We start from the raw sequence: 230,686 nt of genomic DNA, 5'->3' as shown, positions 1-230,686 counted from the left end.
ATAAAGTTTTGGCCAAGGTGATGAACGGTTTTACTGATTATGATGTTCAAATGGAGGAAATTCATCATACTCAAAAACTGGATCATCCTAGTGGAACTGCTATTACCCTAGCTGAAGGAATCATAGGTAACCTTGATCGTAAGACCAAGTTTGAGGGGTGGCTGAATAATGGAATAGAACAAAAACCCAATGTATCAACTGATACCTTACTAATTGAGGCATTACGTGAGGATGCAGTTCCCGGAACACATACAGTAACTTATATTTCGGAGATTGACCGGATCGACTTACGCCATGAAGCTTTTAACCGTAAAGGTTTTGCATTAGGAGCTGTTGTGGCAGCTGAGTGGTTAAAGGAGAGGAAAGGTGTGTTCACTATGAAAGATCTGTTGTCTTTCTAAAAAAGCTTTTGCAGAAAAATTTTTAAACTATATTTGGTTGCTTAGCCAATAACCATGAATCTGAAATTTTGGAAAAAGGACGGTACTACTGCTACCGCTGAAAAAACGAAAAAGAAATCCGCCACCCGCGAATGGTCTGATGCTATTATTTTTGCCGTGGTTGCCGCTACCATTATTCGTACGTTTTTTATTGAAGCTTATACCATTCCAACGCCTTCAATGGAAAAATCGTTATTAGTGGGTGATTTTCTTTTTGTAAGTAAAATGAATTACGGTCCGCGTACTCCAATGACTCCACTAGCATTTCCATTTGCCCATCATTCAATTTTAGGAATGAAAGCTTATTCAGAAGCTGTACAGTGGGATTATCATCGTCTTCCTGGTTTTCAGGATATTAAAAACGGTGATGTGGTAGTGTTCAACTACCCGGTAGATGTTGACCCTTCGTCTGGTTTACCTCGCCCGGTAGATAAACGTGAGAATTATATCAAGCGCTGTATTGCTATTCCTGGTGATACAATAAGTGTAGTTAAAGGTGAAGCTTATATAAATGGTAAATTAACGCCTATTCAAGTAAAGGGACAAACAGACTATACTGTTGAAACGGATGGTACTGATTTGAATAGAAAGACCTTAATGGAAATGGGTGTGGCTGGAGATAAAATAGCCAACAATGCATACGACTTAACAATGACTCCTGAAAATGCTGACAAAGTTAAACAGTTTGCAAGTGTTAGAAATGTTCAGAAATTTATTTATCCTGATACAATCACAGATCCTCAAATTTATCCTCAAAATCCTGCCTATAAGTGGAATGTTGACAAATTCGGTCCGTTATGGGTACCTAAAAAGGGGGCTACACTTAAGCTTACGAAGGAAAATATTGCACTTTATCGCCCATGCATAGCTTTTTATGAGAAAAATGAGTTGAAAGAGCAACCTGACGGATTTTATATCAACGGTAAAAAATCAGATAGTTATACTTTCAAAATGAATTATTATTTCATGATGGGAGATAACCGCCATAACTCGCTGGACTCACGTTTTTGGGGTTTTGTGCCGGAAGATCATATTGTGGGTAAGGCCTTATTTATTTGGATGAGCTGGGATTCTGAAGGTAGTTTCTTTAGCAAAATTCGTTGGAGTAGATTATTTAAGAGTATTCATTAAAATATGAATCAAGAATAAAGGAAGAGGCCTGAGATTAAATATTCTCAGGCCTCTTTTAGTTGGCTTTTTGATTACTTCTTGTTCAGTCGTTCGGTTGCCTTTTCAAGGGCAATACGACGAGCCTCTTCTCCGCTTTCAGCAGTTGCCCGTGATATGTTTGCTCCAGGGTCAGCATTGGCTATCAGACAATGGTATTCATCCCCAATTTTATAGGAGGTGATGTTTAACAAAATGCCTTTGACCTCAAGCATTTCGGTTTTATAATCTTCAGCCCTTAGATTCATAACGCCATCGTTTTTTCAACAGGAGCCCCTACCAGATTTCCCCATTCAGTCCAGGAGCCATCATAATTGCTTACTGCTGGAAATCCTAACAGATATTTCAATACAAACCAAGTATGGCTAGAGCGTTCTCCTATACGGCAATAGGCTATCACTCGTTTATCTGGTGTAATACCGTTATCCATATATAATTTTTCCAGATCTTCTGCCGATTTAAAGGTACCGTCTTCATTACATGCTTGCGCCCATGGAATGTTTTTGGCTCCTGGTATGTGACCTCCACGCTGACAAGTTTCCATTAAACCCGGAGGTGAAAGAATTTTGCCTGTAAATTCATCATTTGAACGAACATCGACCATTACACAGTCTCTTGATTGCATTGCGTCTTGTGCTTGACGAAGGTAGGTGCGTAACGATTCATCACGGTCATGCGCACGATATGTTACCGGCTTATGTGGAGTAGCAGCTTTAGTTAACTCGCGTCCTTCAGCCAGCCATTTTTTTCTGCCTCCATTCATGATTCGGACATCACGATGGCCATACATTTTCATCTCCCAAAATGCCCAGGCGGCAAACCAGTTGTTGTTGTCGCCGTACATAACCACGGTGGAGTCATTGTTAATGCCGCTTTGACCCATCAGTTTTTCCAGGTTATCTTTGCTAATAACATCCCGTTGTAATGTATCGCAAAGTTGCGTTTGCCAATTCCAGGCGATTGCTCCCGGAATATGACCTTCATCAAAAGCAGATGTATCCACATCTACTTCTACTAAAACTACACTGCGATCGAATTTATGCTGATCTACCCACTCGGTAGAAACCAGCACTTCAGGGTGTGCATAATTTGTCATGGCAGGGAATTTTTAAGGTTTGGGATACGTTAAGTGTATCTAATTTACGGTTTTTTAAAACCTTTATAATGAAGAATTCTACTGTGAAAATAATAAAGAATTCTAGGTAAAATTTCTTATTTATTTAGGGAAAATGTACATTTGAATACATAGATAAACCTTGATATGTCAGCTAAAAGAAAATCTGTTTATAAACTTCCAGATGATATTAATCCTTCTTCAATTGTAGAAGATGCATTAATGCCTTATCAATCATTGCTGGGTAATCCTCATGCACAATTAAGGGTAATAAGGGAGGGATTGCCAGCAAAGGCTTTATCGGATATAATTTCTTTATCGGGGGCATCTCAAATTGATATTGCTCATATGCTGCGCATGTCCGAGAAAACATTACGTTCTTATATAAAAGATAGTAAAGTTCTCGATATGGGAGTTACTGAGCATTTAATTCAGTTATTTGAGCTTTTTGATAAAGGGATTGAAGCAATTGGAAATCTTGATGAATTTAAGAAATGGCTCAATAGCATGAGTGTCGGTTTGGCAGCAAAGCCCATCACATTGTTAGATACTTTAACAGGTATTGAGTTAATAAAAGAGGAACTTATTCGTATTGAGTTTGGTGCACTTGCATAACTACTAATGCTGGTTTATAGAATTAGCCTTACAAAATACGCTAACGTACTTGCTGTATCAGGGAGGGCGGCCCGATGGAATTCCAATGGTGTTTTTATGATTTATTCGGCAGCAAGTGTGGCTTTGGCCTGCTTAGAGAATGTAGTTCACCGAAATGGTGTCGATTTATCGGCAGGAGATTTTTCACTGGTTAGTATTGAAGTGCCAGAAACTGAAGTGGCGGAAGTAGCCCTTGCCGAACTTGAGAATCTACATACCGAGTGGTATAAGGTTGATAATAATGCCTATTTGCAAACGCAGCAAATGGGTGATAAATGGACGGAAAAAAAGGAAACTTTGTTAATGAAAGTTCCCTCTTCAATTAGTCCTTATGAGTACAATTATCTAATCAATCCGCATCATTCTGATTTTTCAAAAGTTCGAATCGTATCGCAACAAAAGTTTGTTTTTGATAGTAGGATAAAAGGACTTTAAACATGAAAGCACCTGGTTAATTAATCAACAGGTGCTTTCGTTTTTATTTGATTTCAATTTGACGGATATTCTCCCTGCCGTAAAATACGGGAAAATACATCAGTTCTGCTTTAGCCGGATTTAAATTGTATCTGCCTGAAAAGCGGGGAACCAAATTAATGTAAAAGCTGTGCTTGCCTTTCTTTAGCTTGGTACAGAATATTGACGTTTTATTTTTAAGATACTCCCGATGAATTTCAGTGCCCCAAAATGATTGTGTTTTCTCTCCGTATGAGCAACCCGAAGGAATAGGTACTTCTATCATCACATAATCTGCATCGGCTTTTACCTCTACATTAATCATCAATTGCGTAAGCACTCCGGCTTTAAGGTTTTTTTGTGTAACGCCATTTAGTTCGAAATAGGTATCTACAGTAAAGTCTTTAGAAACCTTCTCTGGTTTTTTGTTCCAAAACTGCTGATAAGCAGTAATATATGCTGGTAAAGAACCTGTTTTCTGGACAGTAATGCTTGCTTGTGCAGGAAGCTTTATTTCGTAAGGGAATTTTTCAATAGTTTCAGCTTTTGATCCACCAATTATTAAGCGGGTGGGCTTGAATTCTGCCCTATCTTGTAGTAAATCAGGTAAAATGGTTTCTAAAATTAAGCTTGATTCATACGTGTTTCGCCATTGCCCACTTTTTCGTTGTTCAAAAAAGTAGTTTCTTATTTTTGATAATAGGGTATTATTGGCTCCGCTGGCCCGTAAAATTTTGTAAGCAACAATGGTTTGCTGAATACTGTTATCAAAGAAACGGTAGCAATCTTCTCCCCAATATAAATTACCAAACAAAGTTTTTTGAGCTGCTTTTGAAAGGCTGTCGGTGTTTACCTTAAGGCCATGTTCTTGTTTAAGTAATAATAAATTAAGCAGTGTATAGCCATTCGGCTTATATTTTAAGTTTAAGATGGAGTGTTCGGCCTGAGTAATGAGCTTTATATAATCAGGCGAAGCTTTTAGTTTTTTCAGTGTATGAATGGCTCTTATTTGCTCCTCTGCAGGTTTGTCTTCAAAATGGTATAATAATTTGTCAATAATAGGTTGAGCGTTCAAGGTTATTTTATATCCGCTGTTCATGGCCTCTATTAATGCCTCTGTTACATGTTGCGAAATCCACAGGCTACTTTTGGTGCCAGGCCACCAGCCCCAATCTCCTTCAACTCCACGATTGTCCTGCAATTTTTTTATCAATTCTTTAATGTTCTCTTCTCTGTTGAAAGGTTGTTTTAACCAGTAGCGGATTTTCTTTTCGGTCAGCAATGCTTTCAACTTCGAAGCTAATTGTTCGTTACACTGATATTCATAGTTCCGAATAGTTTCTATCTCATTCAATAAAACCGGCAAGGCCGATGCTTCGGCCCTAAAAGTTATAGGGTTGCCGGTTGCCCGTAATTGCATTGTAACTGTGGTATCTCCTTCCAATGCATGAAAAACTCCTTCTGTTTCAATAACACCCTGTTTGTAAACCGGAATAAAACGTTCCTCGCCATCAGAATAACCATTGGGTAGTTTTAATGAATAAGTCGCTTTAATTGAATCCATAGCTATTGCAGTTATAGCGATAGTATCAACAGTAGCATTTTTTACTTTTAGGTCACCCTCTTTTAGTTGTTTGTCATTTATCGAAACGGTACGTAAAACTGTACTTTCACTACCCGTGTAATTGCTGATTTTTCCTAAAATATTCAAGCTATCGCCTTCAACTGCAAAGCGAGGTACTGCTAATGTAGCCGTTAATGATTTAAATGATTTAAACTCATGTTGTACAATTCCTGTAAGTTTATCTCCGCCAACGCCAATTACAGTCGCTTTCCATTTAGAAATGTCATCAGGCATTGTTACTTTAAAACTTACTTTCCCGCTTTGGTTGGTAGTTAGCTTTGGTTGCCAAAATGCAACATCCGAAAAGTTTTTACGCAATCCCAAGGAGCCATTTTGAGCAACCTCAGATGATGTTGGTTGCTTGTTTTGCTTAGTAGTGATAATAACAACTCCATTTGCAGCCATTGCACCATAAATTGCCGTTGCTTCTGCCCCTTTTAATATTTTTACATCTTGAATATCATCTGCAGGATAGTCACCTTCAACAGGAACACCATCTACAATAACTAAGGGTTTGTCATTTCCTTTAAGACTGCTGTTGCCTCTTATTATTATCCCTTCAGCCTTACCTTGTAAAACGGTGCCTACAGAACCTACCATAGATGCTTTCTTTTGTGTTCCATATCCGACTACCACTACTTCCTGTAAGGCTTGGGAGCTTTCATTCATTATGATAGTTAAATAACTGCCATTTTGTACTGGTTTTTCTATTGTTTCAAATCCTATAAAGCTTAAAACGAGTGTTGCTTTTTGAGGAGTTTTAATTGAAAATTTACCGTTAACATCTGACATGGTTTTTATTCCGGTTCCTTTTACCTGTACAGTAACTCCTGGAAGGGGTATATTTTGTTTATCCAAAATAACACCGTAAACAGTGTTTTTTAAAAGAGATTCATCAAGGTATTTTTCATTAAATGCCTGTTTAATTTTGGTAAGGTCATCATCGGAGGTATAATGAGCATAACCGTTTTTGGCAGCAATGATTTTAGCAATTTTATTGCTAACACTATCTTTTTTATTAGGGTTGACAGTACCTGTATAAAAGTGAGTAACTCCGTTTGGACGTACTTTTATATGTTCTTTTAGTAAGTACTCATCTCCTTTGAATAAGAGTAGTATCCTATACTCACCGGCAGGAATTTTTCCAATATTTAATGTATTGCCCGGATAAATGAGCATAAAATCGGGATCATCATGTTTATAGATAATTATGTTTTTTACAAACGGAGTTTTGCCAGTTGAGAAAGTTCCTAAGCCGATTTGCAAACGAGCTTTTGATTGGTCATTTAAAAAATAAGGGTTGCTAAATAGTTGTGTGGTGTGAGCCCTTAAATCAAGGTATTGTTGCCAAATACGCTCAATTTCTGATTCTTCAAACGCCTTTTCAGTAAAGTTGGGCTCTAATCTTGTTGACGATAATGATTTATCAAAAGGGAACTTTCCCTCTATTGATTTCATCTTTATTAAATCAGGCTGAAAAGTATAGGTATAAGAAGGTTCAAAAGTGAAATTGCGTTTAAAACCATTAAATAGGTTAAACTGAGCCCACTCATGTAAAATTGGCCCAGCCAGGGTGTTGCCCTGTTTGGCAAATGTTGGATTTAGAAAGTAGCTGTGCTCAGCGGTAATTAAAAGCGCCGGACGGTCTCCAAAATTATTAGTTACCTGAACATAATAATTGCTTAGAAAATTTTGTTCATAAGCAGTAAGTGTATCAGGTGTTTTTACGATTTTGTAAGGAAGATTTGCCGAAGTATCCGCGCTGATACCCAAAATAGTTTTTCTTCCCTTTACTGCCAAAACAGAATCGACTGTAATTAAATCTTCGGTAGTACGAAGTCGTATCTTATGATATCCGGGTTTCACTACAAAGCTGTAGTATTGCAAATGAGAGGCCTTGCTAAAATACACCGGCATTTCATCAATATAGAGAATATGAGTTGGTATTACCGCTCCATTTTTAACAACAAAAGGCGCCAGTTGAGCGGTTGTATCTGGTAGCAACTCATTGTTTTTATAGATTGACTGAGTATGAAGAAACCGGTAATATTCGTTTGTATCGAGCTTTAATTCTAAAGCCCATCTTTTCCAGTTTAAGTCAAGGTTGCCGTTATGATTAAAAGCATCAATTTCGGGCTTAGCGTAATCCGGTGGAGTAAATTTTAGTCTTTTTCCAAAGGAGGGAACGAACGGCGTATTTGTGCTTTTAAATTTAGAAGTAAAGGCAAAAGCGGTAAGGTCGGCATTTTGAACAGGTTGTCCTGACGGATTACTGGCGGTTAGTTCAACATTAAATCGCTGTCCGGGATAAACCAAGCGAGGTGCTTTAATTTGAATATCGAGCGCTTTATTGTTTAGCGAAATATCTTGCGTAAGTTTTTTAAGTTCACCAGCCCATAAGTATTGAACAACGATATGAGTTGCATGTGAACTGTGAAGTTTACGAATAAGCTGCAGTTTTTTGTCACTTCCCGATGCTATTACTTTATTGCCATCAGTTACCGAATACCAAAAATTAAGTTGATGAGGGTTATCTACATCAATAAAAAGTGAATCAGGGGTACGGTAGGCATTTATCGATGGGCTTTTGTCCAAGTCATCCAATTGGAGTGTTTCGGTAAGTGAATCAAGTCGTATTTCATAATAACGAACAAGCTGTTGAATGGGCAGTTTAATTGGCAGCTGTTGAGTGTAGGTTTGCAGTGAATCATTATTAACTGTAAAACTTGTAGCTTTAGCTTGCCCCGAAACAGGCTTTCCTGCCTTTAGCCAGTTAATGATTAAACTGTCATTATGAAATTCAGCTTTAAGCTTGTTTGTGTTTTGTTCAACATTGAATTGGAGGTGTTGTGTTAAGCGCTGGTTGTCACTGTTTAAAAAAGTCACAATCGCCCTATAGTTGACATTCGCTTCAGGAAATTTATCAGCTGGGAACTCGATACGTGTTTCTCCAACAGGATCGAGGTTCTGATTATGAATGAGGATGCTATCGGGCACAAACACATTCTTGTTTATAAAACTAGATACATAGCTGGTTAAAATGGTAATGTTGACCTTACCATCAGGTATGGCCATGTCGTTTTCGTCAAACGCTTTGCAATGCACAACAATAGGTTCACCTTTTTGAAAGGTTTTTTCAACTCTGGCGGTAAACTGAACATCTTTTAATTCATAATCTTCAAACAAGAAATTGCCTTTTATTAAGGTGTTTTTGTTTACGTCGATTTCCTGTTCACCCTCATTTGGGTCATTCTTCTTTTTTGTGTTTTTTGAGGGTTTTCGTTGAAAGTAGATCGTTTGAGTTTCATCAAGATCAAGGTCTAGACTATCCGTGAGTACAAAACTGTATTCGAATGCTCCTTTCCGGTATGATTTTACAAGACCTAATTGTTTTAAGTCATCAGTATGATAACTCGTTCCAATATTTAAAACCAGTTCATCATCTTCAATCGCGTTACCTTTAGTGTCGGTTATGTAGGCTTTTAATTTTACAGTGTCATTTGGCCTGTATTGAGGTTTACTGAACACAACAAAACCTGCATGTTTGCTAAGTAGCGCTTGTGAACGTTTATTGCCATTTTGGCCTTTAAAAGTCCTCTTTATTGGGTTCCACACATGTTTTTTAATCGGTAAACTAATGTAATCGCTGAAAAACGAAGAATTTGCTGAACCGTAATTATAATTAAAGTGGCGAGGATTATAATCGTCATCAATAGTGAAGTAATTATCAATGCCGCTAGACGTAACTCTAAGCAGGCCTTTCATTAACTTTAGCTTACGATGCCAGGTTTGAGTATTTTTATCAAATGGAATTGATTTTTTATTGAGATAAACTTTTGCCTCAGGATCAATGATTTGGGAATTACATTTAGCAATAATCAGCTCAAACTTTTTTCCTGAACTGAATAAATAGGGGTTTATTCCGGCAATCTGCTCGATGCGGTAATTTAGCTGACTGTTTTGAGCCTTAACAAAAGCGTAAGTACCAGGTTTTAATGTTTTGTTATAGGAACTTAAAGTTAAAAATGAATCAACCGGCTTCGTAATGTAACTTTCATTGAAGCTGTTAAGTCCATTTTTGTGAAGCAGCCTAAGTTGGTCATTGTTCAGGAGATAAATGTAGGTATAACGACTATGTTTGATGCTTTCAGAAAGCTTTTTTTGGGCTGAAACCTGAATGGATAGGAGTATGAGTGTAATACAACAAAAAATATAACGCATAACAATTTTTAAGTTGATAATAAAGCGGTGGAGGTAAATGTAATTGTAGATGTAGGTATAGAACCGGAGCTGTATTAATGAATTAAGACCACTCCGGCTTGAAAATATTAATGTCCTTTAGCGCGTTTCAATGCCAGACCGTCTAGGACCCGTCTTATGTCGTTTATTTTTCCGATCTCTTCAAATAATGCATTTTCATCGTTATTGGCAATTAGTTCACGGAAATCGTTAAGATTTTTAATGTACTCATCCACTGATTTCAACAATGATTTTTTGTTTTGTAAAAAGATAGGAGTCCACATTTCTGGTGAGCTTTTGGCCAGGCGAGCTGTAGAAGCAAAGCCAGAACCGGCCAATTCGAAAATATTTGTCTCGTCTTTTTCGATTTCCAAAACCGTTTTGCCCAAAACATAGGAGATCACATGTGAAAGGTGAGAAACATATGCGATATGTCTGTCATGCTCATCTGCGTCCATGTGGATTACATGCATACCTATAGCTTCATGAATAATTTTTATTAACAGAACAGCTTTTGGATCAGACTTTTCTTGTTCACAAATTATTGTGGTCTTTTTATCGAATAAGCCATCAATTGCTGCTTCCGGACCGGAGTTCTCAGTACCAGCAATTGGATGATTGGCAACATAATTCTTTCTTTTGGGATGATTTTGAATTAATTTACAAATTTCAGATTTAGTAGATCCTACGTCCATCACGACGGTCTTTTCTGAAATATTGTCTAATACTTGTGGTAATACTTTTAAAGTAGCATTTACAGGTACCGAAACAATAACAATGTCTGCCTCTTTAACGGCTTCTTCCAATGGTTTATAGTCATCAATAATGCCCAACTCTTTTGCCTTTTGGCAATGAATTAAGCTTTTATCAGATCCGATAATGGTTTTGGCAATTCCTTTTGTACGTAAGTCTTTCGCTAATGAACCTCCTATAAGGCCCAGTCCAACAACAGTTAAATTCATTTATTATTAGTTGAACTGTAAAACTAATGATTTTAATAAAAAAGGAATGATATTATCTACTTAATTGGTGGATTTTGCTTTCTTCGCTTTAAGTTTCTTATTTGCTTTTACTTTTTGTAGATATTTCTGAATGTATTTGAGGTCAATGCCAATTATGTCAGGTTCCTTGGGGGCAAAGTCCTTACCTGGTGTATTTACGGCTCTGTTTATTAAATCGGAGTTTAGATTGTATGATTTAGCTAAAATTTCATCAGGCTCGTTTTTCTTTTTTACTTCAGAATAAACCGTTTCAGAAGCAACTGTGGTGATTAAAAATGCTGTTTTGAAAGCTTCATAGCTTTTAAATGTGCTGACATTCACCTCGTTCAGTTCAATAATTTTAGGTTGAAGCCTGATCGTTGTATTGCTTGAGTCTTGAATCTTAAAAATGAATCTTTCGTAACCGAGAAAGATTACTTCAATGCTGTCTCCTGGTTTTCCTTTAATTGAAAATTGTCCATTTAATGAACTGTGAGTACCAATCCCTTTATTTCTGTTGATGATGCTGACATTGGAAAGAGGTTGGGTAGTCTTTGCGTCAATGATTTTTCCACTTAAAATGTAATGGGTTTCTTGTTGTTGTGCGAAACAAGTCGCTGTCACACAGGTGAACAAAAGATAAAAGATGTTTTTCATACGTTGAACTATCGAGGTATTAGTTATGATAGAAACGGTATGATAATAGTAAAAGTATAAGTGGGATCACGTGCAGTTGAAATGAAAAAGGTTCGAATAATTCGAACCTTTTTCTCATTTATAATTCTTCAGGAAATTCAACACCTAGTTTGGATGACAAGCATTTGAGATCTTCAACAACCACTGAGATTAAAGGAATCCCATTTTGGTTTCTTTCTACTTCCGCGGCAGCTTCCGGCTCACCGGGAATAATCACTGAATCATAACCCGGTGCAGTTTGGGCAGATTTAAAGCGCTGAATCCAATTATCCATATGCTCTTTAAATTCATTGGCAGGGCGGAAACCATCAACGCGCATGGCTCCAAGAAAATGCCCTAAACCTTGGCCCGGCTGATTTTCTAATGGATCTAAGAATGCAACAAACGGTGGTACCCACGGGCCGTAAGATGCTCCGGAAAGTACTGCTGATAAAATGTCAACTATCGAACTTAAGCAAAAACCTTTGTGGCTACCATGGTCTCGATCACTACCTAATGGCAATAGTGAACCGCCTTTTTTCAGTCCGTTTGCGTCAGTTGTTGGATAGCCCTGTACATCCTGGATCCATCCTGTAGGAACTTCAACATCTTTGCGTTGAGCAATCTCTAGCTTTCCGTTTGCAGCTGCAGATGTTGCCATATCCATAATTACCGGTGGAAAGTTACCCGCAGGAAAAGCGTAGCAAATAGGATTGGTTCCCAACATTCTTTCAGTAGAAAATGTTGGAGCAACCAATGGAGATGCATTAGTCATTGACATGCCAATCATGTCTTTCTCAAGAGCCATGATTGCATGGTAAGCCGCAATACCAAAGTGATTGGAGTTTTTAACTGAAATCCATCCAGAGCCGGCATTTTCAGCTTTTGCAATGGCAACTTCCATTGCTTTTGGGGCCACAACCAAACCTAAACCCGCATCGCCGTCAATAGTAGCTGTGCTTGGTGTTTCATGTACAATGCGAATAGTTGGAGTAGGATTGATGCGTCCTTTTTGCCATAAGCGAACATAGCCACTTAAACGGGCTACTCCGTGTGAATCAATGCCGCGCAAATCAGCTTTTATCAAAACATCGGCAGCTAATTCAGCATCATTAATGGGAACTCCCATTTTCAGGAAAACTTCAACAGTAAATTGTCTTAATTTCTCAACGTTAAAAGTGCTGTAACTTACTTCGTTGGCCATTCTTTAAGTTATATGTCGTAATTAAAAAGTTTTAGTAATTGATCTATTTAACAACTTTATTCAAAAACAGTAAATTGAAAGTCTAATGGATCAAAATTTTCCATGAGCATTTCAATGAACCCGTTTCCTTGCTTCAAATAGTAAGGCATAAAGTTATCTACGCGCTCTTGTAACGAGCCGTTGGGGAAAAGTTTATCCTTAACTTTAACAATCTGTCCGGTTTGTTGTTCAAATTTTTTCTTTTCAGCCTTGGCAAGTTTGCTTTCCAGGCCTTTTAAAGAATTGAAAAATTTGGCTTTTTCAGCTTCCACGCTGCCTGCTAAAGTAGGATCAATATTTTGCGCTTTCAAGGATAGTTGAACAAATGCTTTCTCAAACTTTTGTATTTCCGAATCCAGGTTTAACTCGTTTACACTTTGCTGTTTAACAAATATGTCGATGAGTTTATTAGTTTCAGTAAAGAGGTTTTTTGCTTCTAAGCCTAACTGTATTAAACGCTTTTTTGAGGTTTCATCAACAATAAGTGCAGAATTGCGTAATACCAACATTGGGAAATTTATTTTATAAAAATCAAATGTTGATTTAAATTCCATCCAGTAACCGACTTCGGCGCCTCCTCCGATGTAAGCCAAATTAGGGAGTACGGATTCCTCGTATAAAGCTCGCATTATCACATTTGGACTAAATTTTTCAGGATGGTTCTCAATTTCCTTTTCTAATTCTTCTTTTGAAAAGCTTATATCAGTATTTAAAACTGTGTAACGGTTATTCTCAAATACAATTCGTTCACGAAGCTCATCCTCCAAATAAAAGAAATTGATTTCCCTTGGCTTTACCTGAATATGCGCTCCTGTTTGTTCGAATGCAATAATAGTCTCGTTTACTAGTTGGTGACTATGTTGTTCAGAGATATCACGTTTAATAATTGGAATAAACTGCTTTTTGAGTGATGCCTCATCTGCGTCAATAATAACCAATCCATACTGGCCAAACAATTCATTTACTAGGTAGCGTGTTGCATCTGCCAAATTGTTATGCTTTAGGTAAGCATTTTCAATCAGATTATTTAACTCCATCGCATTTTCAGATTGCCCTAAAACTGATTTTAATTCATCAATTAGAGGATTTAGCGTTTGAGTAGATAACCGGCCAGTTGCTCCTTTTGCATCTAGTTCCCAACTGAATTTTCTGCCAAATAGGTTAAAATGATTAATCTCCTCAAAATCGTGGTCTTCTGTTGCCATCCAATAAACCGGAACAATTTTATACGCTGGGTAGGCTTGTTCAATTTCTCGGGCAAGCTTAATGGTAGTTACAATTTTGTAAATAAAGTATAACGGACCGGTTGCCAGGCAAAGTTGGTGGCCAGTAGTTACGGTAAAGGTTTTACTGCTGCCTAGGCTGTCAATGGCCTTTGTCCATGGACCGTTACCAATTGATTGATATTGCTTGTGCAATACATCAACCAATACGCTACGGTCAATTTTTTCAACTGATTTATCAGCAATTATTTGCTTAAATGAATCAATGGATGGCTGGTATTTATAAAAGTCGGAGAGATTGTTGCAGTTGGAAAGGTAATCAGTAAGGGTTTTTGAAAAGAAACCTGTATGAAGGTAGTTGATATGGCTTGCTTGCATTAAATTAAGTTGTTGTAGGTTCAAATTTAATGTGGAACAGAGGAGAGGCAATAAAGTTTTTAAATTTATGTAATATGAAAGTTGTAAAAAGTAAGATAATCGTAGCTCCGTGCCAAATCATCTTACTTTTTACTTTTTTCAACTATTTTACCGGTGTTCCGTACAAGTCAAAATCTTCTGCACGATCAATCTTAACCTTGCAGAAATCTCCAACGGTAACGTAATGCTCACGGGCATCAATTAAGACCTCATTGTCAACTTCTGGAGAGTCAAACTCGGTACGACCTACAAAATAATCGCCATCTTTCTTGTCAATTAATACTTTGAAGGTTTTGCCTAATTTCTCCTGATTTTTTTCAAAAGAAATACCTTGTTGCAAGTCCATGATTTCTTCTAAGCGCTCTTGCTTCACTTCTTCCGGAACATCATCTTCCAGTGAATATGCATGCGTTTTTTCTTCATGAGAATAGGTGAACACTCCCAAACGATCGAAACGTGTTTGTTCAACAAATGCCAATAATTCATCATGATCATCCTGTGTTTCTCCCGGATAACCTGAGATTAGCGTTGTACGCAAGGCAATATTAGGCACTCGCTGACGGATTTGATCCACCAGTTCAATGGTACGGCGTTTAGAAATACCCCTGCGCATTGATTTAAGCATATTATCTGTGATATGCTGTAATGGCATATCAAGGTATTTGCAGATGTTTTCCCGCTCGTTCATCACATCTAAAATATCCATTGGGAATTGTGAAGGATAAGCATACTGCAAACGAATCCATTCTATTCCGTTTACATCAGAAAGATTACGAAGCAAATCAGCAAGCTTACGTTCATTATATAAGTCAAGGCCGTAATAAGTAAGATCCTGAGCAATTAATACCAGTTCTTTAGTGCCATTTTTTGCTAAAACCTTGGCTTCTTGTACTAACTCATCTATCGGCTTTGAAACATGCATACCCCTCATTAGCGGAATTGCACAAAATGAACAAGGACGATTACAACCTTCAGCAATTTTAAAGAACGCAAAATGCTTTGGAGTAGTCAACAAACGTTCGCCAATCAGCTCGTGTTTGTAATCGGCTCCCAAGTTGCTCAGCATTTGCTTTAAATCATTGGTGCCATAAAAAGCATCAACATTAGTAATCTCAGCTTCCAGCTCTGGCTTGTATCGTTCCGAAAGACAGCCGGTTACAATTACTTTACCAACTTTTCCTTTGTCCTTTAAATCGCTGTATTGCAGAATGGTATCAATAGATTCTTGTTTGGCATTATCAATAAATCCACAGGTGTTAATGATAACGATATCATCTTTTCCAACCTTTTCAGATTCATGCGCAACGCTAAAGTTGTTGCCCTTTAGTTGACCCATCAATACTTCTGAGTCCACAATATTTTTTGAACAACCTAAAGTGATAACGTTTACTTTGGGCTGTTGCTTTTGTTCTTTTTTTAATTCTTTCGTTCTCATTTGAATAATTACGGTTTCCGAGTTGCGGGTTACGGGTTAACCAATCTGCATCTGACCAACTCGTAACTCATATCTCGTAATTATTAATTCTTGAATAGTGAGTTTACAAACTCCACTTTATTGAACAATTGTAGGTCATTAATTCCTTCTCCTACACCAATATATTTCACCGGGATTTTAAACTGGTCAGAAATACCAATTACTACACCTCCCTTGGCGGTTCCATCAAGTTTGGTTAATGCTAAGGCATTAACATCGGTTGCCTGCGTAAATTGTTTACATTGCTCAATGGCGTTTTGCCCCGTTGATGCATCCAAAACTAATAAAATCTCATGTGGCGCATCCGGAACCACTTTCTTCATTACATTCTTAATTTTGGTTAGCTCGTTCATCAATCCAACCTTATTGTGCAAACGACCCGCAGTGTCTATTATTGCTACATCTTCACCTTGTGCAACAGCTGATTGAAGGGTGTCGTAAGCTACAGAAGCGGGGTCCGAGCCCATGGCTTGAGATACTACACGTACGCCAACTCTGTCGCCCCAAATATGCAATTGATCAACGGCTGCAGCCCGAAATGTATCAGCTGCCCCTAAAACCACCTTTTGGCCGGCTTGTTTAAACTTATGAGCAAGTTTTCCAATGGTTGTGGTTTTGCCAACTCCATTTACGCCAACTACCATAATAACATATGGTTTTGTGTTTTCCTTAACATTTAAATGCTCAAAATCGGAAGAATTGTTTTCTTCCAGCAGGGCAGTTATCTCGTCACGCAAAATGGCGTTTAGCTCGGTGGTTCCTAAGTATTTATCGCGAGAGACACGCTCTTCAATGCGTTCAATAATTTTTAAAGTAGTTGAAACGCCCACATCAGAGGTTACCAAAATCTCTTCAAGTTCATCAAGCACATCGTCATCAACGGTTGATTTGCCGGCAATCATTTTGGTAAGCTTTGAAAAAACGGTTTGTTTGGTTTTTTCCAAGCCTTTATCTAATGCCTCTTGTTCGGCTTTAACTTCTTCAGGTTTTGAGCGTTTGAAAAAATCGAATAATCCCATATTTAGTTTGGTTACTGAGTTCAATAAATCATTAGTGCTAAGCTATTGAACCAATGAGCAATGAACAGAAATTTTTCGAAGGTACTCAGAATTAATTGATTTCAGATTTTAGATTTATGATTTCAGGTACATTTCTAAGTTATGAACTGTGAAAACTAATTATTGAAATCTTTAAATCAGAAATAGAAAACTGAGTAATCCCAACAAATAAAAAAAGCTTCTTTCATTAGAAAGAAGCTCCATATAATACTTTAACTGCTATTATTTAGCGTTAGCGATAATGTCTTTAACGTGATCGTTGTGAACTACAACTTCTTTAAAGCTATAAGCACCAGTTTTTGGTGAACGCACCATGGTAATTACTTTAGAGTATTCTTTACCGGTACCGGTCTTAAGGGTTGCAACTACTTTCTTAGCCATTTTTTTAAATTTTTACTAGTAATTTGTTGTCAGGTAGTTTGTTCTCTCAACAAAAACCTTAAAACATTAAACTAAAATTACTTAATCTCTTTGTGAACAGTTACTTTACGTAAAACAGGGTTGAATTTTTTCAACTCTAAACGCTCAGAAGTGTTTTTCTTGTTCTTGGTGGTAATATATCTTGAAGTTCCAGGCATACCACTTTCTTTGTGCTCAGTGCACTCTAGAATTACCTGTACTCTGTTTCCTTTTTTAGCCATTGCCTAATTCTTTTAAAAATCTTATATGTAACCTTTTTTCAGGAATTTCTGAATGCAAGCTGAAATACCATTTTTATTGATGGTTTTCAATGCAGAAGTAGAAACTTTCAAAGTAATCCAGCGGTCTTCTTCTGGAATATAAAATTTCTTTAACTGTAGGTTAGGGTAGAATTTGCGCTTGGTTTTAACGTTCGAATTTGAAACGTTGTGACCTTTCATGGCGCTTTTTCCGGTTAAATCACAAACTCTCGACATTGCTCTAAAGTATTTATATGCTAATTATTAGTCTTTTATTAAATGGGTTGCAAATATGAGCATTATTTATGAAAACAGCAAAACGAATTTCAATTATTCATCGAATTTCATTTTACTTCACAAAGTAATTCCTCAAAACAAGGCGCAAAGTTAACAATAGGTTTACAGATCAGCAAATCTAATACCTGAGGAAGAACTAGTTGACAAAACTCAAATAGACGTATTCCGTATCAATTACTATTAGTTTGATCTGTTTGTGTATGGGAAAGACTTCAATAATGAAGTAGGAGTATACAAAAAAGTGCACAATGCAGGAAAATTTTGAAAGGATGGAGATTTACATAGTATGGCTAATTAATCAAACATAACCCAATAAGATCATGGTTTTTGGTAGCAGTCATATTGATAATGAGAAAGATATGGTGCCATTTTTGAAAAGCAAGATTAGATCATAATTATTTTTTATTCGGAATTGCACAGATCTATTAAAAATTAAGAAGTAAAAGTAAACACCAATTAAAAACCATATTCCTTTTTATGAAAAACTTTACACTTCAATTTCATTCTTATTTACGCAATTTTTTTTCATGGCTCATTATTATTAATAGGAAGTTTCCTCTATTATTAAAATTCCCTTCTCCTGTGCTGGTGCCGGTTCGAAAGCGGCGCATTAATAAATTGTTCCTAATAGCACTATCTGGGATTATTCTATTATGCAATTTTTATTCGGAAGCGAAATCTCCAGTCATCATTAAAAAAGTAACTGGTATGTCAGTTGGTTCGCAGACTGGGAGTGTTATATATGGTACGGGAGGTATGGTAACCTATTTGATAACGGTTACAGCGAATGGGGCTGGTGCTAGTACAGCCTTAAATATTCAAGACCTGCCTGCTGGAGTAACCGCATCATTTTCTCCTTCAACTTTAATTGTGGCTAAGAATGGATCTACTACTTCCACTTTAACATTAACCATTAGTACTTCTGCTGCAGCTACAGCTGGAGTTACTTTTAGAGTAACGGAGTCTACTGATAGGGCAACAGTCGATGGGACATTGGTTATTGATAAGCGCCCGTTGACAATATCGGGAGTCACTGCAAATAATAAAGTGTATAATGGTACAACAACATCTACTTTGAATACTGGTGGGGCCATATTGAGTAACCTCGTAATAGGTGATGATGTTACTTTAAATTCAGGAAGTGCAAGTGGTGTATTTGCCGACAAAAATGTTGGTACGAATAAGACTGTTACCATTACAGGTTTTGGTATCAGCGGCTCAAAATCTTCCAATTATACTTTAAGCCAGCCTTCTGCCTTTGCAAATATTACTGCAAAAGCGCTAACCGAAACAGGGCTTTCTGCAAACAATAAAACTTATGATGGGACAAATGTCGCAACACTTACTGGTACTGCTGTTTTGTTATCGCCAGAAACAATTGGTACAGGAGCGGATAATGATGGGAAACCATTTATTGGCGATGTGGTAGGTGTTACAAATACTTCTGTAGGAACCTTTGCCGGAGTAAATGTTAGCAATGGTATAGTAGTGACTCCTTCTGGGCAATTTTTAACCGGCGCACAGGCAGGAAATTATACTTTGATTCTTCAAAGTTTAAGAGCTGATATAATACCGAAATCTCTGACAGCAAGTATTACTACTGCTGATAAAATATATGATGGATCAACTGCTGCTACAACCGTCGGCAGTGTGCCGACAGCAGATTTGATAAGTGGTGATATTGTAAACGTAATAGTAAGCAATGCCCATTTTGATACCAAGAATGTGGGAGTTAATAAACCAGTGACAGCGACGGTAGCAATCGATAATGCCAATTATATCCTGAGTTCATTAACGGCTAGTACAACAGCTGATATTATAGCCAAAGACGCAAGCATAACGGCCAATGCCAAAACGAAAACATACGGAGACGATAATCCTGAGTTGGATGCGGAGGTGACAGGAGCAGTCAACGGCGAAGTGTTGAATTACAGTTTATCAACTGATGCATTGAAATATTCAAACGTGGGCACTTATCCGATTTCGGTTAGCTTGGGAGATAATCCTAATTATAATGTAACAGTAGTCAATGCCTTGTTGACCATTGGTCAGAAAGCCGCCAATGTAACAGCCAATGCCAAAGCGAAAACCTACGGAGATGATAATCCTGAATTGGATGCGGAGGTGACTGGAACAGTCAACGGCGATGTGTTGAATTTCAGTTTATCAACTGATGCATTGAAATATTCAAACGTGGGCACTTATCCGATTGCGGTTAGCTTGGGAGATAATCCTAATTACAATGTAACTGTAGCCAATGCCTTGTTGACCATTGGTCAGAAAGCCGCCAATGTAACAGCCAATGCCAAAGCGAAAACCTACGGAGACGATAATCCTGAATTGGATGCCCAGGTGACAGGAACAGTCAACGGCGATGTGTTGAATTATAGTTTATCAACTGATGTATTGAAATATTCAAACGTGGGCACCTATCCGATTTCGGTTAATTTGGGAGATAATCCTAATTATAATGTAACTGCAGCCAATGCCTTGTTGACCATTGGTCAGAAAGCCGCCAATGTAACAGCCAATACCAAAGCGAAAACCTACGGAGACGATAATCCTGAGTTGGATGCCGAGATGACAGGAACAGTTAACGGCGATGTGTTGAATTACAGTTTATCAACTGATGCATTGAAATATTCAAACGTGGGCACCTATCCGATTTCGGTTAGCTTGGGAGATAATCCTAATTATAATGTAACTGTAGCCAATGCCTTGTTGACCATTGGTCAGAAAGCCGCCAATGTAACAGCCAATGCCAAAGCGAAAACTTACGGAGACGATAATCCTGAGTTGGATGCCGAGGTGACTGGAACAGTCAACGGCGATGTGTTGAATTACAGTTTATCAACTGATGCATTGAAAGATTCAAACGTGGGCACTTATCCGATTTCGGTTAGTTTGGGAGATAATCCTAACTATAATGTGACTGCAGCCAATGCCTTGTTGACCATTAGCCAGAAAGCCTTAACAATCATCGCCCACGCCAAAACAAAAGTGTATGGCACCTCTGATCCTGAATTGACTTGTCAAATGACCAATGGTTCGTTGGTTAACGGCGAAACATTTAATGATGAATTAACAAGAGATCCAGGGGAACAGATCGGTAATTACGCCATAAAGCCAAGCGAGTTAAATTTTGGCCTAAGCAACAATTATAGCTTAACCTATATAGGTGCTAATCTAACTATAACAACTCCGGTTTCAGATGGTTCTGCAACTAAAAGTTTTGTTATAGCAACTCCACACACGATTCATCGTAATGAAACCGTTCGCTTTATGGCACATATTCAAGCAGGTGTAAATGGAAGTACTCAGGCTGCTACACAAGTAACATTTAAAATCGGTGAAACAGAAGTTGGTACGGTTCCACTGGAAGTGATTGGCATTAATTTAACTGGATCACTCCAAGTTAGTTTAACTTCAGTAATACCTGCTGTAGTTGTGGGGGATAATATCGTTACTGCGGTGTTTACAGGAGTTAATCCGAATTTTAAACTTGTTAGCCCAATAACAACTATTAATGTTACTGATGAAGCTATAAACGGTGATTTTTTAACTAATGATAAAAAAGGACTTGATGCACATTTGTTGCCAAATCCAAGTGTTACGGATTTTACTCTTCAGATTGAAAACGCAAGCGATGAAGATGTTGAAGTGAGGGTGGTGGATATTAATACCGGACAACAATTAGAACTTGTTACAGGAAAAGCATCAGATCTAATCCATTTTGGAAGCAGTTTAGGGCCTGGTTTATATTCAGTTGTGGTTCGTCAAGGATCAAGACAAGTTGCTTTAAGAGCAATGAAATTGTAATTGGTTTTTGGTTTACAGTATTTAGTAAAATTGAAGAGGTTGTCTTAAAGCAATCTCTTTTTTATTGGGAAATTTCGACTGATTTGCTGATTTTATTGGATTAACAAATGTCTTTACTTGTGCAATAAAAGAATTTTTGACCATCGATAATCAGTAACTTTATTATTCGTTATTAAATTAATTGATGTTAATTTTCGTTTTTAGGATTTGATAATATAATATTGTATAGTTTTTTATAGTTGCAAAACTTTGTTGTAATTATTATTAAATTTTCAGCCCAATTTATTATTTATGAGTAGCTTTAAAATCAGTTCGTTTGAAGAATACCAACAGGTGTACAAAAAAAGTGTTGAGGATCCTGAAGGTTTTTGGGCGGACATTGCCGGTACGTTCCGTTGGCAACAGAAATGGGATAAGGTGCTTGATTGGAATTTTGCCGAACCTAACGTGAAATGGTTTGTAGGGGGTAAGTTGAACATTACTGAAAACTGCCTTGACAGACACCTTGAAAAGAATGGAAATACCGTAGCCTACATTTGGGAACCTAATAACCCGAATGATATAACCGTAAAATATACTTATCGTGAGTTATATGAGAAGGTTTGTCGCTTTGCCAACGTGTTGAAGAAGCACGGTGCTAAAAAAGGTGATCGTATTTGTATTTATATGCCGATGATTCCTGAGTTGGCTATTGCGGTATTGGCATGTGCTCGTATCGGAGCTATACATTCAGTAGTGTTTGGTGGGTTTTCGGCTCATTCAATTGCCGACAGGATTCAGGATGCACAAGCAACAATGGTTATTACAGCTGATGGTGGCGTACGTGGAAATAAAGAAATACCGCTTAAATCGGTAATGGATGATGCTTTGGAATTATGTCCTTCTGTAAAAAAAGTTATTGTTTATACCAAAATCAAAACTCCTGTTTATATGCAGCGCGGTCGAGATTATTGGTGGGATGAAGAATTGGCAACTGTTAACGCTGATTGTCCAGCCGAGCCAATGGATGCAGAAGATACCTTATTCATTTTATACACATCCGGTTCAACCGGCAAGCCAAAAGGTGTACTGCATACCTGCGGTGGTTATATGGTATTTGCTCAGTACACATTTGAAAGCGTATTTCAATACCAACAGCCCGAGATTTTCTTCTGTACTGCAGATATCGGGTGGATTACAGGTCACTCGTATATTGTTTACGGACCATTATTATCCGGAGCAACTTCTGTTATGTTTGAAGGTATTCCTACTTGGCCTGATCCGGGACGTTTTTGGGATATTGTTCAAAAACATAGAGTTACAACCTTATATACAGCTCCAACGGCAATTCGCTCATTGATGGCTTCAGGACTGAAATATGTAGAGAAGAAAGATCTGTCATCATTGACTAAGCTTGGATCAGTAGGAGAGCCGATTAATGAGGAGGCTTGGCACTGGTTTCATGAGCATATTGGCAAGGGACGTTGTCCGATTGTGGATACTTGGTGGCAAACCGAAACAGGTGGTATTCTTATTTCTCCAATTTCAAATATAACTCCGTTGAAACCTGGTTATGCAACACTGCCATTGCCTGGTGTGCAACCTTGTTTAGTTGATGAAAGAGGCAATGAAATTGAGGGTAACGGGGTTTCAGGTAATTTATGTATCAAGTTCCCTTGGCCTGGAATGATCCGAACTACTTATGGTGACCATGAGCGCTGTCGTAAAACTTATTTCTCAACTTACGAGAATTTGTATTTTACTGGTGATGGTTGCATGCGTGATGAAGACGGTTATTACCGCATTACTGGTCGCGTAGACGATGTGATCAATGTTTCCGGTCACCGGATTGGAACAGCAGAGGTGGAAAATGCAATCAATATGCATACGGGTGTGGTGGAATCGGCTGTTGTTGGTTTTCCACATGATATTAAGGGACAAGGTATTTATGCCTACGTTATCACCGAAAAAACACCTGCAGATGCTAATTTAATGAAACAGGATATCCTAATGACTGTTTCGCGCATTATTGGCCCGATTGCCAAACCTGATAAAATTCAGTTTGTAAGCGGATTGCCGAAAACACGTTCAGGTAAAATCATGCGTCGTATTTTGCGCAAGGTTGCTGAAGGAGATCTTGCCAATGTTGGAGATACCTCAACATTGCTAGATCCTGCTGTTGTTGAGGAAATAAAAGCAGGTGTAATTATGTAAAAAATAGAAGGGAGCTTTAAAGCTCCTTTTTTGTTGATGTTTTGGGGAAGTAATTTCTCAATGTTCTCATTTAGAGGTTGTAGGAAAATAATGGAAAAGTTTGGTGCGCCATTAAATACAATAGTTTAATTTAGGAACAGCATTTTGGCATCATTATTTCAATGTCCTACAATATTTTTATAATTTTTAGTGATGAACGGCATTTTGTATCTGGTGGCGGTAATTTTGATAATCGGATGGATTTTAGGTTTTTTTGTTTATTCGGCAGGAAGTATCATTCATTTGATGCTGGTATTGGGAATAATCTCAATCGTGCTTAATGTTTTAAAAGAAAGAAGCGTTTAATGCCATGTCATTATAACAGTTACTCTTGGTTTATTTTGGGCCCTTATGGGCCTTTTTTGTTGGATACCTTTAATAATTTATCCTTGGGTTTTAATCTATTGAAATAGGGATTGGATTTATCATTCTATTGCTTAATCCTTATTTTCGCATCGATTCAAATTTTATAAGATTATGACTAAACATCGTCCTACTATATTAATTACAAATGATGATGGAATAACTGCTCCGGGTATTAAAGTGCTTATTGAACTGATGCAGGAATTGGGAGATGTAGTGGTTGTTGCTCCCGATAGTCCGCAATCGGCAATGGGACACGCCGTTACCATTGCCAAACCTTTGCGTCTTGATAAAGTGAATATTTATGAAGGTGTGGAGATGTACCAGTGTTCAGGAACACCGGTTGATTGTGTGAAGTTGGCCGTGAATAAGGTGCTGCACAAAAAGCCAGACTTGTTGGTTTCAGGTATCAACCACGGGTTTAATTCATCAATTAATGTAATTTACTCTGGAACTATGTCGGCCGCAATGGAAGGCGCTATTGAAGGAATACCGTCAGTAGGCTTTTCTTTAGGTGATTTCAGGCAGGACGCAGATTTTTCAGCCACCAGGCCTTTTGTTGCAGAAATTGCACGTCAAATATTGGCAAACGAATTACCTGTGGGGACATTGTTGAATGTAAACTTTCCGGCAGGAAAGGAAATAAAAGGATTAAAAGTGTGCAGACAGGCAATTGCAAAATGGGAAGAAGAATTTGATGAGCGTATTGACCCCAATGGCAGGAAATATTTTTGGCTTACCGGAAAATTTGTTTTGAATGATAAAGGAGAGGATACTGATGAATATGCGCTTAATAAAGGTTTCGCATCGGTGGTTCCAATTCATTTTGATTTTACTTCATATAATGCAATTCCCATCTTAAAGAATTGGAATTTTAATGTCTAACTATTAGATTGGTGTATGAGCGAAAATTTACAAATACCCTCTGGACAGAACCCTTCAAGCGGACTGTTTTCAAAAGATAACTTTCTATTAGGATTAGGATTAGGGGCCATAATTCCGGCTTTAACCTTTTTTTTGGTTGAGTTTATACATTTGGGAGATAAACTTGGAATCAGGGATTCATCAGTTTACCTGCTTGGAATGATTGTAAATCTGCTCCTAGTGCGTTACTATTTTAAGAAAGAGATCAATAATACCGGTAAAGGTGTGTTTTTGGTTTCTTTTGTGGTTGTTTTGGCCGTTTTTTTCTTTAAAGGTTAATAAAAGAAAAGTCATTGGTTCATAGCTATAGGTCATAGTAGGACATTGGCTTTGGACAGATTATGGAAAGAAATTAAATGAAATACTATATTATTGCCGGTGAGGCTTCGGGAGATTTACATGGCTCCAATTTGATGAAGGCCTTAAAGGTTGAGGATCCTACTGCTGAATTTCGCTTTTGGGGAGGAGATTTGATGCTTCAGGAAAGTGAAAATATCAAAAAGCATTACAAAGAAATGGCCTTTATGGGCTTTGTTGAGGTAGTGGTGAATCTTCGTAAGATTCTGAAAAATCTTTCTGATTGTAAATCCGATTTGATTAAACATCGCCCTGATGCTTTGATACTGGTTGATTTTCCTGGTTTTAACTTGAAAATAGCTGAATTTGCCAAGCATAATGGCATAAAAGTGCACTATTATATTTCACCTAAAGTTTGGGCATGGAATCAAAAAAGGGTGTTGAAAATAAAGAAAGTGGTCGATCATATGTTCTGCATTCTGCCATTTGAAGTTGACTTTTATAACAAATGGGGAATGCAAGTTGAGTATGTTGGCAATCCTTTACTTGATGCTATTTCTGGATATTCATTCAATCCAGGTTTTATAGCTGAGAATAAATTAGAACTTCAGTCAATTGTAGCCTTATTACCAGGCAGCCGCAAACAAGAAATTGAACGTTTGTTGCCAGAGATGGTGAAAATGCAAGAGCATTTTCCGGATAAACAATTTGTAATTGCAGGAGCTCCTACCTTTGCTGCAGATTATTATGAGCAATACAAGGCCGGGAAAAATATTCCTGTCGTTTTTGGACAAACTTATGATTTACTGAACAATGCCGAAGCCGCCATAGTAGCTTCAGGTACGGCAACATTGGAAACAGCTTTGCTAAATGTTCCCCAAATTGTAGTTTACAAAGGCAATTCTTTAAGTATTGCCATTGCGAAAGCTCTTGTCAAAATTAAGTTTATCTCTCTGGTGAATCTGATTGCCAATAAATTGGTGGTTAAAGAGTTGATTCAAGAGGATTGCAATGAAAAAAACTTACAGGTTGAATTAAACAATATTTTAAATGACAAGCAGTATAGAGCCAAGATGCTTTATAATTATGATGAACTTGATCGCATAATGGGTAATCCTGGAGCATCTGAGCGAACTGCAAAACTCATTATTAAATACATCAATAGTGAAAACAAGAGTGTGTCTGTTTAATTAGCTAAGACAATACCTCATTTTAATTACAAATACATAGAAAATCCCTGCGATTCATCGCCGGGATTTTCTTTTTAGTTGATGCAACCAAATGTTTAAAATTAGTTATCTTGAATGCGTTAAGAATCATCTAATACGATAAATATGCTACGTGAAGACAAGCAGTTCATAATGCTTACCCATTTAAGTCAGTTGGCTAATTTTGTATTTCCATTTGGAGGTTTGTTGGTACCCATGTTGTTATGGCAAATGAAAAAAGATGAAGTAATGAATCTGGAAGATCATGCAAAGGAGATCATCAATTTCCAGATCAGCTTTTTTATCTACGTAGTTATCTCTTGCATCCTCATCCTTTTGCTTATAGGTATTGGTCTATTGGTACTTATAGGATTATTAACCGTTATTTTTCCAATTATTGGTGCTGTTAAGGCATCAAATGGCGAGTTTTATAATTATCCATTAACTATTAAGTTTTTGAAATAGGTATTCTGTTTATCTCTATTTTTTAAATCTAACTTATAATGGAACAGCAACATACTGTTAAAATAATATCGGCCGAATATATCACCCATGATGTAAAACGCTTTAGGGTTGAAAAACCTGCCGGCTTTGTTTTTGAACCTGGACAGGCAACTGAAGTTTCAATAAACTTGCCGGGTATGGAGGATGAAAAACGACCTTTTACATTTACCAGTTTAAATCAATGGGATTACCTGGAGTTTATTATTAAAATTTACGAGGATCATAAGGGTGTAACCAATGAGTTGGGTAAAATTAATGCTGGCACTGAATTGATTATTGGTGATCCGTGGGGAACAATTGAATATAAAGGGACTGGTGTTTTTATTGCCGGAGGAGCGGGGATTACTCCATTTATTGCTATTTTAAGAAGTTTGAAAGTTAAAGGAATGCTTCCCGGCAATTCCTTGATTTTTTCTAATAAAACCTCCCATGATGTAATACTCGATAATGAATTAACCGAAATGCTTGGTTCTGACTTTTATAAAGTGTTTACTCGTGAGAATGTAGTGGGTTTTAAAGAACAATATATCGATGAAATCTACCTGAAAGAAACAGTTAAAAACTTTTCACAGCATTTTTATGTTTGTGGGCCAGAAAAATTCATCACTGATATTTGTAAAATACTGGAAGATTTAGGTGCGAATGCTGAATCATTGGTTTTTGAAAGGTAGGTTTTTATTTGTCTGATTATTAATGGTTAATGTCGATGGTTGTGTTAAGTCGATAATCAAGGGTAAACTGTGAGTAAAGTGCTCCAAAATTATTTATTCAGATAGCTTAAATAATTTTTGGATTATTGCGTTGAACTTTTAGTTTTGCAGTCCCGAAAGAGGAAGACAGGTTTACACTTGTCAGTGTACATATATTCATGGGGAATTAGCTCAGCTGGCTAGAGCGCTTGCATGGCATGCAAGAGGTCACCGGTTCGACTCCGGTATTCTCCACCTGATAATCAGGCTTTTAGAGTAATTCTGAAAGCCTGATTTATTTTAGTCCAACATTAGTCCAACACTTTCCTTGATTTTTTATTGAGTTTTCTTCATTACCACCTGCCTAAAAAACAGAAACTGCACGTTTTTTAGTCATAATAGCTTATTACCTAAGCATAATTAATTCGGTATTTACGCAATAGCTGCTACAATTTGCGCGCTGCGTCGAATGAGCTCAAAATACTGGATATTCCGGATCAAGTATCCCTACTTTTACCGTAAGTAGGGCTGTAATCCGGTAGTTGCAAAAAATACATAAGCAAGTAATGATTGGTTAAAGTATCTTAGCTATAAGAAAGAATCAAGAATTTGGTTTGTAAGAATGCTATAAAAAGTGTCCTAACTCATGCATTCCAGTAAAACAACGACTACTTATTTATCGTTGTCAATAAAAATGTCCTTATAAGCAGTTTCCATACTTGCTATTTCTTCTTCCGTTAATTTAGCAAAGTCTTTGCGCCGCCTGTTAGGAAACGTGCCTTTATTTTGATGTAAGAACATAATCATCAAATTAATATCTTTATCCGGCATATCAACAATGTTCTGCAACTCCCGTTTCAATTCATCGTAGTACTGTATAAATTCTAACTCTTCCGGCATATCCTGGTTGATGGTTTCCTGTATGGTTTGAGCTAAAAAAACACATTGCACTGTTAGGTCAGGATAACGAAAATAAGCTTCGACTTCTTCAGGATTAGTGACCTCTAATGTTCCATCTGTTTTTTTTGTATAACTGATCTGCTGAATTAGTGGCTTGGAGTATTGCTCCAATGCCCCATCATATTCCTGCATATTGTTGAGCATGTGAGCGGATACCGGAATAATTAAACCATCCGGCACCACGCCATCCCTAACCAACATGTCGTGTATCAGGAAACGGTGCAATCGTCCGTTTCCATCCTCAAATGGATGAATGAACACAAATCCAAAAGCGATTATTGCGGCTCTTATGATAGGGGATGTACCTTCTGTTTTATCTGCGATTATCTTTAGCCCATCCATTAATGAGGCCAAATATTGTGGTGGCGGACAGATATAATGGATTAGCTCATTGCCATAAGGTAATGATTGGCCGATATAATTTTGAAAATCCCGAAAGCCGGGAGAAGCAAAGCGTGGGTCAACAATCGAGTTTTGTAACGTGGTCAAACTTGCTTCACTAAGCATTTGTTCGCTTGGCTCCCTGCCTGCTTGCATTAATAGGGCGATAAATCGGTTCATCCGCTCTGCCGATGGTTTTTCCTTTTCTATTTCATATGAGGAGCGGGTTTCTTTACTATACAAATAATTGGTAGCCCTCCGAAAAACGTCCGCTGAATAATTTGCCTTTAAGTTTTCGATCTGCAATCCAATATCTGTGCTTAGTAGTTGATTTAAAACAGCCGTTCTTCTGATCACCGGGCAAAATATAGAAGTACCTAATAAGTTGTTATTAATCCGCCAACGGCTATCTTTTATGACCAGGCCTGTTATATATTCGTTTTCCTCCAGCAGGTCGGTATAGTTACCCGAAATTAGATAAGGCAGATCTAATTCTATACCCAAAAGAAATTCATATAAGAAACCGATTTTACGCGCGTACTTGCCTGATGGGGATGCCGAAATAAAATCTATAATTTCCTGTGGACTAAGCTGATTGAAAACTGCTTTTAGAAATGGAAGATCTAAATCATCGTATTTTAATGAGAAAACAATATGAGCTAAAGGTGTATCATTGTCAGGTGCATATTTTCTTCCGTAAATTTGACTGACTTCTCCTTGTATATTCAGTTTTACTTTCTCATTACTACCTATGTATGAATAATGTGTCAGGCGGTATTTTTTGAGATTGAAATGCTCCCGTAGCCATAAATTGCCAACAGTTCTTAGTGCCATGTGTTATTGGTTACGGTAAAATTGATTTTTATACTGTAATTTAATTTTAATTATATAAATATACGGTAAAACAATTATTTGATATAGTATTTTAGCAAAAAGCGGTGAATGTTATTGTAATTCATAAACCAACAAGGTAAAATGATTTAATAACTGGGCCAACTACTGTAAAATGATTATAGCTGGCCGAAATGGCAGGCAGTGATTGCAATTTCATATTAAATTATAGAATTGATAAGATCATCCATTTGATGTAAACTTATATGGAATTAATTGAAAAGGAGCAGTCTGGGCTATAAGGATACTAGGATTCGGTGATTGTTTGTAGGAGATTAATAGTCTGATATTTAGGTTAAAAATGATTAACTTTAATAAAATACAAGAACATGCCTACAGGGAAAAAACTGGCAAATATAAAGACTGTTTTTTTAATGTAGTTTTCTATTGATTAATCTCTTTGTTGCAAGGTATTAATTAAGAAGCTCCATTCCATTGTCAATTTTAATCTTAAAAACCATGTTAGTTATTGCTCATCACAACATCAGTGATCCAGAAAGCTTCTGGGGCGCTGCAGAAGAAATTACAAAAAAACTGCCTAACAATTTAAAATTACATGGAGTTTTTCCTGCTACGGATGGCAAAACTGGTACCTGCCTTTGGGAGGCCGAAAATGCTCAGGAAGTTCAACAATTCCTTGACAAAAACGCCGGACAATATGCTAAAAACTTCTGCTATGAAGTAGATGTAAATAAGTCGATGGGACTTCCTAAATTCCAAGCAGAAGCCAAAATTAACTCTTGATCATGTGTCTGGCTTTTTTTCGTTTTAATAAATAAACCAAAACAGCCTATCTTCAAGGGTGACAACATATTTTCAATTTCATGACACACAACAAGAAGTGCTTGCCGAAGGCACGTGAAAAATACGTTTAACCCAAAAAAGTCATTAGCCTCAATTTCTAATGACCGCCAAAAAAAGTAAGAGTCATTTTTATTTTCTGACTCAACAATGCCTTTAAATAGCGATTATTTTAAGACTCAATGGACTCGTGCAAAAAATCAAGTTGCCAGTTATTACTGAATCTCGACTTCAATGAAAAGGCCTTTGACTTGCCCCCTTACTTATTACAAAAAAGGGAGCCATTACGGCTCCCATTATTGATTTAGGTTATGAAGAAAAGATCTTTTTCTATTGTTGGAAAAGTTTATAAGTAGGGGAGGTGGCGCGCTCCCAGTCTGCGCCACTCTTCCAACACTTCGCGCAATAGGAATAAGATTTATTGGCCAGTTCTTGTTGACGCAAACTTTGTTGAAAAGGGGCCATTGCTGACCCCAGATTGGTTATTGATTGTTTGTTGAATGGTCAGGAAAGAAAAATTGTTAAGTTAATTGTTTGCAAATGAGAATCTTTTACAGCCTATTTTGCATTTAAAGCTTCTTTAATCTTTGCCGGAGTGATATCCTGGCTTGGGCGTGGTGCATCATTGTCAAATATTTTACCATCTTTCCCAATGATGATATATCGAGGAACCCCACTGATTCCAAATGCCTTTGCAACCGGACTGTTGTTTCCTCCTAATGAAAGCAGATGAATCCCTTCTATTTTATCATCGGCAATAGCCTTTTTCCAAGGTTCGGTTTTACTGTCAATACTGATGTAAAGAAACACTACATCCTTATTGTCTTTAAATTTTTCATGCAGTTTAGGGCTGCCATTCTTCATTTCAAACCTGCAAGGTGTACACCAGCTTGCCCAAAAATCCATGTAAACGACCTTGCCGGCGAAATCTTTCAAGGTTACGTCTTTGCCAGCTAAATCTTTAAGAGTAAAGAAAGGCGGCACTTTCCCTGCCGACAGATTAATCCTTGTCTCATAAGTTTTCTTTATTTCCTTAGCTTCCTCTGCGCCGGCATACTTGGCTAAATACTCATCCATCAGTGGTTTTACAGTCGCTATATCTTTGGCAACTTCTATAGCGCCCTTAATAGCGCTAGTAAGTGCCATACTACGTATCTTTCCCGTGTAGTACTTTTCAATCAATCTATATTCCAACTGTTTATTCTGCTCGCGAGAAAATGAACTATCGAGTTTGCCCTGTTTAAAAAGCTCACGCCATCTCATGTATATTGGATAGTTACCTCTCATGAAACCCTTGTAGGTGTTATTACTCAGCAACTGTTCATCCATTTTAACCTGACTGTCAAGGGCCCAGAAATCCGCTGGGATAATTTCAGACAGTTTTTTACCAAAACCCAAGTGATAATAATAAGGGAGCATGATATACTGGCCTAATTTCTGGTAAGCAAGAGCCACCGACTGATAATTATAAAAGCCGGGGGTAACTTTCTGTTTATTGGCCTCTAACATGTCTATTGATGTTTGGTCTAGCTTATTGCCCATGTCATAGTATTCCTGTGGCGACATTCCCTTGGCATCCAGCTTGTTATATGTCTCTATATAAACGCTCATGTAGTCATAAAGCACTTTGTTATTTTCTGCACCTCTGCCTGAGATACTTGTCTTTTTCTCAAAGTCTGTTTTAATACTCAACTGATCATTTTCCTCAAGGAACAAAAACAGTTGTGCTTTTTTAGGTTGATCGATGCCTACCCTTACCGGTAATACTTTATCCACTTTAAATGTAAACACGTATTTTCCTGCCTTATTGGCTTTTGCAAATACAATATCCCCGCCTTCAGGGTTTGCCCACATGGAGTCGGCCTTTATTGGGGCGATGTCAAGAACAACCTTAACTTCATTTTTTTGAGCGAATGTCATAATTGTGCATAAGCAAAATGATAGCATTCCTAATATCTTTTTAATCATCGTCTTAAATTCTTTTTAATCAATACTTAATTAATAACCCAGGTTTTGTATAAGTGCAGGATTATGTACAATCTCAACAGAAGGAATAGGGAACAGTTTATCTGTGGGTTGCCAAAAAGCACCCTTTAATGCAGATAAAACTTCATCGGCCCTGGTTTTGGTATTATCTGTACTGCCAGCGGTGCGCTTCAAATCGAACCAGCGGTGCATGTATTCTGCAAACAACTCTACTTTACGTTCCTGTTCTATAGCAGCCAGCATCGCCGCCCTGTTCAGATTCAGCTTGTTATCCAGACCTGCGCGAGTTCTGATCACATTCAGATCGCTTTCGGCATTGTTAGGACCGATTAATTTAGATTGCTGAGCTCTTGCTTCTGCGCGTATGAGATAAAGCTCAGCCAGTCTGAAGAGAATGGTATATTCATCGCCGCTGCCTGTCAGTACTTTATACTTATAACTGTAATAGATACCGGCATTATTCTTCCCAGTCCAATTGCTTTTACGGGCATCATCAACTCCACCCGAATTTTTCTCAAAGGCCAAGTCGAAACCAGGTCTTAGGAAATATCTGGGAGTGATCGCCGGGTTCGCAGGAACATTGTTGGTAACAAGGGAACTTCTGCCTGTTTGGGTAGATAGCTGAAGTATCGTTTCTGTACTTCCCTTCTTAAAAGTTGCGGCAGGGCTGCTTAAGCTATACACCCCAGACTCAATCACTTCTGTAGCTTCGGCTTCGGCTTTGGCCCACTCTTTATGATAAAGATATGCCCTTGCCAATAAAGCAGAAACGGCATATTTATTTGCTCTTGCCTTGTCAGCCGAAGGATATTCAGGCTTCAGCAATGACTTTGCAGCCAGTAAATCGGTAAATATTTGTCCCCAGACCTCCTCCTCGGTATTTCTGGGCAACGTAGCATTCTCTGTTCCTACGGCAGATAAAGAGAGGGGAACACCACCATAAAGATTAAGCAGATTGAAATACATATAGGCCCGCATAAACCTTGCTTCCCCTGTCAACTGGCTCTTTACTGGTAGACTTAAGGTCGGAGATTTGTCCATTGCATTTATAGCCAGATTACAGTTCCGTATTTGGGCATAAAGAATATTCCAAAACGAGGAACTGTTAACAGCATTTTCAATGGTAATACTGTTGTTTAAAAATTCTGCATCGGCAGCATTGGTAGACATCCGTTCGTCTGCTGCTAAACCCGTTGCGTTGTTAAGCGGCACCATTTTGTTTTCATAATAGGCATACAATCCCAGTACCGCTGCTGTTGCTGAACCGTCATTACTAAAGGTGGTTTCCTTGTCCTGCACACCTTTTGGTGCGTCAATGTCAACAAACTGTTCACAGGAAACAGATACGAAAAGCAAAACCACTAAGCTGATATATAGTCCTATATTTTTATGTACGAATTTCATTGTAACAGGATTAAAGTGAACAATTGATACCTAATACCAGTGTACGCAAGCCGGGATATGCTCCAAATCCATATTCAGGATCCAGCACATATTTATCCTTAGCAATGGTAAACAGGTTAAGCCCCTGCAAGCTGATTTTCACACTTTGCAGTTTGGCCTTTTGTATCCAGCTTTGTGGAAGATTATAACTAAGGCTTGCTGTTTTGAGCTTCAAATAACTAATGTTGCCATAGGTAAAATCAGAATAAGGCAAGTACGCATAACTAATGCTCTCTGCTCCGGAACCTGTAACTGCAAGCGGCCAGCGTGTATCACTATCTCCATCCTGCCGCCATCTGTTCAATACAGAAGTGTTTTGGTTCATTAGCCCACCAGGCGCTATATCGTTCGGTATAAGGTTGGTTGGCCCATTTCGGCTTTCGAACTTAAAGAAAACATCAAGTGTCAATCCTTTATAACTAAAGCTGTTATTCAATCCGCCATAAAAAGGATGGCCCAACTTAGCTATGTACATATCCTTAGTTCCCATGCCAGGCTGTCCATCCAAATCGTTATAAATTGGTAAACCATTTACAGGGTTTACCCCGTCATACTTAAATTTATTTCTGTAGATAAATGCGTCTAACGACTCACCAATTACAAAAGCGCTACCCAATGTTGCTTTTGCGATATCATTAAAACTAATCAGTTTATTACGCTCAAATGAAATATTAAAACTGCTACTCCAGTTAAAGTTTCTTCCTTCTAAATTTTTAGTATTAAGTTCCAATTCCAGTCCCTGGTTTTGTACAACCGCATCAAGATTGGAAATGATGGTTGAAGTTCCCGTTTGACCAGGAAGAGCGGTATAATTGAGCAAATTAGACGACCTGTTCCGATAAATATTTCCATTAAAAAGTATACGGTCTTTCAAAAATCCCAGACTTAGGTTTAATTCTGCCTTTTTGGTGCTTTCCCATTTCAGGTTGGGGTTAGCAGCAAGAGATGAAGGCAATAATGTACTGATGTTCTGGTAAGCTCCTCCGGTTGAATAATTGAGCGTATACAAGTAATTACTAATTCTGTCGTTACCGGTTGTACCGTAGCTTGCTTTTAGTTTACCGAAGCTTAAGAAAGGCAACTTCTCCTTAATGAGCTCTTCTTCAGAAAAAAGCCATGCTGCACCTGCCGAGCCAAAACTGGCCAACCTGTTATTAGGTCCGAATCTTGATGATGCATCATTACGGTAGGTTAAGTTAAGCAGGTACTTGTTGCTAATGTCATAGTTTAAACGACTGAACAATGAGGCATAATGATACTGATTATATTGGTACACTGTTGTAACCAAACCTGCGCCGGTTATACTATTTAACTGGGTATCGTAAGTATAGTTATCTCCTTTCAATGTTGTTGATTCAGAGAGCGATTCACTGAAAGTTCCACCTACAAGCGCTGTAAGTTTGCCCGGGCCGACCTTTATAATATACTCTGCCTGAGGCTCTACAATGTAATTGCTGGTTGGACTTTTGGCAAACCAAGCCCAGCTTGTCCTTGCACTTACCGGATTATATCGGGCAGTAGGCAGTTGAAGATCATTTTCCAATCGGCTAATAGTATAACCTGCGGTGGTTTTTAAGGTTAGTCCACTTACTAGTTTATAGCTTAGAGTGGTATTTGCCGAAAAAAGTGTATTTGTAGCATGGTAAGTACTCCGCAAATAGGCCAAGGGATTATCGAAATTATTGTTCCAGTTCAAGCTGCCATCTGTCTTATACAAGTTAAAATTAGGAGGCAGGTAAATCAGACTCATAAAATCCTCAGCAGTCAGATTGCTTTTTTCCTGTGCATAGTTAGCAGAAAACAAGGCGTTAAATTTTCGGTTGGGAGAAGTAATGTTCAGATTCATTAGCCCCCCAATCCTGTTTACATGCTGATTATCTGCAATTACGGTTCCTTCTTTACGATAGTTGAGCCCTACATAATAATTGATGAATTCACTACCTCCCGAAGCATTTATATTTGCTGTACGCGTAGCTGCTGTTCCTCCCAATAATAAGCGCTGATAATCGGTATAAGCATTCTGATCCCAGCTCAGTAGATCAGGCGCGTTTGCAGCGTCAGGCGTAATCCCCTCGTTCTTAAACGCCTCTTTTCTCAAATCCAGATACTGTTGGGTGTTAAGCATGGGAATAAAGTGACCTACCTTACCTGCTCCGGCCGTAAGATTTACATTTACCTTGATTTTGCCTTGCTTTCCTTTTTTTGTAGTGATTACCACCACTCCATTGGCACCACGAGCACCGTAAATAGCGGTAGCATCGGCATCCTTAAGAATATCAATCTGCTCAATATCCTCCATGTTTAAGGTATTGAATATGTTGGTATAACCATTCATCCCTCTTACGTTTGAATTAATATTCTGGAAGTCATAACGACTTCCGGATGCCTGAGGAATCCCGTCAATAACATATAAGGGATCGGATGAACTTGAACCGTAAAACCCACCTGAATTGTCCCCACGTATTTTAATGGCAACACCAGACCCAGCCATTCCACTACTTTGAACCAGTTGAACTCCTGGTACACGACCATTTAATGCAGTAAGTACATTGTTTACCGGCTGGGTTGCCAATACCTCCGCTGAAACTGAACTTACAGTGGCGGTATTTAAGCGCTTGGAGGAGGTTCCATAGGCAATGATTTGTATCTGATCAAGATTGACAATATCCTGAACCAGTTGCAGAATAATTTCTCGGGTTTGTACCTGAATTTCATGTTTTTTATACCCTACACAGGAAATTACAAGGGTTCCCCCAATTTCGGCACGTATACTAAAGCGTCCATCAGCATCAGTTGACATAGATTTGGAAGTGCCTTTTATGATCACATTAACGCCACTTAAAGGCTGCCCTCTATCATCTAAAATAATGCCTTTTACATTTATCTCGTCAACATTAACAGGTAATGGGGATGGGATTGGAAATTGTACCTGCTTTTTCTTAATGATAACTGTTTTGTCGGTAATCTCATATACAAGCGACTGGCCTTTAAAACAGGTACTTAATGCAGTTTCTATAGTAGCATTAGTTAAATGTATGCGAATAGGATTCAGATTTTTAAAATCGGCTGTAGAATAAATAAAATCATAGCCGCTTTGTACACTGATGGATTCGATTGCCTTTTGTATTGTTATTCTATCCTCTTTTAAAGTGATTTGTGCTTTTGTTGCAGCACTGACCTGTACCAAAAAGAGTGTTAGAATGAGTATAGTTATCTTCATAACTCGCAAAATTTGTAGGGATCTGCGGTCAAAGCAGTACTCCTCTGGAATGAAGTTAATTTTCATTAATTTTGAGTGCTTGGTTGTTAATAGGTTGATTTTCTCACTAAAAAATTAATACAGCAAACCAGGCATTAAAACGGGGGTAGGTCGAAGCACTCCCGTTTTTTATGGTAAGCCGTTCTATCGAGTAGTTTTACGGCATAACGGTTACCCTCCTTCCATCTATTTTAAAGTGAACAGCTCCGGTATGTGAAATCTTATTCAAGATTCCAGCAATAGAAGAATTCCTACTCATTATTCCTGAAAAGGCAATATTGCTTACATCACTCGTATAAACTACCTCAACGTCGTACCAGCGGGCTAATTTTCGCATAATGCTTTCAATGCTTTCATTTTCAAAAACAAATTTTCCGTTTGTCCAGGCAACGGCCTTGCTCACGTTAACTTTATCCACTGATATTTGCCCTAACGCATTTACCTCTGCTTGTTCACCTGGCTTAAGCACATTTGATAATTGAGATAAAGTATTAACTACTTTAACAGAACCTTCTAGCAATGTGGTTTTTATACCAATTTCATCAGCATAGTTATTAACATTGAAATGCGTACCCAATACCTCAACCTCCTGATTTCCTGATTTTACAATGAAAGGATGCGTTTTATCTTTAGTTACTTCAAAATAAGCTTCGCCGTTAAGTTCAACATTACGTGTTTTAAGAGAAGCAAAGCTTACAGGATATTTAATTGAGGAAGCGGCGTTAAGCATTACCATTGTTCCATCTGGCAAACGAACCTGAAAGGTTTCTCCCCGAGCAGTAGAGAGCGTATTTAACCTATTTGACACATCGCTTATATCTTTTACCTCATACACAATTTGCCCTTCAGCAGTTTTTGAAATACTCACCCCGGCTTCTTTTGCCAATTCTCCTTTTGTGGCATCTGATAAAATGATTTTCTTGCCATCGGCCAAAATGAGTGTAGCCGAATTCTTTCCAGGGGCAATATCGATTGCATAGGAGGGAGCTTGCTCTGTTTTTTGCTTTTGATTACTTAGATATAGATATCCGCCAAAAGCAATGGCAAACGCTAAAGATGCGGCTATAGCAATTCGAGGCCATAACCTAACAGTTTTCGGTTCAATATGTTGTTTGAGGTTATCCCACATCTCCTTTTCAGCATCCTCTACCTCAGTTTGGCTAAGTGTACTCGGCTTTTGCGATAGCTCCAGATACCAGCTTTCAAGTAATGCAACTTCTTCCGCTGTGCACTGCCCCATTTTATACTTTTCTAACAATTGTATTATATCTGTCTTATTCATCTCAAACCAGTCTTATCATCCGACTATAATACTTAGACGAGAAAGCACCATACCTGGGCCCAAATAAAAATGAAAAAAAATAGCCGGCTTACACTAACCGTTTATTTTATTTCCGCAAACACTCTTTTTAGCAATGAAAAAGTCTTATCGCCAACCTTTAAAAAACAGAATGAGTAAGCTGCAAAGGTTAAAATAGTGGTTTATGATGAAGAGCAAGTAGGTAAAGAATCCTAGTTTTTTGCGAAGAATTTTCAATGCATTATTTATTTGATTCTTAACCGTTTTTTCAGAAATATTTAGTTCTGCCGCAATTTCTTTGTGAGAAAGATTAAGCTTTCGGCTGAGTTCAAATATCGCTCTCATTTTTGGTGGGAGATAGGAAATCTCCATTTCAATAAGTGATTGCAACTGTTTTGTACGGAGAAGGTGATCCGTTTGTGCTTCACCCTTATTAATAAAGTCTTGTAAGGATTCCAGATATTTAGACTCTACTTTTTTGTGAGAAATTTTATCCAGTATCTTATTTTTGATACTGGTATATAAGAATCCGGCAAAATTGGCCTTTATGGTTAGGTTTGCATGGTTATCCCAAAGGGAGGTAAATACTTCCTGTACGAGGTCTTTGGCTTCTTCCTTGTCATTAAGCAGTTTATGAGCATGAACAAACAGCAACCTGTTGTATCGCTGAAAAAGTTCAGCAAATGCATGCTGGTCTCCTTGCTGTAGTAAACCGGTTAATTCATAATCAGAGAGTGTACGGAAAGCTATCATATTTTTTTGCTGCTAATCAATTCATTAACAAGGCATCAATTATATGCAACTAAATGTAAAAAGCCAAATATTTAGCAAATTGGAATAAAAGCTTAGATTTACTTGCAGACTTCCCTAAAGCTAAGATAATAAAAGGCGATAGGGCCAGATTCGAATTTGTTGGAAATAAATACCGCCTGATAGCAGAGGTGGATCGCTTACAATGATTAGAAGGTTTAGTGAAATGTTACATATTCCAGCAGAGTCTTTGATTAAAGAATATGAACTTAGGGGTTAATGTCTACTTTCTTTAAGAACAAAATATGAGAAAAGTAATTGCGGCAATCAATATGACAATTGACGGAATTTGCGACCACACAGCAGGGCTGCCGGACGAAGAAATACATCAACATTACGCTGACCTTTTAGACAGTGCAGACGTTATCCTTTATGGAAGGACAACATATCAGCTAATGCAATATTGGCAGAAGCTAATAAAAAATCCATCAGGTGAAAAAACAGCGGACGACTTCGCTAGAGCAATTGACAAAATTTCAAAAATTGTTTTTTCTCACAAACTCAAGAATACAGACTGGGACAGTGCGGAACTTGCAACTAAACCTATTGAAGAATTGGTTAGAGAATTGAAGCAACAATCAGGTAAAGACATTCTTGTTGGCAGTCGTAGTTTAATTATACAGCTAATGAACCTGAATTTAATTGACGAATTCCAACTTTGTGTTCATCCTGTAATTGCAGGAAAAGGATTGCCGTTATTTGAGAATATAAATGATAGGACTATTTTCAAACTCAAAAAGTCTAAAAACTTTATTAACGGAGCAGTTATGCTGTATTATGAACCGACAATATAATGCTTTCAAACATTGACCTACACTACTTCGTGGACAGAATAGAACGAACCGATTCCTTTTCCCCTTCATTCAGCTTAGTTCTTAAATAGTATCAATAACCTTACACCACGGCGGACTACGACGCAGGTGTTTTTATCCTGCTTTAGGCAAGCGTTGTTCGTTAGATATTATTTTAAAAGTATCTTATTTTCAGTATATTGGATGTTGAATTGGACCTTTCTACTCAAGCAATAACATTTGAATTATGAAAACAATAAAAGGCCTTACCCTCCAGCTATTGTTGTTTGGAGTGATAACCTCAGTGTATGCCCAATCAGATTCAAAGAAACAGAAGATTGTTGAAGATAGCCAAAATGCAAAGACTGAATTCATTAAAGCTGACAAGGAAATGAGTGACTTGTTCAGCAAGGCATATGGATATGCAATCTTTCCCAATGTTGGTAAGGGAGGCGTAGGGGTTGGCGGTGCTGCTGGTACAGGTACGGTTTATGAACAAGAAAAATTCATCGGTATGGCCAAGCTATCTCAGGTTAGCGTTGGGTTCCAATTCGGAGGGCAGGCATATCAGGAAGTAATTTTCTTCGAAGACAATAAAGCCATGGATCGATTCAAGAAAAATAAGATAGAATTTTCCGCACAGGTTTCAGCTGTCGCTGCAGCTTCAGGGGCATCGGCAAATGCGAAATACGTGGAGGGCGTTATGGTTTTCACAAAGCAAAAAGGAGGTTTGATGTATGAAGCCGCTGTAGGAGGTCAAAAATTCAAGTTCGAGCCTAAGTAAAATATAAATTAACTGAGGCTGGTTCGACCCTTCAACGTTTAAAAATACTTTAAAGCCTATATTTGAAGTTGAAAGACGGAAAATGTAGGCTTTTTGTTGGAGATAAGCAGTTTGCATTGCCTCTCCATTTTAGACAGACCTCACCCTGTAGCTGCAGTTTTTTCGTATTTTAACTTCCTAAAAATTGACCTATGCAATCGAAAGCAACAACTGTTGATCAGTACATAGATGAGCTTCCGGAAGACAGGAAGAAAGCGTTTGCTGAATTAAGAAAAGTGATCAAAGAGAATATTTCCGAGGGTTTTCAGGAAGGTATGGGCTATGGCATGGCCGGTTACGTAGTGCCACATAGCAAATACCCTGCAGGCTATCACTGTGATCCAAAATTACCCCTACCATTTATGGGGTTTGCCTCCCAGAAAAATTTTATTGCTGTCTATCACATGGGTATATATGCTGATCCGAAACTATTAAATTGGTTTACTGAAGCCCATGCCAAAGCATCTCCAAAAAAATTGGATATGGGCAAGAGTTGTTTGCGCTATAAAAAGCCGGAAGACATTCCATATAAACTTATCGGCGAACTGGTTTCTAAAATAACACCTGATGAGTGGATTGAAATGTATGAAAGTAATTTTAAAGACCAAAGGAAAAGAAAATAGATAATTTGGACAAAAATCGTTTGACAACTCGCCTTGCAACCTTAAACCTACACACAGTCGTAATTACAATTTTTTGCGGTGTAACCGAACTGAATTACACAGTGCTTTTATCATTTATCTTAGTCTGACAGATTATCTTCATGAAGATGGCAACTACGTAAATCAGCCGAACATTACCAGCAACCCTTAACGGCAATATTGCTAATTTGACACAGTGCCATAAAATAAACCTAAACTTTAAGTCTAACAACCATGACAATAAAAGAGTCCAATATTACAATTAATGTTAAGGACTTGGACAAATCCATTTCATTTTACGAATCTATCGGCTTACTAGTAAAAAAGCGTTGGGGGAATTACTATGCACAATTGACCGTACCAGGTATTGTTATCGGGCTTCATCCAACAAGTGAAGCTAATCTGAATGGAGGAGGCTCTGGAAATGTTTCAATTGGCTTCACGACAGACAATTTTGAAGAAACAAAATCTGAATTGGAGAAATTATCTATTAAGACAACTTACAGACAAGAAGAGGGCGGGCGGTTTCTACACTTTAATGATCCTGACGGAACAGAACTGTGTTTTATTAAACCTAAATGGTAAAAAAACATTCTCCTTTCAACATTTTCCACGATAAACAAAGGCGCTAATACTACCTTGTTACAATTGCTGCTGACAGGATTTATATTTAACCCAGATTACGCATTAGAAAAGACAAATGGATGTTGGAATGATTTGGCATGTGCCCAAAGTCCGGTGAACCATTCCCGTCGTTTAAGATGTAAGGCCATTTTGAGTATCATCCGATCTCCATCCTGCTCAAAATAGGCTCCAATGGCAAAAGTTTTATATCGTAATGTAGAGAGTGTGTGCTGCACCTTGCTTTGCAGGATAAATTGCCTGAAAATGGCCATGAGATTATAGGCAATCATGGCAAAGTTGAGGGCGGCTTCTGTACCAAAAAACTGTTTTAGGTTAAAACTATCCAACCCAAAGTCGTATTTCAGTTCTTTGATCCTGTTTTCCGCATCTGCCCTGCCGCGGTACAAACGCCACACTTCTGCCCCGGACAGGCTTAGATTAGTGACGTAACAGCTGTATCGGTACTGATTGTACAGTTCATCTTCAGCAAATAACCGAAGGGTTTTTCCCGTAGCCTGTGGCCTGTCTTTCAAGCGTTGCCTCACCACTACCATCCTTCGAGGTTGATCCCAAAGCGGGCTTTGGTACTTCATCTCACTGATTTCAATGCCTTCATCCAGTTTTAGCCAGGTTTGCAAAGAAGAAATGTGGGTTTGGATGGGCTCATAAAATCGGGCAGCAATGACATAATTCAGTTGCTTTTCTTCCAGATACTCCATCACCCCCTTTGAGTAGAAACCGCTATCCAAGCGGATCAGACTGACCGTCTTTGATTTCAGTTTCTCAAGGGTGTCTTCCAGAAAAGGAACAAAACCTTCCGATGCACTGCTGTTGCCGCTGCGCAACCAAAAATTGGCCACCATCTTCACATCGGCAACAAACGCCATTAAGGGATGGTGCGACATCCGGCCGGGCTTTACCGGATTGTACCCTTTGCAGGCCCCCTGCTGAGCGGTTCCGTAGCGGGTCAATATGGACGAATCACAATCCAAGGTATAGTTATCAAACGGTACTTGTTCAAACAACCAACTATACAGTTGGCAACTCACCCGTTGGTTCATGGCCTGGTTAAATTTGGCAAAAAAACGCTTATGGGTGTCTTGACCGGGTGTGCGCCTCCACTCAAATATCTTAGCCAAGGCAGCATCGTGACGGGTAACTTCGGTATGCAGAAACCGATTGGCCCCACACCACACACTGACCATAAAGGATTCAATGATCGTTTTTGCATCATATCCCCGATTAGAACCCGGCTGCGGCAAATCAGCACACTCGGTGAGCTTTTGGCCAAATCCGATCTTGTCGAGCATTTTGCGAAGCAAAACCATCCCGCCCCAGGGCGTCAGTTCCTTGTCTGTATAGCCAATTTCTAATTCCATTAAGGCAATTTATCCATTTTTTCCTATTGCTACGCATTAGAAAATTCTTATTGCGTAATCTGGGTTTAAGCATTTCCGTTAGCATAAGCAATCTGCTTGTTCTTTGAAGTGTTTGCAGAATGGTCACTTCAAAGTTCTCTTTATTCCCCGTTTTTTTTACTTTAGGGACTTAACCTAAATCACCCTAAACTAAATATGAGAGAGAGAATCTCACCGTATGGGCTTGCTTTGCTATTTTTTTTCATTTTCATTTTCACCCTAAAAAGTAATGCTCAGGGTACTTCTAATAAAGGAACAGATTTTTGGGTCCCATATGCGGGGCACGTCGATGGTACCAATTCACGTTTAACCTTATTTATCACTTCTGAGTATGCTGCAATTGTTCGAATTCAGGCCATTGGTTTAGATTCCATTGTAACATTGCAACCCAATGAAGCAAAATCCATTGTAATCAATCCCAAAGTCTATAATTTGTATGTTGGTACTTCGGATGGGGTAGAGGTGGGAAAAGCGATACATGTAACATCTGACAAACCAGTGATTGTTTATTCGCACATTTCCAATGCAGCCCGCTCAGCAGCCTGTTTGGTATACCCAACAAATACACTGGGACTTAACTATTATGCTATTTCCTACGTGCAAATTCAGGATGCCCAGAACGAAAAAAGGTCTTCGCAGTTCACCATTGTTGGTGTAGAAGATGGAACAGAAATTGAAGTAACTCCTACTCAAGACAGCCGGGGAAATTCATCACATAAAGCCAACCAGCCTTTTGTAATAACCTTAAATACCGGAGATGTTTATCAGTATCAGTCACAGTTCGATTTGTCGGGATCGCAGTTTAGGACCGTAAACGGATGTAAACCGTTCTCGGTATTTTCGGGAAGTTCGAAAAATGGTTTTTGTGAAGATGGAAATGCTGTAAATTCCAACAATGCATCAGGCCAGGACAATCTTTACCAGCAGCTTTTGCCGGTTTCTGCCTGGGGGAAAAACTTTGTAGCCGCACCATTTTACAATACCTTAAATGGAAGCTGGGATATTTACCGTGTTCAGGTTGCTGAAGATAATACCACTATAAACGTAAACGGCTCTATTACTTCTGCTAATGGCGATATGTTAAATAACCCTTATAAAAAAGGAGATATCATAACGTTTAAAAGCCAAAGCAGCACCATTATTAAAGCTGATAAACCCATAAGTGTTGCACAGTTTCAAACATCTCAGAATTGTAATCCGAACAACCGCAGCAGGGTGCTCTTTCCAGGAGATCCGGAAATGACGATTCTAAATCCGGTAGAGCAAACATTGAAAGATGTAACAGTTTATTCGGCTGTTTCGACCCCTAGTGCGCCAACGAATATCAGAAGCCACTACATCAATATAATCATTAAAACAAGCGGGGCGCCAACTCTTACAGTAGATGGCGAAAGTTTTGGCACTAATCCTGAAGGAGCAGCTTTTGTTGTAAACAATTTTATAAAAATTAATGAGGAGTATAGCTACATCATTGTTGATGTCACCCAATCTTCTAACATTAATCCAACGCATAGAATTAAAGCCGACATTGGTTTTGTAGCCATTGCTTATGGCTATGGAAGTTTTGAATCTTACGGTTATCTGGCCGGTGCGGATCTGAAAAACTTAAGCAAATTTATTGAACCTGCAAATGCAGTTTCAAAAGAGCCTTTAACAGTAGGATGTGTAAATTCCCCATTTAACTTGTTTTTGATATTACCTTATCAGACTACCAGTTTGAAATGGGATTTAGGTAATGGAACACTAGTAACTGATCCCAATCCAACTGCTCATTTCGTTTTACAGTCCTTTAATGGAGAAACATTGTATAAGTACAGTTATGTAAATCCAACCATAAGTTATAATCAGGCTGGTACTTATGCGATTAAAGCACATGTAGTTAATCCTAATCCTATAGCTTGTACAGCTGACGAAGTGATAGAATTGAGCTATGAGGTCTTTGACTTACCGGTAGCTTCTTTCGAAGTGATAAATCCGCAATGTAAAGGAGCTGAAATTAGTTTTATTGACAAAAGTACAAGTGGTGGTAAAAGCCTGAAAAGATGGATTTGGGATTTTGGAGATGGAACTCCACCGGAAGTAAGGTTAAATGCCGATCCATTTACGCATATTTTTACTTCAAGCGGTGATTTTCAGGTAAAGCTAAGTGTAGAATCAGAAACCGGCTGCTCATCAGCAACCCACTTTAATAAAACGGTGCATATTAAGGAACTTCCGGTTGTTAAAACGCAGGTAACGCAGCCTAACTGCGAAAGTCAAGAAATAAGTTTCTTTGATAAATCTATCACAGCGGAAGGATCTATTTCAAAATGGACATGGGATTTCGGTGATTCACTTTCAACTGCTAATAATTCCAATCTGCAAAACCCTACTCATGTTTTTACCAAGGCAGGAAAATACATTGTAAAATTAACCGTGGAAACGGATTTAGGCTGTATAAATACCTTATCTAAGGAGATAACAGTAGGCGCTATGCCAATTGCTGATTTTATAACACCCGATATTTGTATTACAGATGCAGCGGCAGATTTCAAGAACATCACATCTATCTCCGATGGCTCTGATTCCAATTTAAATTTTCTTTGGAATTTCGGAGATCCGGCATCAGGAAGCAAAAACACGGCCACGACCAGAGACGCAACCCATTTATATCCTCGAGATGGCGAGTTTACAGTTACACTAACCGTTACTTCAAACAAGGGCTGTGTAAGCACAAAGCAAAAGAAATTCACCGTAAACGGATTAAGTCCCGTTTCTGAGTTTACTGCAAATATTGCCTCTGTATGTAGTGGAGATGAAGTTACATTTGAAGATAAGTCGACCGTTAGTCCCGGTAAAGTGATTCGATTAGAATGGTACTTTGATGAAACCGATCACGCAGGTAATAGTGCTTATAAATTAGTTGAGCTTAGACCTGATACAGTAAGTGGTAGAAAATATGTTTTTAAATATCCTGAAACACATAATCTAACACCTAAGTTGATTGATGTAAGGATGAGAGCTTTTTCCGGAACGCTTTGTTTTTCTGATAAAACTCATCAGATTACCATAAAAGGAAAACCGGCAATTGAATTTAACCCAATAAAGGATGTTTGTATTAATGATGCTCCTTTTTTGTGTAAAGCCAAAGAAATTTATGGATTTAGTGGTAATTTCAGGTATTCAGGCCCTGGAGTATCGCCTAATGGTTTATTTGATCCCCAAATTGCAGGTTTGGGTACACACACAATTACATATACGTTTACAACGGTTGATGGATGCAGCGCAGAAAAAAGTCAAACTTTTACTGTTAATCCCAATCCTGTAGTTAATGTCGGTAACGATGTTACCATATTAAAGGGTGGAGAGGTTAAACTGAATGCGATTTCTCCAAATAAGAATATGAAATATAAATGGACACCTGCTATAGGGCTTAGCAATGATACAATTCCTAATCCTGTAGCAATTCCTGAAAAGGATACTAAATATACAGTAACTGTTTATTCAGAATCAGGGTGTACTGCAATGGATGATATTATAGTTTATGTGAGAAATCCGGATATTCCCAATGTATTTTCTCCCAATGGAGATGGCGTTAATGATAAATGGGAAATAAAATACATTGAGTCATGGGGCAATGTCGATATTATGGTATTTAACAGGTATGGTCAGCCTGTTTATGTTGCAAAAGGAAACTACTCTGCATGGGATGGCACCTTTAAAGGTATAGAAGTGCCGATAGGTGTTTATTATTTTGTTATTAGCCCGAATAATGGAAGGAAAAAACTCGCAGGATCAATCACTCTGTTAAGATGAGGAAAATAAAGAGGTCTCCGGTTCGACTCCTGTATTTTCCACTACTTTACTTGAAAAAGCCCTTTATTTGATATGATAAGGGGCTTTTTTCTACTTGAACAATAATAAGGTTCTTTGAAAAAGGAATTAGCACAGTTTTGGATTCCACGCAGGTACACCTTTCCATTTCAATAGGCAATTACCCTGACTGCTGCTGGATATACAAAATCTCGAAGGCTTTCTGAGGAAATGACCCTTGTAACAATGCCTCTACTCCAGGGGTTATATCGTTTATTCTTCTTATATTCAGGGATAAACGCAACTATCTTATACCTATGAAGATTTCAAAATTGTATCACCGTGGAGAGTACCGGATTAAGATTACTTTTCCGTACAATAATGAATTTTTGGAGAAGTTAAAGATCATAGAAGATGCCCGCTGGAGCCAAACCCACAGAGCCTGGCACATTCCTTATACAAAAGCGGCTTACAAGCAACTTCTTGCTTTATTTCCCTATTTACAGCCTGAATTATCACTCCCCCAAACCCCTAATCAATCAGAAGAAACACCCGTTAAAATGAGGCAACCCGACACCAAAGAGAAAAAGGGAGTCACAATAGAGGTAATAGGCCGAAAAATTATATTAAAAATGCCCAAAAATGAGGCTGATGTTAAGTTCGTTGCTCAACTAAAATACAGCAGATGGGATTCTGCGGGATACTATTGGCAAATACCCAATTATTCCGGAAATCTGGATGTGTTGAAACAATATTTTGGAGATCGACTAATATCTGTTAATATTAACGAAGAAGTGATTACGCGGCCCGGATCTACAACTAAAGTACTAGATAAAAATGAGGCATGGGTCATTAAAACTGCTTCGGGAAGACTCAAAATCATTTCTAATTATTCAGATGCCTTTGCCTGTTGTGTAAAGAAACTACCTTACTATCATTGGGATTCAAAAAATAGGTGGTGGACAGTAGCCTACTCAGAACACACTCTTACCAAATTAAAAGGCATGCTGGAAGAACTTGGAATGAGATTTTCTTTTGAAGAAGAGAATAAACGGGAAGGACTTTCACGTTTAACGCCGTTTGATTTGGCCAGCTACCGAAATGCACCTAAAGAGTATGAAGAGAAATTAATCGAGTTACGATACAGTGCGGCAACCATAAAAACTTATAAAAGTTTGTTTGAAGAATTCATTAATCATTTTCCAAAGCATGACATCAACTCTATAGATGAAAAACAAATAATTAGTTTTTTACGCTACCTCGTTACCGAACGAAAGGTAAGCTCCTCATATCAGAATTTGGCAATAAATAGTATAAAGTTCTATTACGAACGTGTTTTAGGAGGTCAGCGTAAATTTTACTTTATAGAGCGTCCCATTAAAGAAAAGACTTTGCCAGTCGTTTTAAGTGAAGAAGAAGTAAAGTTGCTGATTGCCTCGATTTCCAATTTGAAGCATAAAGCAATGATTATGCTTACCTATTCGGCCGGATTGAGAATTAGTGAACTTGTCAGCTTGAAAGTAAATGATATAGATTCGGAGCGGAAACAAATACGAATAGAACAGGCCAAAGGGAAAAAGGATCGCTACACCCTGTTGTCAGAAAAATTATTAATCATTTTAAGAAATTACTACAGGGTCTTTAAGCCGAATTACTGGCTGTTTGAAGGATTCACGGCTGGCTCTGAGCCCAAGCCCTATTCTGCAAGAAGTGCTCAGCAAGTGCTAAAAGACGCCGCGCAAAAAGCCGGAATCAAGAAAAAGATTAGTATGCATACGTTAAGGCATTCCTTTGCCACACACCTGCTAGAGAACGGCACCGATTTGCGGTATATTCAAAATTTATTAGGGCATAGCAGTAGTAAAACCACAGAAATATACACCCATATTACCACTAAAGGTTTTGACCAAATTAAAAGTCCCTTGGACAAGTTGGATATTTAAAAAATAATGTAATTTAGGCATCTATCAGGCCAGACGGGGTGTTAATAGGGAAAAAGTAAGAGACCTGATAAATGGAATATAAACGCAACTAAACCAAAAGAGAATAGAAGGACCTGCGTTTATCCACTCGTTAGGCGCAAGGTTAAGTCTACCTAAACTCAATATTTTTAATACAGACAGATAGATGCTCTCTTAATCAAACTGAATAATATGAAATGGATTAAATTTATTATTGGCGGTGGCTTATTTATTAGTTCGACCATTCAACTCATTAAACTCTTGAATTCTTATTTTACGTTGCCTTTTGACCAAATTCCATTTGGAGCAGAAATAGGTACGGGTGCAATGATGTTAGCTGGAATACTCATATTTAGGAGTGGCTTAAAGAAGGAAGAAAAACCCAGCGCCTAACAAACGCTTGCCAAAAGCGCTGTCGACATGCAACTTTGAACTTACCACCTAATTAATAACTTTACGTCACGGCGGGACTATGACGCAGGCTTTTTCATCGCGCCTTCGGCAAGCGTCGCCCGTTATGCGCAATAAAATGAAAGCAACCTCAATAATTTTTCTTGTTTTTATCCTGTTGCTGGACTCCTGTAATCAACAGACTTCTACAAGGGAAAATTCGATTAAGCATTTTACTTTGACTTCCGTGTTTCAATCAATTGATGACTTAGACAACCCAAGGAAATTTATCCTTCATCTTAGAGAACATTTTGAGATTGACAGTTCTGGGAAATTTTGCATTCAATTTTCAAAAAATGACACATTATTTTCATTAACAGGGAATCAACTCCCAGATACTGTAATGAAGTCATTTGAAATTTTAGATTCATTAGCCCGATTTAAGCCTAATGAGTTCAAGGCTGACACAACACCTCATATTTATTGTGGCGCTGGCTATTTAATAAGTTCATTTGATGGTAATAAAACAACGTATATAAAATTCATTCCCCCTCGTTTGACAGAAAAGGCAAAGCATGAGCTTAAGAGACTGGAATTCTATCTTACACAAAATGTAAAAAAACAACAATCTTGTTCTGCAGACATTCTTGAATACATTAAAAAAGATACAGCGGACAGACCTCCATTGCCAGTAAGAGCTAAAATTTCATTTAAAGCACCTCGCAAGTGAGGCTTTATTGCGCATAACACACGCTATGCCGCAAGCGCGGTGGAGGTGCAACTAGGAAATCACAAAACCATTAATAACTTTACCCCACGGCGGACAAAGACGCAGGTGTTTTCATCGCGCCTTCGGCAAGCGTATCTTTTCTTGAAACGTTAGTCAGAACTCTAATAGACCATACAGACACATTGACCAAGGAACTTAAAATATCATTTTTACACAAAATAAAACGACCAAAAACGGGTAGCGAATTCGTGGATGGACTTTTGTCAATTCTGACAATTCCCTTGTATCCTATTTTTCTTTTGTTTGTACTTGTAGTTATGCTTTTCGCTGGACTACTTTCTCTTTGGCAGCGATTCACAACAAGTAAAGAGGACTTGCAAAAACAAAAGCAGGAGATCCTTGAAATAGAAAACCGAAACAAACAATGGAACGTTTTCACTTCAGCAGACAGCGTTCTTATTGAACAACAACTTGCTGGTTCTTTACCTTGGGACAGTGGCGACTATTTGAATCTAAAAAGTAACCCGCCAATTTCTTACTTGACAGACAAGTTGTTTGGTGACTGGTTACTAGTTGACTTTGGCGGAGTGTTTTTACAAAAATGGAATGATACACAAAAAATAAATTGTGACCTTGTCTTTATTGACTTTGACACTTTGAAAGTAACAGAACTCGAAACTCGTTTACCAACAAAGCATTGGACAACCGAGAAACTAAATCCAGACGAAATAAAATTTACATTCACAACAGCGGACATCGACTTGACTTACATAGTTAAACGGACAGAGGTAAATCAGAATGAAAGCAACTAACCGACACAAAGAAGAGCAGCCGCTAATTACTAAGTTTTCGTTTTGCCCAACGGGCAAGAAATGAAAACTTGGTTGAACGAAACCGGATACATTCACTTTATCTATGGGGATGTTGTAATACGGTTTAAGGATGCCAAAGCAGTCAGGGCGCCTGCTTTTTTCGTTTAGGAAATTTTTGAGCCCAGGAACAGCTCCATTTCAACTTCTTTTGTTAGGCATTGGACATAACATCCCTTACCCGTTCTGCTACTTTTGCGGCACAGGAACAATTTTTGCCACCCGGAAATCAGTTTGAGGTGGCCCCCGTTTGCCAAATACCTCAATGGTGACCAACGTACCCGTTTTACAACATGGACATTTGCGGATCAGGGTGACCATTTTAGCCTCTACTGAAACCATCTTCTGGCTTTCCCGGAGTTTCTGCAAATGGCCACGCTTCCAGCTGCTGCTCAAAATCCCATAGTGTCGGATACGCACAAAACGCCTCGGCAGGATGTGTTGGGCAAAGCGGCGTACAAATTCATTGACAGGCAAGACCATTACCTTTGTAACCCCGTTCTGACGGTAATCCTTGTAACGGAAACTCACCTCTTCCTCGTTAACCTCTACCAGTCGCTGGTTGCTGATGGCCACTTTATGGGTGTACCTGCCAAGATATTCAATCACCTGGCCGGGGCCTCCAAAAGGACGTTTGGCATATACCACCCATTCTTTTTTGAACAGGGTTTCCAACAGGGTTTGGTCTTCAATACCTTCTTGCCGGAGCTGCTGCACGTATTTCGCCCGGAACACTTTACTCAGCGCCTTAACTGCAAACAGGTATTTATCACTACGTGCTTTGCGCCTCCATTGGCCTCTTTCATCCATGCCTCCACCCGGTACAATGCAATGCAGGTGCGGGTGGAGCGACAGGTTCTGCCCCCACGTATGTAGCACGGCAATCATCCCCAATTGTAATCCCTCATTTTTACCAAACTGTAGCAGCGTTTGCCATGCGGCACGAAATAGAGCTGCATAAACCAGATCCGGCCGGTGCAAAGCCAATCCATTCAATTCCTGCGGCAGGGTAAACACTACGTGGAAATACGTACATGGCAACAGCTCGGCCTGCCGGTCCTGTATCCATTCTTCCCGTTTATGTCCCTGACATTTATTGCAGTGGCGGTTCCGGCAACTATTATAGCTCACGCTGATATTGCCACAGCCATCGCAGGCATCTACATGGCCTCCCAGTGCGGCGGTGCGGCAGAGTTGGATAGCCCTGAGTGTCTTTTGTTGGTGGACGGTGTAGTTAGGCGTGTAGCAGTTTACCTTTTGCAGTACATCGGCTACTTCCCAGGCTGGGCGCATTGTTCAAACACCTTATCCAGCGGGCTATGGGGCAGGTTTTGGGGCAACTGGCACACATGGAGGTAAACCATGGTACTTTCGATATTACTATGCCCCAGCAGCTTTTGCAGGGCCACGATGTTTACACCATCTTCCAGCAAATGCGTGGCATAGCTGTGGCGAAGCATATGAGTGTGCACCTCTTTGAGGATACCCACCTGTTTGGCCACCGTTTTTACCGCCCATTGTACGCCCTTTTGACTGTAGCGGCCATCAAAACCCCTGCCTTCTGGGTTACCAGTCCCTTCGAAGAGGTACTTTTTGGGGTGTTCAAGGCAGATGTATTTGCGGATGCCCCGGATAAGATGTTTGCTTAGTGGCACGTAGCGGTCTTTATTGCCTTTGCTTTGTACGATATGCAACAGTTTGCGGTCGAAATCAAGATGCTTGAGCTCCAGACTCCGTACCTCGGCACAACGCAGCCCGCAACCGTAGAGCAACCCAATGAGGGATCCTATGTTTGAGGAGTTGCGCCCCCTGCAACATTCGCCAGATCTCCTGCCGGCTCAAGATTACCGGTAGCTTCTTGTCTTTGGCAATAGAGGGCAAGTGAAGGAAATCGTAAGGCAGGCCTTCGGTTTTCAGTAGAAAGCGTAACCCGTAAACGGTATGTTTGAAATAGGTTTGGGAGGGAGTTTGACTCCATTGCTGGAGTTCGTAAAGGTAATCTTTGACCTGTTCGGGATCCAGCTCGGTGGGCAGACAGCCAAAGTGGAGCGCCATGGCGGCCACGTACCTACTGTACCCTGAAAAGGTACGCGGACTACGGCCCAAAATTGAAATGTTGCGCTCGAATCGTTGCAGCATATCTGCAAATCCGCTAACTTCACGGCTAGCGCGGTTAAGGTAGCTATTCCACCTTAATTCTTCCGGCGATTTTTTTTCGTTGTCATTCTATAAGTTTTAACAGGGCGAATCTACGGTAAAACGGCGGAAAGGCTACCGTAGGTTTAGTTCAACACCCGCTTGCCGTAAAGCGCGCTGGACGTGCAAATTGAACTGATAACCTTCTATGTTGTAAAACAAGAGATCGGGAAGTTTTTTTTAGATTGTTACCTTTGTGATATAAATCCGAAGAGGAAGTGGGCGCTGCTGGAGAGCAACTCATCAGCAATAGGATTTATGACGGTGAATACAGCGCTGAAGCCCCGCAATAGCAGGGGCTTCATTCGCTCTATTCATTGTCTTAAATGGCTAAAAAAACTCCCATTCCCTAAACCTTCAGACCTACTTGTCTTTTCAATGAACTAAAAGCTATAAAAACATCCTTCTATTAGCAGAACCGGTAAACCGGGCTGCATTGCCGTGTTTAATTTTTTATAGATAGTGAGCTGGTGCCTAATTATAGCAGATACTGGAAGTACTGCAAGGTTTTTTATCAGTCTCACTTCAAAAGGATGTTTTTTATATGGCGTTTAGTTTTAGTGAACCACTGCACACACATACGCTTGTTTGTTTGTTAATACGTACCTGATTCTGCTGAGTAATTTCCGGGCTATTCTTACGATGGCTTTGTTGGGTTCCATCCGCCGGCAATAATCATGATAACTTTTGGTTAGTGCAGGATCCAGGCGTATGGCCACCCATGCACTTTCAATCAGGGCGCTGCGCAGCACCGCATGCCCGCGGCGGGTGATATCGCCGGTCACTTCTTTCTCTCCACTGGAATGCGTAGAAGGAATCAGGCCGACAAAGCTGCAGAGTTGATCCATGTTTTCAAACCGGTCCATCCTCTCCAACTCGGTCAACAGGGTCATGGCAGTCAGTAAGCCGATTCCCGGGATACTTCGCAACAAGGCTGCCGGCTGCTGATAGAGGGTAGTTTTTGACAATTCCTTGAGGTGCCGGGTTAGCTGCAGGACAGAAGCTCTCAAATGCTTCGCTTCTGCAATCATGATTTGTAAGGCCATCTTACTGCTTTGCTCCGGCATATCGATGTTTTCCAGCCAAGTCATAAAACGCTTCGACCAGTGTGACTGAACTTTTGTAAAAGGCTCAATCAGTTCAATGCCATGAAAGTACAGAAACGACTTGATCCGGTTTTTATACCTGGTGAGATCCTTGACTAAGGAGGCCCGGGTACGCACTAAACAACGGTCTTCCAGGGTTTGGGCAGCAGGAACATGAATCGGTGTTAAGGTCCCGCTTCTTAATGATCTTGCGATTTTACGACTATCCCTGGAATCCTCTTTCTGCACCTTTTCTTTATCGGTGGTGGGGATATCGGCTGGATTAACCACCATCGAGTCAATGCCTAAGCCTGAAGACGGTTATGAATCCAATAGCCGCAAAAACCGGCTTCGTAGGCCGAATGATAAGTGCCGCCAGGGAAATGCTGCCGGAGGTATTGGTGTAATACTTCCGGTTTAGGTGGCTGTGAAAACGTTTTATGGGTGAGCAGTTCGGTCATAACGGTAACCTGCCAGCTTTTTAAATGCACGTCAAAACCCACATAAATGTTTTGACCGCTAAAATCTAATTGACTAATTTGTGGTTGCATAAGTTTCAGCGTTATAGTTTTAGAGTTGCTATTCTAAATTTAATATAACTTCCTGGAACTTATGCTTTACAAACATACGGCCTAATTAATAACTTTACGCCACGGCAGACTAAGACGCAGGTGTTTTCATCGCGCCTTCGGCAAGCGTCGCCCGTTGACGGTCAGCTTAGAACAGACAGTGCGAACAACGAACTTACAAGACAGAAAATGGGCAAAGTATCCAAAGTCACTTAAAATTGTAAACGACTTACATATTTTAGATAGAAACTTTATTTATCGCTATTTTTGTTCATATATTTGTAAGTGTTTTACAAAAAAAGAGATAAAAATGATTGTAAATTTCAGTGTTCAAAATTTTGGCTCGATAAAAGACAAACAAACTCTTTCATTTGAGGCTGACAAATCAACACACCTTGAAGACGCCTATATCGTAAATTTTGGGGGACAAAGAGTTTTAAAACTTGCCTTGATTTATGGTGCAAACGCATCTGGAAAAACAACAATTCTGAAAGCTCTTGATTTTTTAAGAGATATTATTCTTGAACCAGAGCGTAAAAAAACTAATGAGTTAGACTTTAATCCTTTCTTATTTGACCCAAAAACACCCAACCAAAACTCAATTATTTCTATAGAGTTTTTTCAAAATGACATTAAGTACTTTTACGAAGTAGAGTTTTTCAAAAAAGCTATTGTAACCGAGGGGTTATATTTTCACAATCCTAATAAAGCTAATGTTTTTAGGAGAAAAACCAATTTATCAAATCAATTTACTGAAATAACTTTTGGTAGTAAAATTTCTACTGACAAGATTTTTGAAAAAACACTTGAATCTAACACTTTGTGGAACAATACTGTTCTTGGTGGATATATAAAAACAAACATTGACCTCAAAGAATTACAAGAAGTTGTTGATTGGTTTGAAAATTATTTAAGTCCATTAGTATCTACAATAACAGAATTAGAAGGATTTGTAACCTCAAGAATTGATAATAACGAAATTTCTAAATCTGATGTCGTTACAATATTAAAGAAAGCAGACTTTAATATCTCTGACATTGTTATTCAAGAAGAAGAAAAAGAAATCCCTGATGATTTTATTGAGTTTTTGAAAAAGCAAGTAAAAACTCCAAGTGATAAAATTAAGGAATTGGAAGAAAGAGGAAAGTTAACGGCTGTAAACATTGAATTTGAACATACAGTAAACAACACTAAATATACTTTGCCATTAGAATTTGAATCGCAAGGAACGAGACGTTACTATGGATTCGCAGGGTTGTTAGCTTTGCTAATCAAAAATTCAACAGCATTTCCAATTGATGAGTTAGAAGCCTCATTACACCCTGATTTATATTTGCATTTCCTTCTCTCTTTTCTTTTGAATTCTAAAACTTCTCAAATCATTGCTACTACTCACAATCGAGAAATTTTAGACAACAAAGATATTTTTAGGAATGATGCGATATGGTTCACAGACAAACAAGAAAGTTGCTCTACAGAACTATATTCATTGATTGATTTTGATAGTTCTGTTGTTCGCAACACTACAAATATTTTAAACGCTTACAAAAGTGGTAAATTAAGTGGGACACCGAATTTGGGCGACACTTTCATTGATTTAAACCCATGAGAAAGCCCAAAAAGATTGCGCACAAACCAAACCCTTCTTTCGCTGTTGTAGTGGACGGAGAAACAGAAGTTTGGTATTTACAAATGCTAAAGCGAAACGAAAGGGATATACGTGTTAGTATAAAACCCGAAATTCCGAACAAGAAAAGCATAGAAGAACAATACAAATTGGTTTGTGATTTATCTGGAAAGGAATTTACTAAAGTTTTTTGGCTGGTTGACCTTGACACGATTATAAAAGAAGCAAATGAAGCCCCAAAAGGGAAAAAATCACCACTCAAAACATTTCAAGAATATAGAACAATTCTTATTGCCGATTACCCTAATGTCATTGTTGCTGTAAATAACCCTTGTCTTGAATTTTGGTTTCTGCTTCATTTTGAAAAAACTTCAAAATATTTCAACGCATGTTCGGGAGAGGAGGCACAACTGAAAAAACACTTAAAATGTTACGAGAAAACACAAAAGTTCTTCACGAAACAAAATGACGACATTTATCTGAAGTTAAAACCAAAATTAAAGACCGCTATAGAAAACTCTATTTCTCTTGGAAGTTTCGATAACCAAAACCCGACAAAAGCAATGTGTGAAATGGAGTTATTGTTTCAGTCAGACGAACTAAAAAAGCACTTTGGATAAAAGCCGAACCGCCAACAGCACATTTGCAACAGGCGGGGTTTTGTTCTCCGCAGACAGTTTTGTGGTAGCCGAAAGTTCAGTTCTCCGCATCAACATTAGTGGTAAAAATCCCGCCCATCGCAAATTTGCAAAACGTTAGGTACAATCCATCCTATTTCAGAGGAATTGACTCCTTGGGCTAACGTAAAGGTCTATCACAATCTGGGCAAATTCATTAAATTAGGAAAGCTCTTTGCAAGGCCGTTTTAAAAAGTGTCGCTATAAAGCACGGGCGCAATCCTGGTTGAGATGTTTGCCATGACTTCATTGGTGGCCCTCCATAAAAGAGGGACCCCGTTCAGAATATTTTCTTAGCCAAAAGCACATCTCCAAAGAGTTTCTAAACTGTTAACACATGGAACAGGAATCGATTCCAATGGAAGTGGTCAATGCTCATGCGGCAGGAGTCGACGTGGGCAGCCGGTCGCACTGGGTGGCTGTGGGACAACAGCCGGAAGAGGTCAGGGAATTTGGGGTGTATAACCAGGATCTCTTTGCCATGGCCCAGTGGCTCGGGGAGAAAAAAGTCAAAACAGTAGCGATGGAAAGTACAGGCACCTATTGGCAAAACCTTTATGCCGTACTCATAGCCAAAGGCTTTCAGGTCGTGTTGTGCAACGGAAAATTCACCAAGAACATTAAAGGGAAAAAGACGGATGTAAAAGATTGCCAGTGGATCCAGAAGCTGCACACGCTGGGCTTGTTAAACAGCAGCTTTTTACCCGATGAAGCGACCGAGCAACTGCGCACCTACTGTCGTCACCGATCCAACTTACTTCATCAGGCGGCCTCTACCTCCAAAAAAATGCAGAAATACCTTCGATTGCTCAACTTGCGACTGGATGTGGTGGTCAATGACATTTGCGGACTTACCGGCTTAAGCATCATTCGAGCCATTTGCCAAGGTGAATCCAATCCGCAAAAGCTAGCTTCCCTGCGACATGGCAACTGCCGAAAAAGTGAACACGAACTTGCCCTGGCCCTGCAAAGCAACGGCAGAGCCGATTACCTCTTTGCCTTGCAGCAGGAACTGGAGACTTATGATTACCTGCAGGAGAAGGTGCTGCAATGTGACGTAAAAATAGGCGAGCAGCTTGAAAAGATTATTGGCAATGACCCCAATAAAAACCAGCATCAACTCCCCCCTAAAATCTATAAACGCATTAATAAAAACAGCCCAAAAGACATTGACTTGAATCTGAAGTCCTATCAAATGTTCGAGGGAGTGGATTTACTGGCCATCGAAGGAATGAGTTATTCAACGGTACTTTCCTTAATGAGCGAAGTTGGTTTAGCAGGCATTCGGAAGTTTGGCAATGCCAAGCAATTTGCCAGCTGGTTGCGCCTGGCGCCCAACAACAAGGTGAGCGGGGGGAAGGTACTCTCAAGCAAAGTGCCCAAGGGAAGTAACCGGCTAAAAATAGCCTTGCGAAATGCAGCCAATGCCATTGGCAACCTGAAAGACTCCACACCCTTAAGGGATTTTTTTCAACGGATCAGTTTCCGAAAGGGACGTGTGTCGGCCATCAGCGCTACTGCCAGAAAGCTGGCCGTGATTATCTGGAACTTACTGATTAAAGGAGCCACTTACATTAACCCAGCAGGTTACCTGTTTTTGGATCAGAAAAGAAAACTGGGCATGGTGAAACGGATTCGGAAACAAATTGATAAATTCGGCCTGACTAATGAAGAATTGGGCTTTAATAGCCTTTAAAACATCTTTTCTTGAAACGTTAGTCAGAATTTTACCACAGACAACAAAACAGACCAATGACACATTTTCCAGTAACAAATTCTAATCTTTCAGCGACACATTTAGGACTGTTTTTACAGGAAAAATATTCTTTGAGCAAAGACACCAAATGCCAATTAATAAAAGCTGGGATCAATGACACATATTTGGTAACCGACAACTCAAACAAGTTTGTATTTAGAGTGTATAGTTTAAATTGGCGCTCAAAAACGGAGATTGACGAGGAAATTAAATTGCTGAATCAGCTAAAAGAAAATACCATTTCCATTTCCTATCCGCTATCAGACAATGAAAGCAACTACGTACAAACACTAAGTGCACCGGAAGGAGACAGATTTGCTGTGCTCTTTACATTTGCATCTGGTGAAAAACAACATATAATTTCAGAAGAAACTCATTTCCAAATTGGACAACTGATAGCTCGACTTCATAAGATAACCACTAATCAGAAATTAAATCGCATAGACTATACACCTGAAGCAATTCTCATTGATTCACTAAAAGAAGTATCAGCCTTTTTGAAAAGTGATACAGAAGAAATGAGCTTTATGAAATCGACTCAAATATACCTGTTAAAGGAGTTTGAGAATGCCGACATTTCGCAAATTAGACAGGGAATTGTTCATCTTGATATTTGGTTTGACAATCTAAACATCACCACCGACAACCAAGTAACCATTTTCGACTTCGATTTCTGCGGAAACGGTTGGCTTTGCTTAGATATTGCTTACTATATTTTACAACTTCACAACATTGAGAAATATGAAGCTAAAGATTATCAACCTAAAGTTGACCGTTTTCTTCAAGGGTACGAATCTTTAACACCATTAAGTGCAGAAGAAAAACGACTTATTCCAATGCTTGGGGTAAGTTTATATTTTTTCTATTTAGGTGTTCAATGTCAGCGTTACGACAATTGGTCGAACTCATTTTTAAGTGAAAATTATTTGAAAAGATTCATCAACGGACTTGTTAGGAGATACTATGACATTTATAAACTTGGGGACAATAAAAACTGTGCCTAATAACTAAGCGTTCGTCGTGTCCGCAGGACAAGCGATGAAGGCTGTGTTGAACGGAATCTTCGGTAGCGGCCTACAGTTATGGACTTGTCGTCGGAGGAGTTGAAGAAATTTGAAGCAGGATGGGTGTCCTGCTTTTTTTACGGGCTTTTTTTCAGGTAAAAAAGGTCGTTTTCGTTCGCACAGGGGCATAAGTTCCCTTACCCGTAAAGATTAGTTTTTACAGGAAAGTATGTTTTGGCCCGCGCCTATGTACCCCTCCGGCGGGCCGCGCCGGTCGAAAACGGCGATGGTCACCAAATTGCCTGCTTTACAACAGGGGCATCTTTTCAACAGGCTGTTTACCGGCTTGTCCTTTACTAGCACCGTGCCGCCCAGGGTCCCGATCAGTTGGCTGAGTTTCTCCCTTTTCCAGGTACTGCTCAAAAAGCCGTAATGCCTTATTTTCACAAAGCGCCTGGGCAAAATGTGCAGGGCCAGCCTGCGCACAAACTCACCGTGGCTCAGTTGCATGCATTTCTTGAGGCCCTGAGCCCTGTAATCTTTGTAGGCAAAAGTCACCGACTGCTCATCGATGGCCCGGAGCCGGTGGTTGCTGATGGCAATTTTGTGCGTGTAGCGCCCCAGGTATTCCACCACAGCCCCGGCATGACCAAATGGGCGCTTGGCATATACCACCCAGTCTTTTTCAAAGAGCGCCTTGCGCATATCGGGCATCAAAGCGATATGTTGTTGACTTAAGGCGGCCACAAACTTGGCCCGAAACACCTTGCTGAGGGCTTTCACCGGAAAAAGGAATTACTTGGGGCAATGGCGGTTGCGGCAGGAGTTGTAACTGATTTGCAGATTGCCGCATTCATCGCATGCATCTATATGACCTCCCAAGGCAGCAGTCCGGCAGTTTCTGAGGGCCGATAAGGTGCGCAGCTGCCAGGAGTTCAGACCCAATTTTCCGATACCTTCTCCCAACAGATCCAGCACCCGAGCTACTTCGAAGCGGGGCTGCATTGGGCAAAGAGCGTGTCGAGCGGACTGAAGGGTTTCATGCGACCACTTTGGGCCACATGCAGGTATTCCATGGTGGTTTCGATGTTTTCATGCCCCAGCAAATCCTTGAGGGTGATGATGTCCATGCCGTCTTCGAGTAAATGGGTAGCGAAGGTGTGCCTGAGTGTATGTACGTGCACGTCTTTGCGGATGCCGGCCCGGCGGGCGGCTTCCTTTACCGCCCATTGAACGCCTTTTTGAGAGTAACGGCTGTCGAAATCGCCTCCGGTGCGGCCGGCGGGTTGCCCGCCAAAGAGATAGTCCTGGGGTTGTTCGGCCTGCAGGTAGGTCTTCAATCCCCGAATCAGATGCCCCGAGAGCGGTACATACCGGTCTTTTTTACCTTTGCCCTGCACCACCTTGAGCTGTTTGCGGTGAAAGTCCAGATCGGCCAGACGAACACTCCGCACTTCCATGCAACGCAAGCCGCAGCCATACAGCAGGCCGATGAGCAGTTTGTGTTTGAGCAACTGGCAATGCCGGAGCATTTCCCACACTTCTTCTTTGCTCAGAACCACCGGCAACTTCTTTTCTTTTTTGATTTCGGGGAGCTGGAGAAACGAATAGGGCAAGCCTTCCGATTTCAGCAGAAACCGCAGGCCGTAAACGGTGTGTTTGAAATAAGTTTGGGAGGGTGATTTCGATCGTTTTTGAAGCAGAAAGAGGTATTCGTGGATCTGTTCGGGATCTAGTTCGGTAGGGATTTTGCCAAAATGCAGGGCGATGGTCGCCACATGCAGGGCGTAGTTTTTAAAGGTGCTCGGGCTGCGTCCCAACACGGAGATGCTGCGTTCGAACCGGTGAATCAGTTCGGTAAATCCGGGAACTTCGCCTTTAGCGCGGTTAAGCTTGGTGTTTTCCCCTAAAGCTTCAGGATTCTTTTTTTGTCATGTTAGAAACTGTTGATACTTTCGCAAAAGTAAGATCCTGCGGTAATTAAAGCTACCGAAGGTTTAGTTCAACAGCCGCTTGCCGCAATTGCGGGCGAAGTGCAACTTGCAAATCCCACTACATTAAATTACTTTCGTCACGCTGGACAAAGGCGGAACTTTCTTCGCACCTGCGTCAAGCAAGGCTAAAAACCCAACTAAATATGGACACAGATGACTTATCGACAGAATCGTATAGAGGAGTAATAATTGAAGCGGAGAGATTCAGTCACGACTTAACACTTCAGTTCGGAGTTATGGCATCATCCTGCAATAACGAAAAAGAATATTTGGACAATGCAAAAAAATTAATTGAGGAAATCCGGAAACTTGACAAATACGGCCTAGCAGACATTTTTTGGGGTTCGCCTCCCGACAAAAAAGCCTTAGACAATACACTTGAGAAAATATTAGAAAATATAACGGAAGTAGAACAAATTCCAGAGAACCAAAGGCATTATGACTTTTAAACCAGAATATCCAGCCTCTAATTTTCAAAAAATATCGATAGATAGTTTTATAAAAAAATACAAAGCAAGTAACCCGAATTCAGACATTGTGGAATTAAATAAAAACCTTTTATATTTCCAACAATTAAGAAAAGACGGGATAAATTGTAATTGCGGAAATCCAATTTGGATCATTGGTTCTGCAATTTCAGGAAAAGGTTGTTTTACTTGTATAACTGGTGAGACTGATAGCTCCGAAGACTATGAAGTTGAATGACCAATGTCCAGCCGCTAACAGCACCTACCCAAAAGGTGTTTTTTGTGCTTTGTTGACAGTTTTGTAGTTTAATCAAATTTTAGTTTTTCAAATCAAGTTTTGTGGTAAAATTCCCGCCCGGCAAGCTGAAACGTTATGTACAACCTTAACAGACGACAATGACCAACGAGCAGACCGCCATACAGACAACATATTTTAGTATTGCAGGAAACACAGCTTTGGCTATAATAAAAGGACTTGCTGGATTCTTCGGAAACTCTTATGCACTAATTGCAGACGCAATAGAATCAACGACAGATATTCTTTCTTCCTTCTTGGTTTTATTCGGACTAAAATATGCAAGCAGACCAGCCGACAAAAATCATCCTTATGGACACGGAAGAGCAGAACCTTTGATTACATTTTTAGTAGTTGGGTTTTTAATTACATCTGCGACAATCATTGCTTATGAAAGCATCAAAAACATTGGGACACCACACGAATTACCAAAAATTTGGACATTATTTGTTCTTATCCCGCTAATCATTTGGAAGGAAATTTCATTCCAATTAGTAATGCGAAAAGCAAAGGAGACAAATAGTTCTTCGTTAAAAGCGGATGCTTGGCATCACAGAAGCGATGCAGTTACATCTATTGCTGCACTAATTGGAATTTCCATTGCTCTATATTTTGGCAAAGGCTATGAAACAGCAGATGACTGGGCGGCATTATTTGCTTCTGGCTTTATACTTTACAACAGTTATAAAATATTCAGACCTGCACTTGGAGAAATAATGGACGAGCATCTATATGACGACCTTGTTGATGATATAAGAAAAGTATCTCTAACTGTTGACGGTGTTATAGCAACCGAAAAATGTTTTATCCGAAAAGCAGGAATGAAATATCACGTTGACCTGCACGCAACTGTTGACGCCAACATTTCTGTAAAAAACGGACACGAAATAGCACATAAACTCAAAGACACTTTGCGAAGTGACATACCGCAATTAGGACACGTTTTAATTCATATTGAACCGAATGAATAGAAAGGCAGCACATAACAGCGCAATTGCAATAGGCGGGGGTTCGTGCTCCGCAGACAGTTTTGTGGTTATAGAAAGTTCCGTTCTCCGTATTAACATTTGTGCTGAAAAGCCTGCCATCGTAAATCTGCATAACGTTATGTGTCACCCTATTAACGACTGTTCTAGATAGAAACGAATAACAAAAGGGAAAATCTATATAAAACATTGTATAATAAAATTTGATTACAGATGGTTGTATCAACAGTACCCACTTTGCATACCATAAGAACTGCAAGTGGGTCATTTTTTTATACCTATGTCAAATAAACCGGCTTACAGTATAGCCGACCAAATCTCACTTTTAAAATAACGAGGTATGTTGTTTAAAGATGAAGGGAGTGCTCCGCACTAAACTTCAGGTGCTTTTCAGGTTGTAGACAATAGCTGCCCGAGCATGAACTTATTGGCCTGCTCGATGCCACGGGTCCCCAGATGCGGTGCATGCCCATAAAATTGACCAGCGTGCCTAAAACAGGTTCCACTGTCGAGCTCCGGAGTTTTTTCATCCGTTTGGCTTTTGTGGTTTTCAGCCGCTGGTGCATCCGCTCATAATAAGGCCTGTCCACCGTTACATCGATCTTCTTCTCTTTGCTTTTGCCTAGGCAGTTTTCCTTTAGCGGACAGGTATTGCAGTCGGTGGGGCTGGAACGGAACTGGTGAAAATAATCGAAGTCAATTGGTTTAAACTTTTTGACGATTGTTTTGAAGTCGAAGCCCTTTGCGTAGCACGAAAAGGGCCTCGCATAGCACGAAAACCCTGAACCAAAGGCTCACCGGAAGTTTTACCTGTTGCCCGATGCACTTTTGACAATAAAATAGTCCATCCTAATAGTAATGTAATCCATTGTAATAAATGAATCTTAATTAGATTATTGATAATAACTTATTTCCATTATTAGTAATGCTTAAGGTTCATGATTCTACCCGGGTTAAACGACAAAGATTTATTGGTGCACAAGGACGAGGAGGCTGCCTTTCGTGTAATTTTCGACCGATACTGGAGGGCACTCTACCAAAAAGCAATTAATAGATTGGGCAATGATGCTGATGCTCAGGATGTGGTTCAGGAAATTTTTATTAGCTGCTGGAATAATAGAAACGCTATTAATGTTGAGGTTTCACTTGCTCCTTATCTTTTTACAGCACTTAAGTATGCTATTATAAAATCTGTCTATAGAAAAGGTAAAAAAGGTATCCATGTTCCTCTTGATTATGAAGAATTGCATTATGTTGATCTAAGTACAGAGGAAGTTTTGCAATACAATGAACTTCAGGAAATTATATCTAATAAAGTAGCAGAACTGCCTGAACGCATGCAGGAGATTTATCGACTAAGCCGTATTGAAGACCTGCAAATCGCACAAATTGCTCAACAATTAAACATTTCTGAACAAACTGTAAAAAATACTCTTACTACAGCATTAAAACGTTTAAGGAAGGATTTAACCCAATATTCCTGCTGGTTACCATTTTTTCTATAAAATCAAATTTTTTTTCAAACTGACTAGTACTACTTATTCAGTTTGGGTATTTAGTGTGAAAGAGCATCCATGAAATGTGGATTTGTTCTATTGACATAAGTACTCAGACATGAAGGACCCTAAAACAATAAAGCTATTACTTAATTACCTAAGAGGAAAGACAACCTTAGCGGAGAAAGCTAAAGTCGATAAATGGTATGATTCTATTAGTGATGCGAATTCATTGTCCAATTATTCTGATTCTGAGCTTTCAGAAATTAAAGAGCAGCTTTATCAAAACATTCGTCTGGGTTTAGGTAACAAAGTTATTCCTTTGTATAAACAGTCATTCTTCAAGGTTGCTGCCGCCGCTGTTTTAATATTTTCGGTCAGTGGTATTTATTGGGCATCAAAAAACACAATTGTAAAACCGGACCTGACCTCAATAAAGCCCACAATCATTTCAGCACCTGCTGAAAATTATGCAACCATCACACTTGCTAATGGACAAAAACTTGAGTTGAAGGGCAATGACAAAGGAACTATTGCTCAGCAAGAAAGCATGCAGCTGGTTAAGCTAGCAAATGGTCAAATTGAATATAAAGGTACTGCGGATTCAAAATCTATTGAAGAACTTCAATATAACACCTTAACAAATCCTAAAGGAAGTAAAGTAATAAACCTGACCTTGTCAGATGGCAGTAAGGTTTGGTTAAACTCAGGATCAGCCCTTACTTACCCTGTAGCATTTGTGTCTGATGAAAGAAAAGTGACAATCACAGGCGAGGCCTATTTCGAGGTTGCTCATGATATACATAAACCTTTTAAAGTGGCCAAAGGTGATTTGGAGATCAAAGTTTTAGGAACACATTTCAATGTAAATGCCTATGATGATGATTCAGATATCAAGATTACCCTGTTGGAAGGTTCTGTAAAAGTGTTGAATGGAAATGTTATGAACGTATTAAAACCTGGTCAACAAGCGCAGGTAACTGACGAAATTAAAATAAATCCTGAAGTAAATATGGATGAAGTGATGGCCTGGAAAAACGGTTATTTCTACTTCAATAGGGCTGATGTAAGCACTGTGATGCGCTATATCAACCGATGGTATGGGGTTGAGATTATCTATAGCGGACCAGTGTCAACTAAATCATTTGAGGGAGAGTTGGAAAGAAATCTTAACCTTACACAAGTAATAAAAATTTTAGAAAGAAATGGTCTTCACTTAAAACAGGAGGGAAATAAATTAATAGTACTACCATAGCCCAAGTTTCCAAAAAAGAAAGGTCAGAAAATGCTGCGAACACTTCTGACCGGATTTGGATCTCAAATTAATTTAAATACGGATAAACTTAATTCTAAAACCCAAAATCAAATCTATGCAAAAAATTAACTTTTTGAGGCGATTGGCAGTTCGCCAAGGGTGGCTTACCGCAATTTTAATTTTATTATTTTCCTTTGGTTGCTTTCAGGTTTCTGCCGACCCCTTTAATAGGTCGGTTAATTTCTCAGGGAAAAATGTTCCATTAAAAACAGTTTTTGCTACCATTAAACACCAAACAGGTTATGTGTTTTTTTATGATGCATCTGTTATTGAAGCTGTTAAAACTGTAAATGTTGAGTTGAAGAATTCCACGGTGGAAGATGCCTTAAAAACTATATTTAAAGATCAGCCCGTTACTTGGCTAATTGAAGGCAAAACCATCACAATTCTTAAAAAACTTCCACAATCCCAATCTGTACAAAATAATGTAAACGATCCGGTTCAGGTAGAAGGGACTGTAACAGATGATAAAGGTATTCCTCTTCCCGCAGTAAGCATTATGATTAAAGGTACTTCTAAAGGTACTCAAGCCGGTCCTGATGGAAAATATAAACTTAATGCGAATCGCGGTGATGTTCTGGTTTTCAACTTTATGGGTTTCCGAACAAAGGAAATCACTGTTGGCCAGAGTACTATTATAAATGCGGTTCTGGAAACATCAGTTTCTACTTTGGATCAGGTACAGGTAATTGCTTATGGAACTACCACTCGCCGATTAAGCACAGGTACCATCTCTAAAGTTAAAGGTGAAGAAATTAGAAATCAACCGGTAGATAACCCTCTTTTAGCGCTTAGCGGCAGGATGCCAGGCGTTGAAATTACACAGGCGAATGGTAATTCAAGCGCTCCGGTAAGTGTAGTTATCAGAGGAGTAAATTCACTTGGAGCAAGTTCTGAACCTTTGTATATCATTGACGGGATTCCGTTTGCTCACTCTGCAGGTAGCGTAACTTATGCCAGTGGTATTTCAGCTCAGACATTGGGAGGATTAACCAATGCCTCTTCAGGAACCAGCCCATTTGTGAATCTTAATGCAGGCGATATTGAAAGTATAGAAGTACTGAAAGATGCTGATGCCACCGCGATCTATGGATCAAGGGGAGCTAATGGGGTAGTGCTTATCACAACCCGGAAGGCTAAAGCAGGTAAAACTACTATAGATGCAAGTTTTAATACAGGCTGGTCGCGTCCAACAACCATGGTTGATATGATGAATACAAAGCAATATGTGGCCATGCGTAAAGAAGCTTTTAGAAATGATGGAATAATTCCAACTACTGCCAATGCAACGGATTTAATGGTATGGGATACTACCCGTTACACTGACTGGACAAAGTTCTTGTATAATAAAATTGCTCGAAGTACAGATGGGCAGGTGCGTGTTTCAGGTGGATCTCCGCAAACTCAATTCTCAATAGCTTCAGGATTTAAACATGTAACTCCAATCTATTATGGCGATTTTTCTAATGATAGAATAAGCTTTCAATCTAATCTATCACATCGTTCGAATGATAATAAATTTTCTGTTTCAGTAAATGCGAGTTACAATTCTGATAAGAATAATCTGAATACTGCCGATCTGTTGCAGCTGGTTAATACGATACCAAATGCTCCATATCCGATTGATTCGCTCGGAAATCTGGTATGGAGAGATAAAGGTGTTCTCTTTTCTAATCCTTTAGCTTATGCAGAAAAAAAATACTTTGGATTAACTGAAGGTTTGCGCTCTAGCTTAAATCTAGGGTATAAATTCACCCCAAATTTAGAAATTAAGCTAGATGGAGGCTTTAACCAAACAAAAGTTGATCAAACCAGTACTAACCCAACTAAATCTCAAAGTCCTTTTGGAACACAGTTAAGTACATCTGATTTTTTTAATCAAACACAAAAAAATTGGACCCTGGAGCCCCAGGCAAATTATTTTAAGAATTGGGGGAAAAGTAAGGTGCAGGTCCTGTTGGGTGGTAGTTTTCAAGAACAGCTAAGTTTTAATTCAAGAATCAGTGCAAGTGGGTATACCAGCGATGAACTGATGCTAACTCCCGGTCCTGCATCTTCCAAAACTATAACCAGCGGCTATGGCAAATATCGTTATGAAGCTTTATTTGGTAGAATAAGTTACAACTGGGATGACAAATATTTGATAAATGTTTCGGCTCGTCGTGACGGATCAAGCAGGTTTGGATCTGATAATCGTTTTGGAAATTTTGGTGCAGTGGGTGCTGCCTGGGTTTTTTCAGAAGAAAACTTTATGAAGCAACTTAGCTTTTTGAGTTATGGTAAACTGAGAGGAAGCGTGGGTGTTACAGGAAATGACCGCATTGGAAATTACCAATATTTGTCGAAATGGCAAGCAACTAACGCCGCGGTTGCATATCAAGGAGTAAATGGATTGTATCCAGTTAATTTGGATAATCCTGACTTTGCTTGGGAGCGTAACCAAAAATGGGAAGCAGCCATGGAATTAGGGTTTTTAAATGACCGGATTTATTTAAGCGCTGACTACTATTTAAACAAAACAAATAATCAATTAGTTGGTTATTCTCTTCCTTCTCAGACAGGCTTTACAACTTTAAATGCTAACCTAAATGCTGTTGTACAGAATTCGGGTTGGGAATTTGCCCTTAATTCAACGAATATTCAATTGAAGGATTTTACCTGGAAGACCGCATTCAACCTAACCATTCCAAGAAATAAACTGGTTAAATATCCAGGTATAGAGAACTCACCATACTCCAGTACTTACGTAGTCGGAATGCCCATCTATATTAGTAAATGGATTAAATACAATGGTGTAGATCCTCAAACGGGAATTTACCAATTAGCCGGTACCAACACCCCTAAAGATCAAACTGAAATTTATGATCTATCTCAACGTTATTACGGAGGTTTACAAAATACATTGAATTATAAATCCTTGTCTTTAGACTTCTCTTTGCAATTTGTTAATAAAAAGGGTAGAACTGCCATTTCATTTTCTGCTCCCGGTACAAGGATAAATCAGCCTGTTGCGGTTCTTGATCGTTGGCAAAAACCTGGTGACATAACAGATGTTCAGAAATTCTCAACAACTGGAACCCCAATAACTACCTATAGTTATTACGCCAACTTTTCAGAAGCACGCGTTACTGACGCCTCATTCTTACGATTAAAGAATGTTTCCTTGTCATATAAGTTTAATAGTAACATAACTCAGAAACTCCATGCTCAAACTATTAGGTTGTATGTTCAGGGACAAAATTTATTTACCGTTACCCCATATAAATTAGGAGATCCGGAAACAATGTCCTATAGCACAATGCCTCCGTTAAAAACCTTTACTACAGGTTTGCAGGTAATTTTTTAATCGTTCATCCTTAGAGATTACATTATGAAACATATGTATAATACATTTCAAAATATCACCAAAAGTACTGTCCGTTTAGCATTATATAGCTCTTTGGCATTAGCAGTATTGCCTTCTTGTTCTGATTTTTTAAATGTTGAAACTCCTCCGGATGTTTTAATCAACGATAAGGTGTTTACAAGCGATAAGACGGCAACAGCAGCTATGCTTTCCATTTATATTGATATGATGAATGACCAATTTGGAAGCAATGGCTCTTTTGTTTGTGGGGTTATGTCTTCAATTGGTGGAATGTCTGCAAATGAACTTCATTTTACTCAAAACAGCACTGTAACTCCTCAGTACCAACAATTTGAGGATCATGCATTAACTCATGATAATACCTATGTACGTGCGTTTTGGAAGGATGGTTATAAATACATTTATAGAACTAATGCTATTATTGATGGATTGGCTACTGCTACCGGTATGACAGACGCAACAAAGAAACAAATAGAAGGGGAGGCTAAATTCATGAGAGCTTTCTGTTATTTCTATTTAGTAAATCTTTTTGGGGATGTTCCTTTAGTGGTGAATTCCGACTATCATGAAAATATGCTAATGCCTCGTACGCCTTCGACAAAAGTTTGGGAACAGATTATTTCAGACTTAAAGGATGCAAAGCTGCTGTTAACAGATGCTTATGTGACTACTGAACGTCTTCGTCCAAACAAATGGACAGCAAGTGCGCTTTTGTCAAGGGCCTATTTGTATACCCAAAAATGGCAGGAAGCAGAACTGGAGGCAAACGCCATCATTTCATCAGGAACTTACGCCACAACTTTACCGGCTTTGGACAAAGTGTTTAAGAAGGACAGTCCTGAAACTATATGGCAATTACAACCAGTACGTGCTAACTCCAATACTGTAGAGGCGAGCCTGTTTGCAGGATCAGCTTATGCATTAACTCAACAACTATTGAGTTCTTTTGAATCAAATGATCAACGAAAAACTAGTTGGATAGCTGGTGGTACTGGAACCCCCCCCTCGGCACTTCCATCAAAATATAAAGCTAATGTAGGTGCTCTTACTGAATATTATGTGGTGTTTAGATTAACTGAGCAATACTTAATTCGTGCCGAGGCCCGAGCCCAGCTTTCTAAAATTTCAGAAGGACTATCAGATGTAAATGTTGTTCGCCAAAGAGCTGGTTTACTTGCTACTACGGCTGCAAGTAAAGAAATTTTATTGCAGGCTATAGAAAAAGAACGCCAGGTAGAATTTTTCGCTGAATGGGGTCATCGTTGGTTTGATTTAAAACGTACAAATAGGGCAGAGGCAGTTTTAAAACCACTTTCTGGTATTAATACCTGGAAACAGGGTGCCGATTTGTTTCCAATACCTGAACTTGAAATAAGAGCCAATCCTAAACTTAGTCAAAATGATGCTTATTTATAGGTAATCGGAACAAGTAGTAATTATTCACATTCATTAAGGCAATAAAAACAATTAGAATGAAAAGAATCAGAAAAATATATGCGGTTTATATCGCTGTTTTAGGGCTGATGGCAGCTCCTGTGATTGCCAAAGCACAAGGAATTGAGTTTCTTCACAACCTGGATGAGGCGCTGGCAAAGGCCAAAGCTGAAAACAAAATGGTGTTTATAGACTTTTATACCTCTTGGTGTGGGCCTTGTAAAGCAATGTCAAATGAGGTATTCCCATTGGCCACGGTGGGCAACTATTTCAATTCCCAGTTTATCAATTGTAAAATTCAGTGCGACGATAAGGGAGTTGGTGTTGAACTAGGCAAAAAGTACCAGGTTTATGCTTATCCTACTTTAATGTTCGTCGATAAGAATGGTGTTTTGGTACATTCAACTGCCGGATCTCGATCTGCCGATGATCTTATTGAACTAGCAAAAACAGCAGTGGATCCTAAAAGGAATTTGGCATCCTTAATTAAAGAATATGATTCCGGCAACCGCAAGGAGGAGTTTCTCGCTAAATATTTTTCCACACTTAAAAAGGAGTATCAGGGTGAAAGGGCAAGTGCTGATTTTGCCAACTATTTTAACGGGTTAAGCGCAAAAGATAAGACAAAGAAAAGCACTTTTGAACTAGTGAAAACGGTTGGAGTGGCACCCTTCTCACCTATCTTTGAGTACCTTGAAACAAATCGTAATGCATATGCCCAATCAGTTGGGGCAACTGAGATAGATAAATACATTGCAACTACTTATTTATGGCATTTAAAGAACTTGATCCTTGAAGCACGGCCTGAATTCAATGCCGGAATGCTGAAATTCAAAGCTAAAAATTACCCTTATTTTGACGAGTATGCCATGTTTTATAACGTGTTTGAAACATTTGATAGCAAGGGTAGTGTTGATATTAATGAATATATGAGAAAAGGAACAGCTTTTTTAGATAAGTATGGCAAAAACAATGATCAGTATACACTTGCATTAACTAGCTTATTGGGAAATTGTACAGGCAAGAAAGATGAGGGCAGTGCCGGAATAAAATGGATGGAAGATCTATTGGAAAGAAATCGCAATCCGCGCTATTTGAACACCTATTTTTATATACTCTGGAGAAATTATAATCTGGATAAAGCGCTTTTGGTAGGCAATGAGATTAGAGATAATGTGGTTAAAGCGGGTAATTCAACCAAGGAAATTGATGGTCAGATTGAAATGGTTAAAGGTTTGAAAGAGAAAGAAAAGGCCAAGTTAGAGAACAAAAGTTAATAGAAAAAAATAACGCGAAGCTTGCATAAGCTGCGACTGCATATGTCGCAGCTTATTTGATTGATAATTAGGGAAAGAATTAAAAACATTTTAGATCGAATTAATGAAAAAAATATTAGCACTATTGATCTTGGCTTTACCAGGTCGCCTATTGGCACAAGAACAATCCTATGTGATTGAGGGAAAAATGAAAAATATTAAAACTTCCGAAAAAGTTTATTTATTCTATGCCTTTAAAGGAAAGGATTATGTTGATTCGGCTATGCTTGATCAGGGAGCTTTTAAATTTACAGGTAAAGTTGAAAGACCTATCGTAGCAAAGTTAACAATCGATCGCAATAGAGTGGGCAGATTTAAGAGTCAGGATGTAATGTCTCTTTACCTGGTTGACGGCAAAATTAAAATAACTGGTACAGACGCTATTAAAAATGCTGCTATTACCGGTACCAAAATCAATGATGATTACGTTCGTTATCAAAAGTTTATTGCCAAGCCCCAAAATGCGCTGAATAGCATCAATGAAAAATGGTCTCAGGCTACTATGGAACAGAAGAAGGATCCTGCTTTTCGTGAGAGCCTTGCAAAACAAGCAGAACCTTATTCGGAAGAAAAAACAAAGCTTCAAAAGCAATGGATTAAGGAAAATACGGATTCGTATCCTAGCTTGATTGTATTAAAGGAAGTAGCCGGATCGAATATTGATTTGGAAATAGTAGAGCCCCTTTTCAATTCTTTGGCAGCTTCAATAAGAAATAGTGCCTCTGGCCTTGAATTTTCAGAACGTTTGAAAATTGCTCATTCTACGGCTGTTGGTGCTATGGCTCCTGAATTTATCCAAGCCGACTCTACAGGAAAGTCTGTGAAACTCAGTGATTTTAGAGGGAAATATGTATTAATTGATTTTTGGGCATCATGGTGTGGTCCTTGTAGAGCTGAAAATCCCAATGTTGTAAAGGCTTATGAGAAGTTTAAAGATAAAAACTTCACTATTCTTGGTGTTTCATTGGATGATCAGAAGAGTAGAACGAATTGGTTGAGTGCAATAAAAAGGGATAAATTAACTTGGTCTCATGTTTCAGATTTAAAAGGCTGGGGAAATGAGGTTGCAATGCTTTATGGCGTTAAGGGAATTCCTGCAAATTGGTTGATTGACAAGGACGGTAAAATCATCGCAAAGAATTTACGTGGGGAAGATCTGGACAAAAAATTAGCCGAATTGTTAAACTAGGTTTTTTTACTTCATATAGAAAAGTGGACAATCCAAATGTCCAATAATGCAATTAGCATTGGCTATAACGCTTAGGCTTGTTCGGCGTGTGAAAAATGCGCTTAATTGTCCTTGGACCCGTGTAAATGTTAATCCCCTCTCTTTTCTATTGTTTATGTTTAAGTTGTCAGTTAAAATTTTGCTTGTTATGAAAAAACTATTTAACTCGGTACTATTTATTCTGTTGTGCAATTGTGCTCCATCGTTGGCACAAACTTATACTATAGCGTTACAATCAAAAGTGGGTGCAAATCCTATGGTTAATCAAAACATTCCAACCCTAACGGTTAGAGATGTTTCCATTTATAAAGGTATTCCACAAAAGAAATATGCCCTCCAGAATGTCAGAAGATGGGTATTTAACTATAATCAAAACCTCTATGAAGCTTTAGTGGAAGGTCGTATCACGCGGGAAAACTATTTAAATAAGATTAAAAATAGCCTAATAGATACTGCATGTGTCACTAATCAAAAGATCAATAGAAATTATGTATCAGTATTCATAGGCTTGGACTCATTGAGTAATAAAGAGGTAATAGTTGACGCTAACAATAATTTGGATTTTAGTGATGATAAGGTGTTTACATTTAACTTGAAAGAAAAAGTAAACACACTTCCCAGGATCGAGGTTTCGGTAGATTACTTTAATGGAAAGGAAATTCAACCTACTACGGTTTCAATGAAAATGGATCCTAATGAGACTACTTATTCCCAGAATGAAATTGAAAGAAAAGCGAATCTTGTTTTAATAATGGATCCGTACAGAAGCGGAACCGGTATTATAGGCGGCAAAAAATATAATTTTTATGTAAACAATGAATATTTTGGCTTATACCCCTTAAAAAACTATTATATCTCAGTAAAACCGGAAAATGAAGATGCAAATGAAAATAGTTTTCGCTTTAATTCAACAGATACATTAAGGTTTGGACATGCCCTTTATAGAGTAAAACAATTAAAACAAGATTTACTGCAGATTGAATTAATCGCTAAAACAAAATTTGAAGCCACGCTTAATTCAATGGCACCTGAAATATCGGGTAAGGATATTTTTTCATCCAAAGATTTTTCCTCTCAACAGTTAAAGGGTAAATATATCCTGATTGATTTCTGGGGAAGCTGGTGTCGCCCTTGTGTAGAATCGTTGCCTGATTTAAAAAATTTGCATGAGAAATATAAGAGTAAAAATATCGCATTTGTAAGCATTGCACGCGAATCTGATCCAAAATTATTGAGAGCAAAAAAAATAATAACCGAACAAAAGCTGGATTGGCCTCAATTGGCGGCTTTAAGTGATGATCTTGAGAAGAATTACATGATTCAAGGTTTCCCCACCACGATGTTAATTGATCCAAAAGGAAAGGTCGTTATTAAAGAAATCGGACCTCAGGCATTGGAAAAAATAGCTAGTTATTTGGCAGAGAATTTATAGACGGTTGCAACGCTGTATGGCGTTAAGGGAATTCCTGCAAATTGGTTGATTGACAGAGGGTAAAATTATTGCCAAGAATTTACGTTGGGTAGAACTTGACAAAAAATTAGCCGAATTGTTAAATTAATTAAACTGTCTGGTAGAAAAATCAAAAATGCAATAAACATTGTTACACTGAGCATAAAGGCACAAATAGCAATGATATCGAATTAATCACAGAGGAAGGGCGATAAATAGGAGTACTTTATCCCCCTATCCTCTATGGTAATAAATTACCTTACTTTTCGAGCACCTCGCCTAATTTTAGAGCTAACTCCGCGCCTCTCAGATTTTTGGCAATGATTTTACCATTTGGCTCGGAATGTAAATAAGCCAACTGCTTGCCCTTAAACATTAACGGTTACCTTTAGAAAAGTGGCAGGGATTGTTGTTGCGTTCTCAGTTTTGCTTTGGTTCTGACTTTTAAAAAGCTGCTCCAATTCATGTTGTAAATCGGATGCCTTACCATTTTTTCCGGCGGCTTCAAAGGCATTCATCGTAGGGCCGTAATAGTTTTTAAATCGGCTTACAAACTCATCGGTTGAGAATGGTGCCGAAAACGTAAACGTTTCTCTGGAGAATGAAATGTTTTCTTTAGGTATGCCTGCTGCTCCAAATCGCTCAATAACATTATCCTCTACCCCCCATAACATGGGACTAACAAAACCTTCAGGAGGTGGGGGCGTATAAGCTGCACTTGTTTTTAATATTTGTGCTACCAGGGTAGGGTCTCCAGGTATCCAATTACCCATTATGATCTTTCCTCCAGGACGGGTGACGCGTACCATTTCTTTAGCCACCTCAAAAGGTTTGGGTGCAAACATGGCTCCGAAAATGCTGACTACCAAATCAAAACTATGGTCTTTTAACTCGCTTAAATCAGTAGCGTCACCTTCCTGAAAAGTGCAATTGGAGAGACCTTCGGCTTTAGCCCGAAGATTTCCTGCAGCAACCAAATTTCTGGCAATATCAACACCTAATACATTAGCGCCTAGTTTTGCTTCAGGTATGGCAGTAGTTCCGTCTCCGCAGCCGAGGTCAAGCACGTCCATGCCTTTTGAAATGCCAAGTGCGGCCACCAATTCCGAACCACTTTCTCTCATGGTTTCGGCCAGACGAGTGAAATCGCCTTTTTCCCATAGTTCTTTGTTAGGATTCATTGTGATGTTTTTTGTATATACAATTTAATGTTTATTGTTAATCTTTTGAAAGTCAGTGGTTCTTTTTTGTCGAAAAATTTCACAGTCATTACAAAAGCCTAAAAAGAGTAAATTTTGAAATAAAGCTCATTTTTGTGATGCTCGAACGAAGAGTTGTTGTAATTTTACCGTTTAATATAAAATAGTATGTCTGACGAAATGAAACCTTGTCCACAATGTGGATCACCTTATGGATATTTTTTAAATGAAGAATTGTATGCCTGCCCGGAATGTGGTCATGAGTGGAATCCTAATGAATTGATTGAAGAAGGGAAGTTGGTGGTGAAAGATGCAAACGGAAATCTACTGCAAGATGGAGATTCGGTTATCGTTATCAAAAACTTGCCCGTAAAAGGTGCTTCAGGACCGGTAAAGGCTGGAACTAAGGTGAAGAATATACGTTTGGTGGAAGGCGACCATAACATCGATTGCAAAATTGAAGGATTTGGTGCCATGGCATTAAAATCTGAATTTGTAAGAAAAGCTTAATTCAGCACAAGGATATTTATATGTAATTGAGTTAAAGGGTAATGATCCTTTGAAGACTCTCTTTTGCTTTATTTAAAGAATCCTCTTGCTATATTTAGTGTCGAAATAACACTATATAATGTACACACCCTCAACTACCCGTTATAACGAAATGAAATATAACCGCTGTGGTAAAAGCGGATTATTATTGCCTGCTGTTTCCTTAGGTTTATGGCATAATTTCGGTTCCATTGATGTCTTTGAAAATGGCCGGGCAATTGTCAGGAGGGCATTTGACCGAGGTATAACTCACTTCGATTTAGCAAATAATTATGGACCGAAACCCGGTTCTGCTGAAGAAAATTTCGGAGAAATTTTGAAAAAGGATTTCGGAGGAAACCTGCGAGATGAATTAATTATTTCAACAAAGGCAGGTTATACCATGTGGCCTGGTCCTTATGGCGATTGGGGCTCACGTAAATACATGATTTCAAGTTTAGACCAAAGTCTTAGACGCATGAAGGTGGATTACGTAGATATCTTCTATTCGCATCGCCCCGATCCTGAAACGCCTTTAGAAGAAACCATGTCGGCTTTAGATACTGCAGTTAGAAGCGGAAAGGCATTGTATGTTGGACTTTCAAATTATAAACCTGCAGAGGCACAAGAGGCAATCGATATATTAAAGCAGTTAGGGACGCCATGCTTAATTCATCAGCCTAAATATTCGATGTTTGAACGCTGGGTTGAAGGTGGCTTGCTGGATGTTTTGGAAAAAAATGGGGTGGGTTGTATTCCATTTTCTCCGTTGGCCCAGGGCATGCTAACGGATAAATATCTGAAAGGAATTCCGGAAAACTCAAGAGCGGCTAAAGAGCATGGCTATTTAAAAACTACTGACATTACCGAGGTCCGCTTAAAAAAAATTCAACAATTAAATGAGCTTGCTAAACAACGTAATCAGTCATTAGCACAAATGGCCTTGGCTTGGCTGATGAAAGATAATCGAATTACGACCGTATTAATTGGGGCAAGCTCAGAGACTCAACTCGATAATAATCTTGATTGTTTGAATAACCTTTCATTCTCAAGCGATGAACTGACAGTTATAGAAACTGTACTTAGTCAGAATGAATAAATTAAATATTCTTAATGCTACTTATTCAGACCGGCAATAATATTAATGGTTAAAGCCACTACAAAAGTGTTTAGGCAGAAAGAGATAAGCGAGTGTAAGAGCGCTGTTCTCCTGATTAGTTTTGATGATATTTCCACATCTGAAACCTGAAAAGTCATGCCAATTACAAACGAGAAATAGGCAAAATCCAGGTAGTCAGGTAGTGCATTGTCTGGAAATTCCAAGCCTTCTCCTTTAGGGTAAAAAAGTCGTGCATAATGAAATGTAAAAATGGTATGCACTAATGACCATGACGATAGTATGGCTACAAGTACAATTATGAAATAGGAAATTGCCGAAATATGAGCATAATCTTTGGAAAGCATGAGTAATAAAACGGCAAACATGCTGACAAATGATGCAAACAAGATGATGATGAATACAAAAGTCCTGCTGCCATCTTCTTGTTCGGCATGGGCTCTGATATCTTCAATTGAATAATTGAAAATGATTATCCAGCTGGAAGCAACAAAGCTAAAGGCAAAAACATTCCATAGAAAAATTAATAATACCAATAGGCCTTCAATGGAATCTCTAAATAACAGAAAAGCTAATAATGCTAGCAAAAGGCTTGCAAATATACGATGGAGGGGTTTTAGTAAAATTTTAAGTCCTAAATGAAGTACTTTTTGTGCAAGCATATTTTATGTGTTGAGCATATCGATTCTTAAAAAGAAAAGCAACCCAAAAGTTGCTTTTCTTTTTTATTTAATCAATTTTCAATCAACTTAAATTGATTAGAAATACTGCCTGGTTACAATAATTGTTACTGTTAATTATTAAGCTCCAAATAAGTCTGAGGACAAATACCTATCGCCTCGGTCACAAATAATACAAACAATTACACCTTCCTCTAGTTCCTGTGCCAGTCGCAAAGAAGCTGAAACGGCACCACCTGAACTCATACCCGCAAAAACGCCTTCTATTTTGGCAAGATTACGAGTGGTTTGAGTGGCTTCATCCTGAGAAATATCCATAATCCTATCAACGCGCTCTGGTTCAAATATTTTAGGTAGGTATTCTTTTGGCCAGCGGCGAATACCTGGAATACGAGAATTGTCGGTAGGTTGGCATCCAATGATTTGAATATTAGGGTTTTGCTCCTTCAGATACCTTGAGACTCCCATAATAGTTCCTGTTGTACCCATTGAGGAAACAAAGTGAGTAACAGAGCCTTGAGTGTCGCGCCATATTTCCGGACCGGTTGTGCGATAGTGCATTCCGTAATTATCAGGGTTGGCAAATTGGTTTAGCATTAAATAACCACCTTTGGCAACTTGTGCATGAGCATAATCAATAGCTTCTTCCATTGACCCTTCAGCGGATGTCAGTATTACTTTTGCCCCAAAAGCTTCCATGGTTAACACTCGTTCGCGGGTTGAGTTTTCGGGCATTACCAACTCGATTTCAACATCGAATAAACTTGCCATCATTGCAAGGGCAATGCCTGTATTTCCGCTGGTAGCTTCAATTAGTTTCATTCCCGGCTTAAGTTCACCACGATCCAAAGCTCCTTTTATCATGCCATAAGCCGCTCGGTCTTTAACACTTCCTCCGGGATTATCACCTTCAAGTTTAGCCAAAATCTTAACTCCGGGTTTGGTGTTTAATCTGGCTAATTCAACCAGTGGGGTATTTCCTATAAGGTCAACCAGTTTATTGGTTTTTAGTTCAGTATTTGTAATCATGATTAATTCAATTATTCGTCCATTCCCATTTCTATGTATTTATTCTGACTTTGATGATAAACCTTAGAATAAGGTGCAGTGCTTGCCGTTAGCCAAACATTTCCGCCAATTATTGAGTCATGGCCAATAACGGTTTCTCCTCCCAAAATGGTCGCTCCTGAGTAAATAACTACGTTGTCTTCAATTGTCGGATGTCGTTTTGTTGAGGCCAGGTTTTTACTAACACTCAGTGCGCCCAATGTAATTCCTTGATAGAGTTTTACATGTTTGCCTATCACACAGGTCTCGCCAATGGTTATACCCGTTCCGTGGTCAATAAAAAAATGAGTATCGATTTGGGCTCCCGGATGAATATCAATACCGGTTTTTGAGTGAGCATGTTCAGTTAGTATCCTTGGAATTAAAGGGATCTCCAATTTATGAAGTTCATGAGCTAACCGATAATACGCAATTGCTAAAAAGCCGGGATAGGTTCGTACGACCTCAAATTCACTTTTGGAAGCCGGATCACCAGTGAAAATGGCATTGATATCCATCAGCAAAACATTGTAAACAGATGGGATAGTTGCCATAAATCGTTTTACCAAAATTGCTGCATCATCGGGCAGGACATGCTGCATACTCGATAACATCTCAATCCAACATTCTTCCTGTTTGTTGAATCTTTCCGCCAGGCTGTCTGTGCTGAGGTAATGCTTGTTGGTTTTCTCCGGAAACATTAACCGAAGAAGCTTTCTTGCCAAACGATAAATCTCTGTGTTAGAGGGATATGTTCCTGTCGTTCGGTGCTTGTCTAATAATATTTGAAGAAATTGCTTGTCCATCCTAATGATTAATACAAATATTGGGCGAGGCTTGTTTAAATTTAAATTTTATTCTCTTTGTGTTAATAATTAGCTTGTTATATCGTTTTAAATGCGTTTTAAAATAAAATATAGTTAAGTTATAGTTTAAGTAGTTAATATATATACGCAAATGTATTCTATTTAATGTATAGTAAGGTAAACATTTTGTGTTTTAAATTAGATTCTTATTACTGGGATTTTAAGTGTTTATCAGATACCCCAACAATCAAAAATAAAGGCTAAAACTTATGAAAATAGTTTTAGCCTTTATCTTTCTATGTAGTACTTACTTCGCTTTATTACTTGTTTTGGTAAAGAAATAAGTAACGTGAGAGGTTTTATAATCGAGTTTTACAGTTTCATGCCATACCATGTTTTTTCCATCAATAGATTGAATAGGCATTTTAAAGCCTTGGGTAATTTGCTTGCCTTTTTGACCTGCCAGTAATGGTTTTATGCCAAAATAATTTCCTCCGTTTTCCTTACCTGTTGACCATACCATGGTTTGTGGAGTGGTAGGACAACCTTCAGCCATTGGAGATAATATTTTGCCATCCCAGTTTCCGTAGAAAGTCCACATGCTGTTGATCATACATGAAGCATCCACATCTCCAAAAACTTTAATGGTGGAATAGGCTTTAATGTTATTGTACAAAATGCTGTCGAGACGCCAAACGCCCATAATGGTTTTGCGTTTGATTTCCTGAGCAGAAGTTTGATAGCTGAAAAACAGGCCTGAAAGCAATAAAACGGAGAATATAAGTCGTTTCATAAGCGTTTTTATTTTAAGGTGAATGATGAATTATTTAAATATAATAATCTTGCAATTGATAAAAAATAGCCCGGTAAATTTACTGCTATAGATTTTGAGAATGATAAATAGTGAAAAAGTTAGCAGGCAGACACTCAGAAAGTTGTGAAAATGTTGAAATTTTTAGCATTCTTGCGCAGCGCAGAAAGATTATTTTTGTTTTGATGGGAGATGAAGGGATGATACTTTTCTCATCTCTTAAAGCTCACATCTAAAAATCTCATAATTATGGCTGAAGAAAAAATTGGTTATAGCGAAGATGATATTAAATCCCTCGATTGGAAAGAGCACATTCGTTTGCGCCCGGGAATGTATATCGGTAAGTTGGGTGACGGATCAGCGCTTGACGATGGTATTTATATTTTGCTGAAAGAGATTATGGACAACTCCATTGATGAGTTTGTGATGGGATCGGGCAAAATCATCGATATAACTATTTCTGATCATAAGGTTTCGGTACGAGATTACGGTCGAGGTATTCCATTGGGAAAGGTGATTGACTGTGTGTCAAAAATCAATACCGGAGGTAAATATGACTCGAAAGCCTTTCAGAAATCAGTTGGTTTGAACGGTGTGGGTACCAAAGCTGTTAATGCTTTGTCAACCACTTTTACCGTACAATCTTATCGTGATGGACGAACTAAGTTTGCTGAGTTCAGCAAGGGTAATATTGTAAAAGAGGATCAGGAAAAGGATACTACTCAACGTAACGGTACAGCCATTAACTTTATTCCTGACGAGTATATTTTCCGCAACTTCAAATACATCCCTGAGTTTGTGGAGAATATGATATGGAATTACGTTTACCTTAACTCAGGACTAACCATCAATTTTAATGGTAAAAAGTATTTTTCAGAACGTGGTTTATATGATTTGTTAGATAAAAATACCGATTCAGAAACCATTCGTTATCCAATTATCCATCTGAAAGGTCAGGATATTGAGGTTGCCATAACTCACGATAACCACTACGGTGAAGAATATTATTCGTTTGTAAACGGTCAGCATACTACTCAGGGTGGTACACACCAGGCCGCTTTTAGAGAGGCGCTGGTAAAAACCCTACGTGAATTTTATAAGAAGGAATTTGATGCAACTGATATTCGCGCATCGGTTGTGGCAGCAATCAGTATTAAGGTTCAGGAACCTGTATTTGAGTCGCAAACTAAAACTAAATTAGGTTCATTAAATATAGGCCCGGATGGTCCAACAGTGCGGACCTTTGTCAACGATTTCCTTAAGAAAGAGTTGGATGATTACTTGCATAAGCATCCTGATGCTGCAGATGGGCTATTGAAGCGCATTATGCAGTCAGAGCGTGAACGTAAAGACATTGCCGGAATTAAGAAACTGGCAAATGAACGCGCTAAAAAAGCTTCGTTGCACAACAGAAAACTCCGTGACTGTAAGGTCCATTTTGATGAAGATTTAAAGAAAGAGGATGAGCAACGGTTTAGGACCACTTTGTTTATCACTGAGGGTGATTCAGCTTCGGGTTCAATTACCAAATCACGTGATGTTGCAACTCAAGCTGTTTTTAGTTTGAAAGGTAAGCCATTGAACTGTTTTGGTTTAACTAAAAAGATTGTTTATGAAAACGAAGAATTCAATCTATTGCAGCATGCATTGAATATTGAGGATGGCTTGGATGGCTTGCGTTATAATAACATCGTAGTTGCAACTGATGCCGATGTTGACGGTATGCACATCCGGATGTTGTTGCTAACCTTCTTTTTGCAATTCTTTCCTGATTTGGTCAAGAACGGACATTTGTACATTTTGCAAACCCCATTATTCCGCGTTAGAAATAAGAAAGAAACCATTTACTGCTATAGTGATGAAGAGCGTAAAGCCGCCATCGATAAATTAGGTAATAAGCCTGAAATTACACGATTCAAAGGTTTGGGTGAGATTTCTCCAGATGAGTTTGCTTTGTTTATCGGAGAAGACATGCGTCTTGATCCCGTAATTCTGAAAGATTCACATATTAAAAATGTGCTTGAATATTATATGGGAAAAAACACTCAGGAACGCCAGGAATTTATTATCAGCAATCTAAGGGTAGAGAAGGATTTGGAGCAAGAATTGACTGTGGCGTAACTAATTGTAGATGATAGTGTTTTATAGTTTTATAAGCTATTTTCAAAACACATCTATATGATTAAATAATTTAAGATAATGATCAACGGAAACGATATACCAAACGAAGAAAACCAAGGAAAAGGCCATCTTGACAATGTTATTAAAGTTGACGGCTTATATGAGAGTTGGTTTTTGGACTATGCATCTTATGTAATTCTCGACCGGGCGGTGCCTAATATGTACGATGGTTTAAAGCCTGTTCAACGTCGTATTTTGCATTCATTAAAAGAAATGGATGATGGCCGGTTTAACAAGGCTGCCAACGTAATTGGTAATACTATGAAGTACCACCCACACGGTGATGCTTCTATTGGTGATGCGATGGTTAATATTGGTCAAAAAGAGTTGCTGATAGATACGCAGGGTAACTGGGGCGATCCTGTAACGGGTGATGCTGCAGCGGCTCCCCGTTATATTGAAGCAAGGTTGAGTAAATTCGCCAATGATGTCGTTTTCAATCCGCAAACTACAGAGTGGCAGTTGTCCTATGACGGGCGTAATCATGAGCCTGTTACGTTGCCGGTTAAGTTTCCATTGATTTTATCCCAAGGAACTGAAGGTATTGCCGTAGGTTTAGCAACTAAAATTCTTCCGCATAATTTTATTGAGCTGATTGACGCTTCAATCGGGGTGTTAAGGGGTGTTCGTCCTGATTTAGTGCCGGACTTTCCAACCGGCGGTTTGGCTGATGTTTCAAAATATAATGATGGTCAGCGCGGCGGACGGGTAAGAGTGCGTGCTAAAATTACCGAAAAGGATAAAAAGACCCTCGTTATTAGCGAAATTCCTTTTGGGACAACCACAATAGGCCTGATTGACAGCGTTATTGCTGCCAATGATAAAGGGAAGATTAAGATTAAAAAGATTGAAGACAATACGGCTAAAGATGTAGAAATTGTCATTCATCTTGCACCTGGCATTTCTCCTGATATTACCATTGATGCTTTGTATGCATTCACCAATTGTGAAATGTCGCTTTCACCCAATACATGCGTTATCAAAAATGATAAGCCGCATTTTATGAGCGTGAATGACATTCTGACTGAGTGTACACAAAATACCAAAGAACTTTTAAAACAAGAGCTAGAGATCAGACTAAATGAATTGAAAGAAAAGATCTTCTTCAGTTCATTGCTCAAAATATTCATTCAGGAGGGCATGTATAAACATCCTGAATACGAAAGTTCAGGGACGTTTGATGTTGTGGTTAATGTATTGAACCAATTGTTTGAGCCATTCTTTCCACAGTTCTATCGCGAAATCCTTCCTGAGGATTATAAGAAATTAATTGATAAGCCTATGAGCTCTATTACCCGCTTTGATGTGAAGAAGGCGGATGAGCAGATGAAAGCTTTACAGGAAGAAATTGATGAGGTAGAACACCATTTGGCTAACCTGATTGACTATGCAATAGATTATTTCGAAAGGCTTAAAAATAAGTACGGTAAAGGCCGCGAGCGTAGAACTGAGTTGCGAACATTTGATACCGTACAAGCTGCTCAGGTTGCCTTGGCCAATGTGAAACTGTATGTAAATAAAGACGATGGCTTTGTTGGTACATCCCTTAAGAAAGATGAATACATATGCGATTGTTCAGATATTGATGATATAATCGCTTTCCGTGCAGATGGCAAGTTTATTGTTTCCAAGGTAAGTGAGAAAGCCTTTATGGGCAAGCATATTGTGCATGTTGGGGTGTTTAAGAAAAACGATGACAGAACGGTGTATAATATGATTTATCGCGATGGCACCAGTGGAACCTCATACATGAAACGTTTTCCTATTGGAGGAATAACCCGTGATAAAGAATATGATCTAACTAAAGGAACAAAGGGATCATCGGTATTATGGTTTACTGCTAATGCTAATGGAGAAGCTGAAGTTGTGAATATTCAGCTTAAACCGCATTCTAAATTGCGAAAATTGCAATTTGATTTGAATTTTGCTGATTTGGCGATAAAAGGTCGTGGTTCGCAGGGAAATGTAGTTACCAAGTATCCAATTAAGAAGATTACTTTTAAATCAGCAGGAGTTTCTACTCTTGCAGGCAGGAAAATTTGGTTCGATGATGTGTTACAACGCCTGAATGCGGATGGTCGTGGCAAATACTTAGGTTCGTTTAGCGGGGAGGACAAGATTATTGTTGTTTATAAAAATGGCGAGTACGAATTAACCAATTTCGATCTAACCAATCACTTTGACGAAGGGTTGTTGCTGATTTGTAAGTTTGATCCTGAAATGGTGCTTTCGGTCGTTCATTTTGAAGGAAAAGCGAAAAACTTTTTTGTGAAACGGTTCGCTCCCGAAAATGTAGTAATTGGTAAAAAAGTTAGCTTCATAAGTGATGAGCCTGGTTCTAAGTTAATATTGTTAAGTGCAGATGAACAACCAAGAGTTCAATTAACAGTCTTAAAAGGAAAAGCCAAGGAAGAAGAGAGTTCTGAAATTGATCTTTCTGAATTTATTGATATAAAAGGATTAAAGGCTAATGGAAACCGATTGAGTCAGTTTGAAATTGTAAAGGTTGAACTGCTTGAACCGCTAACGGCTGAAGAAGGGGAAGAGAATGATGAAATGGATGATGAAAGCTCGGAGACTGCCAGTGATTCTACAGACGATCCTTCATCCGCAAAAAAGATAGAGTTAGAGATAACTAATCCGGAAGATACTGATCTTGAAGATGATGGACAACTGGGCTTGTTTTAAACGTGTTATTTCACATTATTAATTTGATAAAAACAATCACCATATGTTAAAGAAGACCATTTTTACAATTGCACTAGCTATATCTTTAACCTCTTGCGAGTCGCAGAGTTTATTAAAACAAGTAAACGATATTTATAAGCAAACTACTGCAAACGGACAGTTAACCAACACCGATATTGCATCGGGGTTAAAGCAAGCATTACATAAAGGAATTGATACAGCCATTGCACAGGTCGCCAAACCCGACGGATTTCTTAAGGACCAAGCTGTTAAAATTCTATTGCCTCCTGAGTTACAAAAGGTGGATAAAACCTTGCGTAGCATTGGTATGTCGAGCTTAGCTGATGAAGGGTTGAAACTGATGAACCGGGCGGCAGAAGATGCAGCAGGAAAAGCTAAGAATATTTTTGTTAACGCTGTAAAGCAAATGACTTTTCAGGATGCATTGAGTATATTAATGGGCGAGAAAAACGCAGCAACTCTATACCTGAAAAAAACAACCTCTCAGCAATTGTACGGAGAATTTAATCCGGTTATTAAGAATTCCTTAGATCAGGTTGGTGCAACCAAAGTATGGAGCCAAATAATCAGCAGGTATAATAAAGTGCCTTTGGTAACGAAGGTAAATCCTGACTTGGCTGATTATGTAACTAATAAAGCCATGGATGGTGTTTTCTTTAAGGTAGAACAAGAAGAGCTTGCTATTCGTAAAGATCCTGTAAATCGTACAACAGACTTGTTGAAAAAGGTGTTTGCTAAGCAGGACGGAAAGTAGTTATGGCGATTAGTTATCAAAAGCTGGGGGCTTTGGTCATTGGTATCATGGTATTGATTAGCCTGGTGTTGTTATTTGTTGGATTTCCTGGTAACCTTATTTTAGGCTTTTGGGGTATAGCGCTCGTTTTTACTTTCATTTTTGGAATATTGCTTGGTGTCAGGACATTGTTCTTTAAAGTGAAGAATAGAAAAGCTAAGAAATCAACAAGGAAAACCGCTGCAGGGGCTGTTAAGTCTAAAAGATAATTTTAAAAATGATTAAAAAGTTGGAAAATAATTTCGAAAAAGTTTGCATTTGATCGTTATTATTTCTTAATTGGAAAACAAACCAATTGAACCAAAACATGAGACAAACTCTACTTTTTCCAGCTTTTGCCTGCCTAATTTCACTTATTGCAGGTGCTTCTTTAAAGTTTTTAGGCCTGCCGGGTGCGAATATGTTGATCCTTTTAAGTACCATTTTATTAATGGGCTTAATTTTACTATTTGCGTATTCGCTGATTAAGGTAGCTGCCGAAACCAAGAAGTAATAAGTATCAACGTTTAAATTGAATAATATTACGGAGGTCGTTGAGAAACGACCTCCGTTTTTGTAATCAGTAAGGAAAAATCTATTGTTATTTCTTACCTGGACCGTATAAGATCTGTCCATTTCTAACTCCAGTATGTTTACCTTCTTTCAATGTAATGTTTCCGTTTACCAATACATATTCAACTCCTGTTGAGTAGGCATGTGGCGAATCATAAGTTGATAAGTCATCGATGTTCTTATCGTCAAATACTACAATATCAGCATCCATACCTGGTCGTATTAATCCTTTATTTTTAAGATTGAAACGTTGTGCAGGAGCGGAGGTCATTCTTTTAATTGCATCCTCCAGTTTAATTAATTCTTTTTCTCTAACATATTTGCCTAATACCCGTGCATTGGTTCCATAACTACGCGGATGTGGCATTCCTTTGCCAAATTCACGTATGCTTCCATCACTGGCTACAATAGTAAACGGATACTTCATAATGGTTTCAATATCGCCTTCATTCATTCCATGAAAAACCATTTGAACCCAACCCTCATTCACAAGCTCTAAAATGGTATTGATTTCGGCTTCTAATGTTTGAGGTCTCCCTTTTAGTTTGTTTACTTGCGAAATACTTTTTCCGTTCAAGGTGGTATCTGCATTGCAAAAAGCAATTACTGCATACGAAAAATCAGTATTGCCTCTCCGGGCTGCATCACTTAACATTTCGTCAACTATTTTCTTTTTCATAGGAGGGTCGGTAATACGCTTTTGGAATGTGCTGTCGTTTTGTGTTAGTGCCCAGGTTGGAATCAACGATCGGAGGGAGGTGCTACTGGCCGAATAAGGGTATTGATCACAAGTAACGTCCAGACCCATTGCCCGAGCAGAGTCTATCATTTTTAAGGTTTCAAGTGACCGATTCCAGTTAGGGCGGCCAACTTTTAAGTGTGAAATTTGCACCGGGATATCAGCCAGCTTTCCGATAGTTATGGCCTCGTTAATGGCCTCAAAAACTTGGGCTGTTTCACTGCGCATATGGGTGGCGTAAATGCCGCCATATTTTTTTGCAACTTTAGCAAGACCAACTATTTCTTCAGTACTGGAGTAGATGCCGGGAACATAAATTAAACCGGTGGAAAGACCCATGGCCCCATCTTTCATTGCTTTTTCAACTAGCTCTTCCATTGCCATTTGTTGTTCTGTTGTTGGGGGGGCGCTTGAGGTATTCATTACATGAGCTCTAACGCTTCCTTGCCCAATTAATGCGCCTATATTGACCGAGGTTTTAAGCTTAGTTAGGAAGTTAAAATACTTTTCAAGGTCCACCTCGGAGCTGCCACAATTACCGGTTATAACCGATGTTACGCCATCATAAATAAAATTATCAGCAGTGGGAGTTTTCTCTTCATCGCCTTCAATATGAGTATGTATGTCAATAAAACCGGGGGCGACTATTCGATTATTTACGTTAATTACTTTTTTGGCTTTGGTAGTATCTATTTGACCAATCTTCACAATTTTACCTTTTGATATTCCCACATCAGCCTTAAACCAAGGATTTCCTGTGCCATCAACAACTCTTCCGTTGATTAGCACTATATCATAATGGGCTTGTGCTTTACTTACAAATGGAGCAAGAGCAACAAGGTAAATGAGTAATAATTTTTTCATCAATTTGAAAAGCGGTGAAGGTTGCTAGCTAAATATAAAAAGCCTGCAGTTCAAAAACTACAGGCTTTTTATAATTCTTAAAAATGAATCCTGGCCAATTGGCTAGGGTCATGTATTATTGATACTGAATGTAAATAGGTTTTGGATAAAGAGCTAAAACATCGGACGGTTCCATAATTGGCTTTCCGCATTTAATATCATTTTTATAGAATAATTTAAACCCGGTATATTGAACTGGCTCTTTATAAATGTAACTTCTGTAAGTGTCACGCTTTAATGTTGCCGGTCCCCATCCGTCCATATGCATTACTATTTGTATATCGCGGTTTAATTTGATGTTTTGCGAATTAGTCACCATTTTCCTTGTAAAACGGTGTACAATTAACATTTTTGGAGGAAGGTTATTTGTTCTTACCAGATTAGTTAAGAAATCACTAGCATAATTAATATCTGCAGCATCAAAAGTTCCAATACGTTTACCAGGGGCATGTCCTGATTTCATTGAAAACTCAGGATCGATACCTAAATGCACGTTTGGTAATTTAAGGTATTGCTCTAATGGAGGTAACTCTTCTTGCAGGGTACCTAATCCAACTTGCACATCCAAAAATACCTCAGCATTTATACTTTTAGCCATAACTAAAACCGAGTCGATCATTTTGAAAGGCATACGTAAACGGTATTTTCCGGCTTTCCCAGGTTGGCCTTGAGCGGTTACAACAATTAAATGTAGTGCTGGCTTTACAGGGGTGCTAGGATCTGCGGCAGCCCATTTTTTTGCTTCACCATTTAATTTAGCCAACATCTCTTTTGGAGGAAGTTCGCCTAAAATCCCCATTTTTTTCGAATACAGATTACCATAGTAGGCAACAATACGATAATTAGGAAGTATTGCATTTTCTTTAGGTTTTGGGCCTTTTACTACCCATTTTCCTGCAGTATCAATGGTAATAGGTTGATAAGGAATTTTATCTTCGGGATCCTCTGCCGGTTGGGCAGAAGTTGAAGTTCCTCCCTTCAGATTTTTTGCATCGGCATTAGCAGAGGCATTTGCTCCTGAAGATATTGCGCTAGAAGTTTTGCCGGATGAACTTTCGCAACTATTGAATAATGTTAGTGATGATAAAGACGCTAAAAGCAGAGCGTTCGTTAAGTTTCTTTTTTTTAAATGCATGGGTTGGGTGTAAATAATAATTTTTTGCCAGCCCGAACTACTTCAAATATGCTTTTCAAAAAGCATAAACAACTAACTTGAAATAGTTTGGTTTTTGGAGTGGTTTTTAGGCGTTTACGAGGGAAATATGCATAGGGTTACAATGATTTTCATTTTGTTTGAAAATCATTGTAACCCATAAAAATATCAGGTGAAAAAAAGCCGACAGAAGTGGTTTCGTATTTAAAATGATCTGAATTTACCCCAAACTCCCAATGGAAGTTTACAGCCAGCTGTGGCTTGAAGGTATAATTCGCCAATATCAAAGTTTTTAACAGAAGGGAATGCAGAATGAATAAGATTCTCAACTATTAAAGAGGAAAAGCCTAAGGAGTAAGTATTTAAAATAAGGAAGTGTTCTTCTTCATCTAAAAGTTTTACCACATCCTTCATCATTTCATTGATCTGATCTTCCAGCTTCCATTTTTCGCCTTTTGGCCCGTTGCCATAGGCCGGAGGGTCCAAAATAATGCCATTGTATTTTTTTCCGCGTTTAACCTCACGCTGAACATACTTCAAAGCATCTTCTACTACCCAGCGAATATCGCTCAAGCCTGAAAGTTCCATGTTTTCATTGGCCCAGGTAACTACCTGTTTAATAGAGTCGACATGAGTGGTGTCAGCTCCGGCATTTCGGGCCGCAATAGAGGCTCCTCCTGTATAGGCGAATATATTCAGGAATTTTGGTTGAGGAGTTTTCATCATTTTAATGGATTCAGCAATGTAATCCCAGTTGGCTGCCTGTTCAGGAAAAATACCAACATGCTTAAATGATGTTAAACCCAATCGAAACTTCAGATCGAGGTCTTTGGTTTTGTATTCAATATGCCAGCGATCGGGTAGGGCTTTGTCTTTCTTAGACCAATCACCCGAAGTAGCTGTGCGTCCTTTAAACTTTATATGATGAAGTTTTTGCCATTCACCTTCGCTTAAGGTTTTGTCCCAAACAGCCTGGGGTTCAGGACGGATAAGTATATATTTTCCAAAACGCTCCAGTTTTTCGAAATTACCGCAATCAATCAGCTCATAATCTTTCCAATGCGTTGGAGTAAGGAGGTTTATCATTTATTTTGATGATTAGTTAATTAGATAATTTGAATATTATGCGAGAAAACAGTTTGCACTGAATGGTTATTGCTTAAATCGATTTCTCAAAATCTCAATCATTACTTTTGTAACTCTTTGAAGTGTTTTGAAGCAAAAACGAATTCGTTTAGTTCTCCGTTGTCTGTATGCGTTATTTCCTTATTGCTGCCTTCCCACCACTTTTGTCCTTGATGCAAAAACACAATATTGTCTCCAATTTCCATAACCGAGTTCATATCATGGGTGTTTACAATGGTGGTAATTTTAAACTCATCTGTAATTTCCTGAATGAGGTTATCAATTACTATTGAAGTTTTTGGGTCAAGGCCGGAGTTAGGTTCATCGCAATAAAGATACTTGGGTTTCATTGCAATAGCCCGAGCAATGCCCACACGTTTCTTCATCCCTCCTGAAAGCTCTGCCGGAAACTTATTGTTTACATTTTCGAGGTTAACACGATGCAAACAAAAGTTTACACGTTCCAGTTTTTCTGCATAACTCATTTCAGTAAACATATTTAAGGCAAACATCACATTGTCCTGAACTGTGAGTGAGTCAAATAAGGCCGAACCTTGAAACAGCATTCCAATTTCTTTCCGGATAGGAATACGTTCTTCAAAATTCAGTTTAGTAAAATCACGGTTATCATACAGTACTTCTCCTGAATTTACTTCGTGTAATCCAACCATGCACTTAATCAGAGTCGTTTTTCCTGATCCACTACCTCCGATAATCATATTGCAAGAGCCCGATTTGAAAGTTGCAGAAATTCCTTTCAATATCTCTTTGTCGTCAAATGATTTTCTGATGTCTTTAATTTCTATCATAATAACAGTTGGGCTACAATGTAGTCAGCACACAAAATTAAAATACAACTTACTACTACCGCACGGGTACTTGATTCTCCCACTTCCAAGGCGCCTCCATTGGTGTAAAACCCTTGGTAAGCCGAAACCGAAGTAATAATAAATGCATAAATAATTGATTTTACCATACCGGCCACCAAAATGACGTTGTTAAATTCGGCCTGTACACCAGAAATATAATCAGCTTGTGATAATGCTCCAGACAAAACTCCTGCAATGCCACCTCCCAAAATACTGAGTGTTATTGAGATAATAACCAGCAGCGGGATCATCGTTACACCGGCAATGATTTTAGGAAAGATAAGGTATCCCGGGGAATTAACGCCCATAACCTCAAGCGCATCAATTTGTTCAGTAACACGCATGGTTCCTATTTGTGAAGCAATATTTGAGCCTGTTTTTCCGGCTAATACTAAGGCACCAATGGTCGGGCTTAACTCCAGAATTGAATTATCACGGGTAATTTGTCCAATTACCGAAAGTGAAATTAAATTGCTGATTAGCTGAAATGCGGTTTGTACGGAAGTTACTGCTCCCATAAAAACTGAAATAATGCTAATGATTCCCAATGAGCCTACACCTATGGAAACCATTTCACGGGCAATTTCTTTCCAGTAAAAACTCCATTTTTCAGGGCGTTTCAACGCCGCTTTCATCAATAAAACGTACTTTCCTAAATGGTAGAACAGCATAAAATAATTTTTGCGAAAATAGTGAAAATTATTCAGTCCTTAATTCCATAGTTCTTGGTTCCCGGCATAGCTGGAAAATAAGCAACTCTTTATTGAGGATGTGTAACTTTAAGTCAAATATCTTACTTTTACGTTATGCTTGCAGTAATAACAGGTGCTACAAAAGGAATTGGAAAGGCTATAGCAGAAGTTTTTGCTTCAGAAGGCTTTGATTTGGCTATTTGTGCCCGTAATGAAAATGAGCTGGTTGAATTTAGTACTCAACTTCAGCAGCTAAATCCTGATATTCAGATTTTATACAAAGCGGTCGATTGCTCCAATCGTGATGAATTACTTGCCTTTGTTGATAAGGTATTGGATAGATATGCTAAGGTTGATGTTTTGGTAAACAACGTTGGCCTGTACGTTCCTGGTTCTGTAATGGATGAAGAGGATGGTATGTTGGAGCAAATGATTGACACTAATTTGTATTCGGCATACTATCTCTCAAAATATTTTACCGGTGGAATGATTGAAGACGGCCAAGGGCATATTTTTAATATCTGTTCAACAGCTTCTATTAAACCGGTGGTTGCTGCAGGTTCATACAGTATTTCTAAGTATGCATTAATGGGACTAACAAAAGTGCTGCGCGAAGAATTAATGCACCAAGGTGTAAAGGTAACTGCTGTCTTACCGGGGTCAACTCTTACAGCCTCTTGGTCGGGTACTACTATTCCTGGATCACGTTTTGTTTTACCGGAAGATGTGGCATCGGCAGTTTTGAATGCTTATAAAATGAGTGAAGGAGCTGTTGTGGATGAAATTTTAATACGGCCATTGCTTGGGGAAGTTTAGCTGATTTTTTTTTAACGACTAACAATAAATCATTTATGGAAAAGCGATTGTATAAAAATCCGGATAACAAAGTTATTGGAGGCGTATGCTCAGGTTTGGCTGAATATTTTAATATGGACCCTACCATTATGCGTATCATATTTCTGATTTTGTTCTTTGGATTTGGCACTGGGGTACTTATTTACCTTATTTTATGGATAGTAATGCCGGAAAAGCCAAAGGTTATTCAATAATTGCCTGGTTAGGTAAGATAAATAAAGCCTTTAACTACTTTAATGAACAGTTGTTTTTATCGTAGGTGGAGGCTTTTTTTATTTCCAATATAAATAAACCAAGGCCTAAATAATTCACTGTTATCCTTTTTATTATTTTTGCACAATGAATTCGGTAGCAGATTTAAATTTCATTAAGGCGTTAAAGGGTAAGTATTGTAATTCTTTAAATACTTATTCCCGTTTTGTGACTCGAGAAGTAAACATTGGCGATATAGCGATGGGGGCACATCATCCCATTCGCATACAATCAATGACTACTACCGATACAATGGACACGCTGGCTACCGTTGAACAAACCATACGCATGGTTGATGCGGGATGTGAATACGTGCGTATTACAGCACCAAGCATCAAGGAAGCCCAAAACCTGGCTGAAATTAAAAAGGAATTACGCAATCGCGGGTATAATGTTCCCTTAATTGCCGATATTCATTTTACTCCTAATGCTGCTGAACTGGCAGCCCGCATTGTTGAAAAGGTGCGTGTAAATCCGGGTAATTACATCGATAAAAAGAAATTCCAGCAAATAGATTACACTGATTCAGAATATTTACAGGAAGTTGAACGTATTCGTCAACGCTTTTCTCCTTTAGTGAAAATCTGTAAAGAGTACGGTACTGCTATGCGCATTGGTACCAACCATGGTTCTTTATCTGACCGGATAATGAGCCGTTACGGTGATACTCCAATGGGTATGGTTGAATCAGCAATGGAATTTATTCGAATTTGCTCGGATTTAGATTATCATAATCTGGTGATTTCGATGAAAGCCAGTAATCCTAAAGTAATGGTGCAAGCCTACCGTATGCTGGTTGAGAAAATGGTTGCCGAAGGAATGAACTATCCTTTACATTTAGGTGTTACTGAGGCTGGTGATGGTGAAGACGGACGTATTAAATCAGCTGTAGGAATTGGAACTTTGTTGGAAGATGGCTTGGGTGATACCATTCGTGTTTCTTTAACTGAAGAGCCTGAGTTTGAAGCTCCCGTAGCGTCTGCATTGGCAAAACGCTATGAAATGCGAGCAAAAAAATTGGAAATGGTGGCTGAAGAGGCTATTTATCAACCCGAAATTATTCTTCCCAATAACTTTGATCCGTATTCTTATCAACGTCGCAAAACACATGAAGTGCTCAATGTTGGAGGACATAATGTGCCACGTGTAATTGTTGATTTGTCTAAAGAAAATATCAAAGACCCGTTTGCATTATCTTCAATAGGATATAATTATTCAGCCTTATTAGATAAGTACAATCTTACTGAACAAACTGCTGATTTTGTTTTCTTAGGAGATGCTTTGCCTTCGTTTTCTTTCCCAGGAAATCTTAAGCAGATTTATAATTACGGAACTTGGCTAAATCTGGAAGACAAGCAAAATGCGCATCCGTTATTTAATGCAGAAGAATATTTAAAAGCGGAGAATAAAGATAACTGGCTAAATTTTGTCGAAACTGATATTAAGATCTTCCTGGAATCGTCTGATGAGGTTTACAATGGTTTTGTGGATACCTTATCAAAGGATAAAACTGTAGTTTTAATTCTTTCGACACAAAATATTCATGGAATGGCCGAACAGCGCCAGTTCATTTTTGATTTGCTTACCCAACAGTTGGATGTTCCGGTAATTATAAAGCGTTCATATAATAAAATCAATGATGATGATTTTATGCTATATGCATCAACGGATATTGGAGCTTTACTGACAGATGGTTTAACAGATGGTTTATGGTTACAGGCAGACGGAATAGCTACACAAACTATTAATTCTGTTGCCTTTGGTATTTTACAGGCCACACGCACACGAATTTCTAAAACCGAGTATATCTCATGCCCTTCCTGCGGAAGAACGTTGTTTGATTTGCAAGAAACCACTCAATTAATTCGTAGTCGAACCGATCATTTAAAAGGAATCAAAATTGGTATTATGGGTTGTATTGTAAATGGTCCTGGCGAGATGGCCGATGCAGATTATGGTTACGTTGGAACGGGGCCAGGGGTAATAACCTTGTACAAGGAAAAAGAAGTGGTAAAGCGTAATGTTCCTGCTGAAAATGCAGTCGATGAGCTGATTGATCTGATTAAAGAGCATGGAGACTGGGTGGAGCCAGCCGTTTAGTCACCCTTGTTTACAAATGTATTCACCTTCTCTGATGGTTTTTTCAGGTTCTAGAATTTGAGATCTTCCTAAGGAATTACTCCCCAAATGATACGGGCCTCCCACGATCTGTCGTATGCCCGATTATTACTAAGCAACAAAAGCGGCAAGTGCAGAAAGCAGAAACATGCAGAAGTCTGCCTTCCTGGTAATTTTTGCTGTTGATGTATTCAGGTATAAATTAAAATAAAAAACAAATTGTAATTTACTTTCACAGAATTAATTATGAATGTTTCTTATTCTTATCTATCATAAATCGTGTTTATTTATATTCTTTCTAAATAAACTGATTTACAATAAAGTGACAAATAGAAAACGGTCTAATTGGCATATTTGCATTGTGGAAAACCCAAAAGGTTAAGATCTGTTCTTCAAAATAAATTTGAATTAACTAAATGGTGTTTTCGCGGCCTTAAATGGCTTTTGTTTTATAAAAAGGTTTGGTTTTGAAAGCACTGAAAGTTATTGCGTATACGTTTAAAAATTGTGCATTGGATGAGGTTGGTAGTTTGGTTCTTGAGAAAGACGAACGACCAGCTCGCTTAAAAGCTTTAAAAGAGAAATTTAATTTCGGAGAACTTTTTTATATATCCACCTGTAATCGTGTTGAGTTTGTTTTTACCAGTGAAAAGGAATTAGACTCAGCTTACACCAAAAAGATAATCAAATTCTTATTTCCTCATTTTACTCCTGAACAGCATGATTATTATTCTGTTAATGCTGCTATGTACACAGGAACTTCGGCTCTGGAGCATTTAATGCGTATTTCATGCTCATTGGAATCCTTGGTTGTTGGAGAAAAGGAGATTCTGGCGCAAATCAGAGAAATGTATGAAGAGTGCAGGGATTGGGGTTTAACGGGTGACTTTTTCCGTTTGGTAATGAATCGAGTGGTAAAAGCTTCTAAGGAAGTTTATACCAATACCAGAATTTCAGATAAACCGGTTTCGGTGGCTTCACTGGCTTGTCGTATGTTGCGTATGCATAATGTCGGCTTCGATGCTAAATTCTTAATTATAGGTGCTGGCGAAACTGTTCAATTGCTTACCAAATACCTCCAAAAGCACAACCTTAAAGATTGCGTTATTTTTAATCGCACCTTATCAAAAGCTCAGGTATTGGCAGATGAAATAGGTGCAAAAGCATTGCCTTTAGAGGAGCTGAAAAATTATCGTGATGGTTTTGACGTAATTTTAACTTGTACAGGAGCGACAGAACCTGTAATCACCCCTGAAATTTATCAAGGACTGGTGAATGGTTCTACAGGTAAAAAAGTAATTGTTGATTTGGCTATTCCAAATGACACTGCTCCAGAAGTGATTGAGCAGTTTTCACCTGCATTTATTTCACTTGAGCAAATTCAAGACATAGCAAGCCGCAATTTGGAAGAACGCAAAGGCGAACTAGTGTTTGCAGAGCGTATTATTGAAGAGAACATTCAGGAATTTATCCCAATTCTTAAGCAACGCCGTGTTGAATTGGCAATGCGAGAGGTTCCTGAAAAAATTAAAGAGATAAAGACAAAAGCCATAGAATCGGTTTTTGCAAATGAGATCAATTCATTGGATGAAAACTCGCGCGAAGTACTTGAAAAAGTACTAAATTACGTCGAAAAAAAATACATCAGTGTTCCCATGGTTATGGCCAAGGAAATTTTGATGCAACAAAAATAATGGCGGTAATTTTAAGCGATTTTTACATCTATAATCATATAGCATGAACAAAACAATTGTAATAGGCTCTAGAGGCAGTGACCTTGCTTTGTGGCAAGCCAACCATGTAAAGGCCAAACTTGCCGCAATTGGGTTGGAATCTGAGATTAAAATCATTAAAACTCAAGGTGATAACTTTTTTAATCTTTCGTTTTCAAAACTGGAAGGTAAAGGTTTTTTCACCAAAGAGTTGGAGGATGAGTTGTTGCAAGGCCATATTGATTTGGCGGTACACTCTCATAAGGATTTGCCAACCGAATCTCCGGAAGGATTAACCATTGCCGCTGTGTCTGAGCGTGAAGACCCAACCGAATTGCTGATTATTTTGAAAGATTGTGTAGATGTAAGTTTGCAGTTTTCGGTTCGCTATAATGCAATTGTTGGTACCTCATCAAATCGCAGGAAAGCGCAATTCAGAAGTTTAAGACCTGATGTTGAGTTTGAAGAATTGCGTGGAAATGTTCCTACCCGTATTCAAAAATTACGTGATGGCGATTTTCATGCTATTATTTTGGCAAAAGCAGGTGTACATCGTTTAGGGTTGGATTTAAGTGAATTCCATGTGGAAGAAATTGATCCTGTTGAAATGGTGCCAGCTCCAGCTCAAGGGGTTTTGGCATTGCAAACCCGGGCAAATGATGCTGAACTGATTAAGTTATTACAGCAGATCCATAATAAAGAGGTGGCCGAGACTATTTCTGTTGAGCGTAAAGTGCTCAATATGTTTGACGGAGGTTGCCACATGCCATTAGGGGTTTATTGTAAGAAGGAGGATGGTCAATTTGAGGTGTGGACTTCTAAAGCAACTGACGATAGTGATTTTCCTGAACGATTATTTCTTCGTACAAGGAATTCAGAAGGGTTAGCAGAGCAAATTGTTGATCATTATACTAAAGAAAAGAACATAGTTAAATCGTTGTTTATTTCTCGTGAATTGTCGGAAGATAGCTTTTTCCTTCGTTCATTAGAGAAATTTAACTTGGATATTGAAGACCGTTCGTTAATCCGTACGTTTCCAATCATCAATACTTTTGATTCATACATTTTGAAAAAAGTGGATTGGATCTTCTTTAACAGTAAAAATGGTGTAGAGAACTTCTTTAAACTTGAACCGGTTATTCCTAAAAAAGTAAAAATAGGAGTGATGGGCCGAGGATCGGAGAATGAATTGCGTCATTTCAACCGAATTCCTGACTTTGTTGGTGAGTCGGGTGATATTCGCGAAGTAGCGGAGTCTTTACTTCCTTTGGTGCAGGGACAGACCATATTGTTCCCGCAGGCTAAAGATTCACTCAGAACTATTCAGGTTCAATTGGCTGACCGAATTAGCAGTATTGATTTACCTGTTTATGAAACGGTTAAAGAAAAGGAAATCGGACAGTCTTCAGCTGATATTTTGGTGTTCACCAGCCCTTCAAATGTAGAAGCATATTTATCAAACGATAATGTAATCTACGTTAACCAAAAAGTAGTAGCCATTGGTAAATCAACCGGCAACAAGCTGGAAGAATTTGGCTATACCAATTATGTAATTCCTTATTCACCCGATGAAATTGGCTTATCAGAAGCCGTTTACGGGTTGTTGTAAAAATAAAATTGAGTATTACGGGTTTCGAATTACGGATTTTCCTTAATTCGAAACCCGTGACTTATAATCCGAAATTAATATGTTGTATCGTCCCCGCCGTTTAAGAAAGAATCCTGTAATTAGAGAAATGGTTGCGGAAACTAGAATTTCCAAAGAGATGTTCATGTATCCGTATTTTGTTGTTCCAGGAGATAACATTGTTCATCCGATTGATGCTATGCCGGGCATTAGCCATTTTTCTGTTGATACATTATTAAAAGATGTAGAAGAGGGCCTTAAACTAGGTATTAATAAAGTATTGTTATTTGGAGTAGGGGAGGAGAAATGTGAAGATGCACATTCAGCACACTCGCATGATTCCATCGTATATAAAGCTGTTAAGGCATTAAAAGAAAAATTCAAAGACGAGTTATACGTCGCTACGGATGTTTGTACTTGTGCTTATACAACTCATGGTCATTGTGGAATCTTAAAGGATGATTACGTTCAAAATGATGAGACTGTTGAAGTATTAGCCAAGATGGCTTTAAGTCATGCACAAGCTGGTGCTGACATGGTAGCTCCGTCAGACATGATGGACGGCAGGATAGAAGCAATTCGCCAAAAACTTGATGAACAAGGCTTTGTGAATACTGCAGTCATGTCATATTCTATTAAATTTGCTTCGGCTTATTATGGTCCTTTCCGTGAAGCTGCTGATTCAGCGCCAAATAAAGGCGATCGTAAGGCTTATCAAATGGATTTCAGAAATCCTCGCGAGACTATGCGTGAAGCCGAGTTAGACGAAACAGAAGGAGCTGATGTATTGATGGTAAAGCCTGCATTGGCTTACCTGGATGTGATACGCGATTTACGTCAAAATACTAACCTTCCCGTAGCTTGTTATAATGTCTCTGGAGAGTATTCAATGATTAAAGCCGCTGCTGAGAAAGGGTGGATTGACGAGCAAAAGGTAGTTATGGAAAATATGTATGCCTTTGCCCGTGCGGGAGCCAATATTATTATTACTTATCACGCTCGCGATATTGTAGCCAATAAATGGTTATAATTAGCATAAATTTGAAAATACAGGCATAAGTTTTGTTAGATGCCTGCGTTATTAGAATTAACAGATTATAATTTTACGTTTCATATATGTTTGGATTGTTTAAGAAGAGTTCAGAAGCTGACCAGCCGGTAGCAACAACAGGTAAAGCAGATATTTCACGTGAGAAATCGGCAGAGTTGTATGAAAAATCAAAAAGCTATTTCCCTGGTGGAGTAAATTCTCCTGTAAGAGCATTTAAATCAGTTTATGGCACACCTTTGTTTATTGATAAAGGTGATGGTCCGTATTTATGGGACGTTGATGGAAATAAGTTCATTGATTTCTGTTGTTCTTGGGGGCCGTTGATTTTAGGACATAATAATGCTAAAATACGCGAGAAGGTGACCGAGACAGCATTAAAGGGAATGACCTTTGGAGCGCCTACTGCCATTGAAAATGAACTGGCCGAACTGATTCTTAAACACAACAAATATATTCAGAAGCTGCGTTTTGTTAGTTCTGGTACAGAAGCTGTGATGAGTGCCATTCGCCTGGCCCGCGGCTACACCAAACGCAATAAAATATTGAAGTTTGAAGGCTGCTACCACGGTCATATAGATAGCTTGCTGGTTAAGGCCGGTTCTGGATTGGTAACTTTTGGTGAAACAACCTCAGCGGGTGTTCCGGAATCATTTGCCAAAGAAACGATTGTAGTTCCTTTAAATAATATTGATGCAGTAAAACAGGCTTTTGCTGAACACAAAGATCAAATCGCTGCTGTAATTATCGAACCGGTTCCGGCAAATAACGGTTTGTTATTGCAGGAACAAGAATTTTTGCAAGCATTAAGAGATATCACTTCTGCAGAAAACTCTTTATTAATTTTTGATGAGGTGATTTCAGGTTTCCGCTTAGGTTTTGAAGGGGCTGCTGGTTATTATCAAATTAAGCCAGATATTATTACTTACGGAAAAATTATTGGCGGAGGTATGCCGGTTGGAGCTTATGGTGCGAATGTTGAGATTATGTCAACAGTATCTCCCGATGGCCCGGTTTATCAGGCAGGGACCTTATCAGGTAACCCAATAGCCATGGCAGCAGGTATTGCACAGCTTACTGAACTAAGTCGTTTAGGCTTTTATAAAGAGCTGAACAATAAAACACAGGAGTTTGCTGATTCAATTCAACGATTTGCATCTGCGCGTAGCTATAAAGTACGTGTGCAGCAAATTGGTTCGATATTCTGGATTGCATTTACGGATTTAGAGAAAGTTCAGACAGCTGAACAAATAGATCCAGCTAGTATGGAGAAATTTAAAGTTTTCCACCGTGAGTGTTTGAACCGTGGTATTTATTTTGGTCCTTCAGGTTATGAGGTAGGCTTTATTTCATCAGTCCATACTAAAATCGACCTGGAAGTTGCAAAACGTGCCATTTTTGAAGCGTTGGATATCACTTTTAAAAGATAGATATAGAGCTTGTGATATGAAGTAATTATTAAGTCTCATGTCACAAGTTCCATTTTATTAAAGAATGAAACGAAAGATTCGTCCTCTTACCCTCTTTTATGTTTTAATCGCCTATGTGTTGTTTCAACTCATGTGGTGGGGGCAACTGCTTATTAAAGCTGAGCCCAATAAAACAGCAATGGTAATAGGCGAATTTTCTGTTTTTGTAATTATCTTATTGTGGGGGGCTTTTTCTATCAAAAAGGCTATACAGGAAGAGATTGCCTTAAGCAGGCGTCAAAAAAACTTCTTGTTGAGTGTTACCCATGAGCTCAAATCGCCATTGGCGTCAATCAAACTCTACCTTCAGACTATATTAAAACGTGATTTGGATAAAGAAAAGCAAAATGCATTTATCAGCAATTCACTAATGGACATTGAACGGTTGGATGATTTGGTTGAAAACATGCTGATGGCCACCAAAATTGAGAATAACTCTTATAGTTATCCTAAAGAGGAATTCAATTTATCAAAAGCCGTTCAGGAGGTTGTTCAGCGTCATCAAAATACCTTACAAAAAAGAGTGGTAAAAGCCAGCATCGCTCCTGATATACGGATGTTGGGTGATGAATTTACTATTGACTTGGTAGTTTCCAACCTTATTGAAAATGCAGTAAAGTATTCAGAGGAGGGCTCGGAGATCAGTATTGAGTTATTTCCTAAAAACAATAAAACGATACTGAAGGTAAACGATCAGGGTGTGGGGATTCCGGATGATGAAAAGCCTAAAATATTTGATAAATTTTACAGGATAGGGCTGGAGGATACCCGTAAAACTAAAGGAACAGGTTTGGGGTTATTCATTGTGAAACAGGTGCTTGATAATCATGGGGCATTGATTTATGTAAAAAATAACAAGCCTCATGGAACCGTGTTTGAAGTGGTTTTTTAGAGCAAAGTTCAAACCTTCTTAAAAAACCTACTTCTTCTTTCTGTATAAAAATGACACTGGCGTTACCAAAAACCGCCAATCAATTTCATAAACTTGCACTGTAAAAAACATCCGTCATATGAGTCAATCTCGCATATTATTGGTTGAAGATGAGGAGCATTTGCTCGAAGCCATTAAGCTTAATCTTGAACTGGAAGGTTATCATGTTACTACAGCAATGGATGGTAAGAAAGCACTTCGCTTAATAAAGGAAGAACGCTTTAACCTGGTATTGCTGGATGTGATGTTGCCAGAAATAGATGGTTTTCAGGTTGCCGAAACTATAAGATTGCAAAATTATGATGTGCCTATTTTATTTCTAACAGCTAAAAATACCAGCGAGGATCGTGTAATGGGTTTGAAAAAGGGAGCTGACGACTATCTGACCAAACCATTTAATCTTGAAGAATTGATTTTGCGCGTAGGTATTTTGGTTAAACGTAGCCTAAGAAATACTGATGAAGGTAAATCACTGAACACCTATAAGATTGGTGGCAAAGAGATTAACTTCACAAGCTTTGAACTCATTTCCGAAGATGGCTCGGTAACAATGCTAACCAAAAAAGAAGTAATGTTACTTAAGTTGCTGATTGAGCGCAAGGGCGAAGTGGTGTCTCGTGAGCAAATTCTTGAAACGGTTTGGAATTATGATGTCTTTCCTTCAACCCGTACTATCGATAATTTCATCCTCTCTTTCCGTAAATATTTTGAACCTAACCCTAAAGAACCCCGCTATTTTCATTCTGTGCGTGGCGTAGGATATAAATTTACCGATTAAGGAAACTAACATAAACTTGTCATCCGCCTAGGAATGACTCTATATTTTGTATGCAAAATTCTCTATTTATAAATGCTGCGTTTTCGCGGCCAACAGAACGTCCACCAGTTTGGATGATGCGCCAGGCAGGACGATTTATGAAAGAATATTGGGAGATCAAGAATAAATATACATTTCTTGAGATGTGCCAAACTCCTGAAATTGCGGCCGATGTAACAATGCTTCCAGTTGATCTTTTGGGAATTGATGCAGCCATTTTGTTTTCAGATATTTTGGTAACTGCCCAAGCAATGGGTGGACAACTTTCATTTGAGCAAGGTGTTGGTCCTCAATTTGCTAACCCGGTACGTACCATGAAGGATGTGGAGGCTTTGGAAGTACCTCCTGCAAAAGAGGCTTTGAAATATGTTGCTGATGCAATTAAAATTGTCAAGGAACGATTAGCTCCGCATAAAACACCTTTAATTGGTTTTGCAGGTGCTCCGTTTACAGTTATGAGCTATTTGGTAGAAGGAAAATCATCCAAAGATTTTAAGCTAACCAAATTAATGTTGCATAACGAACCTGAAACTGCTAAAGCTCTTTTGTCGAAGCTGGCAATTATCACTGCAGACTATTTGAATATGCAAATTGAGGCAGGGGTTGATGCCATCCAAATTTTTGACAGTTGGGCGCAAGCTTTGGCTTGGGATGACTATAAGGAATTTTCACATTTCTATATTGCAGAAATTATTTCAAAGCTCAACAGAAAAGATATTCCGGTAATTTCTTTCTGTAAAGGAAGCTCTGTATTTGCCCCTTTAATGGCTGAAGCTAAACCGGATGTGATTTCTATCGATTGGAATATTGATTTGCTTGATATTAAAAAGCGTTTGCCTTCAAATATTGCCGTTCAGGGTAATTTTGATCCGCATATCTTATATGCCGATAAAAAAGTAATTAAAGAGCGTGTACTACGCTTATTAGAGCGTATGCGTGGCGAAAATGGCTTTATTTTCAACTTAGGTCATGGTATTATGCCTGATCTTCCGTTTGATAATGTGAAGTATGCAATCGATGTAATTAAAGAGTTTAAATATTAATAAGCATCGTGTATTTATACATCAAAGCCGTTCATATCATTTTTGTAGTAAGCTGGTTCGCCGGCTTATTTTACATGGTCCGATTATTTATTTACCATACTGAGGCCAACGAACGCGCAGAAACAGAACGAAAGGTATTGCAAGCTCAGTTTGAAGTGATGGAGTCCAAATTATGGAACATTATTACAACCCCATCGATGATTCTAACTGTTTGTGCCGGCTTATGGTTAATGATTGAATATCAATGGTATAATCATCCTTGGATGATTGTTAAGTTGGTGTTTGTTGCAGGTTTGCTTTGGTATCATTTTAAATGCCAGGCCATTATGAAGCAGTTGCGCCAAGGTATATTTAAATGGACTTCAACCCAATTGAGAGTTTGGAATGAGGTTGCAACTATTTTCCTTTTTGCCATTGTTTTTCTGGTTGTGTTAAAAAATGCAGTTTCATGGCTATGGGGCTTTGCCGGATTGATTCTTTTCAGTATAATCATTATGATGGCTGTAAAGATTTATAAGCGATATAGAACGAAATAATTGTAAGCACCCGACCAACCCCATCTTTACAGTTTCCTCCTGGTATCTTTTCTTTGTTGGATGAAAAAAATAGAGCAAATGCGCCTAGCCGTGCAGCAATGGAAAGAAAGCGGGTTAACCCAGCAAGCTTATTGTGAAATGATCGGGGTAAAGCGAACTACGTTTGCCAACTGGGTGGCACGATGTAAAGCAAGGACTGAAACAGGTTTTATTGCCATCACTCCCCCAACTGAAGCGGTCTCAGCAACCCTTGAGATCATCTATCCTAATGGCGTACGGCTTAACGCAAGTTCCGCTCCTGTGCATCTCCTTGCTGAACTGATCCGCCTCTACTGATGTTTAGCCTGAACTCTTCTCATCGGTATTTGCTGTACCAGGGACACTGCGATATGCGCAAATCATTCGACGGCTTGTGTGGCTTGGTTGCTTCGGAGCTCAAGGGGAATGCTACCAGTGGGGACGTCTTCGTCTTTCTAAACCGGCAGCGCACCCATATCAAGCTGCTGCATTGGGAACACGGAGGCTTTGTGTTGTACTATAAGCGCCTGGAAGAGGGGACCTTCCCGGCATCGTCCAAAGGGCAGCTGAGCTGGGCGGATCTGGTGCTGATGATCGAAGGGGTCGAGGTGCAAAAGAGTCGACAGTTACGCCGCTACCAAGTATAAAAAAGTGCCTTTTTATTTGCCTAAACGCGGTTTTTTGCTTATTTTCACGTCATGGATATGGCACTGGAAAACCTCTCAAAAGAGAACCTGATTGCTCTTTTGAAGGAGAAAGATACCTCCATTGAAAGGAGAGATGCCGCCATTGAATCCTACCAAAAAATCAACTCTTCCCTTCAGGAAGAGGTCGACTACCTTAAACAGCAGGTTGAGCTTTTCAAGCGAATGCAATTCGGTCAGAAGCGTGAACGCTTCGAAGGCGATCCCGCACAAGGTGTGTTGCCATTTGAAGCTCCGGCAGAAGAAGTGGCCCTTCAGGAAGAAACCATCAAAGAACAGATTACCTATACCCGTAAAAGACAGTCTGCCCATAAAGGCCGCGCCGCCCTTCCGGCTCATTTACCGGTAGAGGAAGTGGAGATCTATCCCCAGGGTGATCTGTCGGAAATGGTATGCATCGGCAAAGAAGTTACTGAAGAGCTGGAGTGTGAACCTGCCCGGTTCTTCATCCGCCGTTATATCCGCTATAAATATGCTGCCAAAAGCGGTGAAGGGGTCACCACCGGAGAGCTTCCCGAACGAGTAATCGACAAGGGCATTCCGGGCGCAGGCCTGCTGGCCATGATCCTGACCGATAAATATGTGGATCACTTGCCGCTGTACCGACAAAAGCAGCGGTTTGCCCGGGAAAACATCCCCATTGCCTCCTCTACGCTCGAAGGCTGGGTCAAACAAGGGCTGGAACGACTCGAACCGCTCTTTGAGCAACTCAAGTTCGACATCAAAGCCAAGGGTTATTTGCAGGTCGATGAAACGACCATCAAGGTGCTAGAAAGTGATAAGAAAGGAGCTTGTCACCTAGGCTGGTATTGGGTGTATCATGCTCCACTGGACGGACTGGTCCTGATGGACTATCAGCCTACTCGCGGTGCAGTAGCTACCAAAGAAATGCTGGCGCACTTTAAGGGGTATCTCCAAAGTGATGGCTACGGCGTATACGAAAAAATAGGCCAGCGGCCCGAGGTCATCCCGGTAGCCTGCTGGGCGCATGCCCGAAGGGAATTTGAACGGGCACTGGAAAACGATAAGGTCAGGGCCGCTAAAGCACTCGAGTTGATCCAGCAGCTCTACGCGGTGGAGCGCAAAGCTAAAGAAGCACAGCTGCCGGCCGATCAACGCAAGCAATTACGTCTGGATGAAGCACTTCCGGTACTCAACGAGCTCGGTAAATGGATCTTCGCCGAGGTAAAAAACACCTTGCCCAAAAGCCAGATCGGAAAGGCGATGCGCTATGCCATGGCACGATGGGATAAGCTAAGCGCCTACCTACAGGATGGTAGCCTTCATATCGATAATAATGCCATCGAGAATGCAATACGCCCAATCGCACTTGGACGGAAAAACTTTCTATTTGCAGGAACGCATGAGGCTGCTGCGCGGGCGGGGATGATCTATTCGTTCTTTGCCATCTGCAAGAAAAATGAGGTCAATCCTTTCGGGTGGTTAAAATACGCACTGGAAAACATCATGACCATCAACCACAAGAATATCCGGGACCTCTATCCCCAGAACTTTAAGAAATTAACTGAACTTTAAAAGACGGGGTTCGTCGGGCGGATACAAATAATTGATATTAAGATTTACAATTTAGATAGATCACTATCTCAAGATTTTTAGGGGCGATGAACATCTCGCCCTTTTTTAATGCCTTTTTACTTCTTTTCGTTCAAGCTCCTATAACTGTTTTAATTACTATTTAACCTTGTAAATACCATATCCAATACCATTTATTTGTAGAGAACATTTATTATGTTTCAACTTAATTTTGCATTTAGATGAATAAATCGGCAATAATGATTGGGCATTTGGCAAGTTGAAGTTAGCAGAAACAGATTTTTCTTTTGGGTTGATGACAATTATAAACTGTTGACGTCCATCGGAACTTAAGTAAACAATGGGGTATGCTTTTTTATTGATTTATAGTGCCTCAACTTTTCCGTCGTTACCTAAAGCAGGATTGTCTTTTCTCAGTTTAATTAAGGCTTTAACGAAGTTTAGCAAGGAATTTTTGTCTGCATCTTCCTGCTCAACTATAGGTCGGTTAGGTGCTGGATCAATTGGTATATAAATCTTTTGGGCTATGGAAAATCCTGCATTTGCGGTTTTATCCCATTGCATGGGTGTCCGGGTACCTGCGCGGTTATTTCCATCCGGTAGAATGCTTCCTTCGATATCGGGTAAGTTTTCGATAAAACGCATTCCAATTTCATCGCCGTAATAAATAAACGGGATGCCGGGCCAGGTAAGTAAAAAGGCCATTACGGTTTTTAATTCCTGAGTTGAATTACGATTGCCGCAATTGGGTCGTTGGAAATCATGATTGGCTGAAGGTATTGAGATATAGCCTTTGCCCTGAGTGAGCTCTAATTGTTTTTTGTAATTGTTCCAAAAATCCGAAAAGTCTCCGTCGCCTCTTTTATCAAAAAAAGGATTTTGGGATTTAAAAGTTCCCCATTTATTAAAAAACAATGAGGGATATCCTGGAACACCAAAATGCATCATAAAATCAATATGGAAGCCAGCGTTAATTGAATATTCAGGTTTGCTCCATTCGGCAATTAACACTCCTTGGGGATATTTTTGTTCAAACCAAGCTCTTACTTCTGTCCAAAGTTTTTTAGTTTCCACAAGGTTTTCGTCGTCTTTGATCAATGAAAAGGCCATATCAACCCTAAAACCGTCAACCCCTTTGTCCATCCAGAAAGCGATAATCTTTTTAAGTTCTTCCCTTGTTGCTGTAGGTCCTGGAGCAGTCACTGGTTCTTGCCAGTTTTTAGCCGGATCAGGTTGTGCATAACCGTAATTTAATGCAGGCTGGTAATCAAAGAAATTTTTAAGGTAATTGCCGTTTCTGGGGAAGTCGTTTTTAATGAAAAAACTTCCGGGAAGGATGTCTTTGGAAGATGTCCAGATATAACGATGGGTGAATTCATTTGAATCAGCTTGTGCTGATGCTTTAAACCAGGGATGTTTATCGGAAGTATGACCCGCTACTAAATCAAGGCAAATTTTTATTCCCCGTTTGTGGGCCGCATTTAGCAACGCTAGTAAATCGTTGTTGTTGCCGTATCGGGGTGCTATTTTATAAAAGTCACTAACATCATATCCTGCATCCCGAAAAGGAGATTCAAAAATTGGGTTCATCCAAATGGCTGTAACCCCTAGGTTATGAAGGTAATCGAGTTTTGATTCAATACCTTTTAAATCACCAATTCCGTCTCCGTCAGAATCTTTAAAACTTTGCGGATACAACTGATAGAAAACAGCACTTTTTAACCATTCTGGATATTGATTCTGAGCTTTAATGGATATAAAGCCAGAAAGCAGTAAAGTGGCTGTTATAATGAACTTTTTCATAGTCAGTTTATGCTAAAAAGCGACTTTGAATTAAGTACTTCCAAAGTCGCTTTTTTAGTGGTTGCTATTAATTACTTTTCATCTTTACTAAATGAATAAGGCTCGTCTTCAGGTTTTGTTCCTTTCTGCAGATTAGGGGCTGCGTTCATTTCAAATAACAAATTTCCGCCTTTCATTACTTCAAAATGATTAATCCAGTTTTTTGTATAAGAATTACCGTTAAACAAGGCGTTCTTTATATAAAGATTTTTGTCACTGTTTTCAGGCGCCTGAATAGTAAAGGTTTTTCCGTTTTCAAGTTGAATTGTTACCTTTTTAAATAATGGTGCTCCCAAAACATATTGATTACTTCCGGGACAAACAGGATAGAAGCCCATGGATGAAAATACATACCATGCTGATGTTTGACCATTGTCTTCGTCTCCGCAATAACCATCTGGTGTAGCTTTATAAAAACGATCTAACACTTGTCGAACCCAATATTGGGTCTTCCATGGTTGAGCGGCATAATTGTATAAATAGATCATATGTTGAATTGGCTGATTGCCGTGGGCATATTGTCCCATATTCATAATCTGCATTTCTCTGATTTCGTGAATTACACCACCATAATAACTATCGTCAAAAATGGGCGGAGTAGTAAAAACAGAGTCAAGCATTTTGGCAAATTGAGCTTTTCCTCCCATTAACTCAGCCAGGTTTTTAACATCATGGAAAACACTCCATGAATAATGCCAGCTGTTTCCTTCGGTAAAAGCATCTCCCCATTTGTAGGGGTTGAACGGAGATTGAAAGGAACCATCTTTATTCTTGCCTCGCATTAACTTAGTTTCAGGGTCGAATAGATTGCGGAAGTTTTGGGAGCGTTTTGCATAAAGATCCTGTTCTTCCTTAGGACGATTTAAAGCCTTTGCCAGTTTATAGATGCTAAAGTCATCAAAAGCATATTCAAGAGTCCTGGCAGCATTTTCATTGATTTTTACATCATAAGGAACATATCCAAGCGTATTGTAGTATTCAACACCTTTGCGCCCAACAGCATCCATAGGGCCTTCATTATTGGCACCGTGTTTCAATGCTTGGTAAAGAATATTGATGTCGTATCCTCTTAATCCTTTTAAATAAGCATCAGCAACAATTGAAGCTGAATTATTGCCAACCATTACGTTTCTGAATCCGGGACTTGACCATTCAGGCAAAAATCCACCTTCCTTATAAGCATTGATCAAACCTTCCTGCATTTCTTTGTTGATAGAAGGATAGACAAGGTTAAGAAAAGGATAGAGGGCGCGGAATGTATCCCAAAAACCTGTGCCGGCAAATAAATACCCGGGAAGTACTTTTCCATTGTATGGGCTGTAATGAATTACTTTGCCATTTGCATCCAATTCATAATGCTTTTGTGGGAATTGGAGCGTACGGTACATGCATGAATAAAACGTTCGAATCTGATCAATACTTCCACCTTCTACTTCAATTTTACTTAATTCTTTATTCCATGCTTTTTTGGCCTCCGATTGGGTAGTTTCAAATGTTTTGTTGCCTATTTCCCGATGAAGATTTAGTTCGGCTTGTTCAAAACTGATAAAGGAAGAAGCTACTTTCAATTCCACTTTTTCACCTTTTGCTGTTTTGAACCCAACAATGGCTCCTACATGATTTCCTGTCAGTTCAATGGTATCTTTAGCAAGCTGTTTTCCGTGAAAGGTATGCGCAAATGCAAATGGCTTGTTGGAGTAGATGACAAAATAGTTTTTGAAGTTATCGGTTACTCCACCACTGTTTTTGGTGGTATAACCAATTATCTTTTTCTCTTTTGGGATAATTTTAATGTAAGATCCTTTGTCAAAAGCATCTATAATAATATAACCATCATTGGTTTGCGGGAAAGTGAATCGGAACTGTGCCGCACGTTCTGTTGGCGTAATTTCAGTAGTTACATCAGCATCTGCCAGGTAGACGCTATAGTAGTAGGGTTTAGCGGTTTCGGCTTTGTGCGAAAACCAACTTGCCCGCTCGTCCTGGTCAAATTTTAATTTTCCGGTAACGGGCATAATTGAAAACTGACCGTAGTCATTCATCCAGGGTGAAGGCTGGTGGGTTTGCTTAAATCCTCTGATTTTATCTGCAGAATACTGATAAGCCCAACCGTTGCCCATAACATTTGATTGTGGTACCCAGAAATTCATTCCCCAAGGAACTGCTATAGCCGGGTAAGTGTTTCCGTTGGATAAACTGTGTTTTGAATCGGTACCCATTAGAGGGTTTACCCATTCTACAGGATCAGTTATTTTAGCTACCTGTTGTGCAAATGCTTTGGAGCAATAAATGAGAACTAAAAGTATAATGATTGTTCTTTTCATAAATCAGTGGCAGGGGATAAAGGAAACCGTTTGAGCGGAAACTTGAGAGGTAATATTTAGTTAAAAGACGTTTTAGCCAGTGTATTAAATAGTACTAATGATTAATACACTGCTGCTTAAAAAACTTAGTAATTTTAATTAGGCGGAGTAGCCCCCGGATGTATTAATATTTCCAATTCTAAAAACATCCAATTACTAGTTTAGCTGTTTCATTAAACAATGCTAAAACGTTAACTAAAATAGAATAATATAGTTACGGACTAAGATTATCTTAGTTTCTTCCGAAATCATCTTGTAATCTAACAATATCGTCTTCGTCAGAAGGGGAGTTGATGTCGGTATGTTGCCAGATTTCCGCTACAGAACCCCATCCATCTAAGCCGATAAGTCTATGTCTTTGGCCTTTTTGAAGCACAATAATTTGACCTGGCTCATAATTATCAGTTTGTGTTTCTTCATCGGTAAAACTTGTAGCAACGGCTACTTTGCCACTCACAACTCTCCAAATTTCAGCTCTGCGGAAATGATATTGCCATGATAAACGCTTGTTAGGAGCAACCAGTAAAATTTTTGGACTTAACTTATTGCCAATCAGTAATTGCTCCTTACTATAACCCGGAAAGTACTGCTCAATGAACTTTTCTGCATCATTCTCATCCAGTACAAAGAATCCCCCCCAAGGTCGTGTTTCATCTTTGGCAACAATAGTAAAGCCCTGCTCTTTCAGTTGTTTTGCAACTGATTCAAATATGTTTGTAGTTTGTGTTTGCTCTTCTGGTAACATTGGTTTATTAGTTTAAAATTTAATAGTATATCGTTTTGATTATGATGATTGTTAAAGCTGTTTAAGTAATGCTGGTTTTTTCTGCCAGGTTTCGTAAATCAGCTCACCAAATATTGTGTTTGCCCAGGCGAACCATTTACGGGTAAAATTAGTTGGGTCATCTTTATGAAAGGATTCATGCATAAAGCCGGTGCCTGCATGAGTCTGTATCAGCGACTTTATACACTGTTTAATCTCTGCATCGTTTGAGGAGGTGAGTCCACGCATGATGATGCTTAATGGCCAAATCATATTAATTCCGGCGTGTGGCCCTCCAATTCCTTCTGCCGCTTTTCCTTTGTAAAAGAAAGGGTTATTTGACGATAAAAGTAGCTTTCTTGTATTCTGATAAGTGGGGTCGTTTTGGGCTACGCCATTTAAGTAGGGTAGTGATAATAGCCCAGGAACATTGGCATCGTCCATTAAATTGAAGCTTCCAAAACCGTTAACTTCATAGGCATAAACTTTACCCATTTGTGGATGAACAGTTGTTGCATATTGTTTTAATGCATTACTAACTTCATCAGCCAATTGATTGCATTCAGTGGCCAATGCGGTATCTCCACTGATTTTTTGAACCATTTCTGCTGCCTGTTTCAATGAAGCTACGGCAAAGAAGTTAGATGGAATTAAAAACAGGAAAATAGTAGCATCATCGCTCGGGCGAAAGACTGAACAAATCAACCCAACTGGTTTAACAGGATAACCATAGCCAGCTAAGGGAACTCCGTCGGTTGCCCATGCTGTTGTACGTTGGAAAGTATAAGGTCCGTTGCCTTCTTTACGTTGCTGTTCCTTAAAGGTTTTTACAGTTAATTTTATAGCTTCTTTCCAACTGTTGTCAAATGGCGTTGTATCTCCGGTAAGCTTCCAGTACTGGTGAGCTAATCGTATAGGATAACATAAAGAGTCAATTTCCCATTTACGTTCATGCACACCTGGTTTCATTACTGTTATATCAGTGTGTTTCCATTCACTTACCTTGGATTCGTCTTTATAAAAAGCATTAGCATAAGGGTCTTTGTGAATGCACTTGGTTTGTCGGTTAATTACACCAGCAATTAACTGTTTTAACGGCTCATCCTTTTTTATTAATGATAAATAAGGCCATACTTGTGCCGTACTGTCTCTTAGCCACATTGCATCAATATCACCTGTAATAACATAAGTATCAGGCTTCCCATTAATAATTTCAAAGTCAATCGTAGTATCTAAAGTGTTTGGGAAACAGTTTTCGAATAGCCACCCAAGTTCTTTATTAGGTAAATCAGCCTTAATTGATTTAATCAGCTCTTCTACTGATTTACTTGTAAATTTTCGTTCAGATAGGGGTGGGCGTTTGCTTTCAAAAGATGAATCAGCCAATGCAAATAACTGATTAGGTTGAATGGCTAATCCAGCTCCAATTATTCCTGTTGTTTGTATGAATTTTCTACGAGAAAGCATGTGAAAATGTGTTTAAAGGTTAAAAATTGAGCTTATAATTTTATAAGCTCAATTTAATTATTAGAATGCTAATAAAAATGTAAGGAGCTCCATTTTTCAAATAATACCTCCGCCGAAACGGAGGTATTGCAATCAACCAATAGTTTGTATGAAAAATGTATTACCCTACACGGGTGTCTTAAATAGTTTTTATGATGATTATCTGTTGTTTTTTTATTTGCTATAACGTTTTAGCATTTCAATTCAAAAAAAACAATTAGTAACTAATTGCTTTAAATCATTCTAAAAAATACTTGTTTACCTGCATGCTTTGAATAACCAACTTCACAATAGAAAATTGCACACAAAAAAACAAACCGAATACGATTCCAATATTAATTAGGATAAATCGATTTTACAAGTTTTTTATTTTTTTTAAACTTTATTACGCAGAACCCCTTATAATTAATTTTAATGGGAGTCTTTTCTGTATAGCTGTTGAGGAATAATTGGTTGATTCAATCATCTCCATTAAAATATTTGTGGCGGTTTTAGCAATGTCTTCTACCGGTTGCTGGATACAAGTAATGCCTGGGGGATATAATCTGAAAAGGTCATGATCATCGAAGCAAATCATAGCAATGTCTTGTGGGATTCTTAGGCCCAGGTTTAAAATGCTTTCAAGGCCGATAATACCTAAGTAGTTTGTTGCAAAAAAGATTGCATCTAAATCTGTCAGATTGCCAATCCAATTCTGAATCATCGTTAATGCACCTTCCTTATTATAATCATAGGGGAGTTGTAAGATCAGCTCTTCTCTTAATTCAATTTGATTTTCTTTTAAAGTGTTGATATAGGCCTTTGTTCTTTGTTGCATATGCTCAAGCTCGATATCAATTGTCACAAAGCCAATGTTCTTACGTCCCTTTTCAATTAAATGGTTCATTCCCATTTGGACGCCTGAAAAATTATCTACGGCAACATAAGGAACGGAAAAATCAGGTAAATTACTATCAACGAAAACCACCGGCTTTTTATGATTTATTAAATCGTTAATTGCATTCTCCATGCCTAATGCCGGTGTTATTAAATAACCATCAATTTGTCGTTGCGACAACATGCTTATAATTTCGCTGCCTTTCTGGCTGTCGTTATCAGTGCTACTTAGTACTACTTTGTAGCCATACTGCCCTGCTTCGTTTTCAATTGTTTTGGCCAATGAGCTAAAAAAGTCACTGGTAATGGTTTCAACGAGCACTCCCAACATTTTTGATTTTCCTGTTCGTAATGAAACTGCAACCTGGTTAGGTTGGTAGCCAACTTCCTGAGCTATAGTTATTATTTTATTAGTTAGTTCTTCACTAATACGCATTTCTTTTGCTTTGCCATTTAAAACAAAAGAGACGGTAGAAGGTGAAACCCCAGTTAATTTGGCAATATCTTTTAATGATGTTTTTTTCATTCTATGAGCAGGCGTTTAAGAGGTTAAAGATAGAATGCTTAACTGTTAATGAGAAAACATCTTTTTATTAATCTTAATTTCTAGTTTTTATAAAAAGGAGCGTAAAACCCATCAGTCTTTAGCCGATGGGATGTAAGCGACAAACGCTAACCTTGTGAAAGGATGTACTGACGAACTGTTTCAGGAGAAGCCTCACCGATAGAGCAAACAAAATATCCATCGCTCCAAAAGGTGTGTTCTTTCCAAAAGTTCTTTGACAATACGTTTTTGTACTTTTGCCAAATTGCAAGGGTGCGTTCCTGCTTCAATTTACGAACAATGGAAGTAACCGAAAGAGGTGGAATGTAGCGCATAAGGAAATGGATATGGTCTATGTCAGATTCAAATACTTCAAGTTCAAAATCAGATGTAGAAGTAATTGAAAGCAAGATAGACTTCATATCATTATCCAATCACCTACAAGTAGCATTTTAGGGGTATTTGCAAACAAAAATGAGATGGCCTTTAAGATAATGCTTTGAACGATTTGTGGAAACGTAATTACTTTTTTAGACCTGGTAGCGAAGTTTTGGTGAAACAATCTTTACCCTTATCGGGATTGTAAAAAAAGTATTATCATTACACCGAAAATGAAAACAATATATAAGACCTATCGTTTTGCGTTGTTACCGACAAAGGAACAGGAAGTTCTTTTGAATAAGCATTTTGGGTGTGTCCGCTTTGTATTCAATCATTTTTTTAATGAACGAATTGAACAATATAAGGAACGTAAAAAATCCGACAATTACCATAAACAAGCAGGCTCATTGACATTGCTAAAGAAGCAAGAAGAAACGGAGTGGTTAAAAGCGGTCAATAGCCAAACCTTGCAAACGGCATTACGAAGTTTAGATACCGCCTTTGTAAACTTTTTCAGGGGCAATGCTAAATTTCCACGCTTTAAAAGCAAACGCAAAAAGAATAGTTTCACTGTTCCGCAATTTGTTGAGGTTGAACATGGCAAATTGGTTTTCCCTAAATTCAAAGAGGGTATCCAAATAATTGAACACAGGGAATTAAGAGGCCAAGTGAAACATTGCACAGTTTCAAAAACACCGACAGGTAAGTATTTTGCTTCTATTCTTTGTGAAGTGCAGCATAAGCAAATTAAACCAACGAAAAAACAAGTTGGTATTGATTTAGGAATTAAAGATGTTGCTGTTACTTCCGATGGTACAAGGTTTAAAAATAACTATCATTTAAAAAGATATGAAAGGCAATTAGCAAAAGCACAAAAACATCTTTCAAGAAAGGTAAAAGGTTCAAACAGTCGAAACAGGCAAAGACTAAAAGTAGCTGCAATACATGAAAAGATTGCAAATGCAAGACTTGACTTGTTGCATAAAGTATCTACACAGATAACCAATGAGTACGATATTATATGTTTGGAAGATTTGAACGTAAAGGGAATGATGACCAACCATAAACTTGCAAAGCATATAGCGGATGCAAGTTGGGGAACATTCGTCAAGCTTTTAGCATATAAAGCAAGCTGGAATGATAAGCGAATAGTTAAAATCAATCGCTTCTATCCATCGTCAAAGACTTGCAACGAATGTGGATATATCCATCAGGACTTAAATCTTTCTGAAAGAATATGGACTTGTCCAAATGGGCATACTTTAGACAGGGACATAAATGCAAGTAAAAATATCCTTGAAGAAGGATTAAGAATAATCGGGGCGGAACTCTCCGATAACACGGGCAGAGCCTTAAATAAGACTTCTGAAAAGAAGCACAAGGCGTTGAAGTCCGAAGCCCATTTGTCTTTAGCAAATGGGTAGTTCACTTTAGTGAAAAAATGAGAAATTATTTACAAGTCATGCAACCAATTGCTAATGGAGGGCATCTACTTGTTGAAACCAAATGAAACTGATGCACAAAATAGGGGTGGATGAATTAGTAGCCGCTTGCCGGGCAGGGAACCGCAAGGCGCAGGAGAACCTCTATAAAATGTTTTCGTCTAAAATGATGGCGGTGTGTATGCGTTATACCCGCGATAGGGATGAAGCAGAAGATGTATTGCAGGTGGGTTTTGTTAGAATGTTTGAGAAACTGCATTTATACAAAGGAGAGGGCTCATTTGAAGGTTGGGTGCGACGAATTATGGTCAATACCGCTATTGAGTTTTACCGCAGAAATGCAAGAATGTATCCTGTGGTGGATATCGAAGAAGCCGTAAATGAAACAAGCTATGATTTGGCCTTAAGCAACCTGAATGTACAGGAAATTTTAAAACTGGTACAAAAGTTACCACCCGGCTACAGGATGGTATTTAACATGTATGCAATTGAAGGCTACGGGCACAAGGAGATTGCCGAACAGTTGGGAATTAACGAAGGAACGTCAAAATCTCAATTGGCCAGAGCAAGGAATTTATTAAAAGAATGGATTTTAACTATGGAAGGAGGCAGTAATGTCGCAACTATCAGATAAGGATTTTGACAAACTTCTTAGTGATGCTTTTGAAGGTTTCACAGAAGAACCATCGACTAAAGTGTGGATGGCCATTGAAAACGATCTGGACCGTCAACGTGTAGCCGGAAAGAAAATGCGATTGGCTCAATGGTCAATTGCGGCATCAGTGGTTTTATGTCTGATATCGGCGGGGTTATATTTTTCGGATAAGCATCAGCTTAATGGTCAGGAAGTAGCTGGTGTAATTGACAATAAAGATCCCAATCCTGAAAAAGAGACTAGAAATAGGGCAGTAACTATTTTGTCGCCTAAAACCCATACAGCAGAGCCAAGTCCTGTTAAATCTGAAGTGAAGGATAGTAAGCCAGCTCAAAAGAAAAGTGGATTGAATTCAAAAGAAAAGGCTAAAGCTTCACAAGCTGTAGTTGATGGTGATACCCGGATTGCTCAAGTGTCAAATACAGAAACATTGCGTCCACACAAGGCAGGTACATTGCCTACTGATAACTGTGTGCCGGATTTGCAGCCTAAATTATTGCATCAGGCCCTAATTGCATCTGAAAATCCTGAAGGAAGTAAAGAAATTCCAACCATCGGAGATGCATTGAATTACATAGCCGCTAAAGTTGATAAACGAGATAAGAAATTTATGGCTTTCAAGAAAAGCAGTGGATTTTCAGTAAATCTTGGTGTGGTAAAAATTGAACGCAAACTTCAGTCGGAAGAAGAGGAGAAGGTTGAAGAAGCTGCAGGACGCTAATAAGATTCAGCATTAAAAAAGTAATTGGTATAAAGTTTATCGGTCAATTTTTGACCGGAAGGGAATTATTTGTCAATATTTTAACTACTTAAACTATAATGAAACGTTTATTTCTATTTGCAGGATTGTTTATTGTAATCTGTACTCATGGAGTACAGGCCAAAATACAGGAGGATACCACGGATACAACAAAAGTCAAAGCTGATTCGACGATCATCAAAATGGGACCTCGAGATAATGTTACAGTGATTATCAGGAGTGGAGAGGATACTGAGAAGCATAAGGATAAGAGCCCTTTTAGGTTTACATTTTTGGGAGGAGTAGATTGGGGATTTACCAATTGGCTTGACAATGGAAGCTTTACACCCACTGATGAGAATCTTGAGTTGAAAACTAATAAGTCGTCGAACTTTACTTTGAATTTATTTTCAGGAAGTTTGAATATTTATAAAAAGAAATGGAAGCTGAATACCGCATTAGGTATTGACTGGCAAAACTATCGCTTTAAAAACGACATTACTCCATTGCCAAATCAACCTGAGTTCACTTATACGCAATCCAATGTACAGCTTAGCAAAAATAAGATCATGTCAAAGTACATTGTTATGCCTGTTATGATTCATTTTCAACCTAAATCATCAAACCGGAATAAAGGTTTCTTTATTGAAGGTGGAATGGATTTTGGATACCTGCTAAGTGGTAAAACCAAACAGATTAGTGAGGAATATGGTAAAGTGAAAGTAGAAGATGACTTTAATTTTAAACCATTCAGGTATGGGGTTATTGGCCGAATTGGCTATGATTATGCATCCCTTTATTGTAAATACTATTTTAATGATGTATTTGCCCCTAATCAAGGGCCTGAGTTAAATAACATTTCATTCGGTATTTCGTTGAGTGGGTTTTATTAGGAGGAGGTAAACCCGCCTTCCAAAAATGCTTGTTAGGAATTCTAGCAAGCATTTTTAGTTTGTGTCGTATTCAGTTCTTATTTTTAACCCATATGTTAACCATCCAAAAGCTCCGGAAAAACTATCCGGGAAACGAACAATTTGCATTAGAAGATATCTCTTTTCGAATTAATAAAGGTGAAATTGTCAGTTTAGTTGGCGCCAGTGGAAGTGGAAAAAGTACTTTACTAAAGTTGATTTATGGAATATTGGATGCCAATAGCGGAGAAATCTGGTTTAATGAAAAACGTATTTTTGGACCGACCGTAAACCTGCTTCCCGGTACGAAGGGTATCCACTTTGTTCAACAAGATTATAATCTGAATCCTTACGCCAAGGTCTATGATAATATTTCACCTGTGTTGCCTAATACCGATTTGGATTATAAACACCGTCGGATTATGGAGGTACTGGAGTTACTTAATATTGGGGATTTAAAAGATAAACAGGCTGTAAACTTAAGTGGTGGGCAACAGCAACGGGTGGCTATTGCAAGAGCTCTGGCTTCAAATCCTGATTTGTTATTATTAGACGAACCATTCAGTAATTTGGATACAATTCTTAAAAATCATTTAAAACGTGATTTGGAGGTTTTGGTTCAAAAAACGGGTGTATCTATATTAATGGTTACTCACGACTCTACCGATGCTCTTTCTCTCTCTAATCGGATAATTGTAATGGAGAACGGGCAAATTGTACAAGAAGGAGCTCCTTATGAGGTTTATAATCAACCAAAGAATACATATGTAGCCCGTTTATTTGGGGCGGTAAATATTGTAGATGGAATGGCATTCTCCCGTACTTTTAATCGTGAACTGAACGGTAAAGGGAAAGTATTAATTCATTCACATGAAATCGCTATTTCAAAGACATCTGGTACTGCTGCAAAAGTTTTAAAGGTTGAATATAACGGAGGATTTGATTTATTAATAATGGAAGTTTCCGGATTTGATAGAAAATTGCAGGTTAATTATCCATTCGTAGGGCGTTTTAGCAAGGGCGATGAAGTATATATTAATGTAATGGATTACTTTGAAGTTGAAAACTAGGCCTTATTCATTTATTTACTATTTGCAGATAGTGATATAAAGGTCTTCGACTTTCTTTCTTGCCCAAGGAGTTTTTCTTAAGAACTTTAGGCTTGATTTTATACTTGGGTCACTAACAAAACAATTAATTCTGATTTTATACCCAAGTTCGGCCCAACCAAAATGGGCTACCAATTCATTCAAAATCGTTTCAAGTGTTTTGCCGTGTAAAGGGTCGTTTTTTTTTTGCTCAGACATAGATACAAAAATATTAAATAAAGGGAGGTTGACTGATGCATAATGCGAGAATAGTCGAAGAATTCAATATTGTCATGATTCAAAGCGAATCAATTCTCAGTAAAAAATAAAAATCCCGTAAGTTTTCACTTACGGGATTTTTAATAACATTTTAAAATGTTAATCTTCTACAACACCATCAGCAAGTAAAACCACTTTGTTTTTAAGTACCTCTACTACACCACCTTTAATGTTGAATAATTCCTGATTTTTGTTTGGTAAACGAATTTCTACTAAACCATTTTCTAAAGTAGAAATGATGGCTGCGTGATTTTCCCAAATTTGAAAAGAACCACCTTTGCCCGGTACTGTTACCGATATAACTTCGCCAGAAAAAACTTTTTTATCAGGTGTTAAAATATCTAAAGTCATAAGTCAAATTTGAGAATCTGAGAATTTGAAGATTTGAGCATGAATAATTTTCAAACTCCCAAATTTTCAAATCCTCAAATTAATATGATTACGCGTTTGCTTCAGCTAATAATTTTTTACCTTTTTCGATAGCATCTTCGATGGTACCTACAAGGTTGAATGCTGCTTCAGGATACTCGTCAACTTCGCCATCCATAATCATATTGAAGCCTTTGATAGTATCTTTAATATCAACCAATACACCTTTTAAGCCTGTAAACTGCTCAGCAACATGGAATGGTTGAGATAAGAAACGTTGTACACGACGAGCACGTGATACAGTTAATTTATCTTCTTCAGATAACTCATCCATACCAAGGATCGCGATGATGTCTTGTAACTCTTTATAACGTTGTAAGATGTTTTTAACACGTTGTGCAGTTCCGTAGTGAGCATCACCTAAAACAGCAGGAGAAAGGATACGTGAAGTTGAATCCAATGGATCCACTGCAGGATAGATACCTAACTCAGCAATTTTACGGCTCAATACAGTAGTTGCGTCCAAGTGGGCGAAAGTAGTTGCAGGAGCAGGGTCAGTTAAGTCGTCGGCAGGTACGTATACAGCTTGTACCGAAGTAATTGAACCACGTTTAGTTGAAGTAATACGCTCTTGCATTAAACCCATTTCAGTTGCAAGGGTTGGTTGGTAACCTACCGCTGAAGGCATACGGCCTAATAGCGCTGATACCTCTGAACCTGCTTGGGTGAAACGGAAAATGTTATCGATGAAGAAAAGGATATCACGACCACCTGATTGCTCATCTCCATCACGGAAGTATTCAGCTACAGTTAATCCTGAAAGAGCAACACGAGCACGTGCACCAGGAGGTTCGTTCATCTGACCGAACACCAATGTAGCTTTTGATTCTTTTAATTTCTCTTTGTCAACTTTGGATAGGTCCCAACCTCCAGATTCCATAGAGTGTTTGAACTCATCACCATAGTTAATTACGCCTGACTCAATGAACTCACGTAATAAGTCGTTACCTTCACGAGTACGCTCACCTACACCGGCAAATACTGATAAACCTGCATATGCTTTTGCAATGTTGTTTACCAACTCCATGATCAATACGGTTTTACCTACACCGGCACCACCGAATAAACCAATTTTACCACCTTTTGCATAAGGCTCTAACAAGTCGATAACTTTAATACCAGTGAAAAGTACTTCTGTTTCAGTACTTAATTGATCAAACTTAGGTGGTTTATTGTGGATTTCGTAACCGCCAGCGTTAGAAACTTGGTCAATTCCATCGATCGCTTCACCTACAACGTTGAACAAACGACCTTTAATGGCGTCACCTACAGGCATTTTAATAGCAGAACCGGTATCAACAGCATTCATTCCGCGTACTAAACCATCGGTTGAGTCCATCGCTACTGTACGCACGCGATCTTCTCCAAGGTGTTGTTGTACCTCTAATACAACGTTCTGTCCGTTCTCTTTTGTTACGATTAATGCGTCGTAAATCTTAGGTAAAGTAGCTTCGTCAGCAAAGCTAACGTCAACTACCGGACCAATGATCTGAGCAATTTTCCCAATATTTGGCATAATTTTGAACTTTTTTCTTTGTTATTAAGCCTTTTAAGGCTGAATTTTAAGTGTCGCAAAGATAAATTATTTTAAAGAATTTCAAACCCCTTTTTTTAATCATTTTTAATATCCTTTTATTGTCTACCAGATTGATCGGTTGAAAACGAAAAAGCAATTTGTTTTTAAAGCTTTGAGTAAGTTTAGTGCATTCTCCGTGCACTATCCGTACATTATCTACATCTACGTAGTAGTTGTGCGGCTTCTAATATCGGACTACATAAAGTCAAAGTTTGTGAATATGACAGATTGAACTTAATCTTTTGTTAACATTCATGTAATTATTGGGCAATCTTGTTTCGCTTGCTTTGCGCAACGTTAATAATAGTGGCAGAACAAGAGAATATACATCGTCTTAAGAGCGGCTCCGTAAGAAGTTTTGAAGAACTTTACGAAAGTTATCACAAGCGTTTATATGCTTATTTTCTTCAGCGAACTAAATCTGACGATCTATCCCAAGAGTTAGTTCAGCAGAGTTTTATTAAACTTTGGCGCAATACCCATAAATTATCTGATGATTATCCGGTTTCAGTGCAATTGTTCCGTATTGCCAGATCGGTAATGATTGATGAACTGAGGCGGCTGGCAAATGAAAGGAAAGCTTTAGAGGAATTCACTCAATCCTCGCAAATAATAAAGGAATCTGAGAATTTGGTTTTCAGCAAGTATTTGCAAGAGGAGATCAATGAGGCTATCAATGATTTGCCACCGATTCGTAAAAAAGTGTTTCAGTTAAGCCGAATGAACGGGCATTCTCATAAAGAAATTGCAGCAGAACTCTCCATTTCTTCTAAAACTGTTGAAGACCATATTTCAAAAGCAGTAAAACAGCTACGTAAGATTTTAAAATACAGTTTGTTCATATTTTAATTTCGAATCCCTGGTTGAGATAGCACGGTTCTTAGCTGCTACTGATAAGTTTTAGTTTCCTCCCCATAACATTACCAATTTATTCAGTTTCCATTAAATAATTATTAAGAGCAGGGGAACTATTCATATGAATCGTATTACAAGTGATTTTAATAAGATGATTGATCAGGAATTAATTAAACGTTTCACTGAAAACAAGTGTACAGCAGAAGAGGCTGAGCTTTTGGTAGCTTATTTTGCCAATAATCCTGCTGAACTGGATCGGTTTTTTCCTGAGAAAACATGGGTACAAATCCAGGAATATCCAGTATCAACTGAACTGTCAAAAAAGATGCTAAAAAATATCCTACAAACTGTTCAGGTGTCAATCGCCAGAATCTGGCTTGTACGTACGGCAGTAGCAGCATCGGTTGTTCTGGTGTCATTAAGCGCTTATTTTTTCAGTAAGCCATTACCTCATAAGGCCGAATACGTAGCTGAAATTACTGAACAGCATATGTTGAAGAAGCAGACTGTTCAATATGTACAGATTGTTAAGTCCAATAATTCAGCTGAAGATGAGCGGATCAGGCTTGATGACGGGTCGGTGATTATTCTTTCTTCGGGTAGCGAGGTAAGGTATAATCAACCATTTACCAATAAGCAGCGGAATATTGAACTAAAAGGATGTGCAACATTTAAAGTAGCAAAGGATAAAAGCAGACCATTTACTGTATTTGCAGGTGGTGTGGCAACCACAGCCTTAGGTACTTCTTTTAGAATAAACGCTGTAGAAGGAACTTCCCGTGTAAATGTAAAATTGTTTACCGGAAAAGTAGTGATTAAACCTATTACCGGAGCATTTAATAATAGTAAGCAGGCTGTTTTCCTTAACCCAGGCCAGCAGTTGGATATGAATGGGATGAAGGTACTTGTATCTGCCATAAAGCCGCGTAAGATAAATATTCCAGTATCCGAAGATTTAAGATCAGAAATAATAATTAATGGAGAGGAGATTTTGTTCAGTAAAGCGCCTCTGCCTTCAGTCTTTGCCCAGCTTTCCGAAATCTATCAGGTTTCCATCAAATGTGATCCTTTATTGAAAACCACCAGGTTTACCGGAGAAGTAAATAAAACAGATTCAATAATAAAGATTCTGAATGCCATTAGCCTTATGAATAACCTGAAAGTCATTACAGATGAAAAAAAAGGCTATACAATAAGTAAATAATCATAACTAAATAAAACCAGCGCTTTGCCTGTTGGCAAATGAAACATGTTAAAAAATGATGTAATGGAAATACTTTGTCTTAGTAAAATGAAAATCCGGACGTGTAATGGTCTGAAAAGTAGGCTCTTAAAAAGGTGTAGTGCAAGTTTGATGTTTTTAATACTATGCGTTCTCTGCATAAATGTTTACGCACAAAAGGGTGGCCCAAAAGTTACAGGGATTGTACAGGATGAAAAAGGAGAGGTGCTCCCAGGCGTAGTTGTTAAGGCGGAGAATAAAGCAACCGGCTATTCGAGTGCGGTTGCTACCAATGAAAATGGACTGTTTGCATTTGCTGAGTTACCTTCAGGAGGTCCTTACAGCTTCACCTTCACTTTTATAGGTCTTGAATCACAAACTTTTAATAACTATCAGGTTAAGGCAGGAGAGAAAATCTCCTTAATGGTTAAAATGAAAGAGAGTGCGAGCCAGCTGAAGGAAGTAGTAGTGGTAGGTTACGGAACGCAGAAAAAAGTGAATTTAACCGGAGCCATTAGTCAGATTGATGCAAAAGGAATAGAAGACCGGCCAGTGGCTAATATCACCCAGGCCCTGCAGGGAGCAGCTCCCAATGTAAACGTATCCTTTGGTGATGGTCGACCCGGTTCACAGGGTAAAATCAACGTCCGCGGAAATACTTCAATAAACGGCGGAGGAGAGCCCCTGGTGCTGATTGACGGTGTACCGGGCTCAATTAATACCATCAATCCTAAGGATGTTGAGAATATTTCGGTATTAAAAGATGCTGCTTCGGCTGCCATTTATGGAGCCCGCGGAGCCTTTGGGGTAGTACTAGTAACTACTAAGCAGCCTAAGAAGGGAAAGCTCAGTATAAACTACAGCAATAATTTTGGTTGGACAGCGCCTACCGTACGTACAGACTTTATCACCGATGGTTATGATGCTGCCATGTTGAACGATCAGGCTTTTTTGCGGGCAGTGGGTAATACTTATACCGGCTATACTGATGAGGATTACGCAGAACTTAAAAAAAGGAAAACCGATAAGTCACTGCCATCTGTAATTATTGATAACCGTAAAGGAAAAGATCAATATGTCTACTATGGAAGTACGGATTGGTGGAATACCATGTTCCGCAACACCCAAAACTCTATTGAGCATTCACTGAACTTATCCGGAGGAAGTGAAAAAATTGACTTTTTCCTCTCGGGACGTATGTATGAGAAGAATGGTATTATGAGAGTGAATCAGGATAGATATAATACCTATAATCTAAGGTCCAAAATCACCGGTCGGTTAACTGATTGGTTAACCGTAAATAATAACACTCAATATAATGCTTCAAAATATACCTATCCGGGATGGGGGGTGAACAGCAATTTCGTATCGGTTACGGTACATGCACTTCCTTCCTATCTACCGGTTAATCCTGATGGTACGGCAACTTATCGTACGGAGTTAAATAATTATACCGTAGGAGATGGAATTTATGCAGATCTGTTACATGGGAAATCAAAAGGCGGGGAGGAGAATAACGAATTTGTGAATACCATAGGTTTTTCAGCAAAGCTTGCCAAAGGACTAGAGTTATTAGGTAATTACAGCTTTACTTATAATCCATCCAGCGATTTTCAGCGGAGAACGCGCGCTCCATGGTCCATCTATCCGGGAGTGGTTGATTATATAGGCTTTGATCAATTAGGAGTGACTAATTATACCCGTCAGAGTCATGTTCTAAATGCTTACGCCAGCTATGATAAACAAGTCGGAAAACATTTGTTGAAATTTATGGCCGGCTATAATCAGGAGCTGCAAAGCTACAAACGCATGTATGGACTCAGAAAGGACCTGTTGTCGGAAGATTTAAATGATCTTACGCTGGGTTCAGGTGATCAGCAGGTGAGCGGTAATGCTAACGAGTGGGCCTTGCAGGGTGTTTTTTCAAGGGTAAATTATGTATTTGCCGATAAATACCTTTTGGAGTTTAACGGCAGGTATGATGGTACTTCCAAATTTCCCAAAGGAAACAGGTTTGGATTCTTTCCTTCAATTTCAGGTGGATGGCGCGTGAGTGAAGAACAGTTCTTTACCCAATTCAGAAAAGTTATGAATGACCTTAAAATCAGGGCTTCTTATGGTTCACTTGGCAACCAGCAGGAAGCGGGTATTTATGGTTATATTCCTTTATTGGGCAGGGGAACACTCGATTATATTATGGATGGAAAGAAACTGGAATATTTAACGGTTCCAGCACCTATATCACCTAATCTAACCTGGGAGAAATCGACCTCTACAAACATTGGAGCCGATATAGGCATGTTTAATAACAGGTTAACGGCTTCGTTTGATTGGTATATCCGAAACACTAAGGATATGCTGATCCCCGGAAAAACATTGCCGGCAGTTTTCGGCGCTTCATCACCGCGAGAAAATGCGGCCGATATGCGTACCAAAGGATGGGAACTTGCCCTGAATTGGAAAAACAGGACTACCCTTGCTAATAAACCGTTCTCGTACAATTTCGGTATAGGTTTGTCGGATTATACAGCTACGATCACCCGTTTCGATAATCCGGGTAACCTGTTGAGCAATTACTATGTGGGGCAGCAATTAGGGGAGATTTGGGGCTACAGCATCGACGGTTATTTTAGAACGGATGAAGAGGCGGCCGCTTACAAGATTGATCAATCGTACGTAAATCAGCAGCGGCTTAGAGCACCGGGACAATGGTCAAAATTATTAGCCGGTGATATGAAGTTTAAAGACCTGAATGGCGATAACATGGTAAATGCCGGTAAAAATACCCTTGACGACCATGGCGATCTTAAAGTTATAGGCAATTCTTTACCGCGTTATTCGTTCGGGATTACCGCAGATGCAAACTGGGGAGGTTTTGATCTATCGGTTTTCTTCCAGGGAATTGGTCGTCAAAATTGGTATCCGGGTACTAATGCTGATAAATTCTGGGGGCCTTATTCACGTCCATATTATTCGTTTATTCCTAAAGATTTTCAGGATAAGGTATGGTCGCCAGAAAATCCGAATGCTTATTTCCCGCTCTTAAGGGGATATGAGGCGCTTAATGACAGAGGAGAACTGCAAGTTAAGAATGATAGGTACATACAGGATCTAGCCTATATCCGGATGAAGAATCTTACAGTAGGTTATACTATACCTCCTTCTTTGCTTAATAAATTGAAGGTTTCAAGATGCCGGCTATACCTAAGCGGCGATAATCTGTTCACGTTCTCAAAGTTGAACAACGATTATATTGATCCTGAACAAGCCGCTTCAGATTATAACGGGCGTACGGTTGATGGCAACGCCAGGGTATATCCTTTCAGCAAAGTGTATTCACTGGGTATTGATTTGTCATTCTAACTCAAATAAATAAATTGAAAATATAGCTTAGACATGAAAAAAGTTAATTTATATATCATCATAGCCACTATACTATTGTCGGTAGCAGCGTGTAAAAAAGATTACCTGGACCGCCAGCCACTTTCCGATATATCGCCGGATAACTTCTTTAAAACGGAGAAGGATATGCAGCTTTATACAAATTCTTTTTACAGTCTTTTTCCAAGCGCCGAAGGAGTTTACAATGAAGACGTGGATAATATTGTGAAAACAGATCTTGGGGACATGCTTACCGGTAAACGTACGGTGCCAGTATCGGGCGGTTCATGGACCTGGGGCGAATTAAGGAAGATAAACTACTTCCTGGCAAATTATAATAAGTTTATCAATGGTCCTTCAGTGAAGAAATACGTGGCCATAGCCCGATTGTTCCGCGCCTATTTTTATTTTGATAAAGTATCAAAGTTTGGTGATGTACCCTGGTATTCGGGTGTGATAAACATTAATGATGAAGCTGCTTTGCAGAAAGCCAGGGATCCACGGACACTGGTGATGGACTCAGTACTTGCCGATATAAATTATGCCGTTGCAAACTTGGGTACTACAAGGAGTGTAGAGCAGGTAACCAAATGGACAGCCCTGGCGCTGAAATCAAGAATCTGCCTTTTTGAAGGAACATTCAGAAAATATCATACAGAGTTTAATTTACCGGAGGCTGATAAGTTTCTTAGAGAATCAGCTTCCGCTGCTGAAGAATTAATCAATAGTAAACAATACAGCATTTATAAAAGTACTCCTGATAAAGCCTACTTACAGCTTTTTTCATCAGCAAAGGCAATAGATCAGGAAATAATTCTAGCAAGACGCTTTAGTAATGAGTTGCAGATATGGCATAATCTTAACTACTATACAATTACAGCATCTTACGGTAAACCGGGTCTTGAAAAGAAACTGGTAAATAGCTATTTAATGAAAGACGGGACTCGCTTCACAGATATAGCCGGTTATGATAAGATGCAGTTTTATGACGAGACACAAAATCGTGATCCCCGCTTGTCGCAAACAATACGTACACCCGGATACACCCGGATTGGCAATACAAATAAGTTGGTTCCTTCATTCGGGGCTTCAGTAACCGGATACCAGTTGATTAAGTTTGTAACTGAAGAAACCTACGATTCGTTTAACCGATCTTCGAATGATATGCCGTTGTTTCGTTATGGCGAGGTGTTGTTGAATTATGCGGAGGCTAAAGCAGAATTGGGAGAATTAACCCAGGCTGATATTGATAAATCGGTTAAGCTGTTACGCGACAGGGTAGGGATGCCTAACCTTGATATGGCTATGGCTAATGCAACCCCTGATTCATATTTGGCCGGACAGTACACGCATGTAAGCGGTGGCAATAAAGGTATATTGTTAGAAATTCGCAGGGAGCGTAGAATAGAACTTGTAATGGAAAGTTTTAGATGGAATGATTTGTTGAGATGGAAAGAGGGGCATTTATTAGCTGAACAATATAAAGGAATGTGTTTTACAGGACTGGGTAAGTATGATCTTGATAAGGATGGTCAGGTTGATGTAGAGATTTATACTGGTACCAAACCGAGTGCTAAGGGGCCACAATACCTAAAATTGGGAAGTGAAATAATATTGGAAAATAATCAATCAGGCGGTTTAATACTTGTAAACCCAAGCATTGCCAAGACTTTTGATGAAGCGAGAGATTATCTATATCCGATTCCCATTCAGGAACGATTACTGAATAAAAATCTTACCCAAAATCCAGGCTGGTTGGATGGGGTTAACTAATGAAAACACATACAACGACGAACATAAATTTTTGATTAACAAAGTGAAGTGATTAGTTTAAATCTCAATTTAAAATGAAGTATATAAATAAATTAGTCCTTTTGATGCTCCTTTTAATTGGAGCTGGTGAAAATATTAATGCCGCCAACAACAATGAAAAGCCTAAAGATTCCGGTCTTAGGGTAATGACGTATAATGTGCATCATTGCAATCCGCCTTCGGAAGGTTCTAAAATAGATCTTGCTGCAATAGCCAGAGTGATTAATGCCGCAAAGCCTGATCTTGTTGCTTTACAGGAGATAGATGTGCATACAAGCCGTTCGGGTAAAGAGATGCACCAGGCCCGTGAGCTGGCCCGTTTAACCGGTATGTATTCGTTCTTTGCTAAAGGTATTGATTTTCAGGGTGGGGAATACGGTATAGCAGTGCTCTCTAAATATCCGGTGCTTGATTCGGTTGCTTATGCCTTACCAATGCAAGAGGGAGCTGGTGGAGAACCGCGTGCTTTAGCAGTTATTACGGTAGCGTTAAAAGATGGAAGGAAAGTAAAGTTTGCCGCAACCCATCTCGATCTTAAACCTGAAAACAGAATGCTGCAGGTTCAGAAAATTGCTGAATTGTTTAAAAATGAGAAACAGCCGGTAATTTTATGCGGCGATTTTAATGCCGTGCCAGGTTCAGAACCCATTAATTATACCGATCAGTTCTTTAAACGCAGCTGCATGCAAAATTGTGCACCTACCATCCCAGTGATTAATCCTGATCGGGAGATCGACTTTATTATGTATACGCCTTCTATAATTAAGGTGTTATCGCATCAGGTGATCTCTGAAACCTATGCATCTGATCATTTACCGGTAGTGGCCGAATTAAAGTTAAAATGATTTTAGATTTTGGATTTTAGATTTTGGATTGAGACAACTTATATGTTATAATCCGAAATCTACAATCCGAAAAATATATAGAAAACCCAACTACATTACAATGAAATTAAACCGTTTCTTTTTCACGTTGGTACTGGTACTGGCGTGTTGTACAAGGCTGGCTTACGCACAAGCCTTAAAAGTTAGTACCTATAACCTTCGGTTCGATAATCCGGGTGATGCCGGTAATTTATGGGTTGACAGGGCTCCGATTGTTGCCGCTCTCATCCGTTTTCACGACTTTGATGTTTTTGGAACCCAGGAAGCTTTAAAGCACCAATTGGATGATATCACCAATACAATGCCGCAATACGAACGTTATGGTATTGGCCGTGATGATGGTAAGGATAAAGGTGAGCATTCGGCAATTTTCTTTAAGAAAGATAAGTTCAGGTTATTAAATAAAGGCGATTTCTGGCTTTCTCAAACTCCCGATAAGCCTTCATTGGGCTGGGATGCTACCTGCTGCAACCGTATTTGCTCATGGGTTTATTTACAGGATATAAAGACAAAACGGAAATTTTATTTCTTTAACGCTCATTATGATCATCAGGGTGTTGTGGCTCGTAACGAAGGCAGTAAATTGATATTAGCCAAAATCAAAGCAATTGCCGGAAATGAACCGGTTGTTTTAACCGGCGATTTTAATGCTACACCCGACAGCGAATGTTATAAGAATATCGCCAATTCAGGTGTGCTGAAAGATACCTTTAAAGAAGTTAACTATCCCTATGTTAACAATGGCTCATTCAATGGGTTCGGGAAGCAGGTAGATAAAAATGAGGTCATTGATCATATTTTCGTATCCAAGGCCATTAAAGTACTTAAATGGGGCGTGCTTACTGATACCTACCATGGTAAATTCCCCTCTGATCATTTTCCGGTAATGGCTGAGTTAAGCTTTTAATAAAAGAGATGTATAAGCTTGTTTTTAAGCATTCCCAGGAAGTGTGTCCCTTTGTGAAGCCAGCCATTGAAAATATTCATTTTTTATCACATGCCATCCAGAAGTAAACGGTCGTAGTGTAGAAAATTTGGAACAATTGTTATTATCCTACTATTGATTTTTTAAAAAATGGCTTCTTTTCTGTTGGAGACAGAATGAAGAAAACATTACTGGCTGTATTCAATAATATTCCGGATGATGAGTCGTGTATTTTAGATGTGGTTCACAGCAATATTAAAGACAAGTATGTAGAAAACGGTTTGATGATTGGATAGTTTCATCTGGGAAAATTCAGACAAGAAATGTCTTCCATCGAGATTTACTTTAATGAGAATGAGTTGAAAGCTAGTTTGTTAAAAAAAACTAATGGTAATTTTGAGTTTTTCGTCCCATCTTGCACTGAATAACTCACTATTTATGTCAAAAAAAGTACTGATTACAGGCAGCAACGGATTGTTAGGGCAAAAGCTTCTGGATAAATTAAGAAATAATCCTGAATATTTGGTGATAGCGACAGCCAAAGGGGCCGACCGATATCGTGAAACAGGATATGTCTATGAGAGCTTAGATATAACTAATCAAGTTGAAGTAGAATCAGTCATGTTAAAGCATCGTCCTGATCATTTGATTCACACAGCAGCAATGACCAATGTTGATGCTTGTGAAGCGGAACGTGAACTTTGTAAAAAATTGAATGTTGATGCTGTTCAATATTTTATTGATGCCTGCAAGCAAACCAACTCTCACTTTATTCATCTTTCAACTGATTTTATTTTTGACGGGGCGAACGGGCCTTATGATGAAGAAGCATCTCCTAATCCATTAAGTTATTACGGACAAACCAAGCTGGAGTCGGAAGAGTTATTAAAAGATAGCGAAATCGATTACGCTATTTTACGAACCATTATCGTGTTTGGTGTAGTAAAAGATATGAGCCGCAGCAATATTGTATTGTGGGCCAAAGCTGCTTTAGAAAAGGGACAGAATATAAATGTGGTGAATGATCAATATCGAAATCCTACTTTAGCCGAGGATTTGGCAGATGCCTGTATTCTGGCTATGGAAAAAAGAGTGAAGGGGATTTTTAATGCCTCAGGTAAGGATTTTATGAGCATTTTGGAAATTGTTGAACGAATTGCTGATTTCTGGAAATTAGATAAATCATTGATCAACCCTATCTCTGCAGATACTTTAAATCAACCGGCGAAACGTCCGGTAAAAACAGGTTTTGTTTTAGATAAATCGATAAAAGAATTAGGATATAGCCCTCGTTCGTTTGAAGAAGGTTTGATGATTGTTGATGAGCAGTTGTCTTTGATTAAATAATTTTTGTTAGATTATCGATGTTTTAATAGATTGCTCTACATTTAAATAAAACCAATATAGTTATGGCATTAAAAGTTGGAGATCAGGCTCCCGATTTTAAATTGTTTAGTTCGGATAACACAGTAGTATCGCTTAATGATTTTAAGGGTAAAAAAGTGATACTTCATTTCTTTCCATTGGCATTTACAAGCATTTGTACCGAGCAACTTTGTACTATGCGTGATAAATTCGGGTATTATAAAAAATTGAATGCTCAAGTACTTGGTATTTCAGTAGATACTCCATTTACTTTGGCAAAGTTTAAAGAAGATAATAATTATCAATTTCCCCTGCTTTCTGATTTTAATAAGGAAGTTTCCAATGCATATGATGCGCAATATGAAACCTTTGTATTAGGTTTAAAAGGAGTTGCCAAACGTGCAGCCTTTGTTATTGATGAGCAAGGAACTATTAAATATGCAGAAGTGTTAGAGAACGCAGGTGAACTACCGGATTTTACAGCAATTGATGCTATTGTAAACTCTTAATTCAATTTTTAGCATAATATTAACTACTTAGGAGAGTTGCTGCGAAAAGTAGCAGCTCTTTTTGTTTATAAATACTACTTTACTAAATGACTAAATATGATTTAATAACTATTGGCTAAAAGTTATATTTTGAATTTATTTTTTTTTCATCTTTATGCGGTAGAAACATTCTATCGTTTATTAACTATACTGAGCCAAAATGGAACCATTTACTATTGTACTATCTGTTGTAGGGGCTGTAATAGCACTTTTTGTTTTTCTTTATCTTTTTCCGGTAAACCTATGGTTTACTGCCTGGCTGTCAGGAGCACCTATAAGTTTAATTACCTTGGTGCTGATGCGCTTGCGAAAAGTTCCGCCTGCACTGGTAGTAAATGCTATGATCACTTCGACCAAAGCCGGATTAAAGATCACAAGCAATGATATTGAAACACACTACCTTGCCGGAGGGCATGTGAATAATGTAATTAAAGCATTGATTTCAGCTGATAAAGCAAACATTCCGTTGGATTTTAAACTGGCTACGGCCATAGACCTTGCTGGACGCGATGTATTTGATGCCGTGCAATTATCGGTTAATCCCCGCGTAATCAATACGCCACCGGTTGCTGCGGTAGCAAAAGATGGTATTCAGTTAGTTGCTAAAGCCCGTGTTACAGTTCGTGCTAACATTAACCAATTAGTAGGTGGTGCCGGTGAGGAAACTATTTTAGCCCGTGTTGGTGAAGGAATTGTAACCACTATCGGTTCGGCTTCTAGTCACAAGGAAGTATTGGAAAATCCTGATCGAATTTCAAAAGTAGTATTGGGAAAAGGCCTGGATTCAGGAACGGCTTTCGAAATTCTTTCTATTGATATTGCCGACATTGATATTGGTGAAAACATCGGCGCTAAATTACAAGCAGACCAGGCCGAAGCCGATTTAAAAGTGGCAAACGCCCGTGCCGAAGAGCGCCGCGCTATGGCTGTTGCTTTAGAGCAAGAAATGCGTGCAAAAGCACAAGACGCGCGTGCAAGGGTAATTGAAGCTGAAGCGGAAGTTCCTAAAGCAATGGCTGATGCCTTTAAAGCGGGTAATATGGGTATTATGGATTATTACCGCATGCAAAATATGAAAGCCGATACAGAAATGCGTGAATCCATTTCAAAACCTAAAGGCGGGGAAACCAAGAAATAAGGTAGTTCTTACTATTTAAGGATATAGAAAAGGTTTCGGTTAATCCATCGAAACCTTTTCTTTTGAGAGAAATCAACTCTCTAGGTAATAATGAAGTTTATATGGCAAGTTTACCTTCTCTCCCTACGTTATAAATGTTGGTTTAAGTGGATCTTTAGTTAACCTCTGTTCTCGCGCGTCTGTGACGTGTTCGAAAGAATACGAATGGATGATCCATTCTTCCTGTTGCTTGTTTAAGAAGAAACCGTATATTCGCAACGTACTATGGTAAACTTTAGGGGTGTCTGTAACCAGCCAGACTGAGATAATACCCTTTGAACCTGATGCAGTTCATACTGACGTAGGGAAAAGTTTACGGCGGAACCTTATGGTTTGGCCTTTTCATGATTTTGCTCGCCTTAATTGGTTTTAGCACTTCCTGAAGTTTACCCCAAAACTTATTTACATGGAAGTGTTTGTAAACAAAACGCCTTATCAGTTTTCGGAACAAGAACTTAAACTAAGCTTTTTACTTTCAGTACTTAACCTGCTTGAAAAGCGTGGAATTGCTGTTGCCCTCAACAATCGTGTGATTCCTCGAAGTAGCTGGAGTACCACTCTCGTTCCTGAATCAGCTCATATAACCATAGTAACAGCCAGTCAGGGTGGTTAAAATATTCCCATAATCTTAAGCATTTGATTTAAATCCCTATTTCATATTATAAAATGAAAAACAACAGCCAACAACCGCAAAATCATGTAATTAGCCGTGAGCCGTTTCCTGCGTCGGAAAAAATTTATGTAAAAGGTTCAAATCATGATATAGAAGTGGCCATGCGTAAGATCAGTTTAAATGATACGCAGCCTTTTGATAAAACAAAGCCTCCGGTTAAGAATGCCCCGGTGGTAGTGTATGATACCTCTGGTCCGTATACAGATTCTCAACAAGAGATTGATGTAAGAAAGGGATTGCCTCAACTGCGTCGCAATTGGATTAGAAAGCGCAACGACGTGGAGCAATTAGCACAGCTTAGTTCAGAATACGGACAAAAGCAGTTGAATAATCCTAAACTCGAAGATATTCGCTTTCCAAATTTAGGGTTGCCGTTGAAAGCAAAACCAGGAAAAAATGTAAGCCAAATGCATTATGCCAAACAAGGCATTATCACGGCTGAGATGGAATATGTTGCCATTCGTGAAAATCAACTTTTAGAAACAGCGTATAAACAACATCCTGGAGAATCCTTTGGTGCCAGAACGCCTCGCGGGCCTATCACCCCTGAGTTTGTACGTGAGGAAATTGCGGCAGGCCGGGCCATAATTCCTGCTAACATCAACCATCCTGAAATTGAACCGATGATTATCGGTCGCAACTTTCTGGTTAAAATCAATGCCAATATTGGAAATTCAGCAGTTACCTCTTCTATTGAAGAAGAAGTAGAAAAATCAGTGTGGGCCTGTCGTTGGGGTGCTGATACTATTATGGATTTAAGTACTGGGGCTAACATTCATGAAACGCGTGAATGGGTGCTACGCAATTCACCAGTTCCTATTGGAACTGTTCCAATTTACCAGGCCTTAGAAAAAGTAAACGGAAAAGTGGAAGACTTAAGTTGGGAAATCTTCCGTGATACATTGATAGAGCAAGCAGAACAGGGAGTGGATTATTTTACCATTCATGCAGGAGTGCGTTTACAATTCGTACCGCTTACGGCTAATCGGGTTACAGGAATTGTTTCTCGTGGCGGTTCTATCATGGCAGGTTGGTGTTTGGCTCATCATAAGGAAAACTTCCTCTATACTCATTTTGAAGAAATTTGTGAGATTATGAAGGCTTATGATGTTTCTTTCTCCTTAGGTGATGGATTACGTCCAGGTTCGATTTATGACGCCAATGATGAAGCGCAATTTGCTGAATTAAAAACTTTGGGTGAGCTAACCAAAATAGCCTGGAAACATGATGTTCAGGTAATGATTGAGGGCCCTGGGCATGTGCCTATGCAAATGATTAAAGAAAATATGGATTTGCAATTGCAGCACTGCTACGAAGCTCCTTTTTATACTTTAGGTCCACTTACAACTGATATAGCTCCAGGATACGATCATATAACATCTGCCATTGGGGCGGCACAAATCGGTTGGTATGGCTGTGCGATGTTATGTTATGTAACACCTAAAGAGCATTTGGGTTTACCGAATAAAGAAGATGTGCGTACAGGTGTAATTACCTATAAAATTGCGGCCCATGCGGCTGATTTGGCTAAAGGGCATCCGGGAGCACAATTACGCGATGACGCCTTGAGTAAAGCTCGTTTTGAATTCCGCTGGAATGATCAGTTTAATTTGTCTTTGGATCCTGAAACTGCTCGAAGTTATCACGATGAAACATTGCCTGCTGAAGGTGCTAAAACGGCTCACTTTTGTTCTATGTGTGGACCTAAGTTTTGTTCAATGAAAATTTCGCAAGAGATCAAAGACAATAATGCCGAAACTTTGGAGGAAATGAGCAATAAGGCAAAAGAGTTTGCAGAAAGCGGTTTTAATATTTACAGCTAGGTTGCTTTTAAATTGTTAGGTAGATGCCCCCCCTTAAGATTAGAGTTATATCAATGGAAGTTCCCTCTGAAAATGAAGTCAGTTTATTGCTGGCTATGCAAGAAGTGTATCCTTTTTTGATTCATTTCAGAAAGCCAATGTTGACGACTGATGAATTAGGGAATGTATTGGAGCAATGGCCGGATATGCTGCGAAAGCAGGTGTTTGTGCATGCTGCAGATTGGCATCCGTCATTTGAAGGACTTGCTGGATGGCATTTACCTAAAAATGCTCGATTAAACCTAACAATAGAGCAATTCGGGTTTTATAAACAAACATGCTGTGAGCATAATCTGAAAACGTCATCAGGAGCGCATTCGCTGCTCGAACTACAGCAGCTTAGTCAATTCGATTGGGTTTTGTGCAGTCCGGTCTTTGACAGTATTTCCAAAGTGGGGCATCATGCTGAAGAGAACTGGATTGTAGATCAACATGACCTGGAATCGGCTGTAGCTCTGGGTGGAGTAACACCTGCCCATTTTAACGAAATAATAAACCGGAGATTTCAGCATGCGGCCCTTTTAGGCTACATATGGAATTTTCATAATCCTTTGCAACGATGGAAAAATTGTGTGACCGCCCTTATGTGCTAACTATTGCCGGTTTTGATCCTACTGGAGGAGCCGGGCTGGTTGCAGACTGCAAAACATTTGAGCAGCTAGGAGTAATGGGACTTTCGGTTTGTACTGCTGTAACCGTGCAAACCGAAGAGCAAGTCTTCAATGTAGATTGGTTAAGCCCGCAATCAATAATCAATCAGCTTAACCCCCTTTTAAGCAGATACCCTGTGGAATATGTTAAGGTAGGTATCATCCAAAATTGGGAAGTTTTAAGCGAAATAGTAGAGGTAGCAAAGAAAATCAGACCCAATCTGAAGTTTATTGTTGATCCGGTTTTGGGTCCCTCAATGGGAACCCCTTTTCATAATGTAGTGGGCCTCGAAAGTTCATTGATGCATCTGGCATTGTTAACTCCTAACGTTCCTGAGATGCAAGAAATGACGGTTAATGAAAATGCAATTGAAGCTGCAGTGTTGTGGTCGGCAAAATGCCCTGTACTTTTAAAGGGAGGGCATTCTTCGACAACTCCGGGAACCGACTTACTCATCGTAAACGGACAGATAACAGAACTAAACCCCTTAGGGCCAATGGGCAGTCCTAAACATGGTACAGGATGCTGTTTATCAGCGGCTATCACAGCTCAACTTGCCAATGGGCAATCATTGGAAAACGCCTGCTTAGAGGCAAAAAAATATGTGTATCGGTTAATTCATTCAAATCAAACATTGTTAGCTTATCATGCAAATAGCTAGTTTACAGTATATCTCTCAAGGTGCTACGCCTGCCGAACATCTTCAAAATATTCAAAAATCATTGAATGCAGGTTGCCGCTGGATTCAGCTCAGGCTTAAAAACTATGATGATAATGTTATTTTGTCATCGGCCCTGCAAGCCTTGCAAGTATGTAAGGCCGCAAATGCGGTGTTAATTATTAATGATCGTCCGGATATTGCAAAAGCAATAGGGGCTCATGGCGTGCATTTAGGTAAAAAAGACTCGTCTCCACTTGATGTACGTGAAGCTTTAGGTTCGGATTTTATTATTGGAGGTACAGCCAACACGATTGATGACATTCGAGCACTGTCTGGAATGGGAGTAAATTATATTGGTTTGGGCCCTTACCGGTTTACAACTACAAAACAAAACCTAAGCCCTTTGTTAGGTTTACAAGGTTATCAAGCGATTTTGAAACAGATGAAAACAGAAGCTTTGGAATTGCCGGTAATTGCAATTGGCGGATTGACCATTGACGATGTTGAAGGGTTAAAAGAGGCCGGGGTTTATGGAGTGGCAGTTTCATCAGTTATTACACATGCTGAAGATGCGTGTGTAATGGTTCAAGAGTTTGAAAATAAAATATCATCAACATCTCAACTTATCTGAAAATGAATGATCAACTTATAATCGGAGGCAGAGCATTTACTAGCCGCCTTTTTTTGGGGACCGGTAAATTTGGTTCTAACCCAATAATGAAGGCTGCAATTCTATCTTCAGGTTCGGAATTGGTTACCGCTGCTTTAAAGAGGGTGGAGAAGGGGCTTGAGCAGGAAAATTTGCTAAGTACTTTAGAGCTACTTAAGGTTAATCTATTGCCTAATACCTCCGGGGCGCGAACTGCCGAAGAGGCTATTCAATGCGCATTGTTGGCTCGTGAAGTTTTTGAAACAGATTTTTTGAAACTCGAAATACATCCTGATCCTAAATACCTTATGCCTGATCCTGTAGAAACCCTGAAGGCTGCCGAAGAGTTGGTGAAACTGGGTTTTACGGTATTACCTTATATTCATGCCGATCCGGTCATTTGTAAGCGTTTGGAGGATGTTGGAACGGCAGCTGTAATGCCGTTAGGGGCTCCAATCGGTTCTAACCAGGGCTTGGTGAGTCGCAAGTTTTTAGAAATCATTATTGAACAAAGCAGAGTGCCCGTAGTAGTGGATGCCGGAATTGGTCGTCCTTCAGATGCGGCTCTGGCAATGGAAATAGGTGCAGATGCAGTGCTGGTAAATACCGCAATTGCAGGTGCCATTAACCCTGAAAAAATGGCTTCGGCATTCAAAAAAGCTGTTGAAGCTGGTAGGGAAGCATATATATCAGGGTTAGATACTCTTCGTTCTCATGCCGAAGCGAGTAGTCCGTTTACCGAATTTCTTGATTTATTGTAAGATGAGCATGCATAGCTTTACAACTGTATTTAATAATTATTCCTGGGAAGAAACGCTGGATAGTATTTACCGCAAAACGCCTGATGATGTTTTAAGAGCAATTTATACTCCTAAGCGATCACTCGAGGATTTTAAAGCTTTACTTTCTCCTGCTGCATCTCAGTATGTTAAGCTGATGGCTGAAGAAAGCAGGCGTTTGACTCTAAAGCGATTTGGAAAAACTATTCAACTTTATATTCCGCTTTACTTAAGCAACGAGTGCCAAAACATTTGCACCTATTGCGGCTTTAGTTATGATAACAAGTTAGAGCGGAAAACGCTTACAGATGCAGAATTATTAGCTGAAGCTGAATTTGTAAAGTCAATGGGTTACCGGCATGTGTTGCTAGTTTCAGGGGAGGCTAATCAAACGGTAGGGGTTGATTATTTCGAGAATGCTCTGAAACTAATAGGGCCTGTGTTTGATCACGTATCAATGGAGGTGCAGCCATTAGACGAACATGAGTATAAAAAGTTGATGTCACATGGATTAGAAAATGTCCTGGTTTACCAGGAGACTTATCATCGTGAAGATTATAAAATACATCATCCTAAAGGCAAAAAATCAAACTTTGATTATAGATTGGAAACTCCCGACCGCATTGGAAGGGCTGGTGTGCGAAAAATGGGCTTGGGTGTTTTGTTAGGGTTAGACGATTGGCGGGCTGACTGTTTTTTTACCGGTTTACATGTTAATTACCTGGAAAAGGCTTATTGGAAAACTCAATATGGAATTTCTTTTCCTCGTTTACGCCCTTGCAGCGGAGGTTTGCCGCCTAAATTACCTGTTAGCGACCGTGATTTTGTGCAGATAATTTCAGCATACCGTTTATTTAAGCCTGAAATTGAATTGAGTCTTTCTACTCGTGAAACACCTGAATTCAGAGACCAGTTGATTCACCTGGGAATTACCTCCATGAGTGCGGGGTCCAAAACTAATCCTGGCGGGTATACGGTTGCCTCTCAATCACTAGAACAGTTTGAGATCTCTGACGAAAGAAAAGTTCCGGATGTAATTCAGGCTATTAAATCGCAAGGCTATGAACCTGTATGGAAAGATTGGGATAAGACTTTTTAGCATAAACGATTTTTGAGGATTTTGCATGACAAACTTTGAGCGGTATCGCCGGCAATGGATTTTGCCTGAAATAGGATTAAACGGACAAGAAAAGCTTTCTAAAGCTCATGTTTTGGTAATTGGTGCTGGGGGCTTGGGTTGTCCGGTTTTGCAATATCTTACTGCGGCAGGAGTGGGGAAATTAGTGATTGTTGATTTTGATAAGGTTGATTTAACCAATCTGCAACGGCAAGTTCTTTATTCTGTTGAAGATATAGGAAAGGCCAAAAGCATAGTTGCTGCTGATAAATTAAGAAAGCTGAATCCTGAAATCGATATTGAGGCAGTGACAGCCAAACTGGATGAATATAATGCCGATGCCTTAGTTTTATGTGCCGATTTGGTGATTGATGGTTCTGATAATTTTACTACCCGTTATTTGCTGAATTCCTGCTGTGAAAAATTTGAAAAACCATTGGTATATGGTTCAATTCATCGTTTTGAAGGGCAAGTATCGGTTTTTCATTATCATGGTTCTCCAGGGTTGGAAGCCCTGTATCCCGAGCCTCCAGAAGAAATGGAAAATCAAACATGTTCAGAAATAGGAGTAGTAGGAGCATTGCCCGGCTTGGTAGGTAGCGTGCAAGCGTTAGAGGCAATAAAAATTATTACCGGTGCAGGAGAAAGTATGGCAGGTAAACTTTGGGTTTGGAATACATTAACGATGCATCCACAGGTGTTTACTTATTGGGAGCCTGAAAAGAGCCCTCAATCCAATTTTTCAGGTATTGAGAAGCAAATTACCAAGGAAACTTTGCCTGAATTGAAAGCGACTTACCCCAATTTAAGAATTATAGACCTAAGGGAGCCTTACGAGTTTGAGGCCTTTAATATCGGAGGGGAGAGTATTCCGCTTTTAGATTTTACGGAATGCAATTGGTCTGAGTCTTGTCCGGTATTATTGGTTTGCTCCACCGGATTGCGTAGTAAAACGGCTTTAAACTGGATAATGAGTAATTATCCCCAGGTAAAAGCATTTCATTTATCTGAGGGAATAGGAGAGCAGTAATCCAGGTTAAAGGGAATTACTGCTCTCTTAATAGCTTAGATTACTCAAAGTTGAAAGTCAAACCTCCACCTAGAATAAATTGTAACATGGAAGAGTAGCCACTAGCACCAGCACCTGCTCCCCCTGTTCCAAAATATAAACTTCCTCCCACGGCCTGAACTGACGAAAGTAAGGCTGCCTGTACTTTTATGGCTACCTTAGGGGTGGCATAAATGTTTGCGCCTCCTTTTAGTGCCCATGAAAATTTTGTAGCATTTGTGCCGGTTCCGCTAACCGGATTGTCAACATTGAAAATACCAACACCCGCCGCTAATCCAAAATAAGGCTCAACCTTTGGATTAACTTTCATATAACCATTTGCACCTAACATGATAAAATCAAGTTTCATGTCAAAATCGGCATGTCTTATTTGGCCGGTAATATCAGATACATAATCTGTCGGTGCGTTTGTGTCTTGATGAAGGTAAGAAAGTTCAATTCCATAGGATTTTTGTTGTTGAGTTGGTAACATATACTCAACACCTGCTCCCCACTGGAAGCCTCCTTTGATGGTGCCATTAAAATAGGCAGAGTTGCTATAATAAGAATCAACAGCATCGTCAAAAACATAATTTGTGTAACCGTTTATTCTAAAGTTTTGAGCTGAAGAACTTAATGTAGCCCCAATAATAATTAAGAGAAAGATAGAGAGCTTCTTCATAGTGAATTTATTAGAGGTTATAGAAAATGTTTTTAATCTAGATAAACTTGAATTTAATCATTATTCATTGCATTTGAAAATACTTCATTTAACATAATTGATGTTTTATAATAAAAAAGTGATGTGTCAAGGATGATAAAACCTCTTAAAATGCTGCATTAGGTTATTTGTATATGACAATGGAAGATTAATATTGAAATTTATTTCGCTGATAATGAAGTAGAAATAATAATAGTGCGGATTTTTTTTTAAAAACCTTTGGCAAACTTAAAAACCTCCTTATATTTGCACTCCCGTTACAACGATAGCGGCCTTCAATAAAAGAAGGACCCATAGCTTAATTGGATAGAGCATCTGACTACGGATCAGAAGGTTAGGGGTTCGACTCCCTTTGGGTCCACCAAAATTCAATCAATAGCCTGTCAGCAAATGGCAGGCTATTTTAGTTTTAACCAACTTAAAACATGCTGAACTTAGTTTTATTCGGCCCTCCGGGAGCCGGCAAAGGAACTCAATCACAAAAGTTAATCGACAAGTACCAGTTGGTGCATTTATCAACCGGAGATATTCTTCGTGCTGAAATTGCTGCCGGTACAGAATTGGGTTTAGAGGCAAAGAAGTTGATGGATCAGGGAGTTTTGGTGCCAGATGAGGTTGTAATTGGAATGATTAGCAATAAACTTGATGCGAACGCAAGTGCCAAGGGATTTATTTTTGATGGCTTCCCTCGTACTGTTGCTCAGGCAGAAGCTTTAGATCAGTTATTGACTTCAAAGAATACTTCTATCTCAGGTATGGTTGCTTTAGAGGTTGAAAATGAAGAATTGAAAAAACGTTTATTGTTACGTGGAAAAGATTCAGGCCGTCCGGATGATCAGAACCCTGAAATTATTCAAAAACGTATTGATGAATACAATAATAAAACTGCCCCAGTAGCTAACTACTACAAAGGTCAAAATAAGTTTACCGGCGTTTACGGAATTGGTGCTATTGATGAAATTTTCAATAACATCTGCGATGTAGTAGACGCTTATTAATAAAATTCAGTATAAGAAGTACGAATTATGAAGTAGGAAAGACTCTTACTTCTTATTTCGTACTTCTTTCTTTTTAATGCAGTAGTTAAATTTACAATTCATGTAATTTAATTGCGCTTAGCCCCAAAGAATTATGAGTCAAGGTTCCAATTTTGTTGATTATGTACGTATTTGCTGTCGTTCAGGAGCAGGAGGAGCAGGATCTGCCCACTTGCACAGGGATAAAAAAACAGCAAAGGGTGGTCCGGATGGCGGTGATGGCGGTCGAGGTGGCCATATTATTGTGAAAGGGAACAGTCAGCTTTGGACCTTGTTACACTTGAAGTACCGTAAGCATGTTATTGCTGAAAACGGTGAAGGGGGCAGGGCCGCTTTACAAACAGGGGCTCAAGGTAAAGATGAGATTTTGGAGGTGCCTCTGGGTACTGTGATAAAAGATGCCGAAACGGATGAAATTTTACATGAGATTACTCAAGACGGTGAAACCAAAATTATTACCCCTGGAGGTCGTGGAGGGCTAGGTAACTGGCATTTCAAATCGTCAACTAATCAGACGCCTCGATTTGCTCAGCCTGGAGAGGCAGGAAGTGAAGAGTGGCGTGTGTTGGAACTAAAGTTACTGGCTGATGTTGGTTTGGTTGGCTTTCCAAATGCCGGTAAATCAACTTTATTGTCGGTTGTTTCTGCAGCAAAACCTGAAATTGCAGATTACCCTTTTACAACAATGGTTCCTAACCTTGGGGTGGTGGCTTACCGAAATAACAAGTCGTTTGTTATGGCTGATATCCCAGGTATTATTGAGGGTGCTGCTGAAGGCAGGGGACTTGGTTTGCGTTTTTTACGTCATATTGAACGTAACTCGGTACTATTGTTTATGGTACCTGCAGATAGTAAAGATATTAAACAAGAGTACGAAATTTTGTTGAATGAAATTCGTCAATTCAACCCTGAGCTGTTAGATAAACCCCGGGTACTGGCTATTACCAAAAGTGATATGTTGGATGATGAGTTAATGGCTGAAATGAGAAATGAATTGCCGAAAGGGATTCCAGCTCAATTTATCTCGTCGGTTGCGCAAAAAGGTATTACTGAGCTAAAAGATTTATTGTGGAAGGCGATAAACGGCTAACGGTTATCCACTTCCACTTCCCAGAAGGCTGCTGAAACGCTTTCGTCCTCGTTAATGGTCTGCATCATTTCCATGACGTCTTGGTTTCCTGCTTTGTAACTTAAAACCTCAAATACGATAATTGATTCGTTCTTTACTTTGTCGAACTCAAGGTTCATGTTTACAATGCGCATGTTGTATTTTTTGATATAGTCCAAAACGGTTTCCCGAATTCTTTTTTCAGCCTCGTTCGTGCAGTTTACTTTTAAGGTATAACGTTTTTCGCCTTCCTCATACGACGAATATTTGCTGACCACTTGTTTGCCCAGCGGACGTAAAAATACATGCGAAAACAATACAAAAAAGCTGCCTAAAAAAGCCTCGTAACCATAACCCATTCCGCATAAAGCACCAACAGCTCCAGAACACCACACAGTAGCAGCTGTATTTAATCCACTGATGTTAAAATTATCTTTCATAATTACACCGGCTCCTAAAAAACCGATACCTGATGCAATTTGAGCTGCTACACGGGCAGCACTTGATTGATCTCCCATAATTTTAACGCCAAGCAATACAAACAGACAAGATCCAACCGCAACTAATGCATTAGTACGCATGCCAGCCATTTTATGCCTAAGCTGACGCTCTGTGCCAATTACAGCACCTAATAAAAAAGCTACCAACAAGCGTAATTCAACCTGATGAATAAGGAAATTTTCGTTCAATGTTGTCATTTTTAATTTGGTTGAAAATTACGAAATCCCTGAGTTTTTGCTTTATAAACTTTTCTCAGAGTTTTTTAATGTTTTATAATCTATTTAAAACATAGAATAACTATTTGTTGTTTATTGAAAATATATTTGTTTATATTAATAACTATAAACGTAAAAACTATGGAGCTAAAACTTGGCGATATCGCCCCTAATTTCAAAGCACAAACCACCTTCGGTGAAATCGATTTTCATGATTACCTAGGTAATGGTTGGGGTGTTTTTTATTCTCATCCGGCTGATTTTACCCCTGTTTGTACCACTGAACTGGGTAGAACAGCACAATTGAAAGCTGAATTTGACAAGCGTAATGTTAAGGTAATTGCTATTAGCGTAGATCCTCTTGAATCACATTTAAGTTGGATTAAAGACATCAATGAAACGCAGAATACAGAAGTCAACTTTCCAATTATTGCTGATCCGAGTAAAGAAATTTCAAATTTATACGGAATGATTCACCCTAATGCTTCTGATACATTAACAGTGCGATCAGTCTTTGTTATTGGTCCTGATAAAAAAATTAAGTTAACCTTAACATACCCTGCATCAACAGGGAGAAATTTTCAGGAAATTTTGCGTGTTATTGATTCATTGCAATTAACAGCCAACCACAGCGTGGCAACTCCAGTGGATTGGAAGGATGGTGAAGATTGCATCATTGTAAATTCAATTCCAACAGAAGAGGTTCCTGCCCGTTTTCCAAAGGGACATAGAATTGTAAAACCATATTTGCGATACACGCCGCAGCCTAATAAATAAATTCTAGTAAAGAATGCAGAAGAGGCTGTCTCCTATGTTTGCTTTGTCAAATGTAGGAGACAGCCTCTCTGCTTGATATATTATTTGGAAAATTGGAGCTAAAATTTAATACCTATCCGGCCAAAGAAATAGGCACCTCCAAAACCCATTTGAACAGCATCCCACATTCCTCCGCTTTCTGTCAGACCTGGGTCTTGGTGTGAAGGATAGACATCAAAAATATTATTTCCCCCAAAGGTAATATTCACATATTTATTAAAGGTATAACCCAACGATAGGTCGGTAGTTAATTTAGCAGAATAGCTATCAATTACATCATTCCAATTAGTTAAATCCACCCCTGAAAATTGGTTAAATCGAAGAAAAGCGTTGAACTTTTTTACGCGATAATCAAAACTTAAATTGATTTTATAGGGAGGTGCAGAAGCAAGTAAAAAGCTTCTTTCCCTTGGTCCGAAATAGGTGTCTTCTTTTCCTGCTAATTCAGGAGTGGTATGAACTTCGTCCACCCTCATGTCGTTAAAGTTGGCTGCCAATGTTGTATTTAATATACTGTTACCAATGTTAGCTGTGTACGCTGCAATCACATCGAGCCCCATAGTACGCGTATCAACTGCGTTAGTGAAAAATTGAGCAGCGCCTACATTAAGGCTTTCCAGAATAGGACCAATGACATCATCGTCACTTCCGAATAAACCAGTTAGTACAATTCTGTCTTTCACCTGTACCCAATAACCATCAACAGTAAAAGATAAGTTGTTCAGTGGTTTGGCAGTGAAGCCCAAACTGGCATTCAGAGACTTTTCCTCTTTTAACTCCGGAATACCAACCTGACGGGCAATCTCACTATTATTGGGGGCTATAACCTGATCAACAATTTGACCGGCGGCAACGTTGGTAAATGTAGAGCTGAAAGAAATTTGTGGTAAAGAGGGAGCCCTGAATCCTGAACTGAATGACCCCCGTACATTTAATTGCTCCAGTATTTTATAACGGCTGGCAATTTTAAAATTAGCTGTAAATCCAAAATCACTATAGTTTTCCAAACGAACTGCTGCGGCAATCATTAATGCTTTTGTAAGATCAAATTCAGCATCGATGTATCCTCCTATATTGTTTCGGGTTTGAGAAATTTCATCTTTCGGCTGAAATCCCGGAAATCCTTGTGATCCTCCCGGTCGGAAGGTTGTATCTACTCGAACAAAATTATTGCTATCGTCAAACACGGAATCTGTCCTGAACACCACAGGACCATACTGCCTCCATGAATCTTCATTGCCTGCAAAAATTTTATATTGTTCATTTCGGTATTCAACACCCCAGGCCAGGTTAATGTCGTTGTCATTTAAGGCCTTTTCAAACGAACGGTTGAAGTTAGCGATGAGATTTAGTTGGCCCAGGGCAAAACCACCTGCTTCAAAGCTGGTTGGGGAAGCGGCTTCAAGAGATGCATTTAATGTCCCTGTTACATCGTACTCAAAGCGATTTCGGCCATAGGTAGCATTAAAGTCAGCATTCCATAGCCCTAGTTTTGTTCGTATGCCGGCAGAGCCTGAATAATCGGTAATAGTTGATTCAATATGTGGATCAAATCCATTGGGATAAATGGAAATAACATTCCGTTCACTTTCAGGATCACGTGTCCATGCAAATGCATCACCATTTCGTTTGTTAAATCCACCAAAAAAATAGAATTCACTTTTGGTTTTGATTGGAACTCGATTGTTAAGCATCAGTCCAAAATTGGTATAGGATGCATCTCCAAATTGAGCACGGAAATTATCAGGATAGAGCGTATTATAGTTAGGACGGTAGGTTTTATCTTTATGATCTATATCCCCTGTAATATTCATAAAACCACCTTTTTGACCTATTTTGAATCCGTAGTTTGCATTGGCATTGTATTGTTGGCCATCCCATTCAGTGCTTAATATCTTTCCTGAGCCTGATTCAAGAGAATTTCCATAGCCAGTGCTGTTAGCACCAGCAATAAAATTGAAATCAAACTCATCAACGTTTTGTTTTAAGACAATGTTAATTACTCCGGCAATTGCATCAGAACCATACTGTGCGCTAGCTCCATCACGTAAAATTTCAATACGCTCAATTGCGGCAGAAGGAATTGCGTTTAAATCGGTGCCGGTATTGCCTCGGCCGCGACTGCCATATAGGTTGACTAATGAAGACTGATGTCTTCTTTTACCATTGATTAATACTAATGTTTGGTCAGGGCCCATGCCTCTTAGTGTGGCTGGTTCAATATGATCGGCGCCATCTGAGCCACTTTGCCTGTTGGCATTGAAAGAGGGTGCCGCATATTGTAATACCGTATTAATATCAATCATACCTGTGGCATTAGCCAGTTTGGATACAGGAATTAAATCAACCGGTACAGGAGTGTCTGTTACAGAACGTTTAAGGTTACGTGAGCCTACAATCTCCACTTCTGCTAAAGAACTGGTGCTTTCTTCCAATGAGACGTTAAGAGTCTCTCTGTTGTTCAGTAACTCTTCACGAGTGATATAACTGAGTAACGAAAATGTAATGACTGCAGTTTTCGATCCGCATTTAAAAGAGTAATTACCATCGTTATTTGTTTTAGCACCATGAGAGGTGCCTTTTTCTTGAACGCTTACGCCGATCAGGGGATTACCTTGTTTATCGGTTACTTTGCCTTTTAAGGTAAATTGTGCTAAAGCAAGATTGGTAATAAGGATAAATGTGGAAATGAGGAGTAGAGCTTTTTTCATAACTATAGATTTGTTTGATTAATTATGAAAATATAAGAAAAAAGTTCTAAAGTAAAGATAGTCAGTTTGTTAATGGTCTGTTTAGTGATCTTAGCTGTGTTTTTTACTTTACAAAAAAAGGCCACCCTAGGGTAGCCTTGTAGGTTTTAGGGAGGAAATCCGTTAGTCGTGACCTTGCTTTGTACGGTTCTTTTCATCCTCGCTGCTGGTGCTGTTGCGTTGTGATGTCTTCATTTTGGTGTTTCCAAATCGATAGGAGAATGACAAGGTTGCAACGCGGCTATCACGTTTGTTTATGATGTCAAGATCCATTTCAGCGTTTTTAACTTTTGCATGAAATTGCTGGCTGTTGAAAATGTCGTTAACATTTAACTTGATGGATCCTTTTTTATCCAAAATGGATTTCTGAATACCGGCAGATATCATCCATATTGGGGCAATGTCGAACTGGCCGTATAGCATTTTTGAATTATAAAACCCATTTAATTCGGCTTTAAAACCATTTCCAAAAGTAAAGCTGTTTTGCACATTAAAATTAAATCCACTTCCTTTTCTGTCTAATTTTCCGGCAACATCAACACCTTTAAATCTATTATAAAAGGCATTTGCATAAGCATTGGCATTCCACCAATTTGTAAAAGTGACAGGTATGCTAAAACTAACTCCGTAATTATCTTGTGTGCTTAAGTTCGCCTTGGTTACATAAACTGAATTTTCTTCATCACCTTTTCCGGTGAATTCAGTTATAACATCCACAGTGCGGTTGTAGTTAATAGTGGTGGTGTACTTTCCTTTTAAAACGTGGCTTACTTCAAAAATATGGCTGATCTCAGGTTTTAAGTATGGGTTCCCTTTTTGATAAGTATATGGGTCAATTTGGTTACGGAACGGATTCAGGTTCTCATAATCAGGACGTTCTACACGACGACTGAATGAAGCTTGTAATGTGTTGTTTTTGTCAAGTTCGTACTTTACAAAAGTTGTAGGGAATAACTGCAAGTAATTGCGTTTAACCAATGAGTCGGCAGTGGTTCCGTCAAGTTCAATATGCCTTTCATAACCCTGGCTGCGAGTTTGTTCTGCTCTTAATCCTAATTGAATGCTGAGTTTTTTAAACTCTTTGTTAAAATTGATGTATGCAGCATTGATGTTTTCTTTGTAGTCAAATTTGTTAGAAGTACTAATGTCATGAACCCATTCTGAACCAACATTTTGGTTGAAATAATCAATGGCATTTTTTGTAGTAACAAAACTGGTTTTTAAGCCTGCTTCAAATTTTAAGGTCTTGTTAAGTGGATGAATATAATCGGTTTTGGCTGCTATAATTGTAGCTTTTGACGGAATAATGCCTTTCTGAATAATTTGGGGACGATCTTGGTCAGGTTTACCTTCCGAATCATAAAAGCTGGTATTATAAGATTGATTTGAGCCATAAATGTTTCGGGCAAAATCTACATCGGCAGTAAGTTCCTTTCCGCTGGAATCGATATTCAATTTGTAATTAGTATTATAGGTAAAATTATTCCAGTTTTCTGCAATTCGGTTTTGTGCAAAAGTAGTGCTGTTGAGCTGTAAGTTTGGATTAAGCTGCATTGCCGATGTTGGGTTTTTGCTTTCCCAAGTACCAATACTTCCATTTACCATAAAACCAAGGGTGTTTTTGGCATTTAAGTATAAATCAATACCAGCCTTGATGCTGTTATTGTTTGATGGCTTATTCATGCTTGCATGTTGACGGATAATATGACTCAAATCAGAGCTGTTTTCTTGATAGAAATTACGCTCTAGTTCAAGGTTTTGCATGTTCACCCTGTTGCTGTAGTTGTAACTGCCAAATAAGTTAAACTTTTTCTGACGGAAGTTAACGTTGATTCCAGTGTTGCCTTTGCTATATTCGCTACGGCCAAACGAGCCTGTGAAAGTTCCGTTAAAGCCTGAATTGCTTCCCTTTTTAAGCTTGATATTGATTATGCCGGCATTTCCAGCAGCATCATATTTTGCCGGTGGGTTAGTCATTATTTCAACCGTGCTGATAGTGCTTGATGACATGCTTTTAAGCATTTCGGTAAGTTCAGCGCCTGATAAATAACTAGGTTTGCCATCAATTAAAATCATAACTCCTTGCTTACCTTTTAAGCTTACATTGCCGTCGTTATCAACAGTAATGCCTGGAGCCCGTTGAAGTACCTCAATAGCAGTTCCTCCTTCACTTACAATGCTGTTTTCAACATTTAAAACTGTTTTATCTAGCCTTTGCTCAATTAGAGGACGAGTGCTGGTAACAGTTACTTCATTTAAAGTTTTAACAGCTTTAGTTAAAGCAATGTCGTTAAGCTCCTTTTCAATTTCGTTAGCTTTAATTTCAAATGGTTGCGAAGTATAACGTTGATAATCAAATGAACTTATTGCAAGTAGATATTTTCCTGCTTTTACTTTTAGAAATTCAAAGGTTCCGGATTCATCAGTCGTTAATCCTTTTACAGATACAGAATCAGATGCTCGTAAAAGTGCCACGGTAACAAACTCCGCAGGTTTATTATCTGATGATTTCACTGCTCCATATATTCGGGTAATTCCGGTGGTGGAGGTAGAGGTTTGCGCATAGGTAGAAATGCTGTATATAGTTAATACAAAAAGCGCAAAGGTAAATAGTGTTCTCATTGTTGTGTGTTGTTAGTTAGTAGTTCTTTCTTCTTGTTTTTTGCTTACTGTTCGCGACCGGTAAGTATTGTGTTGATGTTTCTGACGTCAAATGTATAAGCGAGGTTGCAGGCAAAATGAATATTTGTGGTAACAAAATTGTTATGCAATGTATATGTTACGGCAATGTACCTTGTAATGCAATATACTTCTGATTTTCAATAGGTATTAATTTGATCTTAGTAAAAAGGCTTATGGATTAAGGTCAAAGTATTTTAGGTAGGAAGGATTTTCTGCGATATTGATAATCACTGAAGCTTGACAAAATATTTTAATAGTTTGATAATATCGAAGTTTTTAAAGCAGCTTGGAATGTGCTAATTACGATTCGAATGAAGTTAAACAACTAATGTTGTTATCATAATTTATCCAATAAATGAAGAAACCATTTTTATTACTCTCATTGTTTATCAGTGTAACAGTTGTAGCTCAACAAAAGAATAATTTCGCGATAATTGAATCTTCCGATTTAGAAAAAACAATAATTCAAAAAGCAGCAACGCTTACTCCTACGGCTTCGCAGTTACGTTGGCAGCAATTGGAGTTGACAGCATTTTTTCATTTTGGAGTAAACACTTTTACCGGTAAAGAATGGGGAACGGGTAAAGAAAATCCTGCAATATTTAATCCCTCTGAACTGGATGCTAAACAATGGGTAAGAGTGGCTAAGGAAGCTGGTATAAAGCAGGTAATTTTAACAGCCAAGCATCATGATGGGTTTTGCCTTTGGCCTAGTAAGTATACCTCGCATTCTGTAAAAAGTAGTCCTTGGAAAAACGGTAAAGGAGATGTTGTAAAGGAAGTTGCCAATGCCTGTAAAGAATTAGGGGTTGGTTTTGGAGTGTATCTTTCACCTTGGGATATGAATTCTCCGTTATACGGTTCTGAAGAATACAACGATTTCTTCGTAAATCAATTAACCGAACTGTTAACTCAATACGGCAGGGTGGATGAAGTTTGGTTTGATGGGGCAAATGGAGAAGGGCCCAATGGCAAAAAACAAGTTTATGATTTTGATCGTTGGTATAAGCTCATTCGGAAATTACAACCGGCAGCAACAATTGCTATTATGGGACCTGATGTTCGTTGGGTGGGTACAGAAACCGGTTATGGCAGAGAAACAGAGTGGAGCGTGGTACCTGCCAATAATTTGGATCAATCGGCAATTGCCGCAAATTCACAACAGGCTATAGCTTTCAAGCCTCAGGGAGATATGATGGGTAATGACTTAGGAAGCAGAGAGAAGATCTTAAAAGCAAAAGGTTTGGTTTGGTATCCTGCTGAAACAGATGTTTCAATCCGACCAGGTTGGTTTTATCATTCAGGAGAAGATAAAAGTGTAAAAACGCCTGAAAAACTATTTGATATTTATTACAACTCAGTAGGTAAAAACTCTGTTTTGTTACTGAATATTCCACCGGATAAAAGAGGATTGATAAATGAGAACGATGTTCAATCTTTACGAGGTTGGAAGCAGCTTCGCGATCAGACATTTAAGCTTAATTTGGTTCAGAATGCCATTATAAAAGCTTCAAGTAATAAAAACACAAACGCAATGCTTGATGGAAAGTACAATACTTTTTGGATTGCACCCGTAAGAGATACAACGGCTATTTTGGAATTTGAACTTAAAGGAACTAAGACATTTGATGTACTATGCCTTCAGGAAAACATTGAAATTGGTCAAAGGGTTGAAAGATTTGTGTTTGAAAGCTGGAATGGCAAAGCTTGGGAAAAAATAACAGAAGGAACCACCATTGGTTATAAGCGTTTGCTTCGTTTTGAGCCTGTAACGAGTGATAAAGTTCGTTTACGCATTGTGGCTTCAAGGTTAAATCCTTCACTTTCAGAATTTGGGCTTTATAAGCAGGCTAATTAAATACAGAACGGTTTTGTTAATGGTTATTTTTGTTAACTCAAATTTATAGTTTGACAAATATTTTTGTCTAATTTTCATTTCATTTACTTCTTGATAAAGTATTTTAAATGAACTTGTTGTATCTGGTTAATATATTTTGTTATTTTAGCCACAATAAGTTCATAAGGTACATTTATGAAGAACGCTCGGTTATTTTTGCTCGTTGTTCTAATTTTTTCGCTCTCATCGTGTTTAAAAAATGAAAAATCTAACGCTGTTATTCATGAAAAAGAAGAACAGCCAAAGAAAAACGTTTCTGCCTATAGCGGTTCTAAACAATTAAACTTTAAAAAATCATTTTCGGGAAAAATCAATAAACGAGAAGAAGTTTTTGTTAGTCTTTCAGCTAAAGAGGGCAAAGTAAAAGGAATTGCCGTTGTGAAAAAAAGTGGCAAACGAATTCCTATTGAAGGTGAAATTGATGAAAAGGGACATCTTAAAGCCAAAGTCTTATTAGAAAAGGGGTTGAAGCATGAGATGAATGCTGATTTGATGAATGGGGAATTGAAAGGAGGTTTTATCGATCCCAAAACCGAACGGATTGATTCAGTAAGTTTAAAAGAAAGTTTTACTCAGGTAGAGCCGGATAAGGATCTGGAATGGGTGAAGGATCCTGGTGTGACTAATGAAGGGTTTAAACAAATTCTTTGGTTGCAAAACCGTTTCGTACCACAGTTGAGAGACTCGTTGATGACCATTATAGTAAATACAGAATATGTATATACTTGTCCTAAGCCGGTAAGAGCCGTTTTGGGTTATTACAGCAGAGTGGCAGGTGCTGACTATGCAATTGCCGACGGTGAGCCCAATACCAATTATTCAGGAATTAAAAACCTGTTAATTGATGCTTTGGATTTTGGTTACCAGGGATCTAACAAACAATTGAGCTTTCTCAATTATTGGTTCAGAAAGGAGCCCAAATTGTTGAAGCAAATTAATAACGGGTATTTTGTTTCTTATGGGACTCATTGGTTTCGCCAGTTCGATTCTATTAATCTAAGGTACAATGGAGATTCGATTTTGGTGAACTACACCTACTTTGATTGTGACATGAGTAAAGCTGATCGGTGGGAAATTGCAGGTGTGGGTAAATTTAGAATTGAAGGAGATATGATCAAACTGATTGAGCAAAGAACAGATACATTGCGTGTAGTGCCTCTAACTCAAACGAAGTAAGTCCGCAACAGAATTTGATAGCTGAAATTCTCGAAATTTTAAAATATTAAACGGTAGCAATTAATTGCTGCCGTTTTTGTTTCTGACCGCCTGAATAATAAAAGATATTTTTGTCTTTTATTATTTCCGTTCATACATTTGAGGCAATAAAGGACAATTTTATCCGAAATAATAAACTAAAACTAAAATGAACAACGTAAAACGATTATGGCTATTATTTGCAATAGTAATGGGCCTTTCCTTTGCCGTACTTGGTTATTATGGTATAAAAATTTATCAGGAGGCGCCTCCAATTCCTGAAAAAATCATAACAACCAATGGCGAGGTGATATTTACAGGTGTGGAAATTAAAGAAGGACAGAATGTATGGCAGAGTATCGGCGGACAGGAAGTTGGATCTATTTGGGGGCATGGATCGTACGTTGCACCAGACTGGACTGCAGATTGGTTGCATCGTGAGGCCGTATTTATACTTGATAAATGGGCTCAAAAGTATTATGAAGTTAATTATAACGACTTAAACGAGGAGAATAAAGCCTTTTTAAAGGCTAAACTTCAAAAAGACTTAAGGAAGAACACTTACCATCCTGAAAATAAAACTATAACTGTTTCCTCGGATCGGGAAATGGCAATTAATTCGTTAAGCGATTATTACTCAAGATTATTTACGAATGATCCCCAATTTGATAAGTTACGGGAGCATTACGCGATTCCTAAAAACTCCATTAAAGATCAGGAGCGTCTTAAAAAATTAAACGCATTTTTATTTTGGGCAACATGGGCTACAGTTACCGAAAGGCCTGGTTCGGCTGTTTCTTATACACATAACTGGCCGGCTGATGATTTGGTTGGAAATGGTCCTACTAAAGATTTATTGGCATGGTCGGGAGTAAGTATCATCCTCTTGTTATTTTGTGTAGGCGTAATGGTTTTCCATCATGTTCGGTCTGGAGAAGAGGAGTCTTTGCCAGTGCCAGCTGAAGATCCACTTATCAGGGAAAAGCTAACTCCTTCAATGATTGCTGTTAAAAAGTACTTTTTTGTAGTAAGTCTGCTGGTTGTTTTGCAAGTCGTATTAGGCGTAATTACAGCTCATTATGGTGTTGAAGGAGATGGATTCTTTGGCATCCCGCTCGGAGAGATTATTCCTTATTCGGTAACAAGAACATGGCATACACAGTTAGCTATATTTTGGATTGCTACTGCATGGCTTGCAACAGGTTTGTATATCGCACCTGCAGTTGGAGGGAAGGACCCTAAATTTCAGGTTTTTGGTGTTAACTTCTTGTTTATCGCTTTACTGATTATCGTAGTAGGATCTATGATAGGCCAGTGGATGGGAGTGATGCAGAAACTTAACCTTATTGATAACTTTTGGTTCGGGCATCAGGGGTATGAATATGTGGACCTGGGAAGATTCTGGCAATTATTCTTATTTGTAGGGCTCTTCGTATGGCTGGCATTAATGATAAGACCTTTAATACCACTCTTGAAAAGGAAGGTAGAAGAAAGAAACATGATTATTTTATTCTTGATTTCTTGTACCGCCATAGCAATGTTTTATGGTGCAGGTTTAATGTGGGGCCGCCAAACTAACCTGGCTATTGCCGAGTATTGGAGATGGTGGGTAGTGCATTTATGGGTTGAAGGATTTTTTGAGGTCTTTGCCACTGTAGTAATTGCGTTTCTTTTCGTTAGACTAGGATTGTTAAAAACCAAAACCGCTACCTTAAGTGTGTTAATGTCAACGATCGTTTTCATGTCTGGAGGGATAATTGGAACTTTTCACCATTTATATTTTACAGGAACGCCAACAGCGGTGATGGCCCTTGGCGCTACTTTCAGCGCCTTGGAAGTTGTTCCATTGACATTAATGGGATTTGAGGCTTACCATAACTATAGATTGTCAAAATCTTCAAAATGGCTTGCTGATTATAAATGGCCAATCCGTTTCATGATTGCAGTTGCATTCTGGAATTTCTTAGGAGCCGGAGTATTCGGTTTTATAATCAATCCTCCAATTGCACTTTATTATGTACAAGGATTAAATACAACTCCATTGCATGGTCACACAGCTTTATTTGGAGTATACGGAATGCTTGGTATTGGTTTGATGCTATTTGTTCTTAGAAGTATGTATCGCCATCTTGCATGGAATGACAAGTTATTGAAATTTACCTTCTGGTCAATAAATATGGGACTGTTTTTAATGGCGATCTTAAGTTTACTTCCAGTAGGCGTATGGCAGGCCCTTGAAAGCATTGAGCATGGTATGTGGTATGCACGTTCCGCCGAATTAATGCAACATCCAACAATGATAACCTTAAAATGGATGAGGGCAATTGGCGATTCTATTTTTGGAATAGGGACCTTAACCTTATGCTGGTTTGTGTTAGAATTAATTTTTAAACAAAAAACACAGACTGAAACTTCTTTCCATAATACTGAATTAAAAGGTAAAAAATATAAAACAGCAGTCAGAGAGACTCAAGATATAGCGAGTAATTAAAGTTAGATTGTTGTTGAGAAATTACTGACAAAAATCGACTTACGAATAACTCACTCAGATTTTGATCGTTAATTAAAATCCGGGTGCGCAACAATAAAATAAAAGGTTGTCTCCTATGTTTGAAAAACTAAGAGATGGCCTTTTGTTTTTACTGCTCTCCTGTTTTCAAAGCCCAATCCTTCCATGCACACAGAATGTTCACGTTTCGTGAACAGAGTTATTAGTTACATTAGTGCTACTACGCATCCCTAAGCCCTTCTAATAGTGCCTGCCAGGTTTCTAAAGGTCGTTTTTGAAGAACAGCCGATATGCGATCAATAAGCAATGTATCATTGTCGAGCATCTTTTTAACCTTTCGGAGCGTACAAACTCCGGATGAAGTACTGGGTTAAAATTGCTCATGGTACTGTTGTTTAATTCGTGCTGCAGTTTCTTGATTTCGGCTATCTATACTGGTAATGAGTTCGGTGTAGGCCAGCAGGGGAGGAACTATAGTGGGAGGAATACCTAATTGCAAGAGTAAAGCATCGTTCCAAAAGGGCTCTACTAATTCAATTTCACCACCTTTATCCGGCACCAATCTTAAGTTTCGCATAATGGTTGTATCCGGCAGCTTGGTGTAAATAGTGAACAATTCTGGTTGCAAATAATTAGTGAACAATGCACCGGCAGCTTCGCCTCCCCAATAGAACTGGTCAATTGGCAGATTTTTCCAATTATTCCGGTCTTCATTACGCAAAAAGCGAAAGTTCCCTTTTAATAATTTGGGCCGCAATGTCGTGCAATAAGCCTCTATCCATCTTTTTTGCAAACGTTCTTTGTGCTCAAGATATAGCCAATCGTTTCCATTGTTTTTACCGTTGATAATAAATCCCTCTTCTTTTAATTCCTCTATAAAGGGTCCGATGTTACCCAGCGAAACATTAGTTAACTCCGCTATTTGACGGTAGGGCTTGTTTAATAACTCAGGGTACAAAAGAACTCCGAAAAGAAATTTCACCCCAGCCTGTTTCCATATTTTGCCTTGTTCCATTTTCCGGAAAGGGGTTACAGCCTGATCAGTGATATAAAAAAACAATTCAGCTTGTTTAATGAAACAGTTCCCGGCTGCGTCTAGGTAATTAATGTTGAGATTTTTCAGTTTTTCTTTTACTGGCTTAGGAATGTATTGACATACTAATAAACGAGCTTTAACAGCAGTTCCAAGTTCTGCTAAAATAGAGGGCAAATGAATGTCGCGGATTTCATTTTTAATCAACACCTCAAATGTCCATGCCTTCAGTCCGTTGTTGATCGTTGCAACAGTATTACCCTTTTTATCTTTATTTTCCTTAATCATTATTCCAGTTATGCTATTGAAGTTCCGGATAGCAGTTTGTAAAGTTTCACCACCTTTCATTTGTTCAAAATTTACAATGGTTCATGATTCATGAACAATCAAATATATTGAACAAAACAGGGGTTTGCAAACATCATACCCTGCTTTCCATAGCGCTCAGGAGAAGTTTTATGTTTTATACCCTATTCCTATGGTCGCTAAAGCGTTCAAAATTTATTGCTTTAGTTGCTAATATAATTATCATCTGGGCGCAAAATCCTTTACCTGATTATCAAGCAACCAGATGAGCAAGCAAAAAGTCAGAAGATAATTAAGATATAAAACTATTTAATCAGGTTAAATTTTAATATGTTGTACTATTTTGGTGAATGTTTGACGTATCGATCCAACTCATCAAGTTGATCACCGTAATTAGTTGTGGATTGTAAATTCGGGGGGACATAAAAAATAAAAGGCTGCCCCTTTTGGAGACAGCCTTAGTTGTTGTAGCCCATAGGGGAGTCGAACCCCTCTTTCAAGAATGAAAATCTTACGTCCTAACCGATAGACGAATGGGCCAATTGTTTATAAAAGTTTGTTTTAACTTTAGTAGCCCATAGGGGAATCGAACCCCTCTTTCAAGAATGAAAATCTTGCGTCCTAACCGATAGACGAATGGGCCAAGTTATTGGCATTGTTTAGTGTTTCAAATCAATGGATTCAATTCTTCTAATTGAATCTTAGTAGCCCGTAGGGGAATCGAACCCCTGTTTCAAGAATGAAAATCTTGCGTCCTAACCCCTAGACGAACGGGCCATTTAAAGTCTTATTTCAAAATTTTAAACTACTGCTTACTGCAAGCTTGTTTAAAATACAATTTTTGGTAGCCCATAGGGGAGTCGAACCCCTCTTTCAAGAATGAAAATCTTGCGTCCTAACCGATAGACGAATGGGCCATCGTTTTTTTAACGGACTGCAAAAATAGGAGAAAAAACATTCGATTAAAATTTTTTTTAAAAAAATCATTTTGTCTCTGGATTGGATATTGAAACTGATATTTTTGAGGGCCAATAAATCATACATCATGAGTAAAATAAGAGTAGCTATCAATGGTTTCGGCCGTATTGGTCGAGTGTTTTTACGCAGGGCATTGTTAAGAAAGGAAATTGAGGTCGTTGCGATCAATGACCTGACCGATGCATCAACCATGGCTCACTTGTTTAAATACGATTCTATCCATAGAGCCTTTTCCGGTGAAGTAACTTGTGATGAACGAAATTTATATATCAACGGAGCTGCTATTCAAATTTTCAATGAAAAGGACCCTGCTCACTTGCCATGGGAAAAATTGAATATTGACGTTGTGATTGAATCGACAGGTAAGTTTACCACTAAGGAGAAAGCTGAACAGCATATTAACTCCGGAGCTAAACGGGTTATTATTTCTGCTCCATCGCCTGATAAGGAAGTGCCAACTATTGTATTGGGAGTAAATGAACATTTGCTTAACGCTTCGAAGCAGATCATATCCAATGCTTCATGTACCACTAATAACCTGGCCCCAATGATAAAAATACTTGACGATTTATGGGGAGTTGAAAGCGGCTACATTACTACTGTCCATTCTTATACAGGAGATCAGTCGTTACATGATTCTCCGCATAAAGATTTGCGCAGGGCCAGAGCTGCAGCACAATCTATTATTCCGACAACAACTGGTGCTGCCAAAGCCATTACTTCTGTGTTTCCGCATTTAGAAGGGAAGTTGGGTGGCGCAGGTATCAGAGTTCCGGTTCCTAATGGCTCATTAACCGATTTTACCTGTGTTTTAAGAACGGTTCCTTCAGTGCAGGAAATAAATGAAGCTTTTTTAGCAGCTTCACAGAATGAATTAAAAGGAATTCTGGAGTATACAGTTGATCCAATTGTCTCTGTAGATGTTTTGGGTAATCCTTATTCTTGTGTTTTTGATTCACAGCTTACTTCTGTTGTAGGAGAGATGGTTAAAGTAGTGGGTTGGTACGATAACGAATTTGGTTATTCGAGCCGTTTGGTGGATTTGATACTAAAATGGTATCAGGTATAAAAAGTTCAATACAGCCATAAACAAGGGTTTTAAGTTGATTAAAATCAAAGTTTAATCAATTTTAGATTGTATGAGAAAAACTATCAGGATTATCGTATTTTCGCGGCGCTCAGAATCTGGTCGGGGAGAGATTCGTAAGAGTAATTTTTAACTTTTGCTCAATACGTAATAACTGCTCACTGTTAATTCATAAATGAATATGAACACTATTGACAACTTCAACTTTTCAGGCAAAAAAGCGTTAATCCGAGTGGATTTTAACGTTCCATTAAACGAAAGCTTTGAGATTACTGATGATACCCGCATTCAGGAATCGGCCCCAACCATTAAAAAGATTTTGGCAGACGGCGGAATGCCGATTTTGATGTCGCACTTAGGACGGCCGAAAGGTGTTGAAGAAAAGTATTCATTAAAACATGTTCAAGCACATGTGGCAAAGGTAATGGGAGCAGAAGTAATCTTTGCTTCTGATTGTGTGGGAGATGTTGCCGAAAATGCAGCTGTTGGATTAAAACCTGGACAGATTTTATTGCTTGAGAATTTACGTTTCCATAAAGAAGAAGAAGCAGGTGATGAAGCTTTCGCTCAAAAGCTTGCCAAGCTAGGTGATATTTACGTTAATGATGCTTTTGGTACGGCCCATCGTGCACATGCTTCAACTGCAATTATTGCAAAGTTCTTCCCTAAAGCAAAATGCTTTGGTTATTTGATGGCTAAGGAGATTGTCGCTATTGATAAAGTGCTTAAAAACGGAGAAAAACCGGTAACAGCAGTGTTGGGCGGTTCTAAAGTTTCTTCAAAAATCACCATCATTAACAAAATGCTTGATACTGTTAACAATATAATTATTGGTGGCGGTATGACCTATACTTTTGTGAAAGCGAAAGGCGGTAAAGTGGGTGCTTCAATCTGTGAAGATGATAAAATGGAGTTAGCGCTGGATATTTTAAAGCAAGCAGAAGCTAAAGGTGTAAATATTTACATTCCACTGGATGTAATTGCTGCTGACTCATTTAATAATGATGCTCATACCCAGGTAGTTGAAGTGGATGCAATTCCGGATGGTTGGCAAGGATTGGACGCAGGTCCGAAAACCCTGGTTAAATTTGCAGAGGTGGTTAAAGGTTCAAAAACCATTTTATGGAATGGTCCTTTGGGTGTATTTGAGTTCGATAATTTTTCCAATGGAACCAAGGCTTTGGGCGATGCTATAGGTGAAGCTACAGCTTCGGGTGCCTTCTCTTTAGTTGGCGGTGGTGATTCAGTTGCTGCCGTGAAACAATTTGGCTTTCAAAATAAGGTTAGCTATGTTTCTACCGGTGGCGGTGCTATGCTTGAATCACTAGAAGGTAAAGAACTTCCAGGTATTAAAGCTATTTTAGAATAATTGATAAGATAAGGAGGGCAATGTTGTTGTCTTCCTTATTTTTTATCATAAAAAATGTATTAACTTAATATTTCAATAAACTTTTACTGCCTGTTACTTAACAAGCTGTTTTATGTCATTAAATTCAATCTTTCAATTTTTTGTTCCTAAGGACAAAAAATTCTTTCCCCTGTTTGAGCAAGCAACTTCCAACCTTACCACCATGTCGGGTGTTATGGTTGAATTAATCAATACCAAGACGGTAGATGAGCGTAATGCTCTGATTCGTAAAATTGACGACTTGGAGCACGTGGGAGATAGCATAACGCATGCTATCCTAACAGAGTTGAGCAGTAATTTCATTACTCCTTTTGATCGTGAAGATATTCATGATCTGGCGTCGGTTATTGACGACGTGGCTGACTTCTTAAATGGTTCAGCTAAAGATTTCCTGCTTTATGATATTATTGATTTTTCACCTTCTATTAAAGAGCTGGTAAATCTTATTCACCAAGGAGCAGAGCAGCTTCAAATTGCAGTAAGAGAGCTGAATAGCTTGAAAAATATTAAAGCAATTAATGAGGCTATTGTTAAGATTCACAGTCTTGAAAACAAAGCAGATAATGTTTTGGATCAGGCACTGGCTGATTTGTTTAAGCATGAGGAAGATGTGAAAGAATTGATTAAGATGAAAGAAGTTCTTTCTATGCTTGAACTGGCAACAGATAAGTGTGAAGACGCTGCCAATGTAATTTCTTCAATTGTATTAAAGAACTCATAAGGCACGTTTAAAGAATGACTCTGCTGATTATTATCATCGTTTTAGCCCTGATATTCGATTTTATCAATGGTTTTCACGATGCTGCAAACTCAATTGCAACCATAGTATCCACCAAAGTACTAACTCCTGTTCAGGCAGTAATTTGGGCGGCATTTTTTAACGTAATGGCTTTTTGGATATTTGAACTGCATGTTGCTGATACAATTGCCAAAACCGTTAAAACAGATGCCATTACCCTTGAGGTTATATTCGCAGGATTATCTGCTGCTATTATCTGGAATCTTATCACCTGGTGGGCAGGAATTCCTTCAAGCTCCTCTCATACCTTAATTGGAGGCTTTGCCGGAGCTGCTATTGCTCATGCTGGTTTTGGTGTAGTGAAAATAGATGTGATTATGCCAATTCTGCTATTTATCGTTGCTGCTCCAATAATCGGAATGCTTATTTCATATTTCATTTCGGTCATTATGTTGTGGTTATGTCGTAAGGGTAATCCATATAAGCTGAATAATTCATTTAAAGGCTTACAATTGCTTTCATCGGCTATGTTTAGCTTAGGACATGGAGGTAATGATGCGCAAAAGGTAATGGGTATTATTGCAGCCGCATTAGTTGTATATGCTAATCAGCATCCTGATAATCTTCCACAATGGATGGTTGTAATTCGCGAGGCCGGTAAGATCAAGCATATTCCTTCATGGGTGATAATCGGTTGTTACTCTGCAATTGGTTTTGGTACATTGTTTGGCGGTTGGAAAATCGTTAAAACCATGGGTACTAAAATAACCAAGATGACTCCGTTTGAAGGTGTTGCTGCAGAAATGGCTGGTGCAGTTACACTTTTTACCACCGCTGAGTTGGGTATCCCGGTTAGTACTACTCATACTATTACCGGTTCAATTATCGGAGTGGGCTTAACTAAGCGGATTTCTGCAGTAAGATGGGGAGTAACCATTAGTCTTTTATGGGCTTGGGTGCTAACTATCCCTATTTCAGGTTTGTTTGCAGCCGGCTTTTACTGGTTGTTAACGGCACTAAATATTGTTGCCAACTAGATTTGATTTTTTCCCCCACTTTTCTCCACGCGAAAGCATTTTTTGCAACTCCCTTGCTTTCGCCTGGAGATTATATAGTTCTATTTAACTAATTCTCATCTTTATTTTCTGCGTTTTAACACTTTAAATGTGGAAAACCTATGTTTTTGACACTCAGTGAAAAACCATGTTTCTGTGGAAAACTTTTGTGGTAAAATGTGGGAGTAAGTGGAAATAATAGCTACCTTTACATTGCTATTTTGGAGAAGGACCACTTACATGACGCAATTTATCGGAGAATATGACTGCAAAGTTGATCCCAAAGGAAGGGTAATGATACCTGCTGGGCTCAAAAAGCAGCTTCCTCAGGAGGCGTTGGATAAGTTTGTGATTAACAGAGGTTTTGAAAAATGTTTGGTCCTTTATCCGTATAATGTTTGGCAAAAAATCAGTGCTGAAGTCAACAAGCTGAATCTGTATAATCAAAAGAATAGGAATTTTGCACGTTATTTCTTTCGTGGAGCAACAGAGCTGACGCTGGATGCGAACGGTCGGGTGCTCTTTCCAAAGTCATTGTTGGAATATGCCGGTATTAGCACTGACTTAGTGTTGTTTCCATATTCCGATAGAATTGAAGTTTGGTCGAAAGAAGCATATGATGACCTGTTAAATGAAGAACCTGAGGATTTTGCATTGTTAGCAGAGGAAGTAATGGGTGGAGCAACTGGAGAAAGGAGTGAACATGAGTTATCATAAACCGGTAATGCTACAAGAATGTCTGGATGGATTGAATATCAATCCTAATGGAGTTTATGTTGACGTTACATTTGGAGGTGGAGGGCATTCAAAGGCTATTCTTGAAAAATTGGATAAAGGAACATTGATTTCTTTTGATCAGGATCCTGATGCAGAGGCCAATGCTCCTGTGGACGATCGTTTCATCTTTGTTCCTCAGAATTTCAGGTACTTAAAAAAGTTTTGCAAGCTAAACGGCTTTCCTAAGGTTGATGGCATTTTGGCTGATCTAGGAGTTTCTTCTCATCAGTTTGATAGTGCAGAGCGTGGCTTTTCAATCAGGTTTGATGCAGACTTGGATATGCGCATGGATCAGTCGTCAGAACTGACGGCCCAGAAAGTTATCAATGAGTATGATGAGGCTGATTTGCACCGTATTTTTGGTATGTACGGAGAAATTATCAACTCAAAAACGCTGGCCAAAACGATTGCAGTTGCCCGTTTGAGGGAGCCGATTAATACCATAGCGCAATTAAAGGAAATTGTAAAACCTTTGGTTAAGCGTGGGAAAGAAAATCAATATTATGCCCAGTTGTTTCAGGCGATTCGAATTGAAGTAAATCAAGAATTAGAGGCGCTTCAGGAAATGTTGGAACAGTCAGTTGAGATATTAAATCCAGGTGGTCGTTTGGTAGTGATGTCTTATCACTCATTGGAGGATCGCATGGTTAAGAATTTCATCAATAAAGGGAAGTTTAAAGGTGACGTAGAAAAAGATTTCTTCGGAAATGAAATAAAGCCTTTTGAACAGTTGACCCGCAAAGCAATTGTTCCTACGGCAGAAGAGATCAAAGAAAATAATCGTGCGCGCAGCGCCAAGCTCAGAATAGGAATGAAGTTGTAATATGAGCGAACGAATGCAAAATACACTGAGGGATGACCTCGAGCCCAAGTTAAAAGAGACTCCAAAGGAGCCTAGGACGCTACCTCGTAATTTCTTTACCTTGCTTCTGAAAGGCGAGTATATCTCTGAAGAGAAAGCAGTATCGTGGTTGCCGTATTTTGTGTTCTTAGGTTTTGTTGCCTTGTTTTATATCACCAATCGTCATTATGCCGAGCGAAACATAAGAACGATAGATAAGGCTAACAAAGAGCTGAAAGAGCTGCGATGGGAGTATATGACAACCAAAGCAGAGTTGATGTTTTTAAGCAAGCAGACTGAAGTTGCTGCTCGTGCCGAAAAAGTAGGATTAAAAGAGTCAATAGAGCCACCCAAAAAAATAGTAATTAAAGAGGATGAAAATTAAGACTGACATATTGCTTCGTGTGTATGTAGCCTATGCTGTCCTGTTTCTTTTCGCTTTTGCTATTGTGTTCAGGATTTGCCAGCTACAATTTGTACAAGGTGGAAAATGGGCAAAAATGGCCGATAGTCTTACCACTAAATTTATGAATGTGGAAGCGGTTCGCGGAAGCATTTATTCCGATGATGGTAGTTTGATTGCCACGTCCATGCCTGAGTATGAAATACGCATGGATGTTAATGCCGATCCAATCACTGACGAGATTTTCAAAGATAAAGTTGATTCATTAAGTCGCAGTTTAGCAAATTTATTTCAGGATAAAACAACTGATGAATACATCAGATCGTTGAAAAAGGCCCGTGCCGAGGGTCAACGTTACTTTTTAGTTCAACGTAAAGTCGATTTTAACGAATTAAAACAATTGAAAACCTTCCCGATTTTTAACATGGGTAGGTACAAGGGAGGTTTAATTGTTCTTCAAAAGAACAAAAGGATTCTTCCGTTTAAGTTATTGGCATCAAGGACGATTGGGTATTATGTGCAAGACGTAAAGCCAGTGGGGCTGGAAGGAGCATATAATGAATACATTTCTGGCAAAACCGGAAAGCGTTTAATGCAACGTATTGCAGGTGGTGTATGGATGCCGGTAAATGATGATGTTGAAATTGCTCCCGTTGACGGTAGTGATATTATATCAACCTTAAATGTTAATATACAAGACGTTGCCCAAAATGCTTTGCTTAAACAGCTGGTTGCCCAAAATGCTGGTAGTGGTACCGTTATATTAATGGAAGTTGCCACTGGGGAAATTAGAGCAATCGCCAATTTGCAACGTGTAGCACCCGGGCAATATGAAGAAAAATACAATACGGCCATAGGATCAGCAACAGAGCCCGGATCTACTTTTAAACTTGCTTCTTTCCTGGTGGGTTTAGAAGATAAGAAATTTGACCTAGATGATACAGTCGATGTAAGTAAAGGGTACAGAGTGTTCAGAAAGCGGGTCATGCGAGATTCCCATACCATTAAAGACAAAGGACTGACTATGCAAGCCGTTTTTGAGCAGTCATCAAATGTAGGTACTTCTGTAGCTATTTGGAAAGGGTATAAGGATCAACCGGAGAAGTTTGTGGAAGGTTTGGAGCGTTTAGGATTGGGTAAAAAGATGGGTATACAAATTCCTGGTGAAGCTCGTCCGCATTTTAAACATACCGGAGATAAAGATTGGTATGGAACTACGTTGCCTTGGCTTTCTATAGGGTATGAGCAAACCATTACACCAATGCAAACACTTTGCTTGTACAATGCGGTTGCTAATAATGGAAGGATGGTGGCCCCTAAATTTGTTAAAGAAATAAAACATTTAGGAAAAACTATTGAAAAGTTTGATACCAAAGTCTTGGTTGAAAAAATCGTATCCGATGAAACCCTTGATAAAGCACGCACCTTGCTGGAAGGTGTAGTGCAAAATGGATCGGCTAAAGTGCTAAGCACTTCAGTATTTCCTATTGCCGGCAAAACGGGTACAGCACAAATTGCAAATGGTAAACTCGGGTACCGTGGAAATTTACGTTACCAGGCTTCTTTCTGTGGGTACTTTCCTGCAAATAACCCAAAATATTCAATGATTGTGGTTATTAATGAGCCTACAAACAAATTGTACTATGGTGGCGCTGTCGCAGCTCCTGTATTTAAAGAAGTTGCAGATAAGGTTTATGCCACTCAATTGGAGATTCATCAAGGGGTTGAAAAACAATATGCTTTAAACCCTAAAGAGGTACCAATGGCCAAAGTAGGGTACAGAACCGAAACGGAATATATATACAATAAGCTTGGTATTTCTTATAGTGATAAGACCAAGGGGAACTGGGTGAAAATTAGTCAACAGGACAATTCTGTGGTGATGAATGAGGCAGAAGTTCCTGAAAATGTGGTGCCAAGTGTTGTTGGTATGAGTTTGCAGGACGCTATTTATATTTTAGAAAATGCCGGTTTAAGAGCCGTTGCCAGAGGTAGTGGTAAAGTAGTAGGACAGTCAATATCGGCTGGATCACAACTTGTTAAAGGTAGATTTATTGGGTTAGAACTAAGGTAAATAATGAAACAGCTCAATTCATTAATAGAAAATATTTCAGTAATAGATATAAAGGGAACTTTAGATGTAAATGTATCGTCTATTGCCTTTGATTCTAGAGCCGTATCGCATGGATGTTTGTTTGTTGCCGTTAAAGGTACAACGGTAGATGGACATAATTTTATTGAACAGGCGGCAGGTAAGGGTGCTGCTGCCATTGTTTGTGAAGAGTTTCCGTTAACTATTTTGCCTGGTGTTACTTATATAAAAGTTGATGACAGTCATGCGGCTTTAGGATGGTTGGGAACGGCCTTTTATGGTAATCCATCCGGTCAGTTAAAATTGGTAGGCATTACTGGAACCAACGGGAAAACCACTTGTGCTACTTTATTATTTAATCTTTTCAGAGGTCTGGGATATAAATGTGGATTAATTTCTACCGTTCAAAACCAGATTGAGGATTTGGTAATTCCATCAACGCATACCACGCCGGATGCTATAGCTTTAAACGGGCTATTGGCTCAGATGGTTGAGCAGGCCTGCGATTACGTGTTTATGGAAGTTAGCTCTCATGCTGTTGCCCAAAATCGAATTGCGGGTTTGGCTTTTACCGGTGGTATTTTTACCAATATTACACATGATCACCTCGACTTTCATAAAACCTTTGACGAATACCTGAAAGTTAAAAAGACATTTTTCGACCATTTACCTGCCAGGGCATTTGCATTAAGCAATGTGGATGATAAGCGCGGAATGGTAATGCTTCAAAATACCAAGGCCAAAAAGAAAACTTACAGCCTTCAAAATATGGCTGATTTCAGGGCTAAATTACTCGAAGATCATTTTACGGGAATGTTGCTCAATATAGATGGAGCTGAAGCTTGGTTTAAGATGGTGGGTAAGTTTAATGCCTATAACTTACTGGCCGTTTATGCTACGGCCATATTATTAGGAGAAGATAAGCAAAATGTGTTAAGCGTTTTAAGCAACTTGAAAGGGGCAGAGGGACGTTTTGATTATTTGGTAGCACCAAATAAAGTTGTTGGTATTGTTGATTATGCCCATACTCCAGATGCTGTTCAGAATGTATTGGAAACCATTTTAGAAGTTCGTCGTCCTTCTGAAAAGGTGATTACAGTTATTGGATGTGGAGGTGACAGGGATAGAGCTAAACGTCCGGTAATGGCTAAGGTAGCCTGTGAATTCAGTGATAAGGTAATCCTTACTTCTGATAATCCACGTACAGAAGATCCTCAGATAATAATTAAAGAAATGGAGGAGGGGGTTCCGGTATTTAAAAAGGGTTCCACCGTTTCTATTCTAGACCGTCGTGAGGCAATTAAAACGGCCTGCATGCTTGCTCAATCCGGAGACATTATTCTGCTTGCTGGTAAGGGCCATGAAAAATATCAGGAGATCAACGGGGTGAAGCATCATTTTGATGACAAGGAAGAATTGCTGAATCAATTTAAGAATTTGAAAAACTAACAGACAATAGAAATAAACCAAGCAATGTTATATTACTTATTCACCTGGCTTGATAAAGAATACGACTTCCCCGGAGCGGGAGTGTTTCAATATATTTCATTCCGTACGGCTATGTCGGTAATTGTATCCTTGATTGTTACCACAGTTTATGGCCGTCGTTTAATTAACTTGTTGCTTAAGTTGCAGGTTGGCGAAACAGTACGCGATTTAGGGTTGGCTGGTCAGAAAGAAAAACAAGGGACCCCAACTATGGGTGGATTGATCATCCTTAGCGGGATTCTGATTCCAACCTTGTTGTTCGCCAAATTAAATAATATCTACGTGATCTTGATGATTATTACCACGGTATGGATGGGAGGAATCGGGTTTTTGGATGACTATATTAAGGTATTCAAAAAGGACAAGGAAGGCTTGGCCGGCCGTTTTAAAATTTTGGGTCAGGTAATAATTGGGTTGATAGTTGGGATTACCATGTATTACCATAAAGACGTGGTGATTCGCGAAAAACTTCCTCAAAATCAAACTCAACAAGTGCAAAGCGTTGATGCAAAAGTGATTAGTTCAAGTCACTTTGGTCCTGATATGAAATCAACCAAAACCAATGTTCCATTTTATAAAAACAATGAATTTGACTATGGTAAGGTGTTGAAGTTTTTACCGGATTATGAAAAGTACACTCCGTTTATATTCATTTTGGCGGTAATTATAATTATTACTGCTGTTTCCAATGGAGCCAATATTACTGACGGAATTGATGGGCTGGCTACAGGAACCTCTGCCATTATTGGGGTTGCCTTAGGTATTCTGGCTTATCTTTCAGGTAACTTAATTTTTGCTGATTATCTGAATATCATGTATATCCCTGATTCAGGTGAATTAATGGTATTTGCAGGAGCCTTTATTGGTTCTTGTATTGGTTTCTTGTGGTACAATGCATTTCCGGCCCAAGTGTTTATGGGAGATACCGGTAGTTTGGCTTTAGGAGGTATCATTGCCACTTTCGCAATCATCATTCGTAAGGAATTGCTGATTCCTGTATTATGCGGGATCTTCTTAGTTGAAAATCTTTCGGTGATTATGCAGGTTTCATACTTTAAATTCACTAAGAAAAAGTACGGAGAAGGCAGAAGGATTTTCCTTATGTCACCGCTGCATCATCATTTTCAAAAGAAAGGCTATCATGAATCTAAAATCGTAACCCGTTTTTGGATTATCGGAATTATTCTAGCCATTGTTTCTATTGTAACCTTAAAACTGCGTTAATAATGGCCGCAAAAGATAAAATAGTCATTCTTGGCGCGGGAGAAAGTGGAGTTGGAAGTGCGATACTGGCTCAAAAGCAAGGGTTTGATGTTTTTGTTTCCGATTTCGGAGCCATTGCAGAAAAGTATAAAAATGAACTAGCTGCTAGAGGAATCCGCTTCGAAGAACAACAGCACACAGAAGAAGAAATTCTATCAGCTAAAGAAGTTGTCAAAAGCCCGGGCATACCAGATAAAGCTCCGATTATTAAGAAGATCGGCGAAAAGGGCATCAATATCATTTCTGAAATAGAGTTTGCAGCTCGTTATTCTAAGGCAAAAACGATTTGCATAACAGGCAGTAATGGTAAAACCACCACCACAATGCTTACCTATCATATCCTGAAAAAAGCAGGACTTAAAGTAGGGTTGGCAGGTAATGTGGGACAAAGTTTTGCTAAGCAGGTTGCTGAAGAAAATTATGATTACTATGTACTTGAGCTGAGTAGCTTTCAGCTAGATAATATGTATGAGTTTAGGGCTGATATTGCCATTTTGTTAAATATCACTCCCGACCATCTTGATCGATATGATTATAAAATGCAGAATTACGTTGATTCAAAATTCCGCATTACACAAAACCAGACAGAGGCTGATGCTTTCATTTATTGTTTAGATGACGAAGAAACGATGAAGGAAATGGCAAGACGCCAATTTAAGGCCCGTTTGTATCCGTTCTCTCTAGAAAACAAGGTAGAACAAGGGGCTTACCTAACCAATGAAACAGTTAACATTCAAACCGATAAAACTACATTTAGCATGAACATCTCAGAATTAGCATTGCAGGGAAGGCACAACGTAAGTAACTCAATGGCAGCAGGAATAGCAAGTAGACTACTTGAAGTTCGCAGTGACAGCTTACGCGAAAGCTTAGGTGACTTTCAGAATGTGCCTCATCGTTTAGAACACGTTGCTAAAATACAAGGTATTGAGTTTATTAATGACTCAAAGGCAACCAATGTAAACTCCGTATGGTTTGCTCTTGAAAGTATGCATACGAAAGTTGTTTGGATTGCTGGTGGTGTTGATAAAGGAAATGATTATTCAATGCTTTTTGATTTGGTGAAAGACAAAGTAAAAGCCATTGTTTGTCTTGGTAAAGACAACAAGAAGATTCATGATGTCTTTGAAGACAGGGTAGAAATTATTGTCAATACAGGGTCTGCGCAAGAAGCAGTTAACGTTGCTTACCACCTGGCTGCAAAAGGTGATACCGTATTACTTTCTCCGGCATGTGCAAGTTTTGACTTGTTTAAAAGTTATGAAGATCGTGGTGATCAGTTTAAAGCTGCCGTAAAAGAATTGTAGGCTTCTTATAGGTTTTTAGATAAAAGGTATTAATCAATTAAAAATACATTCTGTTTGCATAGAGAGAATGTGGAAATGTTGATAGATTTTATTCATAAAAAAGAAGATTATTTAACATTTTAAGGCTCAACAATAAAACCGAGCCTGTTTTAAAGTAATCCTTAACGAAACAGGTATAAATGAATTGGATTTTACAACAAACTAAAGGTGATAGATGGATATGGTTGGTGGTGTTTGCATTATCAATGATATCGGTATTGGCTGTTTACAGCTCTACTGGTACATTGGCCTATAAGAATGATGTAAATCCTTTTCACTTCCTAATTAAACATGGAACCATGATTGTTGCCGGACTGGCCATCATGTATTTTGCCCACTTGCTTGATCACCGGTACTATTCACGCATTGCGCAGTTGCTATTATGGGTTTCCATTCCACTTTTAATGTACACGTTGCTTTTCGGTAGCAGTATCAATAATGCTAGTCGTTGGGTGACACTTCCTATAATCAATCAAACGTTCCAGTCATCAGACTTAGCTAAGTTAGCTTTGTTTATGTATTTAGCTCGTGCGCTAACTAAAAGACAAGAGAAGATTAAGAATTTTAAGGAGGGGTTTCTTCCAATTTTTATAGCGGTAATAGGCATTTGTGGGTTAATAGCTCCGGCAAATCTCTCAACCGCCTTAATGATTTTTGGCACCAGTATGCTCTTACTACTTATTGGTAGGGTGAGTTTTACACAAATGGCCATAGTAGGGATTGCGGGTGCTGTTTTAGTGGCCTTTGTTGTCTTCTTTGGTCCTCGTAAAGGAGTTTATAAAGCTCGTGTTGAAGCTTTCTTAAATCCGGAGATGGTACATTCTGATAAAAACTATCAGAGCGACCAGGCTAAAATTGCTATAGCAACCGGAGGAGTGACAGGTAAAGGTCCTGGAAACAGTACGCAACGAAACTTTTTGCCGTCACCCTATGCAGATTTTGTTTATGCAATAATTATTGAAGAATATGGCTTGATAGGCGGACTGGTTATTTTAGCTTTGTACCTCGTTTTTTTATACCGTTGTGTCAAGATTGTAACACGAAGTCCTAAGGCGTTTGGGGCCTTGTTAGCAGCAGCTTTAAGCTTTAGTTTGGTTATTCAGGCATTTGCCAACATGGCTGTTGCAACTAATTTATTTCCGGTAACAGGAGTGGCTCTTCCGCTTGTGAGTATGGGGGGGACATCGATCCTGTTTACCAGTGCTGCGTTTGGGATTATCTTAAGTATAAGTAGAGATTTGGAAGAGAGTGAAAAGGCTCCTCTTGAAGAAGCTAAATCAGCGTAAATTATTTTAATAACAGATTTACAATATCGTTAACACGAAATGAGTAACAAACAATATAAAATAGTAATAAGTGGAGGAGGAACAGGAGGTCATTTGTTTCCTGCAATGGCTATTGCTGAAGCATTGAAACAATTAGAGCCATCTGTTGAGTTATTGTTTGTTGGAGCTTTAGGGAAAATTGAAATGGAACGTGTTCCTGCTGCCGGATATAAAATTATTGGGTTGGATATTAGAGGGTTGCAGCGCAAGTTTACGGTTGATAATCTGATGTTTCCGATTCGTTTAGCAAAATCTCTTTTCAAATCATTCAATATTATAAATGAATTTAAGCCGGATGTTGCTGTTGGGGTTGGTGGTTATGCCTCGGGCCCGTTACTATATGCGGCAAGTGTAAAAGGTGTGCCTACGGTAATTCAGGAGCAGAACTCTTATCCGGGTATCACCAATAAATTACTGGCTAAACGAGCGGAAAAAATTTGTGTTGCCTATGAAGGAATGGAGCAATTTTTCCCTTCGGACAAAATTATGCTAACAGGGAATCCTGTGCGTCAGGATATTTTGGATATATCTGGCAAAAAAGACGAAGCAGCTAACTTTTTCGGTTTAAGTCGTCAAAAGAAAACAATTTTTCTTACCGGCGGCAGTCTAGGGGCGCGTACACTTAATGAAAGTATTCTTACGCATTTGCAAGAGTTTAAGAATCAGGATGTTCAGTTGATTTGGCAATGTGGTAAGTTCTATTATAATTCTATCAAACAGCAGTTTAATGAACAGGAATATCCTAATGTAAAGCTGCTTGAATTTGTATCACGGGTTGATTTAGCTTATGCTTTAGCTGATGTGATAATCGCACGAGCTGGAGCTAGCACTATTTCAGAATTGTGTCTGGTTAAAAAACCTTCAGTTTTGGTGCCTTCGCCAAATGTGGCCGAAGATCATCAAACCAAAAATGCAATGGCTTTGGTTAACAGAGATGCTGCAGTTTTAGTAAAAGATGCTGAAGCTAAAAGCAGTTTGGTCGCCATTGCGCTTGGGTTGCTCAATGATGATGCAAAGAAGGGAAAACTGAGCAAAAATATAGCAGACCTTGGGCTCCAAAATTCAGCGCAGGTAATTGCAAAAGAGATTTTAAAATTAGTAAAGAATTAAATAAGTAAATCTTATACGGAAGATTATAAGGTATGAAACTGGCAACTATTAATAAGGTTTATTTAATCGGAATTGGCGGAATTGGTATGAGTGGTCTGGCCAGATGGTTTAAGCATCGTGGGTGTGTGGTTGCCGGCTATGATCGTACTGAAACACCGTTGACAACTGAGTTAGTCAGTGAAGGAATTGATGTGACATATGTCGACGAGGTATCTGCTATTATTTCTCCTTTTAATGGTTCTGATGTTTATTCAGATACCTTGATAATTTTCACCCCTGCTATTCCTAAGGATAGTCAGATCTTTAACTTCTTTAAAAATGTAGGTTATGATTTGCAGAAGCGTTCACAGGTTTTGGGAATAATCAGTGAGGGGAGTTTCTGTATTGCCGTTGCCGGTACCCATGGGAAAACAACAACTTCAACGATTATTGCCCATGTTCTGAAAGATTCAGGCTATGATTGTTCTGCCTTTTTAGGAGGAATCAGTTCGAACTATAATACCAATTTGTTGTTGGGTGAAAATAATGTAATGGTAGTTGAAGCAGACGAGTTTGATCGTTCATTTTTAACTCTTCACCCTGATATAGCTGTTGTTACTTCTATGGATGCAGACCATTTGGATATTTATGGTGATGCTTCGCATTTGCATGAGTCGTTTAACTTCTTTGCTGCTCAGTTAAGTTCAGATGGCTTATTGATTCATAAGAAAGATTTGCCATTAACCCGTAAAGGAGTTTCGTACGCTGTTAATAATACTTCTGCTGATATTTGTGCCGAAAACATAAGAATAGAAGACGGAAATTATTATTATGATTATGTTTCCTCTGACTTGATTATCAAAGATTTGTGTTTGGGTTTGCCTGGTTTGCATAATGTTGAGAACTCTGTTGCGGCCGTTCGAGTAGCGCTTGAATTAAAGATTGATGAGGAAAAGATTCGTAAAGCATTGGCTTCATTCAGAGGTGTGAAACGCCGTTTTGAATACATTATTAAGTCAGACAGTTTGATCTATATTGATGATTATGCTCATCATCCTGAAGAGCTGAATGCCTGCTTGAATTCAGTAAGACAACTATATCCGGACAAAAAGATTACGGTTGTGTTTCAGCCGCATTTGTATACCCGTACGCGTGATTTTGCTACTGGTTTTGCAGAAAGCTTAAGTAAGGCTGATGAACTTATTATGCTCGATATATATCCAGCTCGTGAGTTGCCAATTGAAGGAGTTAACTCCCAAATGATATTGGATATGGTTACAATCAGCAATAAAAAGCTAAGCTCAAAATCTGATTTAGTCAACCTTATAAATAAAAGAGAGACAGAAGTACTGGTAACCGTTGGTGCCGGTGATATTGATACATTGGTTGAACCTTTGAGAGTGAAGTTGAGCTAAATTTTAATGCTTGTCTATGAGCGATGATCATGGCTTAAAATAAATATGAAAAGAATAAACTGGAAACGAGTATTGATTTTAACCTGCTGGGCTGTATCCCTGGTAGGGGTAAGCGTGCTGTTAAGTTTCGTTTCCAATAAGCAGGATAAGATAGTGTGCAAGGGAGTGAAAATTGTTATTGAAGGGAAAAACTTTCTTGTTGAAAAGGGAGATATACTTGCACTGATGAATAGGGTGCTGCCTCAATTTGTTTCTCATCCCTTAGATGAAATTCCTGTAGAGCAAATTGAACGGGCGGTAAAGTTGAATCCTTATGTTGAACGGGCTGATATTTTTATTGATTTAGACGGGATAGTAAGAGTAAATGTTAAACAGCGCGAACCGGTAGTTCGTATCATCAATAAAAGTTTTCAAAGCTTTTATGTGGATAAAAACGGGAGGAAAATGCCATTGTCGCTCAATTTTTCGCCTAGGGTTGTGGTTGCCAATGGGAACATTGATGAGCAACCGGCAATGAATGATACATTAAAAACAAAATTGGCTAAGGATATTTTTGCTTTAGCTCAATTCATTGGAGCTGATGAAAACGAATTTTGGAAAGCACAGATTGTGCAGGTTTTTGCAAATAGCAATGCTGAGCTAGAACTGATTCCAAGAGTAGGGAATCATCGGATTTTACTTGGAGATACTGAAAATTTATCTGAACGAATGAATAACCTGATTGTATTTTATAAGAAAGCTCTTCCCCGTGTTGGATGGGAGCGTTACAAAGTCATTAATATAAAATATCAGAATCAGGTAATAGGAGTAAGAGATACGTTGGCGAAGCAATACATTACATCAACCGATACATTAAAAACAGACAGCACAAGAATTAATTAGTTATGGAGAACTCAGACATAGTTGTTGGATTAGACATTGGTACTACAAAGATCTGCGCAATTGTTGGACGCAGAACCGAGCATGGAAAGATTGAGGTGTTGGGCATGGGTAAAGCCGATTCTCCTGGCGTTAGCCGGGGTACGGTTACCAATATCGAGAAAACCGTACGCGGAATTCGGGAGGCAGTAGAAATGGCCGAGTTGAAATCGAATGTAGAAATTCGTGTGGTGAATATAGGTATCGCTGGTCAGCATATAAAAAGCCATCAGCACAGGGGGATGTTAACCCGTAGTAATACCGCTGATGAAATCAGTCATTCTGATGTTGATAAACTGATTTCTGACATGCACAAATTGGCAATGAATCCGGGTGAGAAAATTATTCATGTATTGCCTCAAGAATATGTGATTGACAACGAGCCAGGTATTATAGATCCTGTTGGGATGTCGGGGGTTAGAATGGAAGCAAACTTTCACATCATCACCGGTCAGGTTACATCGGTTCAAAATATAATCAAATGTGCAGGTAAGGCCAGCTTGGAATATGATGATATTATTCTGGAGCCGCTGGCATCTGCAGAAGCTGTTTTGAGTCCTGAGGAAAAAGAAGCCGGAGTGGTGCTGGTGGATATTGGTGGGGGTACAACAGATGTGGCAATTTTCTATAGAGGCATAATTCGTCATACAGCGGTTATTCCTTTGGGAGGAAATATCGTTACTGAGGATGTTGTTGAGGGATTGTCAATATTAAAGGCACAAGCAGAGGTGTTGAAAACTCGTTTTGGATCAGCTCTGGCTGATGAAAACGCTGAGAATGAAATTATTTCAATTCCTAGTCCGGTAAAAGGTCGTCAGCCTAAAGAAGTGTCTGTAAAAAATCTGGCCTATATTATTCAGGCTCGAATGGAGGAAATAATTGAACATGTATATTATGAAATACAGTGTTCAGGATATGAGAAGAAATTGATTGCCGGAATCGTATTGACCGGTGGTGGTGCTCAGTTGAAGCATTTGCCTCAATTGGTTGAATACATTACCGGATTGGATGCTCGCATTGGATATCCGAATGAACACATTGCCAAATCTAATCATGCTGAAATTGCAAGTCCAATGTATGCAACAGGTATAGGATTGGTAATTAAGGGGTTGCAAACGCTAGAGGAGGATCGTGTTAAGAATGAAAATACTTACACTGTGGATAATCAATCGCATCAACCACAGGCTGATCGCAAGCAATGGTTGAAGAAGTTTATTGACCCGATTAAGGACTTTATTAGAGAGGACATTGACGATAAAGATTACTTGAAATAGGAGTCTGGAAATAGGAAAATCCAAAGTAGAGCATACTTATACGATGGGAAGCGTGGATAAAATGTCAATAATTATCAACAATGTGCCGGGTTTTCCACAATGGGGGGTCCTAGGCTTAAAAAAGGGCATTTAAATCGCTATAATTACATTGTAAAATGAAATCACTGGTTTACGTAGCTTAAACATCTGGATAATGGAATTCGAAATGTATAAAGAAAAATCATCAATTATTAAGGTAATTGGTGTTGGAGGTGGAGGTGGAAATGCAGTTAATCACATGTACCGTCAGGGTATTAAAGGGGTTGACTTCATTATCTGTAATACCGACGCCCAAGCATTAGAGCTAAGTCCAATTCCTAACAAAGTGCAATTGGGGGCTAGTTTAACGGAAGGGCGTGGGGCAGGTTCTATTCCCGAAGTTGGTAAAAACTCAGCTATTGAAAACGTAGATCAAATACGTGACATGCTGGGCAGTAATACAAAAATGGTGTTTATCACTGCAGGAATGGGTGGAGGTACAGGTACAGGAGCGAGCCCTATTATTGCTAAAGCGGCAAAAGAGATGGGCATTCTTACCGTTGGTATTGTCACAACGCCATTTAAATTTGAGGGGCCACGACGAAAAGTTCAGGCCGAACTCGGATTGGAAGAGTTAAAGAAAAATGTAGATACCTTACTGGTGATTTCCAATGAAAAGGTGCGCCAAATGTGTGGAAACTTAGAGCTTGCTAAAGCATTTGCCCAGGCAGATAATGTATTAACCACAGCATCAAAAGGTATTGCTGAAATTATAACAGTTCCTGGTTACATTAACGTTGATTTTGAAGATGTTAAAACTGTAATGAAGGATAGCGGAGTGGCCATTATGGGTTCTTATGCAGCCGAAGGTGAGAACAGAGCACGTAAAGCGGTTGAAGGCGCAATGGCATCTCCATTATTGAACGATAATGAGATTGAAGGTGCTCGTTATATTCTGCTAAATATTACTTCTGGACTTAAAGAAGTATTAATGGATGAGGTAACAGAGATTACCGATTACATTCAATCTAAAGCAGGATCGACGGCTGACATTATTTGGGGTAACTGTAATGATGAATCTTTAGGAGAAGCAATTTCGGTAACTTTAATTGCTACAGGTTTCACTACTCGTTCTGAGCGTGAATCGTCTCAGATAAATAATACAGTTGTTGTGGAACAACCTGTAAATCAGGAACCGGAACGCATAGTAATTAGCTTGCATGACGATCATCAACAGCCTGCCAATGAGACTGCTGTAAATACTTTAAAGAATAAGTCATTAGAGCCTTCAATTAAAGTAGTTGAGCAGCCACAGGTACAAGCTAATCCTACGGTACAGCCTGTATCAGGGCCATTAAGACAAGTGTCAATGTTTGATTTATTTGGTGTTGAATCCAATGAATCAAACGCGCCTTCGAATACATTTGAATTCACCGTAAGTAATAAGATTAAAGAAAGTGTTAAAGTAGAGGTAAGCCCTGAGCCAGAACCTGAACAGTCAATTCAGCCAACTAGTTATGCTGATGAGGATCTGTCAGAAGAAGAGATCATGCGCCGTAATCTTCAATTGTCGCGTGAGCGCATCATGAAGTTGAAGAATTTAAGTATTCGTTTAAATAGCAATAGTGGGTTAAATGAGCTTGAAAACGTACCGGCCTATGTGCGTAAAAATATGAAATTGAAAGAAACGCCACATTCGTCAGAACAACATATCTCTCGATTTACACTATCGTCCGATAATGACGGTACAGAAATTCGCCCAAATAACTCGTTTTTACACGATAATGTTGATTAATTAACATTTAATGAAAATAAGAATCCCGGTTTTACCGGGATTTTTTATAAATTTCGCGCTCAAATTTACTACTAGTAAATAAATTGTAATCAAACCATTAATTAGTAACCTAGTTGACAATCCTGCAGTTAACCTTTATTTTTGCAAGTTTACTAGGATTTAACATTAAATTTTAAAGCATTGGATATTTTTGAGAAGATCAAGGAGAAAAGAGGACCAATCGGGCAGCATTCAAAATGGGCTCATGGTTATTTCGCATTTCCTAAATTGGAAGGCGAAATTGGCCCTCATATGATGTTTCGCGGTAAAGAACACCTCGTTTGGAGTTTGAATAACTATCTGGGTTTGGCCAATCATCCCGAAGTGCGTAAAGCGGATGCTGAAGGTGCAGCTCAATATGGGTTGGCATTGCCAATGGGTGCCCGTATGATGTCGGGTAACTCCAACAATCACGAAGCTTTAGAAAAAGAACTTGCAGAATTTGTAGGTTTTGAAGATGCATTCCTATTAAATTACGGATATCAGGGCATGTTATCAATCATTGATACATTGGTTGATCGTCATGATGTTATCGTTTATGATGCTGAATCACACGCATGTATTATTGACGGTGTTCGTTTACACCAAGGCAAACGCTATGTGTACACTCATAACGATATGGAAAGCCTTGAAAAACAATTGCAACGTGCAGAAAAATTAATTGAAGGTACTTCTGGTGCTATTCTGGTTATTACCGAAGGTGTATTTGGTATGTCAGGTGTACAAGGAAACCTTAAAGATATTGTTGCACTTAAAGAAAAATACAACTTCAGATTATTGGTTGATGATGCTCATGGTTTCGGAACAATGGGTAAAACAGGTGCCGGTACACATGAGGAGCAGGGATGTATTGAAGGTATAGATATTTATTTCGGTACTTTCGCAAAATCAATGGCGGGAATTGGCGGCTTTGTTGCCAGTTCAGAGCAGGTTGTTGAATTTTTACGCTATAATATGCGTTCTCAGACTTTTGCCAAATCTATCCCTATGCCTATGGTGGTGGGTTTACGTAAACGTTTAGAGTTGCTGAAATCGAATCCTCAATTAAAGGAAAATCTTTGGAAAATTGTTAATGCCTTACAGGGTGGTTTAAAGGAGCTTGGTTTCGATATCGGTAAAACCAATTCTCCTGTAACTCCAGTGTTTATGCATGGTTCATTGACTGAAGCTACCAACCTTATTGTTGACTTGCGTGAGAATTATGGTATCTTCTGCTCTATTGTAACTTATCCTGTAATTCCTAAGGGATTATTGATGTTACGCCTAATTCCTACAGCGGCGCATAGCCTTGAAGACGTAAAACGTACATTAAGTGCATTCAGCGAGGTGAAAGTGAAATTAAGCGAAGGACAATACAAGGAAACAGTAGAATTTGCTGCTCCGCGTTAATCTTAAAGTTTATATTTAATATTTAAAAAAAAGTCTCATTGGGTTTCCCAATGAGACTTTTTTTTGTGTATACAATTAGTAAATAAAATGTATTAAAAAGTTTACATGTTACTTAACGTATAGTCAAATTAGTTGTTTCGACATAAACTTTATTTCATATAAGAAAAGTGATGGTTAAAGTAATGTCGCATTAAGATAAGTAGTAAAGTTGTTGGAAATAAGATGGTTGGAATCATTTTTTGCTACATTTTTGGTGTGTAATTTGATGTGTTCTGATCAAGATCGCGTGGCCGAGTGGTTAGGCAAGTGTCTGCAAGATGCTCAACAGTAGTTCGAATCTACTTGCGATCTCTATTATAAATAAAAACAGATCGTGTGGCCGAGTGGTTAGGCAAGTGTCTGCAAGATGCTCAACAGTAGTTCGAATCTACTTGCGATCTCAATTTACGGATTAAAAAAACAGATCGTGTGGCCGAGCGGTTAGGCAAGTGTCTGCAAGATGCTCTACAGTAGTTCGAATCTACTTGCGATCTCAATTTATGGATTAAAAAACAGATCGTGTGGCCGAGTGGTTAGGCAAGTGTCTGCAAGATGCTCAACAGTAGTTCGATTCTACTTGCGATCTCAGTTTACTGATTAAAAGCAGATCGTGTGGCCGAGCGGTTAGGCTAGTGTCTGCAAGATACTAAACAGTAGTTCGAATCTACTCGCGATCTCAGTAGTTGATAGGAGGGGTTCTGATTTTAGGTGTAGTACTTTAGAATTTATCATTTTTCTTTTTATTGCTTTAATCACTTTTTCATCATTGGAGCCTCTTTTACTAAAAGGAGGCTCTTTTGCTGACAAATTTGTCAGTTTTTTCAATATGCGTATTTATACGTAATTGAAATTGGAAAAGGCTTTTTATTTTTGACATTGGAAAGCAAAAGCAATACACTCTACCTCTGAAAAGAAAGTCGGAATGTTTATACTTGTCATAAGACAAATAAATATTTCGACTTTCATTTTTTATTAAATAGCTTGAAGTTACATAAGAGTTGATTTTTGGGGATCCAAAAACTTTCATGCATTTCACATCCTACTTAGCTTAATTCTTCAAAACTTAAGAACAGTTTAATACAGAGCAGCTCACGAAATGTTACCAGACGAATAACCTAGAAGATTTGAAAGAACGTTAAATAAGCATCTTCCTTAAAGAAAGAGGAATAAAAAAATATCGGCAGAACTAAGAACAAGGAACTCAATCAGATCGTCGCTATACCCGATGAAATAGTAATCAATAAAATCTACGAGATACGCGGTCAAAAGGTGATGTTGGATAGGAATTTGGCCGAACTTTACGGAGTAGACACCAGAGTGTTAAAGCAAGCTGTATGACGCAATATAACCCGCTTTCCTGAAGATTTTATGTTTGAAATGACTGAAGAGGAGCTTGAAAATTGGAGATCACAATTTGTGACCTCCAAAGAGTACCACTAAAGGAAGGGTCACTCCACAGGTTTTGAGTGTGATCCCATCTGTTTTATTGGAAAATCACTTTTTAGCCAGGATTTACTTGTAACTAATAATGATCAATTTATGGGGATTAGTATTAGGATCAAAGTACCCCGGTAAGCCAGCATCATTTACGCTACTTACTGATAAAATAATCTTGAAGGCACTTTTCTTTATAGTAATTGAACTGATTTATCCCAAGTAATACTAATCCTACAACTTTCAAAACATCCAATAATATATAAAGATAATGCAGGTTGGATGGGGGTGGAGTTGCTCCATTGATAATCTGATCTACTCTCAAATGTAAGGCGGGTAATAACCAAACTGATTGCAATAGTACTATAAGAGCAATGGTTGAGGAAATAATTCGAATAGACCTACTCCATTGGTTTATAAATGTAAAACATAGTATAATAGCGCAAAAAACAATTTCTGCTTTATTCAGGGCTTTAAATACTTGTCGACCTACCTCTACGCCTACTTGCAGTGTTAAATGCGGTGCGGTAAACTTTACAGGGGCTTCCAGAAAACTTATGGCGCATACACATCCAAGCCACATAAAGGTAATAGCAATGGGTAACGAGAGGTTACGGTTTTTCATTATTGAATGAACTTGTTACCACTTTGTTTAAAGTGTTCCAATTTAAAATTAAACATTTCGGCCATCCGTTCGCCTCTCCAAATGGCTTCGTCAGCTTTTACTCCTGCAAAGTTTTCATTTACAGTTTCTTTGAAGATGGAAAGCCAGTGATCAAAATGAAGTTTGTCAATTGGCAGCTTTGCATGTGGAGGAAATGGACTGCCTGTGTATCCTGGTTCGGAAAAAAGTACAGTATTCCAAAACGTGTACATTTTTTCAAGATGTTGGGGCCAGTTATTTTGTATTACGGCGTTAAATATTGGACCTAATAATTCGTCTGCTTGTATTCGGCCGTAAAAATTGTTTACTAGCAGTTGAATATCTGAAAAGTTTTGAATATCAGTCTTATGTGTCGTTACTTGTGTCATTTTGAGTGAGTTGTGTGGATGTAAAATTAGTAAGAACATTCTTCTCAAGAAGTGATTTAAATCATATTTAAGTCATTTTAGTGAAGAGATGAAAGGGTGTTTACCTTAATTAAAGATTGATTTATTTAATAATTAATTAATGGTGTTTTTTGATTTTTAAGTATATGTATTACAGCGTGTTGTGCTTGTTATTTGTTGTATACATTTGATCTTAAAGAGAAAGTAAGACTATTACTTAAAGGTTAAGTGAGCGTTAATAAAAGGTTGAAATGTTGAAAAAAACGCAAACAAAGGCGCTTTTTTGTATTTAAAAATTTTGCTTTCTGAAACAAAAGCTATTACATTAGCTAAAGAATAATCCTAATCAGTATTTACCAAACATTAAAAGGAGTATCTAAAATGAAAAAATTTAATGACTTTAAATCTTTGTTGGACTCACTAGAAGCTGATGCAGACAAGTTTTACAACAAAGGTAACAATGCTGCGGGTACCCGTGTTCGCAAGGGTATGCAAGACTTAAAAAACCTTGCGCAGGAAATTCGTAAGGAAATCCAAGATGAAAAAACCAAAGCAGAAGCTTAGTAGTAATTTTTTCCAAAACGAGAACCTAAAAAAATGTCCTGCTCATTTGCTGAACAGGACATTTTTTTGTTTATGCATTTTAGTAGTTTTTCACTGCGTTAACAATTTTTGTTTCGAGTGTACTGCTGACATTTACCAGAGGTAAACGTACTGTTTGACCACAAATACCTAGCTCTTTTAAGAAAGTTTTTACTCCAGCAGGACTTCCTTCAGCAAAAAGCATGTTGATAATATCCGTTAATTTGTAATGCAATAAACGAGCTTCATCAAATTTGCCTTCAAGACATTTTCTAATCATTGCAGAGAAATCTTTAGGAAATGCATTTCCTACTACAGAAATAACTCCATCGGCACCCAACGAAATCATTGGTAAAGCAAGTCCATCATCACCAGAAATAAACAGGAAATCTTTGGGTTTATACTTGATGATTTCCATAAACTGCTCAAAATTTCCTGACGCTTCTTTTATTCCGATAATATTTGGTAATTCAGCTAATCGTAAAGTCGTTTCAGCAGTCATGTTTGATCCTGTACGTCCGGGTACATTGTATAAAATTATCGGAAGTGGAGCATTTTCAGCCACTATTTTATAATGTTGATAAATCCCTTCTTGTATAGGTTTATTATAGTATGGGCTAACTGAGAGGATAGCAGAGAAACCTTCTGAATTGAAATTTTTAACCTGTTCAGCAATAGCTACAGTGTTATTGCCTCCAATTCCGGCAACCAAAGGAACTCGTTTGTTATTGGTTTCGAGTACAAAATCGAAAATCTTTTGTTTTTCTTCTTTGGAAAGGGTTGCTGTTTCACCAGTAGTTCCCATTGGAACCAGGTATTCAACTCCACCGGCAATTAAATGCTCTATCAAATTTTTTAAACCCGAATAATCAACACTGCCATCCGGATTAAATGGAGTAACCAACGCAACTCCCGTTCCTTTCAATTGTGTACTCATTTTATTAAAGAAAGATAATGTAATACTTGGGCTGTAAAATTAACAATACTTGTGTCTTTTTTACAATTTATCATGAAATCATAAACAAAACTTTCTTCCTCTTGATATTTTGATATTTTAAAACCGGCATTGGCTTTTAGTGCCAGGTAAGAAATGCTCTTATTAGGTTCAGCAGCCAGATTAATCAATACATCGAACTGTGCCGATTGAATTTCATCAAGTTTTTCTTCTTTGGGTAAGTTGAGCAAATTTAAATCTTTATTAGTAATAAAGCTAAAATTATGAGCCTCCGTTCTAAATTCAGGCAGATCTTTGGCATCAATTACTCCCAAAGTTGTAATTTTCTTTTGCTTAAATTCATCCTGTGCTACAATTGATTTGATAGCTTTAATTTCGTTAATACTTGTAGCACTAAACAAAAATAAAAAACTGCCCGCCTCCTCCAGGTTAATTGATTTTCCCTGCTTTGGTGTTTGGTTGGCGGCTTTTTTTAAAAAATAGTTGGTTAATTGTTGTTTCATTGGGTTGGATTAATTCAGCATATTCAATAATTCTTGTTCAGAAATAATAGGAATATTCAGATCGGTTGCCTTTTGAAGTTTTGAAGGTCCCATATTGTCACCAGCGACAAGGAAGTTTAGTTTAGATGAAATACTACTAAGCATTTTTCCTCCATTTGTTTCAATAAGGTCTTTCAAAGCATCTCGGCTAAAATTTTCGAATACTCCTGATATTAAGAATGTTTTTCCATCTAATTTATTGCTTTCCAGTAAAACTTCTTTTTCTTCTATAGTGAATTGGAGTCCGTCGGCTTTTAGTTGTTCAATAACTAAACGATGCTCCTGAATTTTAAAATAGTCGATGACGCTTTCTGCAATGCGGGTACCAATTTCATTAACCGCAACTAACTCGTCAAAATTGGCTTGCATCAGCTTGTCTATGTCTTTAAAATGCTGAGCCAGTTTTTTTGCAACAGTTTCACCCACATACCTGATTCCTAAACCAAATAATACCTTCTCAAAAGGCATTTGCTTTGAAAGCTCAATACCTTCAATTATATTATTTGCCGATTTTTCACCCATACGGTCCAATTGTAGTAACTGGACTTTTTTGTCTTTTAATGCGTAGATATCGGAAATGTTATGCAATAATTCTGCATTATATAATTGAACGATAGTTTCATCTCCAAGACTATCAATATTCATGGCCTTGCGCCCGGTAAAGTGTTGCATTTTGCCAATAATCTGAGGCGGGCAACCAGTGTCATTTGGGCAATACCAAGCCGCCTCACCTTCATTTCTGATTAGTTGTGTTTCACACTCAGGACAGGTTTGGGTGAAAATGGTAGGCTGAGAGTTTGCCGGACGCTTATCCAGGTTCACTTTTATAATCTTAGGAATTATTTCTCCTCCTTTTTCAACCAAAACAGTATCTCCAGCCCGTACATCTAAACGTTCTATTTCGTTAGCGTTATGTAATGTGGCTCGTTTTACAGTTGTTCCAGCCAATTGAACTGGCTTTAAGTTAGCAACCGGAGTAACAGCACCAGTCCGGCCAACTTGATAGGTGATAGATAATAGTTGGGTCTCAACTTCTTCGGCTTTGTATTTATAGGAAATGGCCCAACGGGGAGATTTGGCTGTAAAGCCCAACTCTTGTTGTTGAGCGTAACTGTTTACCTTAATCACTATGCCATCAATATCATAAGAAAGCTTGTGACGTTCAGACTCGTACTTATGGATGAAGTCTAAGACTTCATCCATGCTTTTACAAAGCTTAGCATGTTCAGAAGCTTTAAAGCCCCAACTTTTTATAGCATGCAAGCTTTCCCAATGTGTTTTGAATGGAGCGTTTTCTAAATAAAGGAAATATAAAAAACAATCAAGAGGGCGACGTGCCACTTCGGCAGAGTCTTGCATCTTAATTGTTCCTGAAGCAAAATTACGTGGATTGGCAAACGGTTGTTCTCCATTTTCTTCGCGCTCAGCATTAAGCTTTTCAAAAGCAGCAATATGTATAAACACTTCACCCCGTATTTCAAACTCTTCCGGAATGTTATCTCCTTTAAGCTGGTGTGGAATGGTTTTGATGGTTTTTACGTTGGTGGTTACATCATCGCCTTTGGTCCCATCGCCACGTGTAACTGCTTGTATTAGCTTACCGTTGCGATAAGTAAAGCTCATTGACAAACCGTCAAATTTTAGCTCACACACATATTCAAAGTTGTCTCCAATAGCTTTTCTAACCCTTGCATCAAAATCAAGTAACTCTTGCTCTGAATAGGTATTACCCAACGATAGCATTGGGTATTTATGTTTTACAGTTTTAAAGGATTTGGTAATTTCTCCTCCCACTTTAAGAGTAGGAGAGTCTGGATCTTGAAGATCAGGGAACTGTTTTTCCAATGCATCTAATTGTTTCAGTTTCTGATCAAAATCATAGTCTGAAATAGTAGGCATTGCCAAGACATAGTAGTTGTAGTTATGTTGATTGAGTTCGGCTGTCAGTTCAGCAATTAATTTTTGAGCTTCTTGATGTTGCATAAGTAAGCGAAAATAGAGAATGATGGTCAAAGATTGGCCTTTACCTCACTAAAAATATTCATGAATTTTTTGTTCAAATCTGTTCTGTACCGAAGTAAAAATTGCTGAAGATGAGCCTTGGTTTGGTCGGTAAAGTTTGATCCCCAAATTCTATTACAAATGCGATTAAGTGCATAAACCAGCATTTCATAATTGGTATATGTAAATAAGTATTCGTTTTCAATGAATTTGATATAAAAATTTATAAAAGCATCCGCCTGTTGAATTCCATTTATTTTTAAAAAGCGAACAATGACACTTTGGTTGACTTTTCTTAAATGCGAATAAAATATTGCTACATCTATCTTTTGATTTTCGATCAATAAACTATCTAACATTAATTCAAGCGCTATATGAGCTAAAATATAAGGTCTTACCGGGGTTCCATTCAACAACGAAGAAATGTTACTTTTAATAGTTGTGGTTTCTTCATTAAAAAAAAGAGATGAATGAAAGTGCTTGTCAACTAACAAGTGTTTTTGCCAACCCATTTTTATGGCGTTTAGTTGACAATCGGATGAAAGTTCTTGTTCGAATTTGTGTGGATGAATATTCCAGGTTTTGTTGAAGTTTTTGGTTAAGTCAGGCAGTACCAAGCCAACAACAAAGTTTGAATCTGTTGCATGCTTATCAAAATAGAAATGAGAAAGAAAATTCATTTAAACGCAATTACCCTAATTTTTGTCAATTGTTAGCCCGAGTATACTAAATCAAATTAAGCATAAATAATTATCTTTGGCACTTTCACCGTTAATTTTAATGTAATCTCAACTAATCGGTGACATCAAAATAATCTGTGTAATCATATACTAATAAGATGAATTTCGTAGAAGAATTGCGTTGGCGCGGCATGTTGCATGATATTATGCCCGGTACAGAAGAAAAACTGAATGAAGGTGTTATTGCCGGTTATATTGGCTTTGATCCGACAGCAGACTCATTGCATGTTGGTCATTTAACCCAAATAATGACACTTATTCACTTTCAGAAAGCCGGACATAAACCCTATGCTTTGGTTGGCGGTGCTACCGGCATGGTGGGTGATCCATCAGGCAAATCGGAAGAGCGTAATTTACTTTCTGCGGATATTCTTAATCATAATCAAGCGTGTATTAAAGCCCAACTTGAAAAATTCCTTGACTTTGACAGTGGTGCTAATAGTGCTGAAATGGTGAATAACTATGACTGGTTTAGGGACTTTAGTTTCCTTGATTTTATCCGCGATGTTGGTAAACACATTACGGTTAATTACATGATGGCTAAAGATTCTGTTCGTCGTCGCTTAGAAGGCGAAACCGGTATGTCATTTACTGAATTTAGCTACCAGTTGGTGCAAGGGTACGATTTTTACTATTTGTGGAAAAATAAAGGATGTTTACTGCAAATGGGAGGCTCTGATCAGTGGGGTAACATTGTTACAGGAACTGAGTTTATCCGTAGGAAAGATCATGGTGAAGCATTTGCTTTAACTACTCAGTTGATCAAAAAATCAGATGGAACCAAATTTGGTAAGACTGAAAGTGGTGCAGTTTGGTTAGATCCAGCCAAAACATCACCGTATAAATTCTACCAGTTTTGGTTAAATGCAAGTGATGAAGATGCTAAATCCTGGATCCGCATTTTTACTCTTAAATCTAAAGAAGAATTAGATGCCTTGGATGCAGAACACGATGCAGCTCCTCATTTGCGTATTTTGCAGAAGGCATTGGCAAAGGATATTACCATTCGTGTTCACTCAGAAGCAGACTACGAAACGGCAGTAAAATCATCGGAGTTTTTGTTTGGAAATGGTTCAATAGACTTCTTAACAGGCATGAGTGAGTCTAACCTGTTAGGCATTTTTGATGGTATAGAGCAATTCTCTGTTTCTAAAGAAGAATTATCTGGCGGTGTTAATGTGGTTGATCTTTTAGGAGAAAAAGCAAAGGTGTTTCCTTCAAAAAGTGAGGCTAAAAAGATGATCCAGGGAGGCGGTGTTAGTATTAATAAAGCTAAAGTGGGGGGGATTGAAGACATCATTAACCAATCAAGCCTAATTAATGATAAATTTATTGTAGCTCAAAAAGGCAAAAAGAACTATTATTTGCTGATCGCTGAGTAAAATCAATATAAAATATCTGTTTATGACTGTGCCCGAAGTATTTCTTCGGGCATTGTTGTTATATTTAGTTACCTAATTTACATTTATATGAAAAAGAACATTCTCTTCCTCACTGGCGATTTTGCTGAGGACTATGAAACGATGGTTCCGTTTCAAATGCTATTAATGATAGGACATGAAGTTCATGCTGTTTGTCCTGACAAGAAAAAGGGAGATTATATTACAACTGCAATTCATGATTTTGATGGGTTTCAAACCTATAGTGAAAAACCTGGTCATCGATTTGTTTTGAACTATTCCTTTGCTGATGTTCAGGCATCAAAATACGACGCTATTGTTATTGCCGGAGGAAGGGCACCTGAATACCTTCGCCTAAATTCTAAAGTGATTGAATTAGTAAAACACTTTGCTGATAACAACAAACCCATTGCTGCAATTTGTCATGGAATTCAAATTTTAACAGCTGCAAATGTAGTGAAGGGTAAAAAACTAACTGCTTACCCTGCTGTTGGACCTGAGGTAACCTTAGCAGGAGGAACCTATGTTGATGTGCCTGCAACAGAAGTTGTTGTGGATGGAACATTGGTTACTTCCCCTGCCTGGCCGGGGCATCCAAGATGGATTGCCGAGTTTTTGAAAGTATTAGGGACTAAAATTGAATTATAAAAGTTTGGAAGAAGTTCACAATCGGTAGGTAGCTGATGTACGCATCACAATTGGGAAATCTTTTCATTGACTGTGTATAATCTGCCGCAGTAATGATTTATGTCCTGTGAATAAAATATATCTTAATGGAATAAAATTTAATTGAAACTTATGTTATTGCTTCTTATGAAGCAGGTACTCCTCTTTTATTAATGCTCGCTAATTATTGGCAGTTAAGTTGTTATAGCTTATGGGAAATGCTCGTCCCAACGGGCAAATTAAACCATCCAAAATATTAATATGAATAAAGTAATAACTCGAATTGCTATTGTAGGATTGTGCACCGCTTTAAGCTTGCACACAGCTAATGCACAAAGTAGCTTTGGTTTGCAACAACAGTTTAATGCAATTGTAGAAAATGCTAATAACTATCAGGATTACAAGGTGATTAAAGCAGGCCTTTTGAGATCATTATGGAAAAATGCTAATGATTCGTTGGCAAATGAACGTAAACATTTGCTTCACGCAAGAACAACAATCTCTTCACAACAACAAGAAATTGAGCAACTGAAAGGTAATTTGAACAAACAAGGAATTAGTCTGCAAGAGTCGAAAAACCAAATTGATTCAATTCAACTGCTAGGTATTAGTATTTCAAAGGGCAGCTATAATAAGCTTATGTGGAGTTTGGTTTTAATCTTAATTTCAGCATTGGGATTCTTCATTTACAGAAACAAAGATTTTAGAAATGAAGCCAATTATAGAATTAAGCTATTTGAAGAACTAACGGAAGAGTTTAAGACTCATAAAACAAAAGCAAACGAAAAGGAAAAGCGATTGGCGCGTGAACTTCAGACTGAAAGAAACAGAATGGAGGAGATTTTAGCCGCGAATTAATAAAATACACTCAATTAAATTAACCAGGCAGCAGTAAACTTTTTATTGCTGCTTTTTTGTTAGTTAAATAGTTTAAAAGCAAGTATAACTGTTTTATTAATAAGCAGAGTTTATATATTTATCAATCCAATTTTTTGAGTTGAAAATATATTTTGATGAAAAAGCTAATTTTCCTAATCCTAACCTTTCTTTATGCCGGTATGCAAGCAAAAGCTCAGGCTCCGGCTGCATCAACAACCGAATATTTTTTATTGGTTGGAACCTACACCGATAACAGCAAAAGTGAAGGTATTTACGTCTATCGTTTTAACCCGGTAACGTTGAAGTTTACCCCGGTAAGTACGATGAAAAGTGAAAACCCTTCTTATCTGGCTATTTCTCCTAATAAAAAAGTTGTCTATGCTGTAAATGAAAACGGAAACAACAATGGGTCTGTAAGTGCATTTACCTTTAATAACCAAACAGGAATATTAAAATTTGTAAACAAGCAACCTTCAAACGGCGATCATCCGTGCTATATTGATGTAGATGCCTCTGGGAAAAACGTAATTGCAACAAATTATACCGGCGGTAACTTAGCTTTGTTTAAAACTAATGGAGATGGTTCGCTTAATCCGGCTTTGCAAACAATTAAACATGAGGGCAAAGGCGCAGTTGAAGGTCGTCAGGAAGGCTCTCACGTACATAGTGCCCAATTTTCTCCTGATGGTAATTATGTTTTTGCCGCAGATTTAGGAAACGATCGATTGTATAAGTATGCATTTTATCCGGCAAGTACTACCGATGTGCTTGTGGCGGGAAATCCTGCGTTTTATACATTGCCAGCCGGCTCTGGTCCTCGTCATTTTACTTTTCATCCAAATCGCCGTTATTGCTACCTTTTGGATGAGTTAAGTGGAAAAATTAATGTTTTCTCTTATTCAGAGGGTAACTTGAATGAGTTACAAACAATTGCTGCAGATAAAACAGCAGGTATAAATAATAAAGGGAGTGCAGATATTCATATAACCCCTAACGGCAAGTTTTTATATGCTACCAATAGAATAACTAGTAACGAAATTGTAAGTTATAAAGTTGATGTAAGTGGCAAATTGACTGAGATTGGTCGTAATGCTACAGGAGTACACCCTCGTAATTTCACGATCGATCCTTCTGGTAAATTTGTATTGGTGGCTACCCGTGATAATAATAACATTACTGTTTTTAAAATCAATCAAAAGACTGGCAAGCTGGAAGAAACAAAGTCGAGATTAAGTGTGGATAAACCGGTTTGTTTAAAAATGATTCGCATTGCAAAGTAATATTGATTCAGGAGGGTAAGAAAAAATTACTATTCCCTTCTTTTGAAAGGTTTTTAAAGAGAAAAGGCAGCTTTTTACGGCTGCCTTTCTCACATTATGATATAGGGATTAGGTTGCTATGAAACGAAGTGTTGCGAGAGTTTACTCACTTGTTCAATAATGTTTTGTAGTTGACTTTTATTTGCTTCTATTTCTTTCAATAGTTGCAATTGTGCTTTAGTACGTTGAAGGTTATGTCCTTCAAAGTGGGTTTTATAATAAGTATCACCCTCAAGGTAATCTGTTAAGAAACGCACCGCCTGCATATATGGGAATAATAGAACTCCCATCATGAGTGATTCAACTTCAAGAGGCGTTAAAAATTGTTCAGCCTCAGTAAAATAACCTTTAGTATAGGACTCGAAAAGTGGAATGTTAAGTTTGATCTTATCAAGGTCTTTCTCATCTTCGGAAGCCGAGTTTATAATTGTTCTTATAGCATCTCCAAAATCATAAGCCACATAACCCGGCATTACCGTGTCAAGGTCAATAACGCACTGAACCTTATCGTTTTTGTCCAATAGAACATTGTTGAATTTGGTATCGTTATGAGTTATGCGTAAAGGCAATTTACCAGCTTTACCTAAGTTTAAGATTGATTTCATTTGATCAACCCTCTCATTAATAAACTTAATCTCTTGTAAAACTTCTTCTTTACGTCCAACAACATCGGCTTTAACTGCATCATTAAATCGGTTAAGACGCATTTCTATATTATGGAAGTTGGGAATAGTTTCAATTAGTAAACTGGCATTAAGATCCGCAAGGAGCAGTTGGAATCGACCAAATGCCTTTCCACCCTCATAAGCCTGCTCTTCATTTTCCAGAATATCGTAACTTTTGGTGTTAGGGATATAATGGTAAATGCGCCAATAGTCACCATTGCTGTCATTGTAATATAAAGAGCCGTTTTTAAGCTTAACAATTGTCAAGACTTCTTTCTCCGGGTTACTATCAATTTTTTCAGATAACTTTGTTTTTAAATGATTCGTTACCAAAAGCACATTGTTCATTAACCCCGGAACATCTGTGAAAATTGCATGGTTTATCCGTTGCAATAAATAGTCAGGCAGATTCTCACTCTCATTACGTAAAAGATAAGTATCGTTTATATGACCCGAACCAAATGGGGTTACCTCTACAATTGTTCCTTCAATATTAAACTGACTTAATATTTCCTTAATGTGTTCAGGTTTAGGGGTGTTGCGATTCATTTAGTTTTTTGAATTATTTAAAAGAGGTGCTTTAATGATACAGCACACATCTATTATATTACATAATTTAACCTTATTTACCGTTTAAAGCAAGAAACTTAGATACAACTTTTTTATTCCTAATTAGTGTTTAATCTTATCATTAATAAAAAAGAGATGTAAAGATTATAAATTTCTTAATTGTTAGGCAAGATGCAAGTTTGTGTTAAAACTGCAATGGGGTATATAGCGATCAAACGTTTGCGTAATTTTTTATTTTTTTACACAAACGTTTGCGTTAATTTTTTCGGATTTCATTTTTATATGTTTGCTTAACAAGCAATTAAAAAAGCATTCAATCAACATAAACTATTATTTATGCATCGTAGAGATTTTTTAAGGAATTCAGCTATTGCAGCAGCAGGTATTACCATCCTTCCTTCAAGTGTGGTTTTTGGTAAGGATGGAGATAAAGTTAGACTTGGTTACATTGGTGTAGGAGCAAGAGGTCAAACTCATATTGACGAGGCTCTAAAGAGAGATGATGTAGAGATTGTTGCTATTTGTGATCTACAGGAATGGGCCCTTAGTGGTACCCGCGAAATGATTAAAAAAGCTGGAAGAAAACTTCCTGAAGAATATACCGGTGGTGTAGATGCATACAAAAAATTAATTGAACGTAAAGATATTGATGCGGTTATCATTGCAACTCCATGGCAGTTTCATCGCGACCAAGCGGTTTATGCCATGCTTGCAGGTAAATATGTTGGTTGTGAGGTGATTGCTGGTCTGACCGTTCAGGATCACTGGGATATCGTTAATACCTCAGAAAAAACCGGAATGCCATACATGACTCTTGAAAACGTATGTTACCGCAGAGATGTTATGGCTGCTTTAAACATGGTTCGCGAAGGGTTGTTCGGAGAGATTGTTCACCTTGAAGGTGGTTATCAGCATGATTTACGCCAAGTATTGTTCAATGATGGTAAGAGTTGGTACGGAAAAGGTGTAGAGTACGGATCTAAAGGCATTAGTGAAGCCCAATGGCGTACACAGTATAATATTGATCGTCAGGGTGACTTGTATCCTACCCATGGCGTTGGCCCAATGATGCCATACATTAATATTAATAAAGGAAACCGTTTTACCAACCTGGTCTCTTTTGCTTCTAAGGCTAAAGGTTTAGGTGCTTATGTTGAAGAATTAGCACCTGGTCACCCTAATGCAAAACTTAATTATAAAAACGGCGATATCGTAACGACTGTTCTTAACTGTGCTAACGGTGAAACCTTGTTGTTGAGCCATGATACACACTTACCTCGTCCATATTCGTTAGGATTTAGAGTACAGGGTACCAAAGGTATTTGGATGGATGTGTCAAAAACGGTTCATATTGAGCATAAAACCAAACCTCATGAGTGGGATCCTGCTAAAGATTGGTTTGAGAAATATGACCACCCGCTTTGGAAAAAGTATGCTAAAGATGCCGAAGGTGCAGGACATGGTGGTATGGACTGGTTTGTGTTCAATGCATTTATTCAGTCAGTTAAGCAGAAAAAACAAACACCAATTGATGTGTATGACTCGGTTACGATGAGTGTTATCACCCCGCTTTCTGAGAAATCAATCAAGGAAGGTAATACACCTCAGAAATTCCCTGACTTTACGCGTGGTAAATGGAAAACCAAAAAGAACACTTTCCTACTAGATGATAGTGGTTTTTAATAAATAATTGGGCATTGCATCCGGCATAAATACCCAATGCCGGGTGCTTTCATTCAAATCTAGTGGTTTTCATCTCAAATAGCTTTTAATAAGCTTCATTAAAATTGAACAAGTAGTTCTTTTCTCATAATTAATAGATTGATTGACGAAAGTCGGGTTTAGGCCCGACTTTTTTTTTAAAACTCATTCAGCTTTAAAGACATGATCTCTGTTTAATAACCTGTAAGGCTCATTTTATTTATGAGTTACCAGTTCAGAGTCTAAAATTATCTGTTGTGGTTTTTTTGTTTCTTCCTGCTCTGTATCGACGTCATTTGCATCAATACAAGAGAACAGGATTTCAGTTGCTTTTTCGCCTTGCTTGTATGGAAATTGTTCTATTGATGCCAATGGTCTGTTATCCATATATTCCCAAATTGGCAAATTGGCGAAACTGACAAAGGAAATATCCTTATTGATGGCCAGGCCTAGTTCCTTGGCAACTGCAATGGCATCAAGGGCCACATAATCATTAAAAGTGATAATCGCCGTTGGGCGTTCTTTCAGGCTCAGCAGTTTAGAAGTCGCTTGTTGATTGCTTTCTTTTGAAAGGGTAGATGAAACGATTAGTTTTTCATCTATTTTAATTCCATTCTCGCTCAAGCCTTTTAAGTAAATTTCTTGACGCTGATTACTTGCTATAAGTTGTTCTGGACCGTTAATTAATCCGATTTTCTTGTGTCCTTGCTTGATAAGTAAATTTACGGCCTGCAATAAGCCCGATTCCAGATTACAGGCTACATAATTGATGTCTTCCTGAAGCGGTATACGATCAAAAAAAACAATAGGAATACGGTATTTTCTAAGTAAATCGAAATGGTCGTAGTTATCGGTATTCTTTGTAATGGAAACAATCATACCGTCAACCCGGTGAGTTTTCATGGTTTCCAAAATTCGTTTTTCACGCTCAGGATCATCCAACGATTGCCCTAATAGTACGTTGTAGTTTTTTGTGCCGGCAAAATTTTCAATCCCGCTGATAGCAGCTGAGAAAAATGCTTCTGACAAATTGGGTAATAACACCCCTATAGAGTAAGTTTTGCGCTGTTTAAAAGAAATCGCTGTTTGATTAGGTTCATAGCCAAGCTCTTCGGCAACTTTATGCACCCGCAACGTAGTGATATAACCAATACTAGGATGGTTGTGCAGCGCCCTAGAAACTGTTGAAGTCGACACTTTCAGTCGTTTTGCAATTTCTTTAATGGTCGGAAGCTTTTTACGTTGCATATTCAAAATCAGTTAAATCAGCTCTATGGGGGAGACAAAAAACAGTATAAAAATCAAAAGTGAAATTTAATACTTCTTTCATAAAAGCTTCATATTCTTTTGTAATAATATTTGTTCAGTAAAAAGGCAAACTTTGCCTTATGCAAAGTAATTACAGTAATATATCTGTTTTAAAGGAAATAGCGCTTTTAGTTGTTTATTTTTGTCTAATTGGTACTAAAAATTGGATTTGTGTCTTTAGATAAGTTAAAATTAAATAAGCAGCTGGTTACAGCTATGACTGATGCTGGGTTTGAAACCCCAAAGCAGGTTCAGGAAAAGGTGATGTCGCGTATATTGGGAGGGCAAGATCTTATTGTTTCTGCTCCCGAAGGAAGTGGTAAAACTACGGCCTATGTACTGGCCGTTTTGTTTAAGTTGAAATACGCATCCGAAGATACCCCCAGAGTTTTGGTATTGGTGCCAAGTGCCGAGAAGATTGATGAAGTGGTTGCCCGTTTTGAGTTGCTCAATAGAAGCAGCTTGCGAATTGCGGGGTTACAGCCTACAGGAGGTATTCAATCTCAAATTAATCTCATTGCTAACGGTTGCGATGTTGTGGTAACTACCCCCGACAGAGCCAGAGCTATTTATCTAAAATCGGGACTGAATGTAAATCGTTTGCAGCAATTGATTATTGATGATGCTGATTTAATGATTAAAAGAGGTATGCAGCTGCCAATTACTGAACTCGCAACGAGCATCACAAAGTGCCAGCGTTTAGTATGTACTGATGTGTATCATGATAAACTCGGTAAACTAATTGAGCCGTTTATGAATGCTGCCGCTTCTATGATTGAGGTTAATGAGTTACCTGAAGAAAATCAGCTGCAAACGGTTGAGCAAATTTTGTATCAGGTGCCTAACTATAAGACAAAGCTCAATTTGCTCAATTTCTTAATGCGAGACGATGAATACTTTACCAAAGTCGTAGTATTTGTAAACTCTCGCTTTAATGCACAAAAATTATATAAAAGCTTAAACAGAAGGTTGAATGGTGAAGTTGCACTGCTTAAACCAATGTTTTTTGATTTGACCGGCTTTAAAACGATTGAAGAATTTAAAGCATCTGCAACGGTTCGTATTTTGGTAGTAGCCAATGAAGGTCTGGAGGAAGTGGCTTTAAATGAAATTCCTTTTGTGCTGCATTTTGATTTACCTGACACAATTGATGCTTATGTAGAGAGAGTAACGAAAAGGGATGCTACAGCAGAAGGTGAGGTATTATCGATTACTTTTTCAACTGATACAGAATTGAGTCAAGTAAGAAGAATTGAACAGGTCACCGGTAAACAAATGGAGCCTTTTGAACTTCCTTTGGGAGTGATAATAGAGAATAGTGCAAGTAAGGAAAAAGCAGCAAAGAAAAAAGCTGAGGAAACTGAAATGGAGGGGATGAGAGGCAAAGCTTTTCATGAAAAGAAAGCCAAAAATGCCAAAGATTATAATTTTAGCTCTAAGGAAAAGGCAAAAATGAAGTATAAGAAACGCTAATTTACTTTTGAAATGAGCCAGCAAAATGATTATAAAGAATTAGTTGCATTTAGCTCTCGTGATTTGGCAATAGAAGAAAGTGACTTATCTATCCCTATTACAGCCGAAGAGCAGTTTCAGTTATTGCGTCAAAGGATAATTACACGCGTTAACGAAATGCTATCAGCTGATTTTTCAGGATTACTTAACATTTTATATAGAGCGGACGTAAACGAGGATCGCTTAAAACAGGCTTTAGCTGAAAATCCTGAGTTGCCCGGGGAAGTTATTGCCGATGCCTATATTCAGCGTCAGTTGCAAAAAATAGAAACCAGGAGAAAATATAGTCAAAACAAAAGCTAGTTTTTTTGTAAGAACTGTTAGAAACAACGCTTAAACCAGTTAAATTTAGTAACAAGGTTTAAGCGTTTGTATTTATGGTCTACTTAAAACTGAATGTAAAAACGCTGTTGAAAAAAGTAACTGGATTAGTTATCGTATTTCAACTGTTCTTAGTCCAGATCCAAGCACAGTATATACCCGACAAAGATTTAAAGGAATTATTTGTTGACGTACAAATGGCCAGGGTGTTTCATGATTCCAAAACCTTTGCAGACTGTACTCCACTTTTACCACCAGACTCCATTTTGAAATATTATACCGTGGAAAAGAAACGGAAGGATTTCAATTTGTCCCAATTTGTAAAGCAATACTTTCAACCTCCGCCTCCCCATCCAAACGGTGATCAACAATTATTTTCTCCTCTTAATCAGCATTTGGATAGCTTATGGAATGTTTTAGAACGAAAATCAAGCTTGTCAAACGGAACACTTATAGGTTTACCTTATTCATATATAGTGCCAGGTGGACGATTTAATGAGATTTATTATTGGGATAGCTATTTTACGATGCTAGGATTAATGGCTTCGGACAAATATCAGCACGTAGAGAATATGGTTAATAATTTTGCATACCTGATTGATGAATATGGGTATATTCCGAATGGTAATCGAACGTATTATTTAAGTCGTTCCCAACCTCCTTATTTTTCATTAATGATTGAATTGCTTGCGCGGAAGAAGGGCGATTCAATCTATGTAAAATATTTACCTCAGCTATTAGCAGAATATAACTTTTGGATGGATGGAGCAGATAGATTAACCCCATCAATGCGAGCTTACCGGAGAGTTGTAAAATTGCCTAATGGGAGTGTTTTAAACAGGTATTGGGATGAAAGTACTACTCCCCGGCCAGAATCATATAGAGAGGATGTTGAACTGGCAAAAGATGTTGTCAATAAACAGGTAGTATATCGCAATGTCAGAGCAGCATGTGAATCGGGTTGGGATTTTAGCTCGCGTTGGTTTAAAGATGGAATTAGCCTCAGGTCAATTCATACAGTAGAAATTATTCCTGTTGATTTAAATTGCCTTTTGTATTCTTTGGAGTTAACCATAGCCAATGCCTACCAGCTCAAAACTGAATATCAAAATCAAAAAATATTTGAGGGCAAAGCCCGGAAAAGAAAAACGGCCATTAATAAATATTGTTGGAGTGAAACAACCGGATTCTTTTTTGATTATGATTTTGTCCAGAATAAAACCAAGCAGATATTTTCATTAGCAGCCCTGTATCCGTTGTTTTTTAAAGTGGCAGATGAACATCAAGCAGAAAGGTCTGTTAAGCATCTTATTGATTATTTTTTATATCCAGGTGGGCTTGTATCAACAACAGTTCTCAGCCATCAGCAATGGGATGTGCCGAATGGATGGGCGCCTTTACAATATATAACTTATCAAGGGTTAAGGGCTTATGGTTATAAAGCACTTGCTGACACTATAAAAAACAGATGGCTTAAAACAGTTGAATTAAACTATCAAAAAACAGGTAAGCTCTTGGAAAAATACAATGTGCTCTTTCCAGAAGTTAAGGGAGGAGGAGGAGAATATCCAACCCAGGATGGTTTTGGCTGGACAAACGGAGTATATCTTTGGTTGAAAAATGAAAAGGAGTAAAAACATTCTTGTTGAGCTTGATCTACCAACAAGAATGTTTTAAATTGAGCTAGCCCATTAATTCTTTCATCAGTTTGTCAAAGTTTTCTTTCAGTTCGGCCAATTCAGATTCAACTTTAGCTAAGCGGGCTTCTAACTCAGCAATTGGTCTGCTGGCAATTGGCATATCTGGTTCTTCTTCGTCTTCAATTGTTGGTGTGCCACCTAATAAATGCATATATCTGGCTTCTTTTTGTCCCGGACGCTTTGGCAACTGTACCAGAAACGGATGCTCGCCTGAGGCTAGCTTTTCCAGCATCTCTTGAATTTCTTCTAATGATTCAAATTCGTACATACGACCCGAGTTAGTGTTTAACTCGCCGGGAGTTTGCGGACCTCGAAGCAGAAGCAAACAGATTATGGTTACCTCAGCCGGAACAATCGGAAAAACAATGCCTAAGTTATGTTTGTATTTAACTGAACGACTAGTGCCTCCTGTTGCAGTGGATACTAATCCTTTTTTTTTAAGGGTATTTAAAGCTTCAATAATTGTATCATCATCAAAGTTAACAACGGGTTTTCTTGCTGATTTCTGATTACAGGCGGCAGCCAAACTATTTAACGTAAGAGGATAATATTCAGGGGTGGTTTTGCTTTTTTCTATCAACGCACCCAATACGCGTTGTTCAACGGCATCTAATAAAGGTAATGTTTGTGTTGATTCCATGGCTAAAGATAAGCAACAGATTTTGGCTAAAAAACCTTCTCCTCAATATATCTTTATCAACCATTGATCAGTTGATCTGACTTTGTAGTGCAAGCAAGTATATTTGTATCAAATGCAAAAAGTGAAAGATAATCTTCCTGTTTACACAATCTGTTCATTAAAAAATGTAGATCAGCTGCATGCAGATATTACTGCAGAGCCTTTCTCCGTATATCTTAAAAGGCATCCGAATCTCCACAAAGGACACGGTCATACATTTTTTCATATGTTGTTGTTTACACAGGGGGAAGGATTTCATACTATTGATTTTGAACGATTCAGGGTTGAAAGGGGACAAATTTATTTTATGGTTCCCGGACAAGTACATAGCTGGGAGTTTGAAGGAGAAGTGGATGGTTTTGTGATTAATTTTTCTGAGGAGCTGTTTCATTCATTTATCTCTGACAGCCGTTACTTGGAAAAATTTAGTTTCTGGAACGGTATAACGGGCGAGAATGTAGTCCAATTGAATGAAACTGAATTGGTACAAGCAGCTTCATTGCTAAAGCAGATTATTCATGAAGTGAAAGAAGTCAAACCTTTTGGCAAAGACAAAGTACGCTTATTATTGTTATCGTTATTTATTTTGGTGGCAAGGGCTGAGCAAAAAGTTGAGCCAGCAGAAGCACTCATGCCTCATTTACAGTTGTTGTATAAATTCAGAAAACTGGTAAATCAATATTACAGCCAGCACAAGCACCCTAAAGATTACGCTTCCTTATTGCACATTAGTTCGAATCATTTAAATGTGGTTTGTTCGGAACTGCTGAATAAATCAGCAGGGGAGGTGATAAGAGAGCGTATTTTGTTAGAAGCAAAGCGTAAACTGATTAACCTGGATGAAAGCATATCATCCATTGCCTATAGCTTGGGCTATGCTGATAACTCTTATTTTACCAAATTTTTCAAAAAGTATACCGGGCAAACTCCTGAAAACTTTAAACGGTCTTTTAATGAGCTTTAACAGAGTTTATTCCTTGCTTAGAACAAGTAGGGTCAAAGGGTATAAATGAGAAAAAGTGAAGCATCATTATCCTGCCAAGTCTAAAATTTAGAGGCATAAAAAAGAGTATTCCGCCAATAATTATAGTTAAATACACCCAAGCGGCAGGGTTGTTGAATAAATAATAGGTTGAAAAGCCAAGTATTACACTTTGGGCTACATTTAATGCATAGCTGAAATACATACCACCCCAAAAGAATCCGGGTTCAATTTCAAAGCGAAGATTACATACAGGGCATTTTTCATGCATTTTTTCATAAGAGGCTAATTTATATGTTGCGTGTTCAAAAACGTGTCCTTCGCGGCAACGTGGGCATTTCTGCTGAATAATTGCCTGTGTTTTAGAGATAGCCATAAGTCTTTATTTAATTTGAATTCAAAATTAAAAGCCGAATACAAGGACTTATGGTGTTTTACATGGTTTTAATGGTGATTTTAATGATTCGGTAGCATGATAAAAAAGAAAGGTTGCTTCTTTTAAAAGCAACCCTTCTTTTCAAAGACAGACATTTGTCTTTTATGCCATTAATTTTTCAATTTCATGATCAATGCGGAACAATCCTGTACCCTCAGTTCCAATCAGTTCATACAATTCAATTGCACGACGAGCGGTTTGTTCTTCTTCCAATTGCTCATCCAAGAACCAATCAAGGAAACGAGCTGTTTGATAATCTTTTGATTTATGACACTGGTCTACAATTTTGTTGAAGTTTTCAGTGATTTTAATTTCCATTTCCAAAACCATTACAAGCAACTCGTGCAAATCATTAAAGTTTTTAGGAATATTCTTTACCTCCGGAGAAATAGGGTGTCCTCCGGCATCAGCAATAAAATCGAAGATTTTCATCATATGTATGCGTTCTTCTGCTGATTGATGACGAAAGAACTTTGCAGTGCCTTGTAATCCTTGAACGGTGCACCATGCAGACATGGCCAAATAAGTTGCTGATGAATGAGACTCCATGCTGATTTGATCATTCAGCATGTCTTGTATATTTTCTTGTAATGATGTTTTTAGTCTTAATGCTGTTTTCATGACGAAATAAGTTATATACCAATTTACGTCATTGTCATAAAAAGAATACCAAAAAAAAGTAATTTGGAAGCCGTTTAAATAAAAATAGCGCTAATTAAAGCGCTACTAATTCTTCTACTGAAGGAATATTAAGATGATGTTCCATATAAACACCTGAACGGTTAAGAACATCTTTTAATGCAAAATAAAAATGTGCAGTATTCACCAAATCACGCAGTCGAAGACTTTCTGCAAGGTCGAATACAATAGCCTTGCTTCTTACTGTAAAGCTGAACTGATGTAAATCATCATCGGGATTGGTATCAAGTAAAATGCCTTCCCAATCAACGTCATTTAATCGCTGGCGCAGCAACAAAAACTCACAAATACGTAAAGAAGTCGTCTTGTCATTAACCGCCAATAGGAGGTTGGTCTTTGATTCTTCAGTATAAATTCCGCCTAACTCGTTTTTACAAACCAAATTCATCGGTGCAAAAATACGTTTATTTAGATTGGTTACAAATAAAAAAAACAAAAAGAAATTAATGCGAACTGTTTGAATTTATTTTTATGTCAATTTATTTTTCCTCCGATCAGGATAAATCGTTGAATATTTACTTATTATTGAGGCTTTATTAGCAATAGGAAATGAGTGAGATACTGATTGTTTACCCACTAGTGAAGATTTTAGGCTGGATAGCGGCTTTTCTCTTTATTATAGCCTATCTTTTTCTTGCTTTGGGGAAACTAAAATCAGATGGAATTACCTATCATCTATTAAATGTCTTTGGTGCATTAGGATTGATTATCAATGCATTTAATTTTGTAGATTATGCAAACGTAATCGTAAATGGTGTTTGGATGGTAATTGGCCTATATGCGATCATTGGTATTTATATGAGAAACCGCAAAATCATCTAACCCTACCATTTTTAAAGCTTGTTGCTTATACTGTTCCAATTTTAAATTATACTCATCCTTAGAATCCACTAAACTTAAGTAATAATAGGCTCCATCCAAAAGGACAAAAATAATCTCGGAAGTAAATCGGGGGTCTTGCACATTAAGTGCATCTTTTTCCTTACATTTTTGAATAAGTTCGGCTAATGCATCACGAAGGGAGTCGTGCAATAACTTGTATTTTTTTTTAATCTTCTTTTGGCGGAATATGAGCGAATAACAACTGTAAAATACTCCGTCATCAATTAACGTATTCCATTTCTTGGAAAACATATTGTCGATTACCTTCAGCAGGATTTCTACAGACCCATGTTTATTTGTATAGTTGCCATAGATCATCATATACTTATCTAAAATAAAATCAATCAATCCATAAACAAGGTCTTCTTTGGTCTGAAAGTAATGAATGATCAGACTGGGATTAATATCCATTACCTTAGCTATTTTTGCAATGGATGTATTTTCCAGTCCGTCTTTTTTGGCTACTTGGTAAAACACCTGAATAATCTCTTTTCGACGGTCTTCTTTAAGGCTTTTTCTTCCCATAAATATAGTTATGATGTATATAAACAAATGTCCAAAAAAGATTGGATTTAAAAATCTAATTCTAATAATAAAAATTAATTGAACATTCAGTCAATAAATTTTTTATAATTGCCTTATAATTAGCATACGTTGGCAGAATAGTTTTGGGGTATATTAAATGATTTTATAGAAGTGTACTTAACAAATTTATGGTCAGAGTTTCGTGGAGGTACAAAAGAGTCTTTTGTACTTTTATATAAAGCTTATTATAAGCATTTATATGCCTATGGCTGTAGGATTTGTACTGATGGTGATTTGGTAGAAGAATGCATCCAGCAACTTTTCTATGAACTTTGGGATAGTAGAGATACTATTGCGGAAGTAACCTATGTGAAATCCTATCTGCAAACTATTTTAAGAAGAAAAATTCGAAAGGAACTGGTTCAGCTGGAAAAATATGATGAATTATCGAGTTTGCATCACGATAAATTTGAAATAGAGTGCTCTTTCGAAGATTTGATGATCAGCGGTCAGGAATCAGAAGCATTGAGACAGAAATTGCTAAATGCTTTTAACGAGTTATCGTCAACCCAATTTGAGTTGGTTCGACTTAAGTTCTATGAAAATCTTTCCTACGACGAAATATCTAGCATTACTTCGCTCCGCCACAGCGTTATTTATAACCAAGTTTCTCGTGCACTCAAAGTAATTAAGAAATATATTGTATGCATTGGTGCAATTGCCGCGGCACAATTATTGGTTCTTGTCATGATGCCTCAAAGGCAAGATCGAGCATAATTCAATTTTATTTAAATCTCAAATTTCCCCACATTTGATAATATCAATGATGTTATGCTGTAGGGGCATCAAAGGCTAGGTAGGATTCGTTTCGGATTGCCAGAATAACTTTTGATATGAAGAGGCCCTTATGTAACAGTTGGAAAAAGTTATGTTTATTAATGATTTTTTTGTCTATATATTTATTTCTATAATCTAGAAAATTATGCATGTAATTTTATTTTTAGTTTTCTTTCTAAATAATTTACTCCAGGGAGAGGTAACAGGGAAAGTAATTTCGGTTGCAGACGGAGATACGATAACTATATTAACAAGTGAAAAAGTACAGGTGAAGATAAGGTTACATGGTATTGATTGTCCAGAAAAATCACAGCCATTTGGAATGGCAGCAAAGAAGTATACAAGTAATCTTGTTTTTGAAAGATTTGTTAAAGTTAAAATAACTGATGTTGATAGATATGGTCGAAGTGTTGGTCTGGTGTATTTGAATAATAATAAAGTATTAAATGAAGAAATATTATCAGCAGGTTATGCATGGCACTATATAAAATATGACCAAAACCCTGCTTGGGATAGATTAGAAATCGAAGCAAGAAGAAAAAAGATTGGCGTATGGAGCCAACCCAATGCTATCGAACCATGGATTTGGCGTAAGAATAAAAGTTTACATCAAAATTAATCTCTGGGTTTGCCGATGGTGTAGAAAATGCATCCACATAGTCCACAGTAAACTCATTTTAACAGTAGCTTTTTCGATACTGAAACAATATTTATTTCTGATCTATTTATTTAATAAACTGTCAAGTTCTTTATCAGTTAGACCAACCTGAATGCGGGTTTTTGTGGGCTTATTGTAAAGTGAAGTCATAAATGCAAAAAGTACTGGCAGTGTAATGACAATAATTACCAGTGCAATCAAAAGTTTTGAATTCTTCAAATTGGTAGTAGTTGAGTTAAGTTGAAATGGGTACAGAAATTTATTTTTTTGTTGGTATTTCCGTCTTAACTAACAAATAAGCTCCTGCAATTGCACACATCCCCAAAAAAAATGCTGAATTTGATGCTCCTGTATTAAAAGTTACCCCATATCCGGTAAAATCTCCCCAATAACCTGATTGGGTAGTGTGTATTAATATCTGAATACATTTGATAACTGGAAAGAATAATAAAATGAGTGAAACAAACAATTGAAAAATTGTTTTGATGGAGTTAAGTGATTTCATTTATACGAAAGATTTACAGCAATATAGTGCATTTCAAAACAGATTAAAACCAATTTAAGTACCTGTTTAAAAATGGCTTGATTTTCAATTGATTTAGAAAATCTCCCATATTTGATTATCCTCTAGGATTCCTTTTTAAAATCTCCCATTACCCATTCATTTCGTACTTACAGTTTTATTTCGATAAAATTTTAGTGTCTGTATTACAGGTTGTTATGTGGGATTAGTGAAAAAGTGTGATAGAAAAACTGATGCATTTACACTAATGAGTAAATGAATGAAAATCAGTTTAGAATGAAGTACAGTAATTACCGGGCAGAAGACTTTGCAAGTGATGTATCATTTCTTAATTATCATCACAATTCAAATGAAGAGGATGTGTTTTTTTGGAAAAAGTGGATAGCACTTAATCCGAAGAAGCGCGAAGAGGTTAATGCAGCAATCATTCTGATTCAATCATTATCATACACCAAACAACCGCTAAAGTTTGAACACAATTTACGTGAACTTGAAAACTATATCAACAGCACTTCGCTAAACCAAGTTACTACGCAAATCGAAAAACAAACCACTAAAAAGATTTTCAGTCTATCAGGGTGGGTAAAGATTGCGGCGATGACTGTATTTGCTATTAGTTTATTATTCAGCATTTACAAATTCATACAACCTAATAATACCAAACAACTGATTGCTTACACTGAATTTTATTCAGAGGCAGGGCAAACCAACACGCTGGTTCTGAGTGACGGTTCCAAAATTACCATTCATGGCAATAGTAAGCTAAAATACCCAAAGACATTTAGTGGGGACGAAAGAAGGGTAGAACTGGAGGGGGAAGCCTTTTTTGAAGTTGTAAAAGATAAAAAGCATCCGTTTATAATTTCCACCGGAAAGTTGGAAACCAGAGTGTTGGGTACAAGTTTTAATGTGCGGGCTTATCCATCAGACCAAACAGTTAAAGTAGCTCTTGTAACCGGAAAGGTAAAAGTTACAAATATCAAGAATAATGAATCAATGCATTTGGTTCCTTCACAAATGGCCGTATTCTCCAAGTCGACCCAGCGGCTTGCTAAACAAAGCTTCAATAATGAGGTAGAAACCGGTTGGAGAAACGGAGTGCTTTTGTTTACCAATGCTTCGTTTGCTGAATTAAAAGCCAAGATAGAAGCCCAATATGGCATTACGCTTATTAATGAAAGTGCAAAACAAAAATGGACTTATACAGGACGAATTGCAGAGCAGAATATGAAAGAGGCGATGCAAAATATCTGTTTCGTCAAAGGATTAAGTTATGAAATAAAAGGTGATACCGTAATTGTCAAATAGCTCTAAAAAAAATAATAACCCTAAAATCTAACCTAAATATGAATCTAAAATTACTATGTAATGCTTTTAAAGTTCCTAAACAGTCAGTCTTGCGGCTCGTTACAGGACTGTTATGCCTAAGCTCGTTGACCGTCAAAGCCCAATCCAAACTCAATGGCGAGTATGTGAGCTTAAATGTTAAAAATAGGCCCATTGCCGAAGTTTTTAAACAGGTAGAACGACAAACCAATTATCGTTTCAGCTATGATAATAATGAGTTAAATACAAGCACAGCTGTAACCCTAAATTTAGCAAATGCACCTATTAATGAGGTGCTTGAAAAGCTTTCACAAAGAGCTCCGGTAGAATTTAAAAAACAGGATCAGGATATTTTAGTTAAACAGCAACATAATACAAATACAGTTGCTGATGAGATCCTTATAAAAGGAACTGTTAGAGATGAGAATGGGCAACCATTGCCGGGAGTGACAATACTGATTAAAAATTCAAGCAAAAGTACCGCTACCGATATTAATGGAAACTTTTCAATTCAGGCTTCTGAAGGAAGTTTTCTTGTAGCTCAAATGGTAGGCTTTAAAATTCGTGAAATTCAGATTACAAAAAAGATCACCACTTTAAATCTAATACTCAATGAAGAAACAAAAGCATTGGGTGAAGTGGTAGTAACGGCTTTGGGTATCAAAAAAGAGAAGGCAAAAATTGCTTTTGCCACTCAGGAAGTTAAGGGTGCTGAAATGGAAAAAGCCAGAGAGTCCAATGTTCTCAGCAGTCTTAATGGCAAAGTGGCCGGTTTGTCCATTTACAATTCATCTACATTATTTGAAACACCCTCTCTCACTTTGCGTGGAGGCAATCCATTAATTGTTATTGATGGGGTGCCTACCCGTACTGATTTTTGGAACTTAAACCCTGATGATATTGAGAGCGTAAACGTATTGAAGAGTAATGCAGCAGGATTGTTATACGGTGGTTTGGGTAAAGAAGGTGCTATTATGATCACGACCAAAAAAGGAAAAGGAGGCGCCAACGGCGTAGAGGTGTCTTTTAATACTTCCACCCAATTCCAGGCGGGATTTCTTCGCATTCCTGAAACGCAGGATCAATATGGTATGGGCTGGAACGGTCAGTATGCATTTAAAGATGGTCGTGGCGGCGGTACCTACGATGATTATGGATACGTATGGGGGCCAAAGCTAAACCAAAAAGACCCAAACACTGCCAGCGGCTTTGTAGAGATTCCTCAGTACAACAGCCCGGTTGATCCTAACACAGGCAATCTGGTAGCATTACCATGGGTAACTCGCAGTCAAAGTAATTTGGAAAAGTTTCTGCGCAATGAATTGTTAAATACAACAAACTTCAGTTTGGCCGGGAAAACCGATCGCAGTGATTATCGTATTTCTTTATCTCATGTTTACCAGCGTGGCCAGGTACCAAATACCAAACTTAATTCCACCACTTTAAATCTTGCAGGCGGTTTAAAAATAACAGAAAAGTTAAAGGCTGAAGCCACAGTATCCTATAACAAACAGTACACGCCTAATTATCCTTCTACTGGTTACGGACCCAATAACTTCTTTTACAACATCGTACTATGGATGGGGCCTGAAGTAGATATTAATGATATGCGTAATTACTGGAAGGCGGGAAAACAGGATCTCAACCAACAAACCTACAATTATACATGGTACAACAACCCTTGGTTTTTGGCAAACGAGTACTTAAAAAACTATACAAATGATGTGGTGGTTTCTCAGGCAAATTTAACTTATGATATTACCAAAGATCTGAGTTTTCTTATCAGAGGTGGAGCCACTGTAAATAATGCACTTTCAGATACTAAAACACCATATAGCTTTATTAACTATGGAACTTCAAAGTCTCCGTTTGGGCAATATAGTTTAGGCAGTAGTAATAACCTTCGTCTTGTAACAGATGCATTGCTTACTTATAAAAAGAGTTTTCTGAAAGATTTTAGTGCAACTATTTCTGCAGGAGCCTCCGATCGTTATGAGCAATCCAAGTCTCTTAATTCCAATACAGTTGGTGGTCTAAGTGTTCCAGGAAGCTATAATCTTGCTAATTCCCGGGATCCTATTCAATCTACTAACAACTTAATAGAGCGCGAAGTAAAAAGTGTATACGGTTATGCTGACATAGCCTATAAAAACATGGTGTACTTTAATCTAAGTGGGCGTAATGATTGGTCGAGCGCGCTGCAAAAGCCTTATAATTCATTCTTTTACCCATCGGCTTCCCTAGGATTAATAGTATCTGAAATGGTAAAAATGCCATCTGCTATTTCCTTTGTGAAATTGCGTAGTGCCTATGCAGACGTTTCTTCCGACCCTACAGCCTATTATACATTGCCCACTTATTCACGTGGTACGAGATGGAATGGTACACCTTCGCTTAACTTGCCGGGTTCAATATATGACCCTGCACTTAAACCGAACAGAACTATATCAAGAGAAGTGGGTACTGAGCTTAAGTTTTTTAGCAATCGCATAGGTGTTGATTTTACTTATTACAATTACCTGGATAAAAACTCAATCAGAACTATTCCGCTTTCACAGGCTTCGGGTTATAGCAGCTTAATTATTAACGGAGATGTTTACAATAGAAAAGGAATTGAATTAATTCTTTCTGCCACTCCAGTTAAGAGCAATAACTTAAAATGGGATATCGCCTTTAACTACAGTCGCTTGAGAAACTATGTGAAAGAATATTTTGGAGGAGACAGCATCAGAGATGGAGTGAAACTTGGAGAACGTACAGATGTATATCGCGGATGGGCCTGGGAGCGTTCACCAGATGGAAAGATCGTAATGGAAGGAGGTCTGCCAAAGTATATTAACCAAGCGGTAAATATGGGTTATACAGGCCATGATTGGGATTTTGGTATCACTAACAATATTGCATACAAGAACTTTAACCTTAGTTTTTCATTTGACGGACGTATTGGCGGAAAAATGTATAACGGTTTGGAAGCGAAACTATTTGAGGGAGGTATGCACAAATCAACAGCAAACCAATATCGCGATGATTCCTATGCAGGAAAAGCCACGTACCTGGCTGATGGGGTAGTGGTTACCGAAGGAGCTGTAGAATACGATCCGCAGGGTAATATTATTAGCGATACCAGAAAGTTTGCACCTAATACCACCAAAGTGGATTATGTTGATTGGGTAATGACCACTTATACCAATGGTATTGACGAGGCCAACTTATACGACAAAACTTTTGTTAAACTAAGAGAAGTCGCCTTAACCTATAATGTATCTCCTAAGCTGTTGAAGAAAACACCTTTCAGTTCAGCCAACTTTTCAGTAGTAGGTCGTAACCTGTTACTGTTCACCAAGGTTCCGTTTATGGATCCTGATGGATATGACGGTTTTGACTTGGCTGAGCCCACTTACCGAAATATCGGTTTCAACCTTAATCTAAAGTTTTAAAAAGGAAATGTTTTGTATTCAGTGTTAAAAAAGACTATAATGAAACCTTTATATAAATTATTTGCATTAACAGCATGTCTACTTGCAATGCTCTCATCGTGTAAAAAGCATGATTATTATTTGGAGAATCCCAATAATCCATCTTCAGCTTCTTCTGCACTTTTACTTACCAATATTTGCGTGAGCACCTTTAATGGCTGGCCGGCAGATCCTGCTTATGCAAGCCGGCACTTAACTTATTATGAGCGCCCAAATGTGAATATAAATTACGGTTGGGGGGCATCAGCTTATGGAGCTTATGATGTATTACGACAAATACAAAAGATGGATGAAATGGCTCAAAAAACAGGAGAGGTGAACTACAGAGGATTGGCAAAATTTTTTAGGGCTGTTCATTTTATTTCCCTTACGGAATCTTTTGGAGACGTACCTTATTCGGATGCATTGAAAGCATTGGAGGGCGTGCAAAAACCTAAGTATGATGCTCAGGAAGATATTTATGCAGGGGTTTTAAATGAGCTGGAAGAAGCGAATAGCATCCTTGATCCTAGTAAAGGTACTCTTGCCGGCGATATTATTTATGGAAGTAAATCTCAGCAGATCCTTCAATGGAAAAAACTGGTGAACGCCTACCGTTTGCGCATCCTTATTCATCTTTCTAAAAAAGAGAATAATGCAAAACTTAATGTCAAGCAGCAATTTCAAAGTATAATTAGTAACCCAGATAAATACCCGTTAATGACAGGTAATGCTGATAATGGACAACTGGTTTTCAATACTTCTGCAGCCAATAATTCTTATCCGCTTTTTCAGAGCACAACGGTAGCTAGTTTAGTTTCTTTGGAAAAAGGATTTGTAACCATACTAAAGGACAGGAATGACTCTCGATTGTTTAGTTTTGGCGATCCTATATCTGGTATGGCACCTAATGTGTTTAGCAGTTATGAAGGAGTAGATGCCGGTCTTACCGTTGCTAATCAGCAAACAGCCTCTAAAAACGCTTCAAGATTAAAAAGAAGGTATGTTGAAAATCAAGTAAATGAGCCTTTAATTTTTATGGGATTTGCTGAGCAGCAGTTTTTAATTGCAGAGGCAATCTCAAGAGGTTGGATACCTGCAGGAAGAGGAAGCTACATTACTGCTGAACAAAACTACAATGCCGGTATTGATGCTTCGTTTGCTTTTTATGGAATTCCGGTAGCCACTTACAAGGACGGTGTTAAGGTTAAGTTTGATTCAGCAAAGGCTATAGAGCAAATCATCACCCAAAAATACATCGCATCTTTCATGAACTCTTTCTGGGAGCCATTTCTTGAGCAGCGTCGTACAGGCTTTCCAACTTTTAGCGTTGGTCCTGGTACATTAAATGGTGGGCAAATACCTAAGCGCTGGAAGTATCCGCAAGCCGAATACACAATTAATAAAACCAATATTGAAGCTGCTGTGCAACGTCAATATACCGGGTCTGATAATATAAACGGAGTAATGTGGGTTTTGCAATAGAATTTGAAGTGGGTATTTAACAATGCCATTAAGTGTAGGTTATTAGTGTCATTCCGAGGCACGAGGAATCCGCAACCGAACCGCTTTTGGGAGGGATACTTCGTGCTTCAGCATGACAAGTATATTATATGCTTGTTGATGTAGAGTCTGTTAATTCAAGTAATGGTTATCTTTATTCTTTAATCTTAATTCTCGTATACTAAAAATTATGCAAAGAAGATTCCTTTTCGTTGCCTTGTTTATAATGGCTGTATTTGTAGGGAACTGCAAATCTGCTGTGAGTGAAATTATTAGCCCTAAAACGATTTCTCCTTCTGTAGATACCGATTCCTTGCAGTTAAAAGTATTGCAGTTAAATGTGTGGCAAGAAGGCACCATGCTCAATGGCGGGTTTGATGCCATTGCTGATGTAATTATACAATCAAAGGCTGATGTGGTAACCTTAAGTGAGGTTCGTAATTATAATGGAACCAAGTTTAACGAACGCATTATTAGTGCATTGAAAGTAAAAGGAGCTAATTTTTATTCGTTCTACGATAATAATGTAAGCATTCTCTCCAAATTCCAGATAGCTTCTTTCACTGCGGGCATGTACTCAGGTAATTTCGATAAGATTATCCTTCAGCCGAGTAAAGAAGTGAGAATTGCTGTATACTCTGTTCATATTGATTACACGCACTATGCATGCTATTTACCAAGAGGTTACGATGGTGTTACCTGGAAAAAGTTGCCAGCTCCCATCACGGACGTAAACGCAATACTTCAACAAAATATTGATTCTAAGCGCGATGAAGCTATTAATGCTTTTGTTGCTGATGCAGCCGAAGAACAAAAAAAAGGAAGCATTATCATTATGGGAGGAGATTTCAATGAGCCATCGCACCTCGATTGGACAGAAGCAACCAAAAACCTGTTTGACCATAACGGAACCGTTGTGCCATGGCACAATAGTATAACCCTGCAAAACAAAGGCTATAAAGATGCTTATCGGGTAAAATATCCTGATCCTGTCAAATACCCAGGCTTTACATGGGCTGCTTTCAATGCCAATGCAGAATTGTCAAAATTAGTTTGGGCACCCGATGCCGATGAAAGAGACCGCATTGATTTTATCTATTATAATGACGATAAACGAATTACGCTGCAAAATATAATCGTGGTAGGTCCTTCTGCTTGCATTGTAAGAGGCAGCGGTTTTGAAGATAGGACACTTTCCGATCCTTTGCTTAAACCCAATGGCATATGGCCATCTGATCATAAGGGATTATTAGCAACATTCAAAATAACAAAGAAGTAAGAAAAACATAGATCTGCTCTGGTTTTGTCATAAGCCCGGAGATTCACAAACATATCGCTTTAACCATAAATACCATAGTTGATATGGGCTGGATAAGATAAAGGTGAAGTATGTTTAGAGGTGATGTTCTATATCGGTATGAGTAATTCATAGTTAAGTCTGCGATGTATTGTATAATATTTAATCTAAACATATCACCCCAGATCCATCTTATGAAAAAAACAATATTCTTTTGTTGTTCGAGCAATTTAGCTTGCAACCAATTGCGTGCTGTTGTTTTATTCGCGTTATTGCTTTGTTTCAGCAATACGTTGCAAGCACAAACAGTTACAACAAATAAAGCATCCTACAATACAGGTGAGCCTATTTCAGTAAATTTCACCGGCTCAACAATGTCAAAGGATTGGATTGGATTGTTTCTTCAAACTACCACACCGGCCGCAGGTAACAATATTGGGTGGCTTTACACAAGCGGTACACAAACTGCCGCCAAAAAAAAGATTGCCAGTGGAACAGTCACTTTTACTGGTGGTATTGCAGCAGCTGGCAATTACAAAGTGTGCCTTTTAGCAAATGATGGTTTTACTGTTATGGCTGCGGTTAATTTCATCGTTGTATCGGCTTCAATAGAACCGGTTGCTGCATTTACAGCCAGTTCGACTTCCGTAATACCAGGTGGATCAACAACATTTGCAGATCAATCAACAGGCGCTCCAACTTCATGGTCGTGGTCATTTGCTGGTGGAACTCCATCAGCCAGTACCGCTAAAAACCCTACTGTAACTTATCCCACAAGTGGAACTTATGCGGTTACGCTTACAGCCACTAATGCTAATGGATCAAACACATTGACTAAAAACGGTTATGTCACAGTTGCCTCGGCCGGAACAAGTCTTTTAAAAGTGATGCAGTTCAATGTGTGGCAGGAAGGAACATCGGTTGCAAATGGTATGACTTACATCAGAGATGTAATTAATTCAGTAAATCCTGATATCGTGGGTTTTACGGAAGTTCGAAATTATAATGGCGACTGGACGACAAAAATTGTTAACGATCTTGCGGCAGTTGGCAAAACGTATTATAGAGGATATGTAACAGGTTCTGATGTTTCGATTATCAGTAAATATCCTATTAGTTTGTCGGGTCCAATATTAAATGGTGCAACTGTTGTTTATAATGTGAATGTAAATGGAACTACTGTTGTTGTTTGCCCTTCGCATTTAGATTACACCTATTATGCTACCTATTTACCTCGTGGTTATGCTTGTGGTGGTTCAGGAGCATATGCGGGATGGAATCCATTAAATCCCTTTGCACCCGAAACCAATTTAACAGCAATTTCAGGTCAAAATCTAGGCTCTCAGAGAGATGAGCAAATCGTAGCTTTTATTTCGTACATGCAAAACGAAACTCGTCCTGTTCTGTTAATTGGTGATTTCAACGAGCCTTCTTGCTTAGATTGGACTGCAAGACAAGCAAATTTATACGATCATAATGGTGTGGTTTATCAATGGAACACAACGCTTTCCCTTAAAAATAATGGCTATACAGATGCATATCGTCAAGTTTATCCTGATGAGGTGTTAAATCCAGGAATTACTTGGCCAGCTGTTGCCACAAACGGAGGAGTGAGCACCAGTTGGACTCCATTGAGTGATGAAAGAGATCGTATTGATTATATTTTTTATAAAGGAGAGGGTGTAACGGCTACTACTGCGGCCATAGTTGGACCAGTTAGTTCTTATGCTTATAATGTTGCAACAGCCGGAGGTAATGGAAATGATATTTTCGAAGCATCAACCTTGCCTTGGCCATCTGATCATAAAGCAATGGTTGCAACTATCTCTATCCCAGCTACCGTTTCAGGTCCTACAATAAAAACGAGTAGCGAGAAAACTAATGAATCAACATTAAATAATACTTCTTTAGAAATTAAAGCCTATCCAAATCCATCGAACGGACTGATAACTTTAGTTTCATCAGAGGATTTTTCTTCACAAGTTTTCGTGTCTGATTTGGATGGAAGAAAAATTCTAAACAAGACTATTAATTTCAAAATGAATGATCACAATACATTGGATTTAAGAGCTTTTAAAAATGGAATTTACTTAATACAAATAGTTGCGCAAGAGAAAATTCAAACAATAAGGATTATCAAAGAATAGTTGGTTGGTGATCATTTAAAAATTGTCATAAACAACTGTTGTGTTAAAGAAATTTTTGAAATGGTAACCAAGTACAATCCGACTGCATGGTTATTTGTAGCCGGTTATTTTATCTCTATTGAAGCGTTCGAAAACTTTAAAAAGTTCTAAATTTTTAGAAGGATAGGTGTACATAATGATTATAAAAAAACAAATCAGCTTTATTTTTCTCCTGAGTGGCATCCTGTTAACAACCAGCGTCTTTGCCCAGACCGCCATCTATCAGCATTCTTTTAATGCTGATCCCAGCTACAATACCATTAAATCTTTAAATGGCTCAGCACTTGATCTTTCTGCTTCAGCGTCTCAACGAAACGTGCTTAAAATGCCCTACGCATTACACAACAATAAGCAATCATTTTCAATAGTACTTTGGGTTAAAGCTGCTCAAAATTTGCAAAGCAATTACGAGATCATAAGAGCAGTAAAAGAAGAAAATAAAAAGCAGTTTGGCTGGAGTATTGGTGCACAAGCTAATGGAGCATGGTATTGGAAAATCAGTGATTCAAATACAAGCTACGATTACAATCCCACTCCACAACGACAGAGTATTAAGGATCAACAATGGCATTTATTGGCTTTTACTTATGATACTGACAAGAAAGAAAGCCGTTTATATTATGATGGTTTAAACGTTGCCATTTATTATACGCCTGGCCTCGACAGTGTTAATGTTGCTGATGAACTGCATATTGGCGGTAAGCCTTCCGGCGATATTGGCGAATGGGACACTTTTAATGGCTGCATTGATGAAGTAAAAGTATTTGATCAGATACTGCCTTCAACTTATTTCATTAATGAATATGCAAAGTGCTATTCCTCTGGAAAGAAAGAAGCAGAAATGCATGTAATAGGCACTTTTAAAGTAATGAACTATAACATTTGGCATGGGGGCAATGAAACGGGTAAAGAAGTTGGAGTACAGCGTATTGTGGATGTTATCAAAAGCTCTGGAGCTGATATTGTTTCGATGCAAGAGACGTATGGTTCGGGGGCAAAAATTGCTGATGCCTTGGGCTTTTATTTTTATCTGCGGAGTACAAATCTTTCGATTATGAGCCGCTATCCAATAGAAGAAACAGCGGATGGGTATGAACCCTTTTATAACGGAGGGGCTTATCTCAGATTAGCTAAGAATAAACGAATCCTGTTTTTTACCAATTGGCTTAATTATCCTTTTGATTACTGGGAAATGATTGAAAAGGGGAAACCCATTGATACTGCTGATTGGCAACGACAGCAAGACAAGGTAAATGCTCAACGACTTCGTAATATTCTGCAGAAAATTGAGCCTTATGTCAGCCAAACTGCTATTCCGGTAATTTTTTGTGGTGATTTCAATACCGGTTCTCATCTTGATTATACCGAAGCCACCCGTCACCTCAATAGCGGCTACGTAATAAATTTTCCTGCAAGCAATGTCATGCAAAAAGCAGGATTCATTGATAGCTTCCGCGAGCTTTATCCTGATCCATTAAAAGATAGAGGCATCACCTGGAGTCCGCAATTTCCAAAAGCTTTTAAAGATCGGATCGATTACATTTATTACAAAGGTCATCAACTGAAGGCAATAAAGTCGTTTGTGATTGATAAACATCCGGTTAAATACCCCTCAGATCATGCTGCAATGGTTACTGAATTTAAGTTCAAAGACTGAGTCTGATATTTGTAAAGTAACTTCCTCTACTATTGTTGGATAGGTTTGCGTTCTTTTCTTCAAGGATTTAGGTTCACGATTCAATGTGTCTATACAGATTCAAGGAATTGCATTAAATGATAGAAACTATGTAATAGGCTTGAGGTTAATGTCTTTTATTTTTTTAAAAAGCTGTTTTTCATTTGATTGTGTAGGGTGAGTTTTAAATTATCAATTATTTTTTTGTTAATTCGTCGTTGCAAACGAGTTAAATGATATCATATAGAGAACGAACTGATAATGACTTATTTCATCTTCTGAAAGAAGGTAATCATGCAGCTTATGAGGAAATTTATAAGAGGTATTGGGCGATTTTATTCAGACATGCTCGCAGGATTCTGCAAAATGATGAAGAATCGAAAGACATTATTCAAGACATTTTCACTATGCTATGGGTTAAGTCTGCTGATATAGCTCTGACATCAAATTTATCGTCATTTCTTTATGCTTCAGTTCGAAATAGAGTATTGGACCTTATTGATAAGAATAAGGTAAGAAGTAATTATTTGTTAATTCTTGAAAATGAAATTAACTCGGACAGAGTTTCAATAGAACATGAAATGCATGAAAAAGAGTTAGCACGAATAATTGAAAAAGAAATCTCGCTTCTCCCTCCTAAAATGCGCGAGATCTTTGAACTCAGCCGAAAAGCTGAGTTGCCCTATAAAGAAATTGCCGACCAATTAGCTATCAGTGAAAATACGGTTAAAAAGCAAATCAGTAACGCGCTTAAAATTCTAAGAAGTAAGTTAGAAGTAATTACTCCCATTTTCTATTTTTTTCAAATCTGGATAAAACATTAAATCGCTTTTTTTGAGCATTTGAGTTGGAAAATTTTGTTTTTTTGAAAAAAAACAAAATTTATATTACACAAAAGCTTTAGTTACCCGTCTTAACCATATATCTGGCAAAATAGCTGTATGGAAGATTTAAAAGGCAAAGCATTAATCCGTAAATATCTCAATGGGGAGTGCTCTCCTTCAGAAAAAGCAATTATTGAAAAATGGTATCTAGATCTTGCTCAGCAAGAGCAGCAAGATATTGCTGAGCTGGATTATGAAAAGATTGAAGCGGAAATATGGAGCCATTTACCTAAGAGTCCTCAGAAAGAAAAAAGAATAATTAGACTCTGGCAACGATATACGGCTGCAGCAGTTGTTTTGCTTTTATTATCGACTAGCATTTATTTTTTCGCTAGAGAATCAAATAACCCACAAATAACTTCTAACTCCAAGGAGATTCTGCCAGGTGGAAATAAAGCTACATTAACATTATCTGATGGATCAATAGTTGTGTTAAGTGATCATCTTAATGGAGCTATTGAAAATCGTGATAATGTAAAAATTATGAAGATGCAGGAAGGGGTGCTTAGTTATGATAAGATTGATGGGAATGAAAATGTTAGTTCTGCTCTAAACACACTTTCCACTCCATATGGTGGTACTTACCAGATTGGACTGTCTGATGGAACCAAGGTTTGGTTAAATTCAGGTTCTTCCCTTAAATATCCTACAAAGTTTACTGGAAACGAGCGATTAGTTGAGTTAACTGGTGAAGCTTATTTTGAAGTTGCCCATAATAAAGAGAAACCATTTAAAGTAACTTCTAATGGGCAGGTTGTTCAGGTGCTGGGTACTCATTTTAATATTAATGCTTATTTGGATGATGCCACTGTAAAAACAACTTTATTGGAAGGATCTGTTCGCGTTTCCTCCCTTAGATCAAATAATAAATTACAAAAAGAGACTATCCTGAAACCTGGCCAGCAATCCCAAATTAATCAGATAAACGGAGATATTAAGGTAGAGCCTGCCGACTTGGAAGAAGCTGTAGCATGGAAAAATGGTGATTTCGTTTTCAGACAGCAACCATTAACGCAAATCCTGACAACCTTAAGCAGGTGGTACTCAGTTGAAATTAAATATGAGACCGACCAATTATCTAAGCAAACATTTAGCGGGGTTATTTCAAGATCGAGAAATCTATCAGCCGTCTTGGAAATGCTTGAGTCAACAGGTCAGATTAATTTTGAAATACAAGACAACAAAATCGTAGTGAAGAATAAATAATAATTTTCTAATCCACCTAAACAAATTAAAATATGACGAAAGTTTACAAAAGAGACCCCTAATCACCTATGCCGATTCTTCGGTAGTTCCAAGGCTTTTTAATAACTGATTTATAGTGTCCTACTATAAAAAAGGCCGAAAATGCGTCAACATTTCCGGCCGTAAGTTGAAGCCTATTCATTATCAATCCCCAAGTGCAATTGGGTATTGTGAAAACAATTAGTTAATGAACACTTGTGAGGTGTTGTTATTTGCAAGAACTGAACACTTCACAAACTAAAACCTACTCAAATTTATGAAATTTTACTTAAGCTCATGCGGGTCAAAATCCTGTATTGGTAAATTTTTGCTGGTTATGAAACTAACCCTGTTGCTATTAATTACTTCGATTCTTCAAATAAGCGCCAGCAGTTACGGGCAAAATGTAACTATCAATGAAAAAGATGCATCATTGGTAAAGGTGTTTAGAGAAATCAGAAAGCAAACCGGTTACGATTTCTTTTATAGTGATCGTGTAATTGAAAATGCTAAAAATGTTACTGTAAATCTCAGGCAAGTAACAATAAAGGAAGCTTTGGATGCGTGTTTTGCCAACCAAATGATCACTTATGCAATTTCTAATAAGATAGTAACAATTAAACCTAAAGAAAGTATAAGTCAGGAAGCGGCTAAACCAGAATCAACCATAGAAGTAAAAGTAAAAGGTGTCGTGGCTGATGATAAGGGATTGCCAATCCCAGGGGTAACTATTATTGTGAAGGGAACAACAAAGGGCAGTCAAACCGATGTTAACGGAGCTTTCTCAATTAATGTAAATAAAGGAGATGTTCTGGTCTTCTCATTTATTGGATTTAAGAAGAAAGAAGTAACCATTCAGCGAGATGAAACTTTGAATATTACCTTGGTAGAAGACATGGCTAACTTAGACCAAGTGGTAGTTGTTGGTTATGGTGAAACACGTAAGAAAGATTTAACCGGATCAGTAGCGTCTATCAAAGCTGAAGCTATTCAAAATATGAATGCGCCTAACTTTGATGTGGCTTTAGTCGGACAAGCGCCGGGAGTTTATGTAGTGAAAACTAATGGAGCTCCGGGAGCCGATGCTTCCATCCGAATAAGAGGAGGGACATCAGTATTAGGTGTAAATGAGCCTTTATATGTTATTGACGGACTTCCAATTCAAATTGGAAGCGGCTTAGGTAGTGAAGCTTATGCAAATAGCCGTTCAATACAACTTTCACCCTTATCTTCCATCAATCCAGATGATATTGAAAGTATTGATATTTTGAAAGATGCCTCGGCAACAGCTATTTATGGATCTCGTGCTGCCAATGGTGTTGTATTAGTTACTACAAAGAGAGGAAAAAAAGGACAAACCCCATCGCTCAGTTTTTCATATTCAGGCGTATTTGAAGATTTTACGAAACGCCATGAAATGTTAAATACTGAGCAGTATATAGCTGTCGTAAATAAAGCATATGCCAATAATAATCAAACATTACCTGTTGATTTTAAGCCTAATGATAAAGTTTACACCAATTGGCAGGATAAAGTAACAAAGCTTAGTCAATCAGAAAGCTGGAACTTAAGTTTGAACGGTGGTACCCCAAACAGTAAAACAATATATGCTTTTTCGGCGGGTCTGAGCGATCAAAAAGGTGTTATTATGGGTTCGGGTTTTAAACGTTATAATTTAGGTTCTAACCTTGAGACCAATGTATTTGACCAGTTGAAAATTGGAGCCAACTTAAAATACAGTCAGGCAACAAGCAAAGGAAACGGAAATAGTTTCTACTACAACATCATAAAATATCGTCCTGATGTTTCCATTTATGATGAGAAGGGTAATTATGCGACCACCCTGGATAGCGGTTCAAGTAATCCTTATGCTCAGTTGAAGCAAATTTCACAATCATCAAGTAACAACCTAATGGCTTCTTTTTATGGAGAATACGAGATTATTGATGGACTGAAGTTGAAATCGTCGCTTTCCTATAATATTGTAGATGGTTCAAACTTGAGGTATATTCCTAGTTGGGATGCTTTTGAAGCTCGAAACCGTAGAACGGGTTCTCGTACAGATAATACAAATTCCTTTAATTCCAGAATATTCGATAATACGTTAACGTATAATAAATTCTTTGATAAGCATTATTTAAATGCGGTAGCTGGCATTTCTTTTACTCAGGATAAGAGCTATTTCACCCGAATCAGTTCAACAAACTTTCCTGACGATGATGCTTTAAATAACCTTGGTTCTGCGGCAATGATCAGTCAGTATGGAAGCGGGGGAAGTATCAGTGGCTTGGAATCATACTTTTTGCGTGGTAACTATAACTACAGCGGGAAGTATTATTTAACGTTTACCGGTAGAGCAGATAAATCGACAAAATTTGGCCCAAATAATCGATGGGGAGTATTCCCTTCTGCGGCCTTGGCATGGAGGATTTCTGAAGAGAGCTTTTTAAAAAAATATAGCTTTATTAATGATGTTAAATTGAGGATTTCAGCAGGTCGCACCGGTTCAGCCAATTTTGGAGACTTTCTTTATTCAACCTTCTTTACTACGGGAAGCTTTTATAATGGTGTGAATGGGGTGATTCCTAATACAGTTCCAAATCCAAGCATCCGATGGGAAACGACACAGCAATTAGATGCCGGGTTAGATTTCAATTTATTTGCAAATAAACTACGTGGTTCGGTTACGTATTACCAAAAACTTACCAAAGACCTGATTTTAGGGGTTGATATTCCTTATGAATCTGGTGCAGCCAATCAGCTTACCAATATTGGTGACGTATTAAACAAAGGAGTTGAAATACAATTAGGTACAGATATTATCAACAACAGAAACTTTACATGGAGTACTGACTTTAATATAAGTTTTAATCGAAATTTATTGAAGAAACTTAATGGAGGTACGTTGCCTAATGGAGCAAGCTTGACAGAAAATGAGCCTTTGTCATACTTCTATGGTTACAAGACAGCGGGTTTATTCCAAAGTCAGAGTGAAATTGATGCATTGAATACAGCTTCACCAACTAAAGTTTATCAGGCTGCCAAAACTGGTCCTGGTGACATTAAGTTTGTTGATATTAATAATGATGGACAAATAACAACTGATGACAGGGTTAAATTAGGTAATGCTGAGCCTGATTTCTTTGGGGGCTGGAATCACTCGCTTCGTTATAAGAGGATTAGTCTTTCAGCGTTGTTCAATTATAGTGTCGGAAATGTATTGTATAATTCAAGTCAGGCCAGCTTATCAATATTTAGTAGTTATTTAGGCAACTATACTACAGATATTTTGAATGCTTGGACACCAGAAAATCCTAATACCAATGTACCAAGAGCTGTGGCGGGTAACCCAAATCAAAATGGGCGGATTTCAGACCGCTACGTAAGTTCTGCTTCTTTCTTTAGGTTGAAGAATATCCATTTAAGTTATTTATTAAACTCTGCATGGTTAAATAAAGCTCACCTTAACAGCGTTAAAATATTTGCTGCAGCTACCAATGTGTTTACTGTTACCGGATACAATGGTTTGGACCCTGAAGTAAATACCGGTCCGGCTAATCCTCTTACTCAAGGATACGATGGTAGCGGATACCCGCAAACCCGCAGTTTTTCTTTTGGCGTAAGTGCAACTTTCTAATTGTTTAATCTTGAACGAACTCGAATTGGCAATCCTTGCATTTTATGAAATAAGGTTATTGCTGTTTAAGTAGTTAAAAAAATGAAATATGAATAACACGGTTAAAAAATATATTGTTGCTGTGGTGTTAGGTTTAAGCACATTAACAGCATGTAATTTAGTGGATGTAACTGATATTGATCCTGTTAATCAACTCGCAGATGATCAGGCAATCACTAATATTTCTTCGGCGGAAAAGGTTTTGGCGGGAGCTTACGGTCAGGTTAGAGGTGGTTTGGAATTGATTGTTTATTCACCCGGAAGTGCTGCTCAGCTAGGTTTAACTTTTGTAGGAGTGGGAGATAATAGTTTCGTTAATAATTCTGTAGTAGCCGAGGATAATACGTTATCATTAATCTATGTCCGTTGGTATAAAATTATCAATATAACCAACCATATTATTGAGAAGACTGAAAAGCTTGATGTGGAAAACCCACGGAAAGAGGAAATTATCGGAGAAGCTAAATTTCTTCGGGCACTTTCTCATTTCTACCTGTTAAGGTTTTGGGGGCAGTTTTATAATATGGATTCGGAATATGGCATTGTTAGACGTGATAAACCGGTAGCCGACGCCAGTGCATTGCCAAGAAATACAGTTAAGGAGTGTTATGATTTGATATTAAGTGATTTGGATTACGCTATCGCGAAAGCCCCTGAATTTAAAAGAGCAGTATATGCATCAAAAACTACTGCAATGGCGCTGAAGGCAAAAGTGCAGCTTTATACCAAACAGTACCAGGAAGCAAGTAATTTAACCAAAGCAGTTATCGCATCAGGAAAAGTTAAGCTGGAAACATCTTTTGCTGATGTGTTTAAGAACAAGCACAATTCCATTGAGGCTTTGTTTGCCACTCCGTTTGATGAAAAGAATGAAAGGAATAATAAAGCTTTTATGTACCGCTCATCTTTTTTAATGTCTGATTATTATAAAAGCATAATGGCTAGTGATACGCGTAAGTCAGTAGCTATTACCTCAACCGGTCGCAATGGTAAATTTTTAGGAGCAACAGTAAATAATCAGCCATTAACCGCTGACACTGAATATTTTTTGCGCTTAGCCGAGGTTTACCTGATTCAGGCGGAAGCATTGGTGCGTAGTGGTGGTAGTTTTGTTGAAGCTCGCAGTGCAATAAATGCAGTTCGCAAAAGAGCAGGAATGCCCGATATTACTGTAGACACAAAAGCCGGATTGCTTGATGCTATACGTGTGGAAAAACTTCATGAGCTCGGAGCAGAAAGCGGTGAGGAATGGTTTGATATGATCCGTTATGCTGTAGAAGGAGACATTAATATCGAAACGATAAAGCCTACAATTAAAAGTGCAGCTCAATATATTATGCCAATACCTTATAACACTGTTCGTGCTTCACAAGGTTTAGTTAAGCAAAATCCTGGTTATTAATTCATTTGACAATGAAAAAAACGATTATAGCCTTTTTATTATGTGTTTCAGTTGTAGGAGCACATGCCCAGAGTGAATACAAGGGAATCATGTTCTTTCAGGGAACGGTTAAAGAGGTCTTCGCCAAAGCCAAACAAGCAAACAAGCTGGTTTTTGTTGATTGTTATACATCATGGTGCGGACCTTGCAAGTGGATGGAGAAATATGTGTTTACCAACGATACAGCTGCAAACTGTTACAATAATGCTTTTGTAAACTACAAGCTGGATATGGAAAAGGGAGAGGGGATTGATTTTCGTAAGCAATATGAGGTGAATTCTTTCCCTACCTATCTATTTCTTGATGCGAACGGGAAGCTTGTTCATAAATCAGGCGGAAGAATGCCAACAACTGAGTTTGTTGCAATCGCCAGGAAAGCGTCCAATCCTCAGGAAACTTCATCCGCTTTAGAAAGCAGATATAATAACGGCGAAAGGAGCTTTGAACTACTTTCGAAATACATCGCTATTTTAAAAAATAGTAATAGAGAAAAAGCTTTATCGGTTTACAATGAACTAGTTACACAAACAGCTGATAAAGACCTTTTAACAGATAACGGTTGGGCATTAATAAAGCTGTATCCGTTGGATGAAGAAAGTCGCCTTTATAAGTTTTTAATGGCAAATAAAGTTCAGTTTGTAAATAAGTATGGGAGTGAAGAAGTAGAGAAAATTCAAAGAACAGCCACAGAAAGAGCTTTAAATTCGGCGATCTATAAAAATGACAAGGACGACTTTTTTAAGCGACTTGAAGCTTATCGTCATGAAAAAAATGCTGATGGAGGTACTGCCGCTGAAATAGAGTTAAGGTATTATATACGTAATAAAGACTACCTGTCATTTGTAAAGGTGGCTAAACACTATAGTCACACTGTGCTAAAAGCAGATGATTCTAAGCTTAGTTTCATTGCTCGCAACTGTCTTAACTCGACAGAAGATAAAGAGGTTTTACAGCAAGCTTGTGCAATGGCTCGTCAGGCTGTTGAGTTAAATGGCAAAGAATTTAGCAACTATTCTACTTATGCAGAATTATGCTATAAGTTGAATAATAAGAATGAGGCATTAAGAGCTGCACAAATTTCTTTACAAGTGTTAGGAGACGAAAATCCTAAAGCTAAAAAGAGGGTTGAATCATTAATTGAAAAGATTCAAGCCATGTAAAATTGGTTGTTAATTCTTGTGTTTAAGGCTTGAAAGGCGTAAACTTTTCAAGCCTTATTTTTTTGTAGAGGTCTGGAAGAAAGCAATTGGCAATCCCTAGACAATAAAAATTACTCAATTGTTTGTCCTTGTTCACCTGTTTTCCTTGCTGGGACACCCAACTAAAGATCGAATAATTTAAGCAGTTGGATTTGCTCCTAATTTGGCAGGTGCAACCTGGGTTCTTTAGTTTTTGAAAAGGGAGTTGTAATGGTAATTGTAAAAATTGCATTTGCAATATCAATAGCTTTTCAGGAATCCATTCCGAATGTTTTATTTTGAGCTGACGTTCCTTTCTTTATAGATTTTGTATGCGCTAAAAGCGATGCAACTGCTGTTTTTCATTCTTAATTCTTGCCCCCAGTATATATTCATATTCTTTGCTTTGTAACTCATTTATATTTTCAGTAGTGAGTAAACCTGCATCAGCGACAACAACGAGTTTTTCTAAGGTATATTTTGACTTAAAATAAGGCCACTCTTATTTGGTTTTTGACGGATAAACATGATTGAAAAGGCTTAAAAACCTAGGAAATCAGGAAAAATTACTCAATTGTTTGTCCTTGTTCAGTAAATAGCATTGGGTTAGGATTGATTTTACTGCTTAAATAAAAATAATTGAAGAATGGTACTTGAAAATTGGAATAACGTCAATGACAGAGAGATTAGAACAGCGATTTGTAATAGCTTTATAAAACGGATACATATCTAAGTGTTAATCAAGGCACTCATTAATGTAAACGAGTTAGCAAGCACACAAATAATCATTTTTAACCCGGTACAATTTTCATCGAATGAAAAAGAAAAATTTGCAAACTAGCCTTTGCTCAATGCTTACTCCTTTAGGAGCTTGTTTTTTGATGCTTCTGCAAACAGAGGGAAGCGCTTTGAAAGCACAAACAATTCCTTCCGAATTGCAAACTCCTGAGATCGTATCTGTTAATCGTATGCCAATGCGTGCCGATGCTTTTGCCTTTGAGAGTAAAGAACTGGCAGCAAAAAGAAAAAAGGAAAATTCAGCCTATTTTATATCATTAAACGGTAACTGGAAGTTTAATTGGGTGCAAGATCCAACAAAACGTCCTTTAGATTTTTATAAAACTGATTATAACGATTCAAATTGGAAAGAATTTAAAGTTCCGGCCAATTGGGAAGTTAATGGTTACGGTTTGCCAATTTATGTAAACCATCCTTTTGAGTTTGCGGGTAGACGTAAAATGGGAGCTGCTTTAAATCCGCCTTATGATATTCCTGAAAATAATAACCCTGTGGGTTCATATCGAAAGAAAATAACCATTCCGGCTAATTGGGACGGTCGTCAGATTTTTATTCATTTGGGAGCTGTTAAATCAGCTTTTTACATTTGGGTTAACGGTAAAAAAGTGGGGTATAGCGAAGATAGTAAGCTTGCTGCCGAATTTGATATTACTAAGTTCGTAAAACCTGGTGAAAACTTGGTGGCGCTAGAGGTTTATCGCTGGAGCGATGGCAGCTATCTGGAATGTCAGGATATGTGGCGTATTTCGGGAATTGAGCGTGATGTTTATTTGTATTCAACTCCAAAACTTGACATTCGCGACTTTAAAGTGGTATCTACTTTAGATAAAAGTTATGCAAATGGGTTGCTTGATGTCAACTTGAATGTTGAAAATTATCGTATCGATCAGAAGACTTTACATAGTAAACCTGATGCTTTTTCTGTTGCTGTTGAGCTAGTTGATGCTAAAGGAAATTTAATATGGAAAGAAGAATCGGGAGAAAAAACCGTTCTTGGCAACTTTAATCAACCGGTTTCTTTCAAAAAGGAAATTCCTTTGGTAAGCCAGTGGTCGGCGGAAATACCTTATCTCTATACTTTATACATCAGCTTGAAAAACGCAAAAGGTGAAGTTGTTGAGGTTATTCCCCAGCGTGTTGGTTTCCGTACTATTGAAATAAAGGGAAGCGATTTGCTTGTAAATGGCAAGCGTGTTTTTCTCAAGGGCGTGAACCGTCACGAACATAATGCTACAGAAGGCCATACGCTGACGCATGCAGATATGCATAAGGATTTGGAGATGATGAAGAAACTTAATGTTAATGCTGTTCGTCATTCCCACTATCCTCCTGATCCTTACTGGATGGAACTTTGTGATGAGTTTGGCTTGTATGTGGTTGATGAAGCCAATATCGAATCGCACGGCCGTTACTACGATTTGGCTACAACATTTGCTAACGATAAAGAATGGAGA

General features: G+C 38.3%; 194 protein-coding genes, 6 tRNA genes, 3 pseudogenes and 1 riboswitch (2 of these 204 only partly in view). Of the genes and pseudogenes, 133 read left to right on the top strand and 70 right to left on the bottom strand.

Annotation, left to right across the window (positions count from 1 at the left end):
* Positions 1 to 401, top strand: partial view of a 4-hydroxy-tetrahydrodipicolinate reductase gene (gene dapB, locus L2B55_RS15850; protein ID WP_237847154.1) — the 3' portion only. Its footprint begins 340 nt before the window's first position; only the last 401 of its 741 coding nucleotides appear in the window; its start codon lies off the left edge, out of view; the stop codon is at positions 399 to 401.
* A 54-nt stretch (positions 402 to 455) separates the two neighbouring features.
* Complete coding sequence (gene lepB, locus L2B55_RS15845) at positions 456 to 1,571, top strand: signal peptidase I (protein WP_237847153.1); 1,116 nt, start codon at positions 456 to 458, stop codon at positions 1,569 to 1,571.
* 71 nt (positions 1,572 to 1,642) lie between these two features.
* Here lepB and L2B55_RS15840 read toward each other — a convergent pair whose 3' ends face one another.
* Positions 1,643 to 1,855, bottom strand: a complete 213-nt coding sequence (locus L2B55_RS15840; RefSeq protein ID WP_237847152.1) for a hypothetical protein — start codon at positions 1,853 to 1,855, stop codon at positions 1,643 to 1,645.
* Complete coding sequence (locus L2B55_RS15835; protein ID WP_237847151.1) at positions 1,852 to 2,703, bottom strand: sulfurtransferase; 852 nt, start codon at positions 2,701 to 2,703, stop codon at positions 1,852 to 1,854. Before L2B55_RS15835 ends, L2B55_RS15840 begins: the two co-directional genes overlap by 4 nt.
* A 165-nt stretch (positions 2,704 to 2,868) precedes the next feature.
* On the opposite strand from L2B55_RS15835, the gene parS reads away from it, so the two are divergent.
* Positions 2,869 to 3,336: a type II RES/Xre toxin-antitoxin system antitoxin gene (gene parS, locus L2B55_RS15830; RefSeq protein ID WP_237847150.1), complete on the top strand. Its 468-nt coding sequence runs from the start codon at positions 2,869 to 2,871 to the stop codon at positions 3,334 to 3,336.
* A gap of 6 nt (positions 3,337 to 3,342) precedes the next feature.
* Positions 3,343 to 3,810: an RES family NAD+ phosphorylase gene (locus L2B55_RS15825; RefSeq protein ID WP_237847149.1), complete on the top strand. Its 468-nt coding sequence runs from the start codon at positions 3,343 to 3,345 to the stop codon at positions 3,808 to 3,810.
* A gap of 43 nt (positions 3,811 to 3,853) precedes the next feature.
* Here L2B55_RS15825 and L2B55_RS15820 read toward each other — a convergent pair whose 3' ends face one another.
* From L2B55_RS15820 to rpmB, 10 genes are all read right to left on the bottom strand, one after another.
* The gene (locus L2B55_RS15820; protein WP_237847148.1) at positions 3,854 to 9,673 is read right to left on the bottom strand and encodes a carboxypeptidase-like regulatory domain-containing protein; all 5,820 of its coding nucleotides are present in this window, start codon (positions 9,671 to 9,673) and stop codon (positions 3,854 to 3,856) included.
* Positions 9,674 to 9,780: 107 nt separating this feature from the next.
* On the bottom strand, positions 9,781 to 10,653 hold the full coding sequence (locus L2B55_RS15815; protein WP_237847146.1) for a prephenate dehydrogenase: 873 nt from the start codon (positions 10,651 to 10,653) through the stop codon (positions 9,781 to 9,783).
* 60 nt (positions 10,654 to 10,713) lie between these two features.
* On the bottom strand, positions 10,714 to 11,328 hold the full coding sequence (locus tag L2B55_RS15810; RefSeq protein ID WP_237847145.1) for a carboxypeptidase-like regulatory domain-containing protein: 615 nt from the start codon (positions 11,326 to 11,328) through the stop codon (positions 10,714 to 10,716).
* A gap of 118 nt (positions 11,329 to 11,446) precedes the next feature.
* A complete protein-coding gene (locus tag L2B55_RS15805) occupies positions 11,447 to 12,550 on the bottom strand; it encodes an Ldh family oxidoreductase (protein ID WP_237847144.1) in 1,104 nt (367 codons plus the stop codon).
* Between the two features lie 56 nt (positions 12,551 to 12,606).
* The gene (gene bshC, locus L2B55_RS15800; RefSeq protein WP_237847143.1) at positions 12,607 to 14,190 is read right to left on the bottom strand and encodes a bacillithiol biosynthesis cysteine-adding enzyme BshC; all 1,584 of its coding nucleotides are present in this window, start codon (positions 14,188 to 14,190) and stop codon (positions 12,607 to 12,609) included.
* A gap of 142 nt (positions 14,191 to 14,332) precedes the next feature.
* Positions 14,333 to 15,664: a 30S ribosomal protein S12 methylthiotransferase RimO gene (gene rimO / locus L2B55_RS15795; RefSeq protein ID WP_237847142.1), complete on the bottom strand. Its 1,332-nt coding sequence runs from the start codon at positions 15,662 to 15,664 to the stop codon at positions 14,333 to 14,335.
* An 83-nt stretch (positions 15,665 to 15,747) separates the two neighbouring features.
* Complete coding sequence (gene ftsY / locus L2B55_RS15790; RefSeq protein ID WP_237847141.1) at positions 15,748 to 16,722, bottom strand: signal recognition particle-docking protein FtsY; 975 nt, start codon at positions 16,720 to 16,722, stop codon at positions 15,748 to 15,750.
* A 261-nt stretch (positions 16,723 to 16,983) separates the two neighbouring features.
* On the bottom strand, positions 16,984 to 17,142 hold the full coding sequence (locus L2B55_RS15785) for a DUF4295 domain-containing protein (protein ID WP_014681127.1): 159 nt from the start codon (positions 17,140 to 17,142) through the stop codon (positions 16,984 to 16,986).
* A 77-nt stretch (positions 17,143 to 17,219) separates the two neighbouring features.
* Positions 17,220 to 17,402, bottom strand: coding sequence for a 50S ribosomal protein L33 (rpmG, locus tag L2B55_RS15780; RefSeq protein ID WP_237847139.1), 183 nt, complete (start codon positions 17,400 to 17,402; stop codon positions 17,220 to 17,222).
* A 21-nt stretch (positions 17,403 to 17,423) separates the two neighbouring features.
* Positions 17,424 to 17,657: a 50S ribosomal protein L28 gene (rpmB, locus tag L2B55_RS15775; RefSeq protein WP_237847138.1), complete on the bottom strand. Its 234-nt coding sequence runs from the start codon at positions 17,655 to 17,657 to the stop codon at positions 17,424 to 17,426.
* Between the two features lie 768 nt (positions 17,658 to 18,425).
* On the opposite strand from rpmB, the gene L2B55_RS15770 reads away from it, so the two are divergent.
* The 9 genes from L2B55_RS15770 (at position 18,426) to L2B55_RS15730 (ending at position 28,008) form a co-directional block, all read left to right on the top strand.
* Positions 18,426 to 21,536, top strand: a complete 3,111-nt coding sequence (locus L2B55_RS15770) for an MBG domain-containing protein (RefSeq protein WP_237847137.1) — start codon at positions 18,426 to 18,428, stop codon at positions 21,534 to 21,536.
* 291 nt (positions 21,537 to 21,827) lie between these two features.
* Positions 21,828 to 23,729 carry an acetate--CoA ligase gene (gene acs / locus L2B55_RS15765; protein WP_237847136.1) on the top strand — a complete coding sequence of 634 codons (1,902 nt, stop codon included), beginning with the start codon at positions 21,828 to 21,830 and terminating at the stop codon, positions 23,727 to 23,729.
* Positions 23,730 to 23,921: 192 nt separating this feature from the next.
* Complete coding sequence (locus L2B55_RS15760; RefSeq protein WP_237847135.1) at positions 23,922 to 24,074, top strand: lmo0937 family membrane protein; 153 nt, start codon at positions 23,922 to 23,924, stop codon at positions 24,072 to 24,074.
* A gap of 171 nt (positions 24,075 to 24,245) precedes the next feature.
* The gene (gene surE / locus L2B55_RS15755) at positions 24,246 to 25,016 is read left to right on the top strand and encodes a 5'/3'-nucleotidase SurE (protein ID WP_237847134.1); all 771 of its coding nucleotides are present in this window, start codon (positions 24,246 to 24,248) and stop codon (positions 25,014 to 25,016) included.
* Between the two features lie 15 nt (positions 25,017 to 25,031).
* Positions 25,032 to 25,334, top strand: coding sequence for a hypothetical protein (locus L2B55_RS15750; RefSeq protein ID WP_237847133.1), 303 nt, complete (start codon positions 25,032 to 25,034; stop codon positions 25,332 to 25,334).
* Between the two features lie 77 nt (positions 25,335 to 25,411).
* The gene (lpxB, locus tag L2B55_RS15745; RefSeq protein WP_237847131.1) at positions 25,412 to 26,542 is read left to right on the top strand and encodes a lipid-A-disaccharide synthase; all 1,131 of its coding nucleotides are present in this window, start codon (positions 25,412 to 25,414) and stop codon (positions 26,540 to 26,542) included.
* Between the two features lie 144 nt (positions 26,543 to 26,686).
* Positions 26,687 to 27,025: a DUF4870 domain-containing protein gene (locus tag L2B55_RS15740; RefSeq protein WP_237847130.1), complete on the top strand. Its 339-nt coding sequence runs from the start codon at positions 26,687 to 26,689 to the stop codon at positions 27,023 to 27,025.
* Positions 27,026 to 27,063: 38 nt separating this feature from the next.
* A complete protein-coding gene (locus L2B55_RS15735; RefSeq protein WP_237847129.1) occupies positions 27,064 to 27,735 on the top strand; it encodes an FAD-binding oxidoreductase in 672 nt (223 codons plus the stop codon).
* 199 nt (positions 27,736 to 27,934) lie between these two features.
* Positions 27,935 to 28,008: transfer RNA gene (locus tag L2B55_RS15730), tRNA-Ala, on the top strand.
* A 417-nt stretch (positions 28,009 to 28,425) separates the two neighbouring features.
* Here L2B55_RS15730 and L2B55_RS15725 read toward each other — a convergent pair.
* The gene (locus L2B55_RS15725; RefSeq protein WP_237847128.1) at positions 28,426 to 29,928 is read right to left on the bottom strand and encodes a Fic family protein; all 1,503 of its coding nucleotides are present in this window, start codon (positions 29,926 to 29,928) and stop codon (positions 28,426 to 28,428) included.
* Positions 29,929 to 30,444: 516 nt separating this feature from the next.
* Here L2B55_RS15725 and L2B55_RS15720 point away from each other — a divergent pair.
* Positions 30,445 to 30,729: a hypothetical protein gene (locus L2B55_RS15720; RefSeq protein WP_237847127.1), complete on the top strand. Its 285-nt coding sequence runs from the start codon at positions 30,445 to 30,447 to the stop codon at positions 30,727 to 30,729.
* Between the two features lie 615 nt (positions 30,730 to 31,344).
* Here L2B55_RS15720 and L2B55_RS15715 read toward each other — a convergent pair.
* From L2B55_RS15715 to L2B55_RS15695, 5 genes are all read right to left on the bottom strand, one after another.
* Positions 31,345 to 32,754: a TlpA family protein disulfide reductase gene (locus L2B55_RS15715; RefSeq protein ID WP_237847126.1), complete on the bottom strand. Its 1,410-nt coding sequence runs from the start codon at positions 32,752 to 32,754 to the stop codon at positions 31,345 to 31,347.
* 30 nt (positions 32,755 to 32,784) lie between these two features.
* Positions 32,785 to 34,176, bottom strand: coding sequence for a RagB/SusD family nutrient uptake outer membrane protein (locus L2B55_RS15710; RefSeq protein ID WP_237847125.1), 1,392 nt, complete (start codon positions 34,174 to 34,176; stop codon positions 32,785 to 32,787).
* Between the two features lie 10 nt (positions 34,177 to 34,186).
* Positions 34,187 to 37,435: a SusC/RagA family TonB-linked outer membrane protein gene (locus L2B55_RS15705; protein ID WP_237847123.1), complete on the bottom strand. Its 3,249-nt coding sequence runs from the start codon at positions 37,433 to 37,435 to the stop codon at positions 34,187 to 34,189.
* A 196-nt stretch (positions 37,436 to 37,631) separates the two neighbouring features.
* Complete coding sequence (locus L2B55_RS15700) at positions 37,632 to 38,756, bottom strand: FecR family protein (RefSeq protein WP_237847122.1); 1,125 nt, start codon at positions 38,754 to 38,756, stop codon at positions 37,632 to 37,634.
* Between the two features lie 144 nt (positions 38,757 to 38,900).
* Positions 38,901 to 39,527: an RNA polymerase sigma factor gene (locus L2B55_RS15695; RefSeq protein ID WP_237847121.1), complete on the bottom strand. Its 627-nt coding sequence runs from the start codon at positions 39,525 to 39,527 to the stop codon at positions 38,901 to 38,903.
* 86 nt (positions 39,528 to 39,613) lie between these two features.
* Between L2B55_RS15695 and L2B55_RS15690 the strand changes: the two are divergent.
* The 5 genes and pseudogenes from L2B55_RS15690 to L2B55_RS15670 form a co-directional block, all read left to right on the top strand.
* Positions 39,614 to 39,733 (top strand): annotated as a pseudogene (locus L2B55_RS15690) (type II toxin-antitoxin system HigB family toxin); the annotation flags it as partial.
* A 96-nt stretch (positions 39,734 to 39,829) separates the two neighbouring features.
* Positions 39,830 to 40,378: a dihydrofolate reductase family protein gene (locus L2B55_RS15685; RefSeq protein WP_237847120.1), complete on the top strand. Its 549-nt coding sequence runs from the start codon at positions 39,830 to 39,832 to the stop codon at positions 40,376 to 40,378.
* Between the two features lie 244 nt (positions 40,379 to 40,622).
* Entirely contained in the window at positions 40,623 to 41,159 is a 537-nt protein-coding gene (locus tag L2B55_RS15680; protein WP_237847119.1) for a YSC84-related protein, read from the top strand.
* A 191-nt stretch (positions 41,160 to 41,350) separates the two neighbouring features.
* Positions 41,351 to 41,821, top strand: a complete 471-nt coding sequence (locus L2B55_RS15675) for a DUF1801 domain-containing protein (protein WP_237847118.1) — start codon at positions 41,351 to 41,353, stop codon at positions 41,819 to 41,821.
* Positions 41,822 to 42,073: 252 nt separating this feature from the next.
* A complete protein-coding gene (locus L2B55_RS15670; RefSeq protein ID WP_237847117.1) occupies positions 42,074 to 42,424 on the top strand; it encodes a VOC family protein in 351 nt (116 codons plus the stop codon).
* Between the two features lie 95 nt (positions 42,425 to 42,519).
* On the opposite strand, the gene L2B55_RS15665 is transcribed toward L2B55_RS15670, so the two are convergent.
* The gene (locus L2B55_RS15665) at positions 42,520 to 43,842 is read right to left on the bottom strand and encodes an IS1380 family transposase (protein ID WP_237847115.1); all 1,323 of its coding nucleotides are present in this window, start codon (positions 43,840 to 43,842) and stop codon (positions 42,520 to 42,522) included.
* Positions 43,843 to 44,037: 195 nt separating this feature from the next.
* Between L2B55_RS15665 and L2B55_RS15660 the strand changes: the two genes are divergently transcribed.
* The 5 genes from L2B55_RS15660 to L2B55_RS15640 all read left to right on the top strand — a co-directional run bounded on the left by L2B55_RS15660 (position 44,038) and on the right by L2B55_RS15640 (position 51,566).
* On the top strand, positions 44,038 to 47,676 hold the full coding sequence (locus tag L2B55_RS15660) for a gliding motility-associated C-terminal domain-containing protein (RefSeq protein ID WP_237847114.1): 3,639 nt from the start codon (positions 44,038 to 44,040) through the stop codon (positions 47,674 to 47,676).
* Positions 47,677 to 47,990: 314 nt separating this feature from the next.
* Positions 47,991 to 49,616 (top strand): tyrosine-type recombinase/integrase, encoded by a 1,626-nt coding sequence (locus L2B55_RS15655; protein ID WP_237847113.1) that lies wholly within the window; start codon positions 47,991 to 47,993, stop codon positions 49,614 to 49,616.
* A 210-nt stretch (positions 49,617 to 49,826) separates the two neighbouring features.
* Complete coding sequence (locus L2B55_RS15650; protein ID WP_237847112.1) at positions 49,827 to 50,027, top strand: hypothetical protein; 201 nt, start codon at positions 49,827 to 49,829, stop codon at positions 50,025 to 50,027.
* Positions 50,028 to 50,163: 136 nt separating this feature from the next.
* A complete protein-coding gene (locus L2B55_RS15645; RefSeq protein ID WP_237847111.1) occupies positions 50,164 to 50,754 on the top strand; it encodes a hypothetical protein in 591 nt (196 codons plus the stop codon).
* A 182-nt stretch (positions 50,755 to 50,936) separates the two neighbouring features.
* Complete coding sequence (locus tag L2B55_RS15640; RefSeq protein WP_237847110.1) at positions 50,937 to 51,566, top strand: hypothetical protein; 630 nt, start codon at positions 50,937 to 50,939, stop codon at positions 51,564 to 51,566.
* Positions 51,567 to 51,812: 246 nt separating this feature from the next.
* Here L2B55_RS15640 and L2B55_RS15635 read toward each other — a convergent pair whose 3' ends face one another.
* The 5 genes from L2B55_RS15635 to L2B55_RS15615 form a co-directional block, all read right to left on the bottom strand.
* Entirely contained in the window at positions 51,813 to 52,916 is a 1,104-nt protein-coding gene (locus tag L2B55_RS15635; protein ID WP_237847109.1) for an IS91 family transposase, read from the bottom strand.
* Entirely contained in the window at positions 52,895 to 53,401 is a 507-nt protein-coding gene (locus tag L2B55_RS15630) for a tyrosine-type recombinase/integrase (protein ID WP_420854528.1), read from the bottom strand. The genes L2B55_RS15635 and L2B55_RS15630 overlap by 22 nt, the downstream gene beginning before the upstream one ends.
* An 8-nt stretch (positions 53,402 to 53,409) precedes the next feature.
* Complete coding sequence (locus L2B55_RS15625) at positions 53,410 to 53,601, bottom strand: hypothetical protein (protein ID WP_237847106.1); 192 nt, start codon at positions 53,599 to 53,601, stop codon at positions 53,410 to 53,412.
* 775 nt (positions 53,602 to 54,376) lie between these two features.
* A complete protein-coding gene (locus L2B55_RS15620) occupies positions 54,377 to 55,198 on the bottom strand; it encodes an IS110 family RNA-guided transposase (RefSeq protein ID WP_237847105.1) in 822 nt (273 codons plus the stop codon).
* Positions 55,199 to 55,209: 11 nt separating this feature from the next.
* A complete protein-coding gene (locus L2B55_RS15615) occupies positions 55,210 to 55,455 on the bottom strand; it encodes a hypothetical protein (RefSeq protein WP_237847104.1) in 246 nt (81 codons plus the stop codon).
* 328 nt (positions 55,456 to 55,783) lie between these two features.
* Here L2B55_RS15615 and L2B55_RS15610 point away from each other — a divergent pair, with 328 nt between their 5' ends.
* The 4 genes from L2B55_RS15610 (at position 55,784) to L2B55_RS15595 (ending at position 60,537) form a co-directional block, all read left to right on the top strand.
* Positions 55,784 to 57,082 (top strand): AAA family ATPase, encoded by a 1,299-nt coding sequence (locus L2B55_RS15610; RefSeq protein ID WP_237847103.1) that lies wholly within the window; start codon positions 55,784 to 55,786, stop codon positions 57,080 to 57,082.
* Positions 57,079 to 57,720 (top strand): RloB family protein, encoded by a 642-nt coding sequence (locus L2B55_RS15605; protein WP_237847102.1) that lies wholly within the window; start codon positions 57,079 to 57,081, stop codon positions 57,718 to 57,720. The genes L2B55_RS15610 and L2B55_RS15605 overlap by 4 nt, the downstream gene beginning before the upstream one ends.
* A gap of 394 nt (positions 57,721 to 58,114) precedes the next feature.
* Complete coding sequence (locus L2B55_RS15600) at positions 58,115 to 59,473, top strand: IS110 family RNA-guided transposase (protein ID WP_237847101.1); 1,359 nt, start codon at positions 58,115 to 58,117, stop codon at positions 59,471 to 59,473.
* Between the two features lie 56 nt (positions 59,474 to 59,529).
* Positions 59,530 to 60,537, top strand: coding sequence for a phosphotransferase (locus tag L2B55_RS15595; protein WP_237847100.1), 1,008 nt, complete (start codon positions 59,530 to 59,532; stop codon positions 60,535 to 60,537).
* Positions 60,538 to 60,747: 210 nt separating this feature from the next.
* Here the strand turns inward: L2B55_RS15595 and L2B55_RS15590 are convergent.
* Positions 60,748 to 61,542, bottom strand: a pseudogene (locus tag L2B55_RS15590) (IS91 family transposase).
* Entirely contained in the window at positions 61,521 to 62,315 is a 795-nt protein-coding gene (locus tag L2B55_RS15585; protein WP_237847099.1) for a tyrosine-type recombinase/integrase, read from the bottom strand. Before L2B55_RS15585 ends, L2B55_RS15590 begins: the two are co-directional and overlap by 22 nt.
* 359 nt (positions 62,316 to 62,674) lie before the next feature.
* On the opposite strand from L2B55_RS15585, the gene L2B55_RS15580 reads away from it, so the two are divergent.
* From L2B55_RS15580 to L2B55_RS15570, 3 genes are all read left to right on the top strand, one after another.
* Positions 62,675 to 62,980, top strand: a complete 306-nt coding sequence (locus L2B55_RS15580) for a hypothetical protein (RefSeq protein WP_237847098.1) — start codon at positions 62,675 to 62,677, stop codon at positions 62,978 to 62,980.
* The gene (locus tag L2B55_RS15575; protein ID WP_237847097.1) at positions 62,970 to 63,236 is read left to right on the top strand and encodes a hypothetical protein; all 267 of its coding nucleotides are present in this window, start codon (positions 62,970 to 62,972) and stop codon (positions 63,234 to 63,236) included. Before L2B55_RS15580 ends, L2B55_RS15575 begins: the two co-directional genes overlap by 11 nt.
* Before the next feature lie 158 nt (positions 63,237 to 63,394).
* Positions 63,395 to 64,264, top strand: coding sequence for a cation diffusion facilitator family transporter (locus tag L2B55_RS15570; protein ID WP_237847095.1), 870 nt, complete (start codon positions 63,395 to 63,397; stop codon positions 64,262 to 64,264).
* Between the two features lie 362 nt (positions 64,265 to 64,626).
* On the opposite strand, the gene L2B55_RS19095 is transcribed toward L2B55_RS15570, so the two are convergent.
* The gene (locus tag L2B55_RS19095; RefSeq protein WP_420854527.1) at positions 64,627 to 64,980 is read right to left on the bottom strand and encodes a transposase; all 354 of its coding nucleotides are present in this window, start codon (positions 64,978 to 64,980) and stop codon (positions 64,627 to 64,629) included.
* Between the two features lie 237 nt (positions 64,981 to 65,217).
* On the opposite strand from L2B55_RS19095, the gene L2B55_RS15565 reads away from it, so the two are divergent.
* The 7 genes from L2B55_RS15565 (at position 65,218) to L2B55_RS15535 (ending at position 75,867) form a co-directional block, all read left to right on the top strand.
* A complete protein-coding gene (locus L2B55_RS15565) occupies positions 65,218 to 65,784 on the top strand; it encodes an RNA polymerase sigma factor (RefSeq protein WP_237847094.1) in 567 nt (188 codons plus the stop codon).
* A gap of 109 nt (positions 65,785 to 65,893) precedes the next feature.
* The gene (locus L2B55_RS15560; protein ID WP_237847093.1) at positions 65,894 to 67,030 is read left to right on the top strand and encodes a FecR family protein; all 1,137 of its coding nucleotides are present in this window, start codon (positions 65,894 to 65,896) and stop codon (positions 67,028 to 67,030) included.
* A gap of 115 nt (positions 67,031 to 67,145) precedes the next feature.
* A complete protein-coding gene (locus tag L2B55_RS15555) occupies positions 67,146 to 70,436 on the top strand; it encodes a SusC/RagA family TonB-linked outer membrane protein (RefSeq protein WP_237847092.1) in 3,291 nt (1,096 codons plus the stop codon).
* A 24-nt stretch (positions 70,437 to 70,460) separates the two neighbouring features.
* Positions 70,461 to 71,873 carry a RagB/SusD family nutrient uptake outer membrane protein gene (locus tag L2B55_RS15550; RefSeq protein ID WP_237847091.1) on the top strand — a complete coding sequence of 471 codons (1,413 nt, stop codon included), beginning with the start codon at positions 70,461 to 70,463 and terminating at the stop codon, positions 71,871 to 71,873.
* A 56-nt stretch (positions 71,874 to 71,929) separates the two neighbouring features.
* Positions 71,930 to 73,168: a thioredoxin family protein gene (locus L2B55_RS15545; RefSeq protein WP_237847089.1), complete on the top strand. Its 1,239-nt coding sequence runs from the start codon at positions 71,930 to 71,932 to the stop codon at positions 73,166 to 73,168.
* A gap of 103 nt (positions 73,169 to 73,271) precedes the next feature.
* A complete protein-coding gene (locus tag L2B55_RS15540) occupies positions 73,272 to 74,396 on the top strand; it encodes a TlpA disulfide reductase family protein (protein WP_237847088.1) in 1,125 nt (374 codons plus the stop codon).
* A 46-nt stretch (positions 74,397 to 74,442) separates the two neighbouring features.
* A complete protein-coding gene (locus L2B55_RS15535; RefSeq protein WP_237847087.1) occupies positions 74,443 to 75,867 on the top strand; it encodes a TlpA family protein disulfide reductase in 1,425 nt (474 codons plus the stop codon).
* 386 nt (positions 75,868 to 76,253) lie between these two features.
* Here the strand turns inward: L2B55_RS15535 and L2B55_RS15530 are convergent, their stop codons facing one another.
* Positions 76,254 to 77,066, bottom strand: coding sequence for a class I SAM-dependent methyltransferase (locus L2B55_RS15530; RefSeq protein WP_237847086.1), 813 nt, complete (start codon positions 77,064 to 77,066; stop codon positions 76,254 to 76,256).
* Between the two features lie 186 nt (positions 77,067 to 77,252).
* Here L2B55_RS15530 and L2B55_RS15525 point away from each other — a divergent pair, with 186 nt between their 5' ends.
* Both L2B55_RS15525 and mgrA read left to right on the top strand, forming a co-directional pair.
* Positions 77,253 to 77,594 (top strand): zinc ribbon domain-containing protein YjdM, encoded by a 342-nt coding sequence (locus L2B55_RS15525; RefSeq protein WP_255696487.1) that lies wholly within the window; start codon positions 77,253 to 77,255, stop codon positions 77,592 to 77,594.
* Positions 77,595 to 77,709: 115 nt separating this feature from the next.
* Positions 77,710 to 78,711, top strand: a complete 1,002-nt coding sequence (gene mgrA / locus L2B55_RS15520; RefSeq protein WP_237850301.1) for an L-glyceraldehyde 3-phosphate reductase — start codon at positions 77,710 to 77,712, stop codon at positions 78,709 to 78,711.
* A 17-nt stretch (positions 78,712 to 78,728) separates the two neighbouring features.
* On the opposite strand, the gene L2B55_RS15515 is transcribed toward mgrA, so the two are convergent.
* The 4 genes from L2B55_RS15515 to L2B55_RS15500 form a co-directional block, all read right to left on the bottom strand.
* Positions 78,729 to 79,316: a DUF1345 domain-containing protein gene (locus L2B55_RS15515; RefSeq protein ID WP_237847085.1), complete on the bottom strand. Its 588-nt coding sequence runs from the start codon at positions 79,314 to 79,316 to the stop codon at positions 78,729 to 78,731.
* A gap of 213 nt (positions 79,317 to 79,529) precedes the next feature.
* Entirely contained in the window at positions 79,530 to 80,438 is a 909-nt protein-coding gene (gene cysM / locus L2B55_RS15510; protein WP_237847084.1) for a cysteine synthase CysM, read from the bottom strand.
* A gap of 11 nt (positions 80,439 to 80,449) precedes the next feature.
* The gene (locus tag L2B55_RS15505; RefSeq protein WP_237847083.1) at positions 80,450 to 81,262 is read right to left on the bottom strand and encodes a serine O-acetyltransferase; all 813 of its coding nucleotides are present in this window, start codon (positions 81,260 to 81,262) and stop codon (positions 80,450 to 80,452) included.
* A 307-nt stretch (positions 81,263 to 81,569) separates the two neighbouring features.
* Positions 81,570 to 82,055, bottom strand: a complete 486-nt coding sequence (locus L2B55_RS15500; protein WP_237847082.1) for a hypothetical protein — start codon at positions 82,053 to 82,055, stop codon at positions 81,570 to 81,572.
* 267 nt (positions 82,056 to 82,322) lie between these two features.
* Between L2B55_RS15500 and L2B55_RS15495 the strand changes: the two genes are divergently transcribed.
* The 5 genes from L2B55_RS15495 (at position 82,323) to L2B55_RS15475 (ending at position 88,249) form a co-directional block, all read left to right on the top strand.
* Complete coding sequence (locus L2B55_RS15495) at positions 82,323 to 84,194, top strand: DNA topoisomerase IV subunit B (RefSeq protein ID WP_237847081.1); 1,872 nt, start codon at positions 82,323 to 82,325, stop codon at positions 84,192 to 84,194.
* Positions 84,195 to 84,272: 78 nt separating this feature from the next.
* Positions 84,273 to 86,942, top strand: coding sequence for a DNA gyrase/topoisomerase IV subunit A (locus L2B55_RS15490; RefSeq protein ID WP_237847080.1), 2,670 nt, complete (start codon positions 84,273 to 84,275; stop codon positions 86,940 to 86,942).
* A 43-nt stretch (positions 86,943 to 86,985) separates the two neighbouring features.
* Positions 86,986 to 87,717, top strand: coding sequence for a DUF4197 domain-containing protein (locus tag L2B55_RS15485; protein WP_237847079.1), 732 nt, complete (start codon positions 86,986 to 86,988; stop codon positions 87,715 to 87,717).
* A gap of 2 nt (positions 87,718 to 87,719) precedes the next feature.
* Positions 87,720 to 87,965: a hypothetical protein gene (locus L2B55_RS15480; protein WP_237847078.1), complete on the top strand. Its 246-nt coding sequence runs from the start codon at positions 87,720 to 87,722 to the stop codon at positions 87,963 to 87,965.
* A gap of 98 nt (positions 87,966 to 88,063) precedes the next feature.
* The gene (locus L2B55_RS15475; protein ID WP_237847076.1) at positions 88,064 to 88,249 is read left to right on the top strand and encodes a hypothetical protein; all 186 of its coding nucleotides are present in this window, start codon (positions 88,064 to 88,066) and stop codon (positions 88,247 to 88,249) included.
* 87 nt (positions 88,250 to 88,336) lie between these two features.
* Here L2B55_RS15475 and L2B55_RS15470 read toward each other — a convergent pair whose 3' ends face one another.
* From L2B55_RS15470 to L2B55_RS15450, 5 genes are all read right to left on the bottom strand, one after another.
* Positions 88,337 to 89,911 (bottom strand): N-acyl-D-amino-acid deacylase family protein, encoded by a 1,575-nt coding sequence (locus tag L2B55_RS15470; protein WP_237847075.1) that lies wholly within the window; start codon positions 89,909 to 89,911, stop codon positions 88,337 to 88,339.
* Between the two features lie 115 nt (positions 89,912 to 90,026).
* Positions 90,027 to 91,085 carry a hypothetical protein gene (locus tag L2B55_RS15465; RefSeq protein WP_237847074.1) on the bottom strand — a complete coding sequence of 353 codons (1,059 nt, stop codon included), beginning with the start codon at positions 91,083 to 91,085 and terminating at the stop codon, positions 90,027 to 90,029.
* A 222-nt stretch (positions 91,086 to 91,307) separates the two neighbouring features.
* Positions 91,308 to 92,189 (bottom strand): RsmD family RNA methyltransferase, encoded by an 882-nt coding sequence (locus L2B55_RS15460; RefSeq protein ID WP_237847073.1) that lies wholly within the window; start codon positions 92,187 to 92,189, stop codon positions 91,308 to 91,310.
* Positions 92,190 to 92,290: 101 nt separating this feature from the next.
* Positions 92,291 to 93,037, bottom strand: coding sequence for an ABC transporter ATP-binding protein (locus tag L2B55_RS15455; RefSeq protein ID WP_237847072.1), 747 nt, complete (start codon positions 93,035 to 93,037; stop codon positions 92,291 to 92,293).
* The gene (locus L2B55_RS15450; RefSeq protein ID WP_237847071.1) at positions 93,034 to 93,768 is read right to left on the bottom strand and encodes an MlaE family ABC transporter permease; all 735 of its coding nucleotides are present in this window, start codon (positions 93,766 to 93,768) and stop codon (positions 93,034 to 93,036) included. Before L2B55_RS15450 ends, L2B55_RS15455 begins: the two co-directional genes overlap by 4 nt.
* A gap of 135 nt (positions 93,769 to 93,903) precedes the next feature.
* On the opposite strand from L2B55_RS15450, the gene L2B55_RS15445 reads away from it, so the two are divergent.
* The 14 genes from L2B55_RS15445 to tnpC all read left to right on the top strand — a co-directional run bounded on the left by L2B55_RS15445 (position 93,904) and on the right by tnpC (position 108,455).
* Positions 93,904 to 94,605 (top strand): SDR family oxidoreductase, encoded by a 702-nt coding sequence (locus tag L2B55_RS15445; protein ID WP_237847069.1) that lies wholly within the window; start codon positions 93,904 to 93,906, stop codon positions 94,603 to 94,605.
* Between the two features lie 35 nt (positions 94,606 to 94,640).
* Complete coding sequence (locus L2B55_RS15440) at positions 94,641 to 94,838, top strand: PspC domain-containing protein (protein ID WP_237847068.1); 198 nt, start codon at positions 94,641 to 94,643, stop codon at positions 94,836 to 94,838.
* A gap of 145 nt (positions 94,839 to 94,983) precedes the next feature.
* On the top strand, positions 94,984 to 96,996 hold the full coding sequence (ispG, locus tag L2B55_RS15435) for a (E)-4-hydroxy-3-methylbut-2-enyl-diphosphate synthase (RefSeq protein ID WP_237847066.1): 2,013 nt from the start codon (positions 94,984 to 94,986) through the stop codon (positions 96,994 to 96,996).
* Between the two features lie 485 nt (positions 96,997 to 97,481).
* Complete coding sequence (hemA, locus tag L2B55_RS15430) at positions 97,482 to 98,708, top strand: glutamyl-tRNA reductase (protein WP_237847065.1); 1,227 nt, start codon at positions 97,482 to 97,484, stop codon at positions 98,706 to 98,708.
* A gap of 43 nt (positions 98,709 to 98,751) precedes the next feature.
* A complete protein-coding gene (gene hemC, locus L2B55_RS15425; protein WP_237847064.1) occupies positions 98,752 to 100,335 on the top strand; it encodes a hydroxymethylbilane synthase in 1,584 nt (527 codons plus the stop codon).
* Positions 100,336 to 100,414: 79 nt separating this feature from the next.
* Complete coding sequence (gene hemB / locus L2B55_RS15420) at positions 100,415 to 101,383, top strand: porphobilinogen synthase (protein ID WP_255696486.1); 969 nt, start codon at positions 100,415 to 100,417, stop codon at positions 101,381 to 101,383.
* Between the two features lie 86 nt (positions 101,384 to 101,469).
* The gene (hemL, locus tag L2B55_RS15415; protein ID WP_237847062.1) at positions 101,470 to 102,831 is read left to right on the top strand and encodes a glutamate-1-semialdehyde 2,1-aminomutase; all 1,362 of its coding nucleotides are present in this window, start codon (positions 101,470 to 101,472) and stop codon (positions 102,829 to 102,831) included.
* Between the two features lie 64 nt (positions 102,832 to 102,895).
* On the top strand, positions 102,896 to 103,762 hold the full coding sequence (locus L2B55_RS15410) for a sensor histidine kinase (protein ID WP_237847061.1): 867 nt from the start codon (positions 102,896 to 102,898) through the stop codon (positions 103,760 to 103,762).
* 118 nt (positions 103,763 to 103,880) lie between these two features.
* Positions 103,881 to 104,579, top strand: a complete 699-nt coding sequence (locus tag L2B55_RS15405; protein ID WP_237847059.1) for a response regulator transcription factor — start codon at positions 103,881 to 103,883, stop codon at positions 104,577 to 104,579.
* A gap of 50 nt (positions 104,580 to 104,629) precedes the next feature.
* On the top strand, positions 104,630 to 105,661 hold the full coding sequence (gene hemE / locus L2B55_RS15400; RefSeq protein WP_237847058.1) for a uroporphyrinogen decarboxylase: 1,032 nt from the start codon (positions 104,630 to 104,632) through the stop codon (positions 105,659 to 105,661).
* 8 nt (positions 105,662 to 105,669) lie between these two features.
* Positions 105,670 to 106,197: a CopD family protein gene (locus tag L2B55_RS15395; RefSeq protein ID WP_237847057.1), complete on the top strand. Its 528-nt coding sequence runs from the start codon at positions 105,670 to 105,672 to the stop codon at positions 106,195 to 106,197.
* Positions 106,198 to 106,257: 60 nt separating this feature from the next.
* Positions 106,258 to 106,533, top strand: a complete 276-nt coding sequence (tnpA, locus tag L2B55_RS15390) for an IS66 family insertion sequence element accessory protein TnpA (protein ID WP_237845749.1) — start codon at positions 106,258 to 106,260, stop codon at positions 106,531 to 106,533.
* A complete protein-coding gene (tnpB, locus tag L2B55_RS15385) occupies positions 106,533 to 106,862 on the top strand; it encodes an IS66 family insertion sequence element accessory protein TnpB (RefSeq protein WP_255696433.1) in 330 nt (109 codons plus the stop codon). The genes tnpA (L2B55_RS15390) and tnpB overlap by 1 nt, the downstream gene beginning before the upstream one ends.
* 51 nt (positions 106,863 to 106,913) lie before the next feature.
* Positions 106,914 to 108,455, top strand: coding sequence for an IS66 family transposase (gene tnpC / locus L2B55_RS15380; protein ID WP_237847056.1), 1,542 nt, complete (start codon positions 106,914 to 106,916; stop codon positions 108,453 to 108,455).
* Between the two features lie 381 nt (positions 108,456 to 108,836).
* On the opposite strand, the gene L2B55_RS15375 is transcribed toward tnpC, so the two are convergent.
* The 6 genes from L2B55_RS15375 to tnpA (L2B55_RS15350) form a co-directional block, all read right to left on the bottom strand.
* The gene (locus L2B55_RS15375) at positions 108,837 to 110,276 is read right to left on the bottom strand and encodes an alpha-amylase family glycosyl hydrolase (protein ID WP_237847055.1); all 1,440 of its coding nucleotides are present in this window, start codon (positions 110,274 to 110,276) and stop codon (positions 108,837 to 108,839) included.
* A 71-nt stretch (positions 110,277 to 110,347) separates the two neighbouring features.
* Positions 110,348 to 112,639: a GH92 family glycosyl hydrolase gene (locus tag L2B55_RS15370; RefSeq protein WP_237847054.1), complete on the bottom strand. Its 2,292-nt coding sequence runs from the start codon at positions 112,637 to 112,639 to the stop codon at positions 110,348 to 110,350.
* A gap of 271 nt (positions 112,640 to 112,910) precedes the next feature.
* Complete coding sequence (locus L2B55_RS15365) at positions 112,911 to 113,423, bottom strand: cupin domain-containing protein (RefSeq protein WP_237847053.1); 513 nt, start codon at positions 113,421 to 113,423, stop codon at positions 112,911 to 112,913.
* 51 nt (positions 113,424 to 113,474) lie between these two features.
* Positions 113,475 to 114,908 (bottom strand): glycoside hydrolase family 125 protein, encoded by a 1,434-nt coding sequence (locus L2B55_RS15360; protein WP_237847052.1) that lies wholly within the window; start codon positions 114,906 to 114,908, stop codon positions 113,475 to 113,477.
* A 424-nt stretch (positions 114,909 to 115,332) separates the two neighbouring features.
* Positions 115,333 to 116,349 carry a LacI family DNA-binding transcriptional regulator gene (locus L2B55_RS15355; protein WP_237847051.1) on the bottom strand — a complete coding sequence of 339 codons (1,017 nt, stop codon included), beginning with the start codon at positions 116,347 to 116,349 and terminating at the stop codon, positions 115,333 to 115,335.
* A 146-nt stretch (positions 116,350 to 116,495) separates the two neighbouring features.
* A complete protein-coding gene (gene tnpA / locus L2B55_RS15350; RefSeq protein WP_237847050.1) occupies positions 116,496 to 116,789 on the bottom strand; it encodes an IS200/IS605 family transposase in 294 nt (97 codons plus the stop codon).
* 189 nt (positions 116,790 to 116,978) lie between these two features.
* On the opposite strand from tnpA (L2B55_RS15350), the gene L2B55_RS15345 reads away from it, so the two are divergent.
* The 5 genes from L2B55_RS15345 to L2B55_RS15325 all read left to right on the top strand — a co-directional run bounded on the left by L2B55_RS15345 (position 116,979) and on the right by L2B55_RS15325 (position 121,565).
* The gene (locus L2B55_RS15345) at positions 116,979 to 118,172 is read left to right on the top strand and encodes an RNA-guided endonuclease TnpB family protein (RefSeq protein WP_237847049.1); all 1,194 of its coding nucleotides are present in this window, start codon (positions 116,979 to 116,981) and stop codon (positions 118,170 to 118,172) included.
* A 91-nt stretch (positions 118,173 to 118,263) separates the two neighbouring features.
* Positions 118,264 to 118,824 (top strand): RNA polymerase sigma factor, encoded by a 561-nt coding sequence (locus L2B55_RS15340; protein ID WP_338092186.1) that lies wholly within the window; start codon positions 118,264 to 118,266, stop codon positions 118,822 to 118,824.
* Positions 118,805 to 119,566 carry a hypothetical protein gene (locus L2B55_RS15335; RefSeq protein ID WP_237847047.1) on the top strand — a complete coding sequence of 254 codons (762 nt, stop codon included), beginning with the start codon at positions 118,805 to 118,807 and terminating at the stop codon, positions 119,564 to 119,566. Before L2B55_RS15340 ends, L2B55_RS15335 begins: the two co-directional genes overlap by 20 nt.
* Positions 119,567 to 119,664: 98 nt before the next feature.
* On the top strand, positions 119,665 to 120,477 hold the full coding sequence (locus L2B55_RS15330) for a porin family protein (RefSeq protein WP_237847046.1): 813 nt from the start codon (positions 119,665 to 119,667) through the stop codon (positions 120,475 to 120,477).
* A gap of 92 nt (positions 120,478 to 120,569) precedes the next feature.
* Positions 120,570 to 121,565, top strand: a complete 996-nt coding sequence (locus L2B55_RS15325; protein ID WP_237847044.1) for an ABC transporter ATP-binding protein — start codon at positions 120,570 to 120,572, stop codon at positions 121,563 to 121,565.
* Between the two features lie 18 nt (positions 121,566 to 121,583).
* On the opposite strand, the gene L2B55_RS15320 is transcribed toward L2B55_RS15325, so the two are convergent.
* The 3 genes from L2B55_RS15320 to atpD form a co-directional block, all read right to left on the bottom strand.
* Entirely contained in the window at positions 121,584 to 121,802 is a 219-nt protein-coding gene (locus L2B55_RS15320) for a VF530 family protein (protein ID WP_237847043.1), read from the bottom strand.
* A gap of 159 nt (positions 121,803 to 121,961) precedes the next feature.
* The gene (atpC, locus tag L2B55_RS15315) at positions 121,962 to 122,213 is read right to left on the bottom strand and encodes an ATP synthase F1 subunit epsilon (protein WP_237847042.1); all 252 of its coding nucleotides are present in this window, start codon (positions 122,211 to 122,213) and stop codon (positions 121,962 to 121,964) included.
* Between the two features lie 88 nt (positions 122,214 to 122,301).
* Positions 122,302 to 123,807, bottom strand: a complete 1,506-nt coding sequence (gene atpD / locus L2B55_RS15310; RefSeq protein ID WP_237847041.1) for a F0F1 ATP synthase subunit beta — start codon at positions 123,805 to 123,807, stop codon at positions 122,302 to 122,304.
* A gap of 366 nt (positions 123,808 to 124,173) precedes the next feature.
* Here atpD and L2B55_RS15305 point away from each other — a divergent pair, with 366 nt between their 5' ends.
* The 18 genes from L2B55_RS15305 to moeB all read left to right on the top strand — a co-directional run bounded on the left by L2B55_RS15305 (position 124,174) and on the right by moeB (position 143,458).
* Positions 124,174 to 124,716, top strand: a complete 543-nt coding sequence (locus tag L2B55_RS15305; RefSeq protein ID WP_237847040.1) for an RNA polymerase sigma factor — start codon at positions 124,174 to 124,176, stop codon at positions 124,714 to 124,716.
* A gap of 127 nt (positions 124,717 to 124,843) precedes the next feature.
* Positions 124,844 to 125,926: a FecR family protein gene (locus L2B55_RS15300; RefSeq protein ID WP_237847038.1), complete on the top strand. Its 1,083-nt coding sequence runs from the start codon at positions 124,844 to 124,846 to the stop codon at positions 125,924 to 125,926.
* Between the two features lie 150 nt (positions 125,927 to 126,076).
* Positions 126,077 to 129,307 (top strand): SusC/RagA family TonB-linked outer membrane protein, encoded by a 3,231-nt coding sequence (locus L2B55_RS15295; protein ID WP_237847037.1) that lies wholly within the window; start codon positions 126,077 to 126,079, stop codon positions 129,305 to 129,307.
* A gap of 33 nt (positions 129,308 to 129,340) precedes the next feature.
* A complete protein-coding gene (locus L2B55_RS15290; RefSeq protein ID WP_237847036.1) occupies positions 129,341 to 131,098 on the top strand; it encodes a RagB/SusD family nutrient uptake outer membrane protein in 1,758 nt (585 codons plus the stop codon).
* Positions 131,099 to 131,172: 74 nt separating this feature from the next.
* On the top strand, positions 131,173 to 131,982 hold the full coding sequence (locus L2B55_RS15285; protein ID WP_237847035.1) for an endonuclease/exonuclease/phosphatase family protein: 810 nt from the start codon (positions 131,173 to 131,175) through the stop codon (positions 131,980 to 131,982).
* A 100-nt stretch (positions 131,983 to 132,082) separates the two neighbouring features.
* Entirely contained in the window at positions 132,083 to 132,928 is an 846-nt protein-coding gene (locus L2B55_RS15280) for an endonuclease/exonuclease/phosphatase family protein (RefSeq protein WP_237847034.1), read from the top strand.
* Positions 132,929 to 133,122: 194 nt separating this feature from the next.
* Complete coding sequence (locus L2B55_RS19000) at positions 133,123 to 133,242, top strand: DUF6875 domain-containing protein (RefSeq protein WP_338092185.1); 120 nt, start codon at positions 133,123 to 133,125, stop codon at positions 133,240 to 133,242.
* 142 nt (positions 133,243 to 133,384) lie between these two features.
* The gene (locus tag L2B55_RS15275) at positions 133,385 to 134,293 is read left to right on the top strand and encodes an SDR family oxidoreductase (RefSeq protein WP_237847033.1); all 909 of its coding nucleotides are present in this window, start codon (positions 133,385 to 133,387) and stop codon (positions 134,291 to 134,293) included.
* A gap of 62 nt (positions 134,294 to 134,355) precedes the next feature.
* Complete coding sequence (locus L2B55_RS15270) at positions 134,356 to 134,820, top strand: redoxin domain-containing protein (RefSeq protein ID WP_237847032.1); 465 nt, start codon at positions 134,356 to 134,358, stop codon at positions 134,818 to 134,820.
* A gap of 199 nt (positions 134,821 to 135,019) precedes the next feature.
* Complete coding sequence (gene floA, locus L2B55_RS15265; protein ID WP_237847031.1) at positions 135,020 to 135,997, top strand: flotillin-like protein FloA; 978 nt, start codon at positions 135,020 to 135,022, stop codon at positions 135,995 to 135,997.
* Between the two features lie 266 nt (positions 135,998 to 136,263).
* Positions 136,264 to 136,361: riboswitch (TPP riboswitch) on the top strand.
* A gap of 81 nt (positions 136,362 to 136,442) precedes the next feature.
* Positions 136,443 to 136,649, top strand: coding sequence for a sulfur carrier protein ThiS (thiS, locus tag L2B55_RS15260; protein ID WP_237847030.1), 207 nt, complete (start codon positions 136,443 to 136,445; stop codon positions 136,647 to 136,649).
* Positions 136,650 to 136,702: 53 nt separating this feature from the next.
* The gene (gene thiC / locus L2B55_RS15255) at positions 136,703 to 138,532 is read left to right on the top strand and encodes a phosphomethylpyrimidine synthase ThiC (protein ID WP_237847029.1); all 1,830 of its coding nucleotides are present in this window, start codon (positions 136,703 to 136,705) and stop codon (positions 138,530 to 138,532) included.
* Positions 138,533 to 138,585: 53 nt separating this feature from the next.
* Entirely contained in the window at positions 138,586 to 139,164 is a 579-nt protein-coding gene (locus L2B55_RS15250; RefSeq protein ID WP_237847028.1) for a beta/alpha barrel domain-containing protein, read from the top strand.
* The gene (locus tag L2B55_RS15245) at positions 139,131 to 139,883 is read left to right on the top strand and encodes a hydroxymethylpyrimidine/phosphomethylpyrimidine kinase (protein WP_237847026.1); all 753 of its coding nucleotides are present in this window, start codon (positions 139,131 to 139,133) and stop codon (positions 139,881 to 139,883) included. The genes L2B55_RS15250 and L2B55_RS15245 overlap by 34 nt, the downstream gene beginning before the upstream one ends.
* Entirely contained in the window at positions 139,870 to 140,514 is a 645-nt protein-coding gene (locus L2B55_RS15240; RefSeq protein ID WP_237847025.1) for a thiamine phosphate synthase, read from the top strand. The genes L2B55_RS15245 and L2B55_RS15240 overlap by 14 nt, the downstream gene beginning before the upstream one ends.
* Positions 140,515 to 140,516: 2 nt before the next feature.
* Positions 140,517 to 141,293 carry a thiazole synthase gene (locus L2B55_RS15235; protein WP_237847024.1) on the top strand — a complete coding sequence of 259 codons (777 nt, stop codon included), beginning with the start codon at positions 140,517 to 140,519 and terminating at the stop codon, positions 141,291 to 141,293.
* Positions 141,294 to 141,300: 7 nt separating this feature from the next.
* A complete protein-coding gene (gene thiH, locus L2B55_RS15230; protein WP_237847023.1) occupies positions 141,301 to 142,410 on the top strand; it encodes a 2-iminoacetate synthase ThiH in 1,110 nt (369 codons plus the stop codon).
* A gap of 25 nt (positions 142,411 to 142,435) precedes the next feature.
* Entirely contained in the window at positions 142,436 to 143,458 is a 1,023-nt protein-coding gene (moeB, locus tag L2B55_RS15225; RefSeq protein WP_237847022.1) for a HesA/MoeB/ThiF family protein, read from the top strand.
* Positions 143,459 to 143,498: 40 nt separating this feature from the next.
* On the opposite strand, the gene L2B55_RS15220 is transcribed toward moeB, so the two are convergent.
* On the bottom strand, positions 143,499 to 144,158 hold the full coding sequence (locus tag L2B55_RS15220; RefSeq protein WP_237847021.1) for an outer membrane beta-barrel protein: 660 nt from the start codon (positions 144,156 to 144,158) through the stop codon (positions 143,499 to 143,501).
* A gap of 326 nt (positions 144,159 to 144,484) precedes the next feature.
* Between L2B55_RS15220 and L2B55_RS15215 the strand changes: the two genes are divergently transcribed.
* From L2B55_RS15215 to obgE, 3 genes are all read left to right on the top strand, one after another.
* Positions 144,485 to 144,561, top strand: a tRNA-Arg gene (locus L2B55_RS15215).
* Positions 144,562 to 144,622: 61 nt separating this feature from the next.
* Positions 144,623 to 145,195: an adenylate kinase gene (locus tag L2B55_RS15210; RefSeq protein ID WP_237847020.1), complete on the top strand. Its 573-nt coding sequence runs from the start codon at positions 144,623 to 144,625 to the stop codon at positions 145,193 to 145,195.
* A 133-nt stretch (positions 145,196 to 145,328) separates the two neighbouring features.
* The gene (obgE, locus tag L2B55_RS15205; RefSeq protein ID WP_237847019.1) at positions 145,329 to 146,324 is read left to right on the top strand and encodes a GTPase ObgE; all 996 of its coding nucleotides are present in this window, start codon (positions 145,329 to 145,331) and stop codon (positions 146,322 to 146,324) included.
* Here the strand turns inward: obgE and L2B55_RS15200 are convergent.
* Entirely contained in the window at positions 146,321 to 147,040 is a 720-nt protein-coding gene (locus tag L2B55_RS15200; RefSeq protein WP_237847018.1) for an MgtC/SapB family protein, read from the bottom strand. The two genes, obgE and L2B55_RS15200, sit on opposite strands and share 4 nt — an antisense overlap.
* 159 nt (positions 147,041 to 147,199) lie before the next feature.
* Between L2B55_RS15200 and L2B55_RS15195 the strand changes: the two genes are divergently transcribed.
* Positions 147,200 to 147,835, top strand: a complete 636-nt coding sequence (locus L2B55_RS15195) for a peroxiredoxin (RefSeq protein WP_237847017.1) — start codon at positions 147,200 to 147,202, stop codon at positions 147,833 to 147,835.
* Positions 147,836 to 147,933: 98 nt separating this feature from the next.
* Here L2B55_RS15195 and L2B55_RS15190 read toward each other — a convergent pair whose 3' ends face one another.
* Positions 147,934 to 150,585 (bottom strand): TonB-dependent receptor, encoded by a 2,652-nt coding sequence (locus L2B55_RS15190; protein WP_237847016.1) that lies wholly within the window; start codon positions 150,583 to 150,585, stop codon positions 147,934 to 147,936.
* A 162-nt stretch (positions 150,586 to 150,747) separates the two neighbouring features.
* On the bottom strand, positions 150,748 to 153,246 hold the full coding sequence (locus tag L2B55_RS15185) for an outer membrane beta-barrel protein (protein ID WP_237847015.1): 2,499 nt from the start codon (positions 153,244 to 153,246) through the stop codon (positions 150,748 to 150,750).
* A gap of 415 nt (positions 153,247 to 153,661) precedes the next feature.
* Between L2B55_RS15185 and L2B55_RS15180 the strand changes: the two genes are divergently transcribed.
* The 3 genes from L2B55_RS15180 to L2B55_RS15170 all read left to right on the top strand — a co-directional run bounded on the left by L2B55_RS15180 (position 153,662) and on the right by L2B55_RS15170 (position 158,888).
* The gene (locus L2B55_RS15180) at positions 153,662 to 155,164 is read left to right on the top strand and encodes an alpha-L-fucosidase (RefSeq protein ID WP_237847014.1); all 1,503 of its coding nucleotides are present in this window, start codon (positions 153,662 to 153,664) and stop codon (positions 155,162 to 155,164) included.
* A gap of 174 nt (positions 155,165 to 155,338) precedes the next feature.
* Positions 155,339 to 156,379, top strand: coding sequence for a hypothetical protein (locus L2B55_RS15175; RefSeq protein ID WP_237847012.1), 1,041 nt, complete (start codon positions 155,339 to 155,341; stop codon positions 156,377 to 156,379).
* Positions 156,380 to 156,566: 187 nt separating this feature from the next.
* The gene (locus tag L2B55_RS15170) at positions 156,567 to 158,888 is read left to right on the top strand and encodes a nitric-oxide reductase large subunit (protein WP_237847011.1); all 2,322 of its coding nucleotides are present in this window, start codon (positions 156,567 to 156,569) and stop codon (positions 158,886 to 158,888) included.
* Between the two features lie 388 nt (positions 158,889 to 159,276).
* Here the strand turns inward: L2B55_RS15170 and L2B55_RS15165 are convergent, their stop codons facing one another.
* From L2B55_RS15165 to L2B55_RS15145, 5 genes are all read right to left on the bottom strand, one after another.
* Complete coding sequence (locus L2B55_RS15165; RefSeq protein ID WP_237847010.1) at positions 159,277 to 160,287, bottom strand: type IV toxin-antitoxin system AbiEi family antitoxin; 1,011 nt, start codon at positions 160,285 to 160,287, stop codon at positions 159,277 to 159,279.
* Positions 160,288 to 160,713: 426 nt separating this feature from the next.
* Positions 160,714 to 160,785 (bottom strand) — tRNA-Glu (locus L2B55_RS15160).
* Between the two features lie 31 nt (positions 160,786 to 160,816).
* A tRNA-Glu gene (locus tag L2B55_RS15155) sits at positions 160,817 to 160,888 on the bottom strand.
* 62 nt (positions 160,889 to 160,950) lie between these two features.
* A tRNA-Glu gene (locus L2B55_RS15150) sits at positions 160,951 to 161,022 on the bottom strand.
* A gap of 65 nt (positions 161,023 to 161,087) precedes the next feature.
* Positions 161,088 to 161,162 (bottom strand) — tRNA-Glu (locus L2B55_RS15145).
* Between the two features lie 137 nt (positions 161,163 to 161,299).
* Between L2B55_RS15145 and gap the strand changes: the two genes are divergently transcribed.
* The 19 genes and pseudogenes from gap to L2B55_RS15050 all read left to right on the top strand — a co-directional run bounded on the left by gap (position 161,300) and on the right by L2B55_RS15050 (position 184,463).
* Positions 161,300 to 162,292, top strand: a complete 993-nt coding sequence (gap, locus tag L2B55_RS15140) for a type I glyceraldehyde-3-phosphate dehydrogenase (RefSeq protein ID WP_237850300.1) — start codon at positions 161,300 to 161,302, stop codon at positions 162,290 to 162,292.
* A 199-nt stretch (positions 162,293 to 162,491) separates the two neighbouring features.
* Positions 162,492 to 163,679: a phosphoglycerate kinase gene (locus L2B55_RS15135; RefSeq protein ID WP_276573975.1), complete on the top strand. Its 1,188-nt coding sequence runs from the start codon at positions 162,492 to 162,494 to the stop codon at positions 163,677 to 163,679.
* 112 nt (positions 163,680 to 163,791) lie between these two features.
* On the top strand, positions 163,792 to 164,439 hold the full coding sequence (locus L2B55_RS15130) for a DUF47 domain-containing protein (protein ID WP_237847008.1): 648 nt from the start codon (positions 163,792 to 163,794) through the stop codon (positions 164,437 to 164,439).
* A gap of 14 nt (positions 164,440 to 164,453) precedes the next feature.
* Positions 164,454 to 165,494, top strand: coding sequence for an inorganic phosphate transporter (locus L2B55_RS15125; protein ID WP_237847007.1), 1,041 nt, complete (start codon positions 164,454 to 164,456; stop codon positions 165,492 to 165,494).
* A 258-nt stretch (positions 165,495 to 165,752) separates the two neighbouring features.
* Positions 165,753 to 166,229 carry a division/cell wall cluster transcriptional repressor MraZ gene (mraZ, locus tag L2B55_RS15120; RefSeq protein WP_237847006.1) on the top strand — a complete coding sequence of 159 codons (477 nt, stop codon included), beginning with the start codon at positions 165,753 to 165,755 and terminating at the stop codon, positions 166,227 to 166,229.
* Positions 166,216 to 167,112 carry a 16S rRNA (cytosine(1402)-N(4))-methyltransferase RsmH gene (gene rsmH, locus L2B55_RS15115; RefSeq protein ID WP_420854509.1) on the top strand — a complete coding sequence of 299 codons (897 nt, stop codon included), beginning with the start codon at positions 166,216 to 166,218 and terminating at the stop codon, positions 167,110 to 167,112. Before mraZ ends, rsmH begins: the two co-directional genes overlap by 14 nt.
* A gap of 13 nt (positions 167,113 to 167,125) precedes the next feature.
* Positions 167,126 to 167,515 (top strand): FtsL-like putative cell division protein, encoded by a 390-nt coding sequence (locus L2B55_RS15110; protein WP_237847004.1) that lies wholly within the window; start codon positions 167,126 to 167,128, stop codon positions 167,513 to 167,515.
* Positions 167,505 to 169,607: a penicillin-binding protein gene (locus tag L2B55_RS15105; protein ID WP_237847003.1), complete on the top strand. Its 2,103-nt coding sequence runs from the start codon at positions 167,505 to 167,507 to the stop codon at positions 169,605 to 169,607. Before L2B55_RS15110 ends, L2B55_RS15105 begins: the two co-directional genes overlap by 11 nt.
* A gap of 3 nt (positions 169,608 to 169,610) precedes the next feature.
* Positions 169,611 to 171,074, top strand: a complete 1,464-nt coding sequence (locus L2B55_RS15100) for a UDP-N-acetylmuramoyl-L-alanyl-D-glutamate--2,6-diaminopimelate ligase (RefSeq protein WP_237847002.1) — start codon at positions 169,611 to 169,613, stop codon at positions 171,072 to 171,074.
* Between the two features lie 24 nt (positions 171,075 to 171,098).
* Complete coding sequence (mraY, locus tag L2B55_RS15095; RefSeq protein WP_237847001.1) at positions 171,099 to 172,337, top strand: phospho-N-acetylmuramoyl-pentapeptide-transferase; 1,239 nt, start codon at positions 171,099 to 171,101, stop codon at positions 172,335 to 172,337.
* Positions 172,338 to 172,339: 2 nt separating this feature from the next.
* Complete coding sequence (gene murD, locus L2B55_RS15090; protein WP_237847000.1) at positions 172,340 to 173,683, top strand: UDP-N-acetylmuramoyl-L-alanine--D-glutamate ligase; 1,344 nt, start codon at positions 172,340 to 172,342, stop codon at positions 173,681 to 173,683.
* Between the two features lie 179 nt (positions 173,684 to 173,862).
* Complete coding sequence (locus L2B55_RS15085; protein ID WP_237846999.1) at positions 173,863 to 175,008, top strand: FtsW/RodA/SpoVE family cell cycle protein; 1,146 nt, start codon at positions 173,863 to 173,865, stop codon at positions 175,006 to 175,008.
* 39 nt (positions 175,009 to 175,047) lie between these two features.
* Positions 175,048 to 176,157: an undecaprenyldiphospho-muramoylpentapeptide beta-N-acetylglucosaminyltransferase gene (murG, locus tag L2B55_RS15080; protein WP_237846997.1), complete on the top strand. Its 1,110-nt coding sequence runs from the start codon at positions 175,048 to 175,050 to the stop codon at positions 176,155 to 176,157.
* A 32-nt stretch (positions 176,158 to 176,189) separates the two neighbouring features.
* On the top strand, positions 176,190 to 177,551 hold the full coding sequence (gene murC / locus L2B55_RS15075) for a UDP-N-acetylmuramate--L-alanine ligase (protein WP_237846996.1): 1,362 nt from the start codon (positions 176,190 to 176,192) through the stop codon (positions 177,549 to 177,551).
* 45 nt (positions 177,552 to 177,596) lie between these two features.
* A complete protein-coding gene (locus L2B55_RS15070) occupies positions 177,597 to 178,433 on the top strand; it encodes a cell division protein FtsQ/DivIB (RefSeq protein WP_237846994.1) in 837 nt (278 codons plus the stop codon).
* Positions 178,434 to 178,435: 2 nt separating this feature from the next.
* Positions 178,436 to 179,743, top strand: coding sequence for a cell division protein FtsA (gene ftsA, locus L2B55_RS15065; protein ID WP_237846993.1), 1,308 nt, complete (start codon positions 178,436 to 178,438; stop codon positions 179,741 to 179,743).
* A 193-nt stretch (positions 179,744 to 179,936) separates the two neighbouring features.
* Positions 179,937 to 181,556 carry a cell division protein FtsZ gene (ftsZ, locus tag L2B55_RS15060; RefSeq protein ID WP_237846992.1) on the top strand — a complete coding sequence of 540 codons (1,620 nt, stop codon included), beginning with the start codon at positions 179,937 to 179,939 and terminating at the stop codon, positions 181,554 to 181,556.
* Positions 181,557 to 181,736: 180 nt separating this feature from the next.
* The gene (locus L2B55_RS15055; protein WP_237846991.1) at positions 181,737 to 182,984 is read left to right on the top strand and encodes an aminotransferase class I/II-fold pyridoxal phosphate-dependent enzyme; all 1,248 of its coding nucleotides are present in this window, start codon (positions 181,737 to 181,739) and stop codon (positions 182,982 to 182,984) included.
* 1,215 nt (positions 182,985 to 184,199) lie between these two features.
* Positions 184,200 to 184,463 (top strand): annotated as a pseudogene (locus L2B55_RS15050) (ORF6N domain-containing protein).
* 151 nt (positions 184,464 to 184,614) lie between these two features.
* On the opposite strand, the gene L2B55_RS15045 reads toward L2B55_RS15050, so the two are convergent.
* Entirely contained in the window at positions 184,615 to 185,082 is a 468-nt protein-coding gene (locus L2B55_RS15045; protein WP_237846990.1) for a DUF4149 domain-containing protein, read from the bottom strand.
* Positions 185,082 to 185,489: a group III truncated hemoglobin gene (locus L2B55_RS15040; RefSeq protein WP_237846989.1), complete on the bottom strand. Its 408-nt coding sequence runs from the start codon at positions 185,487 to 185,489 to the stop codon at positions 185,082 to 185,084. The genes L2B55_RS15045 and L2B55_RS15040 overlap by 1 nt, the downstream gene beginning before the upstream one ends.
* Positions 185,490 to 185,888: 399 nt before the next feature.
* On the opposite strand from L2B55_RS15040, the gene L2B55_RS15035 reads away from it, so the two are divergent.
* Positions 185,889 to 186,071 carry a histone H1 gene (locus L2B55_RS15035; protein WP_237846988.1) on the top strand — a complete coding sequence of 61 codons (183 nt, stop codon included), beginning with the start codon at positions 185,889 to 185,891 and terminating at the stop codon, positions 186,069 to 186,071.
* Positions 186,072 to 186,150: 79 nt separating this feature from the next.
* On the opposite strand, the gene dapA is transcribed toward L2B55_RS15035, so the two are convergent.
* From dapA to L2B55_RS15015, 4 genes are read right to left on the bottom strand one after another with little or no spacing between them, the layout of a single operon-like run.
* Positions 186,151 to 187,026 (bottom strand): 4-hydroxy-tetrahydrodipicolinate synthase, encoded by an 876-nt coding sequence (dapA, locus tag L2B55_RS15030; RefSeq protein WP_237846987.1) that lies wholly within the window; start codon positions 187,024 to 187,026, stop codon positions 186,151 to 186,153.
* The gene (locus tag L2B55_RS15025; RefSeq protein WP_237846985.1) at positions 187,023 to 187,547 is read right to left on the bottom strand and encodes a DUF6913 domain-containing protein; all 525 of its coding nucleotides are present in this window, start codon (positions 187,545 to 187,547) and stop codon (positions 187,023 to 187,025) included. The genes dapA and L2B55_RS15025 overlap by 4 nt, the downstream gene beginning before the upstream one ends.
* 9 nt (positions 187,548 to 187,556) lie before the next feature.
* Entirely contained in the window at positions 187,557 to 189,569 is a 2,013-nt protein-coding gene (gene ligA, locus L2B55_RS15020; RefSeq protein ID WP_237846983.1) for an NAD-dependent DNA ligase LigA, read from the bottom strand.
* A gap of 26 nt (positions 189,570 to 189,595) precedes the next feature.
* On the bottom strand, positions 189,596 to 190,267 hold the full coding sequence (locus tag L2B55_RS15015) for a hypothetical protein (RefSeq protein ID WP_237846981.1): 672 nt from the start codon (positions 190,265 to 190,267) through the stop codon (positions 189,596 to 189,598).
* 158 nt (positions 190,268 to 190,425) lie between these two features.
* Here L2B55_RS15015 and tyrS point away from each other — a divergent pair, with 158 nt between their 5' ends.
* From tyrS to L2B55_RS14995, 4 genes are all read left to right on the top strand, one after another.
* Positions 190,426 to 191,709, top strand: a complete 1,284-nt coding sequence (gene tyrS, locus L2B55_RS15010; RefSeq protein WP_237846980.1) for a tyrosine--tRNA ligase — start codon at positions 190,426 to 190,428, stop codon at positions 191,707 to 191,709.
* An 87-nt stretch (positions 191,710 to 191,796) separates the two neighbouring features.
* Positions 191,797 to 192,375: a DJ-1/PfpI family protein gene (locus L2B55_RS15005; protein ID WP_237846979.1), complete on the top strand. Its 579-nt coding sequence runs from the start codon at positions 191,797 to 191,799 to the stop codon at positions 192,373 to 192,375.
* A gap of 279 nt (positions 192,376 to 192,654) precedes the next feature.
* Entirely contained in the window at positions 192,655 to 193,251 is a 597-nt protein-coding gene (locus tag L2B55_RS15000; RefSeq protein WP_237846978.1) for a hypothetical protein, read from the top strand.
* Between the two features lie 155 nt (positions 193,252 to 193,406).
* Positions 193,407 to 194,552, top strand: coding sequence for a lactonase family protein (locus L2B55_RS14995; protein ID WP_237846977.1), 1,146 nt, complete (start codon positions 193,407 to 193,409; stop codon positions 194,550 to 194,552).
* Between the two features lie 116 nt (positions 194,553 to 194,668).
* Here L2B55_RS14995 and L2B55_RS14990 read toward each other — a convergent pair whose 3' ends face one another.
* Positions 194,669 to 195,805 carry a phosphotransferase enzyme family protein gene (locus L2B55_RS14990; RefSeq protein WP_237846976.1) on the bottom strand — a complete coding sequence of 379 codons (1,137 nt, stop codon included), beginning with the start codon at positions 195,803 to 195,805 and terminating at the stop codon, positions 194,669 to 194,671.
* Positions 195,806 to 196,162: 357 nt separating this feature from the next.
* Between L2B55_RS14990 and L2B55_RS14985 the strand changes: the two genes are divergently transcribed.
* On the top strand, positions 196,163 to 197,509 hold the full coding sequence (locus L2B55_RS14985) for a Gfo/Idh/MocA family protein (RefSeq protein ID WP_237846975.1): 1,347 nt from the start codon (positions 196,163 to 196,165) through the stop codon (positions 197,507 to 197,509).
* A gap of 234 nt (positions 197,510 to 197,743) precedes the next feature.
* Here the strand turns inward: L2B55_RS14985 and L2B55_RS14980 are convergent, their stop codons facing one another.
* A complete protein-coding gene (locus L2B55_RS14980) occupies positions 197,744 to 198,775 on the bottom strand; it encodes a LacI family DNA-binding transcriptional regulator (RefSeq protein ID WP_237846973.1) in 1,032 nt (343 codons plus the stop codon).
* A 231-nt stretch (positions 198,776 to 199,006) separates the two neighbouring features.
* Between L2B55_RS14980 and L2B55_RS14975 the strand changes: the two genes are divergently transcribed.
* From L2B55_RS14975 to treF, 3 genes are all read left to right on the top strand, one after another.
* Positions 199,007 to 200,308, top strand: coding sequence for a DEAD/DEAH box helicase (locus tag L2B55_RS14975; RefSeq protein ID WP_237846972.1), 1,302 nt, complete (start codon positions 199,007 to 199,009; stop codon positions 200,306 to 200,308).
* A gap of 12 nt (positions 200,309 to 200,320) precedes the next feature.
* On the top strand, positions 200,321 to 200,650 hold the full coding sequence (locus L2B55_RS14970; RefSeq protein ID WP_237846971.1) for a hypothetical protein: 330 nt from the start codon (positions 200,321 to 200,323) through the stop codon (positions 200,648 to 200,650).
* A gap of 74 nt (positions 200,651 to 200,724) precedes the next feature.
* Entirely contained in the window at positions 200,725 to 202,302 is a 1,578-nt protein-coding gene (treF, locus tag L2B55_RS14965) for an alpha,alpha-trehalase TreF (protein ID WP_237846970.1), read from the top strand.
* Between the two features lie 49 nt (positions 202,303 to 202,351).
* On the opposite strand, the gene L2B55_RS14960 is transcribed toward treF, so the two are convergent.
* Positions 202,352 to 203,008 carry a YceH family protein gene (locus L2B55_RS14960; protein WP_237846969.1) on the bottom strand — a complete coding sequence of 219 codons (657 nt, stop codon included), beginning with the start codon at positions 203,006 to 203,008 and terminating at the stop codon, positions 202,352 to 202,354.
* Positions 203,009 to 203,120: 112 nt separating this feature from the next.
* On the opposite strand from L2B55_RS14960, the gene L2B55_RS14955 reads away from it, so the two are divergent.
* Positions 203,121 to 204,011, top strand: coding sequence for a helix-turn-helix domain-containing protein (locus L2B55_RS14955; RefSeq protein WP_237846968.1), 891 nt, complete (start codon positions 203,121 to 203,123; stop codon positions 204,009 to 204,011).
* On the opposite strand, the gene L2B55_RS14950 is transcribed toward L2B55_RS14955, so the two are convergent.
* The 3 genes from L2B55_RS14950 to L2B55_RS14940 all read right to left on the bottom strand — a co-directional run bounded on the left by L2B55_RS14950 (position 203,998) and on the right by L2B55_RS14940 (position 205,552).
* Positions 203,998 to 204,405 carry a DUF983 domain-containing protein gene (locus tag L2B55_RS14950; RefSeq protein ID WP_237846967.1) on the bottom strand — a complete coding sequence of 136 codons (408 nt, stop codon included), beginning with the start codon at positions 204,403 to 204,405 and terminating at the stop codon, positions 203,998 to 204,000. The genes L2B55_RS14955 and L2B55_RS14950 overlap by 14 nt on opposite strands.
* A 162-nt stretch (positions 204,406 to 204,567) precedes the next feature.
* Positions 204,568 to 205,086, bottom strand: a complete 519-nt coding sequence (locus L2B55_RS14945) for a ferritin (protein WP_237846965.1) — start codon at positions 205,084 to 205,086, stop codon at positions 204,568 to 204,570.
* A gap of 94 nt (positions 205,087 to 205,180) precedes the next feature.
* A complete protein-coding gene (locus L2B55_RS14940) occupies positions 205,181 to 205,552 on the bottom strand; it encodes a hypothetical protein (RefSeq protein ID WP_237846964.1) in 372 nt (123 codons plus the stop codon).
* Positions 205,553 to 205,713: 161 nt separating this feature from the next.
* On the opposite strand from L2B55_RS14940, the gene L2B55_RS14935 reads away from it, so the two are divergent.
* Positions 205,714 to 205,986: a CBU_0592 family membrane protein gene (locus L2B55_RS14935; RefSeq protein WP_237846963.1), complete on the top strand. Its 273-nt coding sequence runs from the start codon at positions 205,714 to 205,716 to the stop codon at positions 205,984 to 205,986.
* On the opposite strand, the gene L2B55_RS14930 is transcribed toward L2B55_RS14935, so the two are convergent.
* Complete coding sequence (locus L2B55_RS14930) at positions 205,939 to 206,571, bottom strand: TetR family transcriptional regulator (protein ID WP_237846962.1); 633 nt, start codon at positions 206,569 to 206,571, stop codon at positions 205,939 to 205,941. The two genes, L2B55_RS14935 and L2B55_RS14930, sit on opposite strands and share 48 nt — an antisense overlap.
* Positions 206,572 to 206,742: 171 nt before the next feature.
* Between L2B55_RS14930 and L2B55_RS14925 the strand changes: the two genes are divergently transcribed.
* Together L2B55_RS14925 and L2B55_RS14920 are read left to right on the top strand one after the other, a co-directional pair.
* A complete protein-coding gene (locus L2B55_RS14925) occupies positions 206,743 to 207,348 on the top strand; it encodes an RNA polymerase sigma factor (protein ID WP_237846961.1) in 606 nt (201 codons plus the stop codon).
* 205 nt (positions 207,349 to 207,553) lie between these two features.
* Positions 207,554 to 208,027: a thermonuclease family protein gene (locus L2B55_RS14920; RefSeq protein ID WP_237846960.1), complete on the top strand. Its 474-nt coding sequence runs from the start codon at positions 207,554 to 207,556 to the stop codon at positions 208,025 to 208,027.
* Positions 208,028 to 208,129: 102 nt separating this feature from the next.
* On the opposite strand, the gene L2B55_RS14915 is transcribed toward L2B55_RS14920, so the two are convergent.
* Complete coding sequence (locus L2B55_RS14915; protein WP_237846959.1) at positions 208,130 to 208,285, bottom strand: hypothetical protein; 156 nt, start codon at positions 208,283 to 208,285, stop codon at positions 208,130 to 208,132.
* A gap of 40 nt (positions 208,286 to 208,325) precedes the next feature.
* On the bottom strand, positions 208,326 to 208,571 hold the full coding sequence (locus L2B55_RS14910; protein ID WP_237846958.1) for a hypothetical protein: 246 nt from the start codon (positions 208,569 to 208,571) through the stop codon (positions 208,326 to 208,328).
* Between the two features lie 273 nt (positions 208,572 to 208,844).
* On the opposite strand from L2B55_RS14910, the gene L2B55_RS14905 reads away from it, so the two are divergent.
* From L2B55_RS14905 to lacZ, 12 genes are all read left to right on the top strand, one after another.
* Positions 208,845 to 209,897 carry a FecR family protein gene (locus tag L2B55_RS14905; RefSeq protein WP_237846957.1) on the top strand — a complete coding sequence of 351 codons (1,053 nt, stop codon included), beginning with the start codon at positions 208,845 to 208,847 and terminating at the stop codon, positions 209,895 to 209,897.
* Between the two features lie 38 nt (positions 209,898 to 209,935).
* Entirely contained in the window at positions 209,936 to 213,352 is a 3,417-nt protein-coding gene (locus L2B55_RS14900; RefSeq protein WP_237846956.1) for a SusC/RagA family TonB-linked outer membrane protein, read from the top strand.
* 39 nt (positions 213,353 to 213,391) lie between these two features.
* The gene (locus L2B55_RS14895) at positions 213,392 to 214,855 is read left to right on the top strand and encodes a SusD/RagB family nutrient-binding outer membrane lipoprotein (protein ID WP_237846955.1); all 1,464 of its coding nucleotides are present in this window, start codon (positions 213,392 to 213,394) and stop codon (positions 214,853 to 214,855) included.
* A gap of 208 nt (positions 214,856 to 215,063) precedes the next feature.
* Positions 215,064 to 216,152: an endonuclease/exonuclease/phosphatase family protein gene (locus tag L2B55_RS14890; protein ID WP_237846954.1), complete on the top strand. Its 1,089-nt coding sequence runs from the start codon at positions 215,064 to 215,066 to the stop codon at positions 216,150 to 216,152.
* A gap of 212 nt (positions 216,153 to 216,364) precedes the next feature.
* Positions 216,365 to 218,317, top strand: a complete 1,953-nt coding sequence (locus tag L2B55_RS14885) for an endonuclease/exonuclease/phosphatase family protein (RefSeq protein WP_237846953.1) — start codon at positions 216,365 to 216,367, stop codon at positions 218,315 to 218,317.
* A gap of 175 nt (positions 218,318 to 218,492) precedes the next feature.
* Positions 218,493 to 220,013, top strand: coding sequence for an endonuclease/exonuclease/phosphatase family protein (locus tag L2B55_RS14880; RefSeq protein WP_237846951.1), 1,521 nt, complete (start codon positions 218,493 to 218,495; stop codon positions 220,011 to 220,013).
* Between the two features lie 251 nt (positions 220,014 to 220,264).
* Positions 220,265 to 220,855 carry an RNA polymerase sigma factor gene (locus L2B55_RS14875; protein ID WP_237846950.1) on the top strand — a complete coding sequence of 197 codons (591 nt, stop codon included), beginning with the start codon at positions 220,265 to 220,267 and terminating at the stop codon, positions 220,853 to 220,855.
* Positions 220,856 to 220,972: 117 nt separating this feature from the next.
* Complete coding sequence (locus tag L2B55_RS14870) at positions 220,973 to 222,121, top strand: FecR family protein (RefSeq protein WP_237846949.1); 1,149 nt, start codon at positions 220,973 to 220,975, stop codon at positions 222,119 to 222,121.
* A 355-nt stretch (positions 222,122 to 222,476) separates the two neighbouring features.
* On the top strand, positions 222,477 to 225,776 hold the full coding sequence (locus tag L2B55_RS14865; protein ID WP_237846948.1) for a TonB-dependent receptor: 3,300 nt from the start codon (positions 222,477 to 222,479) through the stop codon (positions 225,774 to 225,776).
* A gap of 88 nt (positions 225,777 to 225,864) precedes the next feature.
* Entirely contained in the window at positions 225,865 to 227,217 is a 1,353-nt protein-coding gene (locus L2B55_RS14860; RefSeq protein WP_237846947.1) for a RagB/SusD family nutrient uptake outer membrane protein, read from the top strand.
* An 11-nt stretch (positions 227,218 to 227,228) separates the two neighbouring features.
* Entirely contained in the window at positions 227,229 to 228,416 is a 1,188-nt protein-coding gene (locus L2B55_RS14855; RefSeq protein ID WP_237846946.1) for a thioredoxin family protein, read from the top strand.
* A gap of 833 nt (positions 228,417 to 229,249) precedes the next feature.
* Positions 229,250 to 230,686 carry the 5' portion of a beta-galactosidase, LacZ type gene (gene lacZ, locus L2B55_RS14850; RefSeq protein ID WP_237846945.1) on the top strand. It continues 1,770 nt past the right edge of the window, so only the first 1,437 of its 3,207 coding nucleotides appear in the window; the start codon lies at positions 229,250 to 229,252; its stop codon lies beyond the right edge, outside the window.

This window comes from Solitalea lacus, assembly GCF_022014595.1.
Taxonomy (GTDB): Bacteria; Bacteroidota; Bacteroidia; order Sphingobacteriales; family Sphingobacteriaceae; genus Solitalea; species Solitalea lacus.
The sequence above is the reverse complement of the archived record's forward strand: the minus strand, read 5'-3'. Positions and strand labels throughout refer to the sequence as shown.

Coding starts and splice junctions, on each gene's coding strand:
- lepB (WP_237847153.1), top strand. CDS start 456: ATGAATCTGAAATTTTGGAAAAAGGACGGTACTACTGCTACCGCTGAA.
- L2B55_RS15840 (WP_237847152.1), bottom strand. CDS start 1,855: ATGAATCTAAGGGCTGAAGATTATAAAACCGAAATGCTTGAGGTCAAA.
- L2B55_RS15835 (WP_237847151.1), bottom strand. CDS start 2,703: ATGACAAATTATGCACACCCTGAAGTGCTGGTTTCTACCGAGTGGGTA.
- parS (WP_237847150.1), top strand. CDS start 2,869: ATGTCAGCTAAAAGAAAATCTGTTTATAAACTTCCAGATGATATTAAT.
- L2B55_RS15825 (WP_237847149.1), top strand. CDS start 3,343: ATGCTGGTTTATAGAATTAGCCTTACAAAATACGCTAACGTACTTGCT.
- L2B55_RS15820 (WP_237847148.1), bottom strand. CDS start 9,673: ATGCGTTATATTTTTTGTTGTATTACACTCATACTCCTATCCATTCAG.
- L2B55_RS15815 (WP_237847146.1), bottom strand. CDS start 10,653: ATGAATTTAACTGTTGTTGGACTGGGCCTTATAGGAGGTTCATTAGCG.
- L2B55_RS15810 (WP_237847145.1), bottom strand. CDS start 11,328: ATGAAAAACATCTTTTATCTTTTGTTCACCTGTGTGACAGCGACTTGT.
- L2B55_RS15805 (WP_237847144.1), bottom strand. CDS start 12,550: ATGGCCAACGAAGTAAGTTACAGCACTTTTAACGTTGAGAAATTAAGA.
- bshC (WP_237847143.1), bottom strand. CDS start 14,190: ATGCAAGCAAGCCATATCAACTACCTTCATACAGGTTTCTTTTCAAAA.
- rimO (WP_237847142.1), bottom strand. CDS start 15,664: ATGAGAACGAAAGAATTAAAAAAAGAACAAAAGCAACAGCCCAAAGTA.
- ftsY (WP_237847141.1), bottom strand. CDS start 16,722: ATGGGATTATTCGATTTTTTCAAACGCTCAAAACCTGAAGAAGTTAAA.
- L2B55_RS15785 (WP_014681127.1), bottom strand. CDS start 17,142: ATGGCTAAGAAAGTAGTTGCAACCCTTAAGACCGGTACCGGTAAAGAA.
- rpmG (WP_237847139.1), bottom strand. CDS start 17,402: ATGGCTAAAAAAGGAAACAGAGTACAGGTAATTCTAGAGTGCACTGAG.
- rpmB (WP_237847138.1), bottom strand. CDS start 17,657: ATGTCGAGAGTTTGTGATTTAACCGGAAAAAGCGCCATGAAAGGTCAC.
- L2B55_RS15770 (WP_237847137.1), top strand. CDS start 18,426: ATGTCAGTTGGTTCGCAGACTGGGAGTGTTATATATGGTACGGGAGGT.
- acs (WP_237847136.1), top strand. CDS start 21,828: ATGAGTAGCTTTAAAATCAGTTCGTTTGAAGAATACCAACAGGTGTAC.
- L2B55_RS15760 (WP_237847135.1), top strand. CDS start 23,922: ATGAACGGCATTTTGTATCTGGTGGCGGTAATTTTGATAATCGGATGG.
- surE (WP_237847134.1), top strand. CDS start 24,246: ATGACTAAACATCGTCCTACTATATTAATTACAAATGATGATGGAATA.
- L2B55_RS15750 (WP_237847133.1), top strand. CDS start 25,032: ATGAGCGAAAATTTACAAATACCCTCTGGACAGAACCCTTCAAGCGGA.
- lpxB (WP_237847131.1), top strand. CDS start 25,412: ATGAAATACTATATTATTGCCGGTGAGGCTTCGGGAGATTTACATGGC.
- L2B55_RS15740 (WP_237847130.1), top strand. CDS start 26,687: ATGCTACGTGAAGACAAGCAGTTCATAATGCTTACCCATTTAAGTCAG.
- L2B55_RS15735 (WP_237847129.1), top strand. CDS start 27,064: ATGGAACAGCAACATACTGTTAAAATAATATCGGCCGAATATATCACC.
- L2B55_RS15725 (WP_237847128.1), bottom strand. CDS start 29,928: ATGGCACTAAGAACTGTTGGCAATTTATGGCTACGGGAGCATTTCAAT.
- L2B55_RS15720 (WP_237847127.1), top strand. CDS start 30,445: ATGTTAGTTATTGCTCATCACAACATCAGTGATCCAGAAAGCTTCTGG.
- L2B55_RS15715 (WP_237847126.1), bottom strand. CDS start 32,754: ATGATTAAAAAGATATTAGGAATGCTATCATTTTGCTTATGCACAATT.
- L2B55_RS15710 (WP_237847125.1), bottom strand. CDS start 34,176: ATGAAATTCGTACATAAAAATATAGGACTATATATCAGCTTAGTGGTT.
- L2B55_RS15705 (WP_237847123.1), bottom strand. CDS start 37,435: ATGAAGATAACTATACTCATTCTAACACTCTTTTTGGTACAGGTCAGT.
- L2B55_RS15700 (WP_237847122.1), bottom strand. CDS start 38,756: ATGAATAAGACAGATATAATACAATTGTTAGAAAAGTATAAAATGGGG.
- L2B55_RS15695 (WP_237847121.1), bottom strand. CDS start 39,527: ATGATAGCTTTCCGTACACTCTCTGATTATGAATTAACCGGTTTACTA.
- L2B55_RS15685 (WP_237847120.1), top strand. CDS start 39,830: ATGAGAAAAGTAATTGCGGCAATCAATATGACAATTGACGGAATTTGC.
- L2B55_RS15680 (WP_237847119.1), top strand. CDS start 40,623: ATGAAAACAATAAAAGGCCTTACCCTCCAGCTATTGTTGTTTGGAGTG.
- L2B55_RS15675 (WP_237847118.1), top strand. CDS start 41,351: ATGCAATCGAAAGCAACAACTGTTGATCAGTACATAGATGAGCTTCCG.
- L2B55_RS15670 (WP_237847117.1), top strand. CDS start 42,074: ATGACAATAAAAGAGTCCAATATTACAATTAATGTTAAGGACTTGGAC.
- L2B55_RS15665 (WP_237847115.1), bottom strand. CDS start 43,842: ATGGAATTAGAAATTGGCTATACAGACAAGGAACTGACGCCCTGGGGC.
- L2B55_RS15660 (WP_237847114.1), top strand. CDS start 44,038: ATGAGAGAGAGAATCTCACCGTATGGGCTTGCTTTGCTATTTTTTTTC.
- L2B55_RS15655 (WP_237847113.1), top strand. CDS start 47,991: ATGAAGATTTCAAAATTGTATCACCGTGGAGAGTACCGGATTAAGATT.
- L2B55_RS15650 (WP_237847112.1), top strand. CDS start 49,827: ATGAAATGGATTAAATTTATTATTGGCGGTGGCTTATTTATTAGTTCG.
- L2B55_RS15645 (WP_237847111.1), top strand. CDS start 50,164: ATGAAAGCAACCTCAATAATTTTTCTTGTTTTTATCCTGTTGCTGGAC.
- L2B55_RS15635 (WP_237847109.1), bottom strand. CDS start 52,916: ATGCGCCCAGCCTGGGAAGTAGCCGATGTACTGCAAAAGGTAAACTGC.
- L2B55_RS15625 (WP_237847106.1), bottom strand. CDS start 53,601: ATGGAGTCAAACTCCCTCCCAAACCTATTTCAAACATACCGTTTACGG.
- L2B55_RS15620 (WP_237847105.1), bottom strand. CDS start 55,198: ATGGTGGTTAATCCAGCCGATATCCCCACCACCGATAAAGAAAAGGTG.
- L2B55_RS15615 (WP_237847104.1), bottom strand. CDS start 55,455: ATGCAACCACAAATTAGTCAATTAGATTTTAGCGGTCAAAACATTTAT.
- L2B55_RS15610 (WP_237847103.1), top strand. CDS start 55,784: ATGATTGTAAATTTCAGTGTTCAAAATTTTGGCTCGATAAAAGACAAA.
- L2B55_RS15605 (WP_237847102.1), top strand. CDS start 57,079: ATGAGAAAGCCCAAAAAGATTGCGCACAAACCAAACCCTTCTTTCGCT.
- L2B55_RS15600 (WP_237847101.1), top strand. CDS start 58,115: ATGGAACAGGAATCGATTCCAATGGAAGTGGTCAATGCTCATGCGGCA.
- L2B55_RS15595 (WP_237847100.1), top strand. CDS start 59,530: ATGACACATTTTCCAGTAACAAATTCTAATCTTTCAGCGACACATTTA.
- L2B55_RS15580 (WP_237847098.1), top strand. CDS start 62,675: ATGGACACAGATGACTTATCGACAGAATCGTATAGAGGAGTAATAATT.
- L2B55_RS15575 (WP_237847097.1), top strand. CDS start 62,970: ATGACTTTTAAACCAGAATATCCAGCCTCTAATTTTCAAAAAATATCG.
- L2B55_RS15570 (WP_237847095.1), top strand. CDS start 63,395: ATGACCAACGAGCAGACCGCCATACAGACAACATATTTTAGTATTGCA.
- L2B55_RS15565 (WP_237847094.1), top strand. CDS start 65,218: ATGATTCTACCCGGGTTAAACGACAAAGATTTATTGGTGCACAAGGAC.
- L2B55_RS15560 (WP_237847093.1), top strand. CDS start 65,894: ATGAAGGACCCTAAAACAATAAAGCTATTACTTAATTACCTAAGAGGA.
- L2B55_RS15555 (WP_237847092.1), top strand. CDS start 67,146: ATGCAAAAAATTAACTTTTTGAGGCGATTGGCAGTTCGCCAAGGGTGG.
- L2B55_RS15550 (WP_237847091.1), top strand. CDS start 70,461: ATGAAACATATGTATAATACATTTCAAAATATCACCAAAAGTACTGTC.
- L2B55_RS15545 (WP_237847089.1), top strand. CDS start 71,930: ATGAAAAGAATCAGAAAAATATATGCGGTTTATATCGCTGTTTTAGGG.
- L2B55_RS15540 (WP_237847088.1), top strand. CDS start 73,272: ATGAAAAAAATATTAGCACTATTGATCTTGGCTTTACCAGGTCGCCTA.
- L2B55_RS15535 (WP_237847087.1), top strand. CDS start 74,443: ATGCAATTAGCATTGGCTATAACGCTTAGGCTTGTTCGGCGTGTGAAA.
- L2B55_RS15530 (WP_237847086.1), bottom strand. CDS start 77,066: ATGAATCCTAACAAAGAACTATGGGAAAAAGGCGATTTCACTCGTCTG.
- L2B55_RS15525 (WP_255696487.1), top strand. CDS start 77,253: ATGTCTGACGAAATGAAACCTTGTCCACAATGTGGATCACCTTATGGA.
- cysM (WP_237847084.1), bottom strand. CDS start 80,438: ATGATTACAAATACTGAACTAAAAACCAATAAACTGGTTGACCTTATA.
- L2B55_RS15505 (WP_237847083.1), bottom strand. CDS start 81,262: ATGGACAAGCAATTTCTTCAAATATTATTAGACAAGCACCGAACGACA.
- L2B55_RS15500 (WP_237847082.1), bottom strand. CDS start 82,055: ATGAAACGACTTATATTCTCCGTTTTATTGCTTTCAGGCCTGTTTTTC.
- L2B55_RS15495 (WP_237847081.1), top strand. CDS start 82,323: ATGGCTGAAGAAAAAATTGGTTATAGCGAAGATGATATTAAATCCCTC.
- L2B55_RS15490 (WP_237847080.1), top strand. CDS start 84,273: ATGATCAACGGAAACGATATACCAAACGAAGAAAACCAAGGAAAAGGC.
- L2B55_RS15485 (WP_237847079.1), top strand. CDS start 86,986: ATGTTAAAGAAGACCATTTTTACAATTGCACTAGCTATATCTTTAACC.
- L2B55_RS15480 (WP_237847078.1), top strand. CDS start 87,720: ATGGCGATTAGTTATCAAAAGCTGGGGGCTTTGGTCATTGGTATCATG.
- L2B55_RS15475 (WP_237847076.1), top strand. CDS start 88,064: ATGAGACAAACTCTACTTTTTCCAGCTTTTGCCTGCCTAATTTCACTT.
- L2B55_RS15470 (WP_237847075.1), bottom strand. CDS start 89,911: ATGAAAAAATTATTACTCATTTACCTTGTTGCTCTTGCTCCATTTGTA.
- L2B55_RS15465 (WP_237847074.1), bottom strand. CDS start 91,085: ATGCATTTAAAAAAAAGAAACTTAACGAACGCTCTGCTTTTAGCGTCT.
- L2B55_RS15460 (WP_237847073.1), bottom strand. CDS start 92,189: ATGATAAACCTCCTTACTCCAACGCATTGGAAAGATTATGAGCTGATT.
- L2B55_RS15455 (WP_237847072.1), bottom strand. CDS start 93,037: ATGATAGAAATTAAAGACATCAGAAAATCATTTGACGACAAAGAGATA.
- L2B55_RS15450 (WP_237847071.1), bottom strand. CDS start 93,768: ATGCTGTTCTACCATTTAGGAAAGTACGTTTTATTGATGAAAGCGGCG.
- L2B55_RS15445 (WP_237847069.1), top strand. CDS start 93,904: ATGCTTGCAGTAATAACAGGTGCTACAAAAGGAATTGGAAAGGCTATA.
- L2B55_RS15440 (WP_237847068.1), top strand. CDS start 94,641: ATGGAAAAGCGATTGTATAAAAATCCGGATAACAAAGTTATTGGAGGC.
- ispG (WP_237847066.1), top strand. CDS start 94,984: ATGAATTCGGTAGCAGATTTAAATTTCATTAAGGCGTTAAAGGGTAAG.
- hemC (WP_237847064.1), top strand. CDS start 98,752: ATGAACAAAACAATTGTAATAGGCTCTAGAGGCAGTGACCTTGCTTTG.
- hemB (WP_255696486.1), top strand. CDS start 100,415: ATGTTGTATCGTCCCCGCCGTTTAAGAAAGAATCCTGTAATTAGAGAA.
- hemL (WP_237847062.1), top strand. CDS start 101,470: ATGTTTGGATTGTTTAAGAAGAGTTCAGAAGCTGACCAGCCGGTAGCA.
- L2B55_RS15410 (WP_237847061.1), top strand. CDS start 102,896: ATGAAACGAAAGATTCGTCCTCTTACCCTCTTTTATGTTTTAATCGCC.
- L2B55_RS15405 (WP_237847059.1), top strand. CDS start 103,881: ATGAGTCAATCTCGCATATTATTGGTTGAAGATGAGGAGCATTTGCTC.
- hemE (WP_237847058.1), top strand. CDS start 104,630: ATGCAAAATTCTCTATTTATAAATGCTGCGTTTTCGCGGCCAACAGAA.
- tnpA (WP_237845749.1), top strand. CDS start 106,258: ATGAAAAAAATAGAGCAAATGCGCCTAGCCGTGCAGCAATGGAAAGAA.
- tnpB (WP_255696433.1), top strand. CDS start 106,533: ATGTTTAGCCTGAACTCTTCTCATCGGTATTTGCTGTACCAGGGACAC.
- tnpC (WP_237847056.1), top strand. CDS start 106,914: ATGGATATGGCACTGGAAAACCTCTCAAAAGAGAACCTGATTGCTCTT.
- L2B55_RS15375 (WP_237847055.1), bottom strand. CDS start 110,276: ATGAAAAAGTTCATTATAACAGCCACTTTACTGCTTTCTGGCTTTATA.
- L2B55_RS15370 (WP_237847054.1), bottom strand. CDS start 112,639: ATGAAAAGAACAATCATTATACTTTTAGTTCTCATTTATTGCTCCAAA.
- L2B55_RS15365 (WP_237847053.1), bottom strand. CDS start 113,423: ATGTTACCAGAAGAGCAAACACAAACTACAAACATATTTGAATCAGTT.
- L2B55_RS15360 (WP_237847052.1), bottom strand. CDS start 114,908: ATGCTTTCTCGTAGAAAATTCATACAAACAACAGGAATAATTGGAGCT.
- L2B55_RS15355 (WP_237847051.1), bottom strand. CDS start 116,349: ATGAAAAAAACATCATTAAAAGATATTGCCAAATTAACTGGGGTTTCA.
- tnpA (WP_237847050.1), bottom strand. CDS start 116,789: ATGAAGTCTATCTTGCTTTCAATTACTTCTACATCTGATTTTGAACTT.
- L2B55_RS15345 (WP_237847049.1), top strand. CDS start 116,979: ATGAAAACAATATATAAGACCTATCGTTTTGCGTTGTTACCGACAAAG.
- L2B55_RS15340 (WP_338092186.1), top strand. CDS start 118,264: ATGCACAAAATAGGGGTGGATGAATTAGTAGCCGCTTGCCGGGCAGGG.
- L2B55_RS15335 (WP_237847047.1), top strand. CDS start 118,805: ATGTCGCAACTATCAGATAAGGATTTTGACAAACTTCTTAGTGATGCT.
- L2B55_RS15330 (WP_237847046.1), top strand. CDS start 119,665: ATGAAACGTTTATTTCTATTTGCAGGATTGTTTATTGTAATCTGTACT.
- L2B55_RS15325 (WP_237847044.1), top strand. CDS start 120,570: ATGTTAACCATCCAAAAGCTCCGGAAAAACTATCCGGGAAACGAACAA.
- L2B55_RS15320 (WP_237847043.1), bottom strand. CDS start 121,802: ATGTCTGAGCAAAAAAAAAACGACCCTTTACACGGCAAAACACTTGAA.
- atpC (WP_237847042.1), bottom strand. CDS start 122,213: ATGACTTTAGATATTTTAACACCTGATAAAAAAGTTTTTTCTGGCGAA.
- atpD (WP_237847041.1), bottom strand. CDS start 123,807: ATGCCAAATATTGGGAAAATTGCTCAGATCATTGGTCCGGTAGTTGAC.
- L2B55_RS15300 (WP_237847038.1), top strand. CDS start 124,844: ATGAATCGTATTACAAGTGATTTTAATAAGATGATTGATCAGGAATTA.
- L2B55_RS15295 (WP_237847037.1), top strand. CDS start 126,077: ATGTTTTTAATACTATGCGTTCTCTGCATAAATGTTTACGCACAAAAG.
- L2B55_RS15290 (WP_237847036.1), top strand. CDS start 129,341: ATGAAAAAAGTTAATTTATATATCATCATAGCCACTATACTATTGTCG.
- L2B55_RS15285 (WP_237847035.1), top strand. CDS start 131,173: ATGAAGTATATAAATAAATTAGTCCTTTTGATGCTCCTTTTAATTGGA.
- L2B55_RS15280 (WP_237847034.1), top strand. CDS start 132,083: ATGAAATTAAACCGTTTCTTTTTCACGTTGGTACTGGTACTGGCGTGT.
- L2B55_RS19000 (WP_338092185.1), top strand. CDS start 133,123: ATGAAGAAAACATTACTGGCTGTATTCAATAATATTCCGGATGATGAG.
- L2B55_RS15275 (WP_237847033.1), top strand. CDS start 133,385: ATGTCAAAAAAAGTACTGATTACAGGCAGCAACGGATTGTTAGGGCAA.
- L2B55_RS15270 (WP_237847032.1), top strand. CDS start 134,356: ATGGCATTAAAAGTTGGAGATCAGGCTCCCGATTTTAAATTGTTTAGT.
- floA (WP_237847031.1), top strand. CDS start 135,020: ATGGAACCATTTACTATTGTACTATCTGTTGTAGGGGCTGTAATAGCA.
- thiS (WP_237847030.1), top strand. CDS start 136,443: ATGGAAGTGTTTGTAAACAAAACGCCTTATCAGTTTTCGGAACAAGAA.
- thiC (WP_237847029.1), top strand. CDS start 136,703: ATGAAAAACAACAGCCAACAACCGCAAAATCATGTAATTAGCCGTGAG.
- L2B55_RS15250 (WP_237847028.1), top strand. CDS start 138,586: ATGGAAGTTCCCTCTGAAAATGAAGTCAGTTTATTGCTGGCTATGCAA.
- L2B55_RS15245 (WP_237847026.1), top strand. CDS start 139,131: ATGGAAAAATTGTGTGACCGCCCTTATGTGCTAACTATTGCCGGTTTT.
- L2B55_RS15240 (WP_237847025.1), top strand. CDS start 139,870: ATGCAAATAGCTAGTTTACAGTATATCTCTCAAGGTGCTACGCCTGCC.
- L2B55_RS15235 (WP_237847024.1), top strand. CDS start 140,517: ATGAATGATCAACTTATAATCGGAGGCAGAGCATTTACTAGCCGCCTT.
- thiH (WP_237847023.1), top strand. CDS start 141,301: ATGCATAGCTTTACAACTGTATTTAATAATTATTCCTGGGAAGAAACG.
- moeB (WP_237847022.1), top strand. CDS start 142,436: ATGACAAACTTTGAGCGGTATCGCCGGCAATGGATTTTGCCTGAAATA.
- L2B55_RS15220 (WP_237847021.1), bottom strand. CDS start 144,158: ATGAAGAAGCTCTCTATCTTTCTCTTAATTATTATTGGGGCTACATTA.
- L2B55_RS15210 (WP_237847020.1), top strand. CDS start 144,623: ATGCTGAACTTAGTTTTATTCGGCCCTCCGGGAGCCGGCAAAGGAACT.
- obgE (WP_237847019.1), top strand. CDS start 145,329: ATGAGTCAAGGTTCCAATTTTGTTGATTATGTACGTATTTGCTGTCGT.
- L2B55_RS15200 (WP_237847018.1), bottom strand. CDS start 147,040: ATGACAACATTGAACGAAAATTTCCTTATTCATCAGGTTGAATTACGC.
- L2B55_RS15195 (WP_237847017.1), top strand. CDS start 147,200: ATGGAGCTAAAACTTGGCGATATCGCCCCTAATTTCAAAGCACAAACC.
- L2B55_RS15190 (WP_237847016.1), bottom strand. CDS start 150,585: ATGAAAAAAGCTCTACTCCTCATTTCCACATTTATCCTTATTACCAAT.
- L2B55_RS15185 (WP_237847015.1), bottom strand. CDS start 153,246: ATGAGAACACTATTTACCTTTGCGCTTTTTGTATTAACTATATACAGC.
- L2B55_RS15180 (WP_237847014.1), top strand. CDS start 153,662: ATGAAGAAACCATTTTTATTACTCTCATTGTTTATCAGTGTAACAGTT.
- L2B55_RS15175 (WP_237847012.1), top strand. CDS start 155,339: ATGAAGAACGCTCGGTTATTTTTGCTCGTTGTTCTAATTTTTTCGCTC.
- L2B55_RS15170 (WP_237847011.1), top strand. CDS start 156,567: ATGAACAACGTAAAACGATTATGGCTATTATTTGCAATAGTAATGGGC.
- L2B55_RS15165 (WP_237847010.1), bottom strand. CDS start 160,287: ATGAAAGGTGGTGAAACTTTACAAACTGCTATCCGGAACTTCAATAGC.
- L2B55_RS15135 (WP_276573975.1), top strand. CDS start 162,492: ATGAACACTATTGACAACTTCAACTTTTCAGGCAAAAAAGCGTTAATC.
- L2B55_RS15130 (WP_237847008.1), top strand. CDS start 163,792: ATGTCATTAAATTCAATCTTTCAATTTTTTGTTCCTAAGGACAAAAAA.
- L2B55_RS15125 (WP_237847007.1), top strand. CDS start 164,454: ATGACTCTGCTGATTATTATCATCGTTTTAGCCCTGATATTCGATTTT.
- mraZ (WP_237847006.1), top strand. CDS start 165,753: ATGACGCAATTTATCGGAGAATATGACTGCAAAGTTGATCCCAAAGGA.
- rsmH (WP_420854509.1), top strand. CDS start 166,216: ATGAGTTATCATAAACCGGTAATGCTACAAGAATGTCTGGATGGATTG.
- L2B55_RS15110 (WP_237847004.1), top strand. CDS start 167,126: ATGCAAAATACACTGAGGGATGACCTCGAGCCCAAGTTAAAAGAGACT.
- L2B55_RS15105 (WP_237847003.1), top strand. CDS start 167,505: ATGAAAATTAAGACTGACATATTGCTTCGTGTGTATGTAGCCTATGCT.
- L2B55_RS15100 (WP_237847002.1), top strand. CDS start 169,611: ATGAAACAGCTCAATTCATTAATAGAAAATATTTCAGTAATAGATATA.
- mraY (WP_237847001.1), top strand. CDS start 171,099: ATGTTATATTACTTATTCACCTGGCTTGATAAAGAATACGACTTCCCC.
- murD (WP_237847000.1), top strand. CDS start 172,340: ATGGCCGCAAAAGATAAAATAGTCATTCTTGGCGCGGGAGAAAGTGGA.
- L2B55_RS15085 (WP_237846999.1), top strand. CDS start 173,863: ATGAATTGGATTTTACAACAAACTAAAGGTGATAGATGGATATGGTTG.
- murG (WP_237846997.1), top strand. CDS start 175,048: ATGAGTAACAAACAATATAAAATAGTAATAAGTGGAGGAGGAACAGGA.
- murC (WP_237846996.1), top strand. CDS start 176,190: ATGAAACTGGCAACTATTAATAAGGTTTATTTAATCGGAATTGGCGGA.
- L2B55_RS15070 (WP_237846994.1), top strand. CDS start 177,597: ATGAAAAGAATAAACTGGAAACGAGTATTGATTTTAACCTGCTGGGCT.
- ftsA (WP_237846993.1), top strand. CDS start 178,436: ATGGAGAACTCAGACATAGTTGTTGGATTAGACATTGGTACTACAAAG.
- ftsZ (WP_237846992.1), top strand. CDS start 179,937: ATGGAATTCGAAATGTATAAAGAAAAATCATCAATTATTAAGGTAATT.
- L2B55_RS15045 (WP_237846990.1), bottom strand. CDS start 185,082: ATGAAAAACCGTAACCTCTCGTTACCCATTGCTATTACCTTTATGTGG.
- L2B55_RS15040 (WP_237846989.1), bottom strand. CDS start 185,489: ATGACACAAGTAACGACACATAAGACTGATATTCAAAACTTTTCAGAT.
- L2B55_RS15035 (WP_237846988.1), top strand. CDS start 185,889: ATGAAAAAATTTAATGACTTTAAATCTTTGTTGGACTCACTAGAAGCT.
- dapA (WP_237846987.1), bottom strand. CDS start 187,026: ATGAGTACACAATTGAAAGGAACGGGAGTTGCGTTGGTTACTCCATTT.
- L2B55_RS15025 (WP_237846985.1), bottom strand. CDS start 187,547: ATGAAACAACAATTAACCAACTATTTTTTAAAAAAAGCCGCCAACCAA.
- ligA (WP_237846983.1), bottom strand. CDS start 189,569: ATGCAACATCAAGAAGCTCAAAAATTAATTGCTGAACTGACAGCCGAA.
- L2B55_RS15015 (WP_237846981.1), bottom strand. CDS start 190,267: ATGAATTTTCTTTCTCATTTCTATTTTGATAAGCATGCAACAGATTCA.
- tyrS (WP_237846980.1), top strand. CDS start 190,426: ATGAATTTCGTAGAAGAATTGCGTTGGCGCGGCATGTTGCATGATATT.
- L2B55_RS15005 (WP_237846979.1), top strand. CDS start 191,797: ATGAAAAAGAACATTCTCTTCCTCACTGGCGATTTTGCTGAGGACTAT.
- L2B55_RS15000 (WP_237846978.1), top strand. CDS start 192,655: ATGAATAAAGTAATAACTCGAATTGCTATTGTAGGATTGTGCACCGCT.
- L2B55_RS14995 (WP_237846977.1), top strand. CDS start 193,407: ATGAAAAAGCTAATTTTCCTAATCCTAACCTTTCTTTATGCCGGTATG.
- L2B55_RS14990 (WP_237846976.1), bottom strand. CDS start 195,805: ATGAATCGCAACACCCCTAAACCTGAACACATTAAGGAAATATTAAGT.
- L2B55_RS14985 (WP_237846975.1), top strand. CDS start 196,163: ATGCATCGTAGAGATTTTTTAAGGAATTCAGCTATTGCAGCAGCAGGT.
- L2B55_RS14980 (WP_237846973.1), bottom strand. CDS start 198,775: ATGCAACGTAAAAAGCTTCCGACCATTAAAGAAATTGCAAAACGACTG.
- L2B55_RS14970 (WP_237846971.1), top strand. CDS start 200,321: ATGAGCCAGCAAAATGATTATAAAGAATTAGTTGCATTTAGCTCTCGT.
- treF (WP_237846970.1), top strand. CDS start 200,725: ATGGTCTACTTAAAACTGAATGTAAAAACGCTGTTGAAAAAAGTAACT.
- L2B55_RS14960 (WP_237846969.1), bottom strand. CDS start 203,008: ATGGAATCAACACAAACATTACCTTTATTAGATGCCGTTGAACAACGC.
- L2B55_RS14955 (WP_237846968.1), top strand. CDS start 203,121: ATGCAAAAAGTGAAAGATAATCTTCCTGTTTACACAATCTGTTCATTA.
- L2B55_RS14950 (WP_237846967.1), bottom strand. CDS start 204,405: ATGGCTATCTCTAAAACACAGGCAATTATTCAGCAGAAATGCCCACGT.
- L2B55_RS14945 (WP_237846965.1), bottom strand. CDS start 205,086: ATGAAAACAGCATTAAGACTAAAAACATCATTACAAGAAAATATACAA.
- L2B55_RS14940 (WP_237846964.1), bottom strand. CDS start 205,552: ATGAATTTGGTTTGTAAAAACGAGTTAGGCGGAATTTATACTGAAGAA.
- L2B55_RS14935 (WP_237846963.1), top strand. CDS start 205,714: ATGAGTGAGATACTGATTGTTTACCCACTAGTGAAGATTTTAGGCTGG.
- L2B55_RS14930 (WP_237846962.1), bottom strand. CDS start 206,571: ATGGGAAGAAAAAGCCTTAAAGAAGACCGTCGAAAAGAGATTATTCAG.
- L2B55_RS14920 (WP_237846960.1), top strand. CDS start 207,554: ATGCATGTAATTTTATTTTTAGTTTTCTTTCTAAATAATTTACTCCAG.
- L2B55_RS14910 (WP_237846958.1), bottom strand. CDS start 208,571: ATGAAATCACTTAACTCCATCAAAACAATTTTTCAATTGTTTGTTTCA.
- L2B55_RS14905 (WP_237846957.1), top strand. CDS start 208,845: ATGAATGAAAATCAGTTTAGAATGAAGTACAGTAATTACCGGGCAGAA.
- L2B55_RS14900 (WP_237846956.1), top strand. CDS start 209,936: ATGAATCTAAAATTACTATGTAATGCTTTTAAAGTTCCTAAACAGTCA.
- L2B55_RS14895 (WP_237846955.1), top strand. CDS start 213,392: ATGAAACCTTTATATAAATTATTTGCATTAACAGCATGTCTACTTGCA.
- L2B55_RS14890 (WP_237846954.1), top strand. CDS start 215,064: ATGCAAAGAAGATTCCTTTTCGTTGCCTTGTTTATAATGGCTGTATTT.
- L2B55_RS14885 (WP_237846953.1), top strand. CDS start 216,365: ATGAAAAAAACAATATTCTTTTGTTGTTCGAGCAATTTAGCTTGCAAC.
- L2B55_RS14880 (WP_237846951.1), top strand. CDS start 218,493: ATGATTATAAAAAAACAAATCAGCTTTATTTTTCTCCTGAGTGGCATC.
- L2B55_RS14875 (WP_237846950.1), top strand. CDS start 220,265: ATGATATCATATAGAGAACGAACTGATAATGACTTATTTCATCTTCTG.
- L2B55_RS14870 (WP_237846949.1), top strand. CDS start 220,973: ATGGAAGATTTAAAAGGCAAAGCATTAATCCGTAAATATCTCAATGGG.
- L2B55_RS14865 (WP_237846948.1), top strand. CDS start 222,477: ATGAAACTAACCCTGTTGCTATTAATTACTTCGATTCTTCAAATAAGC.
- L2B55_RS14860 (WP_237846947.1), top strand. CDS start 225,865: ATGAATAACACGGTTAAAAAATATATTGTTGCTGTGGTGTTAGGTTTA.
- L2B55_RS14855 (WP_237846946.1), top strand. CDS start 227,229: ATGAAAAAAACGATTATAGCCTTTTTATTATGTGTTTCAGTTGTAGGA.